168 protein-coding genes, 7 tRNA genes, 3 rRNA genes and 8 pseudogenes (2 of these 186 running past the window's edge) are annotated in these 230686 nt (G+C 60.4%); 92 read left to right on the top strand and 94 right to left on the bottom strand.

Annotation, left to right across the window (positions count from 1 at the left end):
• Both HGP31_RS22540 and HGP31_RS22535 read left to right on the top strand, forming a co-directional pair.
• A protein-coding gene (locus tag HGP31_RS22540; protein ID WP_168758715.1) for a response regulator transcription factor crosses the window boundary here: on the top strand, positions 1 to 656 show its 3' portion. It extends 13 nt beyond the left edge of the window; the window shows 656 of its 669 coding nt (coding positions 14-669); its start codon lies off the left edge, out of view; it ends in the stop codon at positions 654 to 656.
• Positions 653 to 1966, top strand: coding sequence for a sensor histidine kinase (locus HGP31_RS22535; RefSeq protein ID WP_168758714.1), 1314 nt, complete (start codon positions 653 to 655; stop codon positions 1964 to 1966). The genes HGP31_RS22540 and HGP31_RS22535 overlap by 4 nt, the downstream gene beginning before the upstream one ends.
• A gap of 13 nt (positions 1967 to 1979) precedes the next feature.
• On the opposite strand, the gene dusA is transcribed toward HGP31_RS22535, so the two are convergent.
• Positions 1980 to 2975, bottom strand: coding sequence for a tRNA dihydrouridine(20/20a) synthase DusA (gene dusA / locus HGP31_RS22530; RefSeq protein WP_033045456.1), 996 nt, complete (start codon positions 2973 to 2975; stop codon positions 1980 to 1982).
• Positions 2976 to 3558: 583 nt separating this feature from the next.
• Here dusA and HGP31_RS22525 point away from each other — a divergent pair.
• Complete coding sequence (locus HGP31_RS22525) at positions 3559 to 4386, top strand: fibronectin type III domain-containing protein (RefSeq protein WP_240963502.1); 828 nt, start codon at positions 3559 to 3561, stop codon at positions 4384 to 4386.
• A gap of 33 nt (positions 4387 to 4419) precedes the next feature.
• Here the strand turns inward: HGP31_RS22525 and HGP31_RS22520 are convergent.
• Positions 4420 to 4619 (bottom strand): annotated as a pseudogene (locus HGP31_RS22520) (transposase); the annotation flags it as partial.
• A 36-nt stretch (positions 4620 to 4655) separates the two neighbouring features.
• Between HGP31_RS22520 and HGP31_RS22515 the strand changes: the two are divergent.
• Positions 4656 to 5015 (top strand): annotated as a pseudogene (locus HGP31_RS22515) (DUF6124 family protein).
• Between the two features lie 140 nt (positions 5016 to 5155).
• On the opposite strand, the gene HGP31_RS22510 reads toward HGP31_RS22515, so the two are convergent.
• Positions 5156 to 6058 carry a universal stress protein gene (locus HGP31_RS22510; RefSeq protein ID WP_020795933.1) on the bottom strand — a complete coding sequence of 301 codons (903 nt, stop codon included), beginning with the start codon at positions 6056 to 6058 and terminating at the stop codon, positions 5156 to 5158.
• Between the two features lie 386 nt (positions 6059 to 6444).
• Here HGP31_RS22510 and HGP31_RS22505 point away from each other — a divergent pair, with 386 nt between their 5' ends.
• Entirely contained in the window at positions 6445 to 7422 is a 978-nt protein-coding gene (locus tag HGP31_RS22505) for a TerC family protein (RefSeq protein WP_020795935.1), read from the top strand.
• A gap of 507 nt (positions 7423 to 7929) precedes the next feature.
• Here HGP31_RS22505 and HGP31_RS22500 read toward each other — a convergent pair.
• Positions 7930 to 8478 carry an RNA polymerase factor sigma-70 gene (locus HGP31_RS22500; RefSeq protein WP_020795936.1) on the bottom strand — a complete coding sequence of 183 codons (549 nt, stop codon included), beginning with the start codon at positions 8476 to 8478 and terminating at the stop codon, positions 7930 to 7932.
• Between the two features lie 382 nt (positions 8479 to 8860).
• Between HGP31_RS22500 and HGP31_RS22495 the strand changes: the two genes are divergently transcribed.
• The 6 genes and pseudogenes from HGP31_RS22495 (at position 8861) to HGP31_RS22470 (ending at position 27968) form a co-directional block, all read left to right on the top strand.
• Positions 8861 to 21856: a non-ribosomal peptide synthetase gene (locus HGP31_RS22495; RefSeq protein ID WP_168758713.1), complete on the top strand. Its 12996-nt coding sequence runs from the start codon at positions 8861 to 8863 to the stop codon at positions 21854 to 21856.
• Positions 21857 to 22043, top strand: a pseudogene (locus HGP31_RS30630) (alpha/beta fold hydrolase); the annotation flags it as partial. It abuts the gene before it with no gap.
• 720 nt (positions 22044 to 22763) lie between these two features.
• Positions 22764 to 23267: a CS1 type fimbrial major subunit gene (locus tag HGP31_RS22485; protein WP_042955239.1), complete on the top strand. Its 504-nt coding sequence runs from the start codon at positions 22764 to 22766 to the stop codon at positions 23265 to 23267.
• Between the two features lie 105 nt (positions 23268 to 23372).
• Positions 23373 to 25892, top strand: a complete 2520-nt coding sequence (locus HGP31_RS22480; protein ID WP_168758712.1) for a TcfC E-set like domain-containing protein — start codon at positions 23373 to 23375, stop codon at positions 25890 to 25892.
• 50 nt (positions 25893 to 25942) lie between these two features.
• A complete protein-coding gene (locus HGP31_RS22475; RefSeq protein WP_168758711.1) occupies positions 25943 to 27169 on the top strand; it encodes a hypothetical protein in 1227 nt (408 codons plus the stop codon).
• Positions 27170 to 27227: 58 nt separating this feature from the next.
• Positions 27228 to 27968 (top strand): molecular chaperone, encoded by a 741-nt coding sequence (locus tag HGP31_RS22470; protein ID WP_168758710.1) that lies wholly within the window; start codon positions 27228 to 27230, stop codon positions 27966 to 27968.
• Positions 27969 to 28059: 91 nt separating this feature from the next.
• On the opposite strand, the gene HGP31_RS22465 is transcribed toward HGP31_RS22470, so the two are convergent.
• The 5 genes from HGP31_RS22465 to HGP31_RS22445 all read right to left on the bottom strand — a co-directional run bounded on the left by HGP31_RS22465 (position 28060) and on the right by HGP31_RS22445 (position 33364).
• The gene (locus tag HGP31_RS22465) at positions 28060 to 28893 is read right to left on the bottom strand and encodes a fibronectin type III domain-containing protein (protein ID WP_240963501.1); all 834 of its coding nucleotides are present in this window, start codon (positions 28891 to 28893) and stop codon (positions 28060 to 28062) included.
• Positions 28894 to 29249: 356 nt separating this feature from the next.
• Positions 29250 to 30017, bottom strand: a complete 768-nt coding sequence (dsbG, locus tag HGP31_RS22460) for a thiol:disulfide interchange protein DsbG (RefSeq protein ID WP_020795947.1) — start codon at positions 30015 to 30017, stop codon at positions 29250 to 29252.
• Positions 29993 to 30847: a TlpA disulfide reductase family protein gene (locus HGP31_RS22455; protein WP_020795948.1), complete on the bottom strand. Its 855-nt coding sequence runs from the start codon at positions 30845 to 30847 to the stop codon at positions 29993 to 29995. The genes dsbG and HGP31_RS22455 overlap by 25 nt, the downstream gene beginning before the upstream one ends.
• Entirely contained in the window at positions 30847 to 32583 is a 1737-nt protein-coding gene (gene dsbD / locus HGP31_RS22450; RefSeq protein ID WP_168758709.1) for a protein-disulfide reductase DsbD, read from the bottom strand. Before dsbD ends, HGP31_RS22455 begins: the two co-directional genes overlap by 1 nt.
• Before the next feature lie 82 nt (positions 32584 to 32665).
• Positions 32666 to 33364 (bottom strand): hypothetical protein, encoded by a 699-nt coding sequence (locus HGP31_RS22445; protein WP_168758708.1) that lies wholly within the window; start codon positions 33362 to 33364, stop codon positions 32666 to 32668.
• A 295-nt stretch (positions 33365 to 33659) separates the two neighbouring features.
• Between HGP31_RS22445 and HGP31_RS22440 the strand changes: the two genes are divergently transcribed.
• The 7 genes from HGP31_RS22440 to HGP31_RS22415 all read left to right on the top strand — a co-directional run bounded on the left by HGP31_RS22440 (position 33660) and on the right by HGP31_RS22415 (position 39415).
• Positions 33660 to 34343, top strand: a complete 684-nt coding sequence (locus tag HGP31_RS22440) for a response regulator (RefSeq protein ID WP_020795951.1) — start codon at positions 33660 to 33662, stop codon at positions 34341 to 34343.
• Complete coding sequence (locus HGP31_RS22435) at positions 34340 to 35665, top strand: ATP-binding protein (protein ID WP_168758707.1); 1326 nt, start codon at positions 34340 to 34342, stop codon at positions 35663 to 35665. Before HGP31_RS22440 ends, HGP31_RS22435 begins: the two co-directional genes overlap by 4 nt.
• Before the next feature lie 136 nt (positions 35666 to 35801).
• Positions 35802 to 36284 carry a GNAT family N-acetyltransferase gene (locus HGP31_RS22430; RefSeq protein ID WP_020795953.1) on the top strand — a complete coding sequence of 161 codons (483 nt, stop codon included), beginning with the start codon at positions 35802 to 35804 and terminating at the stop codon, positions 36282 to 36284.
• 57 nt (positions 36285 to 36341) lie between these two features.
• Entirely contained in the window at positions 36342 to 37754 is a 1413-nt protein-coding gene (locus HGP31_RS22425) for an aspartate aminotransferase family protein (protein ID WP_168758706.1), read from the top strand.
• 81 nt (positions 37755 to 37835) lie between these two features.
• The gene (locus tag HGP31_RS22420) at positions 37836 to 38063 is read left to right on the top strand and encodes an MbtH family protein (protein ID WP_033041979.1); all 228 of its coding nucleotides are present in this window, start codon (positions 37836 to 37838) and stop codon (positions 38061 to 38063) included.
• 213 nt (positions 38064 to 38276) lie between these two features.
• The gene (locus tag HGP31_RS30625) at positions 38277 to 38582 is read left to right on the top strand and encodes a transposase (RefSeq protein ID WP_225441856.1); all 306 of its coding nucleotides are present in this window, start codon (positions 38277 to 38279) and stop codon (positions 38580 to 38582) included.
• Positions 38579 to 39415 carry an IS3 family transposase gene (locus tag HGP31_RS22415; RefSeq protein WP_240963500.1) on the top strand — a complete coding sequence of 279 codons (837 nt, stop codon included), beginning with the start codon at positions 38579 to 38581 and terminating at the stop codon, positions 39413 to 39415. The genes HGP31_RS30625 and HGP31_RS22415 overlap by 4 nt, the downstream gene beginning before the upstream one ends.
• 217 nt (positions 39416 to 39632) lie before the next feature.
• Here the strand turns inward: HGP31_RS22415 and HGP31_RS22410 are convergent, their stop codons facing one another.
• The 9 genes from HGP31_RS22410 to HGP31_RS22370 form a co-directional block, all read right to left on the bottom strand.
• Entirely contained in the window at positions 39633 to 40535 is a 903-nt protein-coding gene (locus tag HGP31_RS22410) for a metal ABC transporter substrate-binding protein (RefSeq protein ID WP_083349560.1), read from the bottom strand.
• Complete coding sequence (locus HGP31_RS22405; protein WP_033041974.1) at positions 40536 to 41435, bottom strand: metal ABC transporter permease; 900 nt, start codon at positions 41433 to 41435, stop codon at positions 40536 to 40538. It lies immediately after the preceding gene.
• Positions 41435 to 42280: a metal ABC transporter ATP-binding protein gene (locus tag HGP31_RS22400; protein WP_240963499.1), complete on the bottom strand. Its 846-nt coding sequence runs from the start codon at positions 42278 to 42280 to the stop codon at positions 41435 to 41437. Before HGP31_RS22400 ends, HGP31_RS22405 begins: the two co-directional genes overlap by 1 nt.
• Positions 42277 to 43203: a metal ABC transporter substrate-binding protein gene (locus HGP31_RS22395; RefSeq protein WP_168758705.1), complete on the bottom strand. Its 927-nt coding sequence runs from the start codon at positions 43201 to 43203 to the stop codon at positions 42277 to 42279. Before HGP31_RS22395 ends, HGP31_RS22400 begins: the two co-directional genes overlap by 4 nt.
• Before the next feature lie 35 nt (positions 43204 to 43238).
• Entirely contained in the window at positions 43239 to 43811 is a 573-nt protein-coding gene (locus HGP31_RS22390) for a DUF6162 family protein (protein ID WP_168758704.1), read from the bottom strand.
• A complete protein-coding gene (locus tag HGP31_RS22385; RefSeq protein WP_033041967.1) occupies positions 43808 to 44137 on the bottom strand; it encodes a hypothetical protein in 330 nt (109 codons plus the stop codon). The genes HGP31_RS22390 and HGP31_RS22385 overlap by 4 nt, the downstream gene beginning before the upstream one ends.
• Positions 44134 to 44676 carry a hypothetical protein gene (locus tag HGP31_RS22380; protein ID WP_020795962.1) on the bottom strand — a complete coding sequence of 181 codons (543 nt, stop codon included), beginning with the start codon at positions 44674 to 44676 and terminating at the stop codon, positions 44134 to 44136. Before HGP31_RS22380 ends, HGP31_RS22385 begins: the two co-directional genes overlap by 4 nt.
• Complete coding sequence (locus tag HGP31_RS22375; RefSeq protein WP_033041963.1) at positions 44673 to 45872, bottom strand: PepSY-associated TM helix domain-containing protein; 1200 nt, start codon at positions 45870 to 45872, stop codon at positions 44673 to 44675. Before HGP31_RS22375 ends, HGP31_RS22380 begins: the two co-directional genes overlap by 4 nt.
• Positions 45873 to 46161: 289 nt before the next feature.
• On the bottom strand, positions 46162 to 46620 hold the full coding sequence (locus HGP31_RS22370; protein ID WP_020795964.1) for a VOC family protein: 459 nt from the start codon (positions 46618 to 46620) through the stop codon (positions 46162 to 46164).
• Positions 46621 to 46928: 308 nt separating this feature from the next.
• Between HGP31_RS22370 and HGP31_RS30620 the strand changes: the two are divergent.
• Together HGP31_RS30620 and HGP31_RS22365 are read left to right on the top strand one after the other, a co-directional pair.
• A pseudogene (locus HGP31_RS30620) lies at positions 46929 to 47066 on the top strand (SfnB family sulfur acquisition oxidoreductase); the annotation flags it as partial.
• Complete coding sequence (locus HGP31_RS22365) at positions 47041 to 47781, top strand: MetQ/NlpA family ABC transporter substrate-binding protein (RefSeq protein ID WP_168758703.1); 741 nt, start codon at positions 47041 to 47043, stop codon at positions 47779 to 47781. The pseudogene HGP31_RS30620 and the gene HGP31_RS22365, both read left to right, overlap by 26 nt.
• A gap of 109 nt (positions 47782 to 47890) precedes the next feature.
• Here HGP31_RS22365 and soxR read toward each other — a convergent pair whose 3' ends face one another.
• Positions 47891 to 48364 carry a redox-sensitive transcriptional activator SoxR gene (soxR, locus tag HGP31_RS22360; protein WP_020795966.1) on the bottom strand — a complete coding sequence of 158 codons (474 nt, stop codon included), beginning with the start codon at positions 48362 to 48364 and terminating at the stop codon, positions 47891 to 47893.
• A gap of 96 nt (positions 48365 to 48460) precedes the next feature.
• Here soxR and HGP31_RS22355 point away from each other — a divergent pair, with 96 nt between their 5' ends.
• Positions 48461 to 48826 carry an antibiotic biosynthesis monooxygenase gene (locus tag HGP31_RS22355; RefSeq protein ID WP_020795967.1) on the top strand — a complete coding sequence of 122 codons (366 nt, stop codon included), beginning with the start codon at positions 48461 to 48463 and terminating at the stop codon, positions 48824 to 48826.
• Here the strand turns inward: HGP31_RS22355 and HGP31_RS22350 are convergent.
• The 4 genes from HGP31_RS22350 to msuE all read right to left on the bottom strand — a co-directional run bounded on the left by HGP31_RS22350 (position 48823) and on the right by msuE (position 52969).
• Positions 48823 to 49926 carry a sigma-54 interaction domain-containing protein gene (locus tag HGP31_RS22350; protein WP_020795968.1) on the bottom strand — a complete coding sequence of 368 codons (1104 nt, stop codon included), beginning with the start codon at positions 49924 to 49926 and terminating at the stop codon, positions 48823 to 48825. The genes HGP31_RS22355 and HGP31_RS22350 overlap by 4 nt on opposite strands.
• 25 nt (positions 49927 to 49951) lie before the next feature.
• Positions 49952 to 51139: an acyl-CoA dehydrogenase family protein gene (locus HGP31_RS22345; RefSeq protein WP_083349556.1), complete on the bottom strand. Its 1188-nt coding sequence runs from the start codon at positions 51137 to 51139 to the stop codon at positions 49952 to 49954.
• A gap of 116 nt (positions 51140 to 51255) precedes the next feature.
• The gene (ssuD, locus tag HGP31_RS22340; protein WP_168758702.1) at positions 51256 to 52395 is read right to left on the bottom strand and encodes an FMNH2-dependent alkanesulfonate monooxygenase; all 1140 of its coding nucleotides are present in this window, start codon (positions 52393 to 52395) and stop codon (positions 51256 to 51258) included.
• Positions 52396 to 52405: 10 nt separating this feature from the next.
• Positions 52406 to 52969 (bottom strand): FMN reductase, encoded by a 564-nt coding sequence (gene msuE, locus HGP31_RS22335; RefSeq protein WP_168758701.1) that lies wholly within the window; start codon positions 52967 to 52969, stop codon positions 52406 to 52408.
• 390 nt (positions 52970 to 53359) lie between these two features.
• Between msuE and HGP31_RS22330 the strand changes: the two genes are divergently transcribed.
• The 4 genes from HGP31_RS22330 to HGP31_RS22315 all read left to right on the top strand — a co-directional run bounded on the left by HGP31_RS22330 (position 53360) and on the right by HGP31_RS22315 (position 57582).
• Positions 53360 to 53629: a hypothetical protein gene (locus HGP31_RS22330; protein ID WP_168758700.1), complete on the top strand. Its 270-nt coding sequence runs from the start codon at positions 53360 to 53362 to the stop codon at positions 53627 to 53629.
• A gap of 101 nt (positions 53630 to 53730) precedes the next feature.
• Positions 53731 to 54345, top strand: a complete 615-nt coding sequence (locus HGP31_RS22325; RefSeq protein WP_020795973.1) for a LysE family translocator — start codon at positions 53731 to 53733, stop codon at positions 54343 to 54345.
• A 206-nt stretch (positions 54346 to 54551) separates the two neighbouring features.
• Entirely contained in the window at positions 54552 to 55709 is a 1158-nt protein-coding gene (locus HGP31_RS22320; protein WP_168758699.1) for an aminotransferase class V-fold PLP-dependent enzyme, read from the top strand.
• A 64-nt stretch (positions 55710 to 55773) separates the two neighbouring features.
• Complete coding sequence (locus HGP31_RS22315) at positions 55774 to 57582, top strand: aminopeptidase P family protein (protein WP_168758698.1); 1809 nt, start codon at positions 55774 to 55776, stop codon at positions 57580 to 57582.
• Positions 57583 to 57646: 64 nt separating this feature from the next.
• Here the strand turns inward: HGP31_RS22315 and HGP31_RS22310 are convergent, their stop codons facing one another.
• Positions 57647 to 58237: a 2-hydroxychromene-2-carboxylate isomerase gene (locus tag HGP31_RS22310; protein ID WP_020795976.1), complete on the bottom strand. Its 591-nt coding sequence runs from the start codon at positions 58235 to 58237 to the stop codon at positions 57647 to 57649.
• Between the two features lie 39 nt (positions 58238 to 58276).
• Positions 58277 to 59005 carry an SDR family oxidoreductase gene (locus tag HGP31_RS22305; RefSeq protein WP_020795977.1) on the bottom strand — a complete coding sequence of 243 codons (729 nt, stop codon included), beginning with the start codon at positions 59003 to 59005 and terminating at the stop codon, positions 58277 to 58279.
• Between the two features lie 93 nt (positions 59006 to 59098).
• Here HGP31_RS22305 and HGP31_RS22300 point away from each other — a divergent pair, with 93 nt between their 5' ends.
• Entirely contained in the window at positions 59099 to 59659 is a 561-nt protein-coding gene (locus tag HGP31_RS22300) for a TetR/AcrR family transcriptional regulator (protein WP_033045387.1), read from the top strand.
• A gap of 12 nt (positions 59660 to 59671) precedes the next feature.
• Here the strand turns inward: HGP31_RS22300 and HGP31_RS22295 are convergent, their stop codons facing one another.
• Both HGP31_RS22295 and rhtA read right to left on the bottom strand, forming a co-directional pair.
• Positions 59672 to 59953, bottom strand: coding sequence for a hypothetical protein (locus tag HGP31_RS22295; protein ID WP_033045385.1), 282 nt, complete (start codon positions 59951 to 59953; stop codon positions 59672 to 59674).
• Between the two features lie 169 nt (positions 59954 to 60122).
• Positions 60123 to 61010 carry a threonine/homoserine exporter RhtA gene (gene rhtA / locus HGP31_RS22290; RefSeq protein ID WP_020795980.1) on the bottom strand — a complete coding sequence of 296 codons (888 nt, stop codon included), beginning with the start codon at positions 61008 to 61010 and terminating at the stop codon, positions 60123 to 60125.
• Between the two features lie 611 nt (positions 61011 to 61621).
• Here rhtA and HGP31_RS22285 point away from each other — a divergent pair.
• The 6 genes from HGP31_RS22285 to mrdA all read left to right on the top strand — a co-directional run bounded on the left by HGP31_RS22285 (position 61622) and on the right by mrdA (position 69050).
• A 16S ribosomal RNA gene (locus HGP31_RS22285) occupies positions 61622 to 63158 on the top strand.
• A gap of 121 nt (positions 63159 to 63279) precedes the next feature.
• Positions 63280 to 63356, top strand: a tRNA-Ile gene (locus HGP31_RS22280).
• Between the two features lie 10 nt (positions 63357 to 63366).
• Positions 63367 to 63442, top strand: a tRNA-Ala gene (locus HGP31_RS22275).
• A 239-nt stretch (positions 63443 to 63681) separates the two neighbouring features.
• Positions 63682 to 66575: ribosomal RNA gene (locus HGP31_RS22270) — 23S ribosomal RNA — on the top strand.
• A 168-nt stretch (positions 66576 to 66743) separates the two neighbouring features.
• A 5S ribosomal RNA gene (rrf, locus tag HGP31_RS22265) occupies positions 66744 to 66859 on the top strand.
• Together the 16S, 23S and 5S rRNA genes with 2 tRNA genes alongside form the textbook arrangement of a ribosomal RNA operon.
• 298 nt (positions 66860 to 67157) lie before the next feature.
• Positions 67158 to 69050, top strand: coding sequence for a penicillin-binding protein 2 (mrdA, locus tag HGP31_RS22260; RefSeq protein ID WP_168758697.1), 1893 nt, complete (start codon positions 67158 to 67160; stop codon positions 69048 to 69050).
• Positions 69051 to 69315: 265 nt separating this feature from the next.
• Here the strand turns inward: mrdA and sorB are convergent, their stop codons facing one another.
• A complete protein-coding gene (sorB, locus tag HGP31_RS22255) occupies positions 69316 to 69963 on the bottom strand; it encodes a SorB family sulfite dehydrogenase c-type cytochrome subunit (RefSeq protein ID WP_168758696.1) in 648 nt (215 codons plus the stop codon).
• A gap of 10 nt (positions 69964 to 69973) precedes the next feature.
• Positions 69974 to 71215: a SorA family sulfite dehydrogenase catalytic subunit gene (sorA, locus tag HGP31_RS22250; protein WP_020795725.1), complete on the bottom strand. Its 1242-nt coding sequence runs from the start codon at positions 71213 to 71215 to the stop codon at positions 69974 to 69976.
• 425 nt (positions 71216 to 71640) lie between these two features.
• Between sorA and HGP31_RS22245 the strand changes: the two genes are divergently transcribed.
• Genes HGP31_RS22245 through qhpG form a run of 4 tightly spaced genes read left to right on the top strand, consistent with a single transcriptional unit; the run spans position 71641 to position 77244 of the window.
• A complete protein-coding gene (locus tag HGP31_RS22245) occupies positions 71641 to 73545 on the top strand; it encodes a sigma-54-dependent Fis family transcriptional regulator (protein WP_020795724.1) in 1905 nt (634 codons plus the stop codon).
• The gene (locus tag HGP31_RS22240; RefSeq protein ID WP_168759210.1) at positions 73545 to 75263 is read left to right on the top strand and encodes an ABC transporter ATP-binding protein; all 1719 of its coding nucleotides are present in this window, start codon (positions 73545 to 73547) and stop codon (positions 75261 to 75263) included. The genes HGP31_RS22245 and HGP31_RS22240 overlap by 1 nt, the downstream gene beginning before the upstream one ends.
• 5 nt (positions 75264 to 75268) lie before the next feature.
• Complete coding sequence (gene qhpE / locus HGP31_RS22235; protein ID WP_033042719.1) at positions 75269 to 75946, top strand: subtilisin-like serine protease QhpE; 678 nt, start codon at positions 75269 to 75271, stop codon at positions 75944 to 75946.
• A complete protein-coding gene (gene qhpG / locus HGP31_RS22230) occupies positions 75943 to 77244 on the top strand; it encodes a flavin-dependent monooxygenase QhpG (protein WP_033042716.1) in 1302 nt (433 codons plus the stop codon). The genes qhpE and qhpG overlap by 4 nt, the downstream gene beginning before the upstream one ends.
• A gap of 116 nt (positions 77245 to 77360) precedes the next feature.
• Here the strand turns inward: qhpG and HGP31_RS22225 are convergent, their stop codons facing one another.
• Positions 77361 to 78851 (bottom strand): aldehyde dehydrogenase family protein, encoded by a 1491-nt coding sequence (locus HGP31_RS22225; RefSeq protein ID WP_168758695.1) that lies wholly within the window; start codon positions 78849 to 78851, stop codon positions 77361 to 77363.
• 500 nt (positions 78852 to 79351) lie between these two features.
• Between HGP31_RS22225 and peaA the strand changes: the two genes are divergently transcribed.
• The 4 genes from peaA (at position 79352) to peaD (ending at position 83913) form a co-directional block, all read left to right on the top strand.
• The gene (peaA, locus tag HGP31_RS22220) at positions 79352 to 80932 is read left to right on the top strand and encodes a quinohemoprotein amine dehydrogenase subunit alpha (protein ID WP_168758694.1); all 1581 of its coding nucleotides are present in this window, start codon (positions 79352 to 79354) and stop codon (positions 80930 to 80932) included.
• An 82-nt stretch (positions 80933 to 81014) separates the two neighbouring features.
• The gene (peaB, locus tag HGP31_RS22215) at positions 81015 to 82445 is read left to right on the top strand and encodes a quinohemoprotein amine dehydrogenase maturation protein (protein ID WP_020795718.1); all 1431 of its coding nucleotides are present in this window, start codon (positions 81015 to 81017) and stop codon (positions 82443 to 82445) included.
• A 1-nt stretch (position 82446) separates the two neighbouring features.
• Positions 82447 to 82770 carry a quinohemoprotein amine dehydrogenase subunit gamma gene (qhpC, locus tag HGP31_RS22210; RefSeq protein WP_007971075.1) on the top strand — a complete coding sequence of 108 codons (324 nt, stop codon included), beginning with the start codon at positions 82447 to 82449 and terminating at the stop codon, positions 82768 to 82770.
• Positions 82771 to 82794: 24 nt separating this feature from the next.
• Complete coding sequence (peaD, locus tag HGP31_RS22205; protein ID WP_168758693.1) at positions 82795 to 83913, top strand: quinohemoprotein amine dehydrogenase subunit beta; 1119 nt, start codon at positions 82795 to 82797, stop codon at positions 83911 to 83913.
• A 119-nt stretch (positions 83914 to 84032) separates the two neighbouring features.
• Here the strand turns inward: peaD and HGP31_RS22200 are convergent, their stop codons facing one another.
• Positions 84033 to 84434 (bottom strand): lysozyme inhibitor LprI family protein, encoded by a 402-nt coding sequence (locus HGP31_RS22200; RefSeq protein ID WP_168758692.1) that lies wholly within the window; start codon positions 84432 to 84434, stop codon positions 84033 to 84035.
• A 146-nt stretch (positions 84435 to 84580) separates the two neighbouring features.
• Here HGP31_RS22200 and HGP31_RS22195 point away from each other — a divergent pair, with 146 nt between their 5' ends.
• Complete coding sequence (locus HGP31_RS22195) at positions 84581 to 85069, top strand: SRPBCC family protein (protein ID WP_033042975.1); 489 nt, start codon at positions 84581 to 84583, stop codon at positions 85067 to 85069.
• 261 nt (positions 85070 to 85330) lie between these two features.
• Here the strand turns inward: HGP31_RS22195 and inhA are convergent, their stop codons facing one another.
• Positions 85331 to 86011 (bottom strand): isonitrile hydratase, encoded by a 681-nt coding sequence (gene inhA, locus HGP31_RS22190; RefSeq protein WP_020795714.1) that lies wholly within the window; start codon positions 86009 to 86011, stop codon positions 85331 to 85333.
• Positions 86012 to 86100: 89 nt separating this feature from the next.
• On the opposite strand from inhA, the gene HGP31_RS22185 reads away from it, so the two are divergent.
• The gene (locus HGP31_RS22185) at positions 86101 to 87084 is read left to right on the top strand and encodes a GlxA family transcriptional regulator (RefSeq protein WP_033042973.1); all 984 of its coding nucleotides are present in this window, start codon (positions 86101 to 86103) and stop codon (positions 87082 to 87084) included.
• A 12-nt stretch (positions 87085 to 87096) separates the two neighbouring features.
• On the opposite strand, the gene HGP31_RS22180 is transcribed toward HGP31_RS22185, so the two are convergent.
• Together HGP31_RS22180 and HGP31_RS22175 are read right to left on the bottom strand one after the other, a co-directional pair.
• Positions 87097 to 87486, bottom strand: coding sequence for a hypothetical protein (locus HGP31_RS22180; protein WP_033042971.1), 390 nt, complete (start codon positions 87484 to 87486; stop codon positions 87097 to 87099).
• 237 nt (positions 87487 to 87723) lie between these two features.
• On the bottom strand, positions 87724 to 89550 hold the full coding sequence (locus HGP31_RS22175; RefSeq protein WP_020795709.1) for a glycoside hydrolase family 15 protein: 1827 nt from the start codon (positions 89548 to 89550) through the stop codon (positions 87724 to 87726).
• A 259-nt stretch (positions 89551 to 89809) separates the two neighbouring features.
• On the opposite strand from HGP31_RS22175, the gene HGP31_RS22170 reads away from it, so the two are divergent.
• From HGP31_RS22170 to HGP31_RS22150, 5 genes are all read left to right on the top strand, one after another.
• Positions 89810 to 91006, top strand: coding sequence for an MFS transporter (locus HGP31_RS22170; RefSeq protein ID WP_020795708.1), 1197 nt, complete (start codon positions 89810 to 89812; stop codon positions 91004 to 91006).
• A gap of 121 nt (positions 91007 to 91127) precedes the next feature.
• A complete protein-coding gene (locus HGP31_RS22165) occupies positions 91128 to 91862 on the top strand; it encodes a thioesterase II family protein (protein WP_168758691.1) in 735 nt (244 codons plus the stop codon).
• 229 nt (positions 91863 to 92091) lie between these two features.
• Positions 92092 to 103074 (top strand): non-ribosomal peptide synthetase, encoded by a 10983-nt coding sequence (locus HGP31_RS22160; protein WP_168758690.1) that lies wholly within the window; start codon positions 92092 to 92094, stop codon positions 103072 to 103074.
• Positions 103074 to 114827, top strand: a complete 11754-nt coding sequence (locus HGP31_RS22155) for an amino acid adenylation domain-containing protein (RefSeq protein ID WP_168758689.1) — start codon at positions 103074 to 103076, stop codon at positions 114825 to 114827. Before HGP31_RS22160 ends, HGP31_RS22155 begins: the two co-directional genes overlap by 1 nt.
• A gap of 167 nt (positions 114828 to 114994) precedes the next feature.
• The gene (locus HGP31_RS22150) at positions 114995 to 115951 is read left to right on the top strand and encodes an alpha/beta hydrolase (protein ID WP_168758688.1); all 957 of its coding nucleotides are present in this window, start codon (positions 114995 to 114997) and stop codon (positions 115949 to 115951) included.
• 99 nt (positions 115952 to 116050) lie between these two features.
• Here HGP31_RS22150 and HGP31_RS22145 read toward each other — a convergent pair whose 3' ends face one another.
• Genes HGP31_RS22145 through HGP31_RS22135 form a run of 3 tightly spaced genes read right to left on the bottom strand, consistent with a single transcriptional unit; the run spans position 116051 to position 119932 of the window.
• Positions 116051 to 116689 (bottom strand): hypothetical protein, encoded by a 639-nt coding sequence (locus HGP31_RS22145; protein WP_168758687.1) that lies wholly within the window; start codon positions 116687 to 116689, stop codon positions 116051 to 116053.
• A 41-nt stretch (positions 116690 to 116730) separates the two neighbouring features.
• Positions 116731 to 117231, bottom strand: coding sequence for a hypothetical protein (locus HGP31_RS22140; RefSeq protein ID WP_168758686.1), 501 nt, complete (start codon positions 117229 to 117231; stop codon positions 116731 to 116733).
• A gap of 4 nt (positions 117232 to 117235) precedes the next feature.
• Entirely contained in the window at positions 117236 to 119932 is a 2697-nt protein-coding gene (locus HGP31_RS22135) for a glycoside hydrolase family 19 protein (protein ID WP_205896180.1), read from the bottom strand.
• 529 nt (positions 119933 to 120461) lie between these two features.
• On the opposite strand from HGP31_RS22135, the gene HGP31_RS22130 reads away from it, so the two are divergent.
• Positions 120462 to 120785, top strand: a complete 324-nt coding sequence (locus HGP31_RS22130; RefSeq protein WP_168758685.1) for a DUF6124 family protein — start codon at positions 120462 to 120464, stop codon at positions 120783 to 120785.
• 200 nt (positions 120786 to 120985) lie between these two features.
• Here HGP31_RS22130 and HGP31_RS22125 read toward each other — a convergent pair whose 3' ends face one another.
• From HGP31_RS22125 to pvdM, 5 genes are all read right to left on the bottom strand, one after another.
• Positions 120986 to 123469 carry a TonB-dependent siderophore receptor gene (locus tag HGP31_RS22125; RefSeq protein ID WP_168758684.1) on the bottom strand — a complete coding sequence of 828 codons (2484 nt, stop codon included), beginning with the start codon at positions 123467 to 123469 and terminating at the stop codon, positions 120986 to 120988.
• Positions 123470 to 123586: 117 nt separating this feature from the next.
• Positions 123587 to 125236 (bottom strand): cyclic peptide export ABC transporter, encoded by a 1650-nt coding sequence (locus HGP31_RS22120; protein WP_168758683.1) that lies wholly within the window; start codon positions 125234 to 125236, stop codon positions 123587 to 123589.
• Positions 125237 to 125445: 209 nt separating this feature from the next.
• Positions 125446 to 126309, bottom strand: coding sequence for a dihydropyoverdine dehydrogenase (pvdO, locus tag HGP31_RS22115; protein WP_168758682.1), 864 nt, complete (start codon positions 126307 to 126309; stop codon positions 125446 to 125448).
• A 70-nt stretch (positions 126310 to 126379) separates the two neighbouring features.
• The gene (gene pvdN, locus HGP31_RS22110) at positions 126380 to 127672 is read right to left on the bottom strand and encodes a pyoverdine-tailoring periplasmic protein PvdN (protein WP_168758681.1); all 1293 of its coding nucleotides are present in this window, start codon (positions 127670 to 127672) and stop codon (positions 126380 to 126382) included.
• 29 nt (positions 127673 to 127701) lie between these two features.
• Complete coding sequence (gene pvdM, locus HGP31_RS22105; protein WP_042955228.1) at positions 127702 to 129051, bottom strand: pyoverdine-tailoring dipeptidase-like protein PvdM; 1350 nt, start codon at positions 129049 to 129051, stop codon at positions 127702 to 127704.
• 226 nt (positions 129052 to 129277) lie between these two features.
• Between pvdM and pvdP the strand changes: the two genes are divergently transcribed.
• Positions 129278 to 130897, top strand: coding sequence for a pyoverdine maturation tyrosinase PvdP (pvdP, locus tag HGP31_RS22100; protein ID WP_168758680.1), 1620 nt, complete (start codon positions 129278 to 129280; stop codon positions 130895 to 130897).
• Between the two features lie 111 nt (positions 130898 to 131008).
• Here pvdP and HGP31_RS22095 read toward each other — a convergent pair whose 3' ends face one another.
• The 3 genes from HGP31_RS22095 to HGP31_RS22085 are packed head-to-tail and all read right to left on the bottom strand — an operon-like array spanning position 131009 to position 135557.
• Positions 131009 to 132403, bottom strand: a complete 1395-nt coding sequence (locus HGP31_RS22095; protein ID WP_168758679.1) for an efflux transporter outer membrane subunit — start codon at positions 132401 to 132403, stop codon at positions 131009 to 131011.
• A 7-nt stretch (positions 132404 to 132410) separates the two neighbouring features.
• Positions 132411 to 134384, bottom strand: coding sequence for a MacB family efflux pump subunit (locus HGP31_RS22090; protein WP_168758678.1), 1974 nt, complete (start codon positions 134382 to 134384; stop codon positions 132411 to 132413).
• Positions 134385 to 135557 carry an efflux RND transporter periplasmic adaptor subunit gene (locus HGP31_RS22085; protein WP_083349532.1) on the bottom strand — a complete coding sequence of 391 codons (1173 nt, stop codon included), beginning with the start codon at positions 135555 to 135557 and terminating at the stop codon, positions 134385 to 134387.
• Positions 135558 to 135875: 318 nt separating this feature from the next.
• On the opposite strand from HGP31_RS22085, the gene HGP31_RS22080 reads away from it, so the two are divergent.
• The 5 genes from HGP31_RS22080 to HGP31_RS22060 all read left to right on the top strand — a co-directional run bounded on the left by HGP31_RS22080 (position 135876) and on the right by HGP31_RS22060 (position 142374).
• Positions 135876 to 136358, top strand: coding sequence for a sigma-70 family RNA polymerase sigma factor (locus tag HGP31_RS22080; protein WP_168758677.1), 483 nt, complete (start codon positions 135876 to 135878; stop codon positions 136356 to 136358).
• A gap of 145 nt (positions 136359 to 136503) precedes the next feature.
• The gene (locus HGP31_RS22075) at positions 136504 to 137838 is read left to right on the top strand and encodes a lysine N(6)-hydroxylase/L-ornithine N(5)-oxygenase family protein (RefSeq protein ID WP_168758676.1); all 1335 of its coding nucleotides are present in this window, start codon (positions 136504 to 136506) and stop codon (positions 137836 to 137838) included.
• 147 nt (positions 137839 to 137985) lie between these two features.
• The gene (locus HGP31_RS22070; RefSeq protein WP_020795688.1) at positions 137986 to 138399 is read left to right on the top strand and encodes a hypothetical protein; all 414 of its coding nucleotides are present in this window, start codon (positions 137986 to 137988) and stop codon (positions 138397 to 138399) included.
• A 111-nt stretch (positions 138400 to 138510) separates the two neighbouring features.
• Entirely contained in the window at positions 138511 to 139137 is a 627-nt protein-coding gene (locus HGP31_RS22065) for a response regulator transcription factor (protein ID WP_168758675.1), read from the top strand.
• Entirely contained in the window at positions 139138 to 142374 is a 3237-nt protein-coding gene (locus tag HGP31_RS22060) for a transporter substrate-binding domain-containing protein (RefSeq protein WP_168758673.1), read from the top strand.
• On the opposite strand, the gene dkgB is transcribed toward HGP31_RS22060, so the two are convergent.
• Both dkgB and HGP31_RS22050 read right to left on the bottom strand, forming a co-directional pair.
• A complete protein-coding gene (dkgB, locus tag HGP31_RS22055; RefSeq protein ID WP_020795685.1) occupies positions 142371 to 143174 on the bottom strand; it encodes a 2,5-didehydrogluconate reductase DkgB in 804 nt (267 codons plus the stop codon). The two genes, HGP31_RS22060 and dkgB, sit on opposite strands and share 4 nt — an antisense overlap.
• Before the next feature lie 242 nt (positions 143175 to 143416).
• A pseudogene (locus HGP31_RS22050) lies at positions 143417 to 143955 on the bottom strand (LysR family transcriptional regulator).
• Between the two features lie 104 nt (positions 143956 to 144059).
• Here HGP31_RS22050 and HGP31_RS22045 point away from each other — a divergent pair.
• From HGP31_RS22045 to HGP31_RS22025, 5 genes and pseudogenes are all read left to right on the top strand, one after another.
• Positions 144060 to 144926, top strand: coding sequence for a pirin family protein (locus tag HGP31_RS22045; RefSeq protein WP_168758671.1), 867 nt, complete (start codon positions 144060 to 144062; stop codon positions 144924 to 144926).
• 64 nt (positions 144927 to 144990) lie between these two features.
• Positions 144991 to 145074, top strand: a pseudogene (locus HGP31_RS22040) (hydrolase); the annotation flags it as partial.
• A gap of 219 nt (positions 145075 to 145293) precedes the next feature.
• A complete protein-coding gene (locus HGP31_RS22035) occupies positions 145294 to 146736 on the top strand; it encodes a mechanosensitive ion channel family protein (protein ID WP_168758670.1) in 1443 nt (480 codons plus the stop codon).
• Between the two features lie 118 nt (positions 146737 to 146854).
• Complete coding sequence (locus HGP31_RS22030) at positions 146855 to 147295, top strand: carboxymuconolactone decarboxylase family protein (protein WP_168758668.1); 441 nt, start codon at positions 146855 to 146857, stop codon at positions 147293 to 147295.
• Positions 147296 to 147600: 305 nt separating this feature from the next.
• The gene (locus tag HGP31_RS22025; protein WP_168758666.1) at positions 147601 to 150192 is read left to right on the top strand and encodes a putative mucin/carbohydrate-binding domain-containing protein; all 2592 of its coding nucleotides are present in this window, start codon (positions 147601 to 147603) and stop codon (positions 150190 to 150192) included.
• 11 nt (positions 150193 to 150203) lie between these two features.
• Here HGP31_RS22025 and HGP31_RS22020 read toward each other — a convergent pair whose 3' ends face one another.
• From HGP31_RS22020 to HGP31_RS22010, 3 genes are all read right to left on the bottom strand, one after another.
• Entirely contained in the window at positions 150204 to 151781 is a 1578-nt protein-coding gene (locus HGP31_RS22020; RefSeq protein WP_020795677.1) for a DHA2 family efflux MFS transporter permease subunit, read from the bottom strand.
• Positions 151778 to 152896 (bottom strand): HlyD family secretion protein, encoded by a 1119-nt coding sequence (locus HGP31_RS22015; protein ID WP_020795676.1) that lies wholly within the window; start codon positions 152894 to 152896, stop codon positions 151778 to 151780. The genes HGP31_RS22020 and HGP31_RS22015 overlap by 4 nt, the downstream gene beginning before the upstream one ends.
• Positions 152897 to 152989: 93 nt before the next feature.
• On the bottom strand, positions 152990 to 153754 hold the full coding sequence (locus tag HGP31_RS22010) for an AraC family transcriptional regulator (RefSeq protein WP_020795675.1): 765 nt from the start codon (positions 153752 to 153754) through the stop codon (positions 152990 to 152992).
• Positions 153755 to 153853: 99 nt separating this feature from the next.
• On the opposite strand from HGP31_RS22010, the gene HGP31_RS22005 reads away from it, so the two are divergent.
• The gene (locus HGP31_RS22005; protein ID WP_168758664.1) at positions 153854 to 155032 is read left to right on the top strand and encodes a multidrug effflux MFS transporter; all 1179 of its coding nucleotides are present in this window, start codon (positions 153854 to 153856) and stop codon (positions 155030 to 155032) included.
• A gap of 100 nt (positions 155033 to 155132) precedes the next feature.
• Here the strand turns inward: HGP31_RS22005 and HGP31_RS22000 are convergent, their stop codons facing one another.
• Together HGP31_RS22000 and HGP31_RS21995 are read right to left on the bottom strand one after the other, a co-directional pair.
• Positions 155133 to 156314, bottom strand: a complete 1182-nt coding sequence (locus tag HGP31_RS22000) for an acetyl-CoA C-acyltransferase family protein (RefSeq protein ID WP_151142918.1) — start codon at positions 156312 to 156314, stop codon at positions 155133 to 155135.
• On the bottom strand, positions 156311 to 157093 hold the full coding sequence (locus HGP31_RS21995) for an enoyl-CoA hydratase-related protein (RefSeq protein WP_020795666.1): 783 nt from the start codon (positions 157091 to 157093) through the stop codon (positions 156311 to 156313). The genes HGP31_RS22000 and HGP31_RS21995 overlap by 4 nt, the downstream gene beginning before the upstream one ends.
• Positions 157094 to 157311: 218 nt before the next feature.
• Between HGP31_RS21995 and HGP31_RS21990 the strand changes: the two genes are divergently transcribed.
• The 3 genes from HGP31_RS21990 to HGP31_RS21980 are packed head-to-tail and all read left to right on the top strand — an operon-like array spanning position 157312 to position 160781.
• Positions 157312 to 158418, top strand: a complete 1107-nt coding sequence (locus HGP31_RS21990; protein ID WP_168758663.1) for a polyamine ABC transporter substrate-binding protein — start codon at positions 157312 to 157314, stop codon at positions 158416 to 158418.
• 39 nt (positions 158419 to 158457) lie between these two features.
• Positions 158458 to 159876, top strand: a complete 1419-nt coding sequence (locus HGP31_RS21985; RefSeq protein WP_168758662.1) for an aminotransferase — start codon at positions 158458 to 158460, stop codon at positions 159874 to 159876.
• Positions 159873 to 160781, top strand: a complete 909-nt coding sequence (locus HGP31_RS21980; protein WP_033045467.1) for a LuxR C-terminal-related transcriptional regulator — start codon at positions 159873 to 159875, stop codon at positions 160779 to 160781. Before HGP31_RS21985 ends, HGP31_RS21980 begins: the two co-directional genes overlap by 4 nt.
• Positions 160782 to 160914: 133 nt before the next feature.
• Here the strand turns inward: HGP31_RS21980 and paaZ are convergent, their stop codons facing one another.
• The 15 genes from paaZ to paaF all read right to left on the bottom strand — a co-directional run bounded on the left by paaZ (position 160915) and on the right by paaF (position 177080).
• Complete coding sequence (paaZ, locus tag HGP31_RS21975; RefSeq protein WP_168758660.1) at positions 160915 to 162969, bottom strand: phenylacetic acid degradation bifunctional protein PaaZ; 2055 nt, start codon at positions 162967 to 162969, stop codon at positions 160915 to 160917.
• 35 nt (positions 162970 to 163004) lie between these two features.
• Entirely contained in the window at positions 163005 to 164651 is a 1647-nt protein-coding gene (locus tag HGP31_RS21970; protein ID WP_083349522.1) for a cation acetate symporter, read from the bottom strand.
• Positions 164648 to 164956 carry a DUF485 domain-containing protein gene (locus tag HGP31_RS21965; RefSeq protein WP_020795555.1) on the bottom strand — a complete coding sequence of 103 codons (309 nt, stop codon included), beginning with the start codon at positions 164954 to 164956 and terminating at the stop codon, positions 164648 to 164650. The genes HGP31_RS21970 and HGP31_RS21965 overlap by 4 nt, the downstream gene beginning before the upstream one ends.
• A gap of 178 nt (positions 164957 to 165134) precedes the next feature.
• Positions 165135 to 166211: a 1,2-phenylacetyl-CoA epoxidase subunit PaaE gene (gene paaE, locus HGP31_RS21960; protein ID WP_033043864.1), complete on the bottom strand. Its 1077-nt coding sequence runs from the start codon at positions 166209 to 166211 to the stop codon at positions 165135 to 165137.
• Between the two features lie 31 nt (positions 166212 to 166242).
• Positions 166243 to 166776 carry a 1,2-phenylacetyl-CoA epoxidase subunit PaaD gene (paaD, locus tag HGP31_RS21955; RefSeq protein ID WP_168758658.1) on the bottom strand — a complete coding sequence of 178 codons (534 nt, stop codon included), beginning with the start codon at positions 166774 to 166776 and terminating at the stop codon, positions 166243 to 166245.
• Positions 166763 to 167524 carry a 1,2-phenylacetyl-CoA epoxidase subunit PaaC gene (paaC, locus tag HGP31_RS21950; RefSeq protein WP_033043863.1) on the bottom strand — a complete coding sequence of 254 codons (762 nt, stop codon included), beginning with the start codon at positions 167522 to 167524 and terminating at the stop codon, positions 166763 to 166765. Before paaC ends, paaD begins: the two co-directional genes overlap by 14 nt.
• A gap of 8 nt (positions 167525 to 167532) precedes the next feature.
• Positions 167533 to 167814 (bottom strand): 1,2-phenylacetyl-CoA epoxidase subunit PaaB, encoded by a 282-nt coding sequence (gene paaB / locus HGP31_RS21945; RefSeq protein ID WP_020795551.1) that lies wholly within the window; start codon positions 167812 to 167814, stop codon positions 167533 to 167535.
• 152 nt (positions 167815 to 167966) lie between these two features.
• The gene (gene paaA / locus HGP31_RS21940; protein ID WP_020795550.1) at positions 167967 to 168956 is read right to left on the bottom strand and encodes a 1,2-phenylacetyl-CoA epoxidase subunit PaaA; all 990 of its coding nucleotides are present in this window, start codon (positions 168954 to 168956) and stop codon (positions 167967 to 167969) included.
• 355 nt (positions 168957 to 169311) lie between these two features.
• A complete protein-coding gene (gene cqsA / locus HGP31_RS21935) occupies positions 169312 to 170544 on the bottom strand; it encodes an alpha-hydroxyketone-type quorum-sensing autoinducer synthase (RefSeq protein ID WP_168758656.1) in 1233 nt (410 codons plus the stop codon).
• 336 nt (positions 170545 to 170880) lie between these two features.
• Positions 170881 to 172206, bottom strand: a complete 1326-nt coding sequence (gene paaK, locus HGP31_RS21930; protein ID WP_168758654.1) for a phenylacetate--CoA ligase PaaK — start codon at positions 172204 to 172206, stop codon at positions 170881 to 170883.
• 99 nt (positions 172207 to 172305) lie between these two features.
• Positions 172306 to 173517, bottom strand: coding sequence for a 3-oxoadipyl-CoA thiolase (pcaF, locus tag HGP31_RS21925; RefSeq protein ID WP_168758653.1), 1212 nt, complete (start codon positions 173515 to 173517; stop codon positions 172306 to 172308).
• Positions 173510 to 173959: a hydroxyphenylacetyl-CoA thioesterase PaaI gene (paaI, locus tag HGP31_RS21920; protein ID WP_020795547.1), complete on the bottom strand. Its 450-nt coding sequence runs from the start codon at positions 173957 to 173959 to the stop codon at positions 173510 to 173512. Before paaI ends, pcaF begins: the two co-directional genes overlap by 8 nt.
• Positions 173952 to 175469 carry a 3-hydroxyacyl-CoA dehydrogenase PaaH gene (gene paaH / locus HGP31_RS21915; protein WP_168758651.1) on the bottom strand — a complete coding sequence of 506 codons (1518 nt, stop codon included), beginning with the start codon at positions 175467 to 175469 and terminating at the stop codon, positions 173952 to 173954. Before paaH ends, paaI begins: the two co-directional genes overlap by 8 nt.
• 3 nt (positions 175470 to 175472) lie before the next feature.
• Positions 175473 to 176264, bottom strand: coding sequence for a 2-(1,2-epoxy-1,2-dihydrophenyl)acetyl-CoA isomerase PaaG (gene paaG / locus HGP31_RS21910; RefSeq protein WP_083349515.1), 792 nt, complete (start codon positions 176262 to 176264; stop codon positions 175473 to 175475).
• A 42-nt stretch (positions 176265 to 176306) separates the two neighbouring features.
• Positions 176307 to 177080 (bottom strand): 2,3-dehydroadipyl-CoA hydratase PaaF, encoded by a 774-nt coding sequence (paaF, locus tag HGP31_RS21905; RefSeq protein WP_020795544.1) that lies wholly within the window; start codon positions 177078 to 177080, stop codon positions 176307 to 176309.
• A gap of 349 nt (positions 177081 to 177429) precedes the next feature.
• On the opposite strand from paaF, the gene paaY reads away from it, so the two are divergent.
• From paaY to feaR, 3 genes are all read left to right on the top strand, one after another.
• The gene (paaY, locus tag HGP31_RS21900; RefSeq protein ID WP_168758649.1) at positions 177430 to 178026 is read left to right on the top strand and encodes a phenylacetic acid degradation protein PaaY; all 597 of its coding nucleotides are present in this window, start codon (positions 177430 to 177432) and stop codon (positions 178024 to 178026) included.
• Between the two features lie 168 nt (positions 178027 to 178194).
• Positions 178195 to 179118 carry a phenylacetic acid degradation operon negative regulatory protein PaaX gene (gene paaX, locus HGP31_RS21895; RefSeq protein ID WP_020795541.1) on the top strand — a complete coding sequence of 308 codons (924 nt, stop codon included), beginning with the start codon at positions 178195 to 178197 and terminating at the stop codon, positions 179116 to 179118.
• A gap of 85 nt (positions 179119 to 179203) precedes the next feature.
• Positions 179204 to 180118 (top strand): transcriptional regulator FeaR, encoded by a 915-nt coding sequence (gene feaR / locus HGP31_RS21890; protein ID WP_168758647.1) that lies wholly within the window; start codon positions 179204 to 179206, stop codon positions 180116 to 180118.
• A 61-nt stretch (positions 180119 to 180179) separates the two neighbouring features.
• Here the strand turns inward: feaR and tynA are convergent, their stop codons facing one another.
• The 3 genes from tynA to HGP31_RS21875 form a co-directional block, all read right to left on the bottom strand.
• The gene (gene tynA / locus HGP31_RS21885) at positions 180180 to 182468 is read right to left on the bottom strand and encodes a primary-amine oxidase (RefSeq protein WP_168758645.1); all 2289 of its coding nucleotides are present in this window, start codon (positions 182466 to 182468) and stop codon (positions 180180 to 180182) included.
• Between the two features lie 147 nt (positions 182469 to 182615).
• Entirely contained in the window at positions 182616 to 183287 is a 672-nt protein-coding gene (locus HGP31_RS21880) for a DUF3313 domain-containing protein (protein WP_168758644.1), read from the bottom strand.
• Complete coding sequence (locus HGP31_RS21875; RefSeq protein ID WP_033044164.1) at positions 183287 to 183607, bottom strand: hypothetical protein; 321 nt, start codon at positions 183605 to 183607, stop codon at positions 183287 to 183289. Before HGP31_RS21875 ends, HGP31_RS21880 begins: the two co-directional genes overlap by 1 nt.
• A 120-nt stretch (positions 183608 to 183727) precedes the next feature.
• Here HGP31_RS21875 and HGP31_RS21870 point away from each other — a divergent pair, with 120 nt between their 5' ends.
• From HGP31_RS21870 to HGP31_RS21850, 5 genes are all read left to right on the top strand, one after another.
• A complete protein-coding gene (locus tag HGP31_RS21870; RefSeq protein WP_050511638.1) occupies positions 183728 to 184477 on the top strand; it encodes a response regulator in 750 nt (249 codons plus the stop codon).
• Positions 184474 to 185853 (top strand): ATP-binding protein, encoded by a 1380-nt coding sequence (locus HGP31_RS21865; RefSeq protein ID WP_420850671.1) that lies wholly within the window; start codon positions 184474 to 184476, stop codon positions 185851 to 185853. The genes HGP31_RS21870 and HGP31_RS21865 overlap by 4 nt, the downstream gene beginning before the upstream one ends.
• Before the next feature lie 85 nt (positions 185854 to 185938).
• Positions 185939 to 186439, top strand: coding sequence for a sigma-70 family RNA polymerase sigma factor (locus HGP31_RS21860; protein WP_110749242.1), 501 nt, complete (start codon positions 185939 to 185941; stop codon positions 186437 to 186439).
• A 40-nt stretch (positions 186440 to 186479) separates the two neighbouring features.
• Entirely contained in the window at positions 186480 to 187463 is a 984-nt protein-coding gene (locus HGP31_RS21855) for a FecR family protein (protein WP_168758642.1), read from the top strand.
• A gap of 98 nt (positions 187464 to 187561) precedes the next feature.
• A complete protein-coding gene (locus HGP31_RS21850; protein ID WP_168758640.1) occupies positions 187562 to 189985 on the top strand; it encodes a TonB-dependent siderophore receptor in 2424 nt (807 codons plus the stop codon).
• A 45-nt stretch (positions 189986 to 190030) separates the two neighbouring features.
• On the opposite strand, the gene HGP31_RS21845 is transcribed toward HGP31_RS21850, so the two are convergent.
• Entirely contained in the window at positions 190031 to 191182 is a 1152-nt protein-coding gene (locus HGP31_RS21845; RefSeq protein ID WP_020795531.1) for an MFS transporter, read from the bottom strand.
• Positions 191183 to 191348: 166 nt separating this feature from the next.
• Between HGP31_RS21845 and HGP31_RS21840 the strand changes: the two genes are divergently transcribed.
• On the top strand, positions 191349 to 192341 hold the full coding sequence (locus HGP31_RS21840; protein WP_042955215.1) for a diaminopimelate epimerase: 993 nt from the start codon (positions 191349 to 191351) through the stop codon (positions 192339 to 192341).
• Positions 192342 to 192451: 110 nt separating this feature from the next.
• On the opposite strand, the gene codA is transcribed toward HGP31_RS21840, so the two are convergent.
• From codA to HGP31_RS21815, 5 genes are all read right to left on the bottom strand, one after another.
• Entirely contained in the window at positions 192452 to 193699 is a 1248-nt protein-coding gene (gene codA / locus HGP31_RS21835) for a cytosine deaminase (RefSeq protein ID WP_168758638.1), read from the bottom strand.
• A gap of 102 nt (positions 193700 to 193801) precedes the next feature.
• Positions 193802 to 194632 carry an alpha/beta fold hydrolase gene (locus HGP31_RS21830; protein ID WP_033044160.1) on the bottom strand — a complete coding sequence of 277 codons (831 nt, stop codon included), beginning with the start codon at positions 194630 to 194632 and terminating at the stop codon, positions 193802 to 193804.
• Between the two features lie 83 nt (positions 194633 to 194715).
• A complete protein-coding gene (gene queD / locus HGP31_RS21825; RefSeq protein WP_008056290.1) occupies positions 194716 to 195072 on the bottom strand; it encodes a 6-carboxytetrahydropterin synthase QueD in 357 nt (118 codons plus the stop codon).
• A gap of 75 nt (positions 195073 to 195147) precedes the next feature.
• The gene (locus HGP31_RS21820; protein WP_020795527.1) at positions 195148 to 196227 is read right to left on the bottom strand and encodes a hypothetical protein; all 1080 of its coding nucleotides are present in this window, start codon (positions 196225 to 196227) and stop codon (positions 195148 to 195150) included.
• Between the two features lie 104 nt (positions 196228 to 196331).
• Complete coding sequence (locus HGP31_RS21815; protein WP_020795526.1) at positions 196332 to 197033, bottom strand: murein L,D-transpeptidase catalytic domain family protein; 702 nt, start codon at positions 197031 to 197033, stop codon at positions 196332 to 196334.
• Between the two features lie 82 nt (positions 197034 to 197115).
• Between HGP31_RS21815 and HGP31_RS21810 the strand changes: the two genes are divergently transcribed.
• The 3 genes from HGP31_RS21810 to HGP31_RS21800 all read left to right on the top strand — a co-directional run bounded on the left by HGP31_RS21810 (position 197116) and on the right by HGP31_RS21800 (position 200573).
• Positions 197116 to 198870, top strand: a complete 1755-nt coding sequence (locus HGP31_RS21810) for a L,D-transpeptidase family protein (RefSeq protein ID WP_168758637.1) — start codon at positions 197116 to 197118, stop codon at positions 198868 to 198870.
• A 109-nt stretch (positions 198871 to 198979) separates the two neighbouring features.
• Entirely contained in the window at positions 198980 to 199768 is a 789-nt protein-coding gene (locus tag HGP31_RS21805; protein WP_020795524.1) for a 6-hydroxymethylpterin diphosphokinase MptE-like protein, read from the top strand.
• A gap of 145 nt (positions 199769 to 199913) precedes the next feature.
• A complete protein-coding gene (locus HGP31_RS21800; protein ID WP_020795523.1) occupies positions 199914 to 200573 on the top strand; it encodes a ribonuclease T2 family protein in 660 nt (219 codons plus the stop codon).
• Between the two features lie 7 nt (positions 200574 to 200580).
• Here the strand turns inward: HGP31_RS21800 and HGP31_RS21795 are convergent, their stop codons facing one another.
• A complete protein-coding gene (locus HGP31_RS21795; protein ID WP_168758636.1) occupies positions 200581 to 201051 on the bottom strand; it encodes a hypothetical protein in 471 nt (156 codons plus the stop codon).
• Between the two features lie 208 nt (positions 201052 to 201259).
• On the opposite strand from HGP31_RS21795, the gene HGP31_RS21790 reads away from it, so the two are divergent.
• Together HGP31_RS21790 and HGP31_RS21785 are read left to right on the top strand one after the other, a co-directional pair.
• The gene (locus tag HGP31_RS21790; protein WP_168758635.1) at positions 201260 to 202831 is read left to right on the top strand and encodes a sensor domain-containing diguanylate cyclase; all 1572 of its coding nucleotides are present in this window, start codon (positions 201260 to 201262) and stop codon (positions 202829 to 202831) included.
• A 123-nt stretch (positions 202832 to 202954) separates the two neighbouring features.
• Positions 202955 to 204361 carry a DUF1254 domain-containing protein gene (locus tag HGP31_RS21785; RefSeq protein ID WP_168758633.1) on the top strand — a complete coding sequence of 469 codons (1407 nt, stop codon included), beginning with the start codon at positions 202955 to 202957 and terminating at the stop codon, positions 204359 to 204361.
• A gap of 53 nt (positions 204362 to 204414) precedes the next feature.
• Here HGP31_RS21785 and HGP31_RS21780 read toward each other — a convergent pair whose 3' ends face one another.
• Entirely contained in the window at positions 204415 to 204714 is a 300-nt protein-coding gene (locus HGP31_RS21780; protein WP_168758631.1) for a hypothetical protein, read from the bottom strand.
• A 155-nt stretch (positions 204715 to 204869) separates the two neighbouring features.
• Here HGP31_RS21780 and HGP31_RS21775 point away from each other — a divergent pair, with 155 nt between their 5' ends.
• Positions 204870 to 205664, top strand: coding sequence for an exodeoxyribonuclease III (locus HGP31_RS21775; protein WP_020795518.1), 795 nt, complete (start codon positions 204870 to 204872; stop codon positions 205662 to 205664).
• A 96-nt stretch (positions 205665 to 205760) separates the two neighbouring features.
• Positions 205761 to 206588, top strand: a complete 828-nt coding sequence (locus tag HGP31_RS21770; protein ID WP_168758630.1) for an arylamine N-acetyltransferase family protein — start codon at positions 205761 to 205763, stop codon at positions 206586 to 206588.
• Positions 206589 to 206651: 63 nt separating this feature from the next.
• Here the strand turns inward: HGP31_RS21770 and HGP31_RS21765 are convergent, their stop codons facing one another.
• Both HGP31_RS21765 and HGP31_RS21760 read right to left on the bottom strand, forming a co-directional pair.
• Positions 206652 to 206975, bottom strand: a complete 324-nt coding sequence (locus HGP31_RS21765) for a BrnA antitoxin family protein (RefSeq protein ID WP_020795516.1) — start codon at positions 206973 to 206975, stop codon at positions 206652 to 206654.
• Positions 206976 to 206978: 3 nt separating this feature from the next.
• Positions 206979 to 207260: a BrnT family toxin gene (locus HGP31_RS21760; RefSeq protein WP_020795515.1), complete on the bottom strand. Its 282-nt coding sequence runs from the start codon at positions 207258 to 207260 to the stop codon at positions 206979 to 206981.
• Positions 207261 to 207515: 255 nt separating this feature from the next.
• Between HGP31_RS21760 and HGP31_RS21755 the strand changes: the two genes are divergently transcribed.
• Entirely contained in the window at positions 207516 to 209033 is a 1518-nt protein-coding gene (locus HGP31_RS21755; RefSeq protein WP_020795514.1) for a nucleobase:cation symporter-2 family protein, read from the top strand.
• Positions 209034 to 209162: 129 nt separating this feature from the next.
• On the opposite strand, the gene HGP31_RS21750 is transcribed toward HGP31_RS21755, so the two are convergent.
• Positions 209163 to 209238: transfer RNA gene (locus HGP31_RS21750), tRNA-Asn, on the bottom strand.
• 230 nt (positions 209239 to 209468) lie between these two features.
• Here HGP31_RS21750 and HGP31_RS21745 point away from each other — a divergent pair.
• Positions 209469 to 209699: a hypothetical protein gene (locus HGP31_RS21745; protein WP_168758628.1), complete on the top strand. Its 231-nt coding sequence runs from the start codon at positions 209469 to 209471 to the stop codon at positions 209697 to 209699.
• On the opposite strand, the gene HGP31_RS21740 is transcribed toward HGP31_RS21745, so the two are convergent.
• From HGP31_RS21740 to HGP31_RS21735, 3 genes and pseudogenes are all read right to left on the bottom strand, one after another.
• Positions 209696 to 209899 carry a hypothetical protein gene (locus tag HGP31_RS21740; protein ID WP_020795512.1) on the bottom strand — a complete coding sequence of 68 codons (204 nt, stop codon included), beginning with the start codon at positions 209897 to 209899 and terminating at the stop codon, positions 209696 to 209698. The two genes, HGP31_RS21745 and HGP31_RS21740, sit on opposite strands and share 4 nt — an antisense overlap.
• A gap of 39 nt (positions 209900 to 209938) precedes the next feature.
• Positions 209939 to 210025, bottom strand: a pseudogene (locus HGP31_RS30615) (outer membrane lipoprotein carrier protein LolA); the annotation flags it as partial.
• Positions 210026 to 210148: 123 nt separating this feature from the next.
• On the bottom strand, positions 210149 to 211345 hold the full coding sequence (locus tag HGP31_RS21735; RefSeq protein ID WP_033042130.1) for an amino acid aminotransferase: 1197 nt from the start codon (positions 211343 to 211345) through the stop codon (positions 210149 to 210151).
• Positions 211346 to 211681: 336 nt separating this feature from the next.
• Between HGP31_RS21735 and uvrB the strand changes: the two genes are divergently transcribed.
• On the top strand, positions 211682 to 213697 hold the full coding sequence (uvrB, locus tag HGP31_RS21730; RefSeq protein ID WP_033042129.1) for an excinuclease ABC subunit UvrB: 2016 nt from the start codon (positions 211682 to 211684) through the stop codon (positions 213695 to 213697).
• A gap of 105 nt (positions 213698 to 213802) precedes the next feature.
• Here the strand turns inward: uvrB and HGP31_RS21725 are convergent, their stop codons facing one another.
• Entirely contained in the window at positions 213803 to 215353 is a 1551-nt protein-coding gene (locus HGP31_RS21725; RefSeq protein WP_033042127.1) for an MDR family MFS transporter, read from the bottom strand.
• The gene (locus tag HGP31_RS21720; protein ID WP_151142882.1) at positions 215343 to 216431 is read right to left on the bottom strand and encodes an HlyD family secretion protein; all 1089 of its coding nucleotides are present in this window, start codon (positions 216429 to 216431) and stop codon (positions 215343 to 215345) included. The genes HGP31_RS21725 and HGP31_RS21720 overlap by 11 nt, the downstream gene beginning before the upstream one ends.
• 220 nt (positions 216432 to 216651) lie before the next feature.
• Here HGP31_RS21720 and gltX point away from each other — a divergent pair, with 220 nt between their 5' ends.
• The 10 genes from gltX to HGP31_RS21670 all read left to right on the top strand — a co-directional run bounded on the left by gltX (position 216652) and on the right by HGP31_RS21670 (position 222696).
• The gene (gltX, locus tag HGP31_RS21715; RefSeq protein WP_020795507.1) at positions 216652 to 218133 is read left to right on the top strand and encodes a glutamate--tRNA ligase; all 1482 of its coding nucleotides are present in this window, start codon (positions 216652 to 216654) and stop codon (positions 218131 to 218133) included.
• Between the two features lie 262 nt (positions 218134 to 218395).
• Positions 218396 to 218471, top strand: a tRNA-Ala gene (locus tag HGP31_RS21710).
• Positions 218472 to 218550: 79 nt separating this feature from the next.
• Positions 218551 to 218626: transfer RNA gene (locus tag HGP31_RS21705), tRNA-Glu, on the top strand.
• 53 nt (positions 218627 to 218679) lie between these two features.
• Positions 218680 to 218755, top strand: a tRNA-Ala gene (locus HGP31_RS21700).
• Between the two features lie 79 nt (positions 218756 to 218834).
• A tRNA-Glu gene (locus HGP31_RS21695) sits at positions 218835 to 218910 on the top strand.
• Positions 218911 to 219094: 184 nt separating this feature from the next.
• Positions 219095 to 219634, top strand: a complete 540-nt coding sequence (locus tag HGP31_RS21690) for a TetR/AcrR family transcriptional regulator (protein WP_020795506.1) — start codon at positions 219095 to 219097, stop codon at positions 219632 to 219634.
• A gap of 29 nt (positions 219635 to 219663) precedes the next feature.
• Positions 219664 to 220497, top strand: coding sequence for an alpha/beta fold hydrolase (locus tag HGP31_RS21685; RefSeq protein WP_020795505.1), 834 nt, complete (start codon positions 219664 to 219666; stop codon positions 220495 to 220497).
• A gap of 49 nt (positions 220498 to 220546) precedes the next feature.
• Positions 220547 to 220984: an acyl-CoA thioesterase gene (locus HGP31_RS21680; RefSeq protein ID WP_168758626.1), complete on the top strand. Its 438-nt coding sequence runs from the start codon at positions 220547 to 220549 to the stop codon at positions 220982 to 220984.
• A 171-nt stretch (positions 220985 to 221155) separates the two neighbouring features.
• Positions 221156 to 222115 (top strand): tRNA dihydrouridine synthase, encoded by a 960-nt coding sequence (locus tag HGP31_RS21675; RefSeq protein ID WP_033041345.1) that lies wholly within the window; start codon positions 221156 to 221158, stop codon positions 222113 to 222115.
• 131 nt (positions 222116 to 222246) lie between these two features.
• A complete protein-coding gene (locus HGP31_RS21670; RefSeq protein WP_020795502.1) occupies positions 222247 to 222696 on the top strand; it encodes an Hsp20 family protein in 450 nt (149 codons plus the stop codon).
• Between the two features lie 95 nt (positions 222697 to 222791).
• Here HGP31_RS21670 and HGP31_RS21665 read toward each other — a convergent pair whose 3' ends face one another.
• The 8 genes and pseudogenes from HGP31_RS21665 to HGP31_RS21630 form a co-directional block, all read right to left on the bottom strand.
• Positions 222792 to 223724, bottom strand: coding sequence for a phosphatidate cytidylyltransferase (locus tag HGP31_RS21665; RefSeq protein WP_020795501.1), 933 nt, complete (start codon positions 223722 to 223724; stop codon positions 222792 to 222794).
• Between the two features lies 1 nt (position 223725).
• Positions 223726 to 224346 (bottom strand): lysophospholipid acyltransferase family protein, encoded by a 621-nt coding sequence (locus tag HGP31_RS21660; RefSeq protein WP_168758624.1) that lies wholly within the window; start codon positions 224344 to 224346, stop codon positions 223726 to 223728.
• A 9-nt stretch (positions 224347 to 224355) separates the two neighbouring features.
• Positions 224356 to 224811: a hypothetical protein gene (locus tag HGP31_RS21655; protein WP_033042383.1), complete on the bottom strand. Its 456-nt coding sequence runs from the start codon at positions 224809 to 224811 to the stop codon at positions 224356 to 224358.
• Positions 224801 to 226144, bottom strand: coding sequence for a phosphatase PAP2/dual specificity phosphatase family protein (locus tag HGP31_RS21650; RefSeq protein ID WP_020795498.1), 1344 nt, complete (start codon positions 226142 to 226144; stop codon positions 224801 to 224803). The genes HGP31_RS21655 and HGP31_RS21650 overlap by 11 nt, the downstream gene beginning before the upstream one ends.
• On the bottom strand, positions 226144 to 227898 hold the full coding sequence (locus HGP31_RS21645; protein ID WP_168758623.1) for a bifunctional alpha/beta hydrolase/class I SAM-dependent methyltransferase: 1755 nt from the start codon (positions 227896 to 227898) through the stop codon (positions 226144 to 226146). Before HGP31_RS21645 ends, HGP31_RS21650 begins: the two co-directional genes overlap by 1 nt.
• A 10-nt stretch (positions 227899 to 227908) precedes the next feature.
• Complete coding sequence (locus tag HGP31_RS21640) at positions 227909 to 228532, bottom strand: CDP-alcohol phosphatidyltransferase family protein (RefSeq protein ID WP_083349501.1); 624 nt, start codon at positions 228530 to 228532, stop codon at positions 227909 to 227911.
• A 115-nt stretch (positions 228533 to 228647) separates the two neighbouring features.
• Positions 228648 to 229265, bottom strand: a complete 618-nt coding sequence (locus HGP31_RS21635; protein WP_020795495.1) for a hypothetical protein — start codon at positions 229263 to 229265, stop codon at positions 228648 to 228650.
• Positions 229262 to 230686: pseudogene (locus HGP31_RS21630) on the bottom strand (PAAR domain-containing protein); it runs 39 nt beyond the window's last position. The gene HGP31_RS21635 and the pseudogene HGP31_RS21630 overlap by 4 nt, the downstream one beginning before the upstream one ends.

Here is a 230686-nt window from a genome sequence, read left to right as displayed (position 1 = left end):
TGGTGGAAGACCACGTGCCGCTGGCCGACGAACTGCTGGCCGGCCTCAATCGCCAAGGGTATGCCGTGGACTGGCTGGCCGACGGTCGCGACGCGGTGCACCAGGGCAGCACCGAACCCTACGACCTGATCATCCTCGACCTCGGCCTGCCGGGGCTGCCCGGGCTTGAGGTGTTGACGCGGTGGCGTGCCGGTGGCTTGGCGACGCCGGTGCTGATCCTCACCGCCCGCGGTTCCTGGGCCGAGCGCATCGAAGGCCTCAAGGCCGGCGCCGACGACTACCTGACCAAGCCTTTCCACCCCGAAGAACTGCACTTGCGCATTCAGGCGCTGTTGCGCCGCTCCCATGGCCAGGTCAATCAACCGACCCTGAAGGCGGGCGGGCTGCACCTGGACGAGGGGCGCCAGTGCGTGACCCGCGATGGCGCCGACATCCAGCTCACGGCCGCCGAGTTTCGCCTGTTGCGCTACTTCATGTTGCACCCGGAACAGATCCTCTCCAAAAGCCACCTGGCCGAACACCTCTACGACGGTGAAACCGAGCGCGACTCGAACGTGCTGGAAGTCCACGTCAATCACCTGCGCCGCAAACTCGGGCGCAGCGTGATCGAAACCCGTCGTGGCCAAGGTTACCTGCTGGGTGGACAAGCCCGGTGAGGTCGATCCAGCGCCGCTTGAGCCTGGGCCTGATCAGCGTGATGGTGATCGTCGGCCTGGTGTTGGCGCAAACCAGCCTGTGGCTGTTCGAAGTGGGATTGCAGCGCTACCTCGAAGCCGGGTTGCGCAACGACAGCGAAAACCTGTTGATAGCGCTGGTGCGCGGCCCCCAGGGCTTGCAACTGGATGAGCGACTATTGTCGCCGGCTTATCAGCGGCCGTTTTCTGGCCATTATTTCCGCATCGATTTCGCCGACAGCCATTGGCGTTCTCGTTCATTGTGGGACCAGGAACTGCCACGCCTCGAGCACCCGGGCCTGGAGAGCAACCTGCAACTGGGCCCGGAAGGCCAGCAGTTGCTGGTGCTGCGTTCCGACTATCGGCGCCTGGGCCAGTCGATTTCCATCAGCGTGGCCCAGGACTACACCCCGGTGCGCGAAAGCTTCCAGCGCATGCAGCAGATCGGCCTCGGCCTGGGACTGGCGGGCCTGCTGCTGATCCTGCTGCTCCAGCGGATCACCGTGCGACGCGCCTTGCGCCCGTTGGAAAAAGCCCGGGAACAGATCGCGCAACTGCAACAGGGCCAACGCTCGCAACTCGACGATCAGGTGCCGATCGAACTGGAACCGCTGGTGACCCAGATCAACCATTTGCTGGCCCACACCGAAGATAGCCTCAAGCGCTCGCGCAATGCCCTGGGCAACCTCGGCCACGCCCTGAAAACCCCGTTGGCGGTGTTGTTGAGCCTGGCTTCCAGCGAGCAACTCGACGCGCACCCGCAACTGCGCCAGGTCCTCAAGGATCAGCTGGAACAGGTCCGCCTGCGACTCAATCGCGAACTCAACCGCGCCCGCTTGAGCGGCGACGCCTTGCCGGGGGCCTTGTTCGATTGCGATGCCGAACTGCCGGGATTGCTCGCCACCTTGAACATGATCCACGGCGAACACCTGCACCTCAGCTATGTCGCGCCCACCGGCCTGCAACTGCCCTGGGACCGCGAAGACCTGCTGGAACTGCTCGGCAACCTGCTGGACAACGCCTGCAAATGGGCAGACGCCGAAGTGCGCCTGAGCGTGATCGAAACCGCGCAAGCCTACGAGTTAAATGTGGAAGACGACGGCCCGGGGATCCCCCAGGACCAGCGCGACCAGGTGTTCAGCCGCGGCACGCGCCTGGATGAACAGACCGACGGGCATGGCCTGGGCCTGGGTATTGTGCGCGACATCGTCGACACCTGGGGCGGGGAGTTGCTGCTGCACGAAAGCGAGTGGGGCGGCTTGAAAGTGACCATCGAGCTGCCCAAGCGCTGAAACAGCGGGGCGCTCAACGCCCCTCGAGCAACCCGGCCGCCTGATCCAGCAAGGCCAAAGGCTCCTTCGCCTTGTGGATATCCACCGACAGCAACTGGCGAAACTTGCGCGCCCCCGGAAACCCGGTGCCCAGCCCCAGTACATGCCGGGTGATATGGTGCATCGCCCCGCCGGTTTCCAGGTGCGCGGCGATATAAGGCCGCAACTGCGCCAACGCCTCGGCGCGCGTGATCACCGGCGCCGTGCTGCCAAACAACTGCTGATCCACCTCGGCCATCACGTAAGGGTTGTGATAAGCCTCACGCCCGAGCATCACCCCATCGAACGTCTGCAAATGCTCGTGACAGGCTTCCAGGCTCTTGATCCCGCCGTTGAGAATAATCTCCAGCTCCGGAAAATCCGCCTTCAACCGCGCAGCCACGTCATAACGCAACGGCGGAATATCGCGGTTCTCCTTCGGCGACAACCCCTCCAGAATCGCAATCCGCGCATGCACGGTAAAACTGGTGCAACCGGCATCACGCACCGTACCAACGAAATCGCACAGCTCTTCATAACTGTCACGGCCATTGATCCCGATCCGATGCTTCACCGTCACCGGAATCGACACCGCATCGCGCATCGCCTTCACACAATCGGCCACCAACTGCGGGTGCCCCATCAGGCACGCCCCGATCATATTGTTCTGCACCCGGTCACTGGGGCAGCCCACATTCAGATTCACCTCATCGTACCCATGCTCCTGCGCCATCCGCGCACACGCCGCCAAGTCAAGTGGCACACTGCCACCTAACTGCAACGCCAACGGATGCTCGGCTTCGTTGTGGCGCAGGAACCGCTCGTGATCGCCGTTGAGCAAGGCACCGGTGGTGACCATTTCGGTGTAGAGCAGGGCGTTCTTCGACAGCAGGCGCAGGAAGAAACGGCAGTGCCGGTCGGTCCAATCCATCATCGGGGCGACGGAGAAGCGGCGGGAGAGTGGGGCGGGTGTGGCGTTGGATACGGACATGGGGGATCTGGAATCGGTGAGGCTGGGAGGTGGGGGAGTTTATCAGGATTGGGGTTGTGGGGGTTTGGTGAGTCTTGCACTCGCTTTGGCCCCCCCTAGCGCACTTTGCCATCACCCAAAGGTGTCACTCAGCAAGGTTTCATTATGGACAGGCGGGTAAACGGAGCCGGAAAAATATATATGCCCATTCGGTTTGTATTTATTTGGCCGGATTTTACGATTTGATGATGGCCGTAATTTCGATAGGGTCTAAAAACTGGCATTTCTTACAGTGCCCAAGAGTCGAATGTGCAGTGAAAATACGAACGTATCATTAATTTTCAGATGAGGGCGAACAGATGATCAAGAGTATTGAATGTTCTCTTTGTGTTCCTTGGGATAAGGGGCTCGACCGAATGATTGAGGGGCGTTAACACGAGTGGGAGTTTCAGGTTGTGATTAATTACTAGCAGAATTGCTAGTATTCTTAATTGTATTTTTGTGATTAGATAAGTTTGTACTGATTTCATGCGGGCTGTTTTGTTAATGCGCTCTTGAATAACAAGTGCTGAAGAGCACCTATTTATAATTTTGGAGAATGTGTATGAACGCTGAAGCTAATTTGCCTCCTTTGGAGTATCAAATCAATTATATAACCTGGACTACTTTTCAGGTGGAAGCGACGACGCCTGCGCTTGAATATATGCTTACTGAAAATACCCCTGCTGGTCCAGTTGAGCGGTATAGAGGGAGGAGTGGAAGAGTTACCTTAGATAACTTGACGAAAAATACGAACTACAGTTTTACGTTCGTTGGGTTCTTTCCGCCGCATGGAATCACGGACCCAGCCTTGATCGAGATTACAACCCCCGACAGAATGCAACCCAAGCCTCCAAGCTTCTTCGAGCCCTTCAATCAGACTCTCGATCAGGTTTCCTTTTTTTGGAGTCCCGGTGAAGTTGAAGGTGGTGAGCCTCGTTATGAGATACGCCGAGATACGAGTTTACTCGATACCCCAAAAACACCTCCCTACACCGATACCACTCCAGAACAGGGGCGGGACCACTCCTACTGCATTCGTACCTTTGATGATGGATTAAATTTCTCAAAGCCTGTTTGTGTCAATGTCTACTTCGAGGATCTTACCGCGCCCACCAAGCCTACAGGGTTAAGAACCTCAAATTTGGGCTTGCAGTTGAGCTGGGAGGAGTCATTTGACAGTTCTGGGGATATTACTTATATCGTCGATAAAGGTGTCGGTAATGTATTGGGGCACACGAAACAACTGGAATTTGCCATTACCAGGCTGGAACCGGGGGTGCGATACGAGTTTGGTGTGACAGCGATCGATAATTCCGACAACAAGTCAGATCGAGAAGTCATTCATTATCCCGCAATCGGTGTTTCTCTTAAGGATAAGCGGGGGGTGTAATGAATCCTGTGTAAACGGGGGTGGCTGGTAATCCTGCAAAAGCCTGTCTTCGAACTGGATACTGAACCTGTTCAAGGCTCCCGCCCAGTCCCTGATTGGCATTGTCCACTTCTTACTGATGTTGTTCAGCGCCAGATAAAGAGCTTCATTACCGCATCGTCAGTCGGGAATGAGGCTCTGCTTTTGGTGACCTTGCGCAGGCTCATGTTGATCGACTCGATGACGCAGGCGGTGATGGCTCCTTTCTAAATAGCATCGGAGTTCCATCCATGTTCAAGGTCACATCCAATCCGTCGGACACTGATCCGGCATCCCCCTACGAAGCGCTCGATTCAAAAAAACCACGAAGTCGCCGAACGCGCCCTCGACGATCACCTGAAGCCGGACATCCCCATCATGGACACTCCGCGCACACCCGACACCATAATCATCGTCAACCCAGAGCTCGATACCGAAACCCTGCTGGCCCATGCTTGTGAGTCGCTGGCGTCGGCCAATGTCATGACCCTGGATCTGGCGGATCGCGCGCAGGGGACGAGTCGCAAATCCTTGCTGGGCATTGCGCAGGTCATCATGTCAGGTGAGCTGGCTGTGAACGGGCGTTGGATCGACTCGACTCAACTGAGTAGCCACGTTTTTTGGGCGAGGGGGGGCTTTCGCGCCCTTCGGCTGCGAAGTCGTTGTAAAGCACCACTGGGGTAGAAGACTATTCTTACGCCAATGGTGTTCTACAAAAAACTTTTCCCCTTTTCCCCTGCCGTTTTTTCGTTCAGTGATCCGCTTCTCCCTTGATGGCCAAAACGCTGCAGGGCACCTGATACAGAACATGCTCCGTGGTACTGCCAATCAGCTTGTCCACCCCTTTGTGATGGGTATTTCCCATTACGAAGACATCCGCTCGAGTATGAGTGGCAAAGTCGGCCATCGCTTTCGTTGGCGGCCCAGCAATGAAATGTTGTCGCTCAGGTGGCACGCCGTGGCGTCCGGCCAAGGCAACGAAGCACTTTTCAAGTGACCGGCGCACGTCGTTGGCGAAGCCTGGCATCGTCACGGCGCCAGCACCTGCATCAGAGAAATGTGTGTGGGTTAGTTCATAGGCATACAACATGTGCAATTCAGCTTCGCATTGCGCGGCCATTTCGCTCGCCGCCTGAATGATACTGTCGTTGATTGCGCTGATCTGACCCTCAGGATGCGATGGATCAACCGCCGCCACTATTACTCGAGGAAGCGGACACCTGACTTCGCTGACCAGATGTACAGCGCTCGGACATTCGCGTAACAACTGCCAATCCAAAGGCGTGATGAATACACGTTTGAGCGCTGATTCATGGTGTACGTCCTTGATAATCAGGTCAGGCTGCATTTCAGCCACATGCCCAAGGATTTCTTGCAGCGGGTCACGGGTCAATGCAACTTCGGTGGTCACAGTGATGCCCTTCCTGCGCATGAGTTCGGCCTCATCCGTCAGCCACTGCAGGTTCTCCTGCCGGCAACTCTCACGAAGCTGTTCACTGTTGCTCATTAACCGCATAAGGTCGAAGTCTTCGATGAACACCGCAATATGCAGCGCTGCGCCTGTAGCGTCGGCCAATGCGATTGCCCGCTCCATCGCCGGCGAGTGACGCATGGTGGGACCTGCGATCAGAAAGAGTCGTTGATACTGCCTCATATGACACCTCCAACGTTCCGGGTTATCCGCTAGCGCCCCCAGCACTCTCGCTTGTCCCACCATTGGCGATCTTTTATCGCCTCAACTACCTGGATCGACACTATCAATATACGCCAGCATCACCGGCTTACCAGTTGCCAAGACTGTCGAAGGGTGTAGCAGACCTTTCCATCACGATCGAGCAAGAGACGAGACTGCTGGAAGCGCGCGCCACGCCACCCGTCTTGACCACGGAGCATAACCAATGCGGTTGCTGGTAGTTCAGCACCTGAATCAATACTTCGTAAAAAACGAACTATTCGCAACGAATAAACGATTTTTGTTGTGGTAACAGGCTCGCTAGCATGACTCCTCCAGCCTATTGTTGCTTCATGCGGAGACAGTAGATGACGGCCATCAGCGTCGGCCAACCCTGGATGTGGGCCGCCTTTATCGTGTTCGTCCTTGCCATGCTGGCGCTCGATCTGTTCGTCTTCGGCGGGCGCAAGGCGCATCGTGTTTCGGTCCGCGAAGCGCTGGCCTGGGTCATCGCCTGGGTCAGCCTGGCACTGGTCTTCGCCGCTCTGCTCTGGTGGTATCTGCACAGCCATGTCGGTGCCGAAGTGGCCCAGCGTACAACGCTCGAATTTCTCACCGGCTACCTGATTGAACAGTCGCTGTCGATCGACAACATGTTCGTTTTCGTCATGATCTTCGGCTACTTCGCCGTGCCGCCAGAGTTGCAGCGCCGTGTCTTGCTCTATGGCGTGCTCGGGGCCATCGTCATGCGCGCCGGTATGATTTTCGCCGGCGTCTGGCTGGTGCAGGAGTTTGCCTGGCTACTCTATGTCTTTGGTGCTTTCCTCGTCATCACCGGCATCAAGATGCTGATCTTCGCCAACCAGCAGCCAGACCTCGAAAAGAACCCTTTGCTGCGCTGGCTGCGCAGCCATCTTCGCATCACCGACGGCTTTCACGGCGAGCACTTCTTCGTGCGCCAGAACGGCCTGCGCTGGGCGACGCCGATGTTCCTGGTGCTGGTACTGATCGAGGCCAGCGACCTGGTGTTTGCGGTGGATAGCATCCCGGCTATCTTCGCCGTCACCACGGACCCGTTCATCGTGTTCACCTCCAACATCTTCGCCATCATGGGCCTGCGCGCACTGTATTTTCTGCTTGCCGACATGGCCGACCGCTTTCACTTGCTCAAATATGGCCTGGCCATCGTACTGGTGTTCATCGGCGGCAAGATGCTGGTCGCGCCGTGGTGGCACGTGCCGATCCAATGGTCGCTGACCACAGTCGGCGGCATCATCTTGGTTTCCGTCCTGTTGAGCCTGACTTTAACGAAGAGCAAAACACGGGTTACGGGAGAACAACGATAGCATCACAAACCCTTACTGAGCTTTGGGGCGCGCTACCAAGCTGTGAAACTTTCAATCTGTTGATGAGGCGGCAGAAATGTAGGAGGTTTCCCTCAATACGCGCCGAATTCGCCCATCTTTTACCGTCCCCAATCAAGCCCTTCACGTGATCTAGACGCACAGGCGCCACCTGAATTTATGCAGTCACTTTTTTCATGTGTGCTGTTAAATTATGGCGGGTGTGTGCGGGGCACTTTCGGGTGCGCCGGGTTCCTGGATCCCCGGTCTTCCACACCTGCGCGCACGTCGACCCGCCCAGCAGTGTATGAAGGCACGGGCGGCAACCGGAAGTGAGTGGTAATAAACAGACGGACGTCCCTGAGTGACGTCCTTTTTAGTTGAGACCCCAGCAATACTGAAAGGGCAGTGCGCTTGTCAGCAGTTTCAGCGAATACAGTTCAGGTTTGCTGCATGACGACTGATTCGTCCCGAATCTCAGAACGGCCTTCTTGATCCCACGATCAAGCCTCAACGCTGGGCAAACGTATCCCCCCGACTCCCCGACACCTTCCGGCAATGCACCAACGCATCCCTAATCATGAAGTTCACCAACGTCGGTGACACCCCCAACTCCTTGGCAATGTCCTTCTGCGGCACGCCATGCAAGCGGTACATCTCAAAGGCATAACGCGTGCGGCTCGGCAGTTCGGTCAGGGCGTCGGCGATGTTTTCCAGGGTGGAGAAGTTGATGTGCGAGGTTTCCGGGGAGGCGCCCTGGATGACCACGTTGAGGCCTTCTTCTTCAGGGCCGGAGTATTTCTGTTCCAGGGCCTGCTTGCGGTAGTGGTCGATGGCCAGGTTGCGCACGATCTGGAACAGGTAGCTGAGCTGCGCCTTGAAGGAGGAGGTGATGTTCGGCGCCGATTGCAGGCGGAAGAAAGCATCTTGCACCACATCTTCGGCGCGCGAGCGGCAGCCGGTGATGCGGGCTGCAATCTTGACCAGTATCAGTCGATTGTCGACGAAGGCTTGAAGTAGCGGCGAATCGCACCTGCTTGTGGACGCTTGTTCCGTCATTGGAAATCACCTTGCTGCCAATAGGTTAGTGGGACGACAAGAAGGCCGGGGCCGCCCTACACATCGAGCGACAAATTATGTTGAATGATAATGATTGTCAATTGAGAAAGAGAAGTAATGCGCATTGAAGGTGCAGAGTGAGAACTGCGACACGCTGTCGTGCCACGACCCGGTTGGCGCTCATGCCTGGCGACTAATTATTTCCAGGCGCCATCCGTTCTCAAGGAAGAAATTGCACAGCGCAACCCTCATCACCCCGTAGGAACGAGCTCGCTCGCGATGGTCGTCAATGATGACGATGGGCGCCTGACACCCCGCGGCGTTCTCCGGATTTTCGCGAGCAGGCTCGCTCCTACCAAGCCGAATTCAGGCAGGAAACCTCATGACCGACGCGTTCGAAATCCCCAGCACACTGGTCCAAGCCCTCCAGCGCCGCGCGGCCCTGACGCCGGATCGGGTGGCCTTGCGTTTTCTTGCCGAAACCCGGGACCAGGCTGTGGTGCTCAGTTATCGCGAGCTGGATCAGCGGGCGCGGACGATTGCCGGCGCGTTGCAGGCCGAGGCCGGCTTTGGCGAGCGCGCGGTGTTGTTGTTTCCCAGCGGGCCGGATTACGTCGCGGCATTCTTCGGTTGCCTGTACGCCGGGGTGATCGCGGTGCCGGCCTATCCGCCGGAGTCGGCGCGTCGGCATCATCAGGAGCGGCTGCTGTCGATCATCGGCGATGCCGAGCCGCGCCTGTTGCTGACCAGTGCCGGCCTGCGCGATTCGCTGCTGCAAATCGAAGGGGCGCCGCCGCTGTTGTGTGTCGATACCCTCGACAGCGCCCACGCCGAACGCTGGGTCGCGCCAGCCCTGGTAGACGCTGACATCGCCTTCCTGCAATACACCTCTGGTTCCACCGCATTGCCCAAGGGCGTGCAGGTCAGCCACGGCAACCTGGTGGCCAACGAATTGCTGATCCGCCACGGTTTCGGTATCGACCTGAACCCCGACGACGTGATCGTCAGCTGGTTGCCGCTGTATCACGACATGGGCCTGATCGGCGGCCTGTTGCAGCCGATTTTCAGTGGCGTGCCGTGCGTGTTGATGTCGCCGGCGTACTTCCTCGGCCGGCCGCTGCGCTGGCTGGAAGCGATCAGTGAATACGGCGGCACCATTAGTGGCGGGCCGGATTTTGCCTATCGCCTGTGCAGTGAACGAGTCAGTGAGTCGGCCCTGGAACGCCTCGACTTGAGCGGCTGGCGCGTGGCCTATTCCGGGTCGGAACCGATTCGCCTCGACACCCTGGAACGTTTCGCCGAGAAGTTCGCCAGCTGCGGTTTCAGCGAAGACAGTTTCATGGCCTCCTACGGTCTGGCGGAAGCCACGCTGTTCGTCGCCGGTACTCCGCGCGGCCAAGGCATCGGCAATTTGCGAGTGGACGACCGGGCCCTGGCGCAAAACCGTGCCGAAGCCGGCGAGGGCAGCGCGATCATGAGCTGCGGCGTCAGCCAGCCGGATCACACGGTGTTGATCATGGATCCGGCATCGCTCAACGAACTGGCTGACAACGCGGTCGGCGAAGTCTGGGCCAGCGGCCCGAGCATCGCCCACGGTTACTGGCGCAACCCCGAAGCCTCGGCCAAGACCTTCGTCCAGCACGCAGGTAAAAAATGGCTGCGCACCGGTGACCTGGGTTTCACGCGCGACGGTGAGCTGTTCATCACCGGGCGCCTGAAAGACATGCTGATCGTGCGCGGGCACAACCTTTATCCACAAGACATCGAACAGACCGTCGAGCGTGAAGTGGAAGTGGTGCGCAAGGGGCGCGTCGCCGCCTTTGCGGTCAATATCGATGGCCAGGAAGGCATCGGCATCGCTGCGGAGATCAGCCGCAGTGTGCAAAAAATCCTCCCGCCCGAGGCCTTGACCAAGGCTATCCGCCAGGCCGTGGCCGAGGCGTACCAGGAAGCGCCGAGCGTGGTGGTGCTGCTCAATCCGGGCGCCTTGCCCAAGACTTCCAGCGGCAAACTGCAACGCTCGGCGTGCCGCAATCGCCTGGCCGAAGGCAGCCTCGACAGTTATGCGCTGTTCCCTTCGGCGGTCACAGAAAGCACAGGCAACGTTGAGTCCGCCTGTGAGTTGCAAAGCCTGATCGGCCAGATCTGGTGCGAGCAATTGCAGGTCCAGCAGGTCGCTGCCGACGATCACTTCTTCCTGCTGGGCGGCAACTCCATCGCGGCCACGCAAGTGGTGGCGCGTCTGCGGGAACAACTTGGCCTGGAGCTGAACCTGCGCCTGCTGTTCGAAGCGCCGACCCTTGGTGCCTTCGCCGACGCGGTGGCGCGGCAACAGCAGGACGGTGGCCTCGCCCAAGGCGCGATCAGCGCGCTGTCGCGTAGCGAGGCCATGCCGCAATCCCTGGCGCAGAATCGCCTGTGGATCACCTGGCAGCTCGACCCGCAGAGCAGCGCCTACAACATTCCCGGTGCCTTGCGCCTGCGCGGCGAACTGGACGAAGACGCCCTGCGCGGCAGTTTCCAGCAGTTGATCGAGCGCCACGAATCCCTGCGCACGCGTTTCTTCGAGCGTGACGGGGTGGCGCTGCAGCAGGTCGTTACGGCCGCTGAATTCAATCTGCAACGCATCGATATCAGCGATCTGCCGCTGGCCGAGCGTGAAGCCAAGGCTCGGCAAATCCGCGAGGACGAAGCGCGCACTCAGTTCGACCTGGAGAAGGGGCCGTTGCTCTGGGTAACGCTGGTGCGCCTCGACGACGAAGATCACCAACTGCTGGTGACGCTGCATCACATCATCGCTGACGGCTGGTCGATGAATGTGTTGATCGACGAATTTTCCCGGCTGTACGCGGCGGCTGCCCAAGGACAACAAGCCACGCTCGCGCCACTGCCGACCCAGTACGCCGACTACGGCAGTTGGCAGCGCCAATGGCTGGCGCAAGGGGAGGGCGAGCGCCAACTGGCTTATTGGAAGGCGCAGTTGGGCGATGAGCATCCAACCCTGAACCTGGCCACCGACCACCCGCGCTCGGCGCAACAGCTGCACAGCGCCGCCCGCCATACCGTGCGCCTGGGGGCGGACTTGAGCGATGCCATTCGCCAGACCGCCCAGGCCCATCAAGCCACGCCGTACATGCTCTTGCTGGCCGCGTTTCAGAGCCTGTTGCATCGCTACAGCGGGCAGCGCGACATCCGCATCGGCGTGCCGAATGCCAACCGCCCACGCCTGGAAACCCAAGGCCTGATCGGCTTCTTCATCAATACCCAGGTGCTGCGCGCCGAGGTGGATTCGCGCCTGCCATTCGTTGAGTTGTTGGCACAAACCCGACAGGCTGCCTTGGGGGCGCAGGCGCATCAGGATCTGCCGTTCGAGCAACTGCTCGAGGCCTTCCCCCAGGCGCGCGAACAGGGCCTGTTCCAGGTCATGTTCAACCACCAGCAACGGGATCTCAGCGCCTTGAAACGCCTACCCGGGCTGCTTGCCGAGGAACTGCCGTGGCACAGTCGCGAGGCCAAGTTCGACCTGCAGTTGCACAGCGAAGAAGATCGCAACGGGCGCCTGAGCCTGTCCTTCGACTACGCCAGCGAGCTGTTCGATGCCGCGACCATCGAACGCCTGGCCGAGCACTACAGCCGCCTGTTGCGCGCCATTAGTGAACAACCTGAAACCGCCATCGGTGATCTGCCACTGCTGACCGGAACTGAAATCAATCAGCAAGCCGAATGGGCCGTGGCTCCGTGCCCACCCGCCAGCCAGTGGCTGCCGGAACTGCTCAACCAACAAGCCCGTCAGACACCGGAACGCACCGCGCTGCTGTGGGACGGTGGCAGCCTCGATTTCGCCGAACTGCACACCCAGGCCAATCGTCTGGCCCACTACCTGCGCGACAAAGGCGTCGGTCCGGATGTGTGCGTGGCCATTGCCGCCGAGCGCTCGCCGCAACTGTTGATCGGACTGCTGGCGATCATCAAGGCCGGTGGCGCCTACGTGCCACTCGATCCGGATTACCCCGCCGAACGGCTGGCCTACATGCTCAGCGACAGCGGCGTCGAGTTGCTGCTGACGCACACTCAATTGCTCGAGCGCTTGCCAGCGACCGACGGCGTCAGCGTGATCGCGATGGACGCCCTGCACCTGGAAAACTGGCCAAGCCACACGCCGGGCCTGCACCTGCACGGCGACAACCTGGCCTACGTGATCTACACCTCCGGCTCGACCGGGCAACCGAAAGGCGTCGGCAACACCCACGCGGCCCTCGCCGAACGTTTGCAATGGATGCAGGACACCTATCGCCTGAATGAAACCGATGTGCTGATGCAAAAAGCGCCGATCAGTTTCGACGTGTCGGTGTGGGAGTGCTTCTGGCCACTGATTACTGGGGCCCGGCTGCTGCTGGCCGGGCCGGGTGAACACCGCGATCCGCAGCGCATCGCGCAGCTGGTTCAAGCCTACGGCGTGACCACGCTGCACTTCGTGCCGCCGCTGCTGGCGTTGTTCATCGACGAACCGCTCAGCGCCGAATGCACCAGCCTGCGTCGGTTGTTCTCCGGTGGCGAAGCGCTGCCCGCCGACCTGCGCAATCGGGTGCTGGAGCGACTGCCGGCCGTGCAATTGCACAACCGCTACGGCCCGACCGAAACCGCGATCAACGTGACCCATTGGCATTGCTCCAGCGCCGATGGCGATCGCTCGCCGATTGGCCGGCCGCTGGGCAACGTGATCTGCCGCGTACTCGACCCTGATCTGAATCCCCTGCCGGCCGGCGTGCCGGGTGAACTGTGCATCAGCGGCATCGGCCTGGCCCGCGGTTATCTGGGCCGTCCGGGCCTGACCGCCGAGCGTTTTGTCGTCGATCCACTGGGCGAGCAGGGCGCGCGTCTGTACCGCACCGGTGACCGTGCGCGCTGGACTACCGATGGGGTGATCGAATACCTCGGACGTCTCGATCAGCAGGTCAAGCTGCGCGGCTTCCGTGTCGAGCCGGAAGAAATCGAAGCGCGGTTGTTGGCGCAAGAAGGTGTCGCCCAGGCGGTGGTGCTGGTGCGCGAAACGTCCGCCGGCGGCCAGTTGATCGGTTACTACACCGCCGACTCTACTGAATCCGAAGAAGCCCAAAGCACCCGCCTGAAAAACGTGCTGGCGGCGGAACTGCCGGAATACATGGTCCCGTCACAGCTGATGCGCCTGGACGAGATGCCCCTCAGCCCGAGCGGTAAACTCGACCGTCGTGCCTTGCCGGAACCGCAGTGGCAGGTGCGCGAACACGTCGAACCGGTGACCGAACTGCAACGGCAAATCGCCGACATCTGGCGTGCAGTACTGGGCCTGGGGCAAGTCGGCCTGGGCGATGACTTCTTCGCCCTTGGCGGCCATTCGCTGCTGGCCACGCAAATCATCTCCCGCACGCGTCAGGCCTGCGACGTCGAGTTGCCTTTGCGCGCCCTGTTCGAAAACAGCGGGCTGGGCGCCTTTGCCGAACAGGTGCGCCTGATCCAGGCCAGCGGTCGTACCAACGAACAGCCGCCAATCGCCCAGGTCGACCGAAGCCAAGCGGTGCCGTTGTCCTATTCCCAACAGCGCATGTGGTTCCTCTGGCAGATGGAACCGGACAGCCCGGCCTACAACGTCGGTGGCATGGCGCGCCTGCGCGGGGTGCTCGATGTCGAGCGTTTCGAGGCCGCGTTGCAGGCGCTGATCATGCGTCACGAAACCCTGCGCACCACTTTCCCCAGTGTCGATGGCGTCGCGCGCCAACAGGTGCATGCCTCAACCTCAGTGCGCATCGACTGCAAGGACTTCACCGCGCTGGATGCCGATGGCCGTGAGTGGCAAGTCCAGCAACTGGCCGACGATGAGGCGCACAAACCCTTCGATCTGGAAACCGGCCCGCTGCTGCGCGCCTGCCTGGTCAAGACAGCCGAACAGGAGCACTACCTGGTGCTGACCCTGCACCACATCGTCACCGAAGGCTGGGCGATGGACATCTTTGCCCGGGAACTCAGTGTGCTCTACGAAGCCTTCGTCGAGGAACGCGAATCACCGCTGGCGCCGTTGCCGGTGCAGTACCTGGATTACAGCGTCTGGCAGCGGCAATGGCTGGAGTCCGGTGAACGCCAGCGCCAGCTCGACTACTGGACGGCGCAACTGGGCCGCGAGCATCCGCTGCTGGAATTGCCGGCCGACCGTCCGCGTCCTCCGGTACAAAGCCACCAGGGCGAGTTGTACCGTTTCGACCTGAGCGACGATCTGGCGGCACGGGTGCGTGCCTTCAATGCGCAAAACGGCTTGACCCTGTTCATGACCATGACCGCCGCCCTGGCCACGCTGCTGTATCGCTATAGCGGCCAGACCGACCTGCGCATCGGCGCGCCGGTGGCCAACCGCATTCGCCCGGAAAGCGAAGGGCTGATCGGCGCGTTCCTCAACACCCAGGTGCTGCGTTGCCAGCTCGATGGGCAGATGTCCGTCGGCGAGTTGTTCGAGCAGGTTCGCCACACCGTGATCGAGGGCCAGTCCCATCAGGACCTGCCATTCGATCATCTGGTGGAAGCCTTGCAGCCACCGCGCAGCGCCGCCTACAACCCGCTGTTCCAGGTAATGTGCAACGTGCAGCGCTGGGAATTCCAGCAGAGCCGCAGCCTGGCTGGCATGACCGTACAATACCTGGCCAACGATGCCCGCGCGACCAAGTTCGACCTCAACCTGGAAGTCACCGACCTCGACCATCGCCTCGGTTGCTGCCTGACCTACAGCACCGACCTGTTCGACGAGCCGCGCATTGCGCGCATGGCCGCCCATTGGCGCAACCTGCTGGAGGCGCTGATTGCCGATCCGCAGCAGCGCCTCAGTGAGTTGCCGTTGCTCGAAGCCGGCGAGCAACAACAGTTGCTCGACAGCCTGGGCGTCGAGCCGGGCGCGCATCGACTCGACCAGTGCATCCATCAGCTGTTCAGCGAACAGGCCCGGGCGCGTCCCGATGCGCCGGCCCTGACGTTTGCCGGGCACACCCTGAGCTACGCCGAACTCGACAGCCGCGCCAATCGCCTGGCCTGGATGCTGCGCGAGCGCGGCGTGGGCCCGCAGGTGCGGGTGGGCCTGGCGCTGGAGCGTTCGCTGGAGATGGTCATCGGCCTGCTGGCGATCCTCAAGGCCGGCGGCGCCTACGTGCCGCTGGACCCGGAATACCCGCTGGATCGCTTGCTCTACATGATCGAAGACAGCGGCGTCGGTTTGCTGCTCAGTGACGCGGCGATGTTCCAGGCCCTTGGCGATTTGCCCGCGGGCGTCGGCCGCTGGTGCCTGGAGGAAGACTCTGCGGCGCTTGCCAATTATCCCGTCTGCGAACTGCCTGACAGCAGCCTGCCGCAACATCAGGCTTACTTGATCTACACCTCGGGTTCCACCGGTAAACCCAAAGGCGTGGTGGTGTCCCACGGCGAAATCGCCATGCATTGCCGCGCGGTGATCGAGCGTTTCGGCATGCGCCCGGACGACTGCGAGTTGCACTTCTATTCGATCAACTTCGACGCCGCCTCCGAGCGCTTGTTGGCGCCGCTGCTGAGCGGTGCACAGGTTGTGCTGCGTGCCCAGGGCCAGTGGGACGCGCAAGAGATCTGCGAACTGATCCGTCGCCACCATATCAATATCCTCGGTTTCACCCCGAGCTACGGCAGCCAGTTGGCGCAGTGGCTGGCAACGCAGAACGCAACCTTGCCGGTGCGCATGATTATCACCGGTGGCGAAGCGCTGACCGGCGAACACCTGGCGCGGATTCGTGCGGCGTTCAAGCCGAGCCTGTTCTTCAATGCCTACGGCCCGACGGAAACCGTGGTCATGCCGCTGGCCAGCCTGGCCCCCGAAGCATTGGAAGAAGGCGCCGGCAGCGTACCGATCGGCAGCGTGATCGGCGACCGCGTGGCGTACATTCTCGATGCCGACCTGGCGTTGCTGCCACAGGGTGCGACCGGCGAGTTGTACGTCGGTGGTGCCGGCCTGGCCCAGGGTTATCACCAACGTCCAGGCATGACCGCGGAGCGCTTCGTTGCCGATCCGTTTGCCGGCGACGGCGGGCGTATCTACCGTACCGGTGACCTGGTGCGCCAGCGCGCCGATGGCCTGGTGGAATACCTCGGGCGAATCGACCATCAAGTGAAAATTCGCGGTTTCCGCATTGAACTGGGCGAGATCGAAAGCCGTTTGCTGGAACATCCATCGGTACGTGAAGCGGTGGTGTTGGCGCTCGATGCACCGAGCGGCAAACAACTGGTTGGCTATCTGGTATCCGACGTCGCCGAACAGGACGAGTCGCATCAAGCCGCACTGCGTGAATCACTCAAGTCGCACCTCAAGTCCCAGCTGCCGGATTACATGGTGCCCACGCACCTGATCCTGATGGCGAGCATGCCGCTGACCGCCAACGGCAAACTCGACCGTCGCGCACTGCCTGCACCAGACACGGAGCTTAATCGCCAGCACTATGTGGCACCCAGCAACGCGCTGGAGCTGACGTTGGCGCAGATCTGGTGCGAAGTGCTGAACATCAAACAGGTCGGGCGCAACGATAACTTCTTTGAGCTTGGTGGCGACTCGATCCTGTCGATCCAGGTGGTCAGCCGCGCGCGCCAGCAGGGCATTTACTTCAGCCCCCGCGACCTGTTCCAGCACCAGACCGTGCAGACCCTTGCCGCCGTGGCGACCCGCACCGGGCAGGTCACCGCCGAGCAAGGCTTGCTCAGCGGCGAGTCGCGCCTGACGCCGATCCAGCACTGGTTCTTCGACACCGCCATTGCCCAGCGCCAACACTGGAACCAGGCGTTGCTGCTGCAACCGAGCGAGGCCCTGGAACCCCATCGCCTGGAGCAAGCTTTGCTGGCGGTGATTGAACAGCACGATGCGTTGCGCTTGCGCTTCCGCCAGGTGGGCGGTCAGTGGCAAGCCCGGCACCAGGCGATGTCCGATGTGCCGGTGCTGTGGCAAGTGCGCGTCGCGTCCATGGACCAATGCGCCGCCCTGTTCGCCGACGCCCAGCGCAGCCTCGATCTCGAAGAGGGGCCGTTGCTGCGGGTGTTGCTGGTCGACGGTCCCGAAGGTCAGCAGCGCTTGTTCATCGCGATTCACCACCTGGTAACCGACGGCGTTTCATGGCGCGTGCTGCTGGAAGATCTGCAGAGCGTCTATCGCCAACTTGACGCACAACAGCCGGTGCAAATGCCGGCCAAGACCAGTGCCTTCAAGGACTGGGCCGCCCGCTTGCAGGCCTATGCCGGCAGCGAATCCCTGCGTGAAGAACTGGGCTGGTGGCAGGCGCAATTGGCCGGGCCGAGCGCCGAGTTGCCCTGCGATCGACCGCAGGGTGGTCGCCAGCATCGCCATGCGCAAACCGTCAGCGTGCGCCTCGACAGCGAGCGCACCCGGCAATTACTGCAACAGGCGCCGAGTGCATATCGCACCCAGGTCAACGACCTGCTGCTGACTGCATTGGCCCGTGTGTTGTGCCGATGGAGCGGTCACGCGTCGGCGCTGATTCAACTTGAAGGCCATGGTCGCGAGGCGCTGTTCGACGACATCGACCTGACCCGCACCGTCGGCTGGTTCACCAGCGCCTACCCGCTGCGCCTGACACCCGCGAACATCGAGGAGGTGGCCGGGCAGGGCGCCTCGATCAAGGTGATCAAGGAGCAATTGCGCGCCGTACCGCACAAAGGGCTGGGCTATGGCGTGCTGCGTTATCTGGCCGATGAGCCTACCCGCCAGCGCATGGCCGAGCTGCCGGCGGCGCCGATTACCTTCAACTACCTGGGTCAGTTCGACCAGAGCTTTGCGGCCGATGCACTGTTCCATCCGCTGGATGAAGCGGTTGGCGCGGCCTTTGATGCGCAGGCGCCGCTGCCGAATGAATTGAGCGTCGACAGTCAGGTCTACGGCGGCGAACTGGTGCTGCGCTGGACCTTCAGCGCCGAACGCTATGCGCCCCAGACCATCAGCGAATTGGCCAATGCTTACTTGTGTGAGTTGAGCAGCCTGATCGAGCACTGCCTGCGCGATGACGCGGGCGGCCTGACGCCGTCAGACTTCCCGCTGGCGAAACTAAACCAGGCGCAACTGGATGCACTGCCGATTTCTGCAGCGCTGATCGAAGACGTCTACCCGCTGACGCCCATGCAGGAAGGCATGCTGCTGCACACCCTGTTGGAACCGGGCACGGGCCTGTACTACATGCAGGATCGCTACCGCATCGACAGCGAGCTCGATGCGCAGCGTTTCGTCCAGGCCTGGCAGGCGGTTATCGCCCGCCACGAAGCCTTGCGCGCCTCGTTCTGCTGGAACGTCGGCGAAGGCATGCTGCAGGTTATCCACAAACCGGGCAGCACGCCGATCGAATATCTGGACTGGAGCAAGATCGCCGCCGCCGAGCAGGAGCCGAAGCTGCAAGCCCTGCTCAAGTCCGAGCGCGAGGCCGGGTTCGACCTGCTCAACCAGGCACCGTTCCACTTGCGCCTGATCCGGGTGGGTGCGGCACGTTACTGGTTCATGATGAGCAACCACCACATCCTGATCGATGCCTGGTGCCGCTCCCTGCTGATGAACGACTTCTTCGAGATCTACACCGCCCTCGGCGAAGGCCGGGAAGCGCAGTTGGCCGTAGCGCCGCGTTACCGCGACTACATCGCCTGGCTGCAACACCAGAGCCTGGCCCAAGCGCGGCAATGGTGGAAAACCAACCTGCAAGGGTTCGAACGGACCACGCCGATCCCGAGCGACCGGCCGTTCCTGCGCGAACATGCCGGCGACAGCGGCGGCATGATCGTCGGCGACCGCTACACCCGCCTTGATGCCCGTGACGGTGCACGGCTGCGTGAACTGGCCCAGGCGCATCAGCTGACCATCAACACCTTTACCCAGGCGGCATGGGCCCTGGTATTGCTCAGGCTGAGTGGTGATCGCGACGTGCTGTTCGGGGTCACGGTGGCTGGACGTCCGGTCGAGATGCCAGAGATGCAACGCACCGTCGGCCTGTTCATCAACAGCATCGCACTGCGGGTGAAAATCCCTGACGACCATCAGCGTTGCAGTGTGCGCCAATGGCTGAGCGCTTTACTCGACAGCAACATGCAACTGCGTGAGTACGAGTACCTGCCGCTGGTGAGCATTCAGGAAAACAGCGAACTGCCCAAGGGCCAGCCGCTGTTCGACAGCCTGTTCGTATTCGAAAACGCCCCGGTGGAAGTCTCGGTGCTCGACCGTGCGCAAAGCCTGAATGCGACGTCGGATTCGGGCCGCACCCACACAAATTTCCCGCTGACGGCAGTGTGCTATCCGGGTGATGACCTGGGCTTGCACCTGTCCTATGACCAGCGTTATTTCGATGAGTCCACGGTCGAGCGCATGCTTGGCGAGTTCAAGCGCCTGTTGCTGGCGTTGGTCGAAGGTTTCCATGGTGACATGGCGGACCTGCCGTTGCTGGGCACTGAGGAACATGAATTCCTGATCCACGGCTGCAACCAGAGCGAACATGCATACCCCCTGGAGCAGAGCTACGTTGCCTTGTTTGAAGCGCAAGTGGCTGCCCACCCGCTGCGTATTGCCGCCAGTTGTCTGGATCAGCACTACAACTATCTGGAACTGAACCAGCGCAGTAACCGCCTCGGCCATGCACTGGTTGCCGCTGGCGTCGGGCTGGATCAACCGGTGGCGCTGTTGGCCGAACGCAGCCTCGATTTGCTCGGCATGATCATTGGCAGTTTCAAGGCGGGGGCGGGTTATCTGCCGCTGGATCCGGGGCTACCGGGCCAGCGCTTGAGTCGCATCATCGACCTGAGTCGCACGCCGTTGCTAGTGTGCACTCGAGCCTGTCACGCGCAAGCACTGGCGTTGCTGGATGAATTCGGTTGCGCCAGTCGGCCTCGGTTGCTGGTCTGGGAAGAGGTACAGGCGAGCCATGTATCGGTGGCCAATCCGGGCATCCACAGCGGGCCGGATAACCTGGCCTACGTGATCTACACCTCCGGCTCCACCGGTTTGCCCAAGGGCGTGATGGTCGAGCAGCGCGGCATGCTCAACAACCAGTTGAGCAAGGTACCGTACCTGAGCCTCGGCGAGGCTGACGTGATTGCCCAGACCGCTTCGCAAAGCTTCGATATTTCCGTGTGGCAGTTCCTCGCCGCGCCGTTGTTCGGCGCGCGGGTGGACATCGTGCCGAACAGCATTGCCCACGATCCGCAGGGTTTGCTGGCGCATGTTTCGGCGCAAGGCATCACGGTGCTGGAGAGCGTGCCGTCGCTGATCCAGGGCATGCTCGCCCAGGAACGCATGCGCCTCGATGGCCTGCGCTGGATGTTGCCGACGGGGGAGGCGATGCCGCCGGAACTGGCGCATCAATGGCTGCTGCGTTACCCGGAGATCGGGCTGGTGAATGCCTATGGCCCGGCGGAATGCTCGGATGACGTGGCGTTCTTTCGCGTCGACATGGCCTCCACCCGCGGCAGCTATTTGCCGATCGGTACGCCGACCGACAATAACCGCCTGTACCTGCTCGATGGTGCGCTGCAGCTGGTGCCGCTGGGTGCGGTGGGCGAGTTGTGCGTGGCGGGCACCGGGGTTGGGCGCGGCTACGTCAGCGATCCGCTGCGCACGGCCCAGGTGTTTGTGCCCAATGCGTTTGGTGCCCCAGGCGAGCGCCTGTATCGCACCGGCGACCTGGCCCGCCGTCGCAGTGACGGCATGCTGGAATACGTCGGGCGCATCGACCATCAGGTGAAGATCCGCGGCTACCGTATCGAACTGGGTGAAATCGAAGCGCGCCTGCATGAACAGCCGCAAATGCGCGACGCGGCAGTCGGCGTGCAGGAGGGGATCAATGGCAAGCATCTGGTGGGTTATCTGGTGGCGGCGGATTCAACGTTCGATCCTGCTCATTGCCTGGAGCAGATCAAGCAACGCCTGCGCGCCGAGCTGCCGGAATACATGGTGCCGCTGCACTGGTTGTGGCTCGACAAGCTGCCGCGCAACGCCAACGGCAAACTGGATCGCAAGGCCCTGCCGGCGCTGGAGATCGGCCTGTTGCAAAGCCAGGATTACCAGGCGCCGCGCAACGACCTGGAGCAGACGTTGGCGGCTATCTGGGCCGAGGTGCTGAAGGTCGGGAAAGTCGGCATCCGCGACAACTTCTTCGAGCTCGGCGGGCATTCGTTGCTGGCCACGCAGATCGCTTCGCGGGTGCAGAAAACCCTGCAGCGTGATGTGCCGCTGCGGGCGATGTTCGAGTGCACCACGGTGGAGGAGCTGGCCGAGTACATCGACGGGTTGGCGACAAGCGATATTACCGAGGAGAAGGTGGAGCGGTTGAATGATCTGATGGCTGAGCTGGAGGGGCTTTGATTCCGTGCTTCCTGGGCGGTTTTGCCTGAGGATCGTTTGCGTGAAAGTATCGTACTGATGGGGCGGGTTTTTTTTTGGCCGGGATGATCTGTTGCAGCGACTGGGTGAGTTGGATGCAGCGACCACGCTGGTGATCTGTGGCCATCAGGAAAAGCCGCAGCCTCATTTGGAGGCCCTTATAATGGCCTAACCATGGATGATCAGTTCAATCTTTCCGAGAAAACTACTGTCACCGTGTGTTTCGATGACTTTACCGCGCCCACTGATCCAGCCAATCTGTCAACTTCGCATCTTACTTTGATTCTAAAGTGGGATGAGTCTTTTGACAGTTCCCCTCCGATCGGTTTTCCTTTCAAACACCAACAGTAACTTTTTGACGCAGTTGGCTTGATGCGCTTCACCCAGTCCCGATGCCTGTGCATCGGGATTTTTTTTATTCGCAGTCCCCTTTTCCGTGGAGCACTGGCCAATCGGGTGGTAGTTGACGGGTTGATCTCAGGCTCAGAATTTTCTTCAAGCGTCAGTTGTGTCCCAGCCGCACTGCTATGTGCACATGCCATGATCTTTCTATTGTCCCAGGCACCGGTTCTCGTAGCTTGGGCCTGCTGTTCTTGAAACGTCGGATGACCGCTCCTGGCCGTAATCGTGCCAGGCTTGGGATCAGCTATACCATACGAAAATTCCTACCAGCAATATAGAGGTAGCTTACAGGTTGGTCCTTCAGGCGTCAGGATAAGTCCTACAAGAAGTACAGAAAAATCCGGCATACCGGTCCTTCAGAAAGCGCGAAGATGCGCCCCGTTGAATGCAGTGTTGCATTATAACCAACTTGATAAACAATCCGGTGTGGACTTTTGTCGCTTGGCTGAAGCTTGCACTATTATTTTGATGCTTAAAGGTGAAATTAATGTTCAAGAAAATTGCAATGTCTACTTCCGTGCTGGCTATGGCTTTTGCTTCTTCGGCCGCACTGGCTACTCCCCAAACTCATGATATTGAAGTGATTGCCGATATTCCAAGTGCTGACTTCTATGTTCAGCCTGTGTCAGTCGACACTGTAACACTGCCGCAGCGCTTTATTGTGGATGCTTCCGATCCGGCGGCTCCTGAAGTGAAAGATATGGTCCTTAAGTTCAAGGCAAAAAGTGCAGCTGGTGGTACGACCGGCCCTGCGATCATGGCAACCCTTAATGGCCCAACTAACATGGTTTCGGGCGCCAATACTATCGATCTGAATGTGAAATTCAACGGTGTAACATTGGTTGATGGTGCCCCGACGAGTGTCGTTGATGCTGATGCCGCGGTAAGTGAAATGAATGCGGATATGGAAGTTAGTGCAGTTAAACCAGGTGGCGGCTACCCTGAAGGTAACTATCGCGGCAACGTCAATGTTACATTTGATGCTCCATAATAGTTAAATAAATACTCCCAATCCATAAGCTATCTGTGTGGTCGACACGCTTCGTCGGCCGCATTCTAACTTGCACAAGCAAGCGCTAACTTGAGATAAACTTCCATGTTTTCGAAGACTCCTATCGCGGGAGCGCTTGCGCTAATTATTTGCGCGGGCGCGCTTGCCAGTGAAACCAAGCCAGCGGCCCAGTCCGTTAGTTTGCTTCAACAGGCTGAAGGCTTGCCTGCAGATTTTCATGAATTCTTTTTTGATGTTCCATTGGCAGTCCGGGTGGAAGTTGATCAACAGTTTCTAGGCGAAGCAATGATCCTGTTAAGCCGTGACGAGCGGGTGACACTGATCAACTTTACCGACACACGAGACAGTGACCTGACTTCCAGCGAGCGCGATGAGTGGGCCGCTCTCTTGATCCAGGGCGTGGCGTTGGGCGCGTGCAAAAGCGGCTGCCCTCGGGAATTGCTGACGGTTCACTACAGCCTTGAAGACTCCACGGTGTCGCTGGTAACGGCCAACGCCGAACGCGATCCGCAAGCTCGCCAGTTTCACGATCAGCCGGAAGGCGGCAGCGTCGGCCTGATTGTGCGCAATCAACTGAACATCAGTGGTGGACAAGAGCAGAACCCGGCCGGTCGTTATGGCCTGGAAGCGAGCGCGAGTCTGGCTAACTGGACGAACACCTTCAACGCGCAACTCTCGCGTATGTCGGGTGCCGACACGGGCATCAAGCATGCGGTCCACGAACTGCATACCCAGCGGGAACTGGAAGGCACCTTCTTTCGTGCCGGTTACTTTACACCCAGCGCGCAAGGCCTGACTCGGCCAGTGCGCACCATCGGCTCTGGCCCCGATACGGTGTTGGGCATGATGTATGGCAGTTCTGACAGCCTGGCAATTGATAACCCTAAACCCAGCCTCTATCCGATTTCCGTGACCGCCAATCGCCAAGCGATGGTCGAAATTTATCGCAACGGCGTGCTGATCAATAGCCAGCAGGTAGCCAGCGGACTTCAGACGCTGGACACGCGTCCGTTGCCGGGCGGGATCTACGAGGTGGAAGTGCGCCTGATCGAAGACGGCCAGTTGATCTCCAGCAACCGGGAACTTATCTACAAGCCCAGGAACTGGAACAACCCGGAAAATCGCTGGCGTTACAACCTTTTCGCCGGTCGCGAAAGCAAGTTGCTCAGCAATTGGCAGGAACGCGATGATGGTGATTTGACCGCGGGCGCAGCCTTCAACTTTCTATTGCATCCGCGAGTTGTCCTGGGCTTGTCCGCGCGACAGGTCAAGGAGCAAATGCAGTTAGGCACTTCCGCCGAGTGGACGGCGGGCGACAGGACCTCTTTCTATAGCAGCGTTTCCCAGACCAAGGGCCAAGGCACGGGGATGGAGCTGCAAGCTGTGCATCAATACAACGGTGGTAGCCTGGTATTGCGCCATCAGCGCAGCTGGCTGGACACGCGCAATACTTACGAACAGCTGCCGGACGGGACCCATATTCGCCAGCGCAATACCTATAACGGGCAAACCAGCAACACGTCGCTGGCGGTAAACCAGCGCCTGAACAGCAAGAGTTCGGTCAGCGCGCAAGTCTCCCATAGCGAAGGGTACTCCGAGGGCTTGGGCATCGACCTGAGTTGGACCCGTAATGCACAGCTGTTTGGCCATAACGCCGACTGGCGCGTGGCGGTATTTGACCGGCCGGGGACAGTTGGCACGGCTGATCAGCGCAACAGGGGGGTCGATATCAGCCTGCGCCTGGCGCTGGGCTCAGACGGTCACCAAGTGTCCGGTAGCGTCGGTCAGCGCACATCGCGTGACGGTGGGCGCGATTCCAACGCATCGGTTTCCTATCGTCGGGACCTCAAGGATCACGTACTGCAAAGTGTTTCTGCAACCGCCAGTAGGGATGTCTACGGGACGGGGCTGGCGGGCACGGCCGATTTCATCACCGATCAGGTCAACGGCTCCATGCATGTACAACGTTCTTCCTACAACGGTCACGTCAGCGGTGGTTTGAATCTGGACAGCACCCTGGCAGTCAGTGGCCAAAAGGCTGTTCTCAGCGGTCAGGCCTCGACGAGGCAGGCGGGAATGATCATTGATGTCGAAAGCGAGGTGGATGATATCCAGATGCGCGCCGACGATTTGTCCGGCACCAGCACCACGTTACGTCCAGGACGTAATTTCATTCCGGTGTCGGCCTACAAGAACGGCACGGTGAATTTTGATTTCAACGGTACAGACGTGCCCGCCGCATCCATTCACCCTGCGCGTACCACTTATCACTTGAATAAGGGCGGCGTGGATTATCGCCAGGTGCGTATCCTCAAGACCGTGACGGTGATGGGCCGTCTGGTGGATGCCAGTGGAAAACCGTTGAAAGGCCATCATGTTATCAACCATGCCAGTCGTGGCGTCAGCGAAGTCGATGGGTTCTTCTCCATGGAACTTAGTGAAAAATCGCCTACACTTGAAGTGCGGCACGACAGTCAGTTGTTATGTCAGTTCAGGCTCGATCCAACCTCCCAGCGAGAGAATGATGTGCTGATGGTAGGCGATCTGCGGTGTCATCCAGACACTTTGGCCGAAGCTGCTTATAAGTCTGAGAAAGCCAGTTGATAGGCACTTATACAATAGCAGCCAGAACATGGCGTACACAGGAAAGTCAAATGAACAAGCTAATGAGCCGCCTGGTGTTGTTATCGACACTCTGTGGATTTTATACGGCTTCTGCCAATGCATTGGTGGTGGACGCAGAAATAAAACCCGATCCGAGTAATCCTGGAAGCGCAGTGATTATAAATAACACGCCGATTACCGGCTATTGCGCGAATCCAATCTTTAGTTCGCGATGTAACATCGCAAAAATTCGAAGTAACGAATTTCCCATTACCCTGACGTGGCCGGGGAGTTTCAATACCAGTGACGTAATCCCCTTTGGTATTGACGCAAGATGGCGCACGTTTACGGTTACCCATAACAGCATTCCTGGCGAAACTGCAGAGATCCAAATTCGAATTGGCGGGGTGGGTACCCGTTATACCATGGGGCAAACCGCACAAACTCTTCTTGGACAACCAGGACTTTCTGATTTTGATGCTCATGCCTATCTTTGGACGCCGTCGTGGTCGGAGAAGACCGGCAATTGCACTAAAGTCGCTGGCAGTGAGCAAACCGCTGCTCATGACGGACGCAGTTTTTCAGCATTTTGGGCAACGAATGAAATCGTCGATACATGTCCAAGGGATGCCGATCGCAATATTCCCGGCCTGGTTTTGCAGAAGCTCGACGTTCATTATGAGTTACGCGCTGTACGACCAGAGAGGCTGATAAGTGGCGGTTATCAGGGTTCAGTGCACTACACGGTAGGCGGCCCAGGGAGCGACTTCAACATGGGAAGTTTGAATCCGAGCCAATCCATGATGACGTTCGACTTGAACCTTGCGGTGAAGCAAGACGTCAAGGTCGAAATGTCCACCGACAGGGTTAGTTTGGCCCCCAAGGGCGGCTGGATGGATTGGATCAATCATGGTCGACAAAACGAGAAGTTATTGGCTGATCTGCGGTTTTTCATATTGTCTAGCACGCCCTTCAAGATGGAGCTCGGTTGTGAGCGTTTGGCGGGTAATAGATGTGAGATCAGTAACGGAACTCATCAGGTGCCGGTCGATATTAGTGTGAGCCTGCCAAGTCCTTGGGTGGACGATGTGGGGAATACAGTAGAACGGCGTTCACTGAATGCGGATACCGGTATTCCACACATAAAGTCTTTGGGGGTGCCCAATAGAAACCCCAGCTTATTGCACTTTGAGGTACCCGCCAGCGAAGTCGAACATATGGTAAGTGACAGTAGTTATCGCGGAACCGTTACGATTAAATTTGACGCGGACATCTAACGGCAGTAGCACGGCCCGAGGCTTACTCAGGCTAGTTTCTCGCACGAGGCTTTATATCATGAAATTTATTTATACACTGCTCTGCACATCGTTGTTCAGTATGGGGGCTTATGCCGGTCCCAGCCTGCAAATTGGTACGTTCTACGACTTTATGGGAGGTAACCAAAGTAGTTATCTAAAACGCATTCGTAACGGCGGTACCTCGACGGCGTTTGTCAAAGTCGAGATCAAGGAGATTTTTTACCAAAAGAACGGCGCTTCCCGCGAAGAACCATTGAAGATGGTCGAGGGCAGCACCCGTGATGGTCTGGTCGCCAGCCCGGCCCGGCTTATCGTACCGGCCAAGGGAACCCAGGGAACCCGCCTGCTTTACACCGGTGACCGGAGCATAGAGCGTTATTTTCGGGTCCGTTTTATGCCAGTCGTACCTGAAAAGGAAGATAAATTTGCCGTCTCCGACAGTGAACGCGAATCCTATGAAAAGGAGATGTCTGCCGGGTTTAACGTGATGGCCGGTTATGGCATGGTATTTTTTGTTCGCCCGGCCAACACCCGGTTTGATACAAAAGTCGATAACAGCGCTGTTCGCTATCAAGTGCAAAACAATGGTAATAGCGTAGTGGTTATCGACGCCTTCAAGGACTGTGAAGCGAAGAACGACGATAAATGCCGGCCGACGAAAAAGGTCCACCTGATTCCAGGAAATGATTTTACGTTCAACAAGGAAGCAGGTCGCGTCTATCGCTACAACTTGATCGAAGACCAGAACAAGACGCCGGTTGAGGTAAAGGGGAGTTAAGATCTTCATGATCTCGGTAAAGGGCGCTGGATGGATATTCCACTCAGCGCCTTTTTTCATTGCGTGGCACCTGCCATCAACAGATGAGAGGCTATCGTTTCCCTTTGAAAGGAACGCCCAGTGGGGGATAGTGCACAATCACTCGATTCGACTTATGACCCGTTGGGTCCTCTGCTGTCACACCGAACTCATATCGCTTATCTGCTTCCAGGTGATCAACAGCAAACTGGGTTTCGACCGTGGTCCCCAGATCGTTTCCAATACCTTGATCGATTAGATAACGAATTGTACCGGAGCTGTCGTAAGACTCCTCCCAGCTTAATGTCAGGGCAAGGGAGCTTGTTACTAAATTAGTGGGGTCGGTTGGTTTGGTGAGGTCTTCAAAATATACTTCTACGCACACAGGGTCGGAAAAACTAAGCTCGTCATCAAAGGTGCGAATGCAGTAAGTGTGATTACGCCCTTCTGCTGGAGTGGTGTCGATGTAGGGGGGCCTAAGGGGTGTGTCGAGTAGTACGGCATCTCGTTTTATTTCATATTTAGCAGTTCCGCCGTCTACTGTGCCGCCGTGCCAAAAAAATGAAACGCTACCGGGTTTAAGATCATAATAATCCAAGTAGTCCACAGGTGTTGGTTTTTTTCTGTCGAGCGTAGAAAAATTCAGCATAAATGACTTTGTCTGGCCAATAATAGGGTCTAGCCCGACTACCTCCCAGGAGTACATTCTGTTTCTTGTTAGATTATTAATGGTAACGTTACCTCCGTTTCCGCGATACCACTCTTTAGCTATACCATTCTCGGTTATGGTGGTTACAGGATAAAACGGATTTGGCGTTATACTCAGGCTGATGGAGTGCCACGTAATGTTGAGGTTTTCAATTATCGGGGCTTCGTTGTTGTTTCTGGTTTCGGTTTTGATGTTCATGATTTTTCCATCCTGAAGTTTCAATCATTTATTGTCTGTATGGTTATGAAGGTTTCTTGGCGGTTTTAAATCATTTTTTCTAATGCGAAACAACTTATCTCACCTATATTTAGGTAAGTAAACTAGCAGATGTATTAGTGTTTGGTGTGTTTTTGTGGTGCGGAATTTGCTTGTTGTTAATTGTTTATGGATGTCTTACGGACTATCCAGTTCTCTTGGCTCACGTGCATTCATAGCGTAAAAAAATCGCAATTAGAGGCGTTAGTTGTGAGCAAAGGGCAGGGCCCCAGGAGTTGAATCTGCACGCGGATCTAAGCGGTCGCAATGGCCGGTGTGCGCCATTGCGTTCGATTCCATTATTTGGGTCCGAGTATCTTCACCAACTTATCCGGCGACGGCGCGCCTTGTTGCTGTTGCAGTTCACCCTTGCTGTCCATGTAGAAAATCGCTGGGGTGGCAGACAACTCCAGCTCTTCCATCAATTGCATGTTGGCGGCGAGCTTCGCCTGGATCGCTGGCGGAACATCCTTCAAGGCCTTGAGCGTGCTGCCCTTGCCAGCGGCTTCGTGGTCGTACAGGGCTTTTTGCGGGTCTTTGGCAGCGAGTAGGGCGGCGGATTTGCCCGGGCTGTCCTCACGAATGATTCCGACCATGATGTGCCGCAACTGCACCTTGCCAGCCTTGACCCATGGCCGCGCCTGTTCCCAGAACATGCTGCAGTATGGGCAGTTAGGGTCACTGAACATGTAGACGATCCGAGGTGCATCCTTCTTGCCGTCGGCAATCCAGTTGCTTGCCTCCATCTTGCCCCAGACTTCCTTGGACATTGGCGCGTACACCAGTTTCTGCAGTGGTGCGCTGCTCAGGTCGTTGCCTTCGGCGTCGTACAGATTGCCGAGCAAAACGTGCTTGCCATCGGGCGTCAGGTACAGCGCCATGCCGCGGTTCTGGTATTGCGCCGCGTAGCCGCGCAAGCCGTCGGGGGCGTCGAATTGACCAACGATTTTCGCACCCTTGGCTTCGATCTTCTTGATCGCCTCGGGCAACTCTTCGGCCTGCACCGATGGCAGGTGCAGGAGGGCGGCACCCAGGCTCAGGGTCAGCAGGTGGCGGAGGCGGGACATGGCAGTTTCCTTGAAGAAGTGGCAGGAACGGAATCGAAGTTTTCCAGCGCGCGAGCCAGGCTGGCTTGTGACAGTTCACCCAGATGACTGCCCAACAGGCGGCCTTCGGGGCTATAGAACAGCGTAGTTGGCAATGCCATGGAGCCGACGGCCTGGCCCAGGCGACCGCCGCCGTCGAACAGCACATTGGACAGGCTCAGGCCTTGGGTTTCCAGGAACGTGCTGACGCTTTGCATGCTTTCGGCCTGGTTTACGAACAGGAAGGTCAGGTCGGGGCGCTGTTGCTGTGCGTGCTCCAGCACCGGCATTTCCCGGCGGCAGGGCGGGCACCAGGTAGCCCAGAGATTGATCACCAACGGGCCACCCTTGTAGTCCGCCAATTGCACGGTTTCACCGGCGGAATTGCGCAGGGTGATGTCCGGAAGGCGCGTGCCCTGTTCAAAAATGGTCAGCGAAAAGGTCGCCAGCAACCAGAATGCCAGGCCGCTGGCCACGCCGAAGCCCAAGGGACGACGCAGTCCCGGGCGACGCCAGCCACGGTATAGTGTGGCGAGCACCAGTGCGATGACCCCAGGCCAGGCGAGGAAACCGCCGTCGCGCAGGTCGATGACTTGCCAGGGGTCGCTGCGATAGTGCGTCCAGTAAACGGCGACAAAACCGATTCGCGCCGCGAGCATGCCGATCAGGAACAGGCCGAACAGCACTGACTCGGGATTCTCGCCACCACGCTTGGCCACCCGCCAGCCGACGAATGTTGCCAACACCAAGGCACTGATCAGCAGCAGATGGTTAAGCGCGATGGCAAAGGTGCCGAGGGTAAAAGTCAGCATTAACGGGCGTCTCGGGTGGTGGTCCAGCGTTGCAGGAAAGTGTCGGCATCGACCTCGCCGGTGATGCGCTGGCTGCGTCGTTCGATACCGTCGGTGCCGATCCACAGCAAGCTTGGTGGCCCCGGCACTTTGTAACGGCCGAGCAGTTCGCGGCTGGCGGCATTGTCGGCGGTGACATCCAGTCGGAGCAAGCGCACGTCGCTAAGGGCTTCCAGCACTTTCGCCTTGCCGAACACCTGTTTTTCCATGACCTTGCACGACACGCACCAGTCGGCATAGTAGTCCAGAAGCACCCACTGGCCCTGCGCTTGCGCCGCATCGAGTTCCCGTTGCAGGACCACAGGGTCCTTGATCGTGGTAAAGGCGTCGTGGCCGCTTGGCACAGCGGCGACGGCCGAGCCGGAAGCGCGGAAGACTTGCAACGGCTTGAACAGATCATCACTGCCCGCCGCCGCGCCGATCAGCAATAGGCTGCCCCATAAACCCAGCAGGAGCGAGCTGGCACCGAACAGATGAGCGATGCGTCCAAACCCATCCGACTGCTTCCACGCGCTATAGGCCGCGACCAGCAGCAATGCACCACACAAGCCGACCCACAGCGATTCATCCAGCACCGGGCGCAGCATCAGCAACGCCGTGGCAAGAAACAGGAAGCCGAAGATGCCTTTGAGCAGATTCATCCAGGCGCCAGGCTTGGGCAGGAAGCGATTGCCAACCGTCACCAGCAGCAACAACGGCACACCGATGCCGATGCCCATGGCAAACAGGATCAACCCGCCGTGCAGTGCGTTGCCGCTCTGTGCTATGTAGAGCAGCGCGCCGGCCAGCGGCGCGGTCATGCACGGGCCGACCAGCAGGCCGGACAACGCGCCTAGCGCTCCAGCGCCGACCAGGCTGCCACCGCGCTGATTGCGCGAGACGTTTTCCAGGCGATCCCGCACGGCAACCGGCAGTTGCAGCTCGAAGAAGCCGAACATCGGTAACGCCAGCAGCACGAAGATCGCCGCGAAAGTGCCTAGCAGCCAAGGGTTCTGCAACCAGGCTTGCAGGTTTGCCCCTAAAGATGCAGCCAACACACCCATTGCCGCATACACCAGCGCCATGCTCACCACATAGCTGCTGGCGAGGGCCACGCCGCGCCTGGGCGTAGCGCCGCTGCCGACGATCAGCCCCGCCAGAATGGGCAGCATCGGTAGCGAACACGGGGTGAACGCCAGCAGCAAGCCCAGACCGAAGAACACCAACAGGCTCCAGCCCAGCGCTCGTTGCTGCAGATTGCTGGCCAAGGCCTGGTCCGGCGCTTCGTCTGCCGTGCCCGTCAGGGATTGCCCGCCCAGATCCACGACTTGGGTTTGTGGCGGATAACACAGGCCGGCATCGGCACAGCCCTGGAAGCCGACCTTGATCTGACCGCTGGCGCCCGCGGGAATTTTCAGTTCGAGGCCTTGACGATAGACCTGCTGTTCTCCGAAGAACTCATCGCTGTGGGATTCACCTTCCGGTAACAAAGGCTGTTGATCCGCAGGCAGCCCATCAAATTTCAAGCGTTTTTGATAGAGGTAGTAGCCATCGTTGATTTGCCAATAGAGCTGTGTTTCCCCTGATTCAAGGCGCTCGGAAGTGAAGACGAACGCCTTGTCCACCGGCAGGAATTCAGGTTGGGTTTCAAACGGATTAGTCCCTGCCTGGGCCAAACCCGAGATCAAGAGAACAAACAACAAAAATAGTCGACGCATGGGTAAGCCTTGTCCCTGTGCAAGTGAGGTGCACATTGGCGGTTGGCGATTAACCGATGATTAACCGCGCCTTCACGAATACTCAGTCTCGGAACAGGCCGGGCCACGCCTCATCGTTCATCCCGTGCGGACCGGAATGCAGATGGTTTTGCTGGATGTTGTAGATGAGGAACTGACCTCGGTTTAGAAAAATATAGTAAAAACTATCGGCAAAAGTTCTGTCATTCTGCGCGGCCGTTATGATTCGGTGTTTAAAACGCTCTAATCCAGGCATGGAGGTGGCGGTGATTTCTTCGTGTGTCAGTCGTTTTTTTTGATAGTCGAAAGACAGGTAATGTCCGTCATTGAGGAGGAAGCGAAACAGGAATTTTTTACCTGTAAGTTGCCACCAGGTGCCCGCTACGATGCGCTCGAAATAGGGAAATATCGGCGCCCATATTGAGTTTTCAACACGGTAGTTGTTTAGTGTCTTATCTTGATCCTGGTCGTATTTACAGACCATTGGGGTCTTGCCGTCGTAATAAAAAAACCAGGAAAAGTCGTCGGAACCACCGGCGATTCTGGTATCCAGGCCCGTGGTGGTGAAGCCAAACCGCAGGTGCTCGGCATTTTCGTGGAAACCGGGCCACGCGTATTGCGTGGTTTCTCTAGGAAAGCTGTCAGGGACTTGACGATCGCCAAGGTCAAATCGGGTGTATTTGTTGGTATCTTTGAAGAAAAAGTAAATGCGGTCCTTGCCGGAGCGCCAATCTGTAGCGACGAAGTTGTTGAAGTTTGGCATGGGCTGATTCCTTTCAGCGGGTGAAGCTCTTTCGTTTGTCGATTAGGGTCTTCAGGGATTGGTGGTTTTGATTTGATGGTTGGATTGTAGTGTTCGTATGGTAAATAGTTTATCGCTCTGGTTTATTTTGCAGGAAATGGTTTTTAGTGATGTTTGTATCGTCATGCAACTAAACTATTTGTAATATAACGAATGGGGGTGACAGACAGCCGGGCTGTTCGTCAGTCGTCGCAGTTGACATAATTACGCCTTAATCCTGAGCTGTTTCACTCAGGTTTTTATTTCTGGAGCGCCCATGCACGTACTGGTTTGCGAAGACGATGAGCTGATCGCCAGCGGCATCGTTGCCGGTCTCACCGCCCAGGGGTTGACCGTGGAGCACGTCGCCACGGCGTCCGCTGCCCGGGCGATGCTCAAGGTCGCGGAATTCGACGTGATGGTGCTCGACCTCGGGTTACCCGATGAAGACGGCCTGAAGCTATTGCAGCAGTTGCGCCACAGCGGCTTGGAGATCCCGGTGCTGATCCTCACCGCCCGCGACTCGGTAACGGATCGTGTCGACGGCTTGCAGGCGGGTGCGGATGATTACCTGCTCAAGCCTTTCGATCTGCGTGAACTGGCCGCCCGCTTGCACACACTGTTGCGGCGGGTGGCGGGGCGCAGCGTCAATTTGATCGAGCATGGCCCGCTGACATACGATCCGAGCAGTCGTGAAACTACCCTGGCCGGCCAGCCGGTGGACCTGTCGCGCCGTGAGCAGTCACTGTTGCAGGCGCTGCTGCATAACCGTGGCCGGGTGCTGTCGACCGAGCAGCTCAAGGACAGCGTCTATGGTTTTAACGACGAACTGGAAAGCAACGCCCTCAACGTTCATATCCATCACCTGCGGCGCAAGCTCGGCAACGGCATCGTCGAGACCGTGCGCGGCCTGGGTTATCGCCTGGGCCCGGCTGATGGGGCAGGGGAACTGAAAAAGTGATGAGCCTGCGTTTGCGCCTGAGCCTGACGCTCGGCGGCGCTTTTGCCCTGATCTGGGCCCTGGCAGCGGCCTGGATGCTCAGCGATTTGCGCAACCAGATGATGTTTTCCCTCGACCAGCGCCTGGTGGCCTCGGCACGTATGGTCGCCGGGCTCATGGAGCAATTGCCGGCGTTGCCGAGCAAGGGCGAGGGTACCCATTTCAGTGCCGAGCAACTGAATATTCCCGGCGGCATGGCGTGTCAGGTCAGTTCGCTACGGGGTGAAATCCTCGCCCGCAGCCACAGTGATCCGGGGCAAACCCTGGAAGCCGAGAAAATGGGGTTCCACGACCAGATCATCGACGGTGCGCCGTGGCGCAGCTTCACCCTGGCCCGTGGCGACCTGCGGATCACCACGGCCGACCGGCAAATCGAACGCGAGGCGCTGAACATGTCGATCCTGCTGGCCGCTTCTGTGCCGGTGGGCGTGGCACTGCTCGGTTGCCTGTGCCTGCTCTGGCTCGGCATCGGTCAGGGACTGGCGCCGCTCAATCGCATGCGCGACGCCTTGATGCGCCGCAGCCCTGACTCGCTTGAGCCTTTGCAGGTCCAGCCGTTGCCCAGTGAACTGCAGCCCTTGCTCGACACGCAGAACCAGTTGTTCCAGCGCATCGGCAAGACCATCGAACGCGAGCGTCGGCTGACCGGTGACGCAGCCCATGAATTGCGCAGCCCGCTGACCGCCATCAAGACTCACCTGCAAGTGGCGCGCATGACCGAAGGCGCGGCACGGGATCAATCCCTGGCCCGGGCCGAAGAGGGCGCCGACCGTCTGCATCGCACCCTCGAACAACTGCTGTTGCTGGCGCGAGTCGAGGGCAGCCTGTCGTTTGACGATGGTGTGCAGTGCAGTGCCGAGCAGGTGGCGAAACTCGCCATACAGGATGCGGCCGGTGGTGATCGTCAGCGCATCAGGCTCCAGCTGCCGACCAGGGTCTCCCATGCCCCGGTGAAAATGCCCGCGGTGCTGTCGATTGCCGCACTGCGTAACCTCCTGGACAACGCCTTGCGCCATACACCCGACGAGGGGCCGGTGGAGCTGAGCCTTCAAACCAGCGGTAACCGCGTGCAGTTCGTGGTGCGGGACCATGGCCCTGGCATTGTCGATGACGACCTGCAACACCTGACCCAACGCTTCTGGCGCAACGGCCAGAGCAACGGGTGCGGCCTCGGCCTGGCGATTGTCCAGGCGATCGTCCAGCGCTGTGGTTGCACCCTGCATTTCGACAGCCGGCCGGATGGCTTGCGGGTGGAACTGACGATGCCGTTGCAGCCGACCTGAACACCCCTGCAGGAGCTGCCGAAGGCTGCTCCTGCATTGGGTTTGTGTGCACATGAGATGTAACTTCTCGGTATTGGCCGCCCGGACCTTCCACGACTATCGTTGCTCAGACTCAACGGACTGAGGTCACAGCATCATGGAAGCTTCGCTACACACCTGCCAGGCAACCCCGGCGGACGCCGGCATCATTTGTCGCATCATAAAGCGCTCCATCCGGGTCGGTTGCGTGCCCGACCACCGCAACAACCTGCGAACCGTTGCCAACTGGACCCATAACAAGACCATCGAACACATTCTTCCCTGGTTCACCGACCGGCGGTTGTACCTGAACATCGCGCTCTTGCAGGACAAACCCGTGGGTGTCGCCATGGCCTCCAGCAACGGCAAGGTAGCGTTCTGTTACGTACTGCCGGAATGGTTTCGTCGCGGGATCGGGAAAGCGCTGGTGCGCGATCTCGAAGGTTGGTTGATCGGTCAGGGGCTGCGGCATTCACGACTCAACAGCACCCGCACCGGCGAGGCTTTTTACCGGCGCCTGGGTTATCGGGCCTACGCCCAGGCGTTCGCGGTAGCGGGTCTCTATGCCATCCCCATGCACAAAGCGTTGGCTGTGGTCTAAATCCTCGGGCTCCCGGTGCGTTTCCAGAACAGGAAAACCTTATTGAGGGGTCGAGAGATGTCCGTCGCTACCAGGCTTGTGCAAGACCAGTCGGCCCGGTTTACTCCGGTGCCGGCCGACACGCTTTATCAGTTCAACGAATCGCCGTTGCTGGCGCGTCAAAGCCAGCAGGAGTCCAACGCCCGCAGCTATCCGCGCCGTATTCCCCTGGCACTCAAGCGCGCCAAGGGCCTGTATGTCGAAGATGTTGAGGGTCGCACGTTCATCGATTGCCTGGCCGGCGCCGGGACGCTGGCCCTGGGGCACAACCACCCGGTGGTGATCGAAGCGATCCAGCGCGTGCTGGCCGACGAACTGCCGCTGCACACCCTGGACCTGACCACGCCGGTTAAGGATCAATTCGTCCAGGACCTGTTCGGCTTGTTACCAAAAGCCTTGGCTGCACAAGCGAAGATCCAGTTTTGCGGTCCCACCGGCACCGATGCGGTGGAAGCCGCGCTGAAACTGGTGCGTACGGCCACCGGCCGCAGCACCGTGCTGTCATTCCAGGGCGGTTACCACGGCATGAGCCAGGGCGCGTTGAGCCTGATGGGCAGCCTTGGGCCGAAGAAGCCCCTGGGTGCGTTGCTTAGTAGCGGCGTGCAGTTCATGCCGTACCCTTACGATTACCGTTGCCCGTTTGGCCTGGGTGGCGCTCAGGGGGTGAAGGCCAACCTCCACTATCTGGAAAACCTGTTGAACGATCCCGAGGCCGGCGTGCAGCTGCCGGCTGCAGTGATCGTCGAAGTAGTGCAGGGGGAGGGTGGGGTCATCCCGGCCGATCTGGACTGGTTGCGCGGCTTGCGCCGGATTACCGAAAAAGCCGGCGTGGCGTTGATCGTCGACGAGATTCAGAGCGGCTTTGCCCGTACCGGCAAGATGTTCGCTTTCGAGCACGCCGGGATCATTCCGGACGTGGTAGTCATGTCCAAGGCAATCGGCGGCAGCTTGCCATTAGCCGTGGTGGTCTATCGCGACTGGCTCGACACCTGGCTGCCGGGCGCGCATGCCGGGACTTTCCGCGGCAATCAGATGGCGATGGCCGCCGGTTCCGCCGTGATGCATTACCTGGTCGAACACAAGGTTTGCGAACATGCCGCCGCCATGGGCAAACGCCTGAACGAGCACCTGCGCATCCTTCAGCGTGACTTCCCGCAGCTGGGTGATATTCGAGGTCGAGGCCTGATGCTCGGTGTGGAGCTGGTCGATCCGACCGGAGTGACGGATGCCCTGGGTCATCCTCCGGCGTTTGCGCGACTGGCGCCGTTGGTGCAGCGTGAATGCCTCAAGCGCGGCTTGATCCTTGAACTGGGCGGCCGCCTGGGTGCCGTGGTTCGCTTTCTGCCACCGCTGGTGATCACCGCCTCGGAAATTGATCGAGTGGCCGAGATTTTCGGCAGGGCATTGGCCGCTGCCACCGCCAGTCTCTAAATTTCCAGAGCCCTGGAACGTTCCTTCCATATAGCGGCTGCACACAGCGTACAGCCGACCCTGCAGCGATGGAGAGACAGCATGACGTCAGTATTCGACCGCGAGGACATCCTCTTTCAGGTCGTGGTCAACCATGAAGAGCAATACTCGATCTGGCCCGACTACAAAGCCGTGCCCGAGGGCTGGCGTACCGTGGGCAAAAGCGGGCTGAAAAAAGAATGCCTGGCCTATATTGAAGAGACTTGGACCGATATGCGTCCGCTGAGTCTGCGCCAGAAGATGGATGAGCAGGTGGCTGTGGCGCACTGAGTCAACGCCTGCAAACAAAAAGCCCGCTGAGCCGGTCTGGTCAGCGGGCTTTTTCATTCTGTAGGAGCGAGCGATGAGGCCCCGAGCACCAGACACTGCGGTGTAGCTGTCACACCGCGTTATCGTTCTCCGCCTGTAGGCGCGAGGCTGAACTGGCCTAATAATTCCGGACACCTCTTAAGGGCGATATGATTTCGCCAACTTGGAGGTTCCATGAACGAAAGAAAGGTCTATACCCGCGAGTTCAAGCTGCATGCTGCCAGCATGGTGCTTGATGATAACTGCTCAATTCCAGATGTTTGTGCATCGCTGGATATCGGGCCTACGGCTTTACGGCGCTGGGTCGATCAAGTCCGCAAGGAGCGCGAAGGCCAGCCAGTCAAGGGCACCAAGGCGATTACCGAAGATCAGCGCCAGATCCAGGAACTGAAAGCCAAAATCAAGCGCATGGAGATGGAAGCCGAGATCTTAAAAAAGGCTACCGCTCTCTTGATGTCGGATCCCGATCGTTTTCGATGATCGCGGAGCTAAGAGAGTTATTCCCGACGGCCGTGGTATGTCGTGTTTTTGGTGTGAAGCGCAGCAGCTTTTATGAGTGGATTCAGCGGCGAGCCCAACCACGGATCAGACGCGAAGAACTCAAGCTCAAAGTGGTTGAACTGCATGGCGAAAGCCGTGAAGCCATGGGTTCCAGAATGATTAGCAAGGAGTTGAAGTCCCAAAACATTCCCGTTGGACGCAGCCTTGTCAGAGCGCTGATGAGGGAGGCCAATATTGTCAGTAAACAACGCCAGCCTCACCCATTCAGATCCAAAGGAGTGGAAGCATTTGTCGCGGCCAATCTGCTCAAACGCAACTTCAAACCGACTGCAGTCGATCAGGTTTGGTGTGGCGACGTGACGAGCTTGATGGTGGGCAAGCGCTGGGTTCATCTGGCCATCGTGATTGATTTATATGCTCGTCGGGTCATTGGTTGGGCCTTTTCTCTGGTCAATGACGCCAACTTGGTCAGCAAGGCACTACGCATGGCGACAGAGGTACGCACGTGTCCTCCTGGGCTGATGTTTCACTCAGACCAGGGCTGTCAGTACACCAGTCGCAAGTTTCAAGAGGAACTGAAGCGCCACGGCATTTTGCAAAGCATGAGCCATCGCGGGCAGTGCTGGGACAATGCTCCAACAGAGCGTTTTTTCGGCACGCTGAAGTCAGAGTGGGTGCCGCGTGGCGGCTACAGCCTGATTGAAGAAGCTAAAACCGATATGGTGCGCTTCTTCATGTACTACAACCGCACCAGGCTCCATAGCTACAACAACTACCTGTCGCCAATAGCCATGGAGCAAAAAGCGGCATAAACACCGTAACCGGTGTCCGGGATTACTTGACCAGTTCATGCTTGCCCGCGAACCAGGCGCTGCGGCGTAGCTGTCACACTGAGTTATCGTTCTTCGCCTGTAGGAGCGAGGCTTGCCCGCGAACCAGACACTGCGGATTATCTGTCATACCGCGTTATCGTTCTTCGCCGGCAAGCCTGGCTCCTACGGGAAGAACGATAAAGCGGTGTATCTGGTGCTATGCTCCGCTCAACCCCTTGATCAGCAGATCCACATTTCCTTCCAGTTCCGCCACCGGATCAGCGGCGTCGACACTCAACACTACCAACCGACTCCCGGCCTCCGTAATCGCCGCTTTCACCGCGTCTGAGGGCTGCCGATGATGCAACACCACCGCCACATCATTGTCCTTGAGCGTCGCCTCCAATACCTTCAGCGCCTCTGGCGTCCATTCGGCATCCGGCCGTGCATCGAGCCCAACCAACTCCAGATTGAGTCCGCCGATCAGGTAGCCAAGGTGATCGCTGAGGCTCATCACGCTGAGGTTGTCCGTGGCAGCAAGGCGCGCTTCGCTGTCGGCGCTGAGTTTGAGCAACCGCTGTTTCAGCGTCGCCAGGTTCGCCTCGATCGCAGGTTTGGCCTTGGGGGCCAGGCGCACCAGGTCCGCCGCCATCACGTCGGCCATGCGTCCCATGTTGTTGCTGGCCAGCCACGGCTGACTGTTCAAGCCATCGACCTTGCTGCCCGGCTGCACGGCAATGCCGGGCAGGGCGCCATCCACTGGACGCGCGGCGTCGACTTCGATGATGCGGATGTTGCTGCGCCGGGAAATCGGGTACAGCGGATCGTCCGGCCACAGCGAGCGCAAGCCGATCACCGCATCGGCGCCGGTCGCCAGCTTGGCCAGCGCCGGAGCGCCACGTCCGGTGAAGTAGGCGGTCTGGCGGCTGCCAGGCAGGTTGGCTGGCGCCGCGCGCTCAAGGCTGACATCGGTGCCTCTGAGCAGCACTTCGCCCAGGCCGTAGGTGATCGGCAATGAAGCCAGCACCCGCAAAGGTTTGCTGCTGTCAGCGCCGATGGCGGTTGTGGCCAGCCCGCACAGGGCGAGCGCCAGGGTCAGTTGTCGCAGAGAAAATGACATTTATCCAAGGTTCCCTTTGAGGCTGGGGACGACGCCGCGCGCGATGGCGGCCAGGGCAAAGGCGATACCGGCCACCAGGATGATCGCGGCACCGGACGGGATCGGCAGGTCAAAGACAATCGGTGCGAGAATCCCGCACAGCGTGCTCACGGTGGCGATCAGTACCGAGCACCAGAAGAAGCCCTTCAGTGACTGGCTGAGCAGGCGCGCCGCCGCGGCCGGTATCACCAGTAACGCACCAACGAGGATGGCGCCGATGACTTTCACGGCGGCGACAGTGATCAGCGTTACCAGAATTACGAACAGATAATCCAGGGACTTCACCGCCACCCCGCGCACTGCCGCCAATTGCGGGTTGAAGCTGGCGAGCATGATACGGTTGTACAGTGGCAAGGCCAGGGCCATGACCAGCGAACCGACGATGGCCAGCACCAGCAGGTCATTGCCGTTGACCGTCAGCACCGATCCGAACAGTACGTTCTCGAGGATGTGCACGTTGATTTTGCCCGCCAGGATCAGCAGCAGACTGGCACCCAACGCCAACGACACGGACAGAAACACACCGATCAACGTATCCGGCGCCAGGCCCGTGCGGTTGCGCAGGTAGTTGAGCAAGATGCCGAACAGCAGGCAGTAGCCGAACAAGCTGCCGTATGGCCCGGTGTAGGGTTCGCCCAGGAGGATGCCGATGGCCACGCCGGTCAGTGCCGCGTGGCCCACCGCTTCGGAAAAAAACGCGAAGCGCTTGACCACCACCAGGGTGCCCAGACCGCCCAGCACCGGGCCGATCAACAGGCCGGCGAGCAAGGCGTTGACGACAAATCCATAGGCCAGCGCCTCAGGCAGATAACCCGACGAGGCCCACCCCTGGACCATCAATCGAAAGGCTTCGTAACTCATCAGGCAGCGCTCCGTGGATGGGTCGAAAACAAGGAGAGCAGGCGATCGGGGGTCAGCGCTTGTCGTGGCGTGGCGTCGAACAGCACGCGGCGATTCAGCCCGGTGACGTGATCGGCCAGGCGTCCGACCGCTTCCAGGTCGTGCTCGATCCACAGCACGGTGATGCCCGCCGCACGCCAATCGTCCAGCAAGCGTTCGAACACGCGGATGCCGGCTTCATCAAGGGCCGACATCGGTTCGTCGAGCACCAGCAGTTGCGGCGCCGGAATCAGTCCTTGCGCCAACAACACCCGCTGACGCTCGCCTCCCGACAGCGCGCCCATGCGGCGCTTGCGCTTGTCCTGCATGCCGACCCGCTCCAGCGCGTCGCCAATCGCCTTCGCGTAGTGCTTGCTCAAGCCAAGGAACGCCGGGCGTCGCTGGCACATCGCGGCCATGAAATCGTCAACGGTCATTGGCAGGCCGCGATCGAATTCCAGCGCCTGGGGCACGTAGCCGATCGTTCCCGGCTCGCCTGGCCATTGCAGGCTCAAGCGGCCCTGGTGCGGCATCTGTCCGAGCAGGGTCTTGATCAACGAACTTTTACCGCCGCCGTTGGGGCCTACCAACGCATGCACACTACCGGGCCTCACTTGAAACGTGACGTGGTCGAGGATGGTCGTGCGACCGAGGGTCAGGCTGATGTCGGCGAAATCCAGGGTCGGACCCGAAACCTGCAGGCGTGAGTCTGCTCGCGTTTGTGCTGTGTCATTCAATGATGAAGTCGCCTGACTGGACGCCTTCGCGAGCAGGCTCGCTCCCACAGGGGATTGGGCATCGCCCGGGATGGTTGCTTTCGATGTCATGCCCCGGACTCCTGGATCGCCCGCACCACGGTATTGAGGTTGCCAGTCATTTCCTTTTCGTACTTGTCGGCGGTGTATTCGCCGTAGGAGATATGCGACAGCGGATACAGCTTCACCCCGGATTCGCGCTGGATGGTGTCGACATAGGTGGAGGGGAAATCCATCTCCGAAAAGATCACTTTCACGTCCAGTTCACGCAGTTGGTCGATGGTCTTTTTCAGCTGGCTGGGGCTGGGTTCGATGCCGTGGGCCGGCTCGACCACCGCAGTCACTTCCAGGCCGAATTCGCGCAGCAGGTAATCGTAGGCGGCGTGAACCGTGGCCACGCGCAACTCGGCGTTCGGCGCCGCGGTCAATTTGGCGAGGGCGTCGGCGCGCATCTTGCGCAGGCGCTTGCCGTAGGCGCGGGCGTTCTCGGTGTAGGTCCTGGCGTTGGCCGGGTCGAGTTTTCCCAGTTCACGGGCGATATTGTTGACCTGGGCAATCGAGGCGCTGATCGACAGGAAGGTATGCGGGTTGACCACTTTGCCCGCGCCACGCGCGGCGACGCCGGTGGCAGCCAGCAGCGGTACGTTTTCGTTGGCCTCGATCACCGGCACGTTCGGCGTTTCACTGGCAGCGATCATACGGTCGGCGAAGTCGTCATGGCCGACGCCGTTGAGCACGATCACGTCGAGCCCGCTGATACGCTTGATATCCTCGGCCCGTGGTTCGTAGGCATGGGGATTGAAGCCGGCGGGAATCAGCGGCACCACCTCGGCCTTGTCGCCGACAATGTTGGCCACATAGCTGTAATACGGGTGCAGGGTGATGCCGATGCGCAGGCGCTTGGCCTCATCGGCGCTGGCCAGGGGTGTCAACAGGCAGGCCAGCAGGCCGATCAGTGACAGGCACAGGAAAGAACGTAGCGATGAAATAGGCATGGGAAAGCGGTCTTCTCTCGGAGGAAGGCGAAGGTTCAGTGCCGGTGCTGGCGGGTCACGCCGGCATCGAATTGCGCGACGACCTGTTGCCAGCCGGCGCCTTCAAGCGTGGCATCGCTGAGGTCGACAGGGGCCTTGAGGTCGGCGGCGCGGTTGAGCCAGATGTCCGGGGCGTCGTCGTTCGCACTCAGGCGCATCAGGAACGAGCCCGCCACGTCGACGCTCTGGCTCTGCCCGAAGTACGCCCCGGCCTCGAGCAATTGCCAGGCATGGCCACCACGACTGACTGAGCTGGCGTCCCGGGCAAAGGGGGCAAATCCTTCATCGGCGAGGCTTTCAGGTGTCGGCAGGCTGTGTTGTTCCTGGCGCAGCAGGTGAATCTCATCCAGAGTCACGCGTAAATCGGCGTAGATGCCTTGTTCGGAAGCGCTCAGATCGCGGCGGGCATCCAGTTGATGACTGTTGACGCTGCTCACTTGCGGCGACTCGCCGCGCCAGGCGACTACTGAACCTGCCACCGCCAGGATCATCAGGCACAACAGCAATACATAGAGGGTTTCATGGCCGGCGCCGGCCGGGCGGACGATGTGCGTGGTTGGCGTACTCATGGGCTTTCGATGTCCGCCTGGTCGATCTCGACTACGTGGCCGGGGCCTGCGTCGAACAGCACATAGAACTCGGCACCGGGCTTCTTGAAGGTCAAGGTCGAGTCGGCCCCGAGCTTGCCCGGCACCAAAATGGTTTCGTCGTAGCCGATCACGTCCAGGGTCACGCCAGGTGCACCGCTGCCGTCGGAAAAACCGCCGGTGCACTTGATCTGCTCGGCGTCGATGGCCTTGCACTCGCACATCGGGTTGTGCGCCAGGGCGCTGGCGCTGAAGCCGGCACTAAGTACCAGCAACGCGGCGCTCATAGGGCGGATGAGGTTGATCATGGTTTGCCTCCTTGGGTGGACAGCCAGGCGAGGGTGGCGGGGGAGGCCTGGCTCAGAGGAATGGATGCCTGATGCATGGAGCCGTCCCAGCCTTCCATGGTGATCCACAGTTCGGCGTCGGCCTTGGTTTTTGCCGGGACCGGCAGCATGGCGCCCATACGGTAGGGCGTGCCGAAGAAAATCACTCCGGCGGCGCGCAGGCTGCGGGGCTTGCCGATGCGCAGGTAAGTCGCCTTGACCTGCTCGCGACAGCTGTCGCATAGCGCGGCGTTGAAGCTCTTCATGTAGCCGGCCGGGCCATCGGGCCGTGGTGCTTCATTACGAAGTTCGGCCAGGCGCAGGCTCCAGGGGCCGACCTGGACTTCGCCGATTTCCCGCTCGCCCAGGCCCGTATCACCGCGAAACAGCGCGGCATCGGCGAAGTACTTGGGCATGAAACCCAGCGGCACCAGCAGCAGCAGAACGTTGATGTGGAAACGCCATTTGTGCCAGAAGCGGCTCAGCGTCGAACGGGTTGCGTGCGTGGGGACCTGGCTCATTGGCTGATCTCCGTGGTTCCAGCGCTGCTCGCCGTAGCAGCCTCGTCGCGTGGTCGTTTGTTGCTGCGCTTGAGGGCGTTGGCCGTGGCCAGGGCGGTGCGCTTGGTCCAGATCAGCAGGCCGCTGAGCACCATCATGCTCAACAGCAGGCCGAAGAAGCACCAGATCAGCTTGATCCAGATTCCGCCGAAATCACCGGTGTGCAGCGGACGCATGGATTCGGTCACGAACTCCAGGCTCGAGCGGTCCGACAGCAGGCGCGTGGCGGCGACTTCGCCAGTGTAGGGATTGATGTCGGCTGTCTGGAACATCAGCGGATACCAACTGCGCCCGCCCACCGACAGGTAGCTGTAGGCGTTGGCCGGCATACTCACAAAGCTCTCGTCGAGCCCCGGGATGCGCGCCTTGGCCTCGCGGATCGCCGCCTCCAGGCTGATCATCGGCGTGGGCGATCCATCGGTGGTGAGCGGCACGCTTTCACGCGGGACCACGGCCGCCACCGGCGCGGTGGAGATGGAAATCTGGTTATCGAACATGAACGCTTCGATCAGGAACCAGGTGCTGGTGACGGAAATAACCGCGATGAACCAGATCGACCAGATGCCGCTGAGGCGATGGAAATCTCCCCAGAAAATCCGTGCGCCTTGGCGAATGCGCAGGGTTGGCCGGAAAAAGCCTTTCCAGAAGCGCTTGTACACCACCAGGCCTGTCACCAGGGAGGCCAGCATCGGCAGGCTGAGGAACGACACCAGGTACCAGCCCCAACTGTAGCCGTTGGTGAACGGCACCAGCCACCAGCCGTGCAGGGCACGGGTGAAGGCCTGGAAGTTGAATTGCGGGGCGGGGCCCTGGATGGCGCCGGTGTATGGGTTGACGTACACCGTCAACTCACGCCCATCGGGGTAGTTGACGCGAACGTCCAGCGCGAAATGTGCTTCGTCGGGGCGGCTGATGCTGTCGACGATGATGTCGGGTTCGGCTTGCTTGATCGCGGCAACGATCTGGTCGTAATTGAGCCGTGGCGCGTCATCCGCCGGTTGGCTGGCACGCATTTGCGGATTGGCCAGCCAGACGATCTCCTGGCTGACCACCGCCAGCGTGCCGGTCACACAGACGATCAGCACGAAAAACCAGATCGGCAGTGCCAGCCAGCTGTGGACCAGGAACCAGATTTTTGAGCGGGATTTCTTCGACATGATTGAGGCGTCTTATATCGATGAAGGGCCTCTGCTACGGGCTTCGCAGCGATGAGGTCCATGGACGGTCCGGTCGTGGCTTTTGCCCACGCGACAGGACTGCATCTATATAGGACGGATGAGCACCCGAAATCCCGAAGGGTGATATGAAAGAAAATGTTTCGTGTTTCGTGTTTCGTGTTTCGTCGTAGGAGGTAGGCTTGCCCGCGAAGAACGATAATGCGGTCCGTCAGGTGCACCGCGGCGAACAGTTCGCCGGCAAGCCTGGCTCCTACAAGCTAACAGTGCGTCAGCCTTGCTGAAACATCTCTTTCGCCCGCTGCTCGATCTGCTCCTGGGTCAGATCCTCTTTACGTGTGGCCAGGAACCACAGGTGCCCGTAGGGATCCCTCAAGGTCCCGGAACGGTCGCCGTAAAATTGATCCTTGACCTCTGACACCACGATGCCGCCAGCCTCGATCGCCTGTTTGTAGGACTTGTCCACATCGGTCACGTACAGATGCAAGCCTACCGACGGCGAGTTGTCTGGATTGCTCAGCGGCCCTTGATCGCAGGGTGTGCCGAGCATGATCGGGCAGTCGCCGATGCGCAGTTCGGCGTGGCCGATGCCGCCATCGGGCATGGCCAGGCGCATGACCTCGATGGCGCCGAAGGCTTTTTTGTAGAACTCGATGGCTTCGGCGGCTTTTTGAATGCCCAGGTATGGGGTGATGCTGTGATAACCCTCTGGAATCGGTTTAACGCTCATGATGGTTCTCCCTTTTCTTGTGGATTGAAGATCGCTCTCCAGCCGAACAATTGTAGGAGTTGCCGCAGGCTGCGATCTTTTGTTTTGATCTTCAGCATGTTTCAAGTTTCCAAAAAGATTGTCCCGACGCGCTCCGAACCTGAGGGTTCATCGACACTGTTCAGCCACCAACAGTGAAGCAGCAGATTGCCTGACTTCGTCACGAAGAAATCTTCGAAATAGCCTGAACCCCCTTTGAACACTGACCTGCGCCATCAGGCACGGAAGCTGCAATGACCTTCGATAAACACTGGTATCGAGAGCCTTGCATGTCCCAATCTGCCGTTTATCCGATCAACCCGCCGGCCGCCCACCGGATCGCCGACGAAGCCGAAGCGCTGCGGGTAGCTGAACAGGTCGCCGCCATCCTGCTGGAGCAAGATGCGGAACGCGATCGTTCACGCCGACGAAAAACTGACCGTCGGCGCCACCCCGGTGCCGCACGCGGAAATCCTCGAATTCGTCAAACCGACGCTGGCCAAGGAAGGCGTAGACCTGGACATCAAGGTGTTCACCGATTTCATCCAGCCCAACCAGCAGCTCGCGCTGAAGAATCTCGACGCCAACTATTACCAGTATCGGCCGTTCCTCGATGACTACAACAAGACCCGTCACACCGACCTGGTGCCGGTGGTGGGCGTGCACATCGAGCCGTTCGGTGCTTACTCGACCAAAATCAAAAACATCACCGAGCTCAAGGACGGCGCCACCGTTTCGATCCCCAACGACCCGGTCAATACCGGTCGTGCCTTGGTGCTCTTGCACGAAACGGGTCTGATCAAACTCAAGGACCCCGGCAACACCCTGGCGACCCAGCGGGACATCGTTGAAAACCCCAAGCACCTGAAAATCCGTGAACTGGAGGGCGCATTGCTGGCGCGTTCGGTGAGTCAGGTCGACCTGGCGTTCGTCTTCGCCAACTACGCCCTGGAGGCCGGGATCGATACCAACAGTGCCTTGATCGTGGAGAAGGGCAAGAGCCTTTACATCGAGTTCCTGGTGGCACGGCCGGACAACATCAACGATCCGGGCCTGCGGAAACTGGCCAAGGCGTTGAACTCCGATGAGGTGCGCCAGTTCATCCTGACTCGTTACAAAGGCCAGATCGCGCCGGGGTTCTAATCTTCGTCGCCTGGCAGACCGCTTCGCGAGCAAGCCCGCTCCCACCTTTTGACCGAGTTCTTCAGGTGGAACCTAGTCGAATGTGGGAGCGGGCTTGCTCGCGAAGGGCTCAACTCATTCTTGGATCGATTCCCGATTCCAGCAGTTGCGCCCCTGGTCCCTGCTCCCCCAGCACATCCCCAAAATTACGCAACGGACAGGCCTCCATCGACAAACACCCACAGCCAATGCAGCCATTGAGTTTGTCGCGCAACAACGTCAACTGATTGATCCGCTCATCCAGATCCCGACCCCACTGCGCCGACATATCCTTCCAATCCGCCGCCGTCGGTGCACGGTTATCCGGCAGTGCCTTGAGTGCCTCGCCAATCTCCGCCAACGGAATGCCCAGCCGCTGGGCCACCTTGATCAACGCCACCCGCCGCAGCACTTCCCTTGGATAGCGCCGTTGGTTGCCCTGGTTGCGATTGCTCCTGATCAACCCCTTGGATTCATAAAAGTGCAGCGCCGTGACTGCGACGCCGCTACGGGCGGCCAATTGGCCGACGCTGAGTTCCTTATGCAGGTTTTCCAAGGTGATCATTTGAAAAATGCCTCTTGACCTTTACTTAACTGGAGGTTTTACCCTGCACACCTTCGGATCGCAAGATTCGCCTTGCACCTGAGTGGGGGATTATTCATGCACGCGCCAGCGAAACATCGCAGCTTCACCCAACTGATCGAATTCGAAATCGAACCGCAACAGCAATCGGCCCTGGTGTCAGCGCTGTCGCGGCAGACCGAGCGTCTGGCCCAGCACCACAGCGGCTTTCTGAGTGCCAGCATCCAGGCCAGCGAAGACGGGCGACGGGTGCTCAACTACCTGCAATGGCAAACCCGCGAGGCGGGGGAGGCGGCGTTTCAGGCGTTCGAAAGCGGGGAACAGGATTTCTGGCAACTGATTCGCGCTCATCAGGCGAAGACCGTGACCTTCGGCTCGTTCCAGGTGCTGCACAGCCTGGAACGCAGCCCCGACCACGGGTTGCACTGCACGCTGGTGGGTTAGATCGACAGTTGCACCAAGCGCTCACCCTGAATGTTTTCTGCGGGCCGGCGTTTGTTCACCGCCAGTTCACCCATCTTGATCAGGCGCGTGCGGGTCACATTGCGGCTCAGCCCCAGCAGGGCGGCGGTGTGCACCTGGTTGTAATGGCTGAAACGATAGGCGGCGCGCATCAAGGCATCTTCGACTTTCTCATGCAGCGCGCCGGCCTGTTGGTCGAAGAGTTTCTGGAAGGCCCGGTCGAGCAGGGCTTCGGCGCAGTCGTCGACCTGGCTGTGATAGTCGTCCTGACGCTCGATGCGCATGTTCGACAGGCGCAGGTCATCGCGTTCGATCACGCCGTTACGGCAAATCAACAGGGTGTGGTGAATCACGTTTTCCAGTTCGCGGATATTGCCCGGCCAACTGTAGCTGCGCAGTTTCAGTTCGGCCTCTTTGCTGATGGTGATGTCGCCGTAACCCAGGCGCTGACTATAGGCATTGATGAAGTGACGCGTCAGCGGCAGGATGTCGCCCGGGCGATCGCGCAGCGGGCTCAGTTCCAGGCTGACGACGTCGAGCCGGTAATACAGGTCTTCGCGAAAGTGCCCGGCGTTGATGGCTTTTTCCAGTTGCACGTTGGTGGCCGCGAGCACGCGCACATCAATGGGAATACTCTTGCGCGACCCCAGGCGTACCACTTCTCGCTCCTGCAGCACGCGCAACAACTTGACCTGGATCGCCATCGGCAAGTCGCCGATTTCATCGAGGAACAACGTGCCCCCGTTGGCTTCCTCGAACCAGCCGGCCTTGGCGCTCAGGGCACCGGTAAATGCACCTTTTTCATGACCGAACAATTCGGCTTCGACCAGGGATTCAGAGAACGCACCGCAGTTCACCGCTACGAATGGCCGGTTACGCCGGGCGCTGAGATTGTGGATATGACGCGCCACCAACTCTTTTCCGGTGCCGGTTTCACCAATGATCAGCACGCTGGCATCACTGGGTGCGACTTGTTGCAAATGCGCCAGCAAGGCCTGGGATTTCGGATCTTCGAAGACCTGCGCCGTGGCGCGTATCGACGTGGCCAGAGCGGGCGAGGGCGGTAAGGTCAGCAGTTGCATGGGGGCACGCTCCTTGATGGGCAAGCTATGAATAGAAAGTCGGAATCGGCAGGGCCTGGTTCAGCGCCCAGTCACCCAGTTCCTGGAGTTTGTAATCCACCGGGTCGTGCAGGGTTTGCGTGCGCAGGTTGCGCCAATGACGGTCCAGGCGCAGCGAGGCATGGGTCGAACGCGCGCCGGTCACCTCGAACAAGCGGCTGCACAACTCCAGGCCATTGCGCGTTGCCGCGACCTTGGCCGCGGCGATGGCGGTGGCGAGATATCCGCGCTCCTCGGCACTGAGGTTCGCGCCTTTGGCCCAGGCCTTGTCGAGCAAGTCGGCGGCACGCTCCACCAGCAACCGAACGCCCTCGAGGGCCACCCAGAATTCGCCGTAGTGACCGAGCACATAGGGGTCCTGGCTCACTTCCTTGGCAGTGGATTTATGCCATGGCCGGGTTTCGGTCAGTGTGTATTGCCGCGCCTCTTCGAAGGCGCCTTCGGCGATGCCGAGGAACAGGTGAGTAAACGTGAGCTGGGCGATCAGCGGGCGCAGGCAGGCGAACGGCGTACTCAACGGACCCGGATCGAGCAGCAGTTCCGACTCTTCGACCCGTACCCGTTCGAAGGTCGCGCTGCCACTGTCGGTTTGACGCTGACCGATGTTGTTCCAGTCGCTGTGCAGGGTAATGCCGCTACGGCCGCTGGGAATGGCGGCGATCAACAGCTTGCCACCGGCGTTTTCATCCACCGCAGAGGCGATCAGCATTTCTGAATCACTGGCGCCGGAGCAAAAACTTTTCTTGCCGGAAAACTCACGCCAGCCGCCAAGGTTTTTCACCACGGTGCGGGTGTCCAGGGGGTTGAGGGCATTACCCCAGAACCAGTTCTTGCGGGCGGTTTGTTCAAACCACGGCTGCCATTGTTCGGGCCGGGCGAACAGGCGCACGGTGGCGAGCATCAGGTGATGGAAGCCGAACACATGGGCAATCGAGCTGTCGACCTTGGCGAACTCGCGCACGATGGCCAAGGTTTCACTCCAGCTCGCACCCAGGCCGCCGAACTGTCTGGGAATGCTCAACGCCAGCAGGCCGCTGTGGCGCAACGCATCGCGTTCAGTCTTGGGCGTACCGCCACGCTCGTCGCGCTCAACGGCGGTCAAGGCAAACCCGGCGGCCAATTGGCGGGCGGTCTGCAACGGGGATATCAGGGCGCTTTGCGGTTTGGCGGTCACGCGGGGATCCTTTTCTTGTGGGTCCTGTAGGAGCTGCCGCAGGCTGCGATCTTTTGATCTTGATCTTTGAAATCAAAAGATCGCAGCCTGCGGCAGCTCCTACAGGACGGGTGACGTCAGGCTTTGGCCGGCAACACATCATTGGCGATCATTTCGCCAAACGGTCCGGTGAGGTTGGTGACACCGCGACCGGCCAGGCTGGCATACGGCTCGGGCAACAGCGGGAACACCAGTTCGGCAAAACGATAGGCCTCCTCGAGGTGCGGGTAGCCGGAGAAGATGAAACTCTCGATACCCAGGTCCGCATACTCCTTGATCCGCGCGGCCACCTGCTGTGGATCGCCCACCAGTGCCGTCCCGGCACCGCCGCGCACCAGCCCGACACCGGCCCACAGGTTGGGCGAGATCTCTAGGTTGTCGCGACGTCCGTCATGCAGCGCAGCCATTCGCCGTTGACCTTCGGAGTCGAAGCGCGAGAACGACTTCTGTGCGGCGGCGATCGTCTCGTCGCTGATGTGTTCGATCAATTTGTCAGCGGCTTTCCATGCGTCTTCGGCGGTTTCCCGCACGATCACATGCAATCGGATCCCGAACTTCACGGTGCGCCCGTTGCGCGCGGCCCGCTCACGCACATCGGCGAGTTTCTGCGCCACGGCCGCCGGTGGCTCGCCCCAGGTCAGGTAGACATCGACCTGTTCGGCCGCCAGGTCATGGGCGGCATCGGAGGAACCGCCGAAGTACAGCGGCGGATAGGGTTTCTGTACCGGCGGATATAGCGCTTTGGCGTTCTGTACCCGCAGGTGTTTACCTTCGAAATCCACAGATTCGCCTTGCAGCACCCGGCGCCAGATTTTCAGGAACTCATCGGTAACTTCGTAGCGTTCGCTGTGATCGAGGAAACTGCCGTCGCCACGGTTCTCATCGGGGTCGCCTCCCGTCACCACATTGATCAGCAGGCGGCCATTGGACAGTCGATCCAGGGTGGCGGCCATGCGCGCAGAAACCGTTGGCGAAATGATTCCCGGGCGGATAGCCACCAGGTAGCGCAAGCGTTCAGTCAGCGGCACCAGCGCCGAAGCGATCACCCACGAGTCTTCGCAGGAGCGCCCGGTCGGGATCAACACACCGTGGTAACCGAGGCTGTCCGCCGCCTGGGCCACCTGTTTCAGATAATTAAGCGTTACCGGGCGTGCACCTTGGGTGGTGCCCAGGTAATGACCGTCGCCGTGGGTCGGCAGAAACCAGAAAACATCCATGAACAAATCCTTAAGCGATTTTCAGCAGATGGTTGGGGTGCACGCCGAACAACGGCGCCGCGCGTTCTGCCGCAAGGCGGATGCGAGCCTTCAAGGGCTCACTGGTTATCTGGTAATTGGAGAAATCGGCTTCGGTGGCATACACGCCAATCGGCAAGGTCAAGGCCTGGAAGAAACTGAACAGCGGCCGCAGTTGATGATCGAGCACCAGCGCGTGACGTTCGCTGCCTCCGGTGGCGGCCAGCAGGACCGGTGTGTTGACCAGGGCATTGAGATCGATCAGGTCGAACAGGTGTTTGAGCAGACCCGGATAGGAACCGCGATAAACCGGCGCGGCGACGATCAGCAAGTCGGCGTTTTCGATCGCTTGCAGTTCGGCTTCGATATCCGCTGCCAATTCCTGGCGCGACAGCGCCGCGCCCAGAGGCCGGGCAATGTCACCTAGCTCGATCAGCTTGCTGTCGATCGGCAGTTGCTCGGCCAGCTGAGCCAACAGCGCTTGGGTCAGCACCAGGGTGCGCGAAGGACGCCAGGTACCACCGGAGAGGGCAACGACTTTCAAGGGGCGCGACATGATCAGTTCCTTTTTAAACAGAAGCTCTGCGAGCAGTGGGTAGTCACCGGGTTGAGCAAGAGCTGTACCAATCCCTTGAAGCCCCGATTTATCGGGCTTTCAGCGCTCCGGGCAGGTCGCGCTGTTGATTTTCACGGGCTGTTTGTTGAAGGACTGTTGCCTGGTAAACAGTTGTTCGGGCAACAGTGGAGGCAATTGTTATAAAGCTTGTCTGTTATTCCTCAAAATACAATAAAACGATATTTATAGATCATTAAGAGATAAAAAAGGCTGCAAACGGGCTGCATTAGAAAAACCCGATAGCGACTATCGAGAGCGTTGATTTTTGCTCGGCTAAAGGCGCGAGTAGCCTGTGTTCATTGCCCCGAACACAACGCCAGGACGCCGAAAATGAAACCTTTAATCGCCACTTTCTTGCTGCTCGCGGTCCCCGTACTTGCCGGATGTGCCAGCCATGTTTCCCCGGAATTGCGCCCCTACACCGCTGAAGAAACCCGAGAGCTGGCGCTGGAAGCCCTGAATCGTCGCGGCTTGTCCTTCGATGAATACCACGCGAAAAAAGCCGAACTGCTCGGCGAGCCACGGAAAACCTTTGGTTTCGACAAACAGGGCGAGATGAACGCCGAACGAGCTGTACAGCTGCACGGTCGCCAGAGCTGAGCCAAAACTGTACTGCTGGAACTTTCGCCTAACTGTCCATGGGTTTCCCCGGGCGTTCGCGATAGGGTCAATACCTGACTGACCCCGATGGACTGCCACCCATGACACTCTCGCTCGATCTGCTGCTGGGCTTTGCCCTGTTTGCCCTCGTTACCTCGATCACACCGGGTCCGAACAACACCATGTTGCTGGCGTCGGGGGTGAACTTCGGGTTTCAGCGGACCATTCCCCATATGTTGGGCATCACCTGCGGATTCTTCGTGCTGGTAGTGGCAGTGGGGTTTGGGCTCGGCGCGGTGTTCCAGGCGTATCCGCTGCTCTACACCGTGCTGCGTTACGTCGGTGCGGCGTATTTGCTGTACCTGGCGTGGAAAATCGCGCACTCCGGGCCTGTCTCGGACAGCGGCAAAGGCGAGCCCAAGCCGATCAGCTACCTGGGCGCCGCCGCATTCCAGTGGGTCAATCCCAAGGCCTGGATCATGGCCATCGGTGCCATCAGCACTTACACACCGATGCAGGGCTATTTCACCAACGTGGTTGTGATTGCCGCGGTGTTCGCCCTGATCAACCTGCCGAGCGTCGGTGTCTGGGCCGCTTGCGGCACGCTGCTGCGCAATGTCCTCAAGGACCGACGCTGGTTGCGCCTGTTCAACTGGGGCATGGCCGCGCTGCTGGTGGCGTCGCTGTATCCGATATTGCTCGATAGCTTTAGCTGACGCATTGCTTCAACCGCTCGCCCGATGCCTGTTAAGCTGGCTCATCAGGAGCGTTCCGACGCACTTTTAAATGAAGTTGTTCTTCTTTAACGGCATCCGATCAGGTATTGGTAACCTTCTGAAAACCGCACGCAGCTCATAAGGCTGCGTTTCGCCGTTTGCAGTCATGAGCTTCCTGATCCCGGAACACGCTCTGCGAGTCTTTTATGAATAAACGTCCGCTGTATTTCGACTATGCCGCCACCACGCCGGTGGATGAGCGAGTCATCAAGATCATGGTCGAGTGTCTGGGCTTTGACGGTAATTTCGGCAATCCGGCCTCCAGCTCCCACGCCTTTGGCCAACAGGCCCGGCAATCGGTAGAGCAGGCGCGGCGCCAGGTTGCCGAACTGGTTGGCGCCACGCCAGAACAGATCGTCTGGACCTCGGGTGCCACCGAATCCAACAACCTTGCCCTCAAGGGTGTGGCCCAGGCGCGCGGCTCGGCCTGCGGCCACCTCATCACCAGCCAGATCGAACACAAGGCCATCCTCGATACCGCCAGGCAGTTGCAGGACAGCGGCGTGGCGGTGACGTACCTGGTGCCGGATGCCGATGGCCTGATCACCGCGCAAGCGGTCAGCGACGCCATGCGCGAGGATACCTTCCTGGTGTCGCTGATGCTGGTCAACAATGAACTGGGCACGGTCAACGACATCCCGGCCATCGGCCAGGTGGTGCGCGAGCGCAATGCATTGTTTCATGTCGACGCGGCGCAAGGCGCGGGCAAGGTTGCGATCGACCTGGCGCAGTGGCCGGTGGACCTCATGTCCTTCTCGGCGCACAAGCTCTATGGCCCCAAAGGCATCGGTGCGCTGTATGTCGGCCCGCGTGCGCACCAGCGCTTGCTGGCGCAGATCCACGGCGGCGGTCACGAAGGCGGCTTGCGTTCCGGTACCCTGGCGACCCACCAGATTGCCGCGATGGGCGCGGCCTTTGCCCTGGCGGCGGCCTCGTTCCATGAAGAAAAAGCCTTGATCGTGCGCCTGCGCGAACGCCTGCTTGAGCAATTGCTGAGCATTCCGGGTGTGCGGCTCAATGGCAGCCTCACCCGGCGCATCCCGCATACCCTGAGCCTGACCTTCAGTGAAGGCGAGTTCAACTCCGCGGCATTGCTCGCCTCGATGGCGTTTTCCGCGACCTCGGCCTGTAATTCCGCCAGTAATGCGCCATCCCATGTGCTGCTGGCCCTGGGGCATGATGCACGCACGGCGAGTCGCACCATTCGCTTGAGCCTGGGGCGGTTCACCACCGAGCAGGATATCGATCAAGCGGTACAGCTGATTAAAAGCGCCTGCGCCAATGCTCCGGCATTCTGGCAATAGGGCAACCAGGCGCCGACCCTGATCGGCACTGAACAATAATGACAAGTGGTTAGCAGGAGTCACGATGAATACGCAGTTTACGATCACCGGGTCAGTGCCCCAGCGCCTGGCGCAAACCCGCGAGCTGATGAGCCGGGAGGGTATCCATGCCTTGCTGGTGCCGTCGGCCGATCCCCACCTGTCCGAATACCTGCCGGGTTACTGGCAAGGGCGCCAATGGCTGTCGGGTTTCCACGGTTCCGTTGGCACCCTGATCGTTACCGCGGATTTCGCAGGCGTCTGGGCCGACAGCCGCTATTGGGAACAAGCGAGCAAGGAACTCAAGGGCAGTGGCATTGAGCTGGTCAAGCTGCAACCTGGGCAACCCGGGCCGTTGGACTGGCTGGCCGAGCAAACCCCAGAGGGTGGAGTGGTCGCAGTCGATGGCGCGGTGATGGCGGTGGCTTCCGCACGCACGTTGGGCAGCAAGCTTGAGGAGCGGGGCGCACGCCTGCGCACCGACATCGACCTGTTGAGCCAAGTCTGGAGTGACCGCCCGAGCCTGCCGAACGAACCGATCTATCAGCACTTGCCGCCGCAAGCGACCGTCAGCCGCGGCGAAAAACTCGCCAAGCTGCGCGAGACTTTGCAGGCACGTGGTGCCGACTGGCATTTCATTGCCACCCTGGATGACATCGCCTGGCTGTTCAACCTGCGTGGCGGCGATGTGTCATTCAATCCGGTGTTCATCTCTTTCGCCTTGATCAGCCAGCAGCAGGCGACGCTGTTTGTCGCGCTAGGCAAGGTCGATGCGCAGCTGCGTGCGGTCCTGGAGCAGGACGGCGTGACCTTGCGCGACTACAGCGAAGTGGCCGACGCCTTGCGCGCCATACCGGCGGGTGCAAGCCTGCTGGTCGATCCGGCGCGGGTAACGGCGGGCCTGCTGGGTAACCTCGATAGCGCTGTCAAGCTGATCGAAGGCCTGAACCCGACTACCCTGGCCAAGTCCCAGAAGAGCCTGGCAGACGCCGAACACATCCGCCAGGCCATGGAGCAGGACGGCGCAGCACTGTGCGAATTCTTCACCTGGCTCGAATCGGCCTGGGGCCGTGAGCGCATTACCGAATTGACCATCGACGAAAAACTGACCGCGGCACGTAAACGCCGGCCGGGTTACGTGTCGCTGAGCTTCAACACCATTGCCGCATTCAACGCCAACGGCGCCATGCCCCATTACCACGCCACCGAAGAAGAGCACGCGGTGATCGAAGGTGACGGCTTGTTGCTGATCGATTCCGGCGGCCAGTACCTGGGCGGTACTACCGACATCACGCGGATGGTCGCGGTCGGCACACCAACGGCAGAACAGAAACGCGATTGCACCCGCGTGCTAAAGGGCGTGATTGCCTTGTCCCGTGCGCAATTCCCCAAGGGCATCCTGTCGCCACTGCTGGACGCCATTGCCCGGGCGCCGATCTGGGCCGAAAGCGTCGACTATGGTCACGGCACCGGTCACGGCGTCGGCTATTTCCTCAACGTCCACGAAGGTCCGCAGGTGATTGCCTACCAGGCCGCCCCCGCGCCGCAAACCGCCATGCTGCCAGGCATGATCACGTCGATCGAACCGGGCACCTACCGTCCAGGACGCTGGGGTGTGCGAATCGAGAACCTGGCCATGAACCGCGAGGCAGGCAGCAGTGAATTCGGTGAATTCCTCAAGTTCGAAACCCTGACCCTGTGCCCGATCGATACGCGCTGTCTTGAAACCTCGCTGCTGAGCGAAGAGGAAAAACAGTGGTTCAACGCCTACCACGCCGAAGTGCGCGAACGCTTGAGCCCGTTGCTCGAGGGTGCTGCGCTGGAGTGGTTGAACACGCGAACTGCGGCCGTTTGACCGACTTTGGCCCGGGCGCTGTCTCCAGCGCCCGGGCTCATATTGTCGACTGGGCCCTAGGTTTTTAACTTAGGGCTTCGATGACAAAGTCCAATCGATCCTGGCCGAAGAACAGTTGCTCGCCGACGAACATGCTCGGTGCACCGAATACGCCGCGTTGCACGGCTTTTTCGGTGGTGTCCTTGAGGGCGCTTTTGACATCCTCTTCGGCGCTCAGGGCCAGGATCTCTTCCGGGTCGAAACCGTTTTCGCTCAGTACTGCCCCGACGGTGGCCGGATCATTGAGGTTGCGACCTTCGATCCACAGTGCCTTGAACAGGCAATCGACGAACGCGGCAAAGCGCTCAGGGTGGCGCATCTGCATACCTGTTACGGCACGCATGAGCACCAGTGTGTTGATCGGAAAGTGCGGGTTGATTTTCAACGGCACACCGTAGCGTTTAGCGTACCGATCAAGGTCTATGAACATGTAGCGGCCCTTTGCAGGGACGGTGGCCGGGGAGGCGTTGCCGGTGGCTTTGAACACTCCGCCGAGCAGGATTGGCACGTAGACCAGTTGGCTGTCGGTCTGTTCACAGATCTTCGGTAGCTGGGTATAGGCCAGGTAGGTGGCGGGGCTGCCCAGATCGAAATAAAACTCCACGGTTTTGCTCATCGTCGATGCACTCTTCTTGTTGTCGTAGGGTGGGGCGGATCACCAGCGTTCGCTCCAGGGGCGCAGGTCCAGCTCGAAGGTCCAGGCGTCGCGGGGCTGGCTGTGCAGGTACCAATAGTTCTCGGCGATGTGCTCGGGGTCGAGAATGCCATCCTGATCCTTGGTGGCGTACTTCTCGGGGAAGCTCTCACGGATAAAGTCAGTATCGATCGCGCCGTCGACCACGACGTGGGCGACATGAATATTCATCGGTCCCAGTTCGCGAGCCATGCTTTGTGCCAGCGCACGAATCCCGTGCTTGGCTCCGGCAAACGCGGCAAAGCCTGCTGCGCCGCGCAAGCCGGCGGTGGCGCCGGTGAACAGGATGGTGCCCCGTTGCCGCTTGGCCATGCGCTTGGCCACTTCCCGACCATTGAGAAAGCCTGAGAAACAGGCCATTTCCCAGATCTTGAAATACTTGCGGGCGGTTTCTTCAAGAATGCTGCAAGGCACGTTGGCGCCGATGTTAAACACGAACGCTTCGATCGGGCCGATGTCGCTTTCGATTTGCTCGACCAACGCAATCACATCGTCTTCTTTGCGGGCATCGCAGGCGAAGCCGTGGGCTTCGCCGCCGCCAGCCCTGATGGCATCGACCAGTGGCTGGAGTTTGTCCGCGCTGCGACGGGTCACGCAGGCAACGAATCCCTCTTGAGCAAACCGCTTGGCAATGGCGCCACCCGTGGCATCTCCCGCACCGACAACCAGCACGACCTTCTTATTATTCATTGCCTGGACCTCTTTAGTAAACGATCGTTAACTAAACGAACGTTATGCTACGATTCGACAGGCGTCAAGATCACGGAACCTGAGGGAAGGGCCATGCGTTATTCAGCCAGTCACAAGCTGGAAACCCGAGAGAAACTGCTGCAAAGCAGCGCGCTGTCGGCCAAGCAATCCGGGTTTTCCACGGTGGGGGTCGACGGTTTGATGAAAGCCATCGGCTTGAGTGGTGGCGCGTTCTACAGCCACTTCGCGTCGAAGGACGCGTTGTTCGCTTCCATAGTCGAGCGTGAGTTGCGTCAGAGCCTGGAGCGGCTGGGGGCTGATCAGGGGCGCGACAAATTCGAGCGTTGCCTCAAGCTCTACTTGAGCATGTCCCACGTCGAGCACCCGGAAACAGGTTGTGCATTACCGGCGTTGGGGGCTGAGATCGCCCGCTCCGATCCGCTGATTCGACAGCAGGCTGAGCACTGGATCTGCCAGCTTCAGGAAAGTTGGGCGCGGGTGCTGGAGAGCGACAGTCTTGCTTGGGCGATTCTGTCGCAATGCATCGGTGCACTGGTGGTGGCGCGAATGCTCATCACGCCGGATCTGCAGCGCAGGGTGCTGAAGTCCAGCCATGAGGAGATCGGCCGCCAGTTGGCAGGCCCCAGGACCTGACAACGGCTCAGATCATTTACAGATGACGATCATGCTGCGGCTGGCATAGCCCGCGGGGTTGAGTCCGAACGGATAATCACCCGGCTCTTCCACGGCATCGCCGGATTTGGCGATGACCTTGTAGTTCTTGGGGGCGCACGAGTTGGCGGCGCTGGTGTAGCACTGTTCCCACGAGGACGACAGCCCCGAACAGTTGATATGAATCCCTTTCTTTCCGTGTTTGATCTGGGGTTTGGCGGTCGCCGCGCAGCCCGCAACTGCAAGAACGGCGATCAGTATCAAAATTCGTTTCATTGCTATCCTTGTAGCGTTCCCGGATCTATCGCCCGGTCTGGCAGTATTCGCTTGCGCATAAAGCGTTTTGAGGTCCCTGTCCTGAAAAAGTCCATTTCTGGCACTGGGTTGCGGGCCTAAACATGGCCTAATTGAGCGGTAAATACCAGAGTCTGTGTAAAACCGGTCGTCAATCGGCTGCAACGGCGGGCTTGGCGGCACTGCCCATCGTCATGGTGGCACCGACGGAAGCCAGGATGATGCACAGGATGGCCATCCACTGTGACAAAGACAGGAATTCATGCAGGAACAACAAACCGGACAAGGCACCCACCGCCGGTTCGATGCTCATTAATGTGCCGAAGGTCTTGGCCGGCATGCGCGTGAGGGCAACCATCTCCAGCGTATAGGGAAGGGCCGTGGACAGGATGGCAACACCGATGGCGATCGGAATCAATGACGGGGTCAACAGCGCTGCACCCGCATGAACGATGCCGATGGGGGCGACGAACAGGGCGGCAATCACCACCCCCAGGGCGGCGGTCTGTACACCGTTGTCGGCACCAGCCTTCTGCCCGAAGAGAATGTACAGCGCCCAGCAGACACCTGCACCCAACGCGTAACCGGCCCCCAGTAGATCAATCCCTTGTGCCGTGGCCCCCGTCGGTATCAATAGCAGCAGGCCGACAGCGGCCAGGGCAATCCACAAAAAGTCGATGGCGCGGCGCGAAGCATAGATGGCAACGGCCAATGGCCCGGTGAACTCCAGCGCGACCGCGATACCCAGGGGAACAGAGCGCAGGGACATGTAGAAGAGGAAGTTCATGCCGCCCAGTGCCATGCCGTAGACAATGACGGTGCGCAGTGATTTTGCGGTGAGCTTCGCTCGCCATGGGCGCAGCAGCAACACCATGATCACGCTGGCAAAGGTCAATCGCAAGGTGGTGGTGCCCTGGGCGCCGATAATGGGGAACATGCTTTTGGCCAGCGAGGCTCCCGACTGAATCGATGCCATGGCTATTAATAGCAGGCCGACCGAAAACAGGGTCGAGGCAAGGCTGCGCGGCTGATCGTTCATTGGGAGGCACCGTCCGAGGTATGGAACTTGAGTGTTGTGCTTGGTATTGGGCAATATACTGCGCAATCGGTGCAGGCGCGTCTATATATAAGCGCTGTTTTTGTGTTCTCGATAGAAAAACCAGATCAATGCTTGACGGCAGATTCTGGAAGCCTATAATTCGCCCCACTTCCGGCGCAGTCGAAACGGAAAACTCCTTGGTAAACAATGAGTTACGCAGTTTTCGGCAGCAGGTTGCTTCAGTTCATCGAAGCGCCAAGGAAGTTGAAAAAGAGGTGTTGACAGCAGCGTGTAACGCTGTAGAATTCGCCTCCCGCTGATGAGAGATCTGAAGCGCAAGTGGTTGAAGTTGTTAAGGATTCCTTGAAAACTTCTGAAAAATACCACTTGACAGCAAATGAGGCTGCTGTAGAATGCGCGCCTCGGTTGAGATGAAAGATCTTAACCAACTGCTCTTTAACAACTGAATCAAGCAATTCGTGTGGGTGCTTGTGGAGTCAGACTGCTAGTCAACAGATTATCAGCATCACAAGTTACTCCGCGAGAAATCAAAGATGTAACCAACGATTGCTGAGCCAAGTTTAGGGTTTTCTCAAAACCCAAAGATGTTTGAACTGAAGAGTTTGATCATGGCTCAGATTGAACGCTGGCGGCAGGCCTAACACATGCAAGTCGAGCGGATGAAGAGAGCTTGCTCTCTGATTCAGCGGCGGACGGGTGAGTAATGCCTAGGAATCTGCCTGGTAGTGGGGGACAACGTCTCGAAAGGGACGCTAATACCGCATACGTCCTACGGGAGAAAGCAGGGGACCTTCGGGCCTTGCGCTATCAGATGAGCCTAGGTCGGATTAGCTAGTTGGTGAGGTAATGGCTCACCAAGGCGACGATCCGTAACTGGTCTGAGAGGATGATCAGTCACACTGGAACTGAGACACGGTCCAGACTCCTACGGGAGGCAGCAGTGGGGAATATTGGACAATGGGCGAAAGCCTGATCCAGCCATGCCGCGTGTGTGAAGAAGGTCTTCGGATTGTAAAGCACTTTAAGTTGGGAGGAAGGGCAGTAAATTAATACTTTGCTGTTTTGACGTTACCGACAGAATAAGCACCGGCTAACTCTGTGCCAGCAGCCGCGGTAATACAGAGGGTGCAAGCGTTAATCGGAATTACTGGGCGTAAAGCGCGCGTAGGTGGTTTGTTAAGTTGGATGTGAAATCCCCGGGCTCAACCTGGGAACTGCATTCAAAACTGACAAGCTAGAGTATGGTAGAGGGTGGTGGAATTTCCTGTGTAGCGGTGAAATGCGTAGATATAGGAAGGAACACCAGTGGCGAAGGCGACCACCTGGACTGATACTGACACTGAGGTGCGAAAGCGTGGGGAGCAAACAGGATTAGATACCCTGGTAGTCCACGCCGTAAACGATGTCAACTAGCCGTTGGGAGCCTTGAGCTCTTAGTGGCGCAGCTAACGCATTAAGTTGACCGCCTGGGGAGTACGGCCGCAAGGTTAAAACTCAAATGAATTGACGGGGGCCCGCACAAGCGGTGGAGCATGTGGTTTAATTCGAAGCAACGCGAAGAACCTTACCAGGCCTTGACATCCAATGAACTTTCCAGAGATGGATTGGTGCCTTCGGGAACATTGAGACAGGTGCTGCATGGCTGTCGTCAGCTCGTGTCGTGAGATGTTGGGTTAAGTCCCGTAACGAGCGCAACCCTTGTCCTTAGTTACCAGCACGTAATGGTGGGCACTCTAAGGAGACTGCCGGTGACAAACCGGAGGAAGGTGGGGATGACGTCAAGTCATCATGGCCCTTACGGCCTGGGCTACACACGTGCTACAATGGTCGGTACAGAGGGTTGCCAAGCCGCGAGGTGGAGCTAATCCCATAAAACCGATCGTAGTCCGGATCGCAGTCTGCAACTCGACTGCGTGAAGTCGGAATCGCTAGTAATCGCGAATCAGAATGTCGCGGTGAATACGTTCCCGGGCCTTGTACACACCGCCCGTCACACCATGGGAGTGGGTTGCACCAGAAGTAGCTAGTCTAACCTTCGGGAGGACGGTTACCACGGTGTGATTCATGACTGGGGTGAAGTCGTAACAAGGTAGCCGTAGGGGAACCTGCGGCTGGATCACCTCCTTAATCGACGACTCAGCTGCTCCATGAGCTCCCACACGAATTGCTTGATTCATTGAAGAAGACGATAGAAGCAGCTTTAAGCTCCAAGCTGATAGCTCAGGCTAACAGTTACTAGCTCGAAATTGGGTCTGTAGCTCAGTTGGTTAGAGCGCACCCCTGATAAGGGTGAGGTCGGCAGTTCGAATCTGCCCAGACCCACCAATTTTGTTATGGGGCCATAGCTCAGCTGGGAGAGCGCCTGCCTTGCACGCAGGAGGTCAGCGGTTCGATCCCGCTTGGCTCCACCATAAACTGCTTCGAAGTTTGAGAGTTTAGAAATGAATATTCTGCGATGAATATTGATTTCTAGTCTTTTGATTAGATCGTTCTTTAAAAATTTGGGTATGTGATAGAAAGATAGACTGAACGTTACTTTCACTGGTAACGGATCAGGCTAAGGTAAAATTTGTGAGTTCTCTTAGTTGAGAAATTCGAATTTTCGGCGAATGTCGTCTTCACAGTATAACCAGATTGCTTGGGGTTATATGGTCAAGTGAAGAAGCGCATACGGTGGATGCCTTGGCAGTCAGAGGCGATGAAAGACGTGGTAGCCTGCGAAAAGCTTCGGGGAGTCGGCAAACAGACTTTGATCCGGAGATGTCTGAATGGGGGAACCCAGCCATCATAAGATGGTTATCTTGTACTGAATACATAGGTGCAAGAGGCGAACCAGGGGAACTGAAACATCTAAGTACCCTGAGGAAAAGAAATCAACCGAGATTCCCTTAGTAGTGGCGAGCGAACGGGGACTAGCCCTTAAGTGGCTTTGAGATTAGCGGAACGCTCTGGAAAGTGCGGCCATAGTGGGTGATAGCCCTGTACGCGAAAATCTCTTAGTCATGAAATCGAGTAGGACGGAGCACGAGAAACTTTGTCTGAATATGGGGGGACCATCCTCCAAGGCTAAATACTACTGACTGACCGATAGTGAACTAGTACCGTGAGGGAAAGGCGAAAAGAACCCCGGAGAGGGGAGTGAAATAGATCCTGAAACCGTATGCGTACAAGCAGTGGGAGCCCACTTTGTTGGGTGACTGCGTACCTTTTGTATAATGGGTCAGCGACTTATTTTCAGTGGCGAGCTTAACCGAATAGGGGAGGCGTAGCGAAAGCGAGTCTTAATAGGGCGTCTAGTCGCTGGGAATAGACCCGAAACCGGGCGATCTATCCATGGGCAGGTTGAAGGTTAGGTAACACTGACTGGAGGACCGAACCGACTACCGTTGAAAAGTTAGCGGATGACCTGTGGATCGGAGTGAAAGGCTAATCAAGCTCGGAGATAGCTGGTTCTCCTCGAAAGCTATTTAGGTAGCGCCTCATGTATCACTGTAGGGGGTAGAGCACTGTTTCGGCTAGGGGGTCATCCCGACTTACCAAACCGATGCAAACTCCGAATACCTACAAGTGCCGAGCATGGGAGACACACGGCGGGTGCTAACGTCCGTCGTGAAAAGGGAAACAACCCAGACCGTCAGCTAAGGTCCCAAAGTTATGGTTAAGTGGGAAACGATGTGGGAAGGCTTAGACAGCTAGGAGGTTGGCTTAGAAGCAGCCACCCTTTAAAGAAAGCGTAATAGCTCACTAGTCGAGTCGGCCTGCGCGGAAGATGTAACGGGGCTCAAACCATACACCGAAGCTACGGGTATCACCTTCGGGTGATGCGGTAGAGGAGCGTTCTGTAAGCCTGTGAAGGTGAGTTGAGAAGCTTGCTGGAGGTATCAGAAGTGCGAATGCTGACATGAGTAACGACAATGGGTGTGAAAAACACCCACGCCGAAAGACCAAGGTTTCCTGCGCAACGTTAATCGACGCAGGGTTAGTCGGTCCCTAAGGCGAGGCTGAAAAGCGTAGTCGATGGAAAACAGGTTAATATTCCTGTACTTCTGGTTATTGCGATGGAGGGACGGAGAAGGCTAGGCCAGCTTGGCGTTGGTTGTCCAAGTTTAAGGTGGTAGGCTGGAATCTTAGGTAAATCCGGGATTCCAAGGCCGAGAGCTGATGACGAGTTACCTTTCAGGTGACGAAGTGGTTGATGCCATGCTTCCAAGAAAAGCTTCTAAGCTTCAGATAACCAGGAACCGTACCCCAAACCGACACAGGTGGTTGGGTAGAGAATACCAAGGCGCTTGAGAGAACTCGGGTGAAGGAACTAGGCAAAATGGCACCGTAACTTCGGGAGAAGGTGCGCCGGTGAGGGTGAAGGACTTGCTCCGTAAGCCCACGCCGGTCGAAGATACCAGGCCGCTGCGACTGTTTATTAAAAACACAGCACTCTGCAAACACGAAAGTGGACGTATAGGGTGTGACGCCTGCCCGGTGCCGGAAGGTTAATTGATGGGGTTAGCTAACGCGAAGCTCTTGATCGAAGCCCCGGTAAACGGCGGCCGTAACTATAACGGTCCTAAGGTAGCGAAATTCCTTGTCGGGTAAGTTCCGACCTGCACGAATGGCGTAACGATGGCGGCGCTGTCTCCACCCGAGACTCAGTGAAATTGAAATCGCTGTGAAGATGCAGTGTATCCGCGGCTAGACGGAAAGACCCCGTGAACCTTTACTATAGCTTTGCACTGGACTTTGAATTTGCTTGTGTAGGATAGGTGGGAGGCTTTGAAGCGTGGACGCCAGTTCGCGTGGAGCCATCCTTGAAATACCACCCTGGCAACTTTGAGGTTCTAACTCAGGTCCGTTATCCGGATCGAGGACAGTGTATGGTGGGTAGTTTGACTGGGGCGGTCTCCTCCTAAAGAGTAACGGAGGAGTACGAAGGTGCGCTCAGACCGGTCGGAAATCGGTCGTAGAGTATAAAGGCAAAAGCGCGCTTGACTGCGAGACAGACACGTCGAGCAGGTACGAAAGTAGGTCTTAGTGATCCGGTGGTTCTGTATGGAAGGGCCATCGCTCAACGGATAAAAGGTACTCCGGGGATAACAGGCTGATACCGCCCAAGAGTTCATATCGACGGCGGTGTTTGGCACCTCGATGTCGGCTCATCACATCCTGGGGCTGAAGCCGGTCCCAAGGGTATGGCTGTTCGCCATTTAAAGTGGTACGCGAGCTGGGTTTAGAACGTCGTGAGACAGTTCGGTCCCTATCTGCCGTGGACGTTTGAGATTTGAGAGGGGCTGCTCCTAGTACGAGAGGACCGGAGTGGACGAACCTCTGGTGTTCCGGTTGTCACGCCAGTGGCATTGCCGGGTAGCTATGTTCGGAATAGATAACCGCTGAAAGCATCTAAGCGGGAAACTAGCCTCAAGATGAGATCTCACTGGGACCTTGAGTCCCCTGAAGGGCCGTCGAAGACTACGACGTTGATAGGTTGGGTGTGTAAGCGCTGTGAGGCGTTGAGCTAACCAATACTAATTGCCCGTGAGGCTTGACCATATAACACCCAAGCAATTTGATGCTCCTAGTTGAAAAGACGAAAGAGACCAGATTGCGGTGTGTGAAGACGAAACGAACCGAAAGTTCGAAGTTCACAAAACACCGAAGCTATCACATACCCAATTTGCTGAAGCGAGGCCATCTGGTCACGACTCAGTACCCGAATTTCTTGACGACCATAGAGCGTTGGAACCACCTGATCCCATCCCGAACTCAGAAGTGAAACGATGCATCGCCGATGGTAGTGTGGGGTTTCCCCATGTGAGAGTAGGTCATCGTCAAGATTAAATTCCAAAACCCCTATCTGCGCATGCAGGTAGGGGTTTTGTTTTTGTGCCCGATTTTCCCCCTGTAGGAGCGAGCATGCTCGCGAAGAACCGGAGAGCGCCACGGTATATCAGGCCCCAGCCTTATCGTTAACGCCCACCGTCGAAGCGCCGCCCTGAGCATGCTCGCTCCTACACAACTTAAAGAAAATGACACGAAAGCGATCACTCCGTTTTGGTATGGTGCAGCTCGTTTTTTTAGCGGCCCGTTTTCAAACCAGGGATCGGTGTTTCTTTCCAAAGAGTTGCCACAGAAATGCCTCAGCCGATTCCGATCAAAGACCATGAAAAAGAGACGCGACTGGTCAACAAGCGACTGATGGCCTGCGCTTTGTTCGTCGGCGCCATTACCTGTGCACTGGTGGTGCGCCTGTACGTCCTGCAGGTGGTGGAATTTGAGTATCACTCCACGATTTCCGAAAACAACCGAGTGCATGTGCTGCCGATCACGCCTACCCGTGGCTTGATCTATGACCGCAATGGCGTGGTCCTGGCGGACAACCGGCCCAGCTATAACCTGACCATCACTCGCGAACGCGCCTCCGATGTCAACCAAGAGCTGGACGAAGTGGTCAACCTGCTGCACCTGCCGACTGAAGACCGCACGCTGTTCGACAAGGCGATGAAACAGGCGCGGCACCCGTTTGTGCCGGTAACCTTGTTCTATGAACTGAGCGAGGAGCAGATCGCGGTGTTGGCGGTCAATGAGTTCCGCTTGCCGGGCATCGATGTCGAGCCGCAGTTCGTGCGCCATTATCCGTTGGGCGAACACTTCGCGCATTCAGTCGGCTATGTCGGACGGATCAACGAGAAAGAGTCCAAGGTGCTGGATACGGTCGAGTATCGAGGCACCCAATCCATCGGCAAGACCGGGATCGAAAAATTCTACGAGTCGCAACTGCACGGTCATGTCGGTTACGAGGAAGTTGAAACCAATGCCCAGGGCCGCGTGTTGCGCGTACTCAAGCACACGGACCCGGTGCCCGGTGAAAACATCGTCCTGAGCCTGGACGTCAAGCTGCAGGAGGCCGCCGAGCATGCCTTGGGCGATCGTCGTGGCTCGGTGGTCGCGCTTGATCCGTCGACCGGTGAAGTGCTGGCCATGGTCAGCAACCCGAGTTTCGATCCCAACCTGTTCGTCACCGGTATCAGCTCCAGGGAATATTCGACGCTACGCGATTCCATTGACCGACCGCTGTTCAACCGAGTGCTGCGCGGGCTCTACGCGCCGGGCTCGACCATCAAGCCCGAAGTCGCGATTGCCGGGCTCGACGCCGGCATCGTCACGCCGCAGACCCGAGTCTTCGATCCGGGGTATTACCAACTCCCGGACTTCGATCACAAGTACCGCAACTGGAACCACAGCGGCGACGGTTGGGTGGACATGGACGCGGCGATCATGCGTTCCAACGACACCTACTTCTACGACCTCGCGCACAAGCTGGGCATCGATCGGCTGCATGACTACATGGCCATGTTCGGCCTCGGGGAAAAGGTCTCGCTGGACATGTTCGAAGAGTCTCCCGGCTTGATGCCGTCCCAGGCCTGGAAGCGCGCCACGCGTCGTCAGCCATGGTTCCCTGGTGAAACCGTGATCCTTGGCATCGGCCAGGGCTATATGCAGGTCACACCGCTGCAACTGGCCCAGGCCACGGCGCTGATCGCCAACAAAGGCGTGTGGAACCGTCCGCACCTGGCCAGGACCGTGGACGGTGTCGCGCCCGTAGACGAGCATCCGATGCCGAACATCCTGCTCAAGGACCCGCGCGACTGGGAGCAGGTCAACCACGGCATGCAGATGGTCATGCACGATGCCCGCGGTATCGCCCGCGCGTCGGCAGCGGGGGCGCAATACCGTATTGCCGGCAAGAGTGGTACCGCGCAAGTGGTGGCGATCAAGCAGGGCGAGCGTTATAACCGCGAGAAAACCCGCGAGCGCAACCGCGACAATGCCCTGTTCGTCGGTTTCGCCCCGGCCGAACATCCGCAAATCGTGATTTCGGTGATGATCGAAAACGGCGAGGCCGGCGGTCGTGTCGCCGGCCCTGTTGTGCGGCAGATCATGGACGCCTGGCTACTTGATCAGGACGGTCATCTCAAGCCGCAATACGCAGTGCCGAGCAAGGTACCGGGCGATCCTCACGTCTGAATCCTGCGTTCGGCATGGATGATCACATGCCACCATGCCTTCAAGATCGATCCTTTGTCAGGCCCTGTGTCGCGTTCTCTAATGTCGGAAAGCTGAGTGATCCAGGTCACGCTCCTCTGTAGGAGCGAGCCTGCTCGCGATGGACTTCCAGACAACGCGCACATCCAGGCAGGGCGCGGTATCGTTCACGTCCATCGCGAGCAAGCTTGCTCCTGCAATGGATTGCGTCCAGACCTGTAATCAGGTCGGCTGTCTTACGGCCGGCTCACTGTTGCAGGATGAACGTCGCCAGGCTGTGCAGATTCTCCGGGCTTAACTGCGCAAAAGGTGGCATCGGGATATCCCCCCATTTGCCGCTACCGCCGTGCGCAATGCTGGACGTAACCTTGGCTAGTGCCTGCGGGTCGTTGGCGTATTTGGCAGCCACATCTTTATAAGCCGGGCCGACGACCTTGTGATCGATCGCATGGCAGGACAGGCACGCGTTGTTCTGCAGCAAGGCCGTGGCGTCGACTTTTGCCACAGGGGCTGGCGTGGGTTGGCCCGCCGACGGATTCGAGGCGGCTTGCACATCGGCATCGCTCGCCTTTGCACTGCCGTACGTGGCCGCCAGGTAGGCGCCGATAATGGTCACGTCCTGATCGCTGATCGGCGCACCGTACACGTGCTGCATCTTGCCCGCTTCCGCCGTCCACTGTGCCAGGCTCATGCCCGGAGGCTGGAAGCTGATGTAATCGGCAGAATGGCAGGTGGAGCATTTCTGCTGGGCCAATGGGTAGCCGGGCAGCGCACTGGGTTTGAACGCAGCCGTTTCGGGCGGCAAGGTGATCGACAGTGGCGCTGCGCTGGCGATGCCAGCCAGGCAAATTTGCGCCGCACACAGCCAACGGGTCATGAATTTCATGGATTTCATGCAGCTCTCCTCAGGCGACGGTCACGTGGCTGGTTTCGATGACGTGGCGGCGGTAACCGGCAGGGTTCCAGTCGGCTTGCAGCGGTTGCGTCTCGCCCGCGCTGTTGCTGGCTCGTACCATCAACTGCGTGGCGCCCTTGCTGGTGAAGGTGATTGCCAGCGTCCACTCGCGGAAAGAAAAACGGCCAAGGTCCTGCCCGAGGGTGGCTTCACGCCAGACTTTTCCGCCGTCGATGGATATTTCCACCTTGTTGACCCCGGCACCGCCATCGAACGCAATGCCCTTGAGCACCACGCTTTTATTCAACGGCAACACATCGCCCTGCTTAACGCTGGTGATGAAGCTGCGCACCGGTAGCTTGGAGATCGGCCGGGTTTGCGTCGGCGTGGTGCCGGGGGCGATGCAGAAACAATCGTTATCCGGGACTCGATAACCTTTAGCCATGAAGAAGCCGTCGTAAACATGGTCGAGCACTTCGATCTCGCTCAGGTGCTTGACCCAGTACGTGCCGAAATAGCCGGGCACTACCAAACGTATCGGGTAACCGTTGAGGAAGGGCAGGTCGGTGCCGTTCATCGACCAGGCGATCATGGGTTCACCGTCCATGGCATGGCTGATGTCCAGTGCCTTGATGAACTCCGGCGTGCTTGGCAACACAGGCTTGTCGAGGCCGCGGAACGTCACTTGCCTGGCATCGTTTTTCACTCCGGCCTTTTTCAATACGGCCTTGAGCGGCACCCCTATCCAGCGTGCATTGCCCATCGAACCATTGCCCAACTGAGCACCAAATACGCGCGGCATCGAGAAACCTCGGCTGTTCCCCGAGCACTGATTGACGGCCACCACTTCTACCGGCTGCGCCAGAGCCTTGAGCTCTGCCAGGGACAGTGACAGCGGAGTGTCGACCGCACCCTTGACGGTCAGACGGTACGTATCCGGATCGATGCTGGTGGGGAAATTGGCCAGGTGATAACGCACGAAAAACGCGTCATTGGGCGTGATCGGCCCTTCGTTGAAGACTGCGAAAGGCGTCTCCAGGTGCGGTGGGCGAGTGGTCACCAGGGTCAACGGCCGTTTTTGCGGGTATTGCACCAGCGGCCGTGGACCCGCCGCGAAGGTCACTTCTTCGGCGGTTTCGCCGGTTGCCCTGGCGAAGCTGGCCAAGGGCGAGGCGGCCAAAGCCAGGGTGACAGCATCGCGTAGTACGCGTCGGCGGGTGAGCTTGCTGTTATCGAGAAAACTGAATTTCATTCTGCGCTCTCTTTGATTGTTTTTCTGAGATGCAACCGACAACCCCCGTCAGGGCTCAGAGGTATCGGGCTAGACGTGTCGCGTCACTGTTCGATGAGCAAACCAGTATCGTCACGCGCAGGTTGTCTGCTTCTCATTGGGCGTCAGGGATTTAGCAATCGATGACAGTTTGGCGGCGCTGAGTCTTTCGGTGTCTGCTCCATGGCTATCGCGGGCAAGCCTCTCCCACAGTGACCGAGTTGAGTCATAAACTTGGGAGCGACGCGAGCCTGTGGGAGTTGGCTTGCCAGCGAAGAACGATGCCCCGATCCACCTGCCGGAACACAAGCGCCATGCGGCACTTGCCATCGCCCTTACGTTAACGTAAAGATTGCTCCAGGGCGCCGACGTATGAAGGCGCAAGGGCGGACGACCCGGAGCGCTTGATGACGCTAATAAAAACAAACTCCCCCAAACTTCACCGCGAAGCCCGGCTGGCCCGGGAAAAACTGCATCTGGAAGGCGAAGTCCCGAACGGCGTCCTGCGCGCGGAAATCGATGCTTCCTGGCGGCGCAGCCTCAGCCATGGCGTGCATTTCAATGCCAAGCATGAGCTGGCGCTGGAATCGAGTGCCAGCGTCGACGTATTGCTGGCGAGCAATCGCCTGTTGATCGATGCAGCGTTACCGGCGATCGATTACCTGGCCGAACGCCAAGGCAAGGAAGGGCTGATCATCCTCGCCAACTCCGACGCCACCATCCTTGCCGTCGAAGGTCGCGCCGACCGCCTCAAGGGCAGTGGCCTGCAAGACATCACCCTCGGCGCCTGCTGGAGCGAAGCCGCGCGTGGCACCAACGCCCTGGGCACGGCACTGGTCGAAGCCCGACCAACCCTGATCGATTGCGGCGAACATTACCTGGATCGCCTCAGTGACTTTTCCTGCACGTCGGTGCCGATCCATTGCCCCCAGGGCGACATCCTCGGCGTCCTCGACCTGACCCGCGAAGGCCCGCTGGGCCGCGCCCATGACAGCACCGCGCTGCTGGCCATGGCCGTCAGCCAGATCGAGAGCCGCGTCTTCAACGCAAGCTATCCGGACGAAATCGTCCTGGCGTTCCACAGTCGCCGGCAGTACCTCGAGTCGCCATGGCAGGGCCTGCTGGCGGTAAGCCTGGGTGGGCAGATCCTTGCGGTCAGCGCACAGGCCTGTCAGTTGTTGCATGCCGAACGTTCAGTGCTGGTCGGTCGGCGCTGCGAAGAGTTTCTTGGCGTCGATGGCCTGCAATTGCTGGCACGTCTGCACCAGGGCGGCGTCGGCAGCCTGCAGACCGCCAAAGGCGAATTCTTCTACAAAACCCTGCGCGCGCCGCAACGTTCGATCAACGTCGGTAACCCGCCACGCAGCGTCGCCAAAACCGCCAAGGCGCAACCGGACCTGGAATCCCTGGCCGGCAGCAATGCCCGCTATGCCCGTGCCCTGCGCATGGCCCGACAAGGCCTGGCCAACCAGTTGCCGGTATTGCTCCTGGGGGAAACCGGCACCGGCAAGGAAGTCATTGCCCGCGCCCTGCACATGGCCGGTAGCCGCTGCGACAAACCCTTCGTCGCGGTCAACTGCGCGGCGATCCCCGAAGGCCTGATCGAGTCGGAACTGTTCGGCTACCGCGAGGGCGCGTTCACCGGATCGCGTCGCGGCGGCATGGTCGGACGACTGCAACAGGCTCACGGCGGCACCTTGTTCCTCGATGAAATCGGCGACATGCCGCTGGCCTTGCAGGCCCGCCTGCTGCGCGTACTGCAGGACCGCAAGGTCGCGCCACTGGGCGCCGGCGAAGAGCAGGACATCGACGTCGCGCTGATCTGCGCGACCCACCGCGACCTCAAGCGCCTGGTGCAGGACAAGCACTTTCGCGAGGACCTGTTCTACCGGGTCAACGGCATCAGCGTGATGCTCCCGGCGCTGCGCGAGCGCGAGGATTTCAGCGCGCTGGTCGGCCGACTGCTGGCCAGGCTCGATGCGCCGAACGTAGTCCTGCACGACGACTTGAACCGCTTGCTCGAGGGTTATCACTGGCCGGGCAACATCCGCCAGCTGGAGATGGTCCTGCGTACCGCGCTGGCCATGCGCGAACCGGGGGAGACCGTGCTCACCCTCGATCACTTGCCGGACAGCATGCTCGACGACCTCAACGCCGGCGAACGACCCCAGGCCGGCAGTATCCGGGAAAACCAACTGGAGATGATCCGCCAGTCCCTGGACAGCCACCAGGGCAACGTCTCGGCCGCTGCCGACGCCCTGGGCATCAGCCGCGCGACTTTGTATCGCAAGCTCAAGCAGCTGCGCCCGTGATGCAGCGCCTGATCGTGCGGCTGATCGACAGCCAGAACCCCGAGGCCCTGCAAGCCGCATTACGCTGGCTATACAGCTTTGTGCGCCCGCACCGTCTGGCGATTGCCGGGCTGCTGGGGCTGTCGGTTTGTGCCTCGGCGTTGGTGCTGGTGCAGCCGTGGCTGACCAAGTTGCTGATCGACGATGGCCTGCTGGCGCGCAATTTCCCGATGCTGGTGTTGATCGCCGGGTTGATGATCGTCGCGGGATTGCTGGGTACGGCGTTGTCGGGGATCAATCGTTACCTGCACACGCGCTTGTCCGGGCGCATGCTGTTCGCCCTGCGCGATGACCTGTATCGGCATTTGCAGACCCTGTCACCGAGCTTCTACGGCCAGCGGCGCATCGGTGACCTGATGTCGCGTCTCGATGGCGACGTGGCGGAGATCCAGCGCTTTGCCGTGGATTCATTATTCTCGGCGGTGTCCAGCGTGATCGGCCTGGTGGTGGCCGTGGCCATGCTGCTGACGCTGTCGTGGAAACTGTCGCTGCTGGCGCTGGTGCTGATTCCCCTCGACGTGCTCTGGCTGCGCTGGATGCGGCGCAAGGTCGAGCGCGATGTGCGGCAGTTGCGTGAGCGCTCGGCGGACATGTCCTCGTTCATGGTCGAGACGCTGCCGGTGATGAAGTTCATCCAGTCTGCCGGCCAGCAACAGCGCGAGGCGCGACGACTGGAGAGCCTGGGCCAGGGCTACATGAGCCAGTTGCTGCGCCTGCAGGTCACCGAGTTTTTCACCCAGGCCGTGCCGGGCACGCTGACCTCGCTGTCGCGCGCCTGTGCGTTCCTGATTGGCGGGTATTGGGTCGTGCAGGGCACTTGGCAATTGGGCGCATTGATCGCGTTTTCCACTTACCTGGGCATGGCTGTCGGGCCGGTCCAGAGTCTGCTGGGGCTTTATGTGGCGATTCAGCGCATGACCGTCAGCCTCGGGCGGGTGATGGAGTTGCGCGGCGAGGAAGCCACCGTACTCACCCCCGAAACACCGAAACCGATGCCGGGTTCTGGCGAGTTGCGCTTCGATGACGTGCACTTCAGTCATCCCGGTCGCCCGACCACCCTGCGAGGCATCGAGGCGCGGATTCCCTACGGTTTGAAAGTCGCCCTGAGCGGCGGCTCCGGGGTTGGCAAATCGACCCTGATCGATCTGCTGCAACGCCACCACGACCCGCAGTCCGGGCGGGTGCTGCTGGGGGACGTGGATGTGCGCGAACTCGACCTGTTCGAGTTGCGCCGGCGCATTGCCGTGGTCAGCCAGGACATCGTGCTGTTTCGCGGCAGCCTGGCCGACAACCTGGCCTACGCCGTGCCCGACGCCAGCCGTGAAGCGATCGCCGACGTCGCGCGGCTGGCGCAACTCGACAGCCTGATCGCGACCTTGCCCGAAGGCCTCGACAGTCCGTTGGGGGAGCGCGGCCAGCAGTTGTCCGGCGGGCAGAAACAACGCATCGCCATTGCCCGCGCCCTGTTGCAGGACCCACTGATCCTGGTGCTCGACGAGGCCACCTCGGCGGTGGACGAAGCCACCGAGCGCGAAGTGATCGAAGCCATCGACCGCCTTTTTGCCGGGCGCACGCGCATCCTGATCAGCCATCGTCCTTCGACCCTGGCCGATGCCGATTTGCGCTTTGAATTGCTCGACGGCGTACTGGTGTCGAAAACGCTGTTGCATGAGGCCTGAGCCTTATGAATCCTGAGCTGCGCATTGGTGTGGTGGACAGCGGTCACTCGACCGCGCAACGGGTGCAGGTCGTCGCCGGGCGGCGTTTTTCCCTGGTGGAAGACGGGCTGAGCGAAAGCGACTTGCGTGATGATCCGTTGGGCCATGGCAGCGCTGTGATCGAAGCCATCGGCCGGCGTGCACCCTCGGCACTGTTTTGCGTGGCGCAAGTATTCGACCGACGCGGGGTGACCAGCGCCTTGCAGATCGCCACGGCCATCGACTGGCTGGTGGCGCAGGACGTGCGCTTGATCAATCTGAGCCTGGGTTTGCGCCAGGATCGCAACCTGTTGCGGGCTGCTTGCGCATTGGCGGTGGGCCAGGGCGTATTGCTGTGCGCGTCCAGCCCGGCCCAGGGTGAAGGGGTGTTTCCGGCGAATTATCCACAGGTGCTGCGGGTGACCGGCGATGCGCGCTGCGCCGAACTCGAATGGTCATGGCTCGACAGTGCCCAGGCGGATTTCGGCGCGTGCGTGCACGGTACTTATCCGGGGCAGTCCGGCGCCAGTCTCGGTTGCGCGGCGTTGAGCGGGCACATTGCGGCATTCCTGGTGGCGAATCCCGACGCCAGCAATGAACAGGTCGTCGAATATCTGCGCCACAACGCCCGTTACCGTGGCCCTGAACGGCGTATCGGGCCATGACCGCGATCGTCATCCTGGGCGCCGGGCCCGCGGGCGCGGCAGTAGCACTGGGGCTGCGACGACTGGGGTATGCCGTTACGCTGGTCAGCGAATGGCGGCGTTTTTCCGCCCTTGAAGGTGTTTCCCAGCGGGTGCTGGAGGCGTTGCGCGGCGCCGGACTGCAACAGGCGCTGGCGCAGGCGACGTTGCCCTCTCAACGGCAGGTGAACTGGAACGGCCAGCAGCACGCGCAGAACGTCGAGTTCCTGCTCGACCGTCCGACCTTTGACTGCGGCCTGCGCGAAGCCTTGCGCCTCGCCGGTGTTGAGCTGATCGAGGGTCGGGTGTTGGCGGTCCAGGCAGTCGCCAGTGGTCATCGAATCGAGATTGACAGTGGCCAGGCAGTGATTGCGGACTTTCTGGTGGAAGCCCGTGGCCGCCAGGCGCCCGCCCTGGGCAAAGGCTTGCGTGGGCCGGAGACGGTCAGCCTGCTCAATCGCTGGCAGGGCACGCCGGGCAACACCGCCAGCGCCGTGGAAAGCCTTGAGGATGGCTGGGCATGGATGGCGCGGCGGGCCGACGGCCAGTGTTATTGGCAATGGACGGTGGATGTGGCCAGCGCCGCTCTGCCGGGCAAGGCACAACTGCTCGAGTACTGTCGACAGCGGCGCCAGGCATCGTCGCTCGCCCAGGCGTTTTTCGCTGCCGACCCCGAGGTTGATTTGCAGTTGCATGCCCGCAGCAGCACGGCGATTCTCAGCCCGCAGGTGTGCGGCGACAATTGGATTCGGGTCGGTGATGCGGCGATGGCGGTCGACCCGTTGTCGGGCAACGGCATCTTCCAATCCCTGTCCTCTGCGTTGCAGGCGCCGACGGTGATCAACACCTTGTTGCGCAAACCCGAACGAGCGGCGCTGGCCCGGCGTTTTCATCAACAGCGGGTGGAGCAGCTGTTTCTCCGGTTTGCGCGGATAGGTCGGGATTTTTATGCCGATGAACAGCGTTGGGTCGATCAGCCGTTCTGGCAGGCGCGGCGGCACTGGCCGGATGCCGAGGTGGCCCATGCCGAGGCGGATTTCAATGCACTGCGGATCGAGCGGGCGCCGGTGCTGCGTAACGGGTTTGTCGATGAGGCCGAGGTGGTGATCACGGCGGATCAACCGTTGGGGATCTGGCATGTGCAGGGGGTGGAGTTGGCGCCGTTGGTGCGGCAGTTGCGGACCGAGCCTGCCGAACAAGCGCTGGCTGGATTGACTGTAGAGCAGGGGAGGATGGTCAGGAGTTGGTTGTTGGCTCAGGGTTTCAAACCAGCGCACTGATCGTTCCCACGCTCTGCGTGGGAATGCCGCCAGGGACGCTCCGCGTTCCGCTTCTGGAGGTGACGCAGAGCGTCACAGGATGCATTCCTTTGCTGCGCGTGGGAACGATCAGTGGGTCAGAGCTTGATCAACACCGACTTCAACTCGGTGTAATGCTCGATCGCCGCATACCCCATCTCTCGCCCCACCCCCGACATCTTGTAGCCACCAAAGGGCAGCGCCGGGTCCAGGGCGCTGTGGCAGTTGACCCACACTGAACCGGACTTGATCCGTGGGATCATCCGGTGCACCGCCGCCAGGTCATTGGACCAGATGCTCGCGCCCAACCCATAAGGGCTGTCATTGGCCATGCGCAGGGCATCGGCTTCGTCATCGAAGGGAATCGCCACCAGTACCGGGCCGAAGATTTCCTCCTGCACCAGCGAATGCTTTTGATCGACGTCGACGATCACCGTCGGCTTGACGAAAAAGCCCGGCCCGAACTGCTCGCCACCGCAGGCGATGGTCGCGCCGCTTTCACGGCCCTTTTCTATGTAGCCGTAGACCCGCGCCTGTTGCCGTGCCGAGATCAACGGCCCCATTTCCACGCTCGGGTCCAGGCCGTTACCCAGTTTCATGGCGTTGGCGATATCGCTGATGTCCGCCACCACATTGTCAAAATGCTTGCGCTGCACATACAGACGCGAGCCTGCGCAGCAGACCTGGCCCTGGTTGAAGAAGATCGCGCTGGCGGCACCGGCTGCGGCGGTTTTCAGGTCGGCATCGGCCATCACGATCGTTGGCGACTTGCCGCCCAGCTCCAGGGTCACCCGGGTCATGGAATCCATGGCGATCTTGCCGATCTGCTTGCCCACGGCGGTGGAGCCGGTGAAGGTCAGCTTGTCCACCAACGGGTTGTGAGTCAGCGCGGAGCCTGCGGTGATGCCGGTGCCGGTGACCACGTTGAACACGCCCTCGGGGTAACCCGCCTCGAGCACAAGCTCGGCGAGCTTCAGCGCGGTGAGCGGGGTTTCGTCGGCGGGTTTGAGCACCACGGTGCAGCCGGTGGCCAGGGCCGGGCCGAGTTTCCAGCAGGCCAGCAACAGCGGGAAGTTCCAGGCGACGATGGCGCCGACAACGCCCACCGCTTCGCGGCGGATGAAACTGTGGAACTGGTCGTTGGGCATCAGCGGCGCCGACACGTCGACCGTGGAGCCTTCGATCTTGGTCGCCCAACCGGCCATGTAGCGCAGGAAATCGATGGCCAACTGCACGTCCATCACATGCGCCACCGCCGCGCTTTTACCGTTGTTCAGGCATTCCAGCTGCGCCAGGAGCTCGGCATCGCGCTGCATCAGGTCGGCCAGTTTCCACAACAGATTCTGCCGCTCCCGTGGGCGGGTGCGGGTCCAGGCCGAATCATCGAACGCCTGGCGGGCAGCGAGGACGGCGCGGTCGACGTCTTCCGGTGTGGCCCGTGGCACCACACACAGCACTTCGCCGGTGGCGGGGTTGTGCAGTGGCATGGTCTGGCCGTCGGCGGCCTCGACCCAGTCGCCACCGATGAGCATGCGCGGGGCGCGCTGGATAAATGCCGAAGTGGCGGGAAGCAGGTTGGGAAGCGACATGATGAAACCTCGTCTTGTTCGTGTGGCGAGGTCTTTCGCAATGGCTGTGCCAGTTGTGTTTATTTGGGTGAAACATCGATTTGGTGGGGCTTGCGGGTTATTGACCAATGAAAAGGAGGTGAGCTGACGTCGCAAATTGCGACGCAGTGAGACATGCGAAGATCAAAAGATCGCAGCCTGCGGCAGCTCCTACAGGTGTATGCCGATTCCCGTGTAGGAGCTGCCGCAGGCTGCGATCTTTTGATCTTGATCCTATGCTTGTCTCAGAGTGCAACAGATGTCGCGATATTAGACGCGGGACGTCAGGTTTAGCAGTCGTCAATCACCCTGTATTTAACCTAAGCAATTGATAAAAAACACGATTCACAAGCTGGCACGCTCCGTGTATTGCTCATCGCAGACGTTTCTCCTGCCACCGTCAGCGGCTTGCCGCCGGCGGCAGAAACCCAAAAAACGATAAGCCACAAAAATAAGAAAGCACCGTGCGAGGTTCGACGTTGATGAAGAGAAAACTCCGTTCAGGCATGAGCGCCAGTCTGCTGGCCATCGCAGCTTGCGTGGCCCTGCATTCGCCTCACAGCCTGGCAGCCCGCGACGCCCAGACCATCCTCAAGGAAACCTGTCAGGGCTGTCATACCCCCGAAGCCGATAACGCCCTGAGCCGCATCAGCCACCAGCGCAAGACGCCGGAAGGCTGGCTGATGAGCATTGCGCGCATGCAGACCATGCACGGTTTGCAGATCAGCGATGAAGATCGTCGCACCCTGGTCAAGTACCTGGCCGACACCCAAGGCCTGGTTCCGAGCGAGACCGACGGCGTACGTTATGCCTTGGAGCGTCGGCTCAACACGGTCGAGCAGTTCGACGACCAGACCAGCCAGATGTGCGGCCGCTGCCACTCCGGTGCGCGGGTGGCCCTGCAACGGCGTCCGGCCCAGGAGTGGGAACGCCTGGTGAACTTCCACCTCGGCCAATGGCCGTCTCTGGAGTACCAGGCACTGTCGCGCGACCGCGACTGGTTCGACCTGGCGCGCAAAGAGATGGTGCCGCTGCTGGCCAAGCGTTATCCGCTGGACAACCCGGCCTGGAAAAAATGGCAGAGCGCCGCGCCAAAAGCCGAAGCCCTGGTGGGTGACTGGAACTTCAGCGGTCACTTGCCGGGCAAAGGCGAATTGGCCGGTGTGATGAGCGTGACCGCCGATGGCAGTGATACCTTCAAGGTCAGCGTCAAAGGCCAATACGCCGACGGCACGCCGTTCAACGGTGACGGCAGCGCGATTCTCTATACCGGCTACGAATGGCGCGGCAACGTCAGCATCGACGGCGTGACCATGCGCCAGGTGTTCGCCGTCCAGGGCAACGCCATGCAGGGCCGGATGTTCGAGGCCGAGCACGACGAGCGCGGCCTGGATTTCGTCGCGGCCAAGCAGGGTTCCCAGCGTTTGCTGGCGGTGCAGCCGGGCTATGTGAAGGCCGGCAGCGAAAGCGAAGTCACCCTGATCGGCAGCGGCCTGAGCGGCAAGCCGAACTTCGGCAAAGGCGTGGAAGTGCTCGAGGTCGTGGAGCAGAGCCCGCAGCGGATCAAGGTCAAGCTCAAGGCCGCCGCCAATGCGCAACCGGGGCTGCGCGCGGTCACCGTTGGTACGCTCATGGGCCCGAGCCTGTCGGTCTACAGCAAGATCGACCAGGTCAAGGTGGTGCCCGAGTTCTCAGTGGCGCGGATCGGCGACGGCGGTGGTTCGACGCCGAAAGTCCAGGGCCGTTTCGACGCCGAAGCCTGGGGCAAGGGCGCCGATGGCAAGCCGTATCGCATCGGCGTATTCCCGGCGCAGTGGAAGGTCGAAGCCTTCGACGACCGCGCCAGGGAAGACGAAGACGTCAAGTTCGCCGGCACCATGCAGGCCGACACCGGTGTGTTCACCCCGGGCGATGCCGGGCCGAACCCGGCCCGCAAGATGTCCACCAACAATGCCGGCAACCTCAAGGTGATCGCCGCCGTCGACGACGCAGGGACCTCCCTGACCGGCGAAGGCCACATGATCGTGACCGTGCAACGCTGGAACAATCCACCCATTCCATGAGTGGTACTGATCGACAGCGATTCAGACACTTTTCGGAATGACCGCACGCCCCGCCACGCGGGGTCTGCACAGGAGGTTTGCAATGGGCGCTATCTTGAATCTGGTCGAACGTAACCTGCACGAAGTGCAGGTCGATGCCGACCGCATGCTGTTTCACATCCCCAGCAGTTCGCTGTTCGCCAGCGATGAACTGACGGGCACCATCATCGATACCCTGCGCGGTCCGGGTTGTACTTCGGACGACCTGATCCAGCGTCTTGCCGCGCGTTTCAATGGCGAGGAGATCACCGAGACCCTGCGTGAGCTGATGGCCCTGGAACTGGTCAGCGACGGCTCGCCACTGACGCCGGACATCGCCACCAAACGGGTCGAGCGCACGGCGATCAATACCGTGGTACTCAACGTCAACACCGGCTGCAACCTGAGCTGCACCTACTGCTACAAGGAAGACCTCGACAAGCCGTCGGCCGGCAAGAAAATGGACGTCGAGACCGCCATCGCCTCGGTGGAAATGCTGCTGCGCGAATCGCCGGATGAAGAGCGTTTCACGGTGGTTTTCTTTGGCGGCGAGCCATTGAGCAATCGCAAGCTGATCGAGTACATGGTCGATTACTGTGAAAAGCGTTTTCGCGAAGCCGGCAAGTTCGTCGAGTTCGTCATGACCACCAACGCCACGCTGCTCACCGAAGAGACCGTGGACTATCTCAATGCCCACCGCTTTGGCTTGTCAGTGAGCATCGACGGGCCGAAAACCGTGCACGACCGCAACCGCATCACCGTGGGCGGGCAGGGCACCTACGACGTGGTGCGGCGCAAGGCCGAGATGCTGCTGTCGCGCTATAACAGCCGTCCGGTGGGCGCGCGGGTGACCTTGACCACCGGTGTTACCGACGTCGAAACCATCTGGGATCACCTGTTCAACGAACTGGGGTTTTCTGAAGTCGGGTTTGCCCCGGTGACGTCGGGCGATATCAGCAGCTTCAACCTCACCAGCGACGAACTGATCGAAGTCTTCGCCAGCATGAAGCGCCTCGGTCGACGTTATCTGGAAGCGGCACTGGAGCACCGCAACATCGGTTTCTCCAACCTGCACCAGCTGATCACCGACATCCACGAAGGCCACAAGAAAGCCCTGCCATGCGGCGCGGGCCTGAAGATGCTGGCGGTGGATCACAAGGGCGAACTGAACCTGTGCCACCGTTTTACCGGTTCGAGCCTGCCAACCTTCGGCAACGTGCACAGCGGTGTGAAACAGGTGGAACTGAACGACTTCCTGTCCCAGCGCCTGGACCGCACCAACACCGGCTGCGAAGACTGCCAGATCCGCAACCTGTGCTCCGGCGGCTGCTACCACGAGAGCTACGCCCGCTACGGCGATCCGACGCACCCGACCTATCACTACTGCGAACTGATGCGTGACTGGGTCGACTTCGGCATCGAGGTCTACACCCGGATCATGGCCAATAACCCTGCGTTCATCAGCAGCTACATCACTCCGCGCAAGGCTCACTGATATGAAACATCTCAAGGCAATCAATAACAAAGCGTTGAAGCTGGATCAGGCCGCGGATGAAAACCGCATTGAAGAAGTGGTGGCGATGAGCTCCGTGGCGGGCTGTGCGTCGACCACCGACCCGGGCTGGGAAATCGATGCGTTTGGCGGTGTGTCGTCGCTCTGCCAGCCGATGGAAGCCGACCTGTATGGCTGTTCCGACCCGTGCTGGTGGCCGGCCCAGGTGCCGGACATGATGAGCACCTACCCGGACTGGAACAAGGATGCCCAGGCGTCCAACGAAAACTGGCGCAACCTCGGCACTGTCTTCCCGAAAGACAAGTGATCAGATAATAAGAAGGATTCCAGCATGCACAGCATCAACGCCTGCGGCCTGGCCGCTTTCGCCCTCCTGAGCACCTGCGCGCTCAGTGTCCTGGCCGATGAAAACACCGCATTGCAAGACGGTCACGAGTACATGGTGACCACCAACTACCCGAACAACCTGCACCTGATCGACCTGGCCACCGACACCTTGTACAAGACCTGCAAGATGCCGGACGCCTTCGGTCCCGGCACCGTGCAGCTGTCGCCTGATCGCAAGACCGCCTATGTGCTGAACAATCACTATGCGGATGTCTATGGCGTCGAGCTGGACAGCTGCAAGCAGGTGTTCCACGCCAGCATCACCCAGAAACCCGGGGAGAAAGCCAAATCTATGTTTGCCTTCACCGTCAGCCATGACGGCAAGGAGCTGTACACCATCGCCAACCCGACGCTGATGATGAACGATCGCTACGAAGTGCAGCAGCCCCGGCTCGACGTGTACAAGACTGACGCCGGCATGGACGCCAAGCCGGTGCGCAGTTTCCCTGCGCCGCGCCAGCTCACCATCATGCAGAGCGGTGACGACGGCACGCTGTACGTCGCCGGGGCGGATGTCTACAAGGTCAATGTGCAAACCGGCAAGTTCGACGTGTTGATCCCCAGCCGTCACTGGAAACGCCCGAACTACAGTGCGCCCGACGTGCTCTACGTGTGGAACCAGCAAACCTACCGGCATGATTTCTCGCTGCTCTACACCGCGGCGAAATTCAAGGACAAGAAGCAGGACCCGGCCACCGCCGAATACCTGTACGGCCTGTTCAGTGTCGACCTGAAGACCGGCAAGACCGAAACCACCGACTTTGGGCCCCTGACGGAAATCTACTTCAGCGGCATGCGTTCACCGAAGGATCCGAACCTGATGGTTGGCGTGCTCAACCGCTTGGCCAAGTACGACATCAAGGAAAAGAAGATGCTCCAGGCGGCGACGCTTGATCACTCCTACTACTGCATTTCCTTCAACAAGGAAGGCAGCAAGATCTATCTGGCCGGGACGTTCAACGATGTGGCGATCTTCGATGCCGACAGCTTGAAGCAGGTGGGCAAGATCAAGTTGCCGGGTGGGGATATGGCGATCACCACGGCGCAGATTTTTGTGCGGTAATTGCCGACGCCTTCGCGAGCAGGCTCGCTCCCACAGTTGACCGAGTTCTTTCAGTAGGAACGCGATCAAAATGTGGGAGCGAGCCTGCTCGCGAAGAGGCCTTCAGCTTCACCATAAGTTCAAACCCCCGGCACCGGACACCCCAAATCCCCCTCCTGGCACTTCAGGTAGGTCTTGAACGTCTCCACCCGCGCCTTGGTCGATTCGGTCACGCAATTGCTGTAGATCAGCGGATAAACACTCCCACCCTCCACCCCGGAAGCCGAAAACTTGCACTCGGCATCGCGAAACGCAATCCACGAACGTTGTGCGCCCACCAGCAGCTTCTTGCTGTCGGGGTTACCCTTCAAACGTGTGGTGATCTGCTGGTAAAGCGCATTCAACTCCTTGTCAGCCGCGGCATGCTGCTGCGCTGCACACTGGTTCATCGTGGCCTGGTCGCTGGCGTTATCGCAGTCCAGGGCCTGGGCCAGGGGAGTGAACAGCAAAGGTGTGAGTGCCAGAAGAAAGCGTGAGTACATGCAGGAGGCTCGCTGTGACAGGGGAATTTGCGCCAGTGTAGCGATGCAAAGACGACGATTTCGACAACTGACAGCGGATGGATACAACTTTCGGGCTGGACTTGTGGTCTTAGAGGCCTACTGTTGTTCATTACAGGAGGTGACGTATGAAACCAGTACCCAATAGTTTTGAACGCAAAATCATGCTCAAGTCGCCCCGCGCCCATGTATGGCGTGCCTTGGTCGATGCCGAGGCGTTCGGTCAATGGTTTGGCGTTGCGCTCGAAGGCAGGCGGTTCATCGCCGGCGAGTGGACGCAGGGGCAGGTTACGTATCCCGGTTATGAACATGTGTTGTGGAACGTGCTGGTCGAGCGGGTCGAGCCCCAGCAATTGTTTTCCTTTCGCTGGCACCCCTACGCGGTCAATCCCAGGATCGACTACTCCCAGGAGCCCACCACGCTGGTCAAATTCGAACTGCAGGATTATGAAGACGGCACCTTGCTCAAGGTGTCCGAATCAGGTTTCGCTCACATTCCCGACGTACGCCAGAAGGAGGCGTATTACATGGACAGCCGTGGCTGGGAAGAGCAATTGAGCCGACTCGAACAATTCCTCGCCGAAAACGCCAAGGCCCGCGAGCGTGGGAGTGAGTGATGGCAGTACAGCTATAGCGAATGTCTTACACGCGGTTACAACTATGTCGTCTGTTACATATTGGATCCGATGCGTATTCTAGCCCCATCCACTGAGGTACAGGGAGTGCTCTCAGGATCATGGATGATCGGCCATTGGCAGGGAATGCTGACGACAGGGAGTTGTAATGGTCTTGGAAGAACCCGCTTCGGCGGGTTTTTTTATGGGCGTCAGAAAAACCTGGCTGCTCGAACCGCAGTTCTCGCAGCCAGGATTTCCTTGTCAGCCGAGTTTCGCCGCCGCCCGCTCGGTGATTTGCGCTCGCAGTTTCAATGACCCGGCGGCCCGTTGGCGAGCTTGCGCCAGTACGCGCGCGGGCGCCGTTTGCGGGCTACCCGCCTGGAATGGCGGCGCAGGGGCATATTCCAGCTGCAGCTGCACCAGCTCGGCGGTGTCCTGATCGAACAGCTCTGCCGCCAGGGTCAGGGCAAAATCAATGCCTGCGGTTATTCCCCCGCCGGTCAGCAGATTACCGTCGCGCACCACCCGATCCGCCACCGCAATCGCTCCCAGTGGCGCCAGCAACTCGTGATACGCCCAGTGGGTGGTGGCGCGCTTGCCCTTGAGCAGCCCCGCCGCACCGAGCACCAGCGCCCCGGTGCAAACCGACGTCACATACCGTGCGTTGGCGGCCTGGGCCTTGATGAACGCCAGGGTTGGCTCATCCTCCATCAACGGCCCGACCCCGCTGCCACCGGGTACGCAAATCACATCCAGCGCCGGGCAGTCGTCAAAGGTAACGGTCGGTTTGAGCATCAGTCCGGTGCTGGCGGTGATGGGCATCAGGTCCTTCCAGATCAGATGCACCTTCACATCCGGTAGAGACGCCAGAACGTCGTACGGGCCGGTAAGGTCGAGTTGCTGCACCTGTGGAAACAACAGAAAACCGATCTGCAAGGTCATGGTGTATTTCTCCTGAAGTGGGTGGACGCCTTTACTGTAGGGGGCTAGGATTTGGCGTATCCGCCAATCACCCCACGAATTACGCCAGCATGTCGAAAACCGTTCATGTGCTCGCCTTCGCCAATGTGCAAGTGCTTGATGTCACCGGGCCGTTGCAGGTGTTCGCGTCCGCCAATGACATCGCCCGCCAGCAAGGCTCACCGCCCCCTTATGCGCCGACGGTGATAACCGGTGGCGGCGGGGCGGTAATGTCGTCGGCGGGCCTGGCGTTGCTGGCCGAGCCTTTACCCGAGCAGGGCAGCGACACCTTGATCATCGCCGGCGGCTGGGGCGTCTATGCGGCGGCACAAGACCCTTCACTGGTCAGTTGGGTACGCGAACACGCGGCAAAGTGCCGGCGAGTGGCATCGGTGTGCACCGGGGCTTTTTTGCTGGCAGCCAGCGGCTGGCTCGATGGCCGGCGCGTGGTCACCCACTGGACCCGTTGCGAACAGTTGGCGCAACAACACCCACGCCTGCAGGTCGAGCCCAATCCGATCTTTATCAATGACGGCCCGGTCTGGACCTCGGCCGGCGTCACCGCCGGTATCGACCTGGCGTTGGCGATGGTCGAAGCCGACCTTGGCCGGACCATGGCCCTGGACGTCGCCCGGCAATTGGTGGTGTTCCTGAAACGCCCTGGCGGCCAATCGCAATTCAGCGTGACCTTGTCTTTGCAGAAAGAAGGCAATCGTTTCGACGAACTTCATGCCTGGATCAGCGAAAACCTCAGCAAGGACCTGGGCATTCCAACCCTGGCCAACCAGGCCGGCATGAGCGAACGCAGCTTCGTGCGCCACTACCGCGCCGACACCGGCCAAACCCCGGCCCGGGCCATCGAACAGATCCGCGTCGAAACCGCACGACGCCTGCTCAGCGATACCGGCGTGCCCATCAAGCGGGTGGCCGTGCAATGCGGATTCGGCAGCGAAGAAACCCTGCGCCGCAGTTTTCTGCGGGCCATCGGGGTGACTCCGCAGGCTTATCGCGAGCGGTTTTCGGTCAGTGCCGCAGCAGATCCAGTAGTGCCTTGAGTGTCGGCTTGATCACTCATTCGTTTCCGCTATCTGGTTGAAATACTTGGTCCGATCCGGTGTAAACATCACGACCATTTTCGTGCGTGAACAGGTCAGCACGCGCTCTTCGCCCAGATCCACATCCAGATCTTCCCCGCGCAAGCCCTGCCATTGGGCGAGGTATTTGAGGGAGCCGTATTTCTCCAGCTTCTTCAGGCTGCGATTGACGCCACCTTTCCAGCCCAGCACTGGCAGTTCGCCGGCCAGGCATTGCTGGGCGAGGTCGGGGAAGCGGGCAGCGCGCTGGCGGCCGACTTCCCAGCATTTGATCAGGCCCTTGTCGTGGGCTTCCCACAGTTCGTTTCGGTTCAGGCCGGTTCGAAGGGGGAGGTCGATGCTGCGGTGGATGCGTTGGGACATTCTTTTTCCTTGAATTCGGGTTTTGTTGGACAGCTCCGCTGTGCCCGTTGATTGGGGATGTTAGGTGGGGTTGTAGCGCCTGGCAACAAGGTATTTCCGGGTGTTTTGTTTAAAAAATGTCGGACGCCGGCCTACACAAAACCGTTGCCGGACGTCGGATCTGTAGGAGCCAGGCTTGCCGGCGAAAGCAATTTCAAGGACGCCTTTACCGGCATGTCTGGCTCCTACAGGTAGTATTCAAGGCTGCCAAAAACCCTTCTCGCCGCTGAGCTTGCGATCCAGAAAACACGCCGCGCTGATCAACGCCAGGTGCGTCAGGGCCTGTGGCGTGTTGCCCATGTGCCGTCCCCGGCTGTCGAATTCTTCGGCGTACAGTCCCAGCGGGTTGGCGTAGCGCAACAGTTGCTCGAACTCCAGATGGGCCTTTTCCACGTGGCCGGCCCGGGCCAGGCATTCGACGTACCAGAATGAACAGGCGGCGAATGCGCCTTCGGTGCCGGGCAGGCCGTCGATGTGTTGATCGTCATTGTGGTAGCGGTAGACCATGCCGTCGCGCACCAGGTTTTTCTCGATGGCCTCAAGGGTCGCGAGCCAGCGCGGGTCCTTGGCGCTGACGAAACGCACCAGCGGCATCAGCAGCATCGCGCCGTCGAGACCGGTGCCGCCGATGTGCTGCACGAAGTGCCCGCGTTCGTCGTTCCAGAAGTTTTGCCAGATGTCTGTGTAGATATCCTGGCGTGTCTGGTCCCAGCGGGCGAATGGCGCGGGCAACGAGCGTTTCGAGGCGAGACGGATCGCCCGGTCCAAGGCGACCCAGCACATCAGTCGCGAGTGCAGGAAGTGGTGCTGTTCGCCGCGCATTTCCCAGATGCCGACGTCCTCCTGCTGCCAGGTTTCGCACACTTGATCGACGACTTCCACGGTGTGCTTCCAGCCTTCGTGGGAAATGGCTTCGCCGTATTTGTTGACCAGGTACACCGCGTCCAGCAGTTCGCCGAAGATATCCAGCTGGACCTGCGCATACGCCAGGTTGCCGATGCGCACGGGAGTGGCGCCGCCGTGGCCGGACAGGTGCGAGAGTTCGATTTCCGGCAGTTCCTGTCGGCCGTCGATGCCATACAGGATATTGAGTTTCATCGGTTTGCCGCGACAGTCGCTGACCCGCCCGCGCAACCAGCGCATATAGGCGTTGGCCTCTTCGGTGAAGCCCAGGCGCATGAAGGCATAGACGGTGAAGGATGCGTCGCGGATCCAGGTGTAGCGGTAATCCCAGTTGCGTTCTCCGCCGAGGGTTTCAGGTAGGCCAAAGGTCGCCGCGGCGAGGATCGCGCCGTGTTTGCGCGAGGTCAAAAGCTTCATCGCCAGGGCCGAGCGGTTGACCATTTCCCGCCAGCGGCCGCGGTAGTTGGAGAGGCCGATCCAGTCGCGCCAGAACTTCAGCGTGCGTTCCAGGCATAGCGTTGTCGCCCCTTCCTTGAAGCGCGGATCGTCAACGGCACCCAGCAGGAACTCCGCGGTCTGGTCCTGCTTGAGGGTGAAATCGGCGACGGCTGCCTGCCCGTCAATGCGCAATGGCTGATCCGCCGCCAGGCGCAGGGACGGCTGGTCGGTGGCTTCGAAGATTACGTCCTGTTGATCCAGGCGGGCGAGGGTGTGGGCTCGCGCGTAGTCGTGGCGCACGGCGCAGTGCAGGTGAAACGTCGCTTGGCCGCTGACCACCCGAACCCGACGCATCAGCAGTGGCAGGTTGTCTTCGGTGTCGCCGATCGGCAACAGGTCGGTGATTTCCACTACGGCTTGATCACTGAGCCAGCGGGTTTGCAGCACGTTGGTATCGGGCAGGTAGATTTGCTCGCGGCGAGCATCCGGCAAGTCCGGGGACAGCTGGAAAATACCGGCCTCGGGCGTGTCCAGCAGCGAACAGAAAATAGACGGGCTGTCGAATTCCGGCCAGCAGAAAAAATCCACGCTGCCCTTGTCATTGACCAGCGCGGCGCTGCGCATGTCGCCGATGATGCCGTGGGCGTCGATGGGGCTTTGTCGTTCGGGGTGATGGTCGGGCATTGGCGCGGGGCTCCGGGTTACATCGAGGACCTTAATAGCTGACTGGTTTGAGCGGTGGAGAGTTCATTAGTCTGGAGCAGTGAGGTGGCTTTGCCGGCCCCTTCGCGAGCAAGCCCGCTCCCACAATGGACGGTGTGCACAGGTCAAATGTGGGAGCGAGCCTGCTCGCGAAGGGGGCTTCACATTCAACCAACAATTCGGCCCTTTCCCAGCTACCAGCCTTGTGGCAACTTGCAGGCCCTAATCGAGGCTGGCCCCCATGGCAAACCCCTACCGCGAACTGTTCAATGCCCCCGGCGCCCGAGCTTTCGTGCTGGCCGGGATGATCGCGCGCATGCCGATTTCCATGACCGGCATCGGCCTGATCACCATGCTGTCGCAGTTGCAGGGCGGCTATGGCCTGGCCGGGGCGGTGGCGGCGACCTTTGCCCTGGCCACGGCATTTTGTGCGCCGCAGGTGTCGCGGCTGGTGGATCGGTTCGGCCAGCGCCGGATCCTGCCGGTATCGGCGCTGATCGGGGGCGGCGCATTGTTGCTGGTATTGCTCTGCACCCGTTTGCAGGCGCCGAACTGGACGTTGTTTGTGTTCGCCGCGATCGCCGGCTGCATGCCGAGCATGTCGGCGATGGTCCGGGCGCGTTGGACCGAGTTGTATCGCGGCCAGCCGCAACTGCAAACGGCCTATGCCCTGGAGTCGGTGCTGGACGAAGTCTGCTTTATCGTCGGGCCACCGCTGTCGGTGGGGTTATGCGTGGTGGCGTTCCCCGAGGCCGGGCCGTTGGCGGCCTTGCTGATGCTGGCGATCGGGGTTACGGCTTTCGTGTTGCAACGCAGCACCGAGCCGCCAGTGCATGCCCATGAGGAACACCATAAAGGCTCGATCATTCGCTCCCGCGAGATTCAGTGGTTGATGCTACTGATGGTCGCCATGGGCATTATCGTTGGGGTGGTGGATGTGGTCAGCGTGGCCTTTGCCCAACAGCAGGGCCAGCCGGCCGCGGCGAGTATCGTGTTGTCGGTGTATGCGATCGGTTCGTGCCTGGCCGGATTGGCGTTCGGCGCGTTACGTTCGACAGTGCCGCTGCCGCGCCTGTTTCTTTATTGCGGCGTTGCGACGGCGGTAACGACATTGCCGTTGCTGCTGGCGGTGAACATTCTCGGGTTGTCGCTGGCGGTGTTTGTCGCCGGGCTGTTTTTTGCGCCGACCCTGATTGTCGCCATGGCTCTGGTGGAGCAGATCGTGCCGCCGGCCAAACTCACTGAAGGCCTGACCTGGCTGGTGACCGGGTTGAGCATCGGCGTGGCGATCGGTGCGGCGGGGTCGGGGTGGATGGTGGATGCGTTCGGGGCGCGCAGCGGATTTTGGCTGGCGATTGCGGCGGGGGTTGTCGTCCTCGGTTCCGCGATTGTAGGAGCGAGCATGCTCGCGATGGACCTCAACGAAAACGCTGGCTAACTGACACCCCGCGGTGCTTGCTCCTCCGTCGCGAGCATGCTCGCTCCTACAGGGGGGGCATCCGACTAATTCCCCGGGGCGCTCGTCCGTTCTCTTACAGACAACTTTCGAGGAAAGCCCGGTGACCCCGCTGACATTGCTGTGCCTGCCCTATTCGGGCGCGAGCGCCATGGTCTATAGCCGCTGGCGGCGCAAGCTGCCGGAGTGGATCAAGTTGCAACCGGTGGAGCTGCCGGGGCGGGGGGCGCGCTTCGGCGAACCCTTGCATACCGACATGCGCCCTCTGGCGCTGCAACTGGCGCAGGAACAAAAAGCCATGCTCAAGGCGCCATATGCCTTGTTCGGCCATAGCCTCGGCGCGTTGCTTGCGTGTGAAATGGCCCATGCATTTCGCTCGCTCGGCTGCCCGGAACCGGTTGCGCTGTTTGCCTCGGGCACGGCTGCGCCGACCCTGCGTGCCGATTACGACCGTGGCTTTGCCGAGCCCAAGACCGATGCCGAATTGATCGAGCAACTGCGCACACTCAACGGTACCCGCGAAGAAGTGCTGGCCAACCAGGAGCTGATGAGCCTGATACTGCCGATCCTGCGCGCCGACTTCCAATTGTGCGGGCGCTACGAGCCGCTGCAACGGCCGTTGCTCAACTGCCCGGTGCACGTACTCGGTGGTAAGGCCGACCGCGCCACCAGCGAGCAGTTGATCGGCTGGCGCAACGAAACCCACGGCAGCTTTTCCGTGGACATGCTCGCGGGTGGGCATTTCTTTATCCATGAGCATGAAGCCAAGGTGCTCAAGGTGATCAAGGATCAGCTCGAGGTTCATCATCGGCGGCATGCCATGGCCGCCGTGGGTTAACCCCATCTCAAACTTCACCCCATTCCCTGTGGGAGCGAGCCTGCTCGCGAAAGCGATGGGTCAGCCAACATCAATGTTGAATGATCGAACGCATTCGCGAGCAGGCTCGTTCCCACAATGTTTTTCCTTCCTGATCGTTGTTCTCATTCGCTAATTTTTCCGCTTTGCATTCGTTTCATAGGGACGACGTGCCTTTGTGCTTCCTGCCTACTGATCCGGATGCTGAGAAATGAATGCTGAAGACTCCTTGAAACTTGCTCGCCGGTTTATCGGGTTGCCCCTGGAAAAGCGCCAGATGTTCCTCGCGGCCTTGCACAAGGAGGGCGTGGATTTCGCCCGGTTTCCGATCCCGGCCGGCGTCGAGGCCGAGGATCGCCAGGCGCTGTCATACGCCCAGCAACGCATGTGGTTTCTCTGGCAGCTGAACCCGCAAAGCGGCGCCTACAACTTGCCAGGTGCGGTACGCCTGACCGGCCGCCTGAACCTGTCGGCGCTGGAGCAGGCATTCGCCAGCCTGGTGGCGCGCCACGAAACCTTGCGCACGGTGTTTGCCGTGCAGGCCGACGACAGCTTGCTGCAAGTGCCGGCCACGGCGCCGCTGCTGATCGAACAGGTGGATTTCAGTACCTTGCCGGCCGCCGCGCGCGAGCAGGCCGTGGCCGAAGCCGCCGAGCGCCAATCGGTGCTGCCGTTCGACCTGGGCACTGGCCCGTTGTTGCGCGTGACCTTGCTCAAGCTTGCCGAACAGGAACACGTCCTGCTGCTGACCCTGCACCACATCGTGTCCGACGGCTGGTCGATGAACGTGCTGATCGACGAATTCATCCGCTGCTACGACGCCTTCGATGCCGGTACGCAACCGCAACTGGCAGCCTTGCCGATCCAGTACAGCGACTACGCCCTGTGGCAGCGCCGCTGGCTGGAGGCGGGCGAACAGGGGCGTCAGCTCGACTACTGGCAGGTGCAACTGGGCGACGAACATCCGGTGCTGGAGCTGCCCACCGATCACCCGCGCCCGGCGATGCCAAGCTATCGCGGCACCCGCTACGAGTTCGCCGTTGACGGACAACTGGCCGAGCAACTGCGGGCCACCGCGCAGAAACACAACATCACTCTCTTCATGCTCCTGCTCGGCGCCTTCAACGTGCTGCTGCACCGCTACACCGGACAGACCGACATCCGCGTCGGCGTACCGATCGCCAACCGCAACCGCGCCGAGATCGAAGGGCTGATCGGTTTCTTCGTCAACACCCAGGTGCTTCGTACGCAACTGGACGGCCAGGCCACGGTCGATGAACTGCTGCGCCGTATCAAGGAAACTGCACTCGGCGCCCAGGCCCACCAGGACCTGCCATTCGAGCGCCTGGTCGAAGCGTTGAAGCTGGAACGCAGCCTCAGCCACACGCCGTTGTTCCAGGTGATGTACAACCACCAGCCGCAGGTCGCGGACATTTCCACTGTGACCACGGCGTCCGGCCTGGCGCTGGGCATGATCGAGTGGCAAGGGCGCACCACCCAGTTCGATCTCACGCTCGACACCTTTGAGAAGGGCGGCAAGCTGCACGCCGCGCTGACCTACGCCCACGACCTGTTCGACGCCGCGACCATCGCGCGCATGGCGCAACATTGGACGCACCTGTTACAGGGCATGGTCAGCGATACCCAGCAGCGCATCAGCGATTTGCCGCTGCTGGAACAAGCCGAATACCAGCGCATCGTCCACGATTGGAACCGCGCCGATGACAGCTTCGCCCAAGACCTGTGCATTCATGAGCTGATCAGCCAGCAAGTCGCCGCCACCCCGGATGCGCTTGCCGTGACCTTCGCCACCCGCCAGCTGACTTATGGCGAACTCGACCAGCAAGCCAATCGCCTGGCACACAAGCTGATCGAGTTCGGCGTCGGCCCGGAAGTGCGGGTCGGCGTGGCCATGCAGCGTTCCGAGCACCTGCTGGTGGCCTTGCTGGCGGTGCTCAAGGCCGGTGGTGCCTACGTGCCGCTGGACCCGGATTACCCCGCCGAACGCGTGGCCTACATGCTCGAAGACAGCCGTGCTTTGGTGTTGCTGACCGAAGCGCAAGTGGCCAAATCCCTGAGCGTGGCGAGCGATACCCAAGTACTGCTGATGGACAGCCTCTCGTTGGCGGCTTACCCCATCAGCGCCCCCGTCACCGGCGTCACGCCGGACAACCTGGCCTACGTGATCTACACCTCCGGTTCCACCGGCAAGCCCAAGGGCGTGGCGATTGTCCATCGCAACGTGTTGGCGCTGATCGACTGGTCGCAATCGGTGTACAGCCGCGACGACATTCAAGGCGTGCTGGCGTCGACCTCGGTGTGCTTCGACCTGTCGGTGTGGGAACTGTTCGTCACCCTGGCCAACGGCGGATCGCTGATCATTGCCCGCAACGCCCTGGAGTTGCCGCAGCTGCCGGCCCGGGATCAGGTGCGCTTGATCAACACCGTGCCGTCGGCGATCAACGCGTTGCAGCGCGACGGGCAGATCCCGTCGAGCGTGCGCATCATCAACCTCGCCGGTGAACCGTTGAAACAAAGCCTGGTGGACGCGCTGTACCGGCAGCCGAGCGTCGAGCACGTCTTTGACCTGTACGGTCCGTCGGAAGACACCACCTATTCCACTTGGACCCGCCGCGAGGCCGGTGGCCACGCCAACATTGGCCGCCCGCTCAAACACACCGCCAGCTATCTGCTGGATGCGGATCTGCAACCGGTGCCGCAAGGCGTATCCGCCGAGCTGTACCTCAGTGGCGCGGGCATCACCCGTGGGTACCTGGCACGGCCAGGCCTGACCGCTGAAAAGTACGTGCCCAATCCGTTTTCCAGCAGCGGCGAACGCCTGTACCGCAGCGGTGACCTGGCCCGTTATCAGGCCGACGGCACCCTGCAGTACATCGGCCGTATCGACCATCAGGTCAAGGTCCGGGGCTTTCGTATCGAGCTGGGTGAAATCGAAGCGCAGCTGTTGCAGCAGGATGCTGTGCGCGAACTGGCGGTGCTGGCCCAGGACGGTATCAACGGTCAGCAACTAGTGGCCTACATCGTGCCGACCGATCCGGCGATGCTGGACGACCTCGACGCGCAGGCGCCCCTGCGTGAATCCCTGAAAGCGGCCTTGCGCCAGCGCCTGCCGGACTACATGGTCCCGGCGTTCCTGCTGTTCCTCGAGCAACTGCCGCTGACCCCCAACGGAAAACTCGACCGCAAGGCGCTGCCGGCGGTGGACGGGAGCCAGCAACAACGCGAACACGTCGCGCCACGCAGTGCCCAGGAAAAATCTCTCGCGGCGATCTGGCAGGACGTACTGGCCATCGACAACGTCGGCCTGGAAGACAACTTCTTCGAGCTGGGCGGCGACTCCATTGTCTCGATGCAGGTGGTCAGCCGCGCACGGCAGGCCGGGATCCTGCTCAGCCCCAAGGACCTGTTCCAGCACCAGACCATCCGCAGCCTGGCCCAGGCGGCGCGCAGTGGCGAGCAACAACTGATCGACCAAGGCCCGGCCAGTGGCGCGGTGGCGCTGGCGCCGGTGCAACGGTGGTTCTTCGAACAGGCAATTCCAGAGCGCCAGCACTGGAACCAGTCGCTATTGCTGGTACCGCGCGAGGCGTTGAACGTCGAAACGTTGGATCGTGCCCTGGTACATTTACTGACCCATCACGACAGCTTGCGCCTGCGTTATCAACAGACAGATAGCGGCTGGCAGCAGGCCTATGCCGCGCCGACCACCGACTCGGTGCTGTGGCAACACCAGGCACAATCGGTCGAGCAGCTCAGCACTTTGTGCGACGAAGCCCAGCGCAGTCTCGATTTGCACAACGGACCGTTGCTGCGTGCACTGCTGGTTTCAATGGCTGACGGCAGCCAGCGTTTGCTGCTGGTAATTCACCATCTGGCGGTGGACGGTGTGTCCTGGCGTGTGCTGCTGGAAGACCTTCAGCACTTCTATAACGGCGGCACCGCATTGACGAAAACCAGCTCATATCAGCGCTGGGTCACGCGCTTGCAGGCGCATCTGCCAGTTTTTGAGCGCAGCCTCGGCCACTGGCAGAACCAACTGCAAGACGCGCCAGATGACCTGCCATGCGAACGCCCGAACGGCGCGCTGGAAAACCGCTTCGAACATAAACTCGAACTCAAGCTCGATAGCGAGCAAACCCGCAAGCTGCTGCAACAGGTGCCGGCGGCCTACCGCACCCAGGTCAACGATCTGTTGCTGACCGCACTGGCCCGCGCCGTTTGCCTTTGGAGCGGGCAAGGCAGCGCGCTGATCCAGCTCGAAGGCCATGGTCGCGAAGACCTGTTCGATGACGTCGACCTGACGCGCACCGTGGGTTGGTTCACCAGCCTGTTCCCGGTCAACCTGAAACCCGCTGCCGATCTCGGCGCGTCGATCAAAACCATCAAGGAACAACTGCGCAGCGTCCCGGACAAGGGGCTGGGCTACGGCGCGCTGCGCTACCTCGGCAGCGCACAGGCACGCGCCGAACTGGCGGCGTTGCCGCAACCGCGCATCACCTTCAACTATCTTGGGCAGTTCGACCGTCAGTTCGAAGCAGGGGCGTTGTTCACCCCGTCTACCGAAGGCAACGGCATCGCGCAGGACCCGTCGGCCCCACTGGGCAACTGGCTGGTGGTTGAAGGTCAGGTCTACGGCGGCGAATTGTCCCTGAGCTGGGGCTTCAGCCGTGAGATGTTCGACACTGCGACCGTCCAGCGACTGGCCGACGTTTACGCGCAGGAACTGATCGCGCTGATCGAACATTGCTGCACCGTTGAAGCCGCGCAAGCTACGCCATCGGACTTCCCGCTGGCGCGCATCGATCAGGCGCAACTGGACGGGCTGCCGCTCGCCATTGCCAATCTTGAAGACCTGTATCCGCTGTCGCCGATGCAACAGGGCATGCTGTTCCACACCCTGTACGAACCGCAGGTCGGCGCCTACATCAGTCAGTTGCGCCTGGACATCGGCGGGTTGGACATCGAGCGATTTACCCGCGCCTGGCAAGCCGCGGTCGAGCGTCATGACAGCCTGCGCAGCAGCTACCACTGGCAAGGCCTGGATACCGCACATCAGGCGATTGCCCGACAGGTCGCGTTGCCGCTCCAAGTGCTTGAAGCCACTGACACCGACGCACTGGCCGACGCCGAGCGCGCGCAAGGATTCGAGCTGGGCATGGCGCCGCTGTTTCGCCTGAAACTGGTACGTACCGGCGCTGATGCCTGGCACTTGATCCACACCAGTCACCACATTCTGATGGACGGCTGGAGCAACGCACAGTTGTTGGCCGAAGTGATCCAGCACTACGCCGCCGGCCAGCCGCTGCCAGTGCCAGCCGGTCAATACCGCGACTACCTGGGCTGGTTGCAACAGCAATCGGCAACTGCCGGCGAGCAGTTCTGGAAAGCCGCATTGGCACCGCTGCAAGCGCCGACCTTGCTGGCTGAAGCCTTGCGTCCACCGGTAGACGCGACGGGCAGCGAAGAGCATCGCCTCACACTCGACAGCCGCGCCACCCAGCATCTGGCCGACTTCGCCCGCCAGCACAAAGTCACCCTCAACACCCTGCTGCAAGCGGCCTGGAGCCTGTTGCTGCAACGCTACACCGGCCAGGATTGCGTGGTGTTCGGCGCCACCGTGGCCGGACGTTCGGCGCCGTTGCCGGGGATCGAACAACAGCTGGGCTTGTTCATCAACACCCTGCCGCTGGTATGCGCGATGAAACCGGACCAGACCGTCAGCCAGTGGCTGGGCGAACTGCAAGGCCTGAACCTGGCCATGCGCGAGTTCGAGCATGTGCCGCTGTACGACATTCAAGGCTGGGCGGGGCAGCAGGGGGCTGCGTTGTTCGACAGCCTGCTGGTGTTCGAAAACTTCCCGGTGGCCCAAGCGCTGAAACAGGGCGCGCCGGCCGGGTTGTCGTTCGCCAACCTGCACAACCACGAGCGCACCCACTATCCGTTGACCCTGGGCATCGAATTGGGCGAAGGCCTGGGGCTGGAGTTCAGTTATGACGCGGCGCGTTTCAGCGCGACGCAGATCGCCCAGTTGTCAGCCAATTTGCAGCACCTGCTGATGCAATTGGTGGCATCGCCAGAGGCGGCTTTGGGCTCGCTGGAACTGCTCGATGTCGACGGCCAGAACGCGGTGCTCGCGATCAGCCAACCGCCTGCGGTTGAGTTATCCACAACGCTTCTGGCTCACCAACAAATCGCCGCGCAAGCCGCCGCCACGCCCGATGCACTGGCATTGCAAGTGGACGGCCACAGCCTGAGCTACGGCCAACTCGATGCCCAAGCCGACCACCTGGCCCAGCGCCTGATCGACAACGGCGCCGGCCCCGGCAAGCGTGTCGGCCTGGCCGTGCGCCGTGGTCCGCAACTGATCGTCAGCCTGCTGGCGGTCCTGAAAAGCGGCGCGGCCTACGTCCCCCTCGACCCGAAATACCCAACCGAACGCCTGGCCTACATGATCAACGACAGCCGCCTCGACGTGCTGCTCCACGAATCCGGCCTGCTGCGCGACCTGCCATCAAACGTGCCGTGCCTAACTCTCGAAGACACCACAACCTCTGTAGGAGCGAGGCTTGCCCGCGAAGGCGTCCTCCCTGTCGCCAACGATCTCGCCTACATCATCTACACCTCCGGCTCCACCGGCCAACCCAAAGGCGTCGCCATCACCCACGCCGCCCTGCGCGAGTTCTGTCAGACCGCCGCCGACTATTCAAGGCTGTCACCAACCGATCGCGTCTTGCAATTTGCCACTTTCAGCTTCGACGGCTTCGTCGAACAATGCTTCCCGGCATTGTGCGTCGGCGCAACCTTGATCATGCGCGGCGATGACCTGTGGGACGCTGGCCGACTGGCCACCGAAATCGTCGAGCAGGGCGTGACGGTTGCCGATTTGCCGGCCGCTTATTGGTTCCTGCTGGCCCGCGAATGCGCCAGCGGTGTCGTGCCAAGCCTCGGCGACTTGCGCCAGGTACACGTCGGTGGCGAAGCCATGTCGGTGGAAGGCCTGCGCCTGTGGCATCAAGCGGGTTTGAGCCACGTGCGCCTGCTCAACACCTACGGGCCGACCGAGGCGACCGTGGTGTCCAGCGTGCATGAATGCCGATTGGCCGATGCCAGCGATGCCTTTGGCATTCCAATCGGTCGCGGCATCCCTGGCCGTGCGCTGTACGTACTGGACGCTGCCGGCCAGCTACTGCCGGCCGACGGCGTTGGCGAGTTGTGCATCGGCGCACCGGCCTGCCTGGCGCAAAGTTATTTCGACCGCCCGGCGCTGACCGCCGAACGTTTCCTGCCGGATCCCTTCGCCCGCGAACCGGGCGCACGGCTGTATCGCAGCGGCGACCTGGCGCGCTACAACGGTAACGGCGATCTGGAGTACGTCGGACGGATCGACCATCAAGTGAAAATTCGCGGTTTCCGCATCGAGATGGGCGAGATCGAAGCCTGCCTGCAAGCCCGGGACGAGGTGCGCGAAGCCGCCGTCATCGCCCAGGACGGCACACAATTGGTGGCCTACATCGTCGCCAGCAGCACGGTGGTTTTGCAGGCTCAATACCTGCTAGGGCTCAAAGCCGTCCTGCAGCGCTCGTTGCCGGAATACATGGTGCCCAACCACATGGTCCTGCTCGACAGGTTGCCGCTCAACAACAACGGCAAGCTCGACCGCAAGGCCTTGCCACGGGTTGAAGCGGGCGATGTGCAACGCGACTTTGTTGCCCCGATGCAAGGGTTGGAGACGCAACTCGCGCAGATCTGGCAAGCCGTGCTGCAGGTCGAGAAAGTCGGTCGCGACGACAACTTCTTCGAGCTCGGCGGCCATTCATTGCTGGTGCTGCAAGTGATCTCCCGTGTACGCCAGCAACTGCAACTTGAGCTGTCGGTGAGCAATTTGTTCTCTGCGGCGAATCTGGCGGAGTTCGCCAAGCATGCGGCGCAAGCGAACCTCAGCGGCCAACCGCCGCTGCAACGCGCGTCGGACGATCAACCGCGCCTGCTGTCCTACGCCCAGCAACGCCAGTGGATTCTCTGGCAACTGGACCCACACAGCGCGGCCTACAACATCCCGGCGGCGCTGCGCCTCAAAGGCCCGCTGAACCGCCGGGCCCTGCGCACAACCTTCGCCCAGTTACAGGTTCGCCACGAAACCCTGCGCACCACCTTCGAACAGAAGGGCCAGCAGGCGCGCCCGGTGGTGCATGTCGAGCTGCCGTTGCAGTTCAATGAACAGCCCATCAATGAGTCGGCAATCAACACTGCGGTGGCCGCAGAAATCGCCCGGCCGTTCGATCTGCGCCATGGCCCGCTGTGGCGTTGTTTGCTGCTGCACGTCAGCGCCGAAGACCATGTGCTGGTGCTTACCGTGCACCACATCGCCGCCGATGGCTGGTCGATGCAGGTGATGGTCGATGAATTCAGCGCGCTGTATCAGGCTGCCGTGCAAGAGCGTGCTGCCAACCTGCAGGCACTGCCGGTGGCTTACAGCGACTACGCCCGTTGGCAGCGCGACTGGCTGGAAGCCGGCGAGGGTGCGCGGCAACTGGCGTGGTGGCGCGAGCAACTGGCGGGCAGCCAGGCGCCGCTGGCGTTGCCGAGCGAACTGACCCGTCCGGTCCGGCGCAGCGAGCGCGGCGCCAGCCTGGCGTTGAACGTCGATCGCCAGCTGCTGGCCGGTTTGCGCGAGCGTGCGCAAGAACAGCAAGTGACGCTGTTCATGCTGTTGCTGGCAAGTTTCCAGACCCTGCTGCACCGCCAGAGCGGGCAGTCGGGCATCAGCGTCGGCGTGCCGAGTGCAGGGCGTTCACGCCTGGAAACCGAAGGCCTGATCGGCTTCTTCATCAATACCCAGGTGCTGCGTGCCGAGATCGACGGGCAGCAACCGTTCAGCGCCTTGCTACAACAGGTCAAGCAAACGGCATTGGACGCGCAGGCTCATCAGGACTTGCCGTTCGAGCAACTGGTCGATGCACTGCAACCGGACCGCAGCCTCAATCACAGTCCGTTGTTCCAGGTGCTCTACAACCATCAGCAAAAACTCGACGCCAGTGTCGAGCGCGCGGTGGCCGATTTGCAGGTCGAGCGCCTGCACTGGCAGCAGCACACCGCGCAATTCGATCTGGTGCTCGATACCCAGGAGCAGGGCGATGAACTGGACGCCAACCTGAGCTACGCCACCGACCTGTACGACGAGGCCTCGATGCAGCGCTTCGCCGAACAGTGGTTGAACCTGTTGCGCGCAGTGGTCGAAAACCCACAGCAGCGCGTCGCCGAATTGCCGCTGCTGCAAGCGCCGCAATACGGCGAATTGATCCAGCACTGGAATCCGACCTTCGAGGCACAAGCGCAATCGCCCACCTTGCATCAGCTGTTCGAAGCCCAGGCCGCGCAACGCCCACACGCCATCGCACTGACCTGCGAAGGCGAGCAGATGAGCTACGCCGCGCTCAACGCCGAGGCCAACCGCCTGGCGCGCAAACTGCGCGAGCAGGGTGTCGGCCCCGAAGTGCGGGTCGGTATCGCCACCGAGCGGGCAATACCGCTGGTGGTCGGCTTACTGGCGATTCTCAAGGCCGGTGGCGCCTACGTGCCGCTGGACCCGCAATACCCGGTCGAGCGCCTGAGCTACATGATCGATGACAGCGGCATTGGGTTGCTGTTGACCCAATCTCACCTGATCGACGGCTTGCCGGCCCGCGAAGGCGTGCAGGTTCTTGATCTGACGGCGTTGCAGCTGGACCGCTACAGCGCCGACAACCTGGCGCCGTTGGCAAGCCCGGACAATCTGGCCTACGTGATCTACACCTCCGGCTCCACAGGCCGCCCAAAAGGCGCCTTGCTCAGCCATGGCAACGTCGGGCGCCTGCTCACGGCCACTGCTGGCGAGTTCGATTTCGGCGTGAACGATGTCTGGACCCTGTTTCACTCCTACGCCTTCGATTTCTCGGTGTGGGAGTTATTCGGCGCGTTGTGCACCGGTGGGCGCCTGGTGATCGTGCCGTACTACATCAGTCGCGAACCGCAGGCGTTTCATCGCTTGCTCTGCGATGAAGGGGTGACGGTGCTGAACCAGACCCCGACCGCGTTCCGCCAGTTGTTGCCGATTGCCTGCGCCAGTCCGCGCAGCCTGGCGTTGCGCCAGGTGATCTTCGGTGGCGAAGCGCTGGAAGTGGCCAGCTTGCGTCCCTGGTTCGAACGCTTCGGCGACCAACAACCAACGCTGGTGAATATGTACGGCATCACCGAGACCACGGTGCACGTGACCTACCGCGCGATCCGCCTGGCCGACCTCGATGCCAAGGCGCAAAGCCCGATCGGCCTGCCGATCCGCGACCTGCGCTGGTACTTGCTCGACAGTCAGTTGCAACCGGTGCCAGTGGGCGTGGCGGGGGAGCTGTACATCGCCGGCGCCGGCCTGGCGCGCGGTTATCACGGGCGTAGCGGCCTGACCGCCGAGCGTTTCGTGCCAAGCCCCTTCGATGCGGCGCAGCGCCTGTATCGCAGCGGCGACCTGGCGCGCCAGCGCGCCGACGGCAGCATCGACTACCTGGGGCGGATCGACCAGCAAGTGAAGATCCGCGGGTTCCGCATCGAACTGGGCGAGATCGAAGCGGCCGTGCTGGCGCAACCGGGCGTGCGTCAGGCGGTGATCAGCGTGCATGTCGATGACGGCGGTCCGCAGCTGTGCGCCTACGTCGTCGCCGAACTCACTTCGAATGATCCGATCGCCTGGCGCGACACCCTGCGCGCCGCACTCAGCGTCGATCTGCCGGATTACATGGTGCCTAGGCACTGGCTGTTGCTCGATGCCTTGCCGCTGACCAGCAACGGCAAGCTCGACCGCAAGGCCTTGCCGCTGCCGGATGCCCAAGAATGGCAGCGTCCGTTCGAAGCCCCCGAGGGCGAGCTCGAACAGCAGCTGGCGGCGATCTGGGCCGAGGTGTTGGGCGTGGCCCGGATCGGGCGGCGTGACAACTTCTTTGAATTGGGCGGGCATTCGCTGCTCGCCGCCCAGGCCAGTGCCCGCGTGGAACTGGAACTGGGCATTGAGCTGCCGCTGCGCGTGCTGTTCGAAAGCAACGACCTTCAGGCTTATGCCGCCAACGCCTGGCAACAAGCCCCGACTGACAACGCTGCACGCCTGGATGCGCTTGAGTCGCTTCTGGACGAGATGGAGATCAACTGATGGAACACAGCACCGCCTCGCGTATCGCCTCTCGCTTCGCTGGCCTGCCGGCCGACAAGCGCCGTGAGTTTCTGGCAAAAATGCAGGAGCAGGGCGTGAGCTTCGGCCAGCTGCCGATCCCGCCCGCCGCCACGCCGCAAGCGACTTTCGAATTGTCCTATGCGCAGCAGCGTCAATGGTTCTTGTGGCAGCTCGACCCGCAGAGCAGCGCCTACAACATTCCTGTGGCCCTGCGTCTGCAGGGGCCGCTGAACCTTGCGGCGCTGCAACAGAGTTTCGACGTGCTGCTGGAGCGTCATCAGAGCCTGCGCAGCCGTTTTGTCGAGGAAGACGGCCAGGTGATGCAAGCCCTGGCGAGCTTCAACACGCTGCCCATCGAACAGCACGATCTGCGCGCCGAGCCCGAGGCGCTGCGCCTTGAATCGGCGATGAAAAAAGTCGAGGCGGAGATTGCCCGGCCGTTCGACTTGCAACACGGCCCGCTGTTGCGCGTCAGCCTGTTACAGCTGGACGTTGATGACCATGTGCTGGTGCTGACCCTGCATCACATCGTCACTGATGGCTGGTCGATGGGCGTGCTGGTCGAAGAATTCTCAGGGCTCTACGCGGCCCATTGCCAAGGCCAGAGCGCTGGACTTGAAGCGTTGCCGATCCAGTATTCGGACTATGCCGCCTGGCAGCGGCGCTGGATGGAAGCCGGCGAGCTTGAACGTCAACTCGATTGGTGGCGTGAAAAGCTCGGCAGCGAACAGCCGCTGCTGGAGTTGCCCATCGATCGCCCGCGTCCGGCACAACCGAGCCAGCACGGCGCTCGTCTGGACTTCGCCCTGGATGACACGCTCGCCACTGGCCTGATGTCCCTGGCCAGACAGCGCGGCGTCACGCCATTCATGCTGTTGCTGGCCAGTTTCCAGGCCTTGCTCTATCGCTACAGCGGCCAGTCCGACCTGCGTATTGGCGTGCCGATCGGCAACCGCAATCGCGCGGAAACCCGTGGCCTGATCGGCTTCTTCGTCAACACCCAAGTGATGCGCGCCGAACTCGATGGCCGGCTGCCGTTCGCTCAGTTGCTCGAGCAGACCCGCGCCTTTGCGCTGGATGCCCAGGACCATCAGGACTTGCCGTTCGAGCGCCTGGTGCAGGCCCTGCAAGGCGAACGCAGCTTGAGCCACAGCCCGTTGTTCCAGGTGATGTTCAACCACCAGCAGGCCAAACCCGCAGCGGTCAGCGGCTTGCTCGCCGGCCTGCGTGTCGAGGTGCTGAACGCCACGGCGCACACCACCCAGTTCGACCTGCAACTGGACACCCAGGAAGAGGGCGACAAGCTGTTCGCCAGCCTGACCTACGCCACGGACCTGTTCGACGCCGAACGCATCGAGCACCTGGCCCGGCATTGGCGCAACCTGCTGGCCGGGGTGCTGGCGAACCCGCAAATCCCGCTGGCCGAATTGCCGTTGCTCGATGCCGACGAGCACCTGCGCATCCTCGACGACCTCAACGACACCGCTCAAGACTATCCAGGCGAAGTCTGCGTACAGCGGCATTTCGAAACGCGAGTGATGGAAAATCCACAGGCGACGGCGCTGGTGTTCCAGGGCCAGTCCCTGAGCTACGCCGAGCTCAACCTGCGCGCCAACCGCCTGGCCCACCACTTGCGCGCCCAGGGTGTCGGCCCGGAAGTGATCGTCGGGATCGCCTGCGAGCGTTCGCTGGAAATGGTCGTCGGCCTGCTGGCGATCCTCAAGGCCGGCGGCGCCTACGTGCCGCTGGACCCGCAATACCCGCTCGATCGCCTGGGCTACATGATCGAGGACAGCGGCATTTCCCTGCTGTTGACCCAGGAACACCTGCTGGCGCAACTGCCGACGCCGGACAGCGTGCGCACCCTCTGCCTGCAAGCGCATTCCGAGTGGCTGAGCGAACTGCCGGGCGATGATCTGCCCAACCTGGCTGTCGGCGAAAATCTCGCCTACATGATCTACACCTCCGGTTCCACCGGAAAACCGAAAGGTGCGGGCAACCGTCATGTAGCCCTGCATAACCGCCTCGAGTGGATGCAGCAGGCCTACAACTTGCTGCCGAGCGACCGCGTGCTGCAAAAAACACCGTTCAGTTTCGACGTGTCGGTGTGGGAGTTTTTCTGGCCGCTGATGAAAGGCGCGACGCTGGTGATCGCCGCTCCAGGCGAGCATCGCGATCCGCAACGCCTCGCTGCACTGATCGTCGAGCAAGCCATCACCACGCTGCACTTCGTGCCGTCGATGCTCTCGGCCTTCATCGCTGCCGATGAGGCGCTGGCCTGCACCTCGCTGACCCGCATCGTCTGCAGTGGCGAAGCGCTGCCGATGGAGCTGCAACGCCAGACCCTGCGCAGCCTACCGCAAGCCCGACTGTACAACCTGTATGGTCCGACCGAAGCGGCCATCGACGTGACCCACTGGACGTGCGGGGAAGAGGGTCGCGACAGCGTGCCGATCGGCAGGCCGATCGGCAACCTGCGCACCTATATCCTCGACAGCGAACTGCAACCCATGCCGCTGGGGGCGGTGGGCGAACTGTACCTGGGCGGTATCGGCCTGGCCCGGGGTTATCACCGCCGTGGCGCGTTGACTGCCGAGCGTTTCGTGGTCGACCCGTTCGGCAGCGGCGAGCGTCTGTACCGCACCGGCGACCTGGCGCGCTACCGTGCCGATGGCGCCATCGAGTACTGCGGGCGGATCGATCACCAGGTGAAGATTCGCGGCCTGCGTATCGAACTGGGGGAAATCGAAGCGCGCCTGCAAGAACATGCCAGTGTGCAGGAAGCCGTAGTGCTGGCCCTCGACGGCCCGAGCGGCAAGCAACTGGTGGCCTACATCGTGCCGCAGGATCGCGCGTTACTCGGTGCCGATGCGGTGCAGCAAGGCAGCTGGCGCGAATCCCTGAAAAGTCATCTGCTCGGCAGCCTGCCGGACTATATGGTGCCGGCGCAGACCGTGCTGATCGAACACATGCCCTTGAGCCCCAACGGCAAACTCGAGCGCAAGCGCCTGCCGGCACCCACCGCCCAGGTCAGCCAGCGCGCGTTCGAAGCCCCGCGCAGTGAACACGAGCGCGTGCTGGCGCAGATCTGGCAGGACGTGCTGGGCCTGGAGCAGGTCGGCCGTCAGGACAACTTCTTCGAACTGGGCGGCGACTCGATCATTTCAATCCAGGTGGTCAGCCGCGCCCGCCGTGCCGGCCTGAGCCTGCAACCGCGCGACCTGTTCCAGCAACAGACCCTGCAAGCCCTGGCCGCGGTGGTGAAAGAACAAGCCGCACCGCTGGCGCAGCAAGGGTCGGTGGATGGCGTGCAAACACTCACGCCGATCCAGCGCTGGTTCTTCGAAGAACCGATCCCGCAGCGAGCCCACTGGAACCAGGCGGTGTTGCTGACGCCGCGCGAAACCCTCGAACTGCCGCGCCTGCAAGGCGCCCTGCAACGTGTGCTCAAGCAGCACGATGCCCTGCGCTTGCGTTTCAGCCAGGTCGACGGCCAATGGTCGGCGCGTTATGTCGGCGCCGACAGCGCCGATGTCATCGACATGCTCTGGACTGCCCGCGTCGCCGGTGATGCGTCGCTGGAATCGGTGTGCGATGAAGCCCAGCGCAGCCTCAGCCTGCAAGACGGGCCGCTGCTGCGCGTGGCGCTGATCGCCCAGGCCGATGGTTCGCAACGTTTGCTGTTGGTCATCCACCACCTGGCGGTGGACGGGGTGTCCTGGCGCGTGCTGCTGGAAGATTTGCAGGCCGCGTATCAAGGCCAGGACCTGCCGCCCAAGACCAGTGCCTTCCAGGCCTGGGCGGACAAGCTCAATGCTTATGCGAAGTCCGAAACGGCCATGAATGAATTGAGCTGGTGGCAGAGTCACCTGCACGGTGCCAGCGATTCGTTGCCGGCGGCCAATGCACAAGCCAATCAGGCCGGGCATCTGCGCCAAGGCGTCAGCATCGGTCTGGACCGCGAGCAGACCCGCCAGCTGCTGCAACAAGCCCCGGCGATCTATCGCACCCAGGTCAACGACCTGCTGCTGACCGCACTGGCTCGTACCCTCAGCCGATGGACCGACAGCGAATCGGCGCTGATCCAGCTCGAAGGCCACGGCCGCGAAGAACTGTTCGACGACATCGACCTGACCCGCACCGTCGGCTGGTTCTCCAGCCTGTTCCCGGTGCGCCTGACGCCGATGGCCGACCTCGGCGGCTCGATCAAGGCGATCAAGCAGCAACTGCGGGACATCCCCGGCAAAGGCCTGGGCTACTGCCTGTTGCGCTACCTGGGCGATGCAGCGGCGCAAGCGACGCTGGCCACGTTGCCGCAAGCGCGGGTGACCTTCAACTACCTCGGCCAGTTCGACCAGAGCTTCGCCGAGGACGCGCTGTTCACGCCTGCACGCGAATCCAGCGGCGCAGCGCAATCGGCGGATGCACCGTTGCCGAACTGGCTGTCGGTGGACGGCCAGGTCTATGGCGGTGAACTCAAACTCGACTGGACCTTCAGCCGCGAGTGCTTCGAGCTGCGCGAGATTGAAACCCTGGCGAACGATTTCCGCGCTGAACTGTTGGCGCTGATCGACCATTGCCTGAGCGACGGCGCAGGTGGCGTGACCCCGGCGGACTTCCCGCTGGCGCGCTTGAGCCAGGCACAACTCGACGCGCTGCCAGTGCCACCGGCGCAGATCGAGGATGTGTATCCGCTGTCGCCGATGCAGGCGGGCCTGTTGTTCCACAGCCTGTACGAATCCGAATCCGGCGCCTACGTGAACCAACTCAGCGTCGAAGCCCGTGGCCTCGATGCCGATCGTTTGTGCCGCGCCTGGCAAGCCGTGCTCAACAGCCACGCGATCCTGCGCAGCAGTTTCCACTTCCCCGAAGGTTTCGAGGCACCGGTGCAACTGGTGCATCGTCATCTGCCATTGCCGATGACCTGCCTCGACTGGCGTGGCCGCGAGAATCAGGCCGATGCGCTGGCGCAACTGATCGACAGCGAACGCCTGCAACTCGATCCGACCCGCGCTCCGCTGATGCGCCTGACCCTGGTGCGCCTGGACGACGAGCGCCAGCAACTGGTCTACACCCACCATCACCTGTTGCTCGACGGCTGGAGCAATTCGCTGCTGCTCAGTGAAGTGCTGCAGCGTTATGCCGGGCAGGATGTACCCGCACCCACCGGGCGATTCGCCGACTACATCGGCTGGCTGCAACGCCAGGATGACGAAGCTGACGAGCTGTTCTGGCGCGAGCAATTGGCGAGTCTCGACAACCCGACGCTGCTGGCCGAGACCATGGGCTTCAACAACCGGGCGAACACGGCATTTGCCGATCACCGCCAGACCTTCGACGTCGCCACCAGCAAGCGCTTCAGCGACTTTGCCCGGCAGCAGAAAGTGACACTCAACACCTTGGTGCAAGGTGCGTGGGCACTGTTGCTGCAACGCTACAGCGGCCAGCGCAGCGTAGCGTTCGGCGCCACGGTGGCGGGGCGCCCGGTGGACTTGCCGAGCGCCGAAAGCCAGCTCGGCCTGTTTATCAACACCCTGCCGGTGATCAGCAGTCCGGACGCCATCGAAAGTGTCGAGCAATGGCTGACGCGTTTGCAGGCGCAGAACCTGGAACTGCGCGAACACGAATTCACCGCGCTGGGCGATATCCAGCGTTGGGCCGGACGGGCCGGCGAGCCACTGTTCGACAGCTTGCTGGTGTTCGAAAACTTCCCGGTCGCCGAGGCCTTGCAGCAGGGCGCACCGGCTGGCTTGAGTTTCTCGATTCCACAAAACCACGAGCGCACCAACTTCCCGCTGACCCTGGCGGCCACCGCGGAAAACCAACTCAGCATCAACTGGAGCTACCAGTGCAGCCACTTCAGCCGCGAGGCGATCGTGCGCATGAGCGAGCACCTGGCCGCGTTGTTGACGGCGATGGTGGCTGCACCACAAGCGGCCTTGAGCGAGCTGGACCTGCTGACCGAGGTGGAACGCACGCAGCAATTGCTGGAGTGGAACCCGCCGTTCACCGCAGAAAGAAATCCGCTGTGCGTGCATCAACTGATCGAGGCCCAGGCCCTTATCCGACCTGACGCCACGGCGCTGATCTTCAGTGACCTCGAACTGAGCTTCGACCAACTCAACCGCCGCGCCAACCAGTTGGCCCATCGCCTGCGCGCCTTGGGCATCGGCCCGGAAGAGCGGGTCGGCCTGGCCATGCAGCGCTCGCCAGAGATGATCATCGGCCTGTTGGCGATCCTCAAGGCCGGCGGTGCCTACGTGCCGCTGGACCCGGCCTACCCGGCGGAGCGCCTGCGCTACCTGATGCAAGACAGCGGCATTTCCCTGCTGGTCAGCCAATCCTGGCTGCGGGAAAAACTGCCACTGCCCGAAGGCTTGCCGGTGCTGGAAATCGACCGCGAAGCGCTTGAGGGGATGCCCGACAGCAACCCGGTCAACCTGACCTGTGGCGAAAACCTCGCCTACCTGATCTATACCTCGGGTTCCACCGGGCGGCCCAAAGGCGTCAGCGTGGCCCACGGCCCGTTGGCCATGCACTGCGTGAAGATTGGCGAGTTGTACGGCATGACCCCGGACGACCGCGAACTGCAATTTGCCTCGATCAGCTTCGACGGCGCCCACGAGCGCTGGCTGACGCCCCTGGTGTTCGGTTCGGCGGTGATGCCGCGCGACGACGAGTTGTGGAGCGTGGAGCGCACCTGCGCCGAGATCGAAAAGCACGGCATCACCATCGCCTGTTTCACCCCCAGCTACCTGGGGCAGATCGCCGATTTCATGGGCGAAGCGGGACGTGATCTGCCGATCCGCTCCTACACCCCATGCGGTGAAGGGATGGCCAAGCATGCGTTCGACGAAGTGCAGCAAGTCCTGCAACCCAAGCGCCTGATCAACGGCTATGGCCCGACCGAAACGGTGATCACGCCGCTGATCTGGCTGGCCTATCCGGAGACCGAATTCGACTCGGCGTTCATGCCGATTGGCCGGCCGGTGGGCAACCGCAGCGCCTACATCCTCGACAGCGGTTTGCAGCCGTTGCCGGTTGGCGTGGCGGGTGAGTTGTACCTGGGCGGCGAGGGCGTTGCCCGTGGGTATCACCAGCGTCCTGACCTGACTGCCGAACGCTTCGTGCCCGATCCGTTCGTGCCGGGGGCGCGTCTGTACCGCAGTGGCGACCTGGCGCGGTTCCGTGCCGATGGCGTCGTCGAATACCTCGGCCGTATCGACCAGCAAGTGAAGATTCGCGGCTTCCGTATCGAACTCGGCGAAATCGAAGCCTGCCTGCTCGAACATGAAGGCGTGCGTGAAGCCTTTGTGATTGATCGCGACGGTCCGGTGGGCCGGCAACTGGTGGGCTACGTGGTGCCGCGCGATCCGCTGGCTGACGAACAGGAACTGCAGGATGCATTGACCGCGCACCTGCGCAGTCGCTTGCCGGCGCACATGCTGCCAGCGCATTTGCTATGCCTGGCCGCGTTGCCGCTGACGCCGAATGGCAAGCTCGATCGCCAGGGTTTGCCAGCGCCTGAGGCGACTCGACACACTCAGGATCAAGTGGCCGCCGCATCGCCTGCCGAAGCGCTGTTGGTGGACATCTGGCAGGACTTGCTCGGCCTGGACTCGGTGGGCGTCACCGAGAACTTCTTCGAACTGGGCGGTGATTCGATCATCTCGCTGCAAGCGGTGAGCCGTGCCGGGCTGCGCGGGCTGGTGTTCAGTCCCAAGCAGTTGTTCGAGCAGCAGAGCATTCGTGCACTGGCCGCGGTGGCGAGCCGTCGTGAAGCCGTGTTGGTCGAAGTGCCTGCAGTCGAGGAATTTTCCTTGGTGCCGCACATCGATTCCACCGCCCGCGAAGGCTTGCAAGACCTGTATCCGCTGTCGCCGATGCAGCAGGGCATGCTGTTCCATTGCCTCGAATCGCCGCAGCTCAACCCCTACGTCAACCAGTTGAGCGTGGCAGTGGACGGCTTGCAGGTGCCGCGATTCCGCGCGGCGTGGCAAGCCTTGATCCAGCGTCATGAAGTCCTGCGCGCCGCGTTCCGTTGGCGCGATGGCCTGGCCGATCCGCTGCAAGCGGTGTTCGCCAGCGTCGAGTTGCCGATCGAGGAACTCGACTGGCGTGAGCACAGCGACACAGAAAAGGCGCTGGGCGAACTGGCCGCCGCCGAACAGGCCAAGGGTTTCGACCTGAGCTGCCCGCCGCTGATGCGCTTTGTCCTGGTGCGCCTGGGTGAAGAACGGTACCAGATGATCTGGATCTACCATCACCTGCTGCTCGATGGCTGGAGTGCCTCGCGCCTGCTCGGCGAGATGCTGCGCCTGTACCACCACGACAGCCTGCCGGCGCTGACCGGGCGCTATGCCGACTACATCGCCTGGCTGCAACGCCAGGACCAGGCGCAGGCAGAAAGCTTCTGGCGTGAGAGCCTGGCGTCGCTCGAGGCACCGACCATCCTGGCCTCGGCCTCGGGTGCCGCAGGTTCCGGTCACGGCGTGATGTACAGTGACCTCGACGCCGAGGCGACGCGCAAGTTGCACCGTTTCGCCAAGCGTCAGCGCGTCACCCTCAACACCCTGGTGCAAGGCGCCTGGCTGTTGCTGCTGCAACGTCACAGCGGCCAATGCAGCGTAGCGTTCGGCGCGACAGTGGCGGGGCGGCCGACGGGGCTGGCCGGTGCCCAGGACATGCTCGGCCTGTTCATCAACACCTTGCCGGTGATCCAGACCCTCGACCCGCAACAACCGCTGGGCGAGTGGCTGCGTGACTTGCAGGACTACAACCTGGCCGTGCGCGACTACGAACATACGCCATTGTCCGACGTGCAGCGCTGGGCCGGGCAGGGTGGCCAGGGCCTGTTTGACAGCATCATCGTGTTTGAAAATCATCCGGTGGACCGTGCCTTGAAAGGGGGCGAGGAAGGTGAGCTGCGCTTCGCCGAAGTCGGCAGCGGCGGCGTCACAAACTTCCCGATGGACTTGATGGTCAGCGCCAACGACCAGGGCCTGGAAGTCGAGTACCTGTACCTGCGAGATCGCTTCAGTGAACAGGAAGTGCAGCGCATTCGCGCACAGTTGGAAGGTTTGCTGCGTGCGTTGCCGGAGGATGCGGACTGTCTGCTCGGTAACATCGGCCTGCCCGAAGCGCGCGTGAGCCTGCCGCAAGCCTTTAGCGACAACCCTGATCTGCTGCACAGCTTCAATCAGCATGTGCGCAGTCAACCGCAGAAAATCGCCTTGTTCTGTGAGGATCGCGAAGTCAGCTACGCCGATCTTGAACACCAGGCCAATGCGCTGGCGCAGTTGTTGATCAGTCGAGGCATTGGCCCGGAAAGCCTGGTGGCGGTGGCCTTGCCCCGTTCGGAGCGCACCATCGTCGCGTTCCTTGCCGTGCTCAAGGCCGGTGCGGCCTATCTGCCGCTGGACCTGGCCTACCCGGCCGAGCGCCTGGCCTACATGCTCGAAGATTCGGCCGCCAGCCTGTTGCTGTGCGACAGCGACCTGGGTGATCGCCTGCCACTGGTGGACAGCCCGCCACGCGTGTTGCTGGATCAGTCGAGCCTGGTTGGCGGCACTGAGTGCCCGGTCTCCCATCCACTGCCGGGGCACCTGGCGTACCTGATCTACACCTCCGGCTCCACCGGCCAGCCCAAAGGCGTGGCGGTGGAACGTGGACCGATTGCCCGGCATTGTCGCGGCATCATCGACCTCTACGAACTGGCGCCGCGCAGCCGCGAACTGCACTTCATGTCGTTCGCCTTCGACGGTGCCCAGGAACGCTGGCTTAGCGTGCTGTTGGCCGGTGGCAGCCTGGTGATTCGTGAAGACAATCTGTGGACCCCGGAACAGACCCTGGAGGTGCTGCATCGCCACAACGTCACCGTCGCCTGCTTCCCGCCGGCGTACCTGCAACAGATGGCCGAAGTGGCCGAGCGCCTGGGCAATCCGCCGGCGGTCGAGGTGTATTGCTTTGGCGGTGATGCGGTGCCGGACGCCAGCTTCGAGCAGGTCAAGCGCGCCCTGCGTCCGCAGCGCCTGGTCAACGGCTACGGCCCGACCGAAACCGTGGTCACGCCGCTGCTGTGGCGTGCGCAAGCCAGCGAAACCTGCGAGGCGGCCTATGCGCCGATTGGCCGTGGTGTGGCAGGCCGTGGCCTGTACATCCTCGACGCCGACCTCAATCCGTTGCCGGTCGGTGTCAGCGGCGAGCTGTACCTGGGCGGCGAGTGCCTGGCCCGTGGTTACCACCAGCGGCCGGGCATGAGCGCCGAGCGTTTCATTGCCGATCCGTTCGCGGCCGGTGGTCGCATGTACCGCACCGGCGACCTGGTGCGCCAGCGCGAGTGTGGGTTGATCGACTACCTCGGCCGGCTCGACCAGCAAGTGAAGATCCGCGGCTTCCGCATCGAACTGGGCGAGATCGAAGCCCGTCTGCGTGATTGCGCAGGGGTGCAGGATGCCGCCGTGGTGGTGCATGACACGCCCACTGGCAAACAGTTGGTCGGTTATGTAGTGGCCGCTGCCGCTGCCGGGCTGGATCGGCGCTTGAAGGCCGAGCTGCAAACGCAGATGCCGGACTACATGGTGCCGGCGCGGATCCTGGTGCTGCAGCGCTTCCCGCTGTCGGCCAACGGCAAGCTTGATCGTCGCGCACTGCCGGTGCCGGAATGGACGCTTGGCGGTTACCGCGCGCCGCGTAACGCGCTGGAATGCGCGCTGGCGACGATCTGGCAAGAGGTATTGGGTGTGCCGCAAGTGGGCATCGACGACAACTTCTTCGAACTCGGCGGCGACTCATTGCAGGTGCTCAAAGTCATCTCGCGGGTGCGTAGCCAGCCACAACTGGGCTTCGAATTGAAACTGCGCGACCTGATGCAGAAACCCTGCATCGCTGAACTCAGTGGCTACCAGGCTGCCGAGACTTCGAGTGCGCCGGACCCGTTGCTGGCCTTGAATGGCCGGGTGGCGAAGGTGCCGGCGCTGTTCTGCCTGCACGCCGGGTTCGGCACGGTGTTCGACTACGAGCCCCTGGCCCGCCGCCTGGAAGGACGGCGCACGGTGTACGGCCTGCAATGCCGCATGCTGCTCGACCCGCAATGGCAGGATGCGTCGTTGCTGGCCATGGCCCAGGCCTATGCCCAGCGCATTCGCACGCAACAGCCGCAAGGCCCGTACTACCTGCTCGGCTGGTCGCTGGGTGGCGCGTTGACGCAATTGGTCGCCCATGAACTGGAGAGCCAGGGGCAGACGGTAGCCTTCGCCGGGCTGGTCGACAGTTATGTGGCGGGTACCGCCGAAGCGGGGGACTGGCGCGAAGATTTGGCGGATTTCCTGAAGTTTGTCCTCGGTCAACCGTCTGAACAAGCACAGGCATTGATTGCCTTGAAAGCCCAAGGCCTCAACGAGCGCGAAGGCGCCGCCGCGGTGATCGAGGCGGCCATGCACGGCGCTAATGACCACGCAGCACTGGGCGCTAGTGAACTGACGCAGATATTCGCCACTGGCTCGTCGCTCAAACAACTCGCCTTGGCCCAGAGACAATTGCCGAAGGTACAGGTGACGGCACATCGCTGGTGGGTGGCCGGGCGCGACGACGAACGCCGGGTGTTCGAGGCCCAGGTGGGGCATCACGGAGTGGATCGTCTGTTGGCGGGCGGGCACTACGAGTTGCTGCGCAGCGACGAATTGCTCGCTCAGCTTGAACACCTATTGGAGCGCACCCCAACCATCGCCTGACAACACCACCCCCCTGTAGGAGCTGGCTTGCCGGCGATGGTCGCCAACGATAACGCGTGTTTGTTGGATAAACGCGGTGCTTTTGAGTCCTTCGCTGGCAAGCCAGCTCCTACAGGGACCGCGTTGATTACAAGATTTTCTACCTTAAAACGTAAAGGATTCGTCCAATGGCCGTACTGCCAGAACTTGAAGCTTTCCTCGAACTCGCCGAGTTCGGCCGCCTCACCGGCAAAAGCCGCCCAATGCACGAACAAACCCCGCAACAGGCACGGGTCGACTTCGAGGCCTCTTCCAGCTTCCTCGATGTACCACTGGACCACATCGCCTGCGACCACTTCACCATCCCCGCCCGGGACGGCCACAGCCTGGCGGCACGCCTGTATCGCGACGGCCAACCCGTCGATAGCCTGCAACCGGTAATCCTGTACTTCCACGGCGGTGGCTACGTGGTCGGCAGCCTCGATTCCCACGACGCCCTATGTCGTCGCCTCGCAGCCCAGGGTGGTTTTGCCGTGTTGACCGTGGATTATCGCCTGGCCCCCGAATGGCGTTTCCCGACCCCGGTGCAAGACGCCTGCGACGCCGGCAACTGGCTGGCTCGCGAAGGCGCGTCCCGTGGCCTGGATGCCACGCGGGTGGCACTGGCCGGTGACAGCGTCGGCGCGACACTGGCCACGGTGTTGTCGATCATCGCCGTACACGAGCCTGCGGAACTGGCGCTGCAACCCAAGGCCCAACTGCTGGTGTACCCCGTGACCGACGCCACCACCCACCGCGCCTCGCACCGGGATTTCGCCGAAGGCTACCTCCTGGAAACCCCGACCTTGGACTGGTTCTATGCCCATTACGGGCGCACACCGCAAGACCTCGCCGACTGGCGCTCCTCGCCGCTGCTGGCCGAAGATCTGTCGGGCATGGCACCGGCATTGGTGTATCTGGCCGGTTATGACCCGCTGCATGACGAAGGGTTGGCCTATGCCGAACGTTTGGAGGCTGCGGGGAATGAGGTGACATTGCTGGAGCAGCCGGGTATGACTCATGACTTTTTGCGGATGGCGGGGTTGTTGGGGGAGGTGGAAGGGATTCACGCGGAAGTGGCGGGGTGGGTGAGGTCGCGGCTTTGATTTGAAATGAAAAAAACCGCCATACCTAGTTAAGGATGGCGGTTGATTAAGTAGCTCCTATTTTTAACGCTTCGTAACGCCTAATGGGTCAACAAGACTCTATTTTAAGAGTTCGCGCTGTGCGCTATCTAGTTTGAAGTTGTGCTTCTCAATAATTATGTGATAGTCGTTTTTGTTCTTGGTGTCAGGCGGATCGCAAAATAGAAGATTGTCAAAGGAGGCTGCGGGGGAATCTGCAAATATTTGCGTGCCATCCGCATAATATTTTGCTCTAGGAGTCTCAGTAGTCAAACTGAACTCAGGATAGAGTGAGTTTTCCCACCGACCATCTTGCGAAAATGTGCCGCCGCAGAATTCACCAGTTTCTCTTGCAATAATGCAACCGTTGCGTAAATCAACCAATTCACAATAGGCGACCTCGTGATAAGTTTTCGAACCGTTCGATGTTTCTACCTCGCCGGATTCAATCTGACTCAGCAACACGATATTGCCGTCTGGCGACAATATTGGGTGATCAATTCGTTCGAATGTTCCACCCTTACCTACGTCTCCACGAAGGACTCTTACAGTTTTACCGTCCCTAAGTATTGTAAACGTGCGATATCGTTCACCAATCCGGTCGCTATATTTAAGCTTTTCATTGCATGATGATCCTTTTGTCTCGATGCATTTAGTCGAGGCATACCCAAAAGTACCATAGGTAAGAATTACTAGAAAAACTGCGAGATAGCTCTTCATAATTTGCTCTTCATCAGCCAGTTCAAGACTCGGAAGTTAAATCAGTCTTGCGTAAAGAAACTGTCGTAACCCGCTCTTCGTACCCCCGAATCGTCATTGATGCATTTTATTGAATCAAGAATTATCTCATTATGTCTGACTATTACTTCGTTCAGACCCTCGAATCCCTCTCCCGCCACTGGAGCATCTCGTTCATGAATAACGTAAGATAAACCATTATTTGAAAATTTAATTTTAATATCCATTCCGCCCGGTAGTGGATGAGTCTCCATAATGAAATTTCGACCAGGGGGTATGCGCTGTTCTGGGAAAACAAAGTCGATAATATCTTTACCTAAATCAAAAACTCTATACTGAGCAAATCCTGTTGTATTGCTAAGATTTTTAGAAGCACAAATCGCTACAGTCTTATGTTTTGCCTTGCAGAGAAAGATGACCTGTTCATCTGGCAAGCATAGCTCAATGTCCTTAGCAGTAGCTGGTTCCTCCGCAATAATGGCCGAGGAGACAAACATAAAGAAAAATACTAACAAATTCCTCATGATTTCATATCCCCAAAGTCAGTTTTATTTTGCGCAGAACTTCTATTCGCTCATCAAGGCCGTTGTATCCACCATTAATTATCTGTGTTGTCTTATTTATATCATCTTCATCGGCAGCTAAATTGAAGTTGGTCATTGAGCAATAAACAAAAGCCGATTCCACCCCGTATTGCAACTCATCAATAATTAGGTCAGGGTTTTCTACAAAATTTTTCAGATCACCTGGGTTTGCGGTATTGTGAATTCTAGTGTAGCGCTCGTAGTTGGAGCGGCCCGTAAGTTGGATAATTCCTCTTCCTCGGTATTTATATCCATCCCGCGTTTCTTCCCCTTCATTCCCCATTCTGTCAGCATATACATAACTGAGTAAGTTAACTGCGTTGTTAGCGTAAGTTAATTCATGACTCCAGAGCTTATTCCGAAGCCGGCCAAGATCGCAGTCATCCGCTTCTGAGTTGTAATTTTTTTGACCTCCTTTGCATCCAAATATTTCGCGCATCCTTCTAGCGCTGAAGTTGCCGTTTTCGCTTTTTACTTTGAATTTGCTTTCATGGCCGACTTGCGCAAGAAAATGCGCAATGCGCAGCGGAGTGTCGATTTTATAAATAGGGGCATACATATTTAAATAAGGCAAAATTTCTTGGTGATAATTTGAAAAACCATGCGGATCTGCTGCTTTAAGCATCTCCATGGTGATTAGCTCTAGCTTTTTATAAAACAGACCTACCAAACCGATCGGATGAAAGTGATAAGCCTTCCCCCACGACGGCAGCCCCACTTTCTCCGCCACCTCTTCCCACCAACTGAGGTCCTTGATCCGCTGCTTCTCCGCCAACCAGTTCAAGTGCGGCGTCGAACCGCTATGGCCGAGCATTTCGTCCAGCGCATCCCAGACATGCGCCCGGTGAAACCATTCGCTTTCCTTGCGGATGATCATCTTCGCGATCGCTTGCGCGTGCGCCGGCAACCTGAGCGCCTCTTGCAGTTCTTCGGACTTGATCTGGCCGAGGCGGTTAGGGTCGATAATGTCGAACAAGCGGCTCCTGATCGGTCCTCGGTCCTCGTCGTCGGCCAAGGGGTGGTAGCGTTCCAGTTGTGCCTCGCTGAAGCGACGCATGCTGCGCATGAACGAGGCCATGGCATGGATGGGCCTGCCGTAATCGTGTAGAACTTGGTAACCCTCCCAGTCCCAGGGACTGACCCACGGCGTAGCGCCCACGTCTTCGCGCACCCAGCCGTTAAGCAACTTGCCGGTGGCGTCGTGCAGCAGGCCGTCGAGGCGGTACCAGTTGATCGCCTTTCGTTCGGGGGTAGCAGGCACGGAAATCTTGTCATCGGCTGGCAGGCGCTCGAGCAGGCTTTCGGGGATCAACAGGTCGGCGGCGCTCAGCGGGTCGGTCGCGCTCGGCACTGGCCATCGTGTAGCACTCGCACCGTCGAGGTGCGCCATCACGGCGGTGCCCTTGGCCAGTTTCAGCCAGGTCCGCTCGCGCCCCGGCAGGCGTTGGGCCCAAGCCCGACTGGCCACGATGAAAACTTCCATGTCTTGTTCGCTGAATGTTTCCAGGTGCAGCTTTTTTTCCGGTCGTTCCGCCTCTTCGCTGTGATAATCGCCGAGGTGGCCGATCAGATCCCCGGCCTGGATGGGCACAGGTGTGTCAGGCACCACCACCTCACCGGTACCCGGCGCTCGCTCACCCTGCAACGCGGCGGCCAGTACGTATTGGCTGATGCTTTCCAGCTTGCGCATGTCACCTTCACCACTGATGGTGACTTCCGTTCCTTGCCTCAATTTGAGCAGTTCTTTGTGAAGCAGATCGGGCGTGGGGCGAACCCGCAGACCATCACTGCTGACACGATAAGTGGCCCCGGCGACAGGCTCCAGAAATCGAAAAGCGATGTAGCCTTGCAAAGTCCCATCCGAGTTGCACAGTGACGCCGGGCCACGGCTGTGTTCCAGTTTGCGGTACTTGCCATCGCCGCTGACCGTCACCGGTGTGCCGGGTGGCAACAGGTCGAGGTGGTGCATCGGAGCGCCGTCGGCCGGCCGGTTGATAACAATCAGCCCTCTGGGCGCCGAAGTGCCTGCGCGAGCGTTGGACACGTCCGCCCTGACGCGCAGATGGCGTTCGGGCCAGAATGCCGGGCGCGCCAGTGCCGGGGCTTTCTCATAGTTCTCCCATTCCTGCAGGTGCATGTACAGGCTGTAGAAAATAAGGCTCGGCGGCGTGTCCGTACTGTTCTCGATCTTCGGTGCCTGCAGGCGATGGCGGACCAGCACGAAATTGCGCGAGTAGGGTTTGTTGACGATGATTTTATGGTTGTAGTAGGTCGTCTTCGGCAATTCCCGGTCGATGCGGTAAGCCACCACTTCGCCGTCGGCCAGGCAGTGCACGTTGGATTGCTGTTTCAGGCCTTCGGCCGTGCCGCTGTCGAAATGCACGCCGCCGTGCCACAGGCCATTGACACCCAAGGGGTAGTAACCGGCAGTGGCGTTGGCCAGGTGGGTCAACTGCTGCAACGGGTTGCGCTCGTCCTTGAACGGGTGGCACCAGTTTTTCAACGGTGGCAAGCGTTCGGCTTCCGGGCGCGCTGCTGGGTGGGTGGCCTGGGTGTCGCGCGTTGGCGATACCTGGGGCATGGTCCTGGGGGTGCTTAAGTCGTAGTGACGGCCAAAAATCCAGTCGAGCAGCTTTCCCATGGTGTGTACGCTCCTTGTAATGAAAGGGGGGCAGGCAGAGGAACTGTTAACTTCAGGAGGCTGGCGGACGCTCGGGCATAAGGGGATTTTTATGACCATCCACGTGCCAACGCTTGCAAGCTTTTACGAAGTTGGTCGAGGTGGAAATAGGGCATTTCTGTTTGATGCGTAGGATGCGTCCGAGCGTTTGTGAGAAGGCCCTCACGTGACTTCGCGAAAGCCACAACGCCTTGCGTCGTTGCCTACAGTTACTCCAGAATCCGCCGGCTTGTGCGCCTTGGGGTCGCTCGGTAACTTGGTTCGGGTCACTGATTGTCAGTGATCGGGTTTAGTAGCCCGAGGGTTGTTGGTTAGGTGCAAGCGTTCCCTTCAGTCAGGTATTCATATGCCTGCACTTGATGGTGGCTGTGCGCAGGGCGCTTCGGCGCGCCGGTTAATGCTAACTCCCCCGGTCTACTAACCTGCGCACAGCCGCCACCCTTCGTTTAGTAGCAAGGTGGTTGCGGCTCCATCCAGGGAGTTTGCAAATATGTTCAAGGTGACACCGAATCCGCCAGATACCGATCCGAGATCCTCGTCAGAAGATTCCGACGACCCCATCCCCTCAGCCGCCGACATCAACGCCACCCCACGCAAGCTCTGCAGCATGTTTATCGTCAACCCTGAACTCGATGTCGAGACCCTGCTGGCCCACGCCTGTGAATCGCTGGCTTCGGCCAATGTCATGGCGTTGGATCTGGCGGATCATATGGAAGGGACTAGTCGTAATTCGTTGTTGGGGATTGCGCAGGTGATCATGCTGGGGGAGTTGGCGGTGAACCGGGCTTTGGACCGGATCGATCCGCCTGAATAATCAATGTTGGGGCGAGTATCGCCTTCGCGAGCAGGCTCGCTCCCACAATTGACCGAGGTGAACGCGGATTTGTTGCACACCGCAGATCCCTTGTGGGAGCGAGCCTGCTCGCGAAGGCGGCATCACAGGCGCCGCAAATATCGGCCCATACAAAAATGCCCGCATCTCTCGATACGGGCATTGTTCATTTCAGCTCAGCCTCAGAAGTCGTACTTCGCGGTGATCTGCATGTTGCGCGGCTCTCCGTAGAAGGTGGTGCCGAAGTTGCCAAGGCCGGTCAGGTAGCGCTTGTCGAAGACGTTGTAGGCGTTGACGGTGAAGCTCAGGTGGTCGTCGTATTGATAACGGGTCATCAGGTCGACGAGGGTGTAGCCGCCTTGCTTGAGCATGGTGCTACCGCCTTCGCCGCCGCCTACGTTCGGGCTGTAGCTCTGGCCGTAAAACGCACTCTGCCAGCTGACGCCACCACCGACGGTGAACTGGTCCAGCGCGCCGGGCAGGCGGTAGGTGGTGAAGGTGCGTACGACGTGTTCCGGTTTGCTGGTGGCCAACGGGAAGCCGAAGATGCGTTGGTGATCCTTGTCGCGGGTACGGGCATAGGTGTAGCCAGCCGATACGTTCCAGTCCTGGGCCAGTTCGCCGGCCAGTTCCAGTTCAACGCCATTGGTGGTGGCGCCGTCGACGGCTTTGTAAATGCCGTCGCCGGTAATCTCGTTGGTGCCGATCGACTCGGCAACGTTGTCCTGCTCGATGCGGAAGAAGGCCAGGCTGGCGTTGAGTTTGCCTTCCAAGTAGGCCGCTTTCAGACCGGTTTCGTAGCTGTCGCCTTCAACCGGGTCCAGGGTCTTGCCATCGGCGTCCTTGTTGATTTGTGGCTGGTAGATGCTGGTGTAGCTGGCGTAAACCGAATAGGTATCGTCCAGGTCATAGACCACACCGGCGTAAGGCGTGACGACGCCGTGTTCCTTGTAGCTGGCGTGGGTGTCGGCCAGGCCGGCGCCGGGGTAGTAGGTGTAATCCTCGTTGTACTTGTAGGTGCTTACGCGACCGCCGAGGATGAACGACAGGTCGTCGGTCGGGCGCAGGCGCGTGGCCAGATAAGCGCCGTTCTGGCTTTGGGTGCGCTCGTACTTGCCGTTTTTCGGGAAGTCCGGTTTCGCGATATGGCCTGTCCAGTCAAAGATGTTTCCCGGTACCGATCCATCGGAGTCGGTGGGGGTGCCATAGGTTGCGCCAGTCTGACGGGAGTGGGACGTCATGAAACCTGCCACCAGTTCATGCTCGCGACCGCCCAGGGTGAACGGGCCGGAGACGTTCACGTCAGCGGTGTTCTGCACGCGATGGCCTTCCCAGTGCCCCTGGTAAAAGAACATGCCTTCGCCGGTGTCGCGGTTCGGGTAGCCACCGCTGGCCGAGGCCAGTTGGGTGTCGTGATCGGTGGTTTTCTGGTCGAGGCTGAGCTTGAGTTTCCAGTCGTTGGCCAGCGCTTGCTCGAGGGACGCGAAGTAGGTGGTGCTGTCGAAGTCGCGGCGGCTCCAGTCGGCGCCCGGGTTGAAACCGCGGGAGAAGTCGGTCTTGCCGCCGTCGGCGTAGTAAACCGTGTTACCGGTCCAGGAACTGCCGCGAGGGGTGGCGCTGGATTTGTCGACGCCCAGGGTCAGCAGGGTATCGTCGGTCAGGTCGGCTTCGAGGATGCCGTAGTACAGGTCTTTCTTCTGGCTGTAGTGGTCGATGTAGGAATCTTTGTCCTGCAAGGCACCGACGAAACGGCCGCGCACGCTGCCGCTATCGTTCAGCGAGCCGGAGATGTCGCCCTCGGTTCGGTAGTTGTCCCAGTAGCCGGCAGTGGCGCTGACCGAGGCCTTGAAGTCCTTGGTTGGTTTCTTGCGGATCAGGTTGACCGTGGCCGCCGGGTCACCGGCGCCAGTCATCAGGCCAGTCGCGCCCTTGATGACTTCGATGTGGTCGAGGCTGGCAGCGTCATCGCTGTTGTTGGGGTTTTCACCGTAGACGCCGTCGTAGGGAATGTTGACGCCATCGTACTGAAAGTTGGTGATCGCAAAGCCTCGGGCGGAAAACTCGGTACGGTCACTGTCGTACTTCTGGGTGGTGATGCCTGGGGTGTTGCGCAGCGCATCGGCGACGCTCGTCACACCGCGGTCATCCATCTGCTGACGAGTGACCACAGTCACCGATTGCGGCGTTTCACGAAGGGTCAGCGGCAACTTGGTGGCGGTGGTGGTGGCGCCGGTAGTGTAGGAACCAGTGTCCTCAGTGGTCAGGCCCAGGGCCTGGCCGGAAATGGTGGTGGCGCCCAGTTGCAGGCTCGATGAGCCACCCGACACCAGCGTCACGCTGTTGCCGTTGATCTGGAACGAAATGCCGGTGCCCTTGAGCATCTCGGCCAGGGCCGCGGAGGGCTCCAGCGAGCCGGACACCGCGCGGGACTTGATGCCGGCTACCTGGTCCGGGCTGTAGAGGATTTGCAGGTTGGTCTGCATGCCCAGTTGGGTCAGCGCGCTGGACAGCGGCTGCACGGCAATACTCACTTTTACAGGTGCTGCGTTGGCCATCGTGCTCCCCAGCAACGTGGCGGTCAGCAGGACGCTGGTCAACAGCGTTTTGTGCAATGACGGGCGCTGTACGGCCAGCGCGAGAGGGGTACGGCGTGGAAGAGATCGCATTACTTGCCTGTGCTCCTGAAAAGTGTCGTGCAGAGTTTTTTGTTAATAGGAATGATTATTAAGACGAGATGCGATTGTGAAACCGGAAAAGAAATGTGAAAAAAATGTCATTGGGGTTCAGGCAGGCGTCAGCTCGGTGACGACCCGGCCGCTTTCCATACGTACCAGTTGGTCGGCCACATCGAAGTAACGGTCATCGTGGGAGATCACGATGATGGTCTTGCCCAGGCGCTTGAGGTCCGGCAGCAGCTCGGTGTAGAAAATTCGCCGGAAGGTCGGGTCCTGGTCGGCCGCCCACTCGTCGAACACCAGCACCGGCCGCTCTTCCAGCCAGGCATTGACCAGCGCCAGGCGCTTGCGCTGGCCGGTGGACAGGTCGGTGGTGGTGAAGTTGCCGTCCTTGACGCTGACCTTGTGCGCGATCTCCAGGCGCTGCAGGTATTTGTTGGCGTCTTCGGGAATCTGCGTATCGCCCTGTACCACGTCATCGAACAGGTAATAGTCGGCAAAGATGGTGGTGAACAACTGCCGGTAGTCATCGCGATTGTGCGCGTCGATGGCCTCGCTGTTGACACGAATCTGTCCCTGTTGCGGCGTGTACAGGCCTAGCAGCAATTTGATCAGGGTGGTCTTGCCACAGCCGTTCTCGCCGACGATGAAGGTGATGTCGCCCTGCTTGATCGACAGGTTGACCGGGCCCAATTGGAAGGGCGCAGCACCCTCGACCGACGGGAAGGCGTAGCGCACGTCCGTCAGTTGCAGTTCGTGCACGGCCTGTTTGACCTTGCCTTGGTCGCTGAGCAGCAGGTGAGGTTCCGGGGTGGAAAACTGTTCGGAAAGTTCAGCGATGCGGCGAAAGGCAATCTGCGCACGGCTGACGATCGGCAGGGTGCCGATCAAATGCTCCAGCGGGCCTTTCATGTACAGCAGCACCAGCACGAAGCCGCTCATGACGGTCTTGTCGGCGCTCGGCCAGAACGCTTGCAGGGCCAGGGCCAGGCCGATGACCACAAAGAACAGCATCGAGCCGAAAGTCTTGGCGATTACGAAGGTGTTGATCGAACGCACCTGGGTGTTGCAGATGAATTCGGCGGTGCCCTTGATGCCCGAGCTGAACATGCGCTGGCGGCGAGGGCGGTGGATGCGCAGTTCCTTGGCGCCTTCGGCAATGGCGTTGTAGTGCTTTTGCAGCTCGTCTTCAGCGTCGCGGGCGGCCATGAAGCCTTGCACACCCTTGCTCTGGGCGTAGGCCTGGATCGCGCTGCCGATCAAGATCGCGGCCACCATGATCAGGAACATCGGCCACGACAGGATCGCCAGGTAGCCCATGCATCCCAGGGTCACGGTCAGGGAAATCGCCAGCGGCGCGAAGGCGAAGGCGAAGTCGCTGATGGTGTCGACGTCGTGGGTCAGCACCGGGATCAGGCGATGGCTGCGGTAACGCTCGATCTGTTCGATCGGCGCCGACAGCACCTTCTCGCCCAGCTGTTTGCGCAGCTTGGCAATGATGTGTTGGCCGACGTAGTTAGTGCCGATGTCGGAGCAGATCGAACTGGCCAGCGCCAGCAGGCACAGGCCGGCGAACAGCGCGACCACGCCCTGGGTCAGGCCGCTGTCCGAATGCAGGGCATTGTTGATGGTCGCCAGCAACACCGTGACGCTCAGTCCGCCGACCATGCCCAGGAATATGGAAGCAGCGACGATGAATCGAAAGGGTTTGAGCAGGGCGAACAATTCGCCGATGGCGCCTCGGGTAGGCTGGGTCATGGAAGACGGTTCCTTGGGTCGGAAGGCAGATACCCAGTAGAACGTCTGGTCGAGGGGTTAATTTAGAGGGGGGTGACTGGTGGCGGGGAACTACACGTAAATCCCTGTAGGAGCTGCCGCAGGCTGCGATCTTTTGATCTTGTTTTTAAAAAAATCAAAGTCAAAAGATCGCAGCCTGCGGCAGCTCCTACAGTGGATGGTAGGGGGGTTCAGAGATTGCGCACTACGCGAAAGCCTATCCAGTCCCCGCGTTCCTGAGGGTACTGGCTGTTGCGGTTTCCGGAGCGGGAGAACACCGGGGCTTCCCCCCAGTCGTTGCCGCGGATGCGCACCGCTTCGCAGTTGAGTTCCAGCCAGGTGCTGCCATCGGTGGGGGCGCCGACGTAGTTCGGGTGTTCGCAATCTTCGACCCACTCATAGACGTTGCCGTGCATGTCATACATACCGAAGGCGTTCGGTGGGTAGCTGCCCACCGGCGAGCTGTAGCTGTAGCCGTCCGCCGGGCCGTAGGTGTTGGCGTGTTTGGCGATGCTGTATCCCTTGCCTTCATCGAACGGAAAGGGGAACGGGCCTTGGGTGCCGCCGCGTGCGGCGTATTCACGCTGGGCCTCGCTGACCATGCTGTATCGCTGTCCGGTTTTCTTCGACAGCCAGGCGACGTAGTTCTTCACGTCGTCGAAGTTCATGCACACCGCCGGCTGACGCGGGCCCTGCGGGTAGCGCGGCTTGCTGGCGATGCACTCGCGACCTGGCCGGGTATCGCCGTTGGCGATGGTCACGCCGCTTTCCTTGATATAGCTGTCCCATTCACCGGCGGTGATCTGGAAGCGGCTCATGGCGAAGGGTTTGGCGAAGGTCACCTCATGCATCGGACCCTCATCGGGCTCGCGGCCGACTTCGTCATCGGGCGTGCCCATGGTAAAGGTGCCGGCGGGCAGCACGACCATTTCCGGGCAGTTCTTGCAGTCCTTGAATACCTTGCCCGCTGGCGGTGGGGTGGCGGCCTGTGCGGCGCAGGGGAGCAGGCCGGCGATGAGGGCGGTTAGGGCGAGGGCTAACATGTGACGGGTCATTTTCTATCTCGATAAAGAAGAGCGAACCCTGTAGGAGCGAGCATGCTCGCTCCTACAGTGAATGGTGGTTTCAGGCGGTTTTGTTCAGTAGGGCCGTGAACCGGTCGATTTCGTATTCACTGTTGAGCAGGCCGGGAGCGATGCGGATCACCGGGCCAGCGTCGCGGTCCACCGAGTCGCAGACCACGCGGTTCTGCATCAGCCCGCTGGCGACCTTTTCGCAGTCCTGGTCCTTGATCCGGAAGAAGGTGAAGCCGGCGGACAGTTGCGGGCTCCTTGGCGTGACCAGTTCGATCCGCGGCTGTTCCAGCAGGCGATCCTTGGCATAGCTGTTGAGTTCATGAATGCGCGCTTGGACCTCGGCCTTGCCCAAATCCAGGTGCAGCTTGAACGCTTCGTCCACGGCCCAGCGATGTTCGAAACTGTGATAGCCGCCGGGGGTCATGATGGTCGCGAAATCGGTGGATTCGCTGAAGGTCGGAATGATCGGCGTGACGTCCCGGACCTCGGCGGAGCGGGCACAAATGATCCCGGTGCCACGGGGGCCGAACATCCATTTGTGCGTACCGGCGATAAAGAAGTCGCAGTGCATGTCGGGAAAGTCGAGGTCCTCGACGCCAAAGCCGTGCACGCCGTCGACCACATACAGGATGCGGTCCTTTTCGTCGCGCTTGCGGTTGTGCTCTTCGACCAGCTTGCCGATTTCGCCGATCGGCAGTTTCACACCGCTGCCCGATTGCACCCAGGTCATGCCCAGCACGCGGGTTTGTGGGCGGATGCCTTGGGCGATCGTACCCAGCACTTCGTCCACGGAAATGTCGCGGCTGCTCTCGAACAGCTTGAGCTTGCGCACGTTCGTGCCTTGGCGTTGCTGACGAAATTCCAGCGTGTAATTCGTGGAATAGTGTTCATGTTCGCTGACCAGGATTTCCTGATCCGGCCTTACATGAATCCCGCCATAGATCATCGCCAGGCCTTCAGTGGTGCTGCCGGTCAGCGCGATCTGCTCGGGTTTGGCATTGAGGTAGCGTCCGGCCCAGACCCGCACATTGTGCTCGCGTTTCTCGGTTTCCTGCAGGTCCCAGTCCATGGCCCGGCCAGGGTTGCGGTCGATGTTGGCGCGGTGCATGTCGATCGCGTTGCGCACCGGCGTTGGGTGCGAGGTGATGAGGAAATTGGCGAAATGCAGGTAGTTCGGGTCCTGATTGAACAGCTGGCGCAACTGCGCCCATTTGCCCTTGGGCAAAGGCGGTGGCTGCTGTTGTAGATCGCCGGCTATGGCTGGCGGGTACACGGAAGCAGCCAGGGGCAGGCCGGCGGCGAGAATGCCGGCCTGCTTGAGGAAGGAGCGACGGTTGGTCATGGCTTCGGGTTCGCTTGGCAAAAGTGGCATCAGTTTTTGGCGACGGGCCGGGAGGCTTTTTCGACCTGGTCCCAGACCCGCAGGAAATTGCCGCCCCAGAGTTTGGCGATATCGGCTTCGCTGTAGCCGCGGCTGATCAGCTCGGCTGTCACGTTGCGCGCCTCGCTGACGTCTTTCCAGCCGTCCAGGCCGCCGCCATCGTTGAAGTCGGAACTGATGCCGACGTGATCGATGCCGATTTTCTTCACCGCGTAGTCAATCGCGTCGCCGTAGTCCTTGAGGGTGGCCTTGGGTTCTTCGTCGACAATCGCGTAGAGCTGGCTGGCGTATTCGCCGAACCGTTGTTCCGACCACACGGTGATGATCGGGTCGCCCGGCATCAACGCCATCTCCAGGCCTTGCAGGGGTTGCAGGTCGAAACGCGCACGCAGGGCGTTGAGCTTGTCCTGGGTGGCCTGGCTCAGTGGGCGGATGTAGGTCGGGAAGCCGACGATCTGCACCACGCCGCCGCTGTCCTTGATCAACTGCATTTCGTGGTCGCTGAGGTTGCGCGGGATGTCTACCAGGGCGCGCGGGGCGGAGTGCGAGGCCACCATCGGCGTGCGGCTCAACCGGGCCACTTGCTCCAGGGCCTTGGTCGACATCTGCGAGACATCGATGATCACGCCGAGGTCGTTGAGGCGCTGCACGGCCTGCTTGCCGATGTCCGAGAGACCGCCGAGGGCGTCCCGGGAATCGTTGAAGAACGGCAGCGGCCTGGATGAATCGGCCCAGGCGTTGTTGCCCACATAACTGAAACCGAACATGCGCATGCCCCGTGCCGCCCATTTATCCAGGGCATTGAGGTCGTTGCCCAGTGGGTAGGCGTTGAGCATGCTCAGGAAGATTGCAAACTTGCCTTCGCCATGCAGGCGCCGGAAATCGTCAGGGGTGTAGGCGATGGCGGCCTGGTTGGGGAAGTCGCGCACCAGGGCGCTGATGATCTTGTAGCGGGTTTCCTGTTCGAAGCGTGCCTCTTCGACGAAGCCGGCGGTGGGGCGATGCGGCGCGTTGGGACCGTTCCAGATTTCCGGCCAGCCGAAAATTGTCAGGGCCGCACCGGACAGGCGTCCGCGTCCGCTCTTGACGAGGTCGAACTGGCCGCTGCCGTCCTTGTCGGCTTCATTGCCGGCGGTACCGAAGTCCATGGGTACGGTGATGTGGCTGTCGAACGAGAGAAGGCGCTCATGCAGTTCTTCGGCCTGCTTCATCACTTTGACCGGGTAACCGTGATTGTCCTTGAGCCCGTAATCCCAGGCCGCAAAGCCTGCGCCCGCGCAGATCGCCAGGGCTAGCGGCAGGCCGATGAAAAGAGCCTTTTTCGAACGTGGTTTTGTCATTGCCGTCTCAGTCAGGGAGCCTTTGCTATCTGGGAGGAACGAGTGATCGACCAAGGAATTTAGGTGCTCCTGAAAAGATCGCAGCCTGCGGCAGCTCCTACAGGGGCAGGCATTTCATGTAGGAGCTGCCGCAGGCTGCGATCTTTTGGCTGCACCATAAATTTTGGAAGGGAACAAACGTTCTAGCTTGGATAAAGCCTGCTTCATGGCTGACACAGGTAGGGCAATGACGATTTCTCGACGATGGTTCATGGCAGGCCTGGCGCTGACCGGCGCGGCTGTGCCCGCGGCTTTTTATGGGCATCGCCAATGGACGAAGCCGGACCCGACGATCACCCCCGGCGAAGCGTCGTTCGAGGTGGCGGATGTCGCCGGCCAACGCCTGGCGGATACGCTGCGTGGTGTCTGGCAGATCCGTTTCGAAGGACGTGATGCCGGGCTTGAAGGCTTGCCACGGGACGGGCTGGAGTTGTTTCTCGACATTGGCCACAAGGGCCGTGGCCTGGTTGGTTTTCTCGACACCGCCGAGCGCTTGCGTTCCAGCGAAACACCGCGATATCAGGTGCTCGGCGATGTGGCCGGGGTCAAGCCGGCGCAGTTGAGTTGGCGCTTGCTCAGCGCCCGTGGCAGCTGTGACTACGAGTTCAGCATGGCGCTGGACGAAGTCTGGGCCGGTTTCGGCAATGCCGGCAGCGGCAGCCTCAGTGGTCGCGTGCTGGATCTGGATCGCCCCTTGATGATGACGACCCAGGACAATCGCTTTGTCGCGGTCAAGAAGGTGTTCCCCGAAGCCCGCGAACGCACCGCTCTGAATCCACCGCTGCTGGCCTGGCTGACGTCCCAGGAGCATCGCTTGTTCCACCAGCTCTGGCATGCGTCCAGGGATAAATGGCACACCTTGTCCGAAGACAAGCGCGACGCCTTGCGCGGCATCGGGTGGCAGCCCGGGCCGCGGGATAAGGAGCGTGACGCCCGTGGCACACGCAAGGATCGCAACGGCTCCGGCGTGGACTTCTTCTTCATGCATCGGCACATGCTCGGCACCGCACGTTCGATGCAGGACTTGCCGTCATGGACGCGGTTCCCCTTGCCGCAACCGGAGCTGGCCCGGGACCGCATCGGCTTCGCCAATTATTTCGACAACCACGACGGCGCGGCGCTGCCACCTACCTGGCTGGCCGAAGACGATGACGAGTATTCGCAATGGGTCAGCGACATCAAGACCGCCGAGACCTACCACAGCAATTTCCAGGTCTGGGAGTCGCAATACCGTGACCCGCGTTACCTGTCGAAGTTGACCCTGGGGCAGTTTGGCTCAGAGGTCGAGTTGGGCCTGCACGACTGGTTGCACATGCGCTGGGCCTCGGTGCCGCGCGATCCGTCCAACGGCCAGCCAGTGCCGTTCGCCCGGGATCCAGCGGACTTTTCCGCGCGCTGGTATGCGCCGGAAAACGACTTCCTCGGCGATCCGTTCTCGTCCCATGTAAACCCGGTGTTCTGGCACTTCCACGGCTGGATCGACGATCGCCTGGAAGACTGGTTCCGCGCCCATGAGCGTTTCCACCCGGGGCAGGTGAGTCGGCTTGAGGTCAATGGCGTGCAGTGGTTCGCGCCAGGGCGTTGGGTCGAGATCGACGACCCGTGGCTGGGGCCGGGGACCCATGGTTGCAGCGCCACGCCGGGGTTGCAGGCGGGCAAGTCGGTGGAGATGGACCCGGAGACCATGAAGCTGGCGTTGCGGATTACCTTTGGCGAGGACGAGAAGAAGCTGGCGGATCTGTTCAGGAAGGTGCCGCAGCGGCCTTGGTATGCGCGGAATTTGAAGGTGAAGCCGGTCGTTACATGATCGTTCCCACGCTCTGCGTGGGAATGCCTCAACGGACGCTCCGCGTTCGGCTCTGGATGGGACGCAGAGCGTCCCGGGCTGCATTCCCACGCAGAGCGTGGGAACGATCAACTACAAAACCTGCCACCCACCCCCAAGCGCCTTGTACAAAGCAATGCTCGCCTGCATCCGCGACAGCCTCAGTTGTACATTCAAATCCTGCGCCGCATACAGTGTGCGTTGCGTCTCCAGCACTGTCAGCAAATCCTCGGCCCCCGCCTCATAGCGACTTTGGGCGATGTTGAACGCGGTCTGCGCCTGGCTCAGCTCCTCGCTCTGCCACTGGCGCTGTTCGTCCAGTCCGCGAATGCTGTTCAAGGCTTTTTCCACGTCGGCGAAGCCATTGATAATCGCACCGCGGTAGCTTTCCAGCAGTTCTTCCTGGCGGCCCAAAGCCTGGTCGCGCTCGGCGCCCAGGCGCCCATTGTTAAACACCGGCGCCAGCAATCCGGCGGTGAGGTTGTAGAAGGGGCTGCGCAGGATGTCACCGGCACGGTCGGCACCGGAGCCGATTTCCGCGCTCAGGGTCAGGGTCGGCAACATTGCGGCGCGGGCGACGGTGACGTCGGCCTGGGCAGCGGCCAGTTGCGCTTCGGCCCGGGCGATGTCCGGGCGCCGGCTGAGCAATTCGCTGGGTACGCCCGCGTCAATGGCGGGCCAGGACAATTGATCGAAATGCTCCTGGCCCAGCGCCAGTTCCTGCAGCGGGCGGCCGAGGAGGGTAGCGAGGCTGATCTGCGCGTCGATGGACTGCTGCCGTACCAGCGGTAGTTGCCGCTGTTGCGCAGCCACCAGGCTTTTCTGCTGAGCCAGTTCCAGTGCGGTCGCGGAGCCGGAATCGAAGCGAGTCTGCACCAGTTTCAACACGTTCTGCGCGTTGGCCAGGTTGAGCCCGGCAATACGGCTTTGCTCCTGCAGCGACAGGGTTAGCGCATAGGTGTTGGCGACGCCGCTGAGCAACGTCAGCTCCACCGTCGCCTGATCGAACTCGCTGGCCTGCAACGCGAATTGCGCACTGTCACGGGAAGCGCGCTGGCCACCCCAGAAATCGATTTCGTAAGTGGCGGTCAGGTTGGCGTTGAAATAGTCCACGGCGCTGTTGTCGCTGTCGGCATCCAGTTGGCTGTAGCCATTGCCGCGCAGCAATTTCTGGCGGTTGGCGTTTGCCCCTGCCTGGACTTCTGGTAACTGCGAACCACCGGCGACCACCGTTTCGGCCTGTGCCTGGCGCACCCGCGCAATGGCGGCGGCCAGGTCGTAGCTGCCGACTCGGGCCTGTTCGATCAGGCGTCCCAGTTGCGGGCTGCCAAAGCGGTTCCACCATTGCTGGTTGTCGCGGGTAGCAGCCGAGGAGTGTGGTGATTGCCAGGCGGTGGGCGGCGTAATGCCGCTGTCCGGACGCTGGGCGGGACTGCCGCAGGCGCCGAGCAGCAGGCAGAGGGTCAGCAAGCTCAGTTGCGGCTTCATGGAAAGATCATTCACTGGTAAGGGCCGTGACCGGGTCGAGTCGGGCAGCTTTGCGGGCCGGCATGAAGCCGAAGACGACACCGGTGACCAGGGCGCAGCCGAAGGCGCCCAACACCGCTATCAAGGAGAACGCGACGGCGACTTCGCTGAGGATCAGCACGCCGCCGACGATCAGCGCCAGGGCGATCCCGGCCAGGCCACCGACCACCGAAAGCATCACCGCTTCGGTGAGGAACTGGCGCAGGATGTCGCGCTGGCGGGCACCGGTGGCCATGCGGATGCCGATCTCGCGGGTCCGTTCGCGCACGGTCATGAGCATGATGTTCATCACGCCGATGCCGCCCACCAGCAGCGAAATCGCGGCAATCGAACCGAGCATCAGCGACAGGGTGTTTTGCGTGCGCGCTTCGGCCTGGATCATCGCCGCGTTGTTGGTCAGCTCGAAATCCTTCTTGCCGTTGTGCAGGCGCAGCATCAATTGCTCGATGGCGTGTTCCGTTTCCTTGACCTTGCGCGCATCGGCGGCGGCAATCGCGATGTATTCCGGGTTGTAAGTGCCGAATAACCGCACGCTGGCGGCGGAGTAGGGGATGGCGATGCGGTCGTCGCTGTCGGAGTCGCCGGAGCTGGCGCCTTTTTCCGCCAGCACGCCGACCACCTGGAAGGGTACGTTTTCGATCAGGATGTACTGGCCGATGGGATTGGCGACGTCCTTGAGCAGTTTGGTCCGCACCTTGTGGCCGATCACCGCGACCGCCGCGGCGTTTCGTTCATCGGCCTCGGTGAAGTAGCTACCTTGCACCACTGGCCAGTTGAAGATCGCCGGGAAGTTGGTGTCGTTGCCGCCAACGTAGCTCAGGTGGTCGAGGTTGCCGAAGCGTACCCCGGCTTCCTGGCCGTTGACCGGCATGATGCGCATCACCTGGGGCAGGCTCGCCACCGCCTTGACTTCGTCCAGGGTGACGATACCCAGCGGCGTGCGCGGGTTTGGGGACGCGCCACTGAGGTAAATGATGTTGGAACCGAACGCGCCCATCTGGGCCATGACTTGGCGCTTGCTGCCTTCGCCGACGGCCAGCATCACCACCACCGACGCCACGCCGATAATGATCCCCAGCAGGGTCAGCGCGGTGCGGAACCTGTTGATCCACATCACCCGCCAGGCGGCTTGCACCGCGTCGACCAGCTCGCCTTTCCAGGCACCGCTGGCTTGCGTGCCTTCAGTCAGGCGCTTGCGCAGGTCCACTGCTTGCAATGCACCGGGATTGGCAGGGGTTTGCGCGGCGCGATTGTCCAGGGCGCTGTCACTGATGATCAGGCCGTCGCGGATCTCGATGATGCGCTTGGCCCGCGCCGCCACTTCGCGATCATGGGTAATGAGGATCACCACGTGGCCCTGGCTCGCCAGCTCGTCGAGCAGCGCCATGACTTCCTTGCCGCTGTGACTGTCGAGGGCGCCGGTGGGTTCGTCGGCGAGGATGATATGGCCGCCGTTCATCAAGGCGCGGGCAATGGACACCCGTTGCTGCTGGCCACCGGAGAGCTGGTGTGGACGATTGCCGGTGCGTGTGGCCAGGCCGAGGCGCTTGAGCAGGGCGGCGGCGCGGGCATGTCGTTCGGCGGCTGGAGTGCCAGCGTAGATCGCCGGCATCTCGACGTTCTCCTGGGCCGAACCGGACGGAATCAGGTGATAACCCTGGAACACGAAACCAAAGGCTTCGCGGCGCAGCCAGGCCAGTTCGTCGCTGTCCAGGTCGGCGACGTTTTCTCCGGCGAAGCGGTATTCGCCCGAGGTCGGACGGTCGAGGCAGCCGAGGATGTTCATCAGTGTCGACTTGCCGGAGCCGGAGGCGCCGACGATCGCCACGAATTCCCCGGCATGGATCGACAGGTCGATGCCGCGCAACACATGGACTTCAGGCGCGTCGCCACCGCCGTAGGCTTTGCGGATGTCTGAAAGTTCGATCAGGGGCGTATGCATTTACCCGCCGCTCCCGTCGGCCGGGCCGATCAACAAGTGATCGCCTTCCTGCAGGCCGTCGAGGATCTGCACCCGCAGGCGGTCGCTGATACCGGTGCGCACGTTGCGTTGTTCGATACGGCCATTGCTGGCCACCACTTGCGCGGTCTGGCTGTCGGATTGCGCGCCGGCCTGCAGCGCGGCGATCGGTGCGGTCAGGACGTTTTGCGCCTGGCCTGCGACGAAAAATACCTGGGTGGTCATTTCCGCCATCAGCGCGTTGTCGGCGTTATCGACATCCAGCAGCACGGTGTACAGCACCACCCGTGCGCTGCCGCTTTTGCTCGAGCTGGCGGGGCTGCCGCCGCCCTGGCTGGTTTGGTCTAGGGGTTTGGGCGGTACGGGCAGGATCTGCCGCACGGTGCTTTTCCAGCGCCGGGTGCCGCCGCTCAGGGTGGTGAACCAGGCGTTCATGCCGGGTTTGACGTGGCCGATGTCGGCTTCGGAGACCTCGGCCCAGACGGTCATCGGCGACAGTTTGGCGATGCGCAGAATCAGCGGTGTCTGTTGCTGGGCGTTGAGGGTCTGGCCTTCGCGGGCATCCAGTGCGACCACAGTGCCGGACATGGGCGCATAGATCCGGGTGTATCCGAGCTCGGCCTGATCGCTGCGCAGGCTGGCCTGGGCCTGGCGAATCTGCGCCTGGATCATGTCGATGCGCGCCTGGGTGGCGCGCAGTTCGGCCTGCGCAGTCTGCACGTCTTCTTCGCGGGTGGCGTTGCCGGCCTTGAGGTGTTGCTGGCGCTGGAATTTCTGTTGGGCGAGGTCGTGTTGCGCGCGTTGCTCCTGAAGTTGCGCCTTGAGGTTTTCGATGGAGAAACGCCCGGCATCGAGTTTGGCCTGTTGCGTGGAGGGGTCGATTTCCACCAGCAGCTGGCCTTCCTTGACCACGTCACCGACTTCCACGTGGATCTTTTGAATCTGCCCGGACGCTTGGGCGCCGACGTCCACGTAACGCCTGGGTTGCAGGGTACCCAAGGCCGTGACACTGCTTTCGAGGTCGGCGCGGGTCACCTGCACGGTGGCGAACCGGTCGCGCCCGGGCGGAATGAACTGCCAGGCCGCAACGGCGATAACGGGGATCAGGGTGAGTGCTACCAGCAGGGCGCGTCGGGTACAACGGGAACGTTTCATGCAGGGTTCCAAAGCAGTTGAACACTGCCGTGGAGCCGGCAGGGACGTGGAGCTGTCCTAGTAGACGAGGACAGCTGCAGGGAATTTAGCCTCGGACACGCGGCGTAACACTGTGGCTTGCCTCACTGATCGTTCCCACGCGGAGCATGAGCACGATCAGTAAGGCAAGCCCATGGCTATTTGTCGGGCCAGACAAAGCAATACTTTAAATCTACATGAGAATTACTATAAATTACGCATCTCAAATTGCCACTACCGTGCCACTGTGGCCGACAGGTTGCTTCAAGGACAGAAACCGCACCCGTGCGGACGGGAGTCATGTTGGAAAACTACTATCGAGAGCTGGTGTGTTTCCTCAACGCCAAGCTGGGCAACCGCCAGGTGGCTGAAGATGTGGTGCATGACGCTTACCTGCGAGTCCTGGAACGCTCCAGCGACACGCCGATCGAGCAGCCCCGGGCATTCCTGTATCGCACGGCATTGAACCTGGTGATCGACGATCACAGACGCAATGCATTGCGCCAGGTCGAGTCGCTGGATGTGCTCGACAACGAAGAGCGCTATTTCAGTCCCTCGCCCCTGAGCAGCCTCGATCACGGCCAGCGCCTGGACATGCTCCAGCGCGCCCTGGCGGAGTTGCCCCGTCTGTGCCGCGAGAGTTTCCTGCTGCGCAAGATCGAAGGCCTGTCACACCCGCAGATCGCCGAACACCTGGGCATCTCCAAGGCTCTGGTAGAAAAGCACATCGTCAACGCCATGAAGCATTGCCGCGTGCGTATGCGCCAATGGGATGCGCATTGATCCTCGCGTTGATCCGTTCTTGTTAAATTTTATTTCACTGTCCTCGTTCCTAATCAACAGACGACCTGCTGTCCTGCTAAAGGCCGGCCAGGTCACTTAGGCTTATCTCCCCCGCCGCTCGGGGTACATCCAGAGGACACTGGAAATGACACAGGCAATTGCATCGCCCATCGTTCACGACCTGATCGGCGTCGGTTTCGGACCTTCGAACCTGGCACTGGCCATCGCCCTGCAAGAACGCGGGCCGACCCCGGGCGAGCTGGATGTACTGTTTCTTGACAAGCAAGCCAACTACAGCTGGCATGGCAACACCCTGTCGACCCAAAGCGAGCTGCAGATCTCCTTCCTCAAGGACCTGGTGACCCTGCGCAACCCGACCAGTCCTTACTCGTTCGTCAATTACCTCAAGGCTCACGGTCGCCTGGTGGACTTCATCAACCTGGGCACGTTCTATCCCTGCCGCATGGAGTACAACGACTACCTGCGCTGGGTGGCTGCGCAATTCGAGAAACAGAGCCGTTATGGCGAAGAAGTGCTGGCCATCGAACCGGTGCTGCACAACCAGCAAGTCGAAGCGCTGCGGGTGATTTCTCGCGATAGCGCTGGACATCAACAGGTTCGAACCACCCGTTCGGTGGTGGTCAGCGCGGGCGGCACGCCGCGAATCCCCGAGGCGTTCAAGGCACTCAAGGGCGACAATCGCGTGTTCCACCATTCGCAGTACCTGGCGCAGATGGCCACGCAGCCGTGCGTGAACAACCAGCCGATGAGCATTGCAATCATTGGTGGCGGGCAGAGCGCGGCGGAAGCCTTCATCGACCTCAACGACAGCTTTCCGTCGGTGCAGGTCGACATGATCTTGCGCGGTTCTGCCCTGAAACCGGCGGACGACAGCCCGTTCGTCAATGAAGTGTTCTCGCCGGAGTTCACCGACCTGGTGTTCCAGCAAGACAGCAGCGAGCGTGAGCGCCTGGTCAACGAATACCACAACACCAACTATTCGGTGGTGGACATCGACCTGATCGAACGCATCTACGGGATTTTCTACCGGCAGAAAGTCTCGGGCATTGCTCGCCATGCGTTCCGTACCCTGACCACCATTGAAAGCGCCAGCGCCACCGAGCGCGGCATCGAGCTGGCCGTGCGCAACAACGCCACCGGCGAAGTCACGGTCCGTCTCTATGACGCCGTGGTGCTGGCCACCGGTTACGAGCGGCAGATGCACCGCAAGCTGCTGGCCCCGCTGGAACAGTACCTGGGTGATTTCGAGGTGGATCGTAACTACAAATTGATCACGGATGAGCGCTGCAAGGCCGGCATCTATATGCAGGGCTTCTGCCAGGCCAGCCATGGCTTGAGCGACACGCTGCTGTCGATCCTGCCGATTCGTGCGCACGAGATCGCCGGTTCGCTGTATGACCATGGCAAGAAGCGCGGGCATCGCTCGATGGCGGATCTGCTCCTGGCGACTGCCAGCTGAAATCTTCGGCGGCGGTGAGGTCGCCTTCTTTGCAAACCCGCGACTCGCATCAGACTTTTCGGGTGGTATTTCGGACTTTTCTTACAGAATGCGTCGTAAGTCTTCCGTAGCCTTGCCCCCCTCATCAATCTGACCCGGGGGGCTACGTTGCCCAGCAAGTCCTTACGCATCCTGATCGCCGACGAACAACACTTCAACCGGATGAAAATAGAGCGGTTGTTCAACCAGCTCGATTACTTTCGCGTGGCTCCGGTGCAAAGCTTCGAGGAGCTTCTGAACCTGGTCGAATATGGCTGCGCGCCATTCGATCTGCTGGTCATCAATGCTGGCCTTGCGCACGGCAAGCTGGACCTGCTGGATTTCTGTCTCGACAACGAGCAGCTTGCGCATGCGCTGATCTTCGATGGCCAGTGCGCACAACTCCCTGTCATTGCGGCCTGTGAGCGGCACAAGGTGCAGGTGAGCCACGCCTTGTTGCCGGACCTGGCGACGGTCCAGCGTTTGATGGCAATCGTCGATCGACCCCGACCGCTCGTCGGGACTGTCATTTCTGTCAGGTAGTTCAATCGAGTTATACGTGCAAGAGTTCAGGCGCAGCTACTGTGTCCCGTGCGGGCTCTTGCCCATGGACCACCAGTGTCCGAAAGTTGTGTTTATGCATAGGGAGTTGCCATGAAGTGCGCGCTAATTGTGGACGATCATCCGGTGATTCGCGGTGCAGTCAAAATCGTACTCAAGCTGGAGGGATACCAGCACATCTTTGAAGCGGCAAGCGGTAACGAAGTCTTGTCGATGATCCGCGAACATAAGCCTGAACTGCTGGTGCTGGACCTCAAACTCCCGAAGCTCGACGGTCTTGAGGTACTGGCACGGATCCAGATGGAAGAGGTGCACTGCCGGGTAGTGGTGTTCACCGCCCAGGAGCCAGCGTTTTTCCAGGATCGTTGCATGCGAGCGGGTGCCGTGGCCTACGTCCCCAAGACCAACGATCTGCAGCATCTGCACAAAGCCGTGCGCGCCGTGATGGCCGGCTACACCTTTTTCACCCGATTGCCCTCGAGCTCGGTGTCCGTGAGCCAGGTGCTACGCAGTGAAAAGCACATGATTGACAGCCTCTCGGACCGCGAGTTATCGATTTTCCAGTATCTGGCCCGCGGTACGAGCAACAAGGAAATCGCCGAAATCCTGCACGTGAGCCACAAGACCGTGAGCACCTACAAAACCCGCTTGACTGAAAAGCTCAACGTGAAGTCGTCGGTGCATCTGCGTGAACTTGCCCAGCGTCATGCTTTGGTCTGAATGAACGCTATTCGATACCTGCTGTTGGCTCTTTGCCTGGGGGCATCGAGTGTCTTTGCGCAGCCGCAGACATTGGCGTTGCTGGGCCGTTCCAGCGCGGAAGGCCAGGTGCTGCCGTTATCGGTGGCCGACTCGCGCTGGTTGCAGCAGAAAGCCCGTTTGGTGCTTGCCGTTTCAGCGCCGGATTATCCACCTTTTGACATCACCACCGATCACACGCTTGAGGGGGTGACGGCCGACTATGCCGATCTGCTGCGCCAGCTGCTGCAGGTGGAGATCGAAGTCCAGCGCTATCCAGCCCGCGAAGACGCCCTTCGAGCAGTCAAGCAAGGGGCAGCAGACCTCCTGGGAACGTCCAACAGCTACGAGTCCCAGGACCGCCAATTACAAATGTCCCACGCCTATGCGGTGGATCAGCCGGTATTGGTGACCCGAGTTGACTCGCTCCAGGCACTGGACCCGACGCTGGCTGACAAGCGCCTGGCAACGCTCTACCACTACTTGCCTGAACAAAGCGTGCAGCAGTTCTATCCTGAAGCGCAGGTCCAGCTTTTCCCCTCGACACTGGCAGCGGTCGGCGCAGTCGCCTTTGGCCAGGCGGATGTCTATCTGGGCGATGCGATCAGCGCCCATTACCTGATCAGCAAAAACTACCTGAACAACGTCCAGCTGGCTGACTTCTCGCCCATGGAACCGGGGCGCTTCGCCTTTGCCATGGCCCGCGACAACCCGGCGCTGTTGCGCGTAGTCAACAAGGCCCTGACGGTGATAACGGCCAATGAACAAATGAACATCCTGCGCCGCTGGGGCGCGAGCGGGGTGTCCATGCCGGGCACGCAGTCGCTGCAATTGAGCGTGGCCGAGCAACGCTGGCTCGACCGTCACCCGCGCGTGAGTGTGGCGATCAACGAGAACATCCCGCCGATAACGTTCATGGACAGTGAAGGCAAGTTTCGCGGCATCGGGGTCGATGTGTTGGCGAAAATAAGCCTGCGCACCGGCTTGCAATTCGACATCCGGGGCATGCGCTCAGTGGCCGAGATGCTGCAGGCGATCAAGAGCGGCCAGGTCGACGTGCTGGCCGGCATCGGCCTGAGTTCCCGGCGTGAGGAAGACTTGCTGTTTACCCGGCCGTTCCTGACCAGCCCTTCCGTGCTGGTAACGCGCCTGGCGCCGGATAGCCCCAGGACCCTGGATGATCTGGCCGGAAAGACCCTGGCGCTGACCCAGGGCAATATCGCTGGCGAGTTCATTCGCCAATACTTCCCGTCGATTCGTTGTGTTGATGCGCCGCTGTCGGCCGATGCCATGGAAATGGTTGCCCAGGGCAAGGCACAAGGTGGCATCAACTCATTGATCAGTGCCCGTTACCTGATATCCCGGCAGTACCGTGATCGCCTCCAGGTCACCAGCACCGTGGGCATCGATCCCGCGCGCAGTACCCTGGCGACCGGTCGCGACGACACCGAGTTGCATTCGATCCTGGACAAGGCCTTGCTCAGTATCCCTCCCGAAGAAATCGACGACCTGATAATGCCCTGGCGCAATGACCTGATGGTGGAGCAGAGCTATTGGCTGCGTCATCGACAGACCATATTCCAGGCGTTCGCTGCCGCGGGCGCCTTGCTTCTCCTTGCCCTGTTGTGGATTGCCTGGCAGCGCCGGCAGATCCGCCAGCGCCAGCAATGGCTTGCCCGATTGCAGGAGGCCAAGGACACCGCCGACGATGCGAATCGCGCCAAGACCACGTTCCTGGCGACCATGAGCCATGAAATCCGCACGCCGATGAATGCCCTGATCGGTATGCTTGAACTGGCACTGAAATCCGCCGACAAGGGCGTCACCGACCGCGCGGCCATCGAGGTGGCGTCAAGTGCCGGGCAACAGTTGCTTGCCTTGATCGGCGACATCCTGGACATTGCCCGAATCGAGTCCGGACATTTGTCCCTGATGCCGGAGCGCACCAATCTGCACGCGCTGGTGGTGTCGGTGTGTCGGGTCTTCGAAGGCCTGGCCCGGCAGAAGAACCTGCTGTGGCGCATCGAGCTGGATGAGCACAGCGACCGCGATGTGTTGATCGACCCCACGCGTTTCAAGCAGGTGCTGTCCAACTTGCTGAGCAATGCCATCAAGTTCACCCACAAAGGCGAAGTCAGCCTGAAGTTGCAGGTTATGCCCGTGTTGCCGGACCGTATCGCGGTCAATGTGTGTATCGAGGACAGCGGCAGTGGTATCAGCGACTTTGACCAGCAACGCTTGTTCAGTCCGTTCGTGCAGGTCGGGAATCGCCAGGTATCAGGCCGGCAGGGGTCCGGCCTGGGGCTGGTGATCAGCCGCACGCTGTGCGAAATGATGGGCGGGCAATTGCAACTCGCCAGTGTCCTGGGGCGCGGTACCCGTTTGGACATCAGCCTTGAACTGCTGGCATTGGAGACGTTGCCCGCCGCTGAAAAGGCGCCGGGCGAACCGCCGGCAAGGACCCGGCCGCTGACAATTCTGGTGGTGGACGATTACCCGGCCAATCGGTTGCTGCTTTCGCGGCAACTGAGTTACCTCGGGCACCAGGTTCTGCTCGCGGAGGATGGCCAGCAAGGCTTCGAGCAATGGCGTGAACACGTCTGCGATCTGGTCGTCACCGACTGCAACATGCCGGTGGTCAGCGGTTATGAACTGGCGGGTGCGATCCGCGATGAGGAGCGCTTCCAGGTGGGGCCGCCGACGTTGATTCTAGGCTTCACTGCCAGCGCGCAACCCGAGGAGAAAATGCGTTGCATTGAAGCGGGCATGGACGATTGTCTGTTCAAACCCATTCAATTGGTCGACCTGAGCGCATGGTTGAGCTGCAGATTTCCCGTCGAATCGGCAGGCGTGCCCGAAGCGCCCCCCATCACCGAAATCGATTTAACCGGGTTGCAACGCTACACCGGCGCCGACAGTGAATTGATCGTGCAACTGCTGCAAGATTTGGCCGTGACCAACCGCGAAGATCGCGAGCGTCTTATGCAAGAACATGCCAGCGGTAATCGCCATGGCTTGAAAGACCTGGCGCACCGCATCAGGGGTGGTGCGCAAATGGTCCGGGCACAGGCTCTGGTGGCGTGTTGCGAACAACTGGAGCGTGCTTGTGCCGAGCGCGATGCCGCACTGATCGACGCAGCCGTCGATCAGTTGCACCAGGCGATGACGCGCCTGGACAAAACGCTTGAACAGGGCAGGGGCTTGAACCCGGCTGCTTAATCCCAGGTCGGCGCCAGGCCCTTGGGGCTGGTCAGTCGATAGCCGCGATCCAGGCTGGCGATCAATGCCATGTCGGCATCGCTCAACGTGATCGCGCTGGCCTTGAGGTTGCCGGCGAGGTTGGCGCGTTTGGTCGACGAAGGAATCACGCCATGACCCAGTTGCAGGGCCCAGGCCAGGGTGACTTGTGCCGGTGTTGCTTGCAGACGGTCGGCGATCTGCATAATCACCGGATCCTTGAGCACTTCACCGTAGGCCAGGGTCATGTACGAAGTGATCTGGATACCCTGGCTTTGCGCGAACTCGACGACCTGGCGGTTTTGCAGGTAGGGGTGCAATTCGATCTGGTTAGTGGCGATGTTCTGCGCGCCGACGGCGGTTATCGCCTGTTTCATCAGGTCGACGGTGAAGTTGGAGACACCGATCTGCCGGGTCAGGCCCAGGTCCCTGGCTTCGAGCAAGGCACCCATGAACTCCTCGACCGACACCTGGTCTTGCGGCGACGGCCAGTGGATCAGGGTCAAGTCCAGATAGTCAGTCTGCAGTTTGTGCAGGCTCTCCCGGAGGCTGTCGATCAGGCGATCCTTGGCGAAATTGGCGACCCAGATCTTGCTGGTGATGAACAGGTCTTCGCGGGCAATGCCGCTGGCAGCGATGGCCTGGCCGACTTCGGCTTCGTTTTCGTAGATCTGCGCGGTATCGATGACCCGGTAACCCAGTTCCAGGGCGGTGCTCACCGAATCGATGACCACCTGGCCTTGCAAGCGAAACGTACCCAGGCCGAAAGCGGGGATAGACATGAATGACTCCAGTGGGTGCAGTGGGAATGGGCGCGAGTATCCGCGCCTGTATCCGTGAGAAAAACCGCTGGATGGGCAAAGCAATGTTTACTGGAAATCAAAAATCGATGGCACGTGGTCTGGAATGCATTCCCCTGTAGGAGCGAGCATGTCGAATCGTCGCACCGTCGCGATGGACGTTAACGATAACGCGGGCTATCTGAGTGCCCGCGTTGTTTGGGCGTCCATAGCGAGCATGCTTCCTACAGGGGAACCAGCGCCCAGGCAATATCGCTGCGGCTGAACTCTTCGCCAAGAAAGTCGATCAAGGTCCGCACCGACGGCAGCAGGCCACGGCGTGACGGGAAGATCGCATGGATAACACCACTTTTGGGGGCCCAGCCCGGCACCAGTTCGACCAACTGGCCGGCGGCGATCTCATCGCGCACCACCACGCTGGGCAGGTGGACAATGCCGATGCCAGCTACCGCCGCGTGGCGCCAGGCCAACAGGTCGTCGGTAACCATCGGGTTCGGAACGGTTGCGTTCGATCAGTTCGGCGGCGCTTTCCGCCTCCACCCGCATCGCCAGGCAACGCTGATAATAGGCCTGGCCGATTTCAGTCAGCGAACAATGCCGACTGTCTGCGATGCAGCAACCGTACGCCAAGACGTTCTTCGAGTTCGGCAATGCGCCGGCTGAGCTTGGACTTGGACATGTCAAGGGCCCGTCCGGCCGCGGCGAAACCCTGATGTTCCACCACTTGGGTGAAGTAGTAGAGGGTGTTGAGGTCTTCCACCATCGTTCTCCAGATAGAACGCTAAAGCTGATTTTTGCAGTCTAGCGCAGCAAAGGTCACGGTTTTAAGCTCTGTCCATGGCTTCACCCACCTCATCAGGAGACACCATGAAAAATATCATCGGTATCTACACCAGCCCACGAGCCCATTGGGTTGGCGATGGTTTTCCGGTCCGCACGCTGTTTTCCTACGACAACCTGGGCAAGCACATCAGCCCGTTCCTGCTGCTGGATCACGCCGGCCCCGCTGAATTCACCCCGACCACCGCGCGACGCGGCGTTGGTCAGCATCCACACCGTGGTTTCGAAACCGTGACGATCGTCTACAAGGGCGAACTGGAACACCGCGACTCCACCGGCAGTGGCGGCAAGATCGGCCCCGGTGACGTGCAATGGATGACCGCCGCCTCGGGGATTCTCCATGAAGAGTTTCACTCCGAAGCTTTCGCCAAGAGCGGCGGCACCCTGGAAATGGTGCAGTTGTGGGTCAACCTGCCGGCCAAGGACAAAATGGCCGATGCCGGTTATCAAACCATACTCGATGGCGACATTCCGAGCATTGCCCTGGCAAACGACGCCGGCAGCTTGCGCTTGATCGCCGGTGAATTTGAAGGCCACAAAGGGCCGTCGCGCACCTTTACCCCAATCGACGTCTGGGACCTGCGCCTGAATGCCAGCAAGTTGCTCACGCTGGATCTGCGTGAAGGACGCAACACCGCACTGGTGGTTTTGCGCGGCACGATTGAGGTCAACGGCGTGGAGTCGGTGCGTCAAGGGCAGTTGGCCTTGTTCGACCGCGAGGGCGATCAGGTGACCCTCCAAGCCAGCGAAGACGCTGTAGTGCTGCTGCTCAGTGGCGAACCGATCGATGAGCCGATCGTCGGCCACGGTCCGTTCGTAATGAACACCGAGCAGGAAATCCACCAGGCGTTCGCCGACTTCCAGTCCGGTCGCTTCGGCCAGATGCACGGTTGATGCCTCGGGCAACCACTCCAGATTGGCCACTGATCTGACAGTTGCCCGCCTGGCCCAGGCCGGGGTGGTGCCCGAGCTCAAGGCGCAGTTCCCGGCTGCCCCGTACATCGCACGTCCGGGTCAGATCAATGCCTGGGACAACGAAGACAAGTAAAGGCACGCACTACCCCTTGTAGGAGCGAGCAGGCTCCGGGCGGCGTTCCGTCGATGGACGTCAACAATAACGCTGGGGGACAGGTACCCCGCGGCGTTCTTGAGTTTATCGCGAGCATGCTCGCTCCTACAGTGTTCTCAAATCATCAATTGCCCCTACACTCTGGCCAAAGTGTGCGATCTTTCGCATATTGTCCTGTGCCGGAGCTGCTTGATGCTGTCGTTACTGACCGAACACCCGCTGATTTGTGCCTTGCTCCTGATCCTGACCGATCTGGTGTTGTGGCGCTTGATCGGTACCCGTGGCCACAACGTGAAACTGCTGGTGCGGGTGGTCATTTTTTCACTGTTCAGCCTGGTACTGTTCAACGAAGGCATGAACCCGCTGGAACCCGCGCCCTGGGATGACAACGTGCCGTTGCACCTGGCAGCCACCGGTTTGCAGATCGGCTGGTGGCTGTTCGCTGCGCGCACCCTGACCGTGCTGATCGGTGCGGTAATGATGCAACGGGTGGGACACACCGGGCGATTGCTGCAGGACTTGCTGGGTGCGGTGATTTTCCTGGTCGCGGTCATCGCAGCCCTGGCCTACGTGCTCAATCTGCCGGTCAAAGGCGTACTGGCTACCTCCGGTGCCTTGGCGATCATCGTCGGCCTGGCCTTGCAAAGCACCCTCAGTGACGTGTTCTCCGGGATCGTGCTGAACACCACCAAGCCCTATCAACTGGATGACTGGATCGCCATCGACGGCACCGAAGGCCGGGTCATCGATATCGATTGGCGGGCCACGCGCTTGCAGACTTCCCAAGGCAGCATGATCGTGATTCCCAACTCGTTGGCGGCCAAGGCCAAGATCACCAACTTCAGCCGTCCCAGCGATATGTTCGGTCTGTCGATCAGCCTGCAGGTCAGCCCCCATGTCCGTCCGCAAATCGTGATCGATGCCCTTGAGCGAGCGGTGCAGGGTTGCCGAACCTTATTGACTTCACCCGGCGGCAAAGTAGCGCTCAAAAGCTCCAGTGCTGCCGGCAACGAATACGAAATCAGCGGGTTTGTCGCCTCGATGAGCGAGAAGCGCTCGGTACGTAATCAACTGTTCGATCTGGCGTACCGGCATTTGCGGGCATCGGGGATTCACCTGCTGTCGAGCGTCGAAGCCAACCCGTCGAACGACCTCACACGGCCCCGGGCGCTGCTCGACAGCTCGCCGCTATTTTCTACCCTGCGCCACGAAGAGAAAGAAACCTTCAGCCAGAACATGTCCCTGCAATCGTTCCGCACGGGCGAGACGATACTGGAGGCGGGGGAGGTCAGCGATCACTTGTTCATCATCGAGTCCGGGGTGGTTTCCGTTACGCTGAACCGTCACGGCACGCCCATCGAATCCGGACGCATGGGGCCAGGGGAGGTGATCGGCGAGGCCGGTATCTTGACCGATAGCGCGCTACCCGCCCAGTTCACCGCGAAAACCCCGTGTACGCTCTATCGCATCGAAAAACAGTACCTCAAGCCCTGCCTGGATGCCCGCCAGGACATCAACGATGCGATGAAAACCTTGCTGGATTTCCGTCTGAACAAGGCCAAGTCGCTGATCGCGGATGTCCCCCTCGTGGTGCCGAAGAAAGGGTTCTTGCAATGGTTGCGCAGTCGGGTGTGACGGGAGCATGGCGCGTTTAGCGGGCCATTGGCCTCCTCGACTTCTGCCCGATTGGCTATTTGTACACGCAGGCGGTAGAGCTAACTTAGTGCCACACCCACTTGCCCAGGAGCATGCCATGCAACCGCGTATCGATTTCTACACCGCTTCCCCTGACGCCCTCAAAGCCATGATCGCCCTGGAATCCGCCGTTTCCAAACTGCCGCTGGAAAAGTCCCTGATCGAACTGGTCAAGCTGCGCTCTTCGCAAATCAACGGCTGCGCCTTCTGCATCGACATGCATACCGCCGACGCGATCAAGGCCGGCGAAACCCCGCGTCGCCTGTTCGCCGTGACGGCCTGGCGCGAAGCACCCTTCTTCACCGAGCGCGAACGCGCCGCACTGCTCTGGACCGAATCGCTGACCCAGCTCAGCCTGACCCATGCGCCGGATGAAGACTACGAAGTGGTCGCCGCCCAATTCACCCCCAAGGAAATGGTCGACCTGACCGTTGCGATCAACACCATCAATGGCTGGAACCGCCTGGCGGTGGGCTTTCGCAAGACGCCTCAGGCCTGATTTTTTTGCCCCTGCGTCATTGAATCGCTCAGGTAATGAAAAGCAGACTGGGCGAGGGAAATAATGCTGTCGGTTATCTATTGCAAACGCCTCCTTTATTGGAGGCGTTTTTGTGCGATCCGCTGATTGTTCTGGCGTGGTAGTGACTATCTTGCTTGATAGTCTTCATTCACTTTTCCTTTCATACTGCACTTGTTAAATGGTTTTATGTTCTAAATAACTATCAGTTGTGCTAGTTACATAAACTTTCTTCCCGCGTCTATGATTCGTTCGATGTTGAACGCTTTTCCATGGGGGAATTTGATATGGCCGTCACGTATAAAATTTACAGTCTTGAGCGGCCAGATTGGTTGCTCAGCTCAGGGCTTAGTAAAGGCATTTTTCATGATCGAAATGCCCTTAATATGATTCTTTCTGCAGGAAAAAAAGTTAGATTTCGGCAATCTCACCCACACTTAGATATGGGCGTTACGCTGAATTTATTGAATGATGATCGGGAAAAAGAACACCATGCCGTAGTGACTACCCAGTGGGGGGAAATCGTAGCCAGTCATACGTCAGTACTTTTTCTAACGACACCGTACACTGACTCCGCGGGAGAGCTTGTTAGTATTGAGGTGGATTTTGTAGACGGTGGTGAGTATCTACCAATTTGCCAGGCGGGATTAGGGGCGGATAAGTTTTTTAGAGACTGGAATCTGCTGGAAGCAGAATTCGCATTGTATATTTCTGACTGTGCAATGATTTTGATTCCGGCTAAAGACAAGGCGGTGCTGTGGGCTATGCATCAACGATCTGGCTTACAAAGCCTGGCTGCGTACTATGATGGTATTTTTGAGCACTTCAACTACCTTGCTGGGCTTTCATTTAATCCAGCTGTGCCGACCGATAAAAACATCCCTAATCGCTACTTTATGAAGGCGGATAAGTCAGGGGCCGGTGCCGCCTACTATGGATGGTCGTGGACAGCGGAGTCAAAAGATTCTGTTGCAGAATTTTGGCTTGATATTGGCGGGGCCAACTGGGGCAGTATTCATGAAATAGGTCATGGTTATGAGGGGTTGTTCAGGGACTCCAGCTCTATCAATCTGAGTGAGGTTTGGAATAATGTGTTCGCCGCAAATTATCAACTTAAGGTATTAGGGGATGAGTTTTATCGAAAAGGGTGGCTATACGCTGGCGGCGAGGAACGTCTTTATACAATAGCTATGGAAGAGTTCGACAAAGGGACAGTCGGCAACAATTTAGCGTTAACGCTGTATTTTTTTCTGTTGATATTTGGGTGTGCTGGCGATCCGAGTATGGCCGAGTTTCACAAGCGCTATCGTCGACTCAGTAATGAGCCAAGGTTTCGGGCTGACAGCCATCCGGCGATGGATCTTTTGAGTGACGTCACTATTGATAAAGCTAATGTTGATACTTCCGAGTTTATGTCGTTTGCCAGTGCGCCACTGACTCTGCAGCAGACAATCAAAAATTCTTTTAGCAATGCTGTTCCGGTTTACCCTCTCTATTTACTGGTTAAGAACAATAGTCTGAAACAGATTCAGGCGCAGCTAGGGTTGAGAAGCCCAGTGGATCTTGTCAGTAGCTCTCAGCTAAGCATCACTGGTTTGACGGCTAGCATCACGATTAATTTTGATGGAATTTTATTAAGGGAACTACGGGGTAAGTCTCTTTTACTAGGAAATGGTCAAGGAATGGCCAGGGTTGTTGAAATAAAAAGTGCGACGGTTATTGTGAGCGGCTTGAGTTTGGGGGTCTATGCATTGCAACTGCCTTCTGTACGCGGCGGGGAATATCAGAGTGTCAGGTGTTATGCCGTGGTTAGAGATGCACCTAATGAAATAAATTGCTCCTACGTTAAAAAGGACGGAAGTTATCTGGTAGATCAGGTTGTAAGTTTGGGAGGCTTATATGGTGTTTTTTGCAGGCTTGACGTGCAGGTTTCTAGGGGGCGCTTGTTGGTCGATGTTGTTTATCCAGCTCCGCACAGTCTTTTTGAGAAAGAAGTGTATGCGCGGATAACAGTAAAAAATGTACATGGTGATGTCGTTTTTTTTCGAGAAATGTTGGGTGAGAAAACCGAGTTGTATTCTACGGTAGTTGCAATTTCAACGGGTTTTACAATTGAGGTTATGCACAGGGAGCCATCGCGCTTATTTGTATCTAGCAGCCTGGAGTCGGCAGTGATTGATAGGTGGGCACTTATCAATGAGTTGGTGGTGACTGAGCAAGGGCTTGTCAATGTCAGTCTTGGGACTAATGCTGGTGAAAATCTAAGGTCTGAAATTGATAAGTGTACGGAGTCTTTTTATACGCATCCGCATCTTGTTATACATGATGAGTATCCAATTAAACAAGATCTTCGTAGGGCGATCAATACATTCGCGGAACCCGTAAGGAGTCAGCTGTTTGAACGTTATCGCAAGATTGAATTCGTACGGCCGCCCGTCAATCATACAGTTGATGGGTGGGACTTTACTTGGTATTGGCAAGGGAACGGTGGTCGCGCAGTTGGTTACTTAAATATGCAACTACTGGCGCGTACAATTGACTTGGTTTTTTATGCAGGTCGCCCCCATAGTTACTTTGCATCGACTTACCTGTCGGCGATGGTGAAATCAGAGAAGGGCGAAATAATTTACCTTCAGGAGTTTCGCGGAGATGTCTGGGCTCAAGCGAGTCATGTGCAGTTGCCATTGGTGCCGGGAAGTGAAGTGAGTGTCATGCACAGGGAAGCCACACGCAGTTGGATCGTAAATAATTCTAGCGGGAGCATAATTTCAGTCGGGCACGTGCAACATGTTCAAATCGGAGGTCCGCAACGCTTGAATCTGTCCAGCTACTGGCCGGTATCGACCAACGAATCGGATACTGGGGACATGCAGGTGTAACACGCCAGGCCTCAATGCGCAGCCGGTGGTTGCACCTTGCGCATCAAGGGCACCATCGCCGTGGCGACGATGAAGCAGACCATGATCATCAGGAAGGCGTCGCCGTAGGTTTGCGTTTGCGCTTCGCGGTAAGTCAGCAGCCAGAGCTGGCGCAGGCTGGCGGTGACACCCACGTCGCCGCTCTGGCCGAGGGCGGCGAAGTTGTGGCCAACTTGGGACAGCCACTGGTTGAGTGCTTCGTTGGTGCTGTTGAGGTTCTCCGCCAATCGGGTGAAATGCAGGTTGGTGCGGTCATTGAGGATGGTCGCGCAGGCGGCGATGCCGATGGCGCCGCCCAGGTTTCGCATCAGGTTGAACAACCCCGAGGCATGTTTCAGCCGCGCTGGCGCCAGGCCGCCGAGGGTCAATGTCACCGCAGGCGGTACCGCCAATTGCTGGGCAATCCCGCGCAACGCTTGCGGCAGCATCAATTCCTTGGCTCCCCAGTCATGGGTGATCGGGCTGAAATCCCACATCGACAAGGCGAACAAGCCAAGGCCGGTCATCATGATCCAGCGCAGGTCGACGCGGTTGGCCAGAAAGGCGTACAGCGGAATCGCCATGATCTGGAACACGCCGGTGGAGAAAACCGCCAGGCCAATGTCCAGCGCGCCATAACCACGGACGCGGCCGAGGAACAGCGGTGTCAGGTAAATGGTGGCGAACAGACCGATGCCAGTGACAAAGGAAAAGAAACAGCCGAGGGCGAAGTTGCGGTCTTTCAAGGCGCGCAGGTCGACGATCGGGTTGGCCACGTGCAGGGTGCGGCCAATAAACGCCAAGCCGGCCAGACCGCTGATCCACGCCGTGGTCAGGATCGTGTGGTCGCTGAACCAGTTCCAGCGCGGACCTTCTTCGAGGGTGTATTCCAGGCAGCCGAGGAACAGCGCCAGGAACACCATGCTCAGATAGTCGGCGCCTTTGAGCAGCGACAGTTCAGGCTGGTCGATTTTCACCAGCATCGGCACCGCCACGGCGACGAAAATCCCCGGAACCAGGTTGATGTAGAACAGCCAGTGCCAGGACGATACATCGGTGATCCAGCCACCGATCACCGGCCCCAGGGTCGGCGCCAGGGATGCCACCGCGCCGATGGTTGCAGCGGCAATCACCCGTTGCTTGCCGGTGAAGAAAACGAACGCCGTGGTAAACACCATCGGAATCATCGAGCCGCCGAGAAACCCTTGCAAGGCCCGGAAGGCGATCATGCTCTGGATGTTCCAGGCCATGCCGCATAACAGGCTGGTCAGGGTAAAACCCACCGCTGAGGCGCAGAACAACCAGCGCGTGGAGAACACCCGGGATAGCCAGCCGGAGAGGGGGATCACGATGATTTCGGCGATCAGGTAACTGGTCTGTACCCAGGCGGTTTCATCGGTGCCGGCGGAGAGCCCGCCGCCGATGTCACGCAGCGACGCCGAGACGATCTGGATATCCAGCAGCGCAATGAACATGCCGATGCACATGCTGGCGAAGGCGAAAACCTTGGTCGCCGTCGCCATGCTCGCGGCATTGAACGGTGGTGCCGGGGCGGCGAGGGCGCGGCTCATGGCGCGCTGGCCACGGCTGGCGTTTCAGGCTCCTTGCGTGTGTCCACTTCGGCGGTGACCGAGAGACCGGGGCGCAGGTGGCCGAGCACGCTGTCTGCCGGGTCGAGATGAATGCGCACCGGTACCCGCTGGACGATCTTGGTGAAGTTGCCAGTGGCGTTTTCCGGCGGCAGCACGCTGAATTGCGAACCGCTGGCCGGTGCCAGGCTGTCCAGATGGCCGTGGAATTCCTGGCCCGAGAGAACGTCGGCGTAAATGATGACTCGCTGCCCAGGCACCATGCGTGCCAGTTGATCCTCTTTGAAATTGGCATCGACCCACAAACCACTGGACGGTACCACTGACAGCAGCTGCGAACCGGCCTGGGCATAAGCGCCCACTCGTGCCCGGCGATTACCGATCACCCCATCTACCGGTGCGCGAAGTTCGGTGTAGCCGACGTTCAGCTGCGCCAGGTCGCGCTCGGCGAGAGCCTGAATCAGGGCGGCGCGGGCTTGTTGTTTTTGCGTGGCGATCACGTTCAACTGCCGTTGCGCCGCCAGCAACTCGGCCTGGGCGCGGTTGCTTTGGGCCTGCGCGGTCTTGAATGTGGCGTTCGCCCGTTGTGCGCTTTCCACTGAAACGGCATTGGTAGCGACGAGTTTTTTGTAGCGTGCATCGTCATCACGCGAACGAGCGGTTTCGGCACCGGCGGCATCGATACCGGCGCGGGCCTGGCCGATGACGGCCTGTTGCAGTTGTTCGGTGGCGTCGAGGTTGGCGAGCAGGGCTTCTTCAGCCGCCACCGCGCCTTCCGCCTTGGCCAGGTTGGCGCGATAGTCGCGTGAGTCGAGGCGGATAAGCACATCGCCGGCCTTGACCTGCTGGTTGTCGGTCACCAGCACTTCATCGATGTAACCCGCCACCTTCGGCCCGATCACCGTCACGTCAGCACCGATATAGGCGTCGTCGGTTTCCTCGATGAACCGGCCGGCGGTCCACCAGTGTGCGGCGTACATACCAGCAAGTACCAACACGGCGATGCCCAGTGTCGGCAGGAGCAGGCGTTTGAGCAGCGGCTTGGGAGTGTTCACCGGGACAGCAAGGTCTGGCTCTACGGTGGGCATGCTGGTCATGGAGGATTACCTGTGGAGGCCATTAAATTACGTGCGTAATATGACGTATGTCATATTTTGTCGCAAATGGTTTTTGCTGCCGGCTGTCAGGTCCTATTTCAACCAGTCGCCCGGGGTGGTTCCGGTCATGTCCTTGAAGAACGCGATGAAGGCGCTGTCACTGGCAAAGCCGAGTTCGAAAGCGCTGTAGCCGATGTTGCGTCCAGTGGCGAGCAGTTCGATGGCGCGCATCAGGCGCCACTGTTGCCGCCATTGCTGGTAACTCATGCCGGTTTCGCGCTGGAAAATTCGTCCGATGGTGCGGCCGCTGGCACCTAGCTGTTGCTGCAGAACCTGAAGTCTGGGTGGCAGCTTCTCGGGGCTGGCCAGTAGCGGTGCCAGGCGTTTATCCGAGGGCAATGGCAACAACATCGGTTGGCGGGTGGCGTCGCGTATTTCGCTCAAGCACAGGGCAAGCAGATGCACGTGTTTTCCCTGCTGCCAGTCGGTGGCGAAGTCAGCGTTGGCGATCGACTCCAACACGACCCGCAGCAACGGGCTGACTTCGATGACGCAAACCTGTCGTGGCAGCTCTGCACATAGCGCGGGGGTCAGGTAGATGGAGCGGTAATCGACACTTTTTTGCATAACGGCGCGATGGGCAACGCCGGCTGGTATCCAGGCCGCGCGGGAGGGCGGTAACAGGCACAACTGCTGCGCCAGGGTGATGCGCGTGCAGCCCTTCCGGGTAAACAGCAACTGCCCGCGTTGATGCTGATGCATGCCCGAATCGTGATCGCCGAGTGTCGCGGCGATGCCGATGACAGGCGCGTCATGATGATCGGGATCGAAGGGAGTGTGGGCTTGCAGCCAAGCCATGATTTGTCCGATTTCATTGATAAGTTGGCAAGGTTTCGATAGTACGCCAGTTGCGACTGCTTAATCTGTTTAGCGGATTTCTTGCGAGTGGAAGTGGTGATGAAGGGAAAAAAGCTCCTCCTGTTAGCCGTTGCCCTGCTGATGTTTGCGCAGATCGCGCAAACACTCTACAGCCCGGCGTTGGCAGATATCGGCCAGGCTTTTTCTGTGGGTCCGCAACAAACGGCGCTAACCCTGTCGGTATTTTTCCTGGCGTTTGCGTTCGGTGTAGTGGTGTGGGGGCGAATGTGTGATCGCATTGGGCGTCGACCATCGATGCTCGCCGGCCTGGTGTTGTACGCCGCTGCGTCGGCTATGGGGCTCACTGTCAGCACCTTCAATGCGCTGTTGGTAGCGCAAGGCCTGGCTGCGTTTGGTGCGGCGGTGGGTTCGGTTGTTACGCAAACCGTGCTGCGCGACCGCTTCCGGGGTGCGCAACTGGCCCAGGTTTTTTCGGTGATGGGTATCGCGTTGGCGGCCAGCCCGGCGATTGGCTTGTTTACCGGGGCGAGCCTGGTGCAGGTCTTCGGTTATCGGGGTGTACTGGGTTGTCTTTTAGCGCTATCGCTGGGGCTGTGGCTCTGGTGCCTGCGAGATCTGCCGGAAACCCGACCACAGGTCGTGAAAGCCCCGGCATTGTTCGAAACGCTGTGCGCAATGCTGCGTGATCGCGACATCTGGCGCTCGACGCTGTTGGTCGCGGCGTTCAACATTGCCCTGTTCAGCTACTACAGCCTCGGCCCCTACATGTTCCAGCGCCTGGATTCAGGTGCGCAATGGTTCGGCTACAGCGGTGTCGTCCTGGCCCTGGGCTCCGGCCTTGGCGCCTGGCTCAACAAACGACTGTTGCAACGAGGGCTGAGTGGGCGTCAGCTGATCCAGGTGGCCGGCGCGATAATGTTGCTGGGTGCGAGCGGTGTGTTGCTTCTGGAGCAAGGCGCCCTGTTTGTCCTGCCAATGCTGCTGGTGGTGCTGGCGTTCGGCATGGCTATCCCCAATATCCTCGGCGCGGCCCTGATCAATTACGGTGATCGACTGGGCACGGCGGGGGCGTTGTTTGGATTGCTGTATTACCTGTTGATCGGTGGCGGGCTGATGCTTGTAGCCTGGGGGCAGGCATTGGGGCAGACACTGTTGTTGTGTGCCTTATTGGTGTTGATGTTGTCGGGGATCAAGCAGCAGGAAGCGCGCGTGACGAGCCGCGAGGGTGGTGGAACGGTTGGAAAGGATGTTGCTTGACCGTAACCCTATTGGTGTAGGAGCCGCCGCAGGCTGCGATCTTTTGACCTTGATTTTTCAGGTCAAAGGATCGCAGCCTGCGACAGCTCCTACAGAGGGGTCAGGCGCGTTCGAAAATCGCCGCGATGCCCTGGCCACCGCCGATGCACATGGTCACCAGTGCGTAACGGCCGTTGATGCGGTGCAGTTCGTGGATGGCCTTGGTGGCGATGATTGCGCCGGTAGCGCCCACTGGGTGACCCAGGGCGATGCCCGAGCCGTTCGGGTTGACCTTGGCCGGGTCCAGGTCCAGCTCCTGGCTGACGGCACAGGCTTGTGCGGCGAACGCGATGTTGGCTTCGATCACGTCCATGTCGGCGACGGTCAGGCCGGCGCGCTTGAGCGCCAGGCGCGTGGCCGGGATCGGGCCCAGGCCCATCAGTTCCGGTTCGAGGCCGGCGTGGGCGTAGCTGACCAGGCGGGCCAGTGGGCGCAGGTTGTTGACCTGGACCGCAGCGCCGGTGGCCATGACCAGTGCGGCAGCACCGTCGTTGAGACCGGAGGCGTTGCCGGCGGTGACCGAGCCGTCCTTCTTGAACGCCGGCTTCATCGCCGCCAACTGTTCCAGGGACGTGGCGCGTGGATGCTCGTCGACGTTGAACAGCTTGGTGCCCTTGCGATCCGGGATTTCCACGGTCGCGATCTGATCAACGAAATAGCCGTTGGCAATCGCGTGGGCTGCGCGTTTCTGGTCTTCCAGGGCCAGGGCATCCTGCATTTCACGGGTGATGCCGTTGCGTGCGGCGACGTTCTCCGCGGTGATGCCCATGTGGATGTTCTGGAACGGGTCATGCAGGATGCCGAGCATGTAGTCGACGGCCTGGACGTTGCCCATGCGCGCGCCCCAACGAGCGGATGGCAGCAGGTACGGGCCACGGCTCATGGACTCGGCACCGGCGCCGATGGCGATGTCGGCGTCGCCCAGCAGCAGGGTCTGCGCCGCGCTGATGATCGCTTGCAGGCCCGAACCGCACAGGCGGTTGACGTTGTAGGCCGGGGTTTCCTTCGGGATGCCGGCGTTCATGGCGGCAACGCGGGAGATGTAGGCGTCGCGGGTTTCAGTCGGGATCACATGGCCCATCACCAGATGACCGACCAGCGCCGGGTCAACGGCGGCTTTTTGCAGGGCGGCTTTCACGGCGGTGGTCGCGAGATCGGCCGGTGGCACGTCCTTGAGTGAACCGCCGAAGGTGCCAATGGCGGTACGAGCGGCGCTGACGACGTAAATTTCCGGGGTGTTCATGGCTGTGTTCCTTTTGCTGGATTCTTATCTGTACTGCGATTGAGCAGGGCGTTCAAGGCCGTTTTTGCCTCAACGGTGTTGAGACGCTGGATGAACAGCAGGTTTTCTTCGCGCAGGGTGGCTTGCAGTTCGGCCATGCCGGCCTGGGTCATCAGCTGCCGGGATTGGCGCAAGGCTTGCTGGGGCATCGCCAGGAAGCGCTGGGCAATTTTTGCCGCCGCGGCCAGGCACTGCTCGCCGTCATCGAAGGCTTCGTTGGCCAGGCCCCAGGCCACCGCTTCGCTGCCATCAAGGCTGTCGCCCAACAACAGCAGGCGCGCCGCGCGTGCCTGGCCCAGTCGGCGTGGTAGCAGCAGGCTGGCACCGAACTCGGGGCACAGGCCCAGATTGACGAACGGCGTGCGCAGCTTGGCATTACGGGTCACCAGCACCTGGTCGCAATGCAGCAGCAGGGTGGTGCCGATGCCGATGGCGGCCCCGCAAACCGCCGCGATCAACGGCTTTCGCAGGTGGGTCACGGCGCGCATCAGGCGAAATGCCGGGCTGTCCAGGTGCGTTGGCGGCTCTTGCAGGAAATCCACCAGGTCGTTGCCACTGGTAAAACAGTTCGGGCCACCGGTCACGATGACCACCCCGATTTCGTCGTTCTCGTCAGCTGCAAACAGCAGGTCGGCCAAGCGCGTGTACATGGCGTTGGTCAGGGCGTTGAGCTTGTCGGGACGATCAATGGTCAGTGTCAGCACGCCATCGCGATAGTCTTGTTTGATCAGGTCGGTCATTGCGGGCTCTTGCAGAGTCGGTTCGACGGCCACTTTAAGCGGCAAGGGAACCCCGCAGCTATGACAAAACGGGTCAACCGAGCTGATGCTTTTTGCCATATTGCGTCGGTAAATCCGCCCACACACCCATTCGGGGTATGGTGCCGCCTGGCGAATCCACCAATAGTAGGTTCATCCGCTCATCCAGAGCCGAACTCGCTTGATAAGGTGCATTTGCTATGGGCAAGACACTGCTTAAGGTGATTTCCAGTCTGTTTGTTGTATCGCTGACCCTGAGTGCCCACGCTGGCGAGCCGGACGGCGCCAATACGCTGCGGCTATATAATTGGGCGGACTACATCGGTGAGAAAACCCTGGCCGATTTTGAAAAGGCCACCGGTATCAAGGTGATCTACGACACCTTCGATGCCTATGAAACGGTGCAGGCCAAGCTGCTCACCGGCCACTCCGGTTACGACCTGATCGTGCTGAATGCATCCCTCGCGCCGCCGCTGATCCAGGCCAAGGTGTTCCAGCCACTGGACAAGAAACTACTGCCGGGCTGGAGCAACCTGGACCCGAAAGTCTTGCACGACTTGCAAGGGTTCGATCCGGGCCCCACCTACTCGGCACCTTATACCTGGGGCAGCAATGGCATCACCTACAACGTCGACAAGATCAAGGAGCGCATGCCGGATGCGCCGATCGGCTCGCTGGCAATGATTTTCGATCCGAAGATCGTCTCACGCTTCGCCGACTGCGGTGTGACCCTGGTCGATGCGCCCACCGAAGTGATTCCCCTGGCGCTCAAGTACCTGGGCCGCGATCCGCGCAGCGCCAAGCCGGATGACCTGAAGGCGGCGCAGGAACTGCTGTTGTCGGTGCGGCCGTACATCCGCAAGTTCGACTCGGTCAATTACCTCACCAGCCTGCCCAACGGCGATGTGTGCATGGCCATGACCTGGTCCGGCGACTACGCGACGGCCATGGCCCGCGCGGAAGAAGCCAAGTTGAACATCAACCTGTCCTACTTCATTCCCAAGGAAGGCTCGCTGATCTGGTTCGACAACATGTACATCCCGGCGGACGCACCCCATGTCGCCAATGCGCACAAATTCCTTGAATACCTGATGCAACCGCAGGTGATGGCGGACGTCACTGACTACATCCATTACGCCAACAGCAACGCGGCGGCCACGCCTTTGTTGAATTCCGATGTGCGCAATAACCCGGCGATTTACCCCGATGACGCCACCCGCGAGCGCCTGTTCCCGCAGAAGACCCAGGACGCCAAGGACATGCGCGCCATGACCCGTGTCTGGAGCACGGTGAAAAGCGGCATCTGATTCGTTCGATCGTTAGTCAATCCGGTTAGAGGTTTATTTATGGCGACGCCAACACGCAGCGTTTTTTCCCCAGCGGACGAGTCCCGGCTGGTCAAGGCCGACAAGGCCCACCATATGCACGGTTATCACATGTTCGACGAACATGCCGAACAAGGCTCCTTGAACATCGTCGCCGGTGATGGCGCCTATATCTACGACACCCAGGGCAACCGCTTTCTCGATGCCGTGGGCGGCATGTGGTGCACCAATATCGGCCTGGGCCGTGAGGAAATGGCCCAGGCCATTGCCGATCAGGTGCGACAGCTGGCCTATTCCAACCCGTTTTCCGACATGTCCAACAACGTGGCCATCGAGTTGTGCGAAAAACTCGCCAGCCTGGCGCCCGGCGACCTCGATCATGTGTTCCTCACCACCGGCGGCTCAACTGCCGTGGACACAGCCTACCGGCTGATCCAGTACTACCAGAACTGCCGCGGCCTGCCGGAAAAAAAGCACGTCATCGCCCGTTTCAACGCGTACCACGGCTCCACCACCCTGACCATGTCGATCGGCAACAAGGCGGCCGACCGGGTGCCGGAGTTCGATTACGCCAACCCGCTGATTCACCACGTGTCGAACCCCAATCCCTACCGTGCGCCGGATGGCATGGACGAGGCGCAGTTCCTCGAGTTCCTGGTCAAGGAGTTTGAGGACAAGATCCTGTCGATTGGCGCAGACAAGGTCGCCGGTTTCTTTGCCGAGCCGGTGATGGGCTCAGGCGGGGTGATCATTCCACCCAAGGGTTACCTCAAGCGCATGTGGGAAGTCTGCCAGCGCTACGACATCCTGTTCGTCGCCGACGAGGTGGTCACTTCGTTCGGTCGCCTGGGCAAGTTCTTCGCGTCAAAGGATGTGTTCGACGTGCAGCCTGACATCATCACCACCGCCAAGGGCCTGACTTCGGCTTACCTGCCGCTGGGCGCGTGCATCTTTTCCGAGCGCATCTGGAAGGTCATTGCCGAGCCGGGCCAGGGCCGTTGCTTTACCCATGGCTTCACCTACAGCGGCCATCCGGTGTGCTGCACGGCAGCGCTGAAGAACATTGAAATCATCGAGCGGGAAAACCTGCTGGCCCACGTCGACGATGTTGGCGGTTACCTGGAGCAGCGCCTGGCCACGTTGCGCGACCTGCCCCTGGTGGGTGATGTGCGTTGCCTGAAATTGATGGCGTGCGTGGAGTTCGTCGCCGACAAACGCACCAAGGCGTTGTTCGCCGACGCAATCAACATTGGTGAGAAAATCCATGTGCGGGCACAAGCGAGGGGGCTGCTGGTGCGGCCGATCATGCACCTTAACGTGATGTCGCCGCCGCTGATCCTGACTTATGCACAGGTCGATGAGATCGTCGACATCCTGCGCGAGTGCATCCTGGAAGTGGCGGCCGAGCTTGAGGCGAGCGGCCAGTATTTCGGCCAATGATTTCAACCCTCAGGTCGTTACCAAGGGACTGTTCACCCGCTAGACTGCGTGGCATGAGCAAGCCAAACGACGAAACACTGATCACGATGCCCTTCGGGGCACTGCATAAATGGCATGGGGGCATGCGCGAGGCGTTCGCCCATATCGATGAGCCCGACGCGCTGCAATACCTGGCGTCGGCGTTGGCGCAGCTGGTGTCCATCGAGTCGATGATGATCAGCCTGGAGCGCAAGGACCGCGCACCACAGTTGCTGTATCAGCGCGGGATTGCCCAGGAGTATCAGGTCTCGATTCTTGAGCGCTATTTTGCCGGGGGCTACTTGCTCGACCCGTTCTGCCTGGCGGTGGAGCAGGGACTGGCACAGGGGTTTTATCACCTGGAGGAAATTGCGCCGGACAACTTCTTCGACAGTGATTACTACAAGACCTATTACCTGAAGGCGAACTGTTCGGAAGACAGCTACTACATTGTCGATACCGGCAACGACACGAAAATCTCCGTCAGCCTCTTTCAAGGTTTCGGCGGTGAATGCCTGCGGGTCGAGCAGTTGAATCTGCTGCGCGCGGTCGAACCGCTGGTGCGCGAATTCATCAGCGAATTCAGTCGTCGTGGCCTGCAGCGCAGTGACGAGATCCAGGGCGATAACGATCAAGGCCTGCGCGATGATCTCAAGCATCGGGTGCAAACGGCGTTCGAACAGTTCGGTTGTGACTTGCTCACCGAACGCGAGCGCGAAGTGGCGCACATGGTGCTGCGGGGACACTCGGTGAAATCCACCGCCAGCCAGATGAACATCTCCCCGGAAACCGTGCGCATGCACCGCAAGAACTTGTATCTGAAGCTGGAGGTGGGTTCGCAGTCGGAGTTGTTTGCGCTGTTCATCGAGTGGTTGCGCGGGCATTGAGCCTGTAACGATCGTTCCCACGCTCTGCGTGGGAATGCCTCAAGGGACGCTCCGCGTTCCAGCGCTGGAGGGGACGCAGAGCGTCCCGGGCTGCATTCCCACGCGGAGCGTGGGAATGCTCAGGTGAGGCAGGTCAGTCTTCGCGTTTGACTACGAGGGTCAGAATGTCATAACTGGCCACCAGCTCGCCGAGCTGGTTGGTCACTTCCACATCCCACGCCACCACCCCTTGCGGAACGCCTTGCGGGCTCTTCTTGCCCTGGTCGATCTTGCGTTTGCAGGTCAGGCGCGCCTGGATGGTGTCGCCGATGCCGACCGGGTTGATGAAGCGCAGGGTGTCCAGGCCGTAGTTGGCCAGTACCGGGCCGACGCCAGGGGATACGAACAGGCCGGCTGCTGCCGACAGCACGAAGTAGCCGTGGGCGATGCGCTTGCCGAATTGCGATTCCTTGGCCGCGATGTCGTCGAAGTGCATGTAGAAGTGGTCGCCCGACAGGCAACCGAAGTTCACCAGGTCCGCCTCGGTGACGGTGCGACGGTGAGTCAGCAGCGACTCGCCGATCTGCAGGTCCTGGAAATAGCGACGGAATGGGTGCACTTCGGTTTCGATGACCTTGGCGCCGCGTACGTATTCACCGGTGACCGCTGCCAGCATGGTCGGCGAGCCTTGTACCGCCGCGCGTTGCAGGTAGTGTTTCACCGCACGCAGGCCGCCGAGTTCTTCACCGCCGCCGGCACGACCCGGGCCGCCGTGCTTGAGTTGTGGCAGTGGCGAACCGTGACCGGTGGATTCACCGGCGCAGTTGCGGTCAAGTACCAGCAGACGGCCGTGCAGGGCCGCGGCCACTGGAATCGCTTTGGCGGCGATGTGCGGATCCTTGGTCACCAGGCTTGCCACCAGGCTGCCTTTGCCGCGTGCGGCCAGGGCCAGTGCTTCGTCCAGATCGTCGTAAGCCATCAGGGTGCTGACTGGACCGAACGCTTCGATGTCGTGAGCGCCACCTTCGGCGTGCGGGTCGCGGGCCTGCAACAGGGTCGGGGCGAAGAACGCGCCCTTATCGACGTTCTCGCCGCGAGGTTCGAAACCGTCGCGGGCGCCGAACAGCAGGTCGCTGCTCTGCAACAGCATTTCCAGGCGTTCGGCCACGTCTTTCTGCTGATCGTGGGACGCCAACGCACCCATGCGCACGCCTTCTACCGACGGGTCGCCGACCACGACTTTCGCCAGGCGATCACGCAAGCGCGTGGCCACTGCATCGATGTGCTTGGCCGGGACGATGGCGCGACGGATGGCGGTGCATTTCTGCCCTGCCTTGGTGGTCATCTCCCTGGCGACTTCCTTGATGAACAGCTCGAACTCTTCGTCATCCGGGGTGACGTCCGGAGCGAGGATCGCGCAGTTCAGCGAGTCGGCTTCGGCAGTGAACGGCACCGAATTGCGAATCAGGTTCGGGTTGACCCGAAGCTTGGCCGCGGTGTCGGCGGAACCGGTGAAGGTCACCACGTCCTGGCCTTGCAGGCGATCGAGCAGGTCACCGGTGCCGCCGATAATCAGCTGCAGGCTGCCCGCCGGGAGCAGGCCGGAGTCGTCCATCAGGCGCACCACGGCTTCGGTCAGGTAGCTGGTGGCGCTGGCTGGCTTGACGATGCACGGCATGCCGGCGAGGAAGCTCGGCGCGAATTTTTCCAGCATGCCCCAGATCGGGAAGTTGAAGGCGTTGATGTGCACCGCGACACCGCCGCGTGGCACCAGGATGTGGGTGCCGGCGAAGGTGCCCATCTTGCTCAATTGCAGCGCCGGGCCTTCGTGGACGACGTTGCCCGATGGCAGTTCACGCGAGCCAAGGCTGGCATAGGTGAACAGCGTGCTGTTGCCGCCTTCGATGTCGATCCAGCTGTCGGCACGGGTCGCGCCGCTGTGGTGGGATATCGCGTAGAGCTGTTCCTTGCGTTCGGCCAGGTACAGGGCCAGGGCCTTGAGACGCTGGGCGCGTTGCTGGAAGTCCAGCGCCATCAGGCCGCTGACGCCTTGGCGGCGGCCGTGTTCGATGGCTTCGGCGAAGTCCGGACGCTCTTCATGGGTGCGTGCGATTTCATGGCCGTCGATGGCACTGCGCAGGATTTGCGCGCCTTGTTGGCCGATCCAGCGGCCGGCGATGAAACTTTGCAGGGTAGGGGCGTGGGACATTGCAAATGCTCCGGGTTTGGTCATCAAGTTAAGAACTAGTGTTGGCTGGCGCCCGAAGCGCCGATGCCGGTCATGGAACGAATGAACTGCGCCAGGTAACGGCCGCGCTCAAGGGCGGCACGTGGCGAACGGTCGGTGACGGAAAACAGCCAGGCGCTGAAAAAGGCCAGGCTCATGGAAAACAGTGCGGGGTTGGAATAGGGGAACAGTGCCTGGTCGTGATGCAGCACGTTGACCCACACCGCCGGGCTCAGCACCAGCAAGACGATTGCCGACACCAGCCCCATCAGGCTGCCGCTGACCGCGCCACGGGTGGTCAGGCCTTTCCAGTACATCGAGAGGAACAGCACCGGGAAATTCACCGAGGCCGCGATGGCCAGCACCAGCCCGGACAGGAAGGCAATGTTCTGCGATTCGAACAAAAGGCCAAGGATGATCGCCAGCACACCAATGCACAGGGTGGCGATTCGCGATACACGCATTTCCTGCTGCTCGCTGGCCTGGCCCTTGCGCATCACGCAGGCATACAGGTCGTGGGACACCGCCGAGGCGCCGGACAACGCCAGCCCGGCCACCACCGCCAGGATGGTGGCGAAGGCGACCGCAGAAATGAAACCAAGGAACAGGTTGCCGCCGACCGCCTGGGCCAAATGCACGGCGACCATGTTGCCGCCGCCGATGATCGCGCCGCTGGCATCGCGGTACGCCGGATCGGTGCCGACCATGACGATCGCGCCGAAGCCGACGATGATCAGCAGCAAGTAGAAGTAGCCAATGAAACCGGTGGCGTAGAACACGCTTTTACGTGCTTCCCTGGCATCGCTGACGGTGAAGAAACGCATCAGGATATGCGGCAGGCCGGCGGTGCCGAAGATCATGCCCAGGCCCAGGGAAATGGCATCGACCGGATTGGACAGCAAGGCGCCGGGGGCCATGATCGCGCTGCCTTTGGCGTGCACGGCGGTAGCACCGGCGAACATCGCTTCGGTGCTGAAACCGAAATGCTTGAGCACCATGAACGCCATGAAACTGGTACCGAATAGCAGCATCACCGCCTTGATGATCTGCACCCAGGTGGTGGCGAGCATGCCGCCGAAGGTGACATAGAACACCATCAGCACGCCGACCAGCATCACCGCGTAGAGGTAATCGATACCGAACAGCAATTCGATCAGCTTGCCAGCGCCGACCATCTGCGCCACCAGGTACATCAGTGCCACGGTCAGGGTGCCGAAGGCCGACGTCAGGCGCACGGGCGTCTGTTCCAGGCGATAGGAGACCACGTCGGCGAAGGTGTATTTACCGAGGTTGCGCAGGCGTTCGGCGATCAGGAACAGGATGATCGGCCAGCCGGCCAGGACGCCCAATGCATAGAGCAAACCGTCGTAGCCGTTAAGGAACATCATCGCGGAAATGCCGAGGAAGGATGCTGCCGAGATCATGTCGCCGGCAATCGCCAGGCCGTTCTGGAAGCCGGTCATGCCGCCGCCAGCGGTGTAGAAGTCACTGGCCGAGCGGGTGCGCAATGCGGCCCAGCGCGTCACACCGAGGGTGAACAGGACGAACAGCATGAACATGCCGATGGCGTTCCAGTTCAGTGGACGGGACGCGCCCTCGGCGGCTACCGCAAGATCGGTGACCAGAGCCAGCGGCAACAGGAACAACGCAAGAAGACGGCTCATCGGGCGCACTCCTGCTTGAGTTTTTCATTCAGCGGGTCGATCACGTTGTTGGCGCGATAGACGTAGAAACCGGTCAAGGCAAAGGCCAGCACCACGATCACCACACCCACCAGCATGCCCACGGTGGTCACGCCGCCACTCAGGGACTGGCCGAGGGTGGAGGGGGAGAACGCCACCAGCAGGACAAAGCCGAAATAGATCACCAGCATGATCAGCGACAGGGACCAGTACAGCGCCTGCTTGCGGCGTACCAGCTGGATGAAGTGGGGGTGCTGGTGGATGAGTTCTATGTCTTGGGGGCTCATGGTGGTGTCCTTTGTTTTTTTTGTTGTGGGCGCAGCTATGGGATACAACACAGATCATTGTGGGAGCGGGCTTGCCCGCGAAGACGGAATATCAGGCGACATCAATGTTGAATCTGATGGCCTCTTCGCGGGCAAGCCCGCTCCCACAGGGTTTTGTGTAAGTCCGGTAGATCGGATATCAGAGCTGATCGAAATCCAGCACCACCTTGTCGCTGATCGGGAAGGCCTGGCACGACAGCACATAGCCGGCGGCCACTTCGTAGTCTTCCAGGGCGTGGTTGCTGTCCATTTCCACTTCGCCTTCGATGACCTTGCATTTGCACGTCGAGCACACACCGGCCTTGCACGAGTAGGGCAGTTCGGCACCCTGGGCGTTGCCGGCATCGAGGATGCTCTGGCTGTTGCGCGGCAGGTCGAAGGCCAGGGCACGGCCATCGCTGATCACGGTGATCTGGCTGACCGCCGCATCGACCTGGCGGGCGGCTTCGCGGGCCTGGCGTTTCTGCTGGCTGCCAGCGGCGGCGAACAATTCGAAATGAATGCGCTCAGGCGCAATGCCCTTGGCCTTGAGGCTGTCGCGCACGGTCTCGGTCATTTCCTGCGGGCCGCAGATGAAGGCGGCGTCGAGAGCCTTGACGTCGAGCCAGCGGCTGAACAGCTGCTCGCATTTCTCGGCGTTGATCCGGCCGTTGTACAGGTCGACATCCTGCTGCTCGCGGCTGAACACGAAGATCAGGTTCAAGCGTTGCAGGTAGCGGTTCTTCAAGTCTTCCAGCTGTTCGCGAAACAGTGCGCCCGAGCTGGAGCGGTTGCCGTACAGCAGGGTGACGCGGCTGTGGGGCTCGGTTTCCAGGGTGGTCTTGATGATCGACAGGATCGGCGTGATGCCGCTGCCGGCGGCGACGGCCAGGTAGTTGCCGTGGCGGGCGGGATCGAGTTCAACGCTGAAATGCCCGGCGGGCGGCATCACTTCCAGGCTGTGCCCGGCCTTCAACTGCTCGTTGGCAAACGCGGAAAAACGACCGCCTGCGACGCGCTTGATAGCAACCCGCAGTTCACCGTCGTTGACGCCGGTGCAGATCGAGTAGGAGCGGCGCACTTCCTCGCCGTCCAGCTGGGTGCGCATCACCAGGTGCTGGCCCTGGGTGTAATGAAAGCTGTCCTGCAGGTGCTGCGGAATCTCGAAGGCGATGGACACCGCGTCACGGGTCTCGGTGCGCACATCCTTGATGGTCAGGCTGTGAAATTTGCTCATTGTTGTTCTCCAGCTGGACGGCAGACGCCGCTCAGATGCACTTGAAATAGTCGAACGGTTCCCGGCAATCGACGCAGCGATACAGCGCCTTGCACGCGGTGGAGCCAAACTCGCTGAGCACTTCGGTGTGGACGCTGCCGCATTGCGGGCAGGCGATCACCGGGCTTTCGCCGAGCAGGCTGCGTTTGCTGGTGCTGCCTTCAGGTGGTGCGATGCCGTAGGCGCGCAGGCGTTCGCGGCCGCTGTCGGTGATCCAGTCGGTGGTCCAGGCCGGGGTCAGGCGGCGCTCCAGGTTCGGTGCCTGGAAGCCGGCCTGTTCCAGCGCCTGGCGGATATCACCCTCGATCACTTCGGTCGCCGGGCATCCGGAATAGGTCGGGGTGACCACCACATGCAAGTGCCCGGCTTGCCAGTCGAGATCGCGGACGATCCCCAGGTCCACCACGCTGACCACCGGGACTTCCGGGTCCATGACCTCGGCCAGGATCGCCCAGGCGGCGGTTAAGTCGCTCGGTTGTGCCGGCCGGGCGCCGAGGTCGCTGGCGATCAACTCACCAGGTTGCATCGGGGTACGCTCGTGGCAGGAACTGCATTTCGGCCAGCAGGATGCCCAGGTGCTCGGTGTGCAGGCCCTTGCGCGCATTCAGGTAGAAATAGCTCGGTGCTGCCGGCACGGGCAGGGTGGCGCTGGCGAAAATGTCGTTGACCTTGGCTTGCCACTGCGCCCTCACGCTGGCGATGTCCGGGGTGATACCGGCTTCGCACAGGCGCTGTTCGCTGTCATCGGCGGCGATCAATTCAACGGTAAAACGCCAGACCTCGGGAATGGCCGCGAGCATGCGCTGGTGGCTTTCCTCGGTGCCGTCACCCAGACGCTCGACCCACTCGCCGGAGCGGCGCAGGTGATAGGTGACTTCCTTGACCGCTTTGGCGGCGATCCCGGCAATGCGCTCATCGCTGGACTGGCTCAGGCCCTGGAGGACCGGCAGGTGCCAGGCGTCATACAGGAACTGCTTGAGGAGGGTTACCGCGTAATCGCCGTTAGGTTGTTCCACCAACAGCAGGTTGCGATAGGCGCGCTCGTCGCGGCGGAACGCCAGGTCGTCGGCGTCGCGGCCGTCGTCCAGCAGCTCGGCGGCGTAGTCCAGCCAGTTGCGGGCCTGGCCCACCAAGTCGAGGCCGACGTTCATCAGCGCCAGCTCTTCTTCCAGCGCCGGGGCCTTGCCGCACCACTGGCACAGGCGCTGGCCCTGGATCAGGGCGCTGTCGCCCAGGCGCAGCAGGTATTCGATCAGATCGGTCTTGTTATTCATGGTCGACCTCACATGTGCCCGACTTCGGCCGGCAGCTCGTAGAAGCTGGCATGGCGGTAAACCTTGTCGTCCGACGGATCGAACAGCGGGTCTTTCTCATCCGGCGATGAGGCGGTGATCAGCTTTGAGGGCACGACCCACAGGCTCACGCCTTCGCTACGACGGGTGTACAGCTCGCGGGCGTTCTCGATCGCCATGGTGGTGTCGGCGGCATGCACGCTGCCGACGTGCTTGTGGTTGAGGCCGTGCTTGCTGCGCACGAAGACTTCGAAGAGGGTCCATTCGGACATTTCAGTTACTCCACATCTGTTCGGTTTTTTGCTGACGGGGCTGAAGATCAAAAGATCGCAGCCTTCGGCAGCTCCTACATGGGATCACCGGCTCCTGTAGGAGCTGGCGCAGCCTGCGATCTTTTGGCGGCATGGAAGCCGCCGAAGATCAATCAAGCGGCGTTCTTGTTTTGTTTTTTGCGGGCGTGGGCGACGGCGGCTTCACGAACCCAGGCGCCGTCTTCAATCGCCTTGCGGCGGGTAGCGACGCGTTCGGTGTTGCACGGGCCGTTGCCCTTGAGCACTTCGTAGAATTCGTCCCACTGGATTTCGCCGAAGTCGTAGTGACCGCGCTCGGCGTTCCACTTCAAATCCGGGTCGGGGCAGGTGCAGCCCAGCAGTTCCAGCTGCGGGATGGTCTGGTCGATGAAGCGCTGGCGCAGTTCGTCGTTGCTCTGGCGCTTGATTTTCCAGGCCATGGATTGCGCGCTGTTTGGCGAGTGTTCATCGCTTGGGCCGAACATCATCAGCGACGGCCACCACAGGCGGTTGATCGCATCCTGGACCATGTCTTTTTGCGCCTGAGTGCCGTGACGCATCATGGTCAGGAGGATTTCGTAGCCCTGGCGCTGGTGGAAACTCTCTTCCTTGCAGATGCGGATCATCGCCCGGGAATAGGGGCCGTAGGAGGTGCGCTGCAGCACCACCTGGTTGACGATCGCCGCGCCATCCACCAGCCAGCCCACCGCACCCATGTCGGCCCAGTTCAGCGTCGGGTAATTGAAGATGCTCGAATACTTGGCCTTGCCGCTGTGCAGCTTGGCGATCTCTTCATCGCGGTCGGCACCCAGGGTTTCCATGGCGCTGTACAGGTACAGGCCGTGACCGGCTTCGTCCTGGATCTTGGCCATCAATTGCAATTTGCGTTTGAGCGTCGGCGCGCGGGTGACCCAGTTGCCTTCCGGGAGCATGCCGACGATTTCCGAGTGGGCGTGCTGGGAAATCTGCCGGATCAGGGTTTGCCGGTAGGCATCTGGCATCCAGTTCTTGGCTTCGATCTTGATTTCTGAATCGATTTTTTCCTGGAAGGCGCGCTCCTCATCGGACATCTCCGAGAGGTCTTTGATGCGCTTTACGCCTGTTTCTACGAGCTGTGCGTACATGGGGGTCTCCCGCCGTGAATCTGTTCGAGGGCATGGAGAACTTTATAAGCGATACAAAAATTAATATCAAACAGAAAATGACGTGTCGTATTTGTTTTTGTATCGCTTTGGGATGAAAGGTTGTTTGGCGATATCCCAATCCCCTGTAGGAGCGAGCGTGCTCGCGATGGAGGCAAGAGCAACGCGGGGTGCCAGACAGCCAGCGTTATCGTTGACGTCCATCGCGAGCGTGCTCGCTCCTACAGGGCATGCAACGTGGGGGAAAAGGCAAAAAAGCCGCGCATCCGGAGGGCTTGAAAAGGGGGGCAGCAGTCATGCTTCAGGGCGTTTGTCCAGTCGCGGGCGGCTTGTGCATTTATTCGCTACGCGCGGGCGAGTAGCCTCTCCACAGGTCTAGCCTTACGTCATCTCGCATTTCGGAGCAGGCCCCGATGAGGCGGTCAATGTCTTCATCAGTCAGGCCGCAATTCATTGTGAGTCGCATCAGTGAGCGGTTGAGACCGGTTGCAGGCGCGCAGAATACCGAGCCGAAAATACCTCGTGTTTGCAGTGCATCTCGCAGGCGTAGTGTCCGTGATTCAAGTCCGGACTCCAGGGCAATGATCTGTTCGGTTCCGGCACTTACGTCATAACCCAACTCCGCGAGGGCAGTCCTGACTCGATGTGATATCGCATGCAGCCTGCTGCGACGCTCATCGGCGTGTTGTAGAAAGTCCGCTGCCTCTTCAAACCATGTCAGCTCGTGATCAAGCAGGCTGGAGCTGAAAATTGCCGGATAGGACTCCATGGCAAAGTAGTCTTTGAAGCCGACTGGACAAGTAATAAGGCCGGCACGGCCGGCAAATGCTTTGGCCAGGCTGGCTGTTTGAAAATGGACCCTGTCTGAGAGTCGATGCTGAGCGACCAGTCCGGCACCCTGTGGCCCATGGGTTCCAAGTGAGTGGGATTCGTCGACGACCAAGGCGCAATTATGGCGTTGGGCGACCTCGGCGAAGTCCTCCAACGGACAACGACTGCCATTGGTGCTGTAGATCGCATCGACGGCAATGACGCCCCGACCGTTTTTCATTATCTGCCGCTGCGCATGGGCAGCGTCGTTGTGCGCGAATGCAATCGGGCGCGCACCCGCTGCCTGCGCTCCCTGCCAAAGGGACATGTGCGCCTGGATATCCAGATAGACGGGGATGTCCTTATTGGCAATGGCCTGCAGCAACCCTACATTGGCGACCCAGCCTGACTGGCAAAGGATGCTGTCTTGTGCGCCTATGAAATGCGCCAGGCGTTGCTCCAGCCTGGACATGGGCGTGTCACCGTGGAGAAACGCGGCAGACATTAAAAGCTGGTGTCGTGTCTGAAGGACCGCACGAGCGTGAGCTTCGATCAGTGGAGGCTCTGTCGCCAGGCAGAGGTAGTCGTTACTCGACAGATGCAGTGCGTCGGGACCGGGCGTTGCACCGTGCAGCAAATGCTGATCTCCCCAATGCTGATTGGCGCATCTGACAGAGAGGCTTTCGATTCGTGCCTGAACAAAATCGGGCAATTGAGTTTGTACGATTTGCACGGACTGTGGTGGGTTGGTTTCCGGCATGGAGGGCTCCTGTTCCGGAGCGATCAGCCAGCCCGGATGCCAAGTGTTGTTGAACTACACGCCTGGCAGTGATCTTTGGCTACTGTCAAAGCTGACAGTTTTTCGGAATAAATGATGGATGGCTGTCGGCCGCGCGAAGCCTAACTTGCTCGCGAAGGCGACCTGACTTTTGTGGATGCACTCGACTCCTGTAGGAGCGAGCATGCTCGCGATGGAAGCAAGAACAACGCGGGGTGCCAGGCAGCAAGCGTCATCGTTGACGTCCATCGCGAGCAGGCTCGCTCCCACAGGGGCAAAAAAAGCCCCGCATCAGCGGGGCTCAAAGGGGTGCAGCAGTCATGCTTTAGGGCGTTTATCCACGACGTGGCAGGCCTTGCCCTCGGATCGCTTGATCGAATGGAAAGGCTGCAGGACGATTCGCGAACTGATCCCGATGTAGGTCTTGATGTGTTTGCCGAGCTCCCCGCAAACGGCCTTTTGCTGTTCTTCGCTCAGGTGCTGGTGCTCGGCCTTCAACTCGACATGCACATCAACGCTGTCCAGGTTGCCGTTGCGATACAGATGGATCTCGTAGCACTCGGAAAGCTGTTTGATTTTCAGTACTTGCTCCTCGATCTGCGTCGGGAACACGTTGACCCCGCGGATGATAAGCATGTCGTCGCTGCGCCCGGTGATCTTGTCGATCCGCCGCATCGGCCGCGCAGTGCCCGGCAGCAGGCGCGTCAGGTCGCGGGTGCGATAGCGGATCATCGGCAGCGCTTCTTTGCTCAGGGACGTGAACACCAGTTCGCCCATCTGCCCGTCCGGCAGCACTTCGCCGGTGACCGGGTCGATGATTTCCGGGTAGAAGTGGTCTTCCCAGATGGTCGGGCCGTCCTTGGTCTCGGCGCATTCCATGGCGACACCGGGCCCCATGATTTCCGAGAGACCGTAGATGTCGAGCGCGGTGATGCCCAGGCGCTGCTCGATGGCACTGCGCAGCTCGGCGGTCCATGGCTCGGCGCCGAAGATGCCCAGGCGCAGGGCCAGTTTGTGCGGGTCGATGCCCTGGCGCTCGATCTCGTCGGCGATGTTGAGCATGTAGGACGGCGTGACCATGATGATGTCCGGCTGGAAATCCTTGATCAGCTGCACTTGTTTTTCGGTCTGGCCGCCGGACATCGGGATCACCGTACAACCCAGGCGTTCGGCGCCGTAGTGCGCACCGAGGCCGCCGGTAAACAGCCCGTAGCCGTAGGAAATGTGCACCTTGTCGCCACGCCGGCCACCCGCCGCGCGGATCGAACGCGCAACCACGTTGGCCCAGGTGTCGATGTCGTTCTGGGTGTAGCCGACCACGGTCGGTTTGCCGGTGGTGCCGCTGGATGCGTGCAGGCGCACGATGTCATGCATCGGCACGGCAAACATGCCGTAGGGGTAGTTGTCGCGCAGGTCGGACTTGGTGGTGAAGGGGAATTTCGCCAGGTCGTCGAGGGACTTGATGTCGTCCGGGTGCACGCCCAGGGCATCGAAACGCTGACGGTATAGCGGCACATTCTTGTAGGCGTGGTTCAGGCTCCAGCGCAGGCGCTCCAGCTGATGCTGGCGCAGCTCGTCGATGCTGGCGGTTTCCAGCGGGTCCAGCATGGGATCTAGCACGGCTTGGGCAATTGGCATGTTCATGTGTTCACTCGAATTGTTTTTGTGTTCCAGCCCCTGTATGCAGGGGCTTTGAGTGCATGCCCCAAGGATACCTCTCGGCACCCCGGGAATCGCGATTCTTTAGTGGGGTAGACGCTCGATGATCAGCGCGATCCCTTGACCAACGCCGATGCACATGGTGCACAGGGCATAGCGGCCATTGCGCTCCTCCAGTTCATGCAGGGCGGTGGTGACCAGGCGTGCGCCGCTCATGCCCAACGGGTGGCCCAGGGCGATGGCGCCGCCGTTGGGGTTGACCCGTGGGTCGGTGTCGCTCAGGCCCAGTTCGCGCAGGACGGCCAGGCCCTGGGCGGCAAAGGCTTCGTTGAGCTCGATCACGTCCATGTCCGCCAGGCTCAGGTTTGCAACCTCCAGCACCTTGCGGGTGGCCGGGACCGGACCGATACCCATGATGCGCGGCTCGACGCCAGCGGTCGCCATCGCCACCACCCGGCCACGAGCGATCAGGCCGTGGCGTTTGGCAGCTTCGGGGCTGGCCAGCAGCAGCGCGCAGGCGCCGTCGTTGACGCCCGAGGCGTTGCCGGCGGTAACGCTGCCGCCCTCACGGAACGGCGTGCCCAGTTTGGCCAACTGCTCAAGGGTGGTGTCGCCGCGTGGGTGCTCGTCGTGCTCGACCACTTTGGCCGGGCCTTTGCGCTGGGGAATTTCCACCGCGACGATTTCTTTCGCCAGGCGTCCGTTGGCCTGGGCAGCGGCGGCGCGTTGTTGGCTGCGCAGGGCGAAGGCGTCCTGATCGGCGCGGGAGATATTGAACTGTTCGGCAACGTTCTCTGCCGTTTCCGGCATGGAGTCGATTCCGTACGTCTTTTTCATCAACGGATTGACGAAACGCCAGCCGATGGTGGTGTCGAACATCTCGGCCGCACGGGAAAACGCCTGTTCGGCCTTGCCCATCACCAGTGGGGCGCGGGACATCGATTCAACGCCGCCGACCAGCATCAACCCGGTTTCGCCACTGCGAATCGCCCGCGCTGCGGTGCCGACCGCATCCAGCCCGGAGCCGCACAGGCGATTGAGGGTGGTGCCGGGTACGCTGACCGGCAACCCGGCCAGCAGTGCCGACATGCGTGCGACGTTGCGGTTGTCTTCGCCGGCCTGGTTGGCGCAGCCGTAGATCACATCGTCCACCGTGTTCCAGTCCACTTGCGGGTGGCGACGCAGCAGTTCGCGCAGTGGCACCGCGCCGAGGTCGTCGGCACGCACGCTGCTCAGCACTCCGGCGTAGCGGCCGATCGGGGTGCGAACGGCGTCGATGATCAGGGCGTCATTCATTGGGGGTCTCCTGCGCCAGCACCGGGCCGCGCACTTTGTAGGACTTGCCGTGGAACAGGGCGATCAACTGGCCCTGCTGGTTTTCAATGCGTACGTCGTAGTTGCCGGTGCGCCCGGAGCGGCTTTGCTCGATGCAGTCGGCATTGAGCGTGTCGCCCAGGCGCGCCGGGGCGATGTAGTCGATGCTGCAGCCGATGGCCACGGTGGCTTCGTTGTAGCTGTTGCAGGCAAAGGCAAATGCCGAGTCGGCGAGGGCGAACAGGTAGCCGCCGTGGCAGGTGCCGTGGCCCTGGACCATGTCTTCGCGCACGGTCATGCCCACGCGAGCGGAGCCTGGGCCGGCGGACAGCAGGCGCATGCCCATGGCCTGGCTGGCGTTGTCGCGCTGGAACAACGCTTGCGCGCAGTCGCTGGCCAGGTTCATCGCTTCGTGGTTAGTCATGGAAGTTTCTCCCTTCGGCTACGCGGCGGCGCAGCAGCAACGATGGCCGGTAGCGTTCTTCGCCATAAGCGGCTTGCATGTTGTCCAGCGTATTGAGGATGTGCGGCAGACCCACGGCATCGGCCCAGGCCAGCGGGCCTTGGGGATAATTGACCCCGGCGCGCATCGCCAGATCGATGTCGGCGGCCGAGGCCACGCCTTGCAACAAGGCGTCGGCGGCCTCGTTGGCGAGCATCGCCACGGTGCGCAGGACGGCGAGGGCCGGGCTGTCGCTGAGCAGGCTGACCTTGAGCCCGGCCCGTTGCAGCAGTGCAACGCCTTGTTCGAGTGCCAGCGGATCAATGCCGGCTGCATGGCTGATAGCGATACGTTGGGCCTTGGCATAGTCGAACGCCAGATCCAGCAGAATCAGGTTACGCAACCCGTCTTCCCGGGCTCGCTGACAGGCCATGCGTCCGTCGTTCAGGGCCAGCACGGCATCACCCACGCGCAGCAAACCGCGGCCATCTCGCTGGAGGACTTCAACGCCTTGCGCTTGCAGACGCCCGAGCAGGCCTTGGGCGAACCCCAGGTCACCTTCGGCAACGCAACCATCGACGGTCGCCGCACTGCTGATTTCAGCCGCTTGCGGGCGCTCGGCGCCTTGGGCGTAAGCGTAGAAACCCTGTCCGCTCTTGCGCCCCAGTCGTCCACCGTCTACCAGCTCTTTCTGGATCAGCGACGGCTGGAAGCGCGTGTCCTGGTAGCAGGCATCGAACACCGAGCAAGTCACGGCGTAGTTGACGTCATGGCCGATCAGGTCGGTGAGCTCGAAGGCGCCCATGGCAAAGCCCCCGGCCTCGCGCATCAGCGCATCCAGGGTTGGGCAATCGGCTGCACCTTCCTGCAGCAGGCGCAGGCTTTCGGCGTAGAACGGCCGGGCCACGCGGTTGACGATGAAGCCCGGCGTGGAGCGGGTGTGCACCGGTTTTTTGCCCCACGCCTTGGCGGTGTCGTACAGGCACTCGGCCAAAGCCGGATCGCTGGCCAGCCCCGAGACGATTTCCACCAGCGCCATGACGGGCGCCGGGTTGAAGAAGTGCAGGCCGAGCAGGCGTTGCGGGTGTTGCAGCTGCGCTGCAATGCTGGTGATCGACAGCGACGAAGTGTTGCTCGCCAGGATGCACTGCGCGCTGCAGATGCCTTCCAGCTGGCGGAACAGCGCGCGCTTGACCTCGAGGTTCTCGACGATGGCCTCGATGATCAAATCGCAATCGGCCAGGGCTTCGATGGCTTCCACGGCCTGCAGGCGGGCGATGGTTGCGCTGCGCGACTCGGCGGGCAGCTTGCCGTTCTCGACCCGTTTGCCCAGTTGCCGATCGATGCCTTCAATGGCCTGGGCCGCAGCGCCGGGGCGATTGTCCAGCAGCAACACCGGATGCCCGGCCTGCGCCGCGACCTGGGCAATGCCGGCACCCATGGCGCCGGCGCCGATCACGGCGATGCGTGCAGAAGTGTTCAATGCGCTCATGACTCAACGTCCCTTGAAGCTTGGGGTGCGTTTTTCCATGAAGGCGCCGACGCCTTCGCGGTAGTCCTCGCTGCGCCCGGCCAGGCGTTGCAGGTCACGCTCCAGTTCCAGCTGTTCATCAAAGCTGTTGCTCATGCTGGCGTTCAGGCTGCGTTTGATCAGCGCCAGGCCGTATGTCGGTTGGGTGGCCAGGTGTTGCGCCAGTTTCAACGCTTCGTCGCGCAGTTCGGCGTCTTCCACGCAGCGGTAGATCAGCCCCCATTGCTCGGCCTGTTCAGCGCTCAGGCGATTGCCGAGCAGGGCCAGTGCCTTGGCGCGGGCCATTCCGACCAGGCGCGGCAGGGTCCAGGTGCCGCCGGAATCAGGGATCAGGCCGATCTTGCAGAAGGCCTGGATGAAGCTGGCCGAACGCGCTGCCAGCACCAGGTCGCAAGCGAGTGGGATGTTGGCGCCAGCACCAGCGGCCACGCCGTTGACCGCGCAAATCACCGGCATTGGCAGGTCGCGCAGTTGGCGGATCAGCGGGTTGTAGAACTTCTCGATGGACTCGCCCAGGTCCGGCGCGGCACTGCCCGGCGCGACATTGCGGTCGCTCAGGTCTTGCCCTGCGCAGAAGCCACGGCCTTCGCCGGTCAGCAGCAGCACGCGCACGTCGGGGTTTTGCCGCACCTGCTTGAGCGCCTCCTTCACTTCGCCATGCATCTGGGTGTTGAAGCTGTTGAGCTGATCCGGGCGATTGAGGCTGAGCAGGGCGACGCCGGCCTCGATGGAAAACAGGATGTGTTCGAAGTTCATGGTCTTGGCGCTCTCTTGGAATTCGTAAGGCGGGTAACCGGGTTACTGGCCGGTGAAAGTCGGTGTGCGTTTTTCCTGGAAGGCGGCAATGCCTTCGTCGCGGTCGCGGGTGCCGGCCAGCACGGTGAAGGCATGACGCTCGAAGCGCAGGCCGCTTGCCAAATCGGTGTCCATGGCCTTGAGCAGCGCTTCCTTGGCCAGGCGTACCGCCAGCGGTGCCTTGGCGGCGATCTGGCGGGCAACCTGCAGCGCGCGATCGACAGTGAATTCAGGCTGGGTGACTTCGCTGACCAGGCCGGCGCGCTGGGCCTGGCGAGCGTCAATCGGCTCGCCGCTCAGGACCATCTGCATGGCCATGGATTTGCCGACGGCGCGCAGCAGGCGTTGGGTGCCACCCGCGCCGGGCATGATCCCGAGGTTGATTTCCGGCTGGCCGAAGCGCGCATCTTCGCCGGCAATGATGATGTCGGCGTGCATGGCCAGTTCGCAGCCGCCGCCGAGGGCGAAGCCGTTGACGGCGGCGATCAGCGGTTTGTTGAAGCGGGTGATGGCTTGCCATGAGGCCTGGCGCGGGTCATCGAGGATGCCGACCAGATCGCGCTCGGCCATTTCCTTGATGTCGGCACCGGCGGCGAAGGCCTTGCGGCTGCCGGTCATGACCACGGCACGGGTCTTGGGGTCGGCTTGGGCGATGCTCAACTCATCAGCCAGCTCACCCAGCAGCTGGGTGTTCAGGGCGTTCAGCGCTTGTGGGCGCTGCAGGGTAATCAGGCGTACGCCAGGCTCGATGAATTCGACGGCAAGGGTTTGAGGCATGGCGGATGCCCTCACGGTGAACGCTCGGCGCTGAGGCCGGCTTGTTATTGGATCGACCGCAGGGGCCGGTTTTGCCGGAGTATACCTATAACGTGATACGTAAAATCAACATAAAAAACGAATTAATGTGTCCTATTGTCAGATTTATGATTTCTGAAGGTGGTCTGCATGAAGCAGGAAATTACGCTATGAGCACTGATTTTATTGGTGCTGTCGCGGGCTGTGGCGATTGAAATGCACCCCGTTGGAACGCCGCTATCAAGTGATACGATTTTTAGTCTTTGTGCTGGTAAAAGCGATGTGATACAAAATAAGTCAATATTTGCATCGCTTTGCCAAGGAACCTCCCATGACCTGCTACAGCCTTGATGGCCTGACCCCGGTGGTTGACCCGAGCGCCTATGTGCATCCGTCCGCCGTGTTGATCGGTGACGTGATCATTGGCCCCCACTGTTATGTAGGGCCGCTGGCCAGCCTGCGCGGTGATTTCGGGCGGATCGTGCTGGAGGAGGGCGCCAACATTCAGGACACCTGCGTGATGCACGGCTTCCCCGACAGCGACACCGTGGTCGAGCGCAATGGCCACATCGGCCACGGTGCCGTGCTGCACGGTTGCCGGATCGGCGCCGACGCGCTGGTGGGGATGAATGCGGTGGTGATGGACAACGCACGTATCGGCCCGCGGTCTTTCGTGTCGGCGGCGGCGTTCGTCAAGGCCGGGTTCGAATGCCCCGAGCAATCATTGGTCATGGGCGCGCCGGCGAGTGTCAAACGCATGCTTAGCGATCAGGAAGTGGCGTGGAAGCAGGCGGGTACTCGTGAGTATCAGGAGCTGGCCAAGCGTTGCCTCACGCAAATTCAGGTGTGCGAGCCGTTGGCGGAGCCAGAGCCGGAGCGGCCGCGAATCAGTGACAGAGGCCTTCGACCGAAAGGCAATACCTTGTGAACACAATCCCCCTGTGGGAGCGAGCCTGCTCGCGAATGCGGTCTGACATTCAATATTGATGGTGACTGGTACACCGCTTTTGCGAGCAGGCTCGCTCCCACAAGGGGATTTGCGATTAACAGGCAGGTTTTCGGTATATTCCTTTTCTTTTTTCAGCCCGGTACGCCCATGTCGTCCCTGATACCCTTGAACCATCTGATTACACGCTTTCAAGAGCAGACACCGATCCGTGCCAGTTCCTTGATCATCACCCTGTACGGTGATGCCATCGAACCCCACGGCGGGACCGTCTGGCTGGGCAGCCTGATCCAGTTGCTCGAACCGATCGGCATCAACGAGCGACTGATCCGCACGTCGATTTTTCGCCTGACCAAGGAAGGCTGGCTGACTGCCGAGAAGGTGGGTCGTCGTAGTTACTACAGCCTGACCGGCACCGGTCGCCGGCGTTTCGACAAGGCGTTCAAACGGGTCTACAGCACCAGCATGCCGGCCTGGGATGGTTCCTGGTGCCTGGTGATGCTGTCGCAACTGACCCAGGACAAGCGCAAACAAGTGCGCGAAGAGCTGGAATGGCAAGGTTTTGGTGCGATTTCGCCGGTGGTGCTGGCCTGTCCGCGCAGCGATCGCACGGATGTCAACGCGACGCTGCTGGACCTCGGCGCCCAGGAAGAAACCATCGTCTTCGAAACCACCGCTCAAGACGTACTCGCCTCCAAGGCCCTGCGCCTGCAAGTGCGCGAGAGCTGGAACATCGAGGAGCTTGCAACCCACTACAGCGAATTCATCCAGCTGTTCCGACCGCTATGGCAAGCCCTGCGCGAACAGGAAAACCTGCAGCCAGCCGACTGCTTCCTGGCGCGGATCCTGCTTATTCACGAATACCGCAAACTGCTGCTGCGCGACCCGCAACTGCCGGACGAGTTGTTGCCCGGCGACTGGGAAGGCCGAGCAGCCCGGCAGTTGTGCCGCAACATTTACCGTTTGATCTACGCCAAGGCCGAGGAATGGCTGAACAGCGCACTGGAAACCGCCGACGGACCGCTACCGGATGTGGGCGAGAGTTTTTATCGACGGTTTGGCGGGTTGAAATAACCCGTCGACGGTCAGGGAGAGTCGCTGTTCAGGAGAACCAGTTGATTGACGTAGACAATAAAAATAAGCCTGCGTGAGGCCTGACATGATTTCTACAACCGCACAGCGCCAGGATGGGTTCGATCAGTGGATCCACCAGATCAACCAGATCTGTGGCGCCTTCAACGCCCAACCCCTGGGAACCGGCTTTGCCGGGCAGATTCGCGAACACCGCAGCGATGCCCTCAAGCTCAGCTTCGTCGATGCCTGCCAGGCGCGGCTGTACCGCACGCCGCAGGAAGTCGCGGCGGGCGAGGACGGTAAGTACTTTGCGGTGTTCCAGCTCGATGGCACCGCGGGCATGGCCCAGGGCGACGACAGGGTCCAGCTGTCCGCCGGGGACATCACGTTGATCGATGCTGCGCGGCCCAGCGACTTCACCTACAGCGAAAACTCCCGACAATTGTCGCTTATCCTGCCGTACCAACTGGTGGAGCAGACGCTGCGCTTCAATCAGGTCAAGTGCGGCCATCGGATTGCCGCGGCATCGCCCATCGCCATGCTTTCGCACCGCTTGATCCTCGATGCCACGCGCCAGCAGAACCTCAGTCGTCAGGAAAGCGAGGCGACCCTGGAGGCGATTGTCAGCCTGCTGCGCCCGGCCATCAGCCAGAGCGACGATTGCACGGATCCGCACGAGCGCACCTTCCGCAAGACCCTGAGCGTCATCGACCAGCACATCCGCTGCGAAGAGCTGTGCCCGGAATGGCTGGCGCGGGAAGTTGGCATGTCGACCCGTGGGTTGTACCGGATGTTCGCCAAGAAAGGCCTGGTGGTGGCGCGCTACATCAAGAACCGCCGGTTGGACCTGTGTGCCGAAACCCTGCGTCAATCGGGCAAGGAACAGAAGTTGTCGGTGCTGGGGTATTCGTGGGGTTTTTCCGATTCGAGCTATTTTTCCACGGCATTCAAATCGCGCTTCGGCATTGCGCCGGGAGAATATCGCAAGCGGCATGCCTGAAGATCGCATAACCCTGTAGGAGCAGCCGGTCGACGCTCCTACAGGGGATGCGTCCTGCATTTTATTTCGGCGAGTTGAGATTCAGCGTCGGCGTTTCATCGAAGAAATTCCACGGCTTCAGCAGGACATGCACCCACTCGGTCGGCATGATCGGCCATTCTTCGGCCCGGGCGATGTGGGTGGTGCCGGTGGTCAGCCAGACCACGTCGTCGGTGTTCTCGATGGAATGGTTATCCTGGGTGAATTGCCCCAGTCCCGAGTCCTTGTCCGAGCGGTTCGGGTATTTGCCTTCCGGGTACTTTTCCTCAGGGTTGTATTGCGTCACCCACAGCTGCTTGTCCATGAAGCTCAGGCGGTGGTACAGCCATTCGTCCGTGCCGAAGTTGGCGCCCTTGGCCACCGGGTGCGTGCCGCCGGCATAGGGAATCAGCTGGTACGACACCGGGTTGCCGACCTTGTTTTCCTTGCTCAAGTTGCTCAGCAGGCGCACGGTCGAGGGGTCGAATTTCTGCGCCGCCTGCTGCTCGGTGCTGACCACGCGGGTTTCGGTTTGCATGGTGCTGGTGCGCGGCCCGCCACGGTCGTTGGGCAGCACCACCGGGTTCACTTCCACCAGCGAGTTGCTCTCGCCGTCGACGTCCATGTCCAGGCGGAAGTTATAGATGTGCTGGTGCGTGGTGCCGACGATGTTGTGGTCGAGCAGGGTGCCGTAGCGCGTGTCTTCCTTGGCGGTTTCTTCGTGCATCGTTTTGGATTTCACACCCTTGACGGCTTCGATGCCGGTGGCGCCGGCGTCGATGCCGATGGTGCCGTTCTGCTGGAAGACCCAGTCGAAGATGTAGTCATAGTTGCCGACGGTACTGATCCAGCGCACCACCAGCTCACGCCGTTCGGTGCTGAGGTTGGGCTGGCCCATTTCCTGGTGTTTGTATTCCGGGCCGGCATAGCGCTCGAACACCGCCATGGCGCGCGGAATCGACGTCGGTGCGCCGGTGTAGTCGGCGATGGTGGCGTCCAGCAGCACGGCGTTTTCCGGGGCGTCTTTGCCACGGGCGATAGGCGAGGTCAGGGTGCCCATGCCGTAGTCGCCGGAATCCAGGTATGCCTTGAAGTACCAGCCGACATCCGGGTCGCCGTAAGGCACGATCATCCCGCCCAGGGAGCCTTCGTACATGATCTTGCGCTTCTTGCCCTTGTCGTCGTAGGTGACCGTGGACAGGATCGGGCCGACCCGCGAATCGAGGCGAACGTGGAAGTCCCAGTTCTGCCAGTGAATGCTATTGCCGGTGATGGTGTAGTTCTTGCCTTCGGGTTCGATGATTTCCAGCGGCTTGACCGCCACGCCCTTGCGCCCGCGTCCGTCGTAGGGCGTCGGTTTCATCGGGACCGGAACCAGCGCTTCGTCTTCGATCTTGATCAGCTTTTTCTGTTCCAGATCGACAATCGCCACCAGGCCCTCGATCGGATGCGCCCAGTAGTTGCCGTCATCGACATTGAGGTAGCTGACGATCTTTAGCAGGCGCTTGTCCTGCGCCAGCCCGTCCTTGCCGTCGAAGTAACCGACGGTCAGCGGCGTGGCGACGACTTTCTTCACATCGTTGATGCCGCGCTTGGCCAAGGCTTGCGCGTATTCGGGGCTGGTTTCGACAGCGGTTTGCACCGTGGCGAAATCATCCAGCAGCACCATGCCATGGGCGCCTTCGATGGGTTTCCAGGATTGCAACGCCTTGCTGTCGAGATCCACCAGCGCTTCGATCACGTGCTTGCCGTCCAGCACGACGATATTGGCCAGGCGCGGCTGGGTCACGTTTTGCCCGGTGTAGACGAAGTTCCACACCTGATCCTTCGGCGGCGCCTTGACCGAGACTTCGGTGAAGCGAAAGCCTGGCTTGTAGTGTTCCGATTGCTTGACGATGTCCACCGCCGCGGTGATTTCGTCGGCACTCAGGGGGTTGAGCGGGTTAGGACGGGTCTCCACGACAAAGGTCGTGTCCAGGCCGGACTGGAACACCTGGTTGATGAAGTCCTTGGACATGAAGGCGGTCTTGCCCTTGAACACCACGGGCACCGTCAGCTCCATGCGCTTGCCGTTGAGCATGGCCACTTTGCTGTCCGGCTTGACCTTGAGGTAGACACCGTCCTTGGCAATGGTGAACAGGTTCGAGTAGTCGTCCCATTTGACCGTGGCGCCAAATTCCTCGAGGCCTGCCTGCAGCGGTACCATTTCGGCTTGGCCGCCGTGGGCCTGGGCATTGTCCATGCACAGGGGCAGGCCGAGGACGCTCAGGGAGATGGCCAGGGCGAGCCGGGCAAGCGGTGATCTTTTTGGCAGTGCTTTGGCGCTGGACATGGGTGCATTCCTGGGGAAAAGCCGGTGACTGGCATGCTTGCACTTTGCAACAGCCAGTCGAAACCTGCATTTGGATTCCTGCCAGATTGCTTTGACTGCCTGCCTGAATCAATTTTCCCCATTGGATCCCGATTGGCAAGCAGCCTTCTATTTATGCATCGCCAGGTACGACTTGCGCAGGTCGCTGGCCCAGCCGTCGAGCACGCCCTTGATGTTTGCCGTGGTGATGACCTGCTTGTCGTTCTCCAGCGGTATCCCCGTGCCCACGCGCACCACTTTGGCGACAAGGGTCCTGGTCTCGCCATCGAGAAAGGCAACCTCGGTGGCAATTTCACTGTCCTGGTCGCGGATCCCGGTGGCGGTGCTGACGCCTGCTGCAACCAGGGTGATCGGTAGCCATTCGTAATAGCGCAGGCCCTGGGTGCTGGCGCTCACTCGGGTGATTGACGGTCGCACGATCAGGGTCTTGGGCCCCGGAGTGGTGACCACGGTCAAGACCTTGCCCATCTCAAACTTGAGCACCGCATCGTAGTACCAGGTCGTGTCGCCGAGCGTGGTCTGTGGCAGGCGCTCGCTGGGTTTGGGCTGCGGGTAGTATTGGCTCGGTTCGATATAAACCTGGGTGTAGCGGTCGAGCTCAAGCTTGGGGTTTACCCAGCTCAGTACCGGTTGGCCTGAAGGTGACTGGTGCTCGGTCAGGGCGCTGTAGTCGTTCAGAAAGCCTGAATAGCTGTCGGGGGATGCGACTTTTTTGTTGCTGCACGCCGAGAGGACGAGGGTTACAGCGGCCAATAGCGGCAGCGAGAAGCGCTTTCTCATCAAGGGGTTCCTGATTGGAGGGTGGAGCCTGGCAGGTCTTCCGAGCATTCGATACGCAGATCGCCGTTGGCCATGATCCACTGGGTAAACTCGGCAATCGGCACGTGGTGGATGTATTCCACCCAGTTGCTGGTGGTCGGGCTGTACCGCTCGAAATAGCGGCGCAGCACGACCTGGGTCCGATCGTCGGTCAGTCCCAGGCACGATTGCTGGAATAGAATCGGCTCGTCTTGCCCTGGCGCACTGGTGCGCTGGTTGAGGATCACTGTGTGAGCGCTGTCGGTTGTCTCGGTTGCGTAGGTGCTGTTCGAACCCTGCATGGAAGACCTCATGAGTTGGAATTCGCGCAGGGTGCCGCAAGTGGGTTGCGACCGTATGTCCGATTGATGTCATGCAAGTAGAAATGTTGCTGGATTGAAATATATGACCCTGGCACCGGAATGGTTTTAGATACGCTCTTTTTTGGCCGTGGATCCCCGAACGTGAGCAGACTGCTGATCGTCGACGACGATGTGGAAATCCTGTCCCTGCTGAAACAGTTTTTTGTTCAGCATGCCTATGAGGTGGACTTGGCCACCCATGGTGAGGCCATGTGGGCGATGATCGAAAAGAACCGCCCGGACATCATCATCCTGGACCTGATGCTACCCGGCGAAGGTGGCCTGAGCCTCTGCCAGAAACTGCGGGCGCGGACGGATATTGCGATCGTCATGTTGACCGCGATGGGTGAACTGAGCGACCGCATTGTCGGCCTGGAACTGGGCGCCGACGATTACCTGACCAAGCCATTCGATCCTCGGGAGCTGCTTGCCAGGCTGCGTGCCGTGCAGCGTCGCGCTGGCGAGAAAAGCCCGGGGCTCGAGCCCTCGCGTCCGATCATCACATTCGCCGATTGGCACCTGGACATCACTTGTCGTGAACTGCGTTCGCCCGAGGGCGTGATGATTCCGTTGTCCGCGGGCGAGTTCGATTTGCTGCGGGTTTTTCTCGAGCATCCACAGCGCATTCTCACCCGGGAACAGCTGATCGACCTGGCGCGTGGCCAGGGGCACGATGCCTATGACCGCAGCATCGATGTGCAAGTCAGTCGACTGCGTCGCAAGATCGAGCCGGACAGCAAGCGCCCGGATCTCATTCGCACCGTGCGTAACGGCGGGTATATGTTCTGCGCCAAGGTGACCCGCTCATGATCCGCCGCCTGGTCGCTCGAATGGTTCCGCGAATAGTCCCTCGCGATACACTCAGGTCGCGGATTGCGCTGACAATCGTCGCGGCGATGCTCGCGTCCCTGGCCCTCAACGGCTTGTTCGTGCAGCTCGCCGGAACCTGGGGCCGTCCGCCCATTGAGCGCACCGGCCTGCTCGAGCAAATGGCCGCGAATGTGCGGGTGATCGAGGCAGCGCCTGTGCCGTTGCGCTCGTCGTTGGCCTCTGCCGCCAGCCATCCGATGCTTGAGGTGGTTTGGCACGAACGGCGGGCCGACTTCCATCTGCCCCCGGGCGGTATGCAGGTGGGGCACGAACATTCGCCGCTGCAGCAATTGCTGGGTGATGTTCCCCGTGACATTCGAGTCTTCAACCCCGGCGACTGGCCGGACGAAAGCCCCCAGGCGCACTACGTGGCACTGGTTGAGCTACGCGATGGCAGCTGGCTGTCGTTCACCCCGCCGGAACGCAGCTGGGGGCTCGACTCCAGCGTACGGATCGCGATTATCATCGCCCTGGGGCTGGTGGCTACCCTGCTGGTCGCCTGGATTGCCACGCGACAACTGGCCAGTCCGCTGCAACGTTTTGCCAGCGCTGCACGGCGCTTTGGCGATGACCTGCGCGCGCCGCCGATCAAGATCGAAGGCCCCCATGAAATACGCCAGGCCACCATTGCCTTCAACACCATGCAGGCGCAGATCCGGCACTTTCTCAGCGAGCGTACGCAGATGCTCGCGGCCATCTCCCACGACTTGCGCGCGCCCCTGACCCGGATGCGTCTGCGCAGCGAATTCATGGACGACCTGGAACAGCAGCGCAAAATGGTGCGCGACATCGAAGAGATGCAAACGATGATCAACGCGGCGCTGGGTTTTTTCCGTGATGAAAGCCACGGGGAGCACGCCACGGCATTCGACCTTTCGGAATTGCTGCAAACGATCGTCGATGACTTTCGCGACCAGGACATCGTCGTCCACTTCACGGGTCCCGCTCACCTGGTGTACGACGGCCGCCCGCTCGGGATCAAGCGCGTGATCGTCAACCTGCTGGAAAACGCCGTGAAATATGCACATGAGCCGGCAATCGAGCTAAGGCGTGAAGGGCACATGGTCTGCATCGAAGTCAGTGACGAGGGCCCCGGCATACCCGAGTCCGCCCTCGAACAGGTGTTCGATCCCTTCTACCGTCTGGAGACCTCACGCAACAGGGATACCGGTGGCGTGGGGCTGGGATTGTCTGCTGCGCGGGCGATCGTTCGAGAGCAGGGTGGGGAGCTGACACTGCGCAATCGCACCGGCGCAGGGCTGGTGGCGCGTGTGGAACTGCCGGGTACTCGCGGCGCGAAGGCTAATAAGCGTTAGCCTTCGCGCCGCTCAGCCGCAAACCGTTGCCTTAGGTTAATAGGAAGCATTACTATTCACGTCCTCGTCTCCACAGCACACCGCAATGACCCCCAAGCTGCCCCGCAGACACGGCTTTTTCGAGCATTACGAAGAGTTGATTGGCACCTGGACCCGTCGCCTGAGAAACCGTCAGCAGGCCGAGGACCTGGCCCACGATACCTTCGTGCGCGTGCTCGAGTCGGATTCGGCGGCGGTGCAGCAACCCCGGGCCTATCTGCACCAGACTGCGCGCAACATCGCGGTGGACGGTTATCGACGTGAGGATCGACGGAGTGCCATGGAGTCAGGGGCAATTGATCTCAGTGTGTCGTCGTCCGGCGACCCGGAGCATTTCATGCAGGCGATCCAGTTGGCCGATTCCATCGAGCGGGCGCTCACCGAGCTGCCGGTCAACTGCCGCAAGGTGTTTGTCTGGCAGAAGATCGAGGGCTTGACCCAGGCTGAAATCGCCGAACGCCTGGGGCTGTCCAGGAACATGGTGGAAAAGTATATGATCCGCACCCTGCGGCATCTGCGCGACCGCCTGGACGGGTTGCAGTCATGATGCGGTGTGGTTATTCATCCCCGGCTCAACAGGAACTTCCATGATGGATACTCGTGATTGTGCGTGCGGGCAAACAACGGTTCGCGATGAAGCGGCGCGCTGGTTTGTGCGTTTGCAGGAGCCCGTCGTCGATGTCGATGCTCATCGCCAATTCGAACGCTGGCTGAATGAACACCCTCAACACCGGGACGAATTCGCGTTGCTCCAGGGCCTGTGGACAGCCGTCGACCTGGTGCCTGCGGCGCGTCTACAGGCGTTGTGCGAAGAAACACCGTCACGCAGCAAACGTCGACCGATATTGCGCTATGCCGTGGCCGCCAGTGTGTTGGCGGTGGCAGTTGGCTTGGGCCTGTCCAACGGGTTGAAGCAACCGTCGCCTTACACGGCCGAGTTTTCCACAGCCCTGGGCGAGCGTCGCCAGGTAGCCTTGCCCGATGGTTCGATGGTCGACCTGGACAGCCGCAGCCGGATTCAGGTGCGCTTCGAAAAGCATCGCCGCGCCATTGAGCTGAGCGAAGGCGAGGCGATGTTCAGCGTCCAGCATGACAGCCGTCGGCCCTTTGTCGTTGATGCGGGAAGTGGCAAGGTCACGGTCACGGGAACCCGCTTCGATGTACGCCGGGGCAGCGCCGAAACTCGGGTCGTGGTGGAGCAGGGCACGGTCAAGGTGCAGGGGCGCAATGCCGCCGCCGATGATTTCATCAGCTTGACCGCGGGTCTCGGTACCCATGTCGATGCCGGGGGCAAGGTCGCTGTGGCCTATCCGGTCAACCCGGCTGAACTGACGGCCTGGCGCAACGGCAAACTGGTGTTCAACAACGCCAGCCTGGCCGATGTCGCCGAGCAGGTCTCGCGTTACCGAGACAAGCCGCTCAAGGTCGGTAATGCCGCAATCGGCAATCTGCGCCTGACCAGCGTGTTCAAGTCCGACAACACCGACGCGTTGCTCAAGGCCTTGCCGAGCATCCTTCCGGTGGCCGTGCGCACGCTCGATGACGGCAGCCAGGAAATAATTTCAAAATAAAATTCAGGTTTTTTTCGAGTTCAGCGTCTTCCTGTTCAACTGCAACTGGTTTGCATTAACAAGCGCACACTTTTGCGATCTTCAGGACTACGTTCGACGTGAAAAAAACCATCGCTAAAAACAACAATTCCCCTTGGTTGCCGCTGGCCCTTGCACTGGCGGTCAACCTGGCGCTGCCCCAGGCATTCGCTGGAGAGGCTATCCGCATCCCGGCGCAACCTTTGGGGCAGGCCCTGAGCCAGTTGGGCCAGCAAACGTCGCTGCAGGTTTTTTTCAGTCCGGAACTGGTGGCCGGCAAACAGGCCCCGGCAGTGGATGGCAATATCGCGCCGGAAGAAGCGCTGCGCCAGTTGCTGCAAGGCAGCGGCCTGCAATACCAGATCAACGAAGGCTCGGTGACGCTGCTACCGGCACCGGCCTCTGCGGCAAACGGCCCGCTGGAACTTGGCGCCACGGACATCAAGGTGGTGGGCGACTGGCTCGGTGATGCCGATGCCGCGGTGGTGCAGAACCACCCCGGCGCCCGTACCGTGATTCGCCGCGAGGCCATGGTCGAGCAAGGCGCGATGAATGTCGGCGACGTATTGAAGCGCGTGCCGGGTGTGCAAGTGCAGGAGGCCAACGGTACCGGTGGCAGTGATATTTCTCTGAACGTCGGTGTTCGCGGGCTGACTTCGCGCCTGTCGCCACGCTCGACCGTGTTGATCGATGGCGTGCCAGCGGCCTTCGCCCCCTATGGCCAGCCGCAGTTGTCCATGGCGCCGATTTCCTCTGGTAACCTCGACAGCATCGACGTGGTACGCGGCGCCGGCTCCGTGCGTTATGGGCCGCAGAACGTGGGTGGGGTGATCAACTTCGTGACCCGTGCGATCCCGGAACAAGCCTCGGCTGAAATCGGCAGCACCCTGGAAACCTCCCAACACGGTGGCTGGAAGCACATCGATACGCTGTTCGCCGGCGGCACCGCCGACAACGGCATGGGCGTGGCGCTGTTGTATTCCGGGGTCAACGGCAACGGTTATCGCAAAAGCAACAATGGCAATGACATCGACGACGTGATTCTCAAGACGCACTGGGCGCCGACCGATGTGGATGACTTCAGCCTCAACTTCCACTATTACGATGCCAAGGCCGACATGCCCGGCGGCCTGACCCAGGCCCAGTATGACGCCGACCCGTTCCAGTCCGACCGCGACCACGACAACTTCAGCGGCCGCCGCAAGGACGTGTCGTTCAAGTGGATTCGTCAACTCGACGACCGCACCCAGGCCGAAGTGCTGACCTACTACTCCGACAGTTTTCGTGGCAGCAACATCGCCGCTCGCGACCAGAAGACCCTGGGTTCGTTTCCGCGCACCTATTACACCTATGGCATCGAACCGCGTGTGTCCCACGTGTTCGACGTCGGTCAGACGACCCAGGAAGTCAGCGTCGGTTATCGCTACCTGAAAGAAGGCATGCACGAAGAAGCCAGCCGCCTGGCGCTGGTCAACAACGAGCCGGTCGTGCGTCCGGGGTCGGATGGCCATGTGTACCAGGACCGTACCGGGGGGACTGAAGCCCACGCGATGTATGTCGACAACAAAATCGATGTCGGCAACTGGACTGTCACCCCAGGTGTGCGTTTCGAACACATCCAGACCGAGTGGCATGATCGCCCGGTGCTCGACACCGCGGGCAAGCCAGTGCAGGAAAAACGCCGCAGCATCGAGAGTAACGAGCCGCTGCCGGCGCTGAGCGTGATGTATCACATGTCTGATGCCTGGAAACTGTTCGCCAACTACGAAACCTCGTTCGGCTCCCTGCAGTATTTTCAGCTCGGCCAGGGTGGCGCAGGTGACGAAACGGCCAATGGCCTGGAACCGGAAAAGGCCAAGACCTACGAGCTCGGTACGCGCTACAACGATGAGGTGTGGGGCGGTGAAGTGACGCTGTTCTACATCGACTTCGATAAAGAGCTGCAATACATCAGCAACGATGCGGGCTGGACCAACCTCGGCGCTACCACGCACCGGGGCATCGAGGCATCGGTGCACTACGACATGGCGGCGCTGGACCCACGGCTGGCCGGTCTTACCGCCAATGCCGGCTACACCTACACCCGCGCCGTCTATGAAGGAGATATTCCGGACTTCAAGGGGCGTGACCTGCCGTTCTACTCGCGCCAGGTAGCAACCGCTGGCCTGCGCTACGACATCAATCGCTGGACCTACAACCTGGATGCCTTCGCCCAGTCCAAGCAACGCTCCCCCGGCGTGGCGGTGAATGCTGACGGCAGCTTCAGCAACAACTACATCACCGAAGGCACGGCGGATGGGCAGTACGGCGACATTCCGGGCTACGTCACCTGGAACGTGCGCGCCGGCTATGATTTCGGTCCGCAGGTGTCGAACCTGAAGCTGGGGGCCGGGGTGAAAAACATCTTCGACAAGCAGTACTTCACCCGCTCCAGCGACAACAACGCGGGCATGTACGTCGGCACGCCGCGCACGTTCTTCGTGCAGGCCAGCGTCGGGTTCTGAGAGACCGGGGTCGGAACGCCGCCGGGTGGCGTTCCGACGATGCTTTTAAACCTTCAACACTCTCCCGCCAATCGCCACCGCCAGCAGCAACAGCGCCATCAAGCCGAAGGCAAAACTCAAGCTGGCGGCATGGGCGACAAATCCGATCACCGCAGGCCCTGCGAGTATCCCCGCGTAACCCAGGGTGGTAATGGCCGGCACGGCGATGCTTTGCGGCATCACGGTCTGCTTGCCCACCGCGGTATACAGCACTGGGACGATGTTCGAGCATCCGGCTCCCAGCAGCGCATAGCCCGCCAGCGCCGCTTCCCAGCTGGGGGCGAACGTGGCCAGCAACAGACCGGCCGCCGCCGCCGCCCCACCGAAGACAATGACCCGCGTTGCGCCCAGGCGACGCACGATGGCGTCACCGGTCAACCGGCCCACCGTCATGGTCAGTGCGAAAGCCGCGTAACCCAGGCCGGCGTAGGCCTTGTCGATGCCGCGTTCCTGCACCAGGAACACCGCGCTCCAGTCCAGGGCGGCACCTTCGGCGAGGAACACGATGAAACACATCCCGCCGATAAACAGCACGATACCGTGGGGAACAGCGAAGGCCGGCCCCGAACTTTCGCTGCCATAGGGCAGCATGTGCGGGGCAGCCTTGAGCAGTGCGACCAGCAGCAACACGATGACCACCAGCATCGCCCCCAGTGGCGCAAGCCCCAGGCCGAGCAGCGCACTGACGCCCGCCGCGCCGACGATTCCGCCCAGGCTGAACAACCCGTGAAACCCCGACATCATGTTTTTGCCACTGGCGCGCTCGACGATCACCGCCTGCAGGTTCACCGTCGAATCGACGGTGCCCAGGCCCGCGCCGAACATGAACAATGCGCCGATCAAGGCCGGAATCGACGATACCGTGGCCAGCAAAGGCAACGCCGCACAGATCAGCAAGGTGCCACCGGTCGCCACTTTGCGGCACCCGAAGCGCGTGGCCAGGATTCCAGCTATAGGCATCGCCAGAATCGAGCCCACACCGAGGCACAGCAGCAACAAACCCAGGGTGCCTTCGTCCAGCCCGGCCCGCGCCTTGGCATAGGGCACCAGCGGCGCCCACGCGGCGATGCCGAACCCGGCGATGAAAAAGGCGACGCGCGTGGACATCTGTTCCAGGCGCCCTGGCACGAATGAGGTCTGGGTGTTGAGGTTGGTCATATCAATCCTTGGAAAAATCGTCGCGTCTGCAACTGACAGTGATCAGGCCCCGAGGGTTCGCTCAGCGTCCGTGATCTGGCACGCCCACAGGCTGACATCCTTGCACAGCCAGACGGTGTTTCGCGATATGTTGTGCCAGAACCAGATGTCCAACAGGGAGGGCGCCATGGCGCGGATGTACGATGCACGGGGCAATATCTACAACGTGGTGGCGCCCGAGGCGCTGCGCCAGCAGGGCATCGACGTGCCCGATCAGGCAGACCGCGCCGCTCAAACTCGCGAAGACTGGGCGCTGGCCGCCATCGAAGCGTGCTGTGCCTGGGCGCCCGGCACGCAACCGCCGGGCAGCAAGGATCATTGCAGCGACGGTTTGCTGGTCGGGCCGTTTCAGTCATCGCCGCCCTTTGACCTGTTGATCGTCAACACCGACGGCACACTGGCCGAGCGCAGCGGCAACGGGCTGACGATTTTTTCCCAGGCGTTGAGCGATCAGGGACTGTTTCCGAGCGATGAAGCCTGCGTACTCAGGGTACATCACGACAAATCCGACACACCCTCGCCGGGGCAAACATCGGTGAAAGCCGCGCAAGTCGAGGGTGCGCAGGGTTTCTGGCTAGACCTGGGCCAGCCTGGCTTCGGGCCATCGGCGGTCAGTGCCGTTGACGTTGAAGCTGTGCAGTTGAACGGCCGTGAGCTCAGCCACGTGCGTCAGTTGTCAGCACTTAATGGCGCCTGGTCGCGCAGTCAGTTTGCCAGGGTCGGCAATCCGCATTGCGTGACGCTGGTGGACAGTGCCGAGGCCTTGCCGGGCAATGAGCAGATGAGGCAATCGCCATTGGCCGAGGGACTGATGCGGATCGCCTATGCGATGCCTGCAGGTGCAGGTAAACCCTGTCCGGCAGGGATTAATCTGCAATGGGCGATGCGTGAGTCCGAAGGTCATGTTGTCGCGCGGGTGTTCGAGCGCGGGGAAGGGCCGACGGCGTCCTCGGGGACGAGTGCGTCGGCGGTGGCGTGTGCGGCGTGGCGGGTAGGTTGGGTGAGTGCCGGCGAGGTGAAAGTGGTAATGCCGGGTGGTACGGCGCCGATTTTGCTGGAAGAGGAGCAGGGGGAGCTGAGTCGGGTCAGCCTGTTTGGTACGGCTCGATTAGTGAGGTGAATTTGAGATCGCCTTCGCGAGCAGGCTCGCTCCCACAGTAGTTTTTTGTCGTTCACAAAACTGTGGGAGCGAGCCTGCTCGCGAAGGGGTCAGTCCAATCACAGCAACCTTCAGATCTGCTCGCTGGAGAACTCCACCACCGGCATCGTGCGCTTCATCAATACCTTGCCGCCGCGTACCGAATACAGCGGCAAGCCCTGGCTGCGGATCACCTCGTAATCGCTTTCCGCCGAGAGGATCAGCAGATTCGCCGGCCGTCCGGGTTCGAGCCCGTAGCGCTCACCCAGGGCCATGGCCTTGGCGCTGTTGACGGTGACCAGGTCCAGGGCGTTTTGCAGGTTGCGATACCCGAGCATGTGGCAGATATGCAGGCCGGCGTCGAGCACCCGCAGGATGTTACCGTTGCCCAGCGGGTACCAGGGGTCGACGATCGAGTCCTGGCCGAAACATACGTTCATGCCGGCTTCCAGCAGTTCGTTGACCCGGGTCACGCCCCGGCGTTTCGGGAAATTGTCGAAACGTCCTTGCAGGTGAATGCTTTCGGTAGGGCAGGAGACAAAGCTGATCCCTGCGTGCCCAAGCAGGCGAAACAGCTTGGCGCAGTAGGCGTTGTCGTACGAGCCCATGGCCGTGGTATGGCTGGCGGTGACCCGCGAGCCCATGTCGCGGCTGCGGGCTTCTTCGGCCAGCACTTCAAGGAAGCGTGACTGCGGGTCGTCGGTTTCATCGCAATGCACGTCCACCAGGCAGCCCGTGCGCTCGGCCAGGTCCATGAGGAACTTCACCGAGCTGACGCCCTGGTCGCGGGTGTACTCGAAGTGCGGAATGCCGCCTACCACGTCGGCACCCATGCGGATGGCTTCTTCCATCAGCTCGCGGCCATTGCGGTATGACTCGATACCTTCCTGGGGGAATGCGACGATCTGCATGTCGACCAGATGCCGGCTTTCTTCGCGCACCTCGAGCATGGCCTTGAGCGCCGTGAGCTGCGGGTCGGTGACGTCGACGTGGGTGCGCACGTGCTGGATACCATGGGCGGCAAGAGCCTGGAGGGTTTTCCTGGCGCGGACCCTGGTGTCTTCTTCGGTGATGGTGACCTTGCGCTCACCCCAGCACTCAATGCCTTCGAACAGCGTGCCGCTCATGTTCCAGCGCGGCTCGCCAGCGGTCAGGGTGGCGTCGAGGTGGATGTGCGGCTCGACGAAGGGCGGCACCACCAGGTTGCCACCGGCGTCCAGATCGTCGGGGCCCAGGGTCGGCGCTTCGGTCTGCCGGGCGATGTTGCTGATCAGGCCGTTTTCCAGGTGCAGCTCATGCAGGCCTTCCTGGTTGCGCAGCCGGGCGTTGATGATGTGCATCGGGCAGATCCTTTCAGAGAACCGTTTGGACAATAGCTCTACGTTAGCTCGGCAGCGGCGAATGCCGCCAGTGGTCTTTTCGCGGATGTACACTCTCTACTGTCAGGCCGTCATATCCAGCGGCAAAAAACGCATCAGCGCAGCGACAACGGCTTCAGGCGCATCCTCCTGCACCAGATGCCCGGCGTTGGCCACCGCATGAAACTGCGCTCCAGGTATCATCTGCTGCAAGGCACGCCCGCGATCGATGGGAATCCATTGGTCGTCCTTTCCCCAGAGAATCTGCACTGGGCAGCGAATCGTCGGGTACAGCCCCTCGGCCTCGCGGGTGTAGCGTTCGTCCATTTGCGCGATCTGCCGATAGAATCCCGCTTGCCCAGGATCACCCAACCACGGTTGCACGTAGGGTGCGAGTTCATCATCCGGGATGTCTCGCTTGATTGCCCCGCGAATATAAGCCGCCACGATGGCTCGCTGGATATAGTCCGGCACACCACTGAAAGCGGCTTCGTACTGACGGACATGCTGCACGAACGGCGACCCCCAGGGCGTTAGCGCCACCGGATCGATCAATGTCAGGCTGCGGTAATCCTTGCCGTTGAGCAAATGGCTGCGCAGGGCGGTTGCCCCGCCAAAGTCGTGGGCCACCACATCCGGGCGGTCCAGGCCCCAGTGTTCCAGCAATTGGGCCAACAGTTGGTTTTGTACTCCCAGGGAAACATCGCCATCGACCTTTTCCGATTGCCCGTAGCCCAGCAAGTCGAAGTAGTACACCCGGTGGGTGGCGATGAAGTGCGGCGCAATCCGATGCCAGACAAACGAAGAGAAGGGCGTGCCGTGCACGAACACCAGCGGCGGTCCATCGCCGCGCACGGCGTAGCGAACGTTATGCCCATTGAAACGATAGCTTTGAGCCAGCGGCCAGTCAGTCATTTGCGTGTCCTCTTGGCGGATGCAAGGGCAAAGCATAGGCATAAAAAAACCACCGGTCTCGGTGGTTTTTTTGATCGAATGGCTCACTCGCCGCGATAGATGCACCCACTGGTGCAGGTCTCGTGAATCCGGATGGCGCTCAATTCCGGCAGCAGCGGCTTGAGTTCAGCCCAGATGAATTTGGCCAGCACTTCACTGGTCGGATTCTCCAGGCCAGGAATATCGTTCAGGTAGTTGTGGTCCAGACGCTCGTACAACGGCTTGAAGATCGCCTTGATTTCCGAGAAATCACGAATCCAGCCAGTATGCGGGTCGAGGTCGCCACTGAGGTGAATCGCCACTTTGAACGAGTGACCGTGCAGGCGGCCGCACTTGTGGCCGTCCGGGACGTGAGGCAGGCGGTGGGCGGATTCGAAGGTAAATTCTTTGAAGATTTCCACAGTGGTTTCAGCTCTGTTCAGGTGGCGATCGCCGCGGCGATGTGGGCAGATGGCGAGTTTAACAGCTTGTCCTGACTAAAGGGTCAGCAAGCGTTCGGCGAGATGACCGTTGGCCGTCAGTTCGAGAAACTCGTCGCCCAGGCGGCGGCTTTCCTCCATCGTCGTGCGCCAGTATTTCTGGCGGCTCGGGGCGTCGCCCATGAAGCGCTTGAAGTCATTACGATCCGGCAATTTGCCATAAGGCAGGCGCGCCAGGTATTCCTTCGATGGTGCCAGCAACACCACATCCTGCAAGCGCGCAGGGCAGGCGCGGCGCCACGGCAAGGTCTTGTCGAACCAACCGGGAATCACCCGGTCGGTGAAGTGCGGATACAGCACGATGTCATTGCCGCTGTAGGGCAGGTCCAGGTGATAGTCCAGCAGGCCGCCATCGCGGAACGTGCCCGCACCAGCGCCTGGCAGGTGGCGAACGCCTTCCATCACCATCGGGATCGAACCCGAGGCCAGCAGGGCCTGGCGTAGATTGGAGGTGTCCAGTGCGACGAAGCGCGACGGGAAGTCGTTCAGCGCGTTAACCGGTGGTGCCAGGCGCGGGTCGTGGATGATCAGCCGTTCGAAGTGCCGGGCCAGCCGCGCACGACCGCGCAGGTTATCGGCGATCACCGACGACAAGCCCAATCCCAGGCGGCCACGGTGGTCGTCCGCGAGCAAGCCGTGACTTTTGACTACCATGATGTTCAAGCGATAGTAGGGGTTGTCGAGCAGGGTCGCGTCACGACCATCGAGCAGATCATCGAGCATGCGCCGCGAGCTTTGGCTGATCTGCGCCATGGTTACGCCTTTGGCGAAGTTTTGTTCGGTATAGAGGTGGCCAAGGCGCCGCAAGCCTTCGGCAGCATCCGGCAGGCAGGCGCTGGCAAAGCGCCACGAGCCCACCGATGCGCCGATCAACGAGCGCTCGCGCGGTGCCGCCGGCAGCCATTCGCCGAACAATGCCAGGTCCAGCCCCTGAATCCCCAGGGCTTTGGGCCCGCCAGCCGCGCCGGGTAGCGTGCCAACATCCGCAGCGCTCAAGCCACGCTCGCGAATGCGCGCCAGCGCCCTGGCGCCGGCCTTGAGGGTCAGGGAGGGGAACTTGATATGGATAGCGGTCATACCGGTCTCGAATGCGGGCGAACGAGCGGATTATAAGCGTGTAGGTGACGCAATTTCCGTGATGCAATGTCCGCCTTTAGTAGATACCCGCTTCAGCAGTCGGTTTACTGGCGTGACGTGACCTTGTCCGACGAGGCCACCGTGCCGCTGCCGCAATTGATGTAAGAAGAGGATTTCAGCCAGCGCTGGTCCGGGTAGTAGGAAAACAACAGCTGCCCATCTTTCATCGAGTCGATCAGGCGGTGAGCGATGGCCGGCCTGACCGCCGGGCAGCCGAGGCTCCTGCCGATCCGGCCGTTGGCGCGGGCCAGCACCGGGCTGACATAGGGCGCGCCGTGAATGACGATTGCCCGGTCGAAAGCGTTATCGTTGAAGCCAGGCTCCAGGCCTTCCATGCGCAACGAATAACCGTTCTGGCCGACATAACTCTGTTGGGTACGGTACAGGCCCAGGCTGGTTGCGAAACTTTCGTTCTGGTTGGAGAACTGGGTCGCCATGTTTTCGCCGCTGTTACGGCCATGGGCAACCAGTTCGTGGAACAGCAGCTTGCGTTTTTTCAGGTCGAACACCCACAGGCGCTGTTCGGTAGAAGGCAGGGAATAATCGATCACTGCTAGTCTCTGTGCCGGTGCTGCACCTTGGGCACGGGTACACTGTGTTGCGCGAACCGCCAGGGCAATGACCTTGGCATTGGCGTTTGGAGCAGCTTTGGCCAGCGCGACTTCGAGCGAATCGGCGTAGGCTGATGGAAGGATAGCCGACGTCAGCAACAGGGCTGTCAGGAAGCCAAAGCGATGTAGCGCCATAAAAATGTCTCATCAGGAATATGTCGAGTCTAGCAGCGAGTTGAACGCTAGCCCTTTGATTACAGGCGATTAAGGATTATCCATGGGTCAATTAACAAGGTTATTCGTCATAAGCCGCGTATTTTTTATGGTCTTTCTGATCAGCGGCACTGCTGTGGGTGAAACTTCGCCGATCGTGCCGGTATCTCCGGCGTCAGTGAGTGTGCTCGGTGCGGCACCCGATGACGAAATCGGCCAGGCGATCCAGGCGCAGCTCGAACCCTTGCAATCGGCATTTCCTCCGCTGCTGACCTCACGCAAACATCAACGGGTGGATGTGGCCCGGGTGGTGCTGGATTTTTATTCGCACCGCAATTTCCGCGCCGCGTGGATGAACGGGCGAGATGTCAGCCAGTTGCTCAAGGGCCTGGATGATACCCAGGCCGATGGCTTGGTTCCTGCCGATTATCGGGCCGGCGAGCTGGCCCAGGCGCAACTGGCGTTGCAGGCCACGGCGCCAACCCCGGCGCAATGGGCGGCTTTCGATATTGCGGCGACCCGCACGTACGTCACGGCGTTGCTGCAGTTGCGCCGGGGCAAGGTTGACCCGGCACGCCTGGATTTTCATTGGAACTTCGAACCCGAGGGCATCGATCCTCGCGAAGACATGAACACCTTCTTCACCGCCCTGGATGATCACGACGTGGCTCGTGCGTTCGCCCAAGCGCCGCCCCAGGAAGCCGTTTATCGCCGCCTGCGCGAGAGCCTTGCGCAATTGCGCAAGGTCCGCGATGCCGGTGGTTGGCCGAAAGTCGCCGAAGGGCAGTCGCTCAAGCCCGGCATGGACAATGCTGCTGTCAAGCAGTTGCGCGCGCGCCTGGTGGCCGCCGGGTACCTGGACCCGCAAAAGTCCAAGCGTACCGATTACGACGACAGTGTCATTGCCGCAGTGAAGAAATATCAGCTTGAACAATACCTTGGCGCAGATGGCGTGGCGGGCGCGGGAACCCTGGCGGCGCTGAATGTACCGGTCGAGGCGCGAATCGACCAGGTGCGGGTGAACATGGAGCGGGCGCGCTGGTTGCTCTATAAGCTGCAAGGCACTTTTGTCATCGTCGATATCGCTGGCTACAAGGTCGCCCTGTACCGCGACGGTCAGCCGATCTGGCGTTCCCGGGTGCAGGTCGGCAAACCGTTTCGCAGCACGCCGGTGTTCCAGTCCGAAATCACCTACGTCACCTTCAACCCCACCTGGACCGTTCCGCCAACGATTCTCGTCAAGGATATGTTGCCCAAGATCCAGCAGAATCCGGGTTACCTGGCGGCCAACCGGATTCGCGCCCTGGATCGGCAAGGCAATACGCTCGACCCGTCGACCGTCGACTGGTCCAATGCGCGCGGCATCACCCTGCGCCAGGACGCCGGCCCGGATAACTCGCTCGGGCAGGTGGTGATCCGGTTCCCCAACGACTATGCGATCTACCTCCACGATACCCCGCACCGCGAGCTGTTCTCCAAATCCATGCGTGCCACCAGCTCCGGTTGCATCCGGGTGGAGAATCCATTGCAGCTGGTTGAACTGCTGTTCAACGACCCTGTGCGCTGGAACGCGGCGGGTATTCAAAGGCAACTGGCCAACGGCAAGACTCAAAACATCAAGCTTCCCGTCAAGGTGCCCGTGCTGCTGGCCTATTGGACAGTGGATCTGAATAGCGACGGACGGGTGACGTTCAAACCGGACGTTTACGGTTACGATTCGCCAGTGCTTCGACTCTTGAACCAGCCTTCCAAGTTGCCTGCCCTGGAGTTGCAACGAGCAGAGCCGTCACTGGTCGTTACGGGTCAAGACACGCTGTAGCCCTGGCGCCTTGTCGAGAAGCCAGGCCGGGGGGACCCATTGAGAACCATGGACATGAAAATGGGTCACAGTTGATCAGTAAATAGGGATAGGGATAGGGATATTGACGATGGATGTTGCCGACAAAAAAACGACACTCATTTCCCGGGCGCTTCGGGTGCACGACCTGGATGAGTGTCGCAACATTCAAAAGGGGCCCGTGTTCATCGTGGCGTCGGGTAAATCGGCCAAGGATTTCCCGTTGCACAAGTATGCTGGCGTTCCAATGATCAGCATGAACGGTGCCATTTCGAAATTCACGGGTACAGGTATCAAGCCGTACTTTTATGTGTGTACCGACCAGGGTTTTTCCGAGCAGCAGCCGGAATTGTTCACCGAGGCCATGCGCATCAGCGAGCGGGTTGCGCTGTGGGAAAAACATGTCTGGCACACCTCGCTTAAGCCCCAAGGCAAGCTGTACTTGCTGAGCCGGGCACCCAGATTGGTGTGGAGTGATTTTTTCAGGGCTGACAAAGACCTCGTCAGGGTCCGCAAGCTAGGCAGGGGGCGGAGTAAAACCCTGGGTTTCAGCAAGAACCTCAAGCGCGGTTTTTTTGACGCGCGTACCGTCGCCTACCTGGCGCTGCAGCTTGCCTATCACCTGGGATTCAACCGGGTGTTCCTGGTGGGAGTCGACCTGGACCCGACAGCGGGGCGCTTCTATGAAGTCCCAGGCAAATTCGTTTCTCCCTGCGTGCTCGACGACCATTTTCAGACGAGAATCCTGCCGTCGTTCGAGATCTTGTCGAAGCAAGTCATCAACGAGGATTTTCAGGTCTACAACTTGTCCGACGTCTCGAAAATTCCATCGCGATTGATTCCTCGGATGACCCTGGAAGAGCTCGACAGGTTGCTCTGACGGATTGTTCGTCTGCACGACATCAAACATTTCGAATGACTCTCGTGGTGGAACGCGTTCGTGGCTGTGCCAAAGTATCGGCTTTTGACCGGCCCAATGTCGGTCGGTGTTATTTGCACTGAAGTCACCCCGAAGGAACGTGCCGATGAAAAGACTTTACGCCGCGGTCGCGCTGATCGTGTTGACGTTCGCCAGCGTGGGCCCGAGCAGCGCCCGGGATTCAGGGGGCGCCAGGCCGCAATCCGTGGCGGGGGTGTTCGACTACTATCTGTTGGTGCTGTCCTGGTCACCTACCTACTGCCTGACCCATCGTGACGACGCGCAATGTTCCGGCAAAGGCTATGGCTTTGTACTTCACGGCCTCTGGCCGCAATACGCCCGGGGTGGTTGGCCGAAGTCCTGCGCGCCGAGGGTGAAGCTCTCGCCAGAGGAGCGGGCGAAGGGCTTGATGCTGTTCCCGACCAACAAGCTGCTCGAGCACGAATGGGCCAAGCACGGCACATGCAGCGGCCTCGGCGCCATCGGTTACCTGGAGGCCTCCGACAAGGCCTTGGGCGCGGTCAGGATTCCCGAGCAACTGCAACCCTTGAATAACACGCTTTATTTTTCAGCCCGGGACATTGAGCAGATGTTTCGCCAGAGCAATCCGGGGTTGCCGGGGGATGGCATTGCGGTGATCTGCAACGGGCCGCAGTTGTCGGAGGTTCGGGTCTGCATGGACAAGGACCTGGCGTTCGCGTCTTGTGGCACAGGAGTGAAGACACGATGCCGCGCCGGGGATATCCGGGTTCCACCTTTGCGGTGATGGTGCTTCACCCGAGCTCCAGTCCTGCCTGGACCACCGACAGCAGATTGTTTTCGGTCAGTGCGACCGCATCCGGTTGCGCTACGGCGTGTTCGATTACTTGTAGCCACCAATGTGTTGCGCCGTGTTCGTCCACGGTGCGCAACAGGGCCAGTTCGTTGCCTTTGCAGTGAATTTCGACCCGCCCCTCGCCATCCGCCGTGAAGCGCGCAACGGGATCGAGCGTGATGCTGTGGTGATTGCCGGTGATCACCAACTGGTCGATGGCATAGTCGAAGGTGTCGCCCTGCGGGTGGCTCTCGAACACGTGAGTGGGGTTGCGCCGCAAGACCAGGCCGGCCTCGGTCAATGGCTGTAACCAGGCCTCGATCCGGTGATACAGCTCGTAGACCTGGCCCGGCCAACTGTCGATCGCCTGATCGATGCCGGAGGGGCGGGTCTGTTTCAGTTTTACGGCCAGCTCGTCTGCCTTGCTCATTTCATTTCCCTGTCGTGGTGTAACACTCATCGTAGCTCCTTGATGGTGATGTGGCAGTTGTCCTGCGTCATGTCGCTGACGGTTTCCAGGGGGTGGTTAAACATTTGGTATCTGCTGCGCTTTTCTCGCGGGTAACATCGTAGACTTGGCGCCCAAAACCAGAGGCATGGGGGTGTCGCTCGTGCCTTGTCCTTTCAGGGAGCGCTTTTTGCCAACACGCCTTGATGAGTTGTATCACGCCCAAGGCATCGCCTTGAAACGCATACCGCTGCGCAACGCCGCAGTGTTGTTTATCGGCGCGGTGTGCCTGTGCCTGTGCGCCTTGCTTTATTTGCAACTGGAACAGTCCCGGCGCCATGACCTGAGCCAGGCCCAGGTCGCTTCGTCGAACCTGACGCGGGCCATGGCGCAGCAGGCCGAAGACACCTTCATGCAAGCCGATCTGGTGCTGACCAGCCTGGTGGACTGGATTCAGGCCGACGGATTCGGTCCAGCCCAACGTCCACGTTTGCAGAAGACCTTCGTCCGGCGGGTGCAGGCGCTGGATCAATTGCACGGCATCCTGTTGTTCGACCAAAAGGGCCAGTGGGTCGTGACCTCGTTTGAAGCACTGCCTCGCGGCAACGGCGTGGCAGATCGCGAATACTTCAGGTTTCACCAGCAGAACATTTCTTCCGTGGCGCACATCGGCCCGGCCATCCGTAGTCGGGAAAATGGCGAATGGATCATTCCGATCTCCAAGCGGGTCAATGACAGGAAGGGTCAGTTCCAGGGGGTGCTGCTGGCCGGGATCAAGATGTCGTACTTCGAGCAGTTCTTCAAAGGCTTCAGTATCGACGACAACGGCGCGATGTTCCTGGCATTGACCGATGGCACGTTGCTCGCCCGTCGGCCCTATGTGCAAGCGCAGATCGGTACGTCATTGGCCAAGGGTGAAATCTTTCAGAACCTGCTGCCCCGCGCGACTTCCGGCAACGCGATGTTCGCCTCAGAGATGGATTCGATTGTCCGCCTGCATGGTTATCGGCAGCTGGAGGCCTACCCGCTGGTGGTCTCGGCGGCATCGTCGCGGGACTCGATTCTCGCGGACTGGTATGACACGGCATTTCGCTCCAGCGCCATCGTCGTGCTGGTCATGCTGGGCATCGGACTGATCGGCTGGGTGTTCATACGCCAGGTGCGTGTGGGTGAGCAGGTCGAGGCGGACTTGCGACAAGCTCAGCAAGCACTTGAGCTGATTGCCACTCACGACAGCCTGACCGGCCTGGCCAATCGCCGGTTGTTCGAGCGGGCCCTCGATATCGAATTCGGGCGCGGTGCCCGCCAACAAAGCCCGCTGAGCCTGATCATGCTCGATATCGATTTTTTCAAGCGGTACAACGATACCTACGGTCATGTGGTGGGCGATCACTGTCTGGCCGAAGTGGCACGTGCCGTGAAAAGTTGCTGCCATCGCAAAGCCGATCTGGCGGTGCGATACGGTGGCGAAGAGTTTGCGGTGTTGCTGCCTGACACCGATATCCAGGGCGCCATGAACCTTGCCGAACAGATTCGCCGCGGCGTAATGGACAAGAACATCAGCCATTCGGGATCGCCCTGCGGATACGTGACCGTCAGCCTCGGTTGCTATTCGTTCGTGCCAACGGGGCGCGATAGCGTGGAAGTGTTCATCCAGCGCGCCGACGCTGCGCTGTATCAGGCCAAGCATTCGGGCAGGAACCGTTCGGCGACGTTGTCGGTGGAGGGCGGGGCGCAGGCACTCGTGCGATCAGACCGCTGACGTGGCTGCGCGACTACCGGTAGCCGATTGTCTGCCTGTCAGAACTTGTGCAATTGATCGTCTAGAGTTCCGATAGCTCTGCCACTCCCGGCAGATCTCCCCATCGCAAGGACGATCGCCACTATGTCGATAACCCAAGCTTTGTCCTCCATAGCCCTTATTGTTGCGTCCAGCGCGGTCTTTCCGCTGGTCAGTCAGGCGCAATCGAAAATCACCGCCGAAGAAGCGCATGCCATTGGCGTGGATGCCTACGTTTACTTTTATCCGCTGTTGACCATGGACATCACCCGCAAGCAATTCACCAACATTGAACCGGGCAAGGAGTTTGGCAAAGGCCCGATGAACATGTTTGTGAGTGTGCCGGAGTACCCGCCTGCAGATTTCAAAGGGGTGGTGCGGTCGAATTTCGACACGTTGTACTCCATTGCCTGGCTCGACCTGACCAAAGAACCGCTGGTCATCGCTGCGCCAGACACAGCCGGACGCTTCTATTTGCTGCCGATGCTCGACATGTGGAGTGACGTATTCGCTTCGCCAGGCTGGCGCACCACCGGAACCGACGCTGCGCAGTTCCTGGTGACCCCTCCGGGATGGACCGGCACAGTGCCTGCGGGACTGAACCATCTGCCGGCGCCGACGCCTTTTGTCTGGGTGATCGGGCGAACCAAGACCGATGGCGCGGGGGACTACGCGGCGGTGCACAAGATCCAGGCCGGCTACACCGTGACGCCGTTGTCTCGGCTGGGCAAAGGTGCTGAACCGGTCAGCGTCAAGATCGACCCGGCCGTGGACATGAAGACCCCGCCGAAAATCCAGGTCGACACAATGTCGGCGGCCGACTACTTCGCCTACGCCGCCGAACTGCTCAAGGTGCATCCGGCCCACGGCACCGATCAGCCGCTACTGGCGCAAATCAAGCGCATCGGCATCGAACCTGGCAAGTCGTTCAGCATGGATGCCCTGGACCCTGAGATAAAAGCTGCCTTGGAGACTGCGCCCAAGGACGCGCAAGCACTGATGGCGTGGAAGGTGCCTACCCTCGCACGGGTGGTCAACGGCTGGTCGATGAACACCGACACCATGGGTGTCTACGGCAACTACTACCTCAAGCGCGCGATCGTGGCGCAGGTGGGGCTCGGCGCGAATCTGCCGGAAGACGCGATCTATCCGTTGAATATCGGTGATACAAATGGCAATGCCCTCGACGGCGCGCACAAATACGTGCTGCATTTCGCCAAGGATGAAGTGCCTCCAGTGAATGCCTTCTGGTCGATCACGCTGTACGACCCTGAAGGTTTCCAGGTAGGGAACGAGCTCAACCGATTCGCGGTCAGCAGCTGGATGCCGTTCAAGAACAACGCTGACGGCTCGCTCGATATCTATTTCCAGAATGAAAACCCTGGCAAGGACCTGGAAGCCAATTGGCTGCCGGCGCCCAAGGGGCCGTTCAACCTGACCATGCGCTTGTACGGTCCGAAGTCCGAGGCCTTGAACGGCAAGTGGAATCCGCCAGCGGTCAAGCAGATGTAGTGCGGGCAATCGAGGCAGCCGACGATGATCCGTCATCGGCTGCCTTTACGCGTTCAGCTGCCCGTCCCGCCGCCAGCCCCGCCGGTCCCTCCGCCAGCCGCCCCGGTGCCCCCTCCGGCACCCGAACCGCTGTTGCTGCCCGCGCTTCCACTTGATGAGCCGGTTGCACCGCCGTCACCGGCGTTGCCGCCCGAGGGCGAGCTCGGCGTGTTGTCCGGTGGCATGACCGGCCCGCTGGTTGCGCCGGATTTAGTGCCCGCCGCCTCAGCACCATCGCCGGCTGCGAAGGTGGCCAGGGAGGCCGCGCAAAGCAATCCAGCGAGAAACAGCGAAGTGATTCTGGTGTTTTTCATGGTCCGTCTCCAAAAGATGGGTCGTTACCTGAAGTTGGTGTGAAGGGCAGGGCGGTTGGTGCCGGTTGCATGACGAGTGGCAGGCTATGGTGGACCGAACACCTGGCAGGCCGTGCGGTCACATCCATGAGACCCAGCCAAACGGGACGGTGGTCATGAAAAAGCTGCGAATTGCGACATTCAACGTCAACGGCATGCGCGCTCGCCTGCCAAATCTGTTGGCCTGGCTTGAGCGCGAACAACCGGATATCGCCTGCCTCCAGGAACTCAAGTCGGCCGACAGTGCGTTTCCCGCCGCGCAGCTAGAGGCCATCGGCTACGGAGCGATCTGGCAGGGGCAGGCGTCGTGGAACGGGGTGGCGATTCTGGCACGCGATGCGCAGCCACTGGAAAGCCGTCGAGGTCTGCCGGGCGATGACGAGGATAATCACAGTCGATACCTGGAAGCTGCCGTACACGGGATTGTGGTGGGTTGTCTGTACTTGCCCAACGGCAACCCGCAACCAGGGCCGAAGTTCGATTACAAACTGGCCTGGTTCGAGCGCCTGATACGTTACGCAAAGGCGCTGCAGGGCAGTGAGCATCCGGTGGTACTGGCGGGTGACTACAATGTGGTTCCCACCGACCTCGACATCTATAACCCACGTTCCTGGCTCAAGGATGCCTTGCTGCAACCCGAGAGCCGCGAGTGTTATCAGCGTCTGCTGGACCAGGGTTGGACCGATGCTCTGCGACACCTGTATCCGAACGAGCGGGTCTACACCTTCTGGGATTATTTTCGCCAGCACTGGCAGAAGAACTCAGGGTTACGCATCGATCACCTGTTGCTCAACCCGGCCTTGAGTCCATACCTGGAGGACGCGGGTGTCGATGCCTGGGTGCGCAACGAACCCCATGCCAGCGACCATGCGCCCACCTGGATTCAGTTGAGCTCGCGTAAGCGCCGTTGAGTGTTCTTGCCGGCCGATTGGCTAAATCAATTGTCGGCCGTACCCCTTCATCCCTTATACATAGCGTCCACAGCTTGCGTGCATAAGGATCAAGCGATGAGCGAGCCACGTCTGGCAAACACTGTTTCCTATCTAAAGCGCCTGGGATTCGACGCTCCCCCGGCACCGACGCTTGAAACCCTGCGCCTGCTTCAATTGCGTCACACCGGCGCCTTTGCGTTTGAAAACCTTACCACGCTGGCGGGCGAGCCGGTGCGCATCGACTTGGCGTCGATCGAGCAAAAGGTCCTGCAGGATGGGCGCGGCGGTTACTGCTACGAACTCAACTATCTGTTTCTGGTGTTGCTCCAGGCGCTCGGCTTCGACGCGCGGGGCATCAGCGGGCGCGTGGTCATGGGCCAGCCGGAGGGCGCCTGGACTGCGCGTACGCACCGCTTGAGCCTGGTGACACTCGATGGCGTGCGCTACATCGCTGACGTCGGCTTCGGCGGCATGGTGCCCACGGCACCGCTGTTGCTCGACAGCCTCGATCAACAATGGACTCCCCACGAGCCGTATCGCATTGAGCAGCACGTTGACGGCTACACCCTTCGCGCCAAGGTCGCGAATGAATGGCGGCCCATGTACATCTTCGACCTGCAGCGCCAGGAGGACATCGATTACGCCGTTGGCAACTGGTATGTCTCGACCCACCCCGAATCATCGTTCACCAGGCAACTGATGGTGGCTCGAACCGGGGAAGGGTGGCGACGGACCCTCAATAACGGCAGCTTTGCAATCCATCGTACAGGGCAGGACAGTGAACGCCGGGAAGTGACCAACCTACAGGAGTTGATTGGCGTGCTGGAAAGAGAGTTCGAGATTCGGGTGCCCACGCATGCGTCGTTGATGCGCACACTTGAGCGATTGATAGCGCCGCAATAGTCGACGCATCGTGCACACAAAAAAAGTGCGGATTGGATCAATTTTCACCTTTTCCGTGCTTTTCTAAGGCCGGGCATCAGGCTCCATCACCCGCTGAATTTCGCTGAGGGCTTGCGCGAGCTTTTTTTCCAGGTTTTTCAACTCAGAGGCGGTGATCCCCTTTTTCAGGTGCCTGCCAGTGCTGCCTTCTGTTTTGTCATGCCCGGTCAGCAACGCCCTGCGCAGCGTGTTGTTGATCGCGGTCTGGTAGCCATAACCCTCGCTCTCCGCGAGCGCGCGTGCCGCTTCGATGACGACGTCATCGAGCATGATGGTGATACGGGTCTTGCCTTTGCTGGAGGCAACTGCCCCACGCCTGGCATGGCTGAAGTCGTACTCGTCTTTCATGGGTCAAGCCTCCAGATACTGGCGGCGCTCGTTTTTGCTGGCGAGGCGCGCGGAAATGATTCGAACGAAATTCGGGTCACGATGGGTGTACGCCACGACCAGCAAACGACCTTTGCCGTCCAGCCCCATGATGATCCAGCGCTGTTCGTCATGATGATTGTCTTCAAGGGTCAGCGCCCGTTCATCATGGAACACTGGCTCCGTCTCTGCGAGGCTGATACCCAGGTGCTTGAGTTTATTGGCTGCGTTCTTCGCCCTGTGATACTGAATTTCGAATGACTTCATTATGCATACTTTATATGTATATGAAAGGGGGCGATCACTACCGATGGTCACCAGGAATTCAAAAGACTAGTGGGCGCGGGAGAATGGGGCGCGCGGATGTATTTCAAGGTTTTTTACGATGTGATGCGCGATGGCACACAGCCTGCATGAACGACCGTTCATAATTTGACTGGCAAGTTGTATACAACTCTATAGACATTTGTCCTGGATCTTGAATACAGTGTGCGCATAACAAAAACCAGGGAACCCCCTAACATGAAAACGCCCCATGTTTCACACCAACGGCCTGAAGATGAAAATCTCGGGATCGGCGCGAATATGGCTTACGGCCTGCAACATGTTCTGACCATGTACGGTGGCATCGTCGCGGTGCCCTTGATCATTGGGCAGGCGGCCGGGCTGTCGCCGGCGGACATCGGTTTGTTGATTGCTGCTTCATTGTTTGCGGGGGGGCTGGCCACGTTGCTGCAAACCCTGGGTCTACCGTTTTTCGGTTGTCAGTTGCCGCTGGTGCAGGGCGTGTCGTTTTCCGGCGTCGCGACCATGGTGGCGATCGTCAGCAGTGGCGGCGAGGGCGGGTTTCAGTCAATCCTGGGGGCGGTGATAGCCGCTTCCCTGATCGGATTGCTGATCACGCCGGTGTTCTCGCGAATTACCAAGTTCTTCCCGCCGCTGGTCACGGGCATCGTGATCACCACCATCGGTCTAACGCTGATGCCGGTGGCCGCACGCTGGGCCATGGGTGGCAACAGTCACGCCCCTGACTTTGGCAGCATGGCCAACATCGGGTTGGCAGCGGTGACGCTGGTGCTGGTGCTATTGCTGAGCAAGATCGGCAGCGCCACCATCTCAAGGTTGTCGATCCTGCTGGCGATGGTCATCGGTACGGTCATTGCGGTGTTCCTTGGCATGGCGGATTTCTCGTCCGTCGGCCAGGGGCCAATGTTCGGTTTCCCGACACCTTTTCACTTTGGTATGCCGACCTTCCACTTCGCGGCAATCCTGTCGATGTGCATCGTGGTCATGGTGACCCTGGTGGAGACTTCGGCGGATATCCTGGCCGTGGGTGAAATCATCGACACCAAGGTCGATTCCAAGCGCCTGGGCAACGGTTTGCGCGCGGACATGCTGTCGAGCATGATCGCCCCGATCTTCGGCTCCTTCACCCAAAGCGCCTTCGCCCAGAACGTCGGGCTGGTGGCGGTGACCGGCATCAAGAGCCGTTATGTCGTGGCCACCGGCGGCCTGTTCCTGGTGATCCTCGGCCTGCTACCGTTCATGGGGCGTGTGATTGCCGCCGTGCCGACCTCCGTCCTCGGCGGTGCCGGTATCGTGCTGTTCGGCACCGTTGCGGCCAGCGGCATTCGCACGCTGTCCAAGGTCGACTACCGCAATAACGTCAACCTGATCATCGTCGCGACCTCCATCGGTTTCGGCATGATCCCGATCGCCGCGCCGAACTTCTACGATCACTTCCCAAGCTGGTTCGCCACGATCTTCCATTCGGGCATCAGCTCTTCGGCAATCATGGCCATCGTGCTCAACCTGGCCTTCAACCACCTGACCGCCGGTAACTCCGACCAGCAGTCGGTGTTTGCGGCGGGCACCGAGCGGGTGTTGCGCTACCAGGACCTGGCGGCGTTGCGCGAAGGGGATTACTTCAGCGACGGCAAGTTGCACGACTGCGATGGCAAGGAGATTCCAGTGGTGGAATCGGCACATGGGGCGGTGGACCCGCGACCGGTGCTGGCCAAGAGCAGTGAGCATGTCTGACGCAAGGCGTCACTGAAAAGGGCCGATCTGTTGAATAGACAGGTCGGCTTTTTTCTTTTGAAATAAAAAACAACGACCACAAAAAAGCCCCTGAATCTTTCGATTCAGGGGCTTTTCGATATTGCTGTCTGGCTCCACGACCTGGACTCGAACCAGGGACCCAGTGATTAACAGTCACTTGCTCTACCAACTGAGCTATCGCGGAATGGCGCCTATGTTACTGATTCAAAAAGAGAAGTCAAGCACCTGATAGTAAAATCAGGGTTTCATCGGGACGGACGGTGATTTATCGCTGATTGGCGGTTACCGGAATCGCTGGCGAGGGCTACCATGGCAACCCGGAAGTGGTTCCACGCGCTGCCGGCCATTCGCCGATAAGGTACGTGCCATGACTTGCTTGACCGTCACAAAGCTTCGACACAATGGGGTATTCCCATGAGCATCGCGCAAATCAGCCTGCCCAAGGGGGTCGGCCCGCACGCCGAAAAACTGTTCGACGCAATCACCCAGGCCAGCAGCACCGATGAGTTGAACCGTGCAGGGGGCAAGGCCGAGGGTTTTGTCCTGGGCCTGGAAAGCACCAAGGCGATCAAGAGCCAGGTTGCTGAATCGCTGTATGTCGCCTATGACGATGCCGCCAGCCAGCGCGCGATCGAACTTTCCTAGCCGCCGAAGGTAATGGTGCCAAGCATCAGTTTGGCGTAGAGCGCCGTTGCACCCAGTTGCACCAGCCACAGGGCCAGGCCGCCGAGGAACACGCCGGCAGCGACTTGCATCACCAGGTTGTTGCCGCGTTGTCTGGCCGGGGTGCGGGGGATGAAGTCGTCCAGGTCATCGCGATCAGCGCGTAGGTCATCGTTTTTCATATCTGCTCTCGTAAGAAATCTCGGGTGTACACCACACCTTGTAGGAGCGAGCATGCTCGCGAAGAACCTGAGGGCACCGCGGGGCGTCAGGTTTCCCGAGTCATCGTTAACGACCGTCGCGAGCATGCTCGCTCCTACAATGGATGGATGTGTGCAGTTTAGAGGGCTCGCTCTGGTTGCTGAAAATTATCTGCGCCAAACAAAAAACGGGAAGCCAGTGGCTTCCCGTTTTTCGTATCAGCAGACCAATCAGATCACCTGAACGATCGCATCCGTCACAACCTTGATGTTGCTCTGGTTCAGGGCAGCCACGCAGATACGGCCGGTGTCCAGGGCGTAGATGCCGAACTCATTGCGCAGGCGATGCACTTGTTCAACGCTCAGGCCAGAGTACGAGAACATGCCGCGCTGGCGACCGACGAAGCTGAAGTCACGCTGCGGCGCGTTTTTCGCCAGGGTCTCGACCATTTGCGTGCGCATGCCACGAATGCGCAGGCGCATCTCGGCAAGCTCCGCTTCCCACTGGGCGCGCAGCTCCGGGCTGTTGAGTACGGCGGCGACGATGCTTGCACCGTGGGTTGGCGGGTTGGAGTAGTTGGTGCGGATCACGCGCTTGACTTGCGACAGTACGCGCGCGCTTTCTTCTTTCGATTCGCTGACGATCGACAGGGCGCCAACGCGCTCGCCGTACAGCGAGAACGATTTGGAGAACGAGCTGGAAACAAAGAAGGTCAGGCCCGATTCGGCGAACAGGCGCACGGCAGCGGCGTCTTCATCGATGCCGTCGCCGAAACCTTGATATGCCATGTCGAGGAACGGCACGTGACCCTTGGCTTTTACCACTTCCAGGACGTTGTTCCAGTCCGCTGGGCTCAGGTCCACACCGGTCGGGTTGTGGCAGCAAGCGTGCAACACAATGATCGAGCCGGACGGCAGGGCGTTCAGGTCTTCCAGCAAACCAGCACGGTTCACGTCATGGGTGGCGGCATCGTAGTAGCGATAGTTCTGCACCGGGAAGCCGGCGGTTTCAAACAGCGCGCGGTGGTTTTCCCAGCTTGGGTCGCTGATCGCCACGACGGCGTTCGGCAGCAGTTGCTTGAGGAAGTCGGCACCGATTTTCAGTGCGCCAGTACCGCCAACGGCCTGGGTGGTGATGACTCGGCCAGCGGCGATCAGTGGCGAATCATTGCCAAACAGCAATTTTTGCACGGCCTGGTCGTAGGCGGCGATGCCGTCGATTGGCAGGTAGCCACGGGAAGCGTGTTGAGCGACGCGAATGGTTTCGGCTTCGACAACGGCGCGCAGGAGTGGGATTTTCCCCTCCTCGTTGCAATAAACACCGACTCCCAGGTTGACCTTGTTGGTACGGGTATCGGCGTTGAATGCTTCGTTGAGGCCCAGGATTGGATCGCGTGGTGCCATTTCGACAGCGGAGAACAGGCTCATTTTTGCGGCGGCTCTGAATGGAGAATGGAGGGACGTGTCGCGCTCCAGCCGAATGCACTAGAGCGGTGCACAAACGGGGAGCTAGTATAGAGGCCATCCGCGAGAGATGGCGACAGACGAATCGGCTTTTAAGGTAAGTTTTTTCTATTATTTTTCGACCATTAGTCGATTAGCGCCGTCAAAGGCTTTACGCGTTGTAGGACGTTTACCTTGAAAGCGCCGGCAATCGGCTCCACATTGAGCGCAATCCAGTTTTTTCCTCGGGCGACATCGGTCGTTTGCGGTCTTTCTCGTTCGTGCCGGTTGTACTGGCAAGAGTGATCCCAGAGGTTTTACATGTCTGAATTCCAGCTAGTCACCCGCTTCGAGCCTGCCGGCGATCAACCAGAGGCCATCCGCCTGATGGTCGAGGGCATTGAGGCCGGGCTGGCGCACCAGACTTTGCTCGGTGTGACAGGTTCCGGCAAGACCTTCAGCATCGCCAACGTGATCGCCCAGGTACAGCGCCCGACCCTGGTACTGGCGCCGAACAAGACCCTGGCGGCGCAGTTGTACGGTGAATTCAAGGCGTTCTTCCCGAACAATGCCGTCGAATACTTCGTTTCCTACTACGACTACTACCAGCCTGAAGCGTACGTGCCGTCTTCGGACACCTTCATCGAGAAAGACGCTTCGATCAATGACCATATCGAGCAGATGCGGCTGTCCGCGACCAAGGCTTTGCTGGAGCGCAAGGACGCGATCATCGTCACCACGGTGTCGTGCATCTACGGTCTGGGCAGCCCGGAAACCTATCTGAAGATGGTTTTGCACGTGGATCGTGGCGACAAGCTTGACCAGCGTGAATTGCTGCGCCGCCTGGCTGACCTGCAATACACCCGCAACGACATGGAATTTGCCCGTGCGACGTTCCGGGTGCGCGGCGATGTGATCGATATCCACCCGGCGGAATCAGATTTCGAAGCGATCCGCATCGAGCTCTTCGATGACGAAGTGGAGAGCCTGTCGGCCTTCGATCCGTTGACCGGTGAAGTCATTCGCAAGCTGCCGCGCTTCACCTTCTACCCGAAAAGCCACTACGTGACACCTCGGGAAACCTTGCTGGATGCCGTCGAAGGGATCAAGGTCGAGTTGCAGGAGCGCCTGGACTACCTGCGTTCCAACAACAAGCTGGTGGAGGCGCAGCGCCTGGAGCAGCGCACCCGGTTTGACCTGGAGATGATTCTGGAACTGGGTTATTGCAATGGCATCGAGAACTACTCGCGCTACCTGTCCGGTCGCGAAGCCGGGGCGCCGCCGCCGACCCTGTACGATTACCTGCCAGCCGACGCTTTGCTGGTGATCGACGAATCCCACGTCAGCGTGCCGCAAGTAGGCGCCATGTACAAAGGCGACCGCTCGCGTAAAGAGACGTTGGTGGAATATGGCTTCCGCCTGCCATCGGCGCTGGACAATCGGCCGATGCGTTTCGATGAGTGGGAAAGCATCAGCCCGCAGACGATTTTTGTCTCGGCGACGCCAGGCAATTATGAGGCCGAACACGCTGGGCGCGTCATTGACATGGTGGTGCGTCCGACCGGTCTGGTGGACCCGCAGATCGAGATCCGCCCGGCACTGACCCAGGTCGACGATTTGCTGTCGGAAATCACCAAGCGCGTCGCCCTGGAAGAGCGAGTGCTGGTCACGACGCTGACCAAGCGCATGGCCGAGGACTTGACTGACTACCTGGCCGATCACGGCGTGCGCGTACGCTATCTGCACTCGGACATCGACACCGTGGAGCGGGTGGAAATCATCCGGGACTTGCGCCTTGGCACCTTCGATGTGCTGGTGGGGATCAACCTGCTGCGCGAGGGCCTGGACATGCCGGAAGTGTCGCTGGTGGCGATCCTCGATGCCGACAAGGAAGGCTTCCTGCGTTCCGAGCGTTCGCTGATCCAGACCATCGGTCGGGCGGCGCGTAACCTCAATGGCCGGGCGATTCTGTATGCCGACCGGATCACTGGCTCCATGGAGCGGGCGATCGGCGAAACCGAGCGTCGCCGCGACAAGCAGATCGCCTTCAACCTGGCCAACGGCATCACGCCCAAGGGCGTGTTCAAGGACGTTGCCGATATCATGGAAGGCGCCACCGTGCCGGGTTCGCGCAGCAAGAAGCGCAAGGGCATGGCCAAGGCCGCCGAGGAAAACGCCCGGTACGAAGCCGAGTTGCGCTCGCCGGGTGAGATCGCCAAGCGTATCAAGGCGTTGGAGGAGAAGATGTACCAGTTGGCGCGTGACCTGGAATTCGAAGCGGCGGCGCAGATGCGTGACGAGATTGCCAAGTTGCGCGAGCGCTTGATTACAGTCTGAGATTTGCGTTGCGTGCGCGGGCCTCTTCGCGAGCAGGCACGCTCCCACAGGAATTACGCTAAACCTTGTGGGAGCGAGCCTGCTCGTGAAGGCCGCGACTCGGTCTCAATGTGCTTCCCCAGCCTTCAACCCTGCCGGCAATGTCCTCGTCAGCAACACCGCCAACATGCTGATCCCCAGCGCAATCCCGACAAAATGAAACGCATCGTTGTAGGCCATGATCGACGCCTGCTGATGGGCGATCTCACTGAGTTTGCCCAAAGCCGCTGTTTCGTTGCCCAGCGTGTTGGTCAATGAAGCCAGGCGTTCGGCCACCTGTGGATTGCTTGGCACGATGGACTCGCGCAAATAATCAAAATAGGTCTTGGTCCGCGCATCCAGCAGGGTGGCGAGGAGGGCGATGCCAATGGCGCCGCCGAGGTTACGCAGGATGTTGAACAGGCTCGAAGCCGACCCCGCATCCTGGGGCAGGATGTACGCTGTGGCGATCAGCGAAATGGTGACCATGATCAGCGGCTGGCCCAATGCGCGAATGATCTGGATCTGGTTGAACTGCGGCCCGGCGAAATCCGGATTGAGCACACCGGAGGAAAAACTCGCCAGGCCGAACAGGCCGAAGCCAATCGTGCACAGCCATTTCGGCGAGACAACCTTCATCAGCTTGGGCACCAGCGGGATCAGGAACAGCTGCGGCACGCCCATCCACATGATCACTTCGCCGATCTGCAGGGCGTTGTAGTTCTGGATCTGCGCCAGATACAGCGGCAACAGGTAGATCGACCCGTACAGGCCAACCCCCATCCCGATGCTGGAAATGCTCGATAGACCGAAGTTGCGGTTGCCCAGGATGCCGAGGTTGATCAGCGGATTGGGTTTGGAAAACTGTACGATCACAAAAGTGATCAAGCTAATTAGCGCGATGCTGCCCAGTGCCACGATCAGATCGGATTCGAGCCAGTCCTTGCGATGCCCTTCCTCCAGGAATACCTGCAAACAGCCAAGGCCGACGCCCAGGGTAACGATGCCGGCGTAGTCGGTGCTTTTAAGCAATTCCCAGTGGGCCGCTTTCTTTTCCAGGCCGTACATCAGCCCGGCGATCATGAGCAGGCCAGGCGGTATGTTGATGTAGAAAATGTATTCCCAGCCCCAGTTTTCCGTCAGCCAGCCACCGAGCGTCGGGCCGATCGATGGCGCGAAGGTTGCCGTCATCGCAAACATGGCCATGCCTTTGGCGCGGTGATGTTCGGGAAGTTTGATCAGGGTCAGGGTGAAGGCCAGCGGAATCAGCGCGCCGCCCGTGAAGCCCTGCAGTGCACGAAAGACGATCATGCTCTCCAGGCTCCAGGCCATGGAGCACAGCAGCGAGGCAACGAGAAAACCCAGGGAAACCCACACCGCGAGGCGTCGCGCTGATAACAGCTGAACCAGCCATGCGGTCAGCGGGATCATGATGATTTCCGCCACCAGGTACGAGGTGGAAATCCACGAGCCTTCTTCCAGGGTGGCCGACAGCGCCCCCTGAATATCCTTGAGCGATGAATTGGTGATCTGGATGTCGAGCACCGCCATGAAGGCGCCGAGCATCACGCTCATCACCGCGATCCAGTCCCGCCGGGTCGGTTCCCCGACCGGGCGAATCAGTTGATCACCGGCCATCGTCAAGTGTGTCTTTGCTGCTCACTTTGGTGGTGAGATCTTCCGGGGCGTCCTTGATATTCACCTTGGCGGTCACCGACATGCCCGGGCGGATCTTGCCGCGCAACGGGTTATCGGCGGCGAAGGTCAGCTTCACGGGGATCCGTTGCACGACTTTGGTGAAGTTGCCCGTGGCATTGTCCGGCGGCAACAGGCTGAACTGCGCGCCCGAGGCGGCGAACAGGCTGTCGACCCGGGCTTCGATCGGCGTGTCGCCGTAGGCGTCGAAGGTCAGCTCGGCTTTCTGTCCGGGCTGCATGTGGCCAATCTGGGTTTCCTTGAAGTTGGCCTGAATCCAGATGTCTTCATCGGGCACCACCGACAGCAGATAGGCGCCGGCCTGCACGTATTGGCCATTGCGCGCGGCACGCTGGCCGATCAGGCCGCTGATCGGTGCATGGATTTCACTGCGGGAGAGGTTCAGCTCGGCCTGGGCCAGGTCGGCCCTGGCATTGGCGATCTGGGCGTCGAGGCGTTTGATTTCGGCACTCAACGCGTTGATTTGCTGGCGCTGGCCCTGGGCGTCCGCCTGGGCCTTGAGCAGCTGTGAGCGGGCAATGTGGTTGTCGGCCGAAAGCGTGGTCACGCGTTCTTCCGAGACATAACCGGGCTTGCGCAAGGTTTCGGCGCGGGTCAGGTCTATCTGTGAACGGCCCAGGCTCGCCTGGCTGGACGCGACTTGCGCGTCGCTGGCGGCAATCAGGCTGGCCTGCTGGGTCAGTTTGCTCTGGGCTTGCAGGCGTTCGGCCTGGCGGGTGGCGAGCGTCGCATTGGCGCGGTCGACGGCGAGGCGGAAATCATCGCCTTCGAGCCTTATCAGCAACTGGCCTTTCTCGACGTGCTGGTTGTCCTGCACCAACACCTCATCGATGCGCGCCCCCAACTGGCTCGACACGCGGGTGATTTCGCCCTGGACATAGGCGTTATCGGTGCTTTCATAAAACCGCCCGTTGAAAAACCAATGGGCGAAAAAGCCCCCGGCGATCAGCAGGACAAGCAACAGGAAGAGGGACAGGCGACGCTTGAGTTGGGCAGGCATGGGGCAAACTGTAGTCGAGAATATGTAAGGAAAGTTATCAGCTGGTGAATCTGGCACACAGCCGATAAACGGTAAATGCCATGGGCTGATATTCGGCCATTCACCACGGCATACAGGCGTTGTAGACGCAAACTTGGCTTAAATGCCCTGTTCACTGGAGCGGGGCGGGTGTCGCCTGTTACCATTCGCCCTTTGTTTGATCTTCTTTTCGAGACTTGCCATGACCACCGTCCGCACGCGCATCGCGCCATCGCCTACCGGGGACCCCCACGTAGGTACCGCTTACATCGCATTGTTCAACTACTGCTTTGCCAAGCAGCACGGCGGTGAGTTCATCCTGCGGATCGAAGACACCGACCAGCTGCGTTCGACCCGCGAGTCCGAGCAGCAGATTTTCGACGCCCTGCGCTGGTTGGGTATCGACTGGAGCGAAGGCCCGGACGTCGGCGGCCCCCACGGTCCATATCGTCAAAGCGAGCGCGGCGAGATCTATCAGAAGTACTGCCAGCAGCTCGTTGACATGGGCCATGCCTTCCCGTGCTTCTGCACCGCCGAAGAGCTGGACCAGATGCGCGCCGAACAAATGGCCCGTGGCGAAACCCCACGATACGACGGCCGAGCGCTGTTGCTGTCCAAGGAAGAAGTGGCGCGCCGCCTGGCCGCTGGTGAACCGCACGTGATCCGCATGAAGGTCCCGAGCGAAGGCGTGTGCGTAGTGCCGGACATGCTGCGTGGCGACGTTGAAATCCCGTGGGACCGCATGGACATGCAAGTCCTGATGAAGACCGACGGCCTGCCGACGTACTTCCTGGCCAACGTGGTCGATGACCACCTGATGGGCATCACCCACGTGCTGCGTGGCGAAGAGTGGCTGCCGTCAGCGCCGAAACTGATCCTCTTGTACGAATACTTCGGCTGGGAACAACCGGAGCTGTGCTACATGCCGCTGCTGCGTAACCCGGACAAGAGCAAGCTGTCCAAGCGCAAGAACCCGACTTCGGTGACGTTCTACGAGCGCATGGGCTTTATGCCCGAAGCGATGCTCAATTACCTGGGCCGGATGGGCTGGTCGATGCCGGACGAGCGCGAGAAGTTCTCGCTGCAGGAAATGGTCGATAACTTCGACCTCAAGCGCGTCTCCCTTGGCGGGCCGATTTTCGACATCGAGAAACTGTCCTGGCTCAACGGCCAGTGGCTGCGTGACCTGCCGGTGGAAGAGTTCGCTGCGCGCGTGCAGAAGTGGGCATTCAATGCCGAATACATGATGAAGATCGCGCCGCACGTGCAGGGCCGCGTCGAGACATTCAGCCAGGTTGCACCGCTGGCCGGATTCTTCTTTGCCGGTGGCGTGAATCCGGACGCCAGGCTGTTCGAATCGAAGAAGCTCTCGGGCGATCAGGTTCGCCAGTTGATGCAGTTGATCCTGTGGAAGCTCGAAAGCCTGCGCCAGTGGGAGAAGGACAGCATCACCGCGACCATTCAGGCAGTGGTCGAATCCCTGGAGTTGAAGCTGCGTGATGCCATGCCGCTGATGTTCGCCGCGATCACCGGCCAGGCCAGCTCGGTGTCGGTGCTCGATGCGATGGAAATCCTCGGGCCGGACCTGACCCGATTCCGCCTGCGCCAGGCGATCGATCTGCTGGGTGGCGTGTCGAAGAAAGAAAACAAGGAGTGGGAAAAGCTGTTGGGCGCTATCGCCTGATTCCCACTGTAGGAGCTGCCGCAGGCTGCGATCTTTTGATCTTGCTTCTAAAAGCCAACGTCAAAAGATCGCAGCCTTCGGCAGCTCCTACGGGTCTGCGTTCCTCGCAAACAGCCCGTTGTTTCGGGGGGAGGGCGGTAAGTGATTGTTATGTCGGCAAAAAATTTTATTTTTTTTGCAAAATAAGTTTGACAGGCTTTCGATACGCCCTTAAGATTCGCCCCGTCCTCAGCGATGAAGCCAACGGCAACATCAACGATGAGGGGCTATAGCTCAGCTGGGAGAGCGCTTGCATGGCATGCAAGAGGTCGACGGTTCGATCCCGTCTAGCTCCACCAATTTACACTTCGAGGTCTGGCCACACCGGCCTCGAAGCGATCAACACTCAGCGTTGATCAGTTGTATAGAAGGGTTTGCGTCCCCTTCGTCTAGTGGCCTAGGACACCGCCCTTTCACGGCGGTAACAGGGGTTCGAGTCCCCTAGGGGACGCCAGTTTTACAGAAGCGATGTTGCAAGATGTCGCTCCGCCGCGAGGCGAAAAATCCGGGGCTATAGCTCAGCTGGGAGAGCGCCTGCATGGCATGCAGGAGGTCAGCGGTTCGATCCCGCTTAGCTCCACCAATTTTACAGTTCAAGGTCTGGCCACACCGGCCTTGAATCGATCAGTTCTCAGCGCTGATCATTGTATAGAAGGGTTTGCGTCCCCTTCGTCTAGTGGCCTAGGACACCGCCCTTTCACGGCGGTAACAGGGGTTCGAGTCCCCTAGGGGACGCCACGATTACCCGCTCTGCGGGATTTTATAAGGGTCATTCAATTATTGAATGGCCCTTTTGTTTGTCTGGCGTTTGGCCAAATCTCCCTCTTTCTCCCAAACTGTTCTTCAGACCAGCGGTCACATCCACGACTTGCAGAAAATTATTATGAGAATAATATTCTAGTCGTAATATTCGGAGGCAACGATGAACGATAAAAAAGCTCAAACCCGCGAACGCATTCTCAAGGCAGCCAGCGCCGCGCTGATCCAGCGTGGTCCGGCCGAGCCAAGCGTTGGCGAAGTGATGGGCGCGGCCGGCCTGACCGTCGGCGGCTTTTATGCGCACTTCGAAAGCAAGGACGCGATGATGCTGGAAGCGTTCAAGCAGTTGCTGGGTCACCGCCGTGACCTGATTGCCGACATGGATGCCGAGTTGACCGGTGAAGAGCGTCGCGCGTTGGTTGCAGCGTTTTATCTGTCACGCAAACACCGCGATTCCAGCGAGTCTGCGTGCCCGATCCCGGCCTCGATCGGTGAGCTCGGACGCCTGCCCGAGGCGTTTCGAATTGCACTGAATGAACACATGGAGCTGATGGTCGCGCAATTGGCGGCCAGTCCTGAAGACACCGACAAAGCCCTGGCTGATCTGGCCTTGATGGTGGGCGGCCTGGCGCTGGCACGGGCGCTGGGACCCGGTGATTTATCCGATCGTTTGCTGCGCGCGGCCAAGTCGGCGGTGCGTTGACCTGAAGGCTGCGGCCTGGGGAGAATGCGATGAGCACGTTGAAGTGGGTTCGTGGCGTTAATGGCACCTTGGGTTGGTTCGCCCCGAAGCTGGTGGCGAGCAAAATGCGATTGGCATTCATGACGCCGCGCGATTTTCCACCGCGTGATTGGGAATTGCCGCTGCTGGCCAAATCCGAACGAATCACTTTGCGTTTCGGCCTTTCAGCGTTGCGCTGGGGGCAAGGCCCGGCAGTGCTTTTGATGCACGGCTGGGAAGGTCGGCCCACACAGTTTGCCAGCCTGATCACGGCGCTGGTCGATGCCGGGTATTCGGTTGTCGCTTTGGACGGCCCGGCGCACGGTCGCTCGCCCGGGCGCGAGGCGAATGTCGTGCTGTTCGCCCGAGCCCTGCTGGAAGCGGCCGCCGAATTGCCGCCGCTGCAAGCAGTTATCGGCCACTCCATGGGCGGCGCCAGTGCCATGCTTGCCGTGCAAATGGGCCTGCGCACCGAAACCCTGGTCAGCATTGCCGCCCCGGCGCGGATTCTCGGGGTATTGCGCGGTTTCGCCCGCTATGTGGGGTTGCCCCCGAAAGCCCGCTCGGCGTTCATCCGCCAGGTCGAGTCTGACGTCGGCATGCGCGCGGCGATGCTGGATGTCGCGCACTACCAGCTCGACATGCCTGGCCTGATCGTGCACGCCGAGGACGACACCCATGTCCCGGTCAAGGAATCACAACTGATCCACGAAGCCTGGTTCGACAGTCGTCTGCTGCGTTTGCAGGAAGGCGGTCATCAGCGGGTGCTGGCTGACCCGCGGGTGATTGATGGCGTGTTATCACTGCTGGCCGGTCGCAGCCTGCAATCGCGCCAATCGGCTTGAGCATCCGTTACACTGCCCCGGTCGAATCAATCTGACCGGGGAGTGGGGCATGGGCTGGGATCGGGCAACGCCGTTTATCATTGATCTGCAAGTGGGCGCCGAAGACATCGACGGGCTGGGGCACGCCAATAACGCGGTGTACGTGACCTGGCTCGAACGTTGTGCCTGGCGCCACTCCCAGCGCCTCGGCCTGGATCTGGTCGAATACCGTCGGCTGGACCGGGCGATGGCGGTGGTGCGCCACGAAATCGATTACCTGGCGGCCGCCTATGAAGGCGATGAGCTGCAACTGGCGACCTGGATCGTCGATTGGGACCAGCGCCTGAAAATGACCCGGCATTTCCAATTGAAACGCCCCAGCGATAATTCGACCTTGCTGCGCGCGCAAACCACGTTCGTTTGCATCGAGCTGTCCACCGGCAAGCCCAAGCGCATGCCTGCCGAGTTCATCGAAGGCTACGGCCCGGCGCTGCAAGCCCCCGTCTGACCCCCCCTGTAGGAGCGAGCATGCTCGCGATGGTCGTCAACGATTACGCTGGGAACCTGACACCCCGCAGCGCTCTCAGGTTCATCGCGAGCAGGCTCGCTCCTACAGGGTTCTGCGATTTCTCGCGATATCCAGTAAACTGCCGCACGTTCTTCGTTGAGTGTGTTTTTCATGCAAATTGCCTTGGCGCCCATGGAGGGGTTGGTCGACGATATCCTGCGCGACGTGCTGACCCGAGTGGGCGGTATCGATTGGTGCGTGACCGAGTTCATTCGGGTCAACGATCAACTGCTCACGCCTGCTTATTTCCATAAATTCGGCCCGGAACTGCTGAACGGCGCCCGGACTGCTTCTGGCGTGCCGCTGCGCGTGCAGTTGCTAGGTTCGGACCCTGTGTGCCTGGCGGAAAACGCCGCGCTGGCGTGCGAGCTGGGTTCCGAGGTGATCGACCTCAACTTCGGCTGCCCGGCCAAGACGGTCAACAAGTCCCGGGGCGGCGCTGTGCTGCTCAAGGAGCCTGAGCTGCTCAATCAGATCGTCGAGCATGTCCGTCGCGCCGTTCCGGCGCACATTCCGGTAACGGCCAAGATGCGCCTGGGCTTCGATAGTCCGGACGGTGCGCTGGTGTGCGCCACGGCCCTGGCTGAAGGCGGCGCCGAGCATATCGTGGTCCACGCCCGGACCAAGACCGACGGCTACAAGCCACCTGCCCATTGGGAGTGGATCCCGCGGGTACAGGACGTGGTCAAGGTGCCGGTGTTCGCCAACGGTGATATCTGGAGCGTCGAAGACTGGCGCCGTTGCCGCGAAATCAGCGGCGTGGAAGACATCATGCTCGGTCGCGGCCTGGTTTCGCGCCCCGATCTGGCCCGGCAAATCGCGGCGGCGAAGGCCGGTGAAGAGGTCGTTGAAATGACCTGGGCCGAGTTGCTGCCGTTGATCCAGGATTTCTGGCTGCAAGCCAAGGCGCAGATGACTGCGCGCCAATCGCCGGGCCGCTTGAAGCAGTGGCTGGCAATGTTGACCCGCAATTATCCCGAGGCGGTCGAGTTGTTCAGCGTCCTGCGCCGTGAAACCGAGCTGGACCAAGTCTCGCGTTTGTTGGGGTTGCAGGTGGCTGAAGCGGCCTGAAAAAAGTTAAAAAAATCTGAAAAAAATCTCTTGAAAAGCAAACAGCGGTCCCTATCTAAGGATTACGCGATGCCGAATTCGGGTCGCGGAGACAAAAAAACTTGCTGATCTGTTTTCAGGAGATTTGAATCATGAGTACTGCATTTTCCATGGCACCACTGTTCCGTTCCTCGGTTGGCTTCGACCGTTTCAATGACCTGTTCGAAACCGCCCTGCGCAACGAGCCAGGCAGCACCTACCCACCTTATAACGTGGAAAAGCACGGCGACGACCAATACCGCATCGTCGTAGCGGCCGCCGGCTTCCAGGAAGAAGACCTGGAGCTGCAAGTGGAAAAAGGTGTGCTGACCATCAGTGGGGGCGGCAAACGTGAAGTGAACGAGGGCGTCACTTACCTGTACCAGGGTATCGCACAGCGGGCCTTCAAACTGTCCTTCCGCCTGGCGGACCATATCCAGATCAAGGCCGCCGACCTGAGCAACGGTTTGTTGAGTATCGACCTGTTGCGGGTGATTCCCGAAGAAGACAAAGCCAAGCGCATCCCGATCAACGGGACACAAAAACCGGCTCTGCAGCATTGAGTCGGACCGGGCAGGGTTGTCTGAGGACGACTTGACCGGCTGAAACAAAAGACCCCGACTTGTCGGGGTCTTTTTTTTCGGGCCGATTCCTGCGCTCAGGTCCACCCATACCGAACGAGATGAAAGAAAATCGGCGCGGCAAAACACACTGAATCCAGGCGATCGAGCATGCCACCATGACCTTCGATCATATGCCCCCAGTCCTTCACGCCACGGTCGCGCTTGATCGCCGACATCACGATGCCGCCGGCGAATCCCAGCAGGTTGATCAGCAGGGCGATGAGCAGCGACTGCCAGGCAGTGAACGGCGTGATCCACCACAAGGCGCAGCCGATCAGTGAGGCCAGCAGGATGCCGCCGACAAAACCTTCCACGGTCTTGGACGGCGACAGGTTCGGCGCAATCTTGCGTTTGCCGAACAATTTGCCGCACACGTACTGCAGCACATCCGACATCTGCACCACGATCACCAGATAGGCGATCAACAGCAGGTTTCGCCCCTCATAACCGGCGATGTCCAGGGTCAGCAGGGCGGGTACATGGGATACGCAGAACACCGCAATCATCAGGCCCCACTGGACTTTCGAGGCTCGCTCGAGGAAGTGCGTACTGTCGCCGCCCAGGGACGCCAGGATCGGCAGCAGCAGGAATACGTAGACTGGAATGAAGATCGAGAACAGCCCGTACCAGTCGTAGTAAATCAGCAGGTACTGCAGCGGCAGGGCCAGGTAGAAGGCCGCGACCAAAGCCGGATAGTCGCTGCGGCGAGTGGGCGTGAGCGTCATGAATTCGCGCAGGGCGTAGAAGGACACCGTGTAGAACAGCACGATCACTGCGGTGGTGCCGAGCCAAAAGGCGATCCCGATGACCAGTACCATCACCCACCAGGCGTTGATCCGTGCGTTGAGGTTGTCGATCACCGGGTTGGGGCTGCCGTGGCTGCGGCGCTTTAGCACGAAACCAATTGCCGAGGCCAGCAATAGAAACGCGCCAATCGCGCCAAACAACATCAAGGTCTGTCTATCCATGTCAGGCATGCTCTCCGGCCAGGCTCAGTAGCGCTTCGCGACTGCGTTCGAGAAAGTGCGTCTTGCTTTCATCTTCGTCCAGGGTCAACGCGGCGCCAAAGCTGATGGTGCATAAAAGCGGCAGCGGCAGGACCCGCCCCTTGGGCATGACGCGGTTGAGGTTGGCGATCCACACCGGGATCAACTGCGCCTGGGGATATTGCATTGCCAGGTGGTAAAGCCCGCTCTTGAACGGCAATAAACCCTCATCGGGGTTACGCGTGCCTTCGGGAAAAATGATCAGCGAGTCGCCGTTTTCCAGGGCATCGAGCATCGGTTGCAAGGGATTGTCGGCGGGTTCCTTGCGTTCACGGTCAACCAGTACGCCGTTGAACACCTGGTTGATGATGTAGCGCCGCAACGGGCTTTTCAGCCAGTAGTCCGAGCCTGCCACGGGCCGGGTGATGGTGCGCAGGGTCGGCGGCAGCGAGGCCCACAGCAGGACGAAATCGCCATGGCTGCTGTGGTTGGCAAAGTAGATACGCTGTACAGGTTCCGGTGCGCAGCCGAGCCACAGGCTGCGCGCGCCGGTCAGTATGCGCGCGGCCGAGGTGATGAGGGTGGCAACCACGGGTTCGAGCATGGGAACTCCTTATCCGGCAAAGTTCAGCCAAGGGTCGGCCAGAATGAAAAACAGGGTCAACAGCACCTGTGCCGCCACCAGCAGCGCCTGGTTGCGCAACAGCTTCAGGGCGCCGGTGATACGTTCGCTCCAGGGGCGCCCGCCATGCTCGGCGGGCTGCAGATTCAGCGTTGTCAGGGCTTGATCCAGGGACAGGGTGTGCTCCGGAAGGTTTTCAGCTCGCTCGGCAAGGCGTTGGAACAGATCGGCATCGAATGCCACCCGCAGCGCCCAGTATTTTTGCCCCAGGCCGAGCAACAGCAGCCCACCGCTGCAGGTCGCGCTCCAGAACCCCTGGCCGTCCAGGAGGGACTGGCTCAGGCCGAACAAGGCGCCCAACAAGGTAAGCCCGTTGGACAGTCGATCCAGCATGTCGCCACGACGCAACAGACTGGCTGTCACCTGTAATTGCATATCAATGGACACCGCGTGCCTCCATGTGGGTCGCCAGCGGCTCTAGCGCCTCTCGGTGAAAGGACCCCAGGACAATTCCCGGGCGCGCGCGCTGGATCAACAAAAAGGCTTCGGCGACACTACTGGCCCTCCCGGTGTGCAACAGCCAGGCGGCTACGGCCGTGGCGCTGCGCGAATAGCCCAAGGCGCAACAGACCAGGAGCGGTCCGTGCTGGCGCAGGCTTTCGATGGCCAGTGCGGCTTCCCGGCATTGCGCGGTGGTGGGGGCGGTCAAATCCAGGACAGGCAGTGTGCGGTAGGCGACAGTCCCCGGATCAAGCGACAGCTCGGCGCACAGATCGAACACTGCGGTAAAGGTGCTGCCCTTGAGTTCCCGACGGGTCGGTATGCGCCCGAGCCAGACGTCATCGAGCACTTGGTCGGGCTGCGGATTGTTGCGGGTCCACAGGCGCGAGTTGAGCCAGGCGGCAGCCACGTAGGGCGTCAGCAACCAGCGCGCGGCGGGGGACAGGCGTCCATCGGCACGCTTTTGAAAACCTCCTGCGTCGAGTACGGCGTAATTGAGCGATACCAACAGCAAGGCCATCGCCGGCCAAGCCAGCCACAGCCAGGCTCCCCCTAAGTAGAAGGCCGGGGCGGCGAACACGGCAGCTCCCGACAGGTAATACAACGCCAGTCTCCAGCGTTTTTTTACGGCCGCCAGCCGGGCACCGTGCAGAGGCCCTGGTCCCTCCAGCGGCCATAGCCAGACACACAGCCAGCCCAGCAGCGCTCCGCTTGGCAGATCAATGAAGTGGTGCTGGTAAGTGGTCAGCACCGAGAGCCCGATCAGGGTAAACCAGACATGCATCAATCCGCGCCACAGGCCCTGCAAGTGCTTGTGATAGCAGGTCCACAGGATGACCAACAGCGCAATGTGCAGCGATGGCGCCTGATTGAACGGCTTGTCGAAACCGGCCAGTACGTCGAACAGCCAACCAAATACACCGTCCAGTTCCGGTCGGGCGAAGGTGAAGCGCAACGGCCAGATCAGAAAGCAACTGACCGCAATGAGTTGCGCGGTCAACAGGCGCAAGGCGTGCCGCTTGAGTTCTTCGCGACTGTTGGGCAACAACAGGGACAACCCGTACAGCAAGTCGATAGACCAGTACGGGACGATGCTCCAGGCCCAGAACGGCATGTGGTTTTCCCAGCCGAACACCAGGCTGCCAACATCGTCGCGCTGGGTGGTGAACCAGGTGGCGAAACCGTAGGTGCCGAAGAACAACGGCGCCAGGAGCAGCAGCCAGAGCACCGCAGGTTTGAGCAGACCAGGCTCGCGTGCCGTCGTTGCACTGCGCAGCATCAAGACACCCGTTGCGCGAGAGCCACGCTGAAAATACCCCATTCGTCGACGCGCATGCCGACCTTGCGAAAGCCGGCCACCTCCACCAGTTGGTCCATTTCCGCCTGGGTGCGTCGGCGCATGACCCAGGCCTGGCCTTCACGGTGGCTGGTCAAGGCTCGGGCGATCAGTTCCAGTTGCGGGTGCCAGGGTTGGCCGGTGTAGACCAGGTATCCGCCAGGTTCCACCGCGTCCGCCAGGCCCGCCAGGGAAGCACTGACCATCTGATTGTCGGCGAACAGCTCGTACAGTCCGGAGACCACCGCCAGGCTAGGTTTGGGATCCAGCGCGGCCAGGTCGGCACGGTCGAAGGCGTCGCCCTTGACGAACCGAGCGATCCCTTCCAGGCCTTTTTCGCGGATCAACGCGCTTCCGTCACGCACGTTGATGTCGCTGTAGTCGCGCAACAGGACCGATTCGGGAAGCGGGCTGACGCCCTGCAAGGCTTCGAGAATGTAGCGTCCGTGTCCGGCGGCGATGTCGACGATGCGCACTTCGCGGCCCTGGTCGCGTAATTGCTGCATCGCCAGGCGCAGCAGTTCTTCGACGTGCAGCTTGCGTTGGCGAATGCCGCGCCAGCCGATGGAGTCGAGGTAGTTGCGGTCGATCATGCGGCCGACAGCCGACGTGCCCGTGGGGGTGTTGCGATAGACGTAGTCCAGTGTGCTGCCGGAGTCGAAACCGGTGTCGAAGCCTAGCTTGATCCCGGACGACAATTGGCTGCCCAGGCGCATGCTGGCGCGGGTCATGCGCCAATACAGATCGCGCAGGGAGTTGCGCGGCAGCGGTGCGGCCAATGATTCGGATTCGGCGCAAGTCAGGCCCAGTCGATCGGCGGCCAGCAAGCCAGGGCGTTCAATGGGTTGCGAGAAGTTCTGCAGGATGAAGCGTCGTGCGCTGGCGACGGCGTGTCCACGGTTCTTTTCACCCAAGGTGTCGTGGAAGAACCCCGGCAGCACATGTTTTTCCTTGTGCAGAGTGCCCAGGCGCTCGAAAAACTGTTCCTGGGGTTGGCGATGCACGACGAAGTCGGCCCCGGAGATCAACAACTGAGTGGGTATCATTATGGCCTGGGCATCGGCCACCACGCGATCGGCGGCCTCGTACAGGCCGAGCAGGACATTCACTGAAATGGCCTTGGTGATCAGCGGGTCGTTGTCGTAGCTGGCGACGCGCTGCGGGTCATGGCTGAGAAAGCGCGCCTTGACGTAGCTGTTGACGAAAAAGTTACCGCGCCACCGGCGCATCAGTGCCAAGCCCTGGCGGGCGAAGGGCACATAGAGCTTGACCTTGAACGCCGGAGACGCCAGCACCAGCGCCCGTATGCGCGGCGCGTAATCGTGGGCCCAAGTGGCGACGATCACGGCGCCGACGCTCTGGGCGATCACCGCGAGGTTTTCCTCAAAGATCTGGTAGGACGCGCTCAGGTGCTCGCAGAAGGTCTGCACGTCCCGCACGCTGGTGGTAAAGCTGGGGCTGTCGCCCCGAGCGCCCGGTGAAAGGCCATGGCCCCGGGCATCCCAGGCGAAAAAATCGAAGCCGGGCAGGTCCAGTTCATCCACCAGGTGGGCAATACGCCCGGAATGCTCGTGGCCGCGGTGGAACAGCAGTACGGCCTTGCGTGGGGTTCCCGGTTCTGGGGTGCCGGGCCAGTGGCGGTAAAACAATTGCACACCGTCGTGGGTGGTGAAGGTCTGTTCCTGTGCTTCGCGCATTGCCATTTCCTTAGGCTGAAGAGCTGTCGATTTGTGCTTCCCTGAGTCCCTGGCGGACCCGGTTGACCAAGGTAAAAGCCAGCAGCATCGCGATGATCGCGAACACCGCGTTGATCCAGAATGGGCTGATCCAGCCCGGTACGATGCCGGCGGCCACGACCCCCAGCACGAAAGCCCGGTCACTTTTGCCCATGGGCCCGTCATAGCGCCGCGAAGCACCAACCATCGGCCCCAGCACGCCGCTGTACTCGCTGAACAAGGCGAGCAAGGTCACCAGCAGCACCAGCCACAGGCTGACGCCGGGCAGCAGGGCAAAGGGCAGGATCAAGGCGCAGTCGGCGGTGATATCGCACAACTCGTTGAGATAGGCCCCCAAGTGCGACTGCTGGCCGAACTCTCGAGCCAGCATGCCGTCGATGGCGTTGAGCGCCATGCGCACCAGCATCCAGATCGGCACCAGCACGAATATCCAGGGGTGATGCACGAAACCGGCGATCAGCACGCCCACCAGGATTGAGCCGATGCCGGCGATCAAAGTGATCTGGTTGGCGGTGGTGCCCTTGGCGAACAAGCGCCGGACCAGGGGGCGCAGGAGATTTTGGAATGCGGGTTTGATCTGGTAGATGCTGGGCACGTTGGTGAGGTCTCGGGAGAGGCGGTTTGGTTACTGAGTGTAGATGGCATCCGGGGATGGATTTGGCGACAGTGCCTGGAATGCTGAAAGCGTGATTTGTCGCGATAAAGGCCAATCAGGGATTCGTCCAAGGCGTGGCCAGTGACAGCTTGATGAGGTAGCGCTCTTCGGTGGGGTGCCTGTAATCCTTGAAGCGATTGACCACTAGCATCACTTGGTACTGGGTGCCCGCGTGCCAGTAGGATTTTCCACCTTTGTTTACATCACGCAGTTGAGCACGCCATTGCGGGGTGTCGGCGAACGAGGGGAAGTCCTTGACCCGGATGGGTGTCCAGCCAGCATTGCGCCATTGCTCCTGCAGATCCAGCACGACCTTGAGGGTATCGTCGAGTAGCAGGGGTTCGATTTGCGGGGACATATTGACACCGTTGATTGACTCGTCACGGTTGAACGTAACCGTGAAGTAGCGAGCCAGCGGAGTTATGAACCCATATTGAGGATCGATGAAACGAAGGCGGGCATCCGACTTAGGCAAACGACCCCAAAAATGGCCAGGAATAGCTGGATCAATGGTTGCACTGGATCGACGGCGCATATCCTCCCAAGGCTCGCCAATCAATAGGGCGATTTCGGGCTCTTCCGACAGGACCTCAATCGACGCAAGCGTCAGGAGGGCCGCGACGGCCAGCGCCAACACGCCGCGTCGCCAGCCTATACGTTGCAGCAGGCTCATCGCACGCCACCACCCAGGGCAATATCCCGAATCGAATGCTCAAGCAGCTTGCGCTGGTCGCTGTGCAGCAGATCGTCAAACTGCTTCGCGGCCCTCAGCACGAAGGGCATACGCTGATTGATATCGGCCAGGTTGGCATTGAGGTTGTTGCTGAAACCAATGGTGCGTCCGTCGTCCACGCGGCGGCACTGACTGGCGAGGGACAGCTCGACGGCTTCGGCGGCGCCGGACGGGATACCGATGACGTAGGAAAAATGGTTACTGCGCAACAGTGAGTTGAGCCGCCAGTCGCTGTACATCGCCGGTTGCAGAATATTCCGTTGCTCGTGCCAGGCTAGATGCTCAACGCTTTCGGCGATATAACCGGCCTCAATCGCCTCGAAGGCCAGGAGAATTTCCTTGTGGTCAATCCCGAATTCCAGCGTTTCCTGTCCGACCGGCCACAGCACCGGATGTTGGCCATTCCCATAAATGTTGCTACGTGATTCCAGGCAATCCCTCAGCGCTTCCAATCCCCGCTCCTGGTAGAACACATGCAACGGATAGACATCCAGGAACAGCGTGGTATTACCCATCGCCAGCATCTCGTACACAAACCGGTACATCCGTTGCGAGTATGACAAGGGAAGGTCGGCACCCCATTGGGTGAAGCCCCACACCGGGTTGTCCCGGTTGGCCTCTTCGTACTCGCGTTGACGCTGCTCAAACGCCCGAATGGTCGCGCGCTTTTACCGCTCACTGGGGCTGAGCAAACCTCTCAATCCTTGTCTGGCACTGTCCCTCAGTTGCTGTATCGTTTCCTCTTCCGTCTGAATTTTCTCGATCGTGTCAGCCGCGTGCAGCAAGCCACAGCCCACCTGCTTGGAGGCGAAGGCTGCCAACCCGGCCCACTGGAATCGCGGATCGTGGCGCCACAGCTGGGCGTAGGCCGCATTGATCGCCTTGTTGCGCGCCTTCGGGTCGGCGATCAACTTGCCGCCGGGTGCCACGACGTTTTCGACCCTTTGCTGGTAGCCGCGCCACAGGTTTTCACAAATCGTCCCTGGCCGTTCGCTGAGCGTCGGTGTGGGCGCCCGCGCTGAAGTGGAAGTGGATTGTCGCGGCGCGACCGGGTTGTTGGGAGCAACGGGCGCGGCTTCCTGTTGAGGGGCGCTCCTCAAGGCTTGCGGCGCAGCACCCTGTCTGGATTCATAGGTGGCGGTGGTAAACGAGGGGATAAGCCCGGCCTTGCAGGGACAGCCGCTGCGGCTGTCCAGCGAGCCCGCCACCAGGCCCCCGTGACTGCCAAAGAACGCGATGCCACCCTCGATTTCGTAGGTTTCATCATTTTTGCCACAGGACACCGGGTCCCCTGCGCGAGCATGGGCGAAGCCAAACATCATGACGCGGGTATCGGCGTCCAGCACCTCGCCACCACAGCT

This window comes from Pseudomonas umsongensis, from assembly GCF_012647205.1.
GTDB classification, from domain to species: Bacteria; Pseudomonadota; Gammaproteobacteria; order Pseudomonadales; family Pseudomonadaceae; genus Aquipseudomonas; species Aquipseudomonas umsongensis.
The sequence above is the reverse complement of the archived record's forward strand: the minus strand, read 5'-3'. Positions and strand labels throughout refer to the sequence as shown.

Excerpts from the sequence above, each read along its gene's own strand:
- tynA (WP_168758645.1), bottom strand. The coding sequence starts at position 182,468 with ATGTCCAGCGCCAAAGCACTGCCAAAAAGATCACCGCTTGCCCGGCTC.
- HGP31_RS22500 (WP_020795936.1), bottom strand. The coding sequence starts at position 8,478 with ATGACGGAACAAGCGTCCACAAGCAGGTGCGATTCGCCGCTACTTCAA.
- HGP31_RS22120 (WP_168758683.1), bottom strand. The coding sequence starts at position 125,236 with ATGACCCAGCCTACCCGAGGCGCCATCGGCGAATTGTTCGCCCTGCTC.
- HGP31_RS22305 (WP_020795977.1), bottom strand. The coding sequence starts at position 59,005 with ATGAATAATAAGAAGGTCGTGCTGGTTGTCGGTGCGGGAGATGCCACG.
- HGP31_RS22465 (WP_240963501.1), bottom strand. The coding sequence starts at position 28,893 with ATGAACATCAAAACCGAAACCAGAAACAACAACGAAGCCCCGATAATT.
- HGP31_RS21845 (WP_020795531.1), bottom strand. The coding sequence starts at position 191,182 with ATGACCAACCTCAACACCCAGACCTCATTCGTGCCAGGGCGCCTGGAA.
- rhtA (WP_020795980.1), bottom strand. The coding sequence starts at position 61,010 with ATGAACGATCAGCCGCGCAGCCTTGCCTCGACCCTGTTTTCGGTCGGC.
- HGP31_RS22315 (WP_168758698.1), top strand. The coding sequence starts at position 55,774 with ATGAATACGCAGTTTACGATCACCGGGTCAGTGCCCCAGCGCCTGGCG.
- HGP31_RS21660 (WP_168758624.1), bottom strand. The coding sequence starts at position 224,346 with ATGCTCGAACCCGTGGTTGCCACCCTCATCACCTCGGCCGCGCGCATA.
- HGP31_RS22445 (WP_168758708.1), bottom strand. The coding sequence starts at position 33,364 with ATGCCAAACTTCAACAACTTCGTCGCTACAGATTGGCGCTCCGGCAAG.
- HGP31_RS21645 (WP_168758623.1), bottom strand. The coding sequence starts at position 227,898 with ATGCGCGAAGCACAGGAACAGACCTTCACCACCCACGACGGTGTGCAA.
- HGP31_RS21855 (WP_168758642.1), top strand. The coding sequence starts at position 186,480 with ATGATGGATACTCGTGATTGTGCGTGCGGGCAAACAACGGTTCGCGAT.
- HGP31_RS22300 (WP_033045387.1), top strand. The coding sequence starts at position 59,099 with ATGCGTTATTCAGCCAGTCACAAGCTGGAAACCCGAGAGAAACTGCTG.
- HGP31_RS22175 (WP_020795709.1), bottom strand. The coding sequence starts at position 89,550 with ATGCCCGACCATCACCCCGAACGACAAAGCCCCATCGACGCCCACGGC.
- paaX (WP_020795541.1), top strand. The coding sequence starts at position 178,195 with ATGTCGTCCCTGATACCCTTGAACCATCTGATTACACGCTTTCAAGAG.
- paaC (WP_033043863.1), bottom strand. The coding sequence starts at position 167,524 with ATGAATAACAAGACCGATCTGATCGAATACCTGCTGCGCCTGGGCGAC.
- HGP31_RS22090 (WP_168758678.1), bottom strand. The coding sequence starts at position 134,384 with ATGCATACGCCCCTGATCGAACTTTCAGACATCCGCAAAGCCTACGGC.
- dusA (WP_033045456.1), bottom strand. The coding sequence starts at position 2,975 with ATGTCCGTATCCAACGCCACACCCGCCCCACTCTCCCGCCGCTTCTCC.
- HGP31_RS21785 (WP_168758633.1), top strand. The coding sequence starts at position 202,955 with ATGTCGATAACCCAAGCTTTGTCCTCCATAGCCCTTATTGTTGCGTCC.
- HGP31_RS22325 (WP_020795973.1), top strand. The coding sequence starts at position 53,731 with ATGACACTCTCGCTCGATCTGCTGCTGGGCTTTGCCCTGTTTGCCCTC.
- paaD (WP_168758658.1), bottom strand. The coding sequence starts at position 166,776 with ATGCAACCTGGTGAGTTGATCGCCAGCGACCTCGGCGCCCGGCCGGCA.
- sorB (WP_168758696.1), bottom strand. The coding sequence starts at position 69,963 with ATGAAATCCATGAAATTCATGACCCGTTGGCTGTGTGCGGCGCAAATT.
- HGP31_RS22390 (WP_168758704.1), bottom strand. The coding sequence starts at position 43,811 with ATGAGTACGCCAACCACGCACATCGTCCGCCCGGCCGGCGCCGGCCAT.
- HGP31_RS22080 (WP_168758677.1), top strand. The coding sequence starts at position 135,876 with ATGTTGGAAAACTACTATCGAGAGCTGGTGTGTTTCCTCAACGCCAAG.
- HGP31_RS21880 (WP_168758644.1), bottom strand. The coding sequence starts at position 183,287 with ATGAGAAAGCGCTTCTCGCTGCCGCTATTGGCCGCTGTAACCCTCGTC.
- HGP31_RS21685 (WP_020795505.1), top strand. The coding sequence starts at position 219,664 with ATGAGCACGTTGAAGTGGGTTCGTGGCGTTAATGGCACCTTGGGTTGG.
- HGP31_RS22180 (WP_033042971.1), bottom strand. The coding sequence starts at position 87,486 with ATGTCCCAACGCATCCACCGCAGCATCGACCTCCCCCTTCGAACCGGC.
- HGP31_RS22195 (WP_033042975.1), top strand. The coding sequence starts at position 84,581 with ATGAAACCAGTACCCAATAGTTTTGAACGCAAAATCATGCTCAAGTCG.
- pvdP (WP_168758680.1), top strand. The coding sequence starts at position 129,278 with ATGACGATTTCTCGACGATGGTTCATGGCAGGCCTGGCGCTGACCGGC.
- uvrB (WP_033042129.1), top strand. The coding sequence starts at position 211,682 with ATGTCTGAATTCCAGCTAGTCACCCGCTTCGAGCCTGCCGGCGATCAA.
- HGP31_RS22510 (WP_020795933.1), bottom strand. The coding sequence starts at position 6,058 with ATGAGGCAGTATCAACGACTCTTTCTGATCGCAGGTCCCACCATGCGT.
- HGP31_RS22470 (WP_168758710.1), top strand. The coding sequence starts at position 27,228 with ATGAAATTTATTTATACACTGCTCTGCACATCGTTGTTCAGTATGGGG.
- mrdA (WP_168758697.1), top strand. The coding sequence starts at position 67,158 with ATGCCTCAGCCGATTCCGATCAAAGACCATGAAAAAGAGACGCGACTG.
- HGP31_RS22410 (WP_083349560.1), bottom strand. The coding sequence starts at position 40,535 with ATGTCATTTTCTCTGCGACAACTGACCCTGGCGCTCGCCCTGTGCGGG.
- codA (WP_168758638.1), bottom strand. The coding sequence starts at position 193,699 with ATGCACATCATCAACGCCCGGCTGCGCAACCAGGAAGGCCTGCATGAG.
- HGP31_RS21765 (WP_020795516.1), bottom strand. The coding sequence starts at position 206,975 with ATGAAAGACGAGTACGACTTCAGCCATGCCAGGCGTGGGGCAGTTGCC.
- HGP31_RS21990 (WP_168758663.1), top strand. The coding sequence starts at position 157,312 with ATGGGCAAGACACTGCTTAAGGTGATTTCCAGTCTGTTTGTTGTATCG.
- gltX (WP_020795507.1), top strand. The coding sequence starts at position 216,652 with ATGACCACCGTCCGCACGCGCATCGCGCCATCGCCTACCGGGGACCCC.
- HGP31_RS22365 (WP_168758703.1), top strand. The coding sequence starts at position 47,041 with ATGCGGAACGCGATCGTTCACGCCGACGAAAAACTGACCGTCGGCGCC.
- paaF (WP_020795544.1), bottom strand. The coding sequence starts at position 177,080 with ATGCCTCAAACCCTTGCCGTCGAATTCATCGAGCCTGGCGTACGCCTG.
- HGP31_RS21840 (WP_042955215.1), top strand. The coding sequence starts at position 191,349 with ATGGCGCGGATGTACGATGCACGGGGCAATATCTACAACGTGGTGGCG.
- HGP31_RS21830 (WP_033044160.1), bottom strand. The coding sequence starts at position 194,632 with ATGACTGACTGGCCGCTGGCTCAAAGCTATCGTTTCAATGGGCATAAC.
- msuE (WP_168758701.1), bottom strand. The coding sequence starts at position 52,969 with ATGTCGCGCCCCTTGAAAGTCGTTGCCCTCTCCGGTGGTACCTGGCGT.
- peaD (WP_168758693.1), top strand. The coding sequence starts at position 82,795 with ATGCACAGCATCAACGCCTGCGGCCTGGCCGCTTTCGCCCTCCTGAGC.
- HGP31_RS21670 (WP_020795502.1), top strand. The coding sequence starts at position 222,247 with ATGAGTACTGCATTTTCCATGGCACCACTGTTCCGTTCCTCGGTTGGC.
- paaG (WP_083349515.1), bottom strand. The coding sequence starts at position 176,264 with ATGAACTTCGAACACATCCTGTTTTCCATCGAGGCCGGCGTCGCCCTG.
- HGP31_RS21665 (WP_020795501.1), bottom strand. The coding sequence starts at position 223,724 with ATGGATAGACAGACCTTGATGTTGTTTGGCGCGATTGGCGCGTTTCTA.
- HGP31_RS22185 (WP_033042973.1), top strand. The coding sequence starts at position 86,101 with ATGTCGAAAACCGTTCATGTGCTCGCCTTCGCCAATGTGCAAGTGCTT.
- paaA (WP_020795550.1), bottom strand. The coding sequence starts at position 168,956 with ATGTACGCACAGCTCGTAGAAACAGGCGTAAAGCGCATCAAAGACCTC.
- HGP31_RS22045 (WP_168758671.1), top strand. The coding sequence starts at position 144,060 with ATGAAAAATATCATCGGTATCTACACCAGCCCACGAGCCCATTGGGTT.
- HGP31_RS21680 (WP_168758626.1), top strand. The coding sequence starts at position 220,547 with ATGGGCTGGGATCGGGCAACGCCGTTTATCATTGATCTGCAAGTGGGC.
- HGP31_RS22440 (WP_020795951.1), top strand. The coding sequence starts at position 33,660 with ATGCACGTACTGGTTTGCGAAGACGATGAGCTGATCGCCAGCGGCATC.
- HGP31_RS21780 (WP_168758631.1), bottom strand. The coding sequence starts at position 204,714 with ATGAAAAACACCAGAATCACTTCGCTGTTTCTCGCTGGATTGCTTTGC.
- sorA (WP_020795725.1), bottom strand. The coding sequence starts at position 71,215 with ATGAAATTCAGTTTTCTCGATAACAGCAAGCTCACCCGCCGACGCGTA.
- paaE (WP_033043864.1), bottom strand. The coding sequence starts at position 166,211 with ATGAGCAAATTTCACAGCCTGACCATCAAGGATGTGCGCACCGAGACC.
- paaZ (WP_168758660.1), bottom strand. The coding sequence starts at position 162,969 with ATGTCCCACGCCCCTACCCTGCAAAGTTTCATCGCCGGCCGCTGGATC.
- HGP31_RS22245 (WP_020795724.1), top strand. The coding sequence starts at position 71,641 with ATGACGCTAATAAAAACAAACTCCCCCAAACTTCACCGCGAAGCCCGG.
- HGP31_RS22170 (WP_020795708.1), top strand. The coding sequence starts at position 89,810 with ATGGCAAACCCCTACCGCGAACTGTTCAATGCCCCCGGCGCCCGAGCT.
- HGP31_RS21805 (WP_020795524.1), top strand. The coding sequence starts at position 198,980 with ATGGATGTTGCCGACAAAAAAACGACACTCATTTCCCGGGCGCTTCGG.
- HGP31_RS21965 (WP_020795555.1), bottom strand. The coding sequence starts at position 164,956 with ATGAGCCCCCAAGACATAGAACTCATCCACCAGCACCCCCACTTCATC.
- HGP31_RS21690 (WP_020795506.1), top strand. The coding sequence starts at position 219,095 with ATGAACGATAAAAAAGCTCAAACCCGCGAACGCATTCTCAAGGCAGCC.
- HGP31_RS21860 (WP_110749242.1), top strand. The coding sequence starts at position 185,939 with ATGACCCCCAAGCTGCCCCGCAGACACGGCTTTTTCGAGCATTACGAA.
- HGP31_RS22295 (WP_033045385.1), bottom strand. The coding sequence starts at position 59,953 with ATGAAACGAATTTTGATACTGATCGCCGTTCTTGCAGTTGCGGGCTGC.
- HGP31_RS22145 (WP_168758687.1), bottom strand. The coding sequence starts at position 116,689 with ATGAAGAGCTATCTCGCAGTTTTTCTAGTAATTCTTACCTATGGTACT.
- feaR (WP_168758647.1), top strand. The coding sequence starts at position 179,204 with ATGATTTCTACAACCGCACAGCGCCAGGATGGGTTCGATCAGTGGATC.
- dsbG (WP_020795947.1), bottom strand. The coding sequence starts at position 30,017 with ATGTCCCGCCTCCGCCACCTGCTGACCCTGAGCCTGGGTGCCGCCCTC.
- HGP31_RS22085 (WP_083349532.1), bottom strand. The coding sequence starts at position 135,557 with ATGAAACGTTCCCGTTGTACCCGACGCGCCCTGCTGGTAGCACTCACC.
- HGP31_RS22015 (WP_020795676.1), bottom strand. The coding sequence starts at position 152,896 with ATGACCAGCATGCCCACCGTAGAGCCAGACCTTGCTGTCCCGGTGAAC.
- HGP31_RS21875 (WP_033044164.1), bottom strand. The coding sequence starts at position 183,607 with ATGCAGGGTTCGAACAGCACCTACGCAACCGAGACAACCGACAGCGCT.
- HGP31_RS22075 (WP_168758676.1), top strand. The coding sequence starts at position 136,504 with ATGACACAGGCAATTGCATCGCCCATCGTTCACGACCTGATCGGCGTC.
- peaA (WP_168758694.1), top strand. The coding sequence starts at position 79,352 with ATGAAGAGAAAACTCCGTTCAGGCATGAGCGCCAGTCTGCTGGCCATC.
- HGP31_RS21815 (WP_020795526.1), bottom strand. The coding sequence starts at position 197,033 with ATGGCGCTACATCGCTTTGGCTTCCTGACAGCCCTGTTGCTGACGTCG.
- HGP31_RS21635 (WP_020795495.1), bottom strand. The coding sequence starts at position 229,265 with ATGAGCCTGCTGCAACGTATAGGCTGGCGACGCGGCGTGTTGGCGCTG.
- HGP31_RS22495 (WP_168758713.1), top strand. The coding sequence starts at position 8,861 with ATGACCGACGCGTTCGAAATCCCCAGCACACTGGTCCAAGCCCTCCAG.
- HGP31_RS22130 (WP_168758685.1), top strand. The coding sequence starts at position 120,462 with ATGTTCAAGGTGACACCGAATCCGCCAGATACCGATCCGAGATCCTCG.
- HGP31_RS21735 (WP_033042130.1), bottom strand. The coding sequence starts at position 211,345 with ATGAGCCTGTTCTCCGCTGTCGAAATGGCACCACGCGATCCAATCCTG.
- qhpE (WP_033042719.1), top strand. The coding sequence starts at position 75,269 with ATGAATCCTGAGCTGCGCATTGGTGTGGTGGACAGCGGTCACTCGACC.
- HGP31_RS22505 (WP_020795935.1), top strand. The coding sequence starts at position 6,445 with ATGACGGCCATCAGCGTCGGCCAACCCTGGATGTGGGCCGCCTTTATC.
- HGP31_RS22430 (WP_020795953.1), top strand. The coding sequence starts at position 35,802 with ATGGAAGCTTCGCTACACACCTGCCAGGCAACCCCGGCGGACGCCGGC.
- HGP31_RS21870 (WP_050511638.1), top strand. The coding sequence starts at position 183,728 with ATGGTTTTAGATACGCTCTTTTTTGGCCGTGGATCCCCGAACGTGAGC.
- HGP31_RS22395 (WP_168758705.1), bottom strand. The coding sequence starts at position 43,203 with ATGCCTATTTCATCGCTACGTTCTTTCCTGTGCCTGTCACTGATCGGC.
- HGP31_RS21675 (WP_033041345.1), top strand. The coding sequence starts at position 221,156 with ATGCAAATTGCCTTGGCGCCCATGGAGGGGTTGGTCGACGATATCCTG.
- HGP31_RS22375 (WP_033041963.1), bottom strand. The coding sequence starts at position 45,872 with ATGTCGAAGAAATCCCGCTCAAAAATCTGGTTCCTGGTCCACAGCTGG.
- HGP31_RS22135 (WP_205896180.1), bottom strand. The coding sequence starts at position 119,932 with ATGGGAAAGCTGCTCGACTGGATTTTTGGCCGTCACTACGACTTAAGC.
- cqsA (WP_168758656.1), bottom strand. The coding sequence starts at position 170,544 with ATGCCGGAAACCAACCCACCACAGTCCGTGCAAATCGTACAAACTCAA.
- HGP31_RS21810 (WP_168758637.1), top strand. The coding sequence starts at position 197,116 with ATGGGTCAATTAACAAGGTTATTCGTCATAAGCCGCGTATTTTTTATG.
- qhpC (WP_007971075.1), top strand. The coding sequence starts at position 82,447 with ATGAAACATCTCAAGGCAATCAATAACAAAGCGTTGAAGCTGGATCAG.
- HGP31_RS21800 (WP_020795523.1), top strand. The coding sequence starts at position 199,914 with ATGAAAAGACTTTACGCCGCGGTCGCGCTGATCGTGTTGACGTTCGCC.
- HGP31_RS22020 (WP_020795677.1), bottom strand. The coding sequence starts at position 151,781 with ATGAGCCGCGCCCTCGCCGCCCCGGCACCACCGTTCAATGCCGCGAGC.
- HGP31_RS22380 (WP_020795962.1), bottom strand. The coding sequence starts at position 44,676 with ATGAGCCAGGTCCCCACGCACGCAACCCGTTCGACGCTGAGCCGCTTC.
- paaH (WP_168758651.1), bottom strand. The coding sequence starts at position 175,469 with ATGAGCGCATTGAACACTTCTGCACGCATCGCCGTGATCGGCGCCGGC.
- HGP31_RS22060 (WP_168758673.1), top strand. The coding sequence starts at position 139,138 with ATGAACGCTATTCGATACCTGCTGTTGGCTCTTTGCCTGGGGGCATCG.
- dsbD (WP_168758709.1), bottom strand. The coding sequence starts at position 32,583 with ATGCGTCGACTATTTTTGTTGTTTGTTCTCTTGATCTCGGGTTTGGCC.
- HGP31_RS22005 (WP_168758664.1), top strand. The coding sequence starts at position 153,854 with ATGAAGGGAAAAAAGCTCCTCCTGTTAGCCGTTGCCCTGCTGATGTTT.
- HGP31_RS22475 (WP_168758711.1), top strand. The coding sequence starts at position 25,943 with ATGAACAAGCTAATGAGCCGCCTGGTGTTGTTATCGACACTCTGTGGA.
- HGP31_RS22140 (WP_168758686.1), bottom strand. The coding sequence starts at position 117,231 with ATGAGGAATTTGTTAGTATTTTTCTTTATGTTTGTCTCCTCGGCCATT.
- HGP31_RS21970 (WP_083349522.1), bottom strand. The coding sequence starts at position 164,651 with ATGAGCCGTCTTCTTGCGTTGTTCCTGTTGCCGCTGGCTCTGGTCACC.
- pvdN (WP_168758681.1), bottom strand. The coding sequence starts at position 127,672 with ATGACCAACCGTCGCTCCTTCCTCAAGCAGGCCGGCATTCTCGCCGCC.
- HGP31_RS21745 (WP_168758628.1), top strand. The coding sequence starts at position 209,469 with ATGAGCATCGCGCAAATCAGCCTGCCCAAGGGGGTCGGCCCGCACGCC.
- HGP31_RS22065 (WP_168758675.1), top strand. The coding sequence starts at position 138,511 with ATGAAGTGCGCGCTAATTGTGGACGATCATCCGGTGATTCGCGGTGCA.
- HGP31_RS22025 (WP_168758666.1), top strand. The coding sequence starts at position 147,601 with ATGGCCGTCACGTATAAAATTTACAGTCTTGAGCGGCCAGATTGGTTG.
- qhpG (WP_033042716.1), top strand. The coding sequence starts at position 75,943 with ATGACCGCGATCGTCATCCTGGGCGCCGGGCCCGCGGGCGCGGCAGTA.
- paaK (WP_168758654.1), bottom strand. The coding sequence starts at position 172,206 with ATGAACATGCCAATTGCCCAAGCCGTGCTAGATCCCATGCTGGACCCG.
- HGP31_RS22350 (WP_020795968.1), bottom strand. The coding sequence starts at position 49,926 with ATGCAACTGCTGACCTTACCGCCCTCGCCCGCTCTGGCCACGTCGATA.
- HGP31_RS22455 (WP_020795948.1), bottom strand. The coding sequence starts at position 30,847 with ATGCTGACTTTTACCCTCGGCACCTTTGCCATCGCGCTTAACCATCTG.
- pvdO (WP_168758682.1), bottom strand. The coding sequence starts at position 126,309 with ATGACCCGTCACATGTTAGCCCTCGCCCTAACCGCCCTCATCGCCGGC.
- HGP31_RS21740 (WP_020795512.1), bottom strand. The coding sequence starts at position 209,899 with ATGAAAAACGATGACCTACGCGCTGATCGCGATGACCTGGACGACTTC.
- HGP31_RS21725 (WP_033042127.1), bottom strand. The coding sequence starts at position 215,353 with ATGGCCGGTGATCAACTGATTCGCCCGGTCGGGGAACCGACCCGGCGG.
- HGP31_RS22035 (WP_168758670.1), top strand. The coding sequence starts at position 145,294 with ATGCTGTCGTTACTGACCGAACACCCGCTGATTTGTGCCTTGCTCCTG.
- HGP31_RS22000 (WP_151142918.1), bottom strand. The coding sequence starts at position 156,314 with ATGAACACCCCGGAAATTTACGTCGTCAGCGCCGCTCGTACCGCCATT.
- HGP31_RS21820 (WP_020795527.1), bottom strand. The coding sequence starts at position 196,227 with ATGACCGCTATCCATATCAAGTTCCCCTCCCTGACCCTCAAGGCCGGC.
- HGP31_RS22415 (WP_240963500.1), top strand. The coding sequence starts at position 38,579 with ATGATCGCGGAGCTAAGAGAGTTATTCCCGACGGCCGTGGTATGTCGT.
- soxR (WP_020795966.1), bottom strand. The coding sequence starts at position 48,364 with ATGATCACCTTGGAAAACCTGCATAAGGAACTCAGCGTCGGCCAATTG.
- HGP31_RS21985 (WP_168758662.1), top strand. The coding sequence starts at position 158,458 with ATGGCGACGCCAACACGCAGCGTTTTTTCCCCAGCGGACGAGTCCCGG.
- inhA (WP_020795714.1), bottom strand. The coding sequence starts at position 86,011 with ATGACCTTGCAGATCGGTTTTCTGTTGTTTCCACAGGTGCAGCAACTC.
- HGP31_RS21865 (WP_420850671.1), top strand. The coding sequence starts at position 184,474 with ATGATCCGCCGCCTGGTCGCTCGAATGGTTCCGCGAATAGTCCCTCGC.
- HGP31_RS22010 (WP_020795675.1), bottom strand. The coding sequence starts at position 153,754 with ATGGCTTGGCTGCAAGCCCACACTCCCTTCGATCCCGATCATCATGAC.
- HGP31_RS22425 (WP_168758706.1), top strand. The coding sequence starts at position 36,342 with ATGTCCGTCGCTACCAGGCTTGTGCAAGACCAGTCGGCCCGGTTTACT.
- HGP31_RS22480 (WP_168758712.1), top strand. The coding sequence starts at position 23,373 with ATGTTTTCGAAGACTCCTATCGCGGGAGCGCTTGCGCTAATTATTTGC.
- HGP31_RS22310 (WP_020795976.1), bottom strand. The coding sequence starts at position 58,237 with ATGAGCAAAACCGTGGAGTTTTATTTCGATCTGGGCAGCCCCGCCACC.
- HGP31_RS22525 (WP_240963502.1), top strand. The coding sequence starts at position 3,559 with ATGAACGCTGAAGCTAATTTGCCTCCTTTGGAGTATCAAATCAATTAT.
- HGP31_RS21795 (WP_168758636.1), bottom strand. The coding sequence starts at position 201,051 with ATGAGCAAGGCAGACGAGCTGGCCGTAAAACTGAAACAGACCCGCCCC.
- pcaF (WP_168758653.1), bottom strand. The coding sequence starts at position 173,517 with ATGAATGACGCCCTGATCATCGACGCCGTTCGCACCCCGATCGGCCGC.
- HGP31_RS22405 (WP_033041974.1), bottom strand. The coding sequence starts at position 41,435 with ATGAGTTACGAAGCCTTTCGATTGATGGTCCAGGGGTGGGCCTCGTCG.
- HGP31_RS21760 (WP_020795515.1), bottom strand. The coding sequence starts at position 207,260 with ATGAAGTCATTCGAAATTCAGTATCACAGGGCGAAGAACGCAGCCAAT.
- HGP31_RS30625 (WP_225441856.1), top strand. The coding sequence starts at position 38,277 with ATGAACGAAAGAAAGGTCTATACCCGCGAGTTCAAGCTGCATGCTGCC.
- HGP31_RS22420 (WP_033041979.1), top strand. The coding sequence starts at position 37,836 with ATGACGTCAGTATTCGACCGCGAGGACATCCTCTTTCAGGTCGTGGTC.
- HGP31_RS22125 (WP_168758684.1), bottom strand. The coding sequence starts at position 123,469 with ATGCGATCTCTTCCACGCCGTACCCCTCTCGCGCTGGCCGTACAGCGC.
- HGP31_RS21720 (WP_151142882.1), bottom strand. The coding sequence starts at position 216,431 with ATGCCTGCCCAACTCAAGCGTCGCCTGTCCCTCTTCCTGTTGCTTGTC.
- dkgB (WP_020795685.1), bottom strand. The coding sequence starts at position 143,174 with ATGTCTATCCCCGCTTTCGGCCTGGGTACGTTTCGCTTGCAAGGCCAG.
- HGP31_RS21775 (WP_020795518.1), top strand. The coding sequence starts at position 204,870 with ATGAAAAAGCTGCGAATTGCGACATTCAACGTCAACGGCATGCGCGCT.
- HGP31_RS22485 (WP_042955239.1), top strand. The coding sequence starts at position 22,764 with ATGTTCAAGAAAATTGCAATGTCTACTTCCGTGCTGGCTATGGCTTTT.
- ssuD (WP_168758702.1), bottom strand. The coding sequence starts at position 52,395 with ATGGATGTTTTCTGGTTTCTGCCGACCCACGGCGACGGTCATTACCTG.
- HGP31_RS22030 (WP_168758668.1), top strand. The coding sequence starts at position 146,855 with ATGCAACCGCGTATCGATTTCTACACCGCTTCCCCTGACGCCCTCAAA.
- HGP31_RS22240 (WP_168759210.1), top strand. The coding sequence starts at position 73,545 with ATGCAGCGCCTGATCGTGCGGCTGATCGACAGCCAGAACCCCGAGGCC.
- HGP31_RS22155 (WP_168758689.1), top strand. The coding sequence starts at position 103,074 with ATGGAACACAGCACCGCCTCGCGTATCGCCTCTCGCTTCGCTGGCCTG.
- paaY (WP_168758649.1), top strand. The coding sequence starts at position 177,430 with ATGACCTGCTACAGCCTTGATGGCCTGACCCCGGTGGTTGACCCGAGC.
- HGP31_RS22150 (WP_168758688.1), top strand. The coding sequence starts at position 114,995 with ATGGCCGTACTGCCAGAACTTGAAGCTTTCCTCGAACTCGCCGAGTTC.
- HGP31_RS22095 (WP_168758679.1), bottom strand. The coding sequence starts at position 132,403 with ATGAAGCCGCAACTGAGCTTGCTGACCCTCTGCCTGCTGCTCGGCGCC.
- HGP31_RS21980 (WP_033045467.1), top strand. The coding sequence starts at position 159,873 with ATGATTTCAACCCTCAGGTCGTTACCAAGGGACTGTTCACCCGCTAGA.
- HGP31_RS22160 (WP_168758690.1), top strand. The coding sequence starts at position 92,092 with ATGAATGCTGAAGACTCCTTGAAACTTGCTCGCCGGTTTATCGGGTTG.
- peaB (WP_020795718.1), top strand. The coding sequence starts at position 81,015 with ATGGGCGCTATCTTGAATCTGGTCGAACGTAACCTGCACGAAGTGCAG.
- HGP31_RS22400 (WP_240963499.1), bottom strand. The coding sequence starts at position 42,280 with ATGACATCGAAAGCAACCATCCCGGGCGATGCCCAATCCCCTGTGGGA.
- HGP31_RS22200 (WP_168758692.1), bottom strand. The coding sequence starts at position 84,434 with ATGTACTCACGCTTTCTTCTGGCACTCACACCTTTGCTGTTCACTCCC.
- HGP31_RS21755 (WP_020795514.1), top strand. The coding sequence starts at position 207,516 with ATGAAAACGCCCCATGTTTCACACCAACGGCCTGAAGATGAAAATCTC.
- HGP31_RS22320 (WP_168758699.1), top strand. The coding sequence starts at position 54,552 with ATGAATAAACGTCCGCTGTATTTCGACTATGCCGCCACCACGCCGGTG.
- HGP31_RS22225 (WP_168758695.1), bottom strand. The coding sequence starts at position 78,851 with ATGTCGCTTCCCAACCTGCTTCCCGCCACTTCGGCATTTATCCAGCGC.
- HGP31_RS22330 (WP_168758700.1), top strand. The coding sequence starts at position 53,360 with ATGAAACCTTTAATCGCCACTTTCTTGCTGCTCGCGGTCCCCGTACTT.
- HGP31_RS22370 (WP_020795964.1), bottom strand. The coding sequence starts at position 46,620 with ATGAGCGTTAAACCGATTCCAGAGGGTTATCACAGCATCACCCCATAC.
- HGP31_RS21770 (WP_168758630.1), top strand. The coding sequence starts at position 205,761 with ATGAGCGAGCCACGTCTGGCAAACACTGTTTCCTATCTAAAGCGCCTG.
- HGP31_RS21995 (WP_020795666.1), bottom strand. The coding sequence starts at position 157,093 with ATGACCGACCTGATCAAACAAGACTATCGCGATGGCGTGCTGACACTG.
- pvdM (WP_042955228.1), bottom strand. The coding sequence starts at position 129,051 with ATGACAAAACCACGTTCGAAAAAGGCTCTTTTCATCGGCCTGCCGCTA.
- paaB (WP_020795551.1), bottom strand. The coding sequence starts at position 167,814 with ATGTCCGAATGGACCCTCTTCGAAGTCTTCGTGCGCAGCAAGCACGGC.
- HGP31_RS22355 (WP_020795967.1), top strand. The coding sequence starts at position 48,461 with ATGCACGCGCCAGCGAAACATCGCAGCTTCACCCAACTGATCGAATTC.
- HGP31_RS22385 (WP_033041967.1), bottom strand. The coding sequence starts at position 44,137 with ATGATCAACCTCATCCGCCCTATGAGCGCCGCGTTGCTGGTACTTAGT.
- HGP31_RS21650 (WP_020795498.1), bottom strand. The coding sequence starts at position 226,144 with ATGCTGCGCAGTGCAACGACGGCACGCGAGCCTGGTCTGCTCAAACCT.
- paaI (WP_020795547.1), bottom strand. The coding sequence starts at position 173,959 with ATGACTAACCACGAAGCGATGAACCTGGCCAGCGACTGCGCGCAAGCG.